We start from the raw sequence: 230,686 nt of genomic DNA, 5'->3' as shown, positions 1-230,686 counted from the left end.
TCAACAGCTGACTGAGAACCATTCGAACCCGACTGGCAAGCCACTAAGAAGAAAGTTGCAAGAAAGCTACATAAAACAAATATCCATTTTTTTGATTTCATAAATAAACAACCTCTCTGTTAATTTTGTATAATTATAACGCTATCCACCTTACTTGTCAAGTGTTTTTTGAATTTTTATCTTAAAAATATTTTTTTCATTCAATAAAAGGAGCTATCAATTGATTTCAAGCTCCTTTTTATACAGAATGAAACTATTTTATAGTTCGACAATCTTACCTGTTTCAAAGTAAACAACCCATTCACAGATATTCTTAGCATAATCCCCAATACGTTCCAAGAAAGCAATGACTTGGAAATAATCACGACCTGTAACAATGGAATCAGGATTTTTCTTGATTTCTTCTGTAGCCAAGTCACGAATGCTATCAAAGTAATGGTTGATTTTTTCATCCATAGCTGCTACTTCATAGGCCTGATCTACTGAACCATTCAGATAGAGTTCAAGGGCTGCTTCAACGAAATTCTTGACATCGCGACCCATTCTCTTGATTTCTTCTTCAACAGCTGGAATACGTTGCTCCCCCTTCATACGAATGGCTGCTTTTGCAATGGAAACAGCATGATCCCCCATACGCTCCAAGTCAGATACGGCTTTTAAGACTGTTAGAACAGTACGCAAGTCTTGAGAAACTGGTTGTTGAAGGGCAATCATTTCAAATGATTTCTTCTCCAATTTCACTTCGTATTCATTTACTTCTGCATCGTCTTCGATGACTTCCTTAGCTAAATCACGGTCATGCGTAACAAAGGCAAGCACTGTCCGATTGATTTGGGATAGCACTTCTTGTCCCATAGCATAGAACTGGTTGTGCAATTTCTCTAAATCTTCCTCAAATTGAGAACGTAACATCATTTATCTCCTTATCCAAATTTTCCTGAAATATAATCTTCTGTTTCCTTGTGTTGTGGGTTTAGGAACATCTTCTTGGTATCGTTAAACTCAATCAAATCTCCATCTAGGAAAAATCCTGTCTTGTTAGAGATACGAGAGGCTTGTTGCATGGAACGCGTAACCAAGAGCATGGTGTATTTATCTTTTAGACCATACAAGGTTTCCTCAATCTTACCAGCCGAGATAGGGTCCAGAGCTGAAGTCGGTTCATCCAGGAGAATGATTTTAGGACTGGTTGCCAAGACACGGGCAACACAGACACGTTGCTGTTGTCCACCTGAAAGCCCGATAGCTGAATCATGCAGGCGATCCTTGACCTCATCCCAGATAGAAGCTCGTTGCAAGGCTTTTTCTACCGCTTCATCCAGAACTTGCTTGTCCTTAACTCCATTGATACGAAGCCCATAAACAACATTTTCGTAGATAGACATAGGGAAGGGATTTGGTTGTTGGAAAACCATACCGATTTCCTTCCGCAATTCAACTGTATCAGTACGTGGACTGTAGATGTTGTGGCCGTTGTAAACCACCGAACCAGTTGTGGTCACCTCTGGATTGAGGTCTCCCATGCGGTTGATAGCCTTGAGAAGGGTTGACTTTCCTGATCCAGATGGACCGATCAAAGCTGTAATTTCCTTAGGTTGGAAAGATAGGGAAACACTATTCAAGGCCTTTTTCTGATTGTAGTAAACGGACAGGTCTGATACCTGTAAAATCGCTTCTTTCATACTGTTTCCTTTCTATCCAAAGTGTCCTGTTACATAGTCATTGGTTGACTGTAGTTTGGCATTTTGGAAAATATTAGAGGTCTTATCGTACTCGATCAAGTCACCCAAGTAGAAAAATCCTGTGTAGTCACTAGCACGCGCAGCCTGTTGCATACTGTGGGTCACGATGATGATGGTAAAGTCCTTCTTTAATTCCAACATGGTTTCTTCCAGCTGGGCTGTCGCAATGGGATCCAAGGCTGACGCCGGCTCATCCATCAAGAGAATATCTGGTTTAACAGAGATAGCACGAGCGATACAGAGACGTTGCTGCTGGCCACCTGATAGGGTCAAGGCTGACTTGTGCAAATCATCTTTGACCTGGTCCCAAAGGGCAGCTTGACGAAGAGAGGTTTCTACAATTTCTTCCAAGACTTGCTTGTCCTTAACTCCTGCACGTTCATGAGCAAAAGTGATATTGCGGTAGATAGACTTGGCGAAGGGATTTGGTCGTTGGAAGACCATCCCGATGTGTTTACGCATCTCATAAACATTGATTTCTGGACGGTTAACATCAATCCCTTGATAGAGAATTTGACCTGTGACCTTGGCAATATCAATGGTATCATTCATGCGATTGAGACTGCGGAGGTAGGTTGATTTCCCTGAACCAGAAGGTCCAATTAAGGCTGTAATTTTATTTTTTTCAAATTGCATATCGATGCCCTTGATGGATTCTTTTTTACCGTAGTAAACATGTAAATCCTTGGTAGAGAGGGCCACTTTCTCTTCAGGAAAGGTGATGATATGCTTTTCATCCCAATTATATTTTGACATGGCTTCTCCTTTAGGCAGCGGTTAATTTCTTATGTAGGTAGCTTCCGAGTTTGCGAGCTCCAAAGTTAAAGATGAGGATAAAGATGAGGAGGACGGCTGCAGAACCTGCTGATACAATGGTTCCATCTGGAATAGTACCTTCACTATTGACTTTCCAAATATGGACAGCTAAGGTTTCTGCTTGACGGAAGATAGAGATTGGGCTGGTCACACTGAGAATATTCCAGTTAGACCAGTCAAGGGCTGGAGCGGATTGTCCTGCTGTATAGATAAGAGCCGCAGCCTCACCAAAGATACGACCAGAGGCCAAGACAACCCCCGTCACAATACCTGGTAGGGCTTCTGGAATGACCACATGGACCACTGTCTCCCAACGAGAAATTCCAAGGGCCAGACCAGCCTCACGTTGCGTATGGTGAACGTGTTTCAAACTGTCCTCAACATTACGAGTCATCTGAGGCAAGTTAAAGACTGTCAAGGCCAAGGCCCCTGAAATAATTGAAAATCCATACTCAAACTGAACTACAAAGATCAAGTAACCAAAGAGACCCACAACCACTGATGGCAGTGAAGACAAGATTTCAATACAGGTTCTGACAAAGTTGGTTACAGGACCTTTTTTGGCATATTCAGCTAGGAAAATCCCAGCCCCCATAGACAAGGGCACAGAAATAATCAAGGTAATGACCAGAAGGAAGAAGGAATTATAGAGCTGAATTCCAATCCCTCCACCTGCTTGGTAAGAAGATGATTTGCCAGTCAAGAAAGACCAAGAGATGTGGGGCAAACCACGAACCAAGATATAAAGAATCAAGGATGCCAAGATGGCAACGATGATTCCTGCAATTGAGTAGAGGACAGCTGTTGCAATTTTATCTAATTTCTTAGCGTGCATAGTTTTTCTTTCCTCTTTCTTTCGTAATCAATTTAATCACACTGTTAAATGCCAAACTCATCAAGAGCAAGACTAAGGCCAGTGACCAAAGTACGTTATTATCAACGGTTCCCATAACGGTATTTCCGATACCCATGGTCAACACAGAGGTCAATGTTGCAGCAGGTGTTGTCAATGAAGTTGGGACAACGGCTGAGTTTCCGACGACCATCTGAATGGCCAAGGCCTCACCAAAGGCACGCGCCATCCCAAAGACCACTGCTGTGAAAATCCCTGAACGCGCTGCCTTCAAAGTCACGCGCCAGATGGTTTGCCAACGAGTAGCCCCCATAGCCAAACTAGCTTCGCGGTAGTGACGAGGCACCGCACGCAAGCTATCCGTTGTCATAAAGGTTACCGTCGGTAAAATCATGACAAAAAGAACGAAAATCCCTGACAAAATCCCAAAACCAGTTCCGCCAAAGACACTGCGAACAAAGGGAACTACGACCTGCAAACCGATAAATCCATACACGACTGAAGGAATCCCGACTAGCAATTCAATTGCTGGTTGCAAGATTCTAGCACCTTTTGGTGAGACCTCGGTCATAAAGACAGCTGCTCCGATGGCAAAAGGAGTTGCGATAAGGGCTGATAGGATTGTGACAATAAAGGAACCCAAAATCATAGGAAGGGCACCAAATTGTTTACCTGAAGGATTCCAAGTTTGACCAAAAAGGAAATCAAAGATATTGACCCCATTTACAAAGAAGGTCGACAAACCTTTTTGAGCTACGAAAATCAAAATCATAGCCACAATGATGACAATCAAAGACAGACAGGCAAAGGTCAAGCCTTTTCCAAGTTTCTCTAAACGAGAGTTCTTTGAGGGAGAAAGTAATTTTTTAGCTAATTCTTCTTGATTCATTAGTGACTCCCTTCTAGTGCTGTCACCGTTCCAACAGCATCTTTTTCAACCTTCATTTCCTTGATAGAAATATAGCCCATTCCCTTAACGATTCCACTTTGCGCTTCATCTGAGAGGACAAAGTTGAGGAATTCTGCCACCAATTCATTTGGTTGGCCTAGGGTGTACATGTGTTCATAAGACCACAAAGGCCAGTTATTGGTCGTAACATTTTCTGCAATCGGCTCATAGCCATTCAACTTCATGCGCTTAACTGAGTCATCCACATAGGCAAAGGCTAGGTAAGAAATGGCTCCTGGTGTCTGGGAAACAATGTTTTTGACCATTCCATTTGAATCCTGTTCTTGACTCTGCACGGCAGATTGACCATCCATGATAACACTATCAAAGGTTGCACGCGAACCAGAACTTGCTGCACGGTTGATAATAGAGATGGCTAAATCCTTCCCACCGACTTCTTTCCAGTTGGTCACTTGACCTGTGAAGATACTACGGAGTTGTTCAGTTGTCAGATTTTCAACATCAACTTCCTTGTTCACAATCACTGCCAAGCCCGCTACGGCTACCTTATGGTCCACTAGAGCGGATGCGTTGATACCGTCTTTTTCCTCGGCAAATACATCTGAATTTCCTACATCAACGGCTCCAGACTGAACCTGAGACAGACCTGTACCAGATCCACCACCTTGGACATTAACTGTTTTTCCAACGTGCATAGAGCCAAATTCATCTGCTGCTGCTTCGACCAAGGGCTGAAGAGCCGTTGAGCCAACAGCTGTCATGGATTCTCCACGGTCAATCCAGCTAGCACATCCCGCCAAAGAACCTGCCAGCAAAAGAGCTGCAAGGGATAGAGCGAGTTTTTTCCTTTTTTTCACTGTTTTTCTCCTTGAAAATAATGGTGAATGCTGTGAATTTTTTCAACTATTTATTTATGTTTTTCTTTTGAAAATTAGGAGCCAACTAAAGTTCTTATACTCAATGAAAATCAAAGAGCAAACTAGGAAACTAGCCGCAGGTTGCTCAAAGCACCGCTTTGAGGTTGTAGATAAGACTGACAAAGTCAGTCACATATATACGGCAAGGCGACGTTGACGCGGTTTGAAGAGATTTTCGAAGAGTATTAGCTTGGTTTAACTAGAAATTTGCTTAGTTCCCATCTCCACCAATTTTGACTTAAAATGAAAGACAATTTGAAAAAAATCCATACTTCCACTATAACATAGACAAGCTACTTTGACTAGCATTTTCACTTGAATCTGAGGCCTTTTGGAAAATAATTTTTCAAAACATTTCCAGTCACTTTAGCAAAGCCCAAACCGTTGCCTTGAACCAAAACTTGGTACCAACCATTTGGCAGACTTTCCGCCAGCTGAACGGTTTCTCCAGCTACATACTTCACAAATCCTTCTTGGTCAATTTCAACCGATTGCTTGACCTGACTCGGTTTCAAGGCTAGACCAAGAGCAAAACTGGGTTCAAAACGTTTCTTCTTAAAAGTACCCAAATGCAGTCCATTGCGAGCAATCTTGAGTTTTCCTAAATCTGGCAAGAGTTCGGGCAAGAGATAAAGTTGGTCACCAAAAGTCTGCAAGATTCCCCTTAGATTGACCTTCAAGTGTTTTTGGGCAAATTCCTGCCACAAAGTAACTTGTTCTCGGCTGAGATTGCTCTTGCTTGCCTTACATTTTGGGGCTGGATTTTCACCTTTAAATTGTAAATGAGCGACAAACTGCCCCTCTCCCTTAAACTGATGAGGGTACATCCGAGCCGTTTCTGGCAAGTCAATACCAGCTACCATTCCATTGATATGCTCTACTGGCAACAAGTCAAAATCATACTCTTCCAGCAACCACTTGACAATCTCTTCGTTTTCCTCATGTGCCCAGGTACAGGTTGAATAAACCAAGCGACCACCTTCAGCTAGCATGGTTACTGCATCTTCCAGAATTTCTCTTTGCAAGCTAGCACATTGATTTGGATAATCTAAGCTCCAATAGTCCATAGCATCTGGTTGCTTACGAAACATCCCTTCACCAGAGCAAGGGGCATCAAGGACAATCAGGTCAAAATAGCCTTTAAAGACCTTGGCCAAACGGTCAGCAGATTCATTGGTCACCACGACATTTGTCGCTCCAAATCGCTCCATGTTTTCTACTAAAATCTTAGCCCGTTTGCTTGAAATTTCATTGGAAACAAGAAAACCCTCCCCTGCTAGATAGGCTGCCAGCTGAGTTGATTTTCCACCCGGTGCAGCTGCCAAGTCCAAGACTTTCATACCAGGACTGGGCTGGGCTACCTGAGCCACCATCTGAGCAGCAGGCTCTTGCGAATAAACCAAACCAGTAGCATGTTCAGGCGATTTTCCTGAAACCTTCCCATAGTAGCCCCAAGGGGTTTGAGGAATGGCATCAGGAAAGGAACCTGGCGCTTCTTTTAAAGGATTAACCCGAAAGGCCGAAACCGCTTCCTCCTCAAAAGAGGCAAGAAAATCTCTTGCCTCATCTCCTAGTATCTCTTCATATTTTTCAACAAATCCTTCTGGAAATTGCATCTAAGTTCTTTTCCTTTCGTAAATATAGGACTGAATTTCCTCCTGCATCTCAAGAGGCACCATCATGACCGGTTGTCTGGTTTGAAAATCAAGCGGTTGACCAGAAAGGGTCACAACCCGATAGCCCAGACTTTCCCCTAAAATACTAGCCGCAGCATAATCCCATGGTTGCAGATAGGTGACATAGGTCAACAAACGTCCTGACAAAATCTTGGCAAAACTAATGGCCGCACTCCCATAGACTCGAACACCAAGTACAGCTCGACTCAAATCAGCCAAACCCCATTCATTGGTTTCCAGCATACCACTATTCCCTGCAATGAGAAAAGCTCTAAGTGGTTTTGCTTTAAAGGGAGCTAGGGGTTTATCATTTAGACAAACTGGAAAGGCTCCACCACCGTGATAACAATCCCCCTTGACCACATCATAAATCAGACCAAACTGGCCTTGACCATTTTCAAAATAAGCCACCATAACAGCAAAGTCTTCCTGCTGGGCGACAAAATTATTGGTACCATCAATCGGATCAATGACCCAAACATTGCCCTCTTGAACCGAAGCTCTCAGACAACCTTCTTCAGCACAAATCTTATCACCAGGATAACGGGACAAAATCTCACCAACCAAGAGTTCCTGAACTTCCTTGTCCAGTCTGGTCACCAAATCTGTTGGAGAGGACTTGGTCTCAACACACAAATCTTCCTGCATGTGGTCACGGATGTACTGCCCAGCCTTCTTAACAAGCTCTTTGGCAAATTCAAATTTACTTTCCAAGAGAAATCTTTCCTTCCCCTTTTTCCTTGGCAGCCTGAACTGCTCGGTAAAGCGAATAGCCACTAACTGCTTCAAATTCTCGTCCCAAACGTTTCTCTTCACTCTTGCTTGGCACGACCGCCTTGAATCCCTTATAGGAATCCAGTAACTTTTGAGCCTCTACCTTGCCTTCATAGGCAGCTTCAACATCATTAAAAAAAGAAAGCACTGAAGCAAGTTCTTCAGTGCTCCACGACAAATCTAGTGGGTAACTATACTGTTTGTTCATTAACTAATACCAGCTCTCATTCTTGCTTCTTTTAGTTCTTGCTTACGATAACTACGAGGGAGAAAAGCACGAATCTCATCTTCATTAAAACCGATTTGCATGCGTTTAGCATCGATAATAATTGGGCGACGCAAAAGACTAGGATACTGCTCAATCAAATGAAGCAATTCCGATACCGAAATACTCTCTACATCAATATTCAATTTTTGAAAAATTTTTGAACGAGTTGAAATGATGTCATCAGTACCATTTTCGGTCAAGGAAAGGATGTGTTGCAATTCTTTTCTTGTTAAAGGACTGGTCATAATATTGTGTTCCACAAAGGGAACCTTATGTGTCTCTAACCAGGCCTTCGCCTTACGACATGATGTACAGCTCGGTGATAGAAATAGTGTAATCATGCTTTTCTCTTCTTATCTATACTTTGCTAGTTCTATTATACAAAAAAATAAAGCGCTTGACTAGGGATTTTTAGAAAAAAAGCCTATTTTTCTTGAAAAATAGACTGTTAGCGAACGTTTGATAGATTTTGGATTTAGTTAATTCATTCTTTTAGAGCTATATAGTGAAGTATTGGACAAACAAAAAGGAACGCCACAATCTTGCGACATTCTTTTACTTTTAAACGTATCTTCTAATCTCGATAGTAATAATCTTCAGCTCTATCTGATTTTCCAAATTCCTCAAAGAATAGACGGTCTTTGGATGAATCTGACGCACCGTGAGGCGTTCCTGCCGGTATAAAGAGTACAGGTGTTGTTGCTCGTCTTCCAATCTCAAATCTCTTTCCAACTGCTCCTTCTTGGTTCTTGGACAAAAAGATTCGTTCATATTTATTGACTAAGCCAGAATCATGAATAATCCAGTTTTTAGGTTCTGAACCAGTCCTTGACCAACTACCTGCTACTAGTGATATTTCATCCTTTTGAGGATTTCGAACAGAAGGATTACCAACTACAGGTTCACGACTCGAACTCTGAGACGTCTCCTGATTAGTACCATTCTGAGAGCTTGTATTATCAAAAGTTGTTATGCCATCTGATTTTCTGTAGAAAAACTTATCTGTTGGAATAAATGGACTATTTGAGAAGGCTATCCGATCCTTACTACTATCTGACCGGCCACCTTGAGAATGACTTGGTGTATTAGCTGGATAAACAAGGACACCTTCTTCTGTTCTTCCAACAATCAGTGCAGCTATATCTACTTTCTCTGATCCTATTTGCAAGCGATCTCCGTTACTCATACTGCCATCTGGTTTGATAGTGATTTCTTCACCCGCAGCATTAACCCAGGTATCTGCTATTAGATGCAAATTTCCATTCAAGATTTCCGGTACCTTAAATGAACGTCTCGTAGCAATCATATTGGTAGGGTAATGATTTGTTTTAGGATCGATAATATCCGCTTGCAGTATAAAACCAGTTTTACCTTCTACATCAATTTGGTACCAAATATGGCCTCGATCTTTTCTCTCCCCAGCGATTGAATTAGAAGCGGTTATTCTTTGATCCTTGCTGAGTTCAGTAATCACTTCTGAATCATAGAGAGGTTCCTTACGAACTGCAGCCTTTTCAGCAGTAACTTTCAATTCCATGGGTTGCTCCAGCTTGTAAAGATAGACTGTTGGTTTGTCTTCTTTACCATCTGTCAAGATGAGATAGCCGTTAGGATCCTTGTAGCCATAGAAAGTATAGGACTGATTTTTAAAGTCTGTTTCGATGCGGTCAATCTCTTCCTGAGATATTGAAAGCGATGCCTCAACTTCTGGTAGGACTGTTGTTTTAGAGTATGACTTTCCAACGACATAGGTCTTATCGAGCTCGTAATCAATGGTCGTGACCTTGGTGTCCCCTGCATACTTTTTAATCGTAAATTGACCTTTCATTATTCCACCACGATCACGGCCATGCAACATCTCTTTTCCATCTCTTACAATAATGGCCTGACCATTATAACCAAGATCAATGGTTCCAAATAAGGGCATCTCACCTGATAAATGTTCAATCGTTCCAAAAGAACGATACCACTCATCAAAATTGTCTGTTTCAAGAGAATTCGCAATATCAATCTGATCCATTACCTCTGAAGAGGATTCTTCCTTCTTTCCACAAGCCCCTAAAAAAAGCAAGGCAACTAGGAAAACGATACTATATCGTAAATACTTTTTCATCTTTTTCAAATCTTCTCAATGATTCCTTTCTGATTGTATCCATTTTTTATCTACCAAATAATAGCCAAATAAGACCCATCCAAAAATGTAAACAATATAACCTAAACCAGGACGACCATGTTGAAAGTCAACATAGCATAGTTGGTAATTGAAGACACTGCTTTATCCATTGTAGCAAGTAAATTACAAAAATACAAGAATGATGATAGTGGCATGGTTATAACAGAAATTGGTACTCATAGTTTTATTTCAAACACAGAGAAATCCTTTTAAGATACTTTCCTAAAAGGATTCCTTTTCTCATACAGATTAGGCTCTCTCGTTTTTATTTCAACCAATATCTTACTAGCGAATCCATTTACCTGAGCCATCTACACGGTAACCATCTGGTGTACGTTCATTAACAGCCATCTTACCGTTAGCTTTAAGATAGTAATCGCCTACCCAAGTATTGCGGGCATAGCTACCTTCACTAGTTAAGTAATAATAAGCTCCATAATTTCTGTCATAAATCCACTCACTCTTGGCCATTTTACCATTCGATTTGAGATAGTAATTTCCAATCCAAGCGTTTCGAGCGTAGCTTCCATTTGATGTTAAATAGTAATATGATTTATAGTAATTATCATAAATCCACTCACTCTGAGCCATTTTACCATCAGATTTGAGGTAGTAATTCCCAATCCAAGCGTTTTTTACATATCCTGATTGAGCTAATATATAGTACCAGGCCCCATAATTTTTATCGTAAATCCACTCTTGCTGTGCCATTAAACCACCAGGTTTAAAGTAGAAATTCCCAAACCATTTATTTTCAACCAAGTTACCATCCGAATCTACATAATATACTCCTCTTCTATCAGAACTGCGAATATATTCGTTTCTTGCTTTAACTCCATTTTTATAGTATGAATTACCGAACCAGCCATTTTTTGCCTGATCGATATGAGTACCTGTTCCAACCATTTTATGGTCTTGGATGGTAACAATCTCAGTGTGACCATAATAACGATAGTAACCATACGGAGGCTGTTTCCAATCTCTCAAAACAATTCGATACTCGCCATCCGCAAAAGCATTCAAATTAGCCTGATTCATATCATATTCCCTTGTCACGCTTGGTTGACTAGGTGTAAAAATAGCATCAGCTAATCCAGGGAACTTTTCAGTCACTTGAGTTTTAACATTAAATAAGAAGAAGGGAATAGAAACCTCATTCATTCCTTCCGGGAAGGTATCAATACTAGCTGTAATCTTTAATTTTCCCGAACTTGTATCTTGACTCAAATTCATCTGTACTTTTAAATTCTTAACTTTAGAAGGATCATAGTCGGATTTAGCAATGTTAGGAGTGTCAGCCATTACTTCCTGAACGTTAACGAGAGCTGTAGAGCCTACGACTAAAATAGACAAGGCCGAGACTAATACTGTTTTCATTTTCATCATAAATTACCATCATCTCCTACTAACGAATCCATTTACCTGAACCATCTACTCGATAGCCATCTGGAGTTCGTTCACTAACGGCCATCTTACCATTAGATTTAAGGTAATAATCACCAATCCAAGCATTACGTGCATAACTACCTTCACCTGTTAGGTAATAGTATGCTCTATAATTTCTGTCATAAATCCATTCGCTCTTGGCCATTTTACCATTTGCTTTGAGGTAATAGTTACCGACCCAAGAACTACGAGCATAGCTACCTTCACCAGTCAAATAGTAATAGGCTCCATAGTTTTTATCATATACCCACTCATTTTGTGCCATGTAACCGCCAGATTTGAGGTAGTAATTGCCCACCCAAGCATTTTGAACATAGTTACCCGCAGCATCGATATAGAAGTAAGACTTATATTGGTAATCATAGATCCACTTGCTATAGACCTTGTTGCCATTTTGGTAGTAAGAGCTGCCTGACCAGCCATTTTTTCCAGAAGCTGTGCTGCTAGTAGTAGAATGTGTTTGAGCTTGAGAGCTTTGAGACTGGGCTGTAGCTTGTCTTCGTCCACCGATGCTGATAATTTTATGATCTTTAATTGTCACAATTTCAGACTGTCCGTAGTAACGGTGTTCATAGCGAGGAGCACCTTCTGTATCCTCTAATGTATCAGAATACACAATCCAATAATCTCCATCTGCTAAAGATATCAAATTATCATTATTCCAATAAAACTCTCTTGAAACTGACAATTCATAAGAAGTGAACGACATATTTGGTAGAATATATTGATGAAGTTCACCAGTGTTAACATTTTTAAAAAAACCAAAAACACTACTAATAGAATTACTGTATACTCCTCTAGGTAAACTATCAATCGTAGCCGTGATATCTAATTTCTCTAATGTAGGATGCTGTTTTAGTGTAATTTTCACATCATGTTTTTTAATCCCCACGATATCACTCGAATCTGCATGAACAATTTGTGATGAGAAGGGCAGGTTTCCTTCTGTATCAAGAACTGTAGTAGCTCCTAGTGCTACTACTGCTAAACTAGCAAACAAAACTGGTTTGAATTTCATAGACAAACTCCTTTAAATATTATTCCCCTATACTATAGCATACTTTTCCTACTAGTAAAGAAAAACGACGAAAAAAATAGTTTTTCGCCGAAATCCCTTACAAAACTTCTCAATATCGTATCTTTTTGTTGTTTTTTTCTTATCTAGTTGAAATAGTGTATAATAAAGTAAAATCACAAGGAGATTAGTAAAATGGAAATAAACTTTGGTTCAGTTATCAAACAAATCCGAGAGGAGAGAGGCTTTACTCTAAAAGAAGCCGCTGGTACTGCTATTAGTCCCAACAACCTCAGTAAATTTGAAAAAGGCATCACAACCGTCAAGGTTGACACCTACTTCAAAATCCTAGAAAATCTCAAAATCCATGATGCCCATGATGTTATAATGTTGCTTATGCGTTATCAGTGTCAGGATCCTTCACTTTCCGAAGCTATAAAAACTGGGCTCACAACACAAACTAAGATTCTAGAATTGATTCAAATATTAGAATCTGATACCTATTGCACTGATCATGCCTATATCCAATCTTTAGGCATGTTTAGAAATAGGGAGAATTTGTTGAAAGAAGATTGGACTATCCTCAATCGGGCTAAGACTGCCTTATTTCATCTAAACTACTGGCTTCCAAATGATTACACCTTATTTGCACTTTTAGTTGAATATTTTGACTTTCCTACAGAAACACTTCAACAAATTGCAAAAACAGCTCTTGCTTTGCTAGAAGAACCATTTCTTGATTCAAACAAAAACGAGGGCTTATATTGACACTCTCAGACATCATCCGAACCTATTCTCGAAATGGGCATTACCAACTTGCCCAAAATTTAGTGGACAAAATTGATGTATATAGAATTAAGGAATTACATCCCCTAAAAGTAGTATTGCAAGAAGCATTTCTTTTCATTAAAATGCAAGAATGTTATAATTTGCTCAGACAAGATAAGAAGGAGGGAATAGAACTGGCAACTCAGATTTTAGCCTATCTGGACAGTCTGAATGGTCTTTTCCTGGACCAAACTATTTCTCAATTGAGAGACCTCTTCTATCAACAAGTCAAAATGCTCAATAAAACTGGAATTGATTGGCCATAAACTCTGGGCTGAGTTGCTACTGGCAGGTAGAGGCAGATTCGATAAACAGGGAATAAGTTAGAAAAACAGCCGATATAGCTGCAGTTAGGAACCAACTGTGACTATATCGGCTGTTTTTTATGATGAATCTACATCTAAAATCTCACTTCCCACGACTTTTCAGATAAAGATAACCAAAGAAGCTTTCATAGAGGGCAAAAAAGAGGAGGAAGGCATGCAGGAAGAAGGTCTCTGGCAAAATCAGAATCACTGGATCCTTGGCTGGATCAAAAAGCCAGGTATCATCTCCCACAAAGAGAATTTGATGGAAAAGAGTAAAGAATTGGTCAAACCCAATCAAAACTCCTACCAGTCCAATCAGCAAAGGCAAGACCACTAGAGCCAAAAGCCCTTTACTAAATAGAGATAAGAAGTCTTTTTTCACAATCCCTTTGACAAAGACGTAAAAACTTGGCAGTGTCACTAGGGCAACTAGCTGAACTAGATGAAAGAGATTCTTCACAACCGCAAAGTGGTGCAGACCAGATGCTGACGAACGAAAATCCGGCATCTGCAAGACCTGACTAAAAGGATTGGTCAGATAATTCATCAAGATATGAAAGTTATATTGAATGGTTTCGGGTTTTAGATAAACTCGATCCGTCAAGTTCAGCCACTGAATTTCCAGCGGATAAAAAATCCAAGCCAAATAAATGGTCAAAAGGATTGAGAGGGAGAGGAGAAAGAGCATAGAGCTCCAAAAGGTCAGTTTAGTTTTCATCAAAATCCCACTCCGCAAGGCTAGAAACCACATGAGTCGGTGCGATTGGTAGGTCTGCTACTTCTTCTGCCTTGGTAAAACCTGTCGTCACCAAGAGCGTTGGAATACCGTTGTCAATCCCTGCTCGGATATCTGTTAAATAGTTATCCCCAACCATAATCAACTCTTCACGTTGCAAACCTAAGTGCTCAACCGCCTTGTCCATAATGATGGCATTTGGTTTTCCGATATAAACAGGCTTTACTCGTGTTGCCACTTCAAGAAGGGTAATCAGTGAACCAGCACCTGGCAAAAGACCGCGCTCTGTCGGGATGTTGAGGTCAGGGTTGGTTCCGATAAAGTGGGCACCCTTTTGGATAGCTAGAGTTGCTGTCGCAAATTTTTCATAATCAACTTGCCAGTCCAGGCCTACTACCACATAGGCAGGATTATCCTTGTCTTCCACATAACCAGCCGCCTTGATGGCTTCCTTGAGACCTGCTTCTCCGATGACATAGACCGTCTTTTCAAGACCCAAGTCGTTCATATAGTCGATAGTCGCCAAAGTCGCTGTGTAGACAGTCGATAGGGGCGTATCGATATTAAAATTCTGAGCCAACATCTCCTGAACACTCTCTGGAGTGCGGGTTGTATTGTTGGTCACAAAGAGATAGGGAATATCCCGCTTTTGCAATTCATGGACAAAAGCCTCTCCTGCTGGAATTCGATCTTTCCCCTTATAAATCGTTCCGTCTAAATCAATTAAATAGCCTTTATATTTCATATTTTTCTCTAATCCTTTTTTATTTCTTGCCAAGTGATGATAGCTTGTGCATTGGTAGCACCGTCGCTTGTAATCTCATGCTTACTTTCCAGTCCAGTCCGTTCAACAGCCGATGTAATCACCCCACCTGGTCGAACTTCCTTGACATACTTGAGATTGATTTTCTTGGGAATATACTGGGTCAAAAAATCTGCTCCCATGACCTCAAAAATCCAGTCCAAGTATTTACTGTTATTGACATGGCCATTCATATCTAAATCATAAAAACGGACATGGTAATCCTTACTGACTGACTCTTCCAAGGACTCATACTTCGGTCCACGGATAAGTTTTTTATCAAAATCAGACTGGTAAGGAGCCACAATCTCAGGTTCTACTGCATGGACTTTTCGACTGTCTCGGTCCATGAGAACAAAGGTCGCCATCATGTGAATGAGCTCCTGCCCCGCTTCATCATAAATGGTAAAGCGACGGTAGCAAAAGAGTCGATTGTAGCTCAGGGCTTCCGTTTCGATAGTGATTTCTTCCGCAAAACGAGGCAAACGAGGCACCTCAATCTCATAATCTGTGATAATCCAGACCAGATTATAGTTTTCCAAAATGGCCTTATCACTAACACCCAACTCAATCGACTGCATCCCTGAAACTTGCAGGGATAGTAAAATCACATCTGGAATCTTGATATGACCGTTCATGTCAGCCATGTCAAAAGGAATTTTCATTTTCATTTGATAAGTTAAGCCCATCATCCTACTCCAAAATAAATCGTTCTGCTACGGTGTCTCCTAAAAAGAGACCTCTTTTTGTCATGCGCACGCGATCACCGTCTATTTGCATGAGACCTTGTTGAACCAAGTCCTTGACAATTTCTCCATAAAGTCCATCGAAGGGCCGTCCAAATTTTTCCTCAAATCGCGCCATGGAGACTCCTGATTTCTTGCGGAGGCCCAAGAACATTTCTTCTTCCATCTGCTCCTTTTGACTCAGGTGCTCTTCTGTGATGCGAGCATTACCTTCCTCAACAGCACTCAGATAATGACGAATCGGACCATGATTTTTATAGCGGACACCATTGACATAACCAGATGCCCCAGCACCGATGCCATAGTATTCAGCATTGTCCCAGTACATGAGATTGTGGCGACTTTCAAAACCAGGCTTGGAGAAATTGGAAATCTCATAATGCTCAAAACCAGCTCGCTCCAGCTCTGCGATAATATACTCAAACATCTCAGCTTCTAGTTCCTCCTTAGGCAGAGGTAATTTTCCTCGCCGCATGCGGTTCATAAAGACCGTATGGTTTTCTAAAATCAAGCTATACAAACTCATATGAGGAATATCCAGCCCAATGGCCTTAGCCACATTTTCCTTGACCTGCTCCATGGTCTGACCAGGCAGTGCATAAATCAAGTCGATAGAGATATTGTCAAAACCAGCCAGTTTCAGGCGGTCGATATTTTCATAAATATCCTTCTCCAAATGACTGCGCCCAATCTTTTTCAGCATCTTGTCGTCAAAGGTCTGCACGCCTAAGGAAACACGATTGACAGCCGAGTTCTTCAACACAGCTATCTTATCCGCATCCAAGTCACCTGGATTGGCCTCAATGGTCAACTCCTCCAAGACAGACAAGTCCAAGTTTTTAGTCAAGCCCTTCAATAACACCTCCAGTTGCGAAGCTGACAAAGCTGTCGGCGTTCCACCACCGATGTAAAGGGTTCGTAACTTTTGAATGTCATAAGAACGAAACTCTTCCAGCAGATGCTCCAAATAGCTATCAACTGGCTGATTTTTGATAAAAACCTTTGAGAAGTCACAATAATAACAAATCTGGGTACAAAATGGGATGTGCACATAGGCTGACGTTGGTTTTTTCTGCATAGTACTTATTATACCACAAAGACACGCTAGGAGAAAAAATCACCATCCCCAGATACATAGTCCGTCCAGAGATGGTGATGGTTTATTCTTCTGTTATGTCAATAACAATCTCTTCTGATTCATCAAGAGTTTCGGCCTTTTCTTGCCATTGCTCCTTGAGATTATTGAATCGATCTTTTGATGCTTCTGTCGCTTGACGGGCACATGATTTGGCTTGAGCAAGTACACTGTCCACAGTGATTTCACCTGACTCAACCTGTTCTTTGGTTTTAAGAACAAAATCTGTAGCCTGTTCCTTGACTTCTGTCAGTTTTTCACAGACCTGCTCCTTGGCATACTCAGGATCTTCTCTCAAATCATCTAGAAAATCTTGAGCCTGACTGCAAACTTGTTTGCCCTTGTCGCTTGTTAAAAACAAGGCAAGAGCTGCACCTGAAACGGTTCCTAAAAGGATTGAGGATAGTTTACCCATAAGAATTCTCCTTTTTTATTTTTTGAAAAATTTACTTGCAAGACGAAGAGCTGACAAACTTGCACCAGTCTTAATAGTTTTTGAACCAGCCGATGAAGCTTTCTTACTCAAGACACGCGCATGGTCATTGAGGTCGGAAACAGATAGAGATAAATCTGCAACTGCACTAAATAGTGGATCAATCGTTGCTACCTTGACATTAATATCATCTGCCAAGACATTGACCTTAGCCAGCAATTCATTGGTATGATGCAAGGTCACATCCACATCTGAAGTTAAGGTTTTAATCGTCTTTTCTGTTTCATCGATAACACGGCCAAGCTTTTGTACAGTAATGATTAGATAGACTAAAAAGACAATCAAAGCAAGGGCTACAAGAATATATGCAACTTCTAACATTTAGTTTTCCTCCTCTGAAATATAGTACGGGGCCTTCTTTCGATTTTGATATAGAATGATAAAAATACCGAGACCGATAAGGACAACTGATAGCCATTGAGACACTCGAAGACCGAAGAACATGAGGCTATCTGTCCGCATGCCTTCGATAACCATACGACCGAAACCATACCAAATCAAGTAGAAAGCAGTAATATGACCTCGTCTGAGGCTCTTCCATTTTCGTCTGAATATCAAAATCAAGGCAAAACCAAGCAGATTCCATAGAGACTCATAAAGGAAGGTCGGTTGACGGTAGCTCCCCTCTATATACATCTGGTCACGGATAAAGCCAGGTAGATAATCCAGATTATCCACTGCTGCACCATAAGCTTCTTGGTTAAAGAAATTGCCCCAGCGACCCAAACTTTGGGCTATCATGACGCTAGGCGCCGCAATATCTAGAAAATCCCAAGTATTGATGAGTTTACGATCAGCAAAAATGTACAGAACAATAGCCCCAGTTATTAAACCACCATAGATGGCCAAACCACCATTCCAAATGGCAAAAATTTCTCCCAAGTTCTGACTATAATAATCAAAACGGAAAATAACATAGTAGAGACGAGCTCCTAAAATAGCCAGAGGAAAGGCTATCAAGATGAAATCTAAAATATCGTCTGGTATGATCTTCTTTCTAGGTGCTTCTTTCATGGTCAAATAAACCGCAAGAATCAAGCCTGTCACAATACACAAGGCATACCAACGAATGGCTAGAGGGCCTAGATGAATAGCAATTGGATCAAGCATTAGGCACCTCCTCGTTTTGAGCAATGAGATTGGTCAAGCGTTCTTCGAACAAAGCGCGTCGCATCAAAGCCCATTTCCTTGGCACGATAATTCATGGCAGCAGCCTCAATCACGACAGAGATATTACGACCTGTTTTCACTGGAATGCGGATACGAGGAATGGCTACGCCAGAAATTTCTATTTCCTCTGCATTGTTTCCAAGACGATCAAAAGTCTTATGCGTATCATAATTTTCCAAGTAGACAGCCAGCTGAACCTGTGAAGAATCCTTGACAGCACTGGCACCGTAGAGACTCATAACATCGATAATTCCAACCCCACGAATTTCAATCAAGTGTTTCAAGATTTCAGCAGGTTCACCCCAAAGAGTAATCTCATCCTTGGCAAAGATATCGACACGGTCATCAGCTACCAAGCGGTGACCACGTTTGACAAGCTCAAGACCTGTCTCACTCTTACCGATTCCACTATCGCCTTGAATCAAGACACCCATTCCATAGATATCCATCAAGACACCGTGCACACTGGTCCGTTCTGCTAAACGAGAATCCAGATAACTAGATAATTCTCCAGATAAACGACTGGTCGCCGTACGGCTAGTTAAAATGGCAATCTTACATTCTCTGGCTGCCTTTAACATTTCCTCTGGAACCACCAAACCACGGGCAACAATAACCGCAGGTGTTTCAGGTAGAAACATTTTTTTCAAGACTTGGTAACGGTTGTGAGAGGACATCGAAACGAGATAAGACCACTCCTTCATTCCCAAGAGCTGAATCCGCTCTGGAGTATAGTAATCAAAATAACCTGTCATTTCAAGACCAGGTCGCGTAATGTCCGCGGTATTAATTTCCTTTTCAAGTAATTCTGGTTCGCCATAGACAATGTCTAGTCTAAGCTTTTCAATCACTTCTTTTACTAAAACCGACATCATTTCCTCCTTCAAATGAGTTCTTCTCTCTATTATATCAAATTGTAGGAGGATATTTGAGATTTTTGCAGGCTTTGAAGTATTTATTTAAAAGAAAAAGACTAGATTTCTCTAGCCTTTCATTTCTAGTTAGAATTTTTTACGTTTACGAGCTGCTTCTGATTTACGTTTACGTTTTACAGAAGGTTTTTCATAGAATTCACGTTTGCGTGTTTCTTGAAGAGTACCAGCTTTAGTAACCGCACGTTTGAAACGACGAAGTGCGTCGTCAAGAGATTCATTCTTACGTACTACTGTTTTAGACATTTTTTTCACTCCCTTCAAGTTCAAGATCTATTCTATTTTACACGTAAAGGGAATAATTGTCAAGAAAAAATGCGGTTTAATTTTGATTTTTTCTTCCATTTATACAAGAGTTGAAAGCGTTCAATAGAATATTGCTTTTTATTTTTCAAGTAAGCTAAGCGCCTCAGCATCCGCAATAATCGTCACATCAGGGTGATTTTGGAGGCTACTTGCTGGTAGGTTCTCGGTCACTGGACCAGACACGGTGCCGGCAATGGCTTCTGCTTTTGATTCGCCGTAAGCAAAGAGAATAATTGACTTGGCATCCAAGATGTTTTTAATTCCCATTGAAATGGCTTGGGTTGGAACATCTTCAATCTTGTCAAAGAAGCGAGCATTGGCTTCGATAGTAGACTGATCAAGTTCAACTAGATGCGTTTGACTGTCAAATGGAGTACCAGGCTCATTAAATCCGATATGTCCATTACGACCGATTCCCAAGATTTGCAGATCAACTGGATGGTCAGCCAAAATTTGATTGTAGCGTTCAACTTCAGCTCCAGCATGATCCTTAACCCCACGAGGCAAGAAACTTTCTTTAAATGGTTTTTGGTTGAACAAGTTTTCTTGCATGAAGTGGCGGTAAGACTGAGGATTGTCGCCATCAAGACCTACATATTCATCAAGGTTGACACTGGTTAGATTTGAAAAATCAAGGTCACTTTCAACAATTTCCTTGTAAAATTCAAGCGGGCTGCTTCCTGTCGCAAGTCCCAATGTTTGAGCACCATTAGCCAATTTTTCCTTCAAAATCTCAAAAGCAACTTTTCCACCTTCAACTTGGTTTTCAACTTTAATAACTTTCATCTTTTCATCCTCCATTTCTATCTATATTTATTATATGGTATAGACCAATTTTTGTCAAGTGAAAACGATTTAATTTCTAAAAAAAGAGCGTCCACACTTGAAACATGTTATAATGGATAAGATTAGAACTTAGAAAGAATGAACAGATATATGAATACAGCTGATTTTGATTTCCACTTACCTGAGGAATTGATTGCCCAAACACCCCTTGAAAAACGAGATGCCTCTAAACTCCTCATCGTCAACCGTGAGACGGGAGAAATGCAGGATAAACACTTCCACTCTATTATTGACATGCTGGAACCTGGTGATGCCCTTGTCATGAACGACACCCGAGTTCTCCCTGCCCGACTCTATGGTCAAAAGGAAGAAACTGGAGGTCATGTGGAACTTCTCCTACTCAAAAATACTGCTGGAGATGAGTGGGAAGTTCTGGCTAAACCTGCCAAACGCCTCAAGGTCGGTACTCGTGTCAGCTTTGGTGATGGCCGTCTCAGCGCTATCGTTACGGAAGAATTGACCCACGGGGGCCGTATTGTCCGCTTTGAATACCAAGGAATTTTCCTAGAAGTTTTGGAAAGTCTAGGTGAAATGCCGCTGCCACCTTATATTCACGAAAAATTGGATGACCGCGAACGCTATCAAACCGTTTACGCTAAGGAAAGTGGCTCTGCTGCGGCACCGACTGCTGGTCTTCACTTCACCAAAGAACTGCTGGCAGAAATCCAAGCTAAAGGAGTTCATCTGGTCTATCTGACTCTTCATGTCGGGCTCGGAACCTTTAGACCTGTCTCTGTGGACAATCTGGACGAACATGAAATGCACTCAGAATTCTACCAACTTTCTGAGGAGGCTGCTGCCACCCTTCGCTCTGTCAAGGAAAATGGTGGTCGTGTTATTGCTGTCGGAACCACTTCTATCCGCACCTTGGAGACTATTGGTTCCAAGTTTGAAGGGCAAATCCAAGCAGATTCTGGCTGGACCAATATCTTTATCAAACCTGGCTATGAATGGAAGGTCGTGGATGCCTTCTCAACCAACTTCCACCTGCCAAAATCAACTCTGGTCATGCTGGTTTCTTCCTTTGCAGGTCGTGAATTAGTCTTAGATGCCTACCACCATGCCATCCAAGAACACTACCGCTTCTTTAGTTTTGGTGATGCCATGTTTATTTACTAGATGGGAGCTGGACTAAAGATTTCCAATAAAAATAGAGATTCACCTTTTGTGTGAATCTCTATTTTTATTTTATGGTTATTTCCTAGCTCAAACAATTAATCTATATTAAAATTTGGATCTTTTAAACTTTGAAAACTAGCATTGATTACTGCACCGATAATCAATATCTTAGCCAGTAAAATAAACCAAAACATGGTCACTACAAAAATAATAGAACTTACAAAACGGACATCTACGAGATTATTGATGTAATTATTCACAGAAGCTGAAAAGATATTTAAGATCAAAACCAGTGTCAACAAAACAAAGAAGCTTCCAGGTAAAACATAACGTATTCGTGGTACTTTAACATTAGGAAGCAAATAATAAATCATCACTGAAATCGCAAAAATTAAGGTGAAAACTAAAGGCCCTGTAAAGTCTTCTAGATAAAGGAATATTGGATTATCAGATTGCCAATACTTTTTGAGAAAATCTAGTAAAATACGGCCAAATACGCTCAAAAACAAGGCACAAGCAAAAAGGATTTGCAAGCCAAAACTGACTAGTAAACTCATCAATTGCTGGTAAATTAAACCTCTACTCTTAGCTACCCCATAGGCCTTATTAAACGCTTTTTGCAGATAGTTCATGGACTTTGAAAAAGTCCATAAAGCTGATAATACCGCAAAACTCAGTAAACCTGTTGATGGCTGGGTCAGAACTTCCATTACAATTTTTGCAACAACATCATAAACCGTATCAGGTAAAAACCCATTAGTCACGTTTAAAAAATTTGAAACAGAAATATGAAAATAAGGCAAAATGTTGATCAAAACTAATAACAAGGGGAAGATAGAAATCAACCAATAATAGGCCACTGCAACACTCGTCAATTCACTATCTGATTTTTGATAATAATGTAAAAAAGCTTTTAAAAAGGGGCTATCAATCAGCTCTTTCCACCACTTTCTCATGTTACTCTCCTTCACTTATAATCTTGATTAATTTCTTCTTACCAATTCCATCATATCATAAGGGAGGGTATTGGCAGCTTCCTTCAAGGAATAGTTCTCCAAATTATTCACATTTTGTCGTAACTTCTTGGCATACTTGGTCGTAATCAATCGTTTTTCTTCATATTCGAAAATCAACTTGCGCTCCAGATAATAACCTCTCAGCATTTCATCGATATTGTTGGGCTTAACGCGATTGATAACCCGTTCGACAAAGGCACCACTGGTGATAATAGCTGTTTCACGGAGACGAGAATCTTGCATGAAGCTGATTAAAGAACTCTTATAAACCCCTTTAAGATTCTCCAGACTTTCGATAATCATCTCTGTATTTTCTAGATAGAGCTCTGCAATTTGGTCATAGTCAAGGGCTCTGAGTTTCTGTGATTCTTCATTTTTCCAACTACGGAAGGTCTTGCCTAAGGTAAAGACTTCATGAAGGAGAAAACGTAAAATCCGCAAGGAAACAAGGAAATAATAGGTCAATCGTGAAGCAAACTTGCGATTGATACTTTGTTCCATGTTTTTCAAATAACGCTGGTAAACTCGATAGGCACGCTCACTCATCTTGCCCTCTTCGTAAGCCTGTTCCAGACCATCACTCTCAATACTGAGGATAAGAAGTTTCAAGGTCTCCCAGTCTTCTTGAGCCCCCTTATTTTCTTGGCTCAAGATAAGGTTCTCTATTCGTCCATGGTAATTGTCAATAGCTGCATAGAGAGGAAGCTTATTCTTATGAGTTTCAAGTTCTTTTTCTAACTCCGAAGTAACCTCATTCAAAATGGCGATATGCATGAGATAATCCTTGCTTTCTTCCTGTTCATCCGAAAGATGAGGCAGAATCAAGAGACCTGTTAAAAAGCTTACAAGCGTCACACCTGCAACGAGGAAAAGTAAGAGAGGATACTCCTGCTCTAGATTACTTGGTATCAGAAGGATCGTAGCAATCGACACGGTTCCCTTGACACCTGAGAAGGTCAAGAGAAGCATGTCCTTCATATACTTATTTAGCTTCTTCTTGAGACGTCTAGTCCTATAGGCATAATAGCCATAAATCATGACAAAACGAATAGCAAAGAGGACAAAGGTAAGGGCTATAAGAGATAGCAATAAAAGTAAGGGATTATAGATTGGATTGGTCAAGATAGGCTCTACTATCATTTCCAGCTCCATCCCTAAAATCACAAAGACAGAACCGTTGAGCATAAAGTTCACTGTATGCCAGACCGTATCGGTCACCGTATCCACTTGGGCTTCGAGGAGCGTAATTTTCTTAAAACGGCTTGCCTTTAAAATCCCAGCAACCACAACGGCAATAATTCCTGAAACGTGGACTTCTTCTGCCAGGAAGAAGGTCACCAGAGGCAAACTCAATTCTAATAAAAGCTCGCTGGCAATATCCGTTGCTCTCACACTTAGCAAGAAGCTATGGAGGAAACGGTTGGTCATGGCTGTTAAAAATCCAATCAAAAAACCGCCTAGGATTGAAAAGATGAGCGAACTACTAGCTTGCCCAAGGGAAAAGGCTCCCGTTGTCCAAGCTGTCAAAGCTACCTGAAAGGCAACCAAACCAGATGCATCATTCAAGAGTCCTTCACCCTTAAGGATATTGGACACGCGCTTAGGAAAACTAAAGCGCTCCGAAAGAGAGGCAAAAGCTACCAAATCCGTAGCCCCAAGGGCTGCCCCAACAGACAAACAAGCTGCCAAGGGAAGGCTGAGCCAAAGAAGGTGAGCCAAGCCACCCAAACTCAGGGTCGAGATAAAAATCACTGGAAATATGAGATAAATAATGATTCGCCAGTGTTTTAAAATAGCCGTAATATCTGCTTCCTCCGACTCTCGGAAAAGCAAGGGCCCAATAACCAGTGCCAAAAACAACTCCGTATTGAGGTGAAAGTCAGTATTGGGTAAAAAGAGACCAATTACAATTCCCAAAAGAATCTGCACCAAAGGGAGAGGCAAAAAGGGCAGGAGCTTATTGGTTGTACTCGAGACAATCAAGACCAGTAAAAATAGGATGAGGTAAATCAGTAATTCCACGCACGTCCTCCTTAATCTTTTTTACAACAGGATTCAAATATCTCCTTCTGCTCTTTGATTTTTTGGTCAATCTTGGAACAATCCTTGTGCTCAATTTTTCTCTGGCACCGTTCCATTTCAAGAGCAACTAATTTTTTCTTGATTTTAAGCATTTTTTTGCTCATACGAGCTTGGTCTAGTACTCCCACCGCTCGTTCGTGGTGGGTTGACTCAACAAAATTCTGGCGCATGGCATCCAGCTTTTCACGTAGGTATTGTTTATCCATGTCTATATCTCTCTAATTTTTCAATCATCACTAAAAATGGTGGGTTGTTAATCTTGATTCAGGGTTCGGTAAATGGCAGCTGTATACTCTTGTTGATTCAACTGGCTAACAAAATCCAAGACAGCATCCCTCTCGAGGTCGCCTCCTTCATGACCATAGTAAATCATGATAGCAATCCGTCCCCCTTTGACAAGTAAGCCACACAGCTTTTCTAATGCTTCAATCGTTGTCTGAGGTTGGGTAATGACTGACTTATCAGCTGACGGCAAATAGCCCAGATTGAAAATCCCTGCCTTGGCTTCTGTCACAAACTGGTCCAGTGTCTCATGACCTTGCAAGATTAACTGGGCATTTGTCATTCCAGCTTGGTTCAAACGCTCTTGGGTCTTTTCTAAGGCTTGCTCCTGAATATCAAAGGCATAGACTTGCTTTGCTAGCTTAGCTAAAAAAAGCGTGTCATGACCATTTCCCATGGTCGCATCCACTACGATATCATCCTGAGTTACAACCTCAGCCAAAAAATCATGTGCCATTTCAAGTGGTCTTTTCATTTTCAAACTCCTGTTTTACAGCCTTGCATCCCTGAACACTTCCGCGACGTCGCATCTCTATCTCAATACTATTAAGGACTTCCCATTTATTGAGGCTCCACATAGGCCCAATCAGCATATCTCTAGGTGCATCTCCTGTAATTCGATGGATGACGATATGCTTGGGAATGATTTCCAGTTGATCACAGATGACTTTAACATATTCGTCCTGGCTCATCAACTGCAAGCGTCCTTCGTGGTAATCTCGTTGCATACGTGTATTGGTCATCAGGTGAAGCAAATGCAGTTTAATCCCTTGAATATCGTTATCCGTGACACAGCGGCGGACATTTTCAATCATCATCTCATGGGTTTCACCAGGAAGTCCATTGATCAGATGGGAAACAATCTCAATCTTGGGATACTTTCTCAAACGCTTGACCGTTTCCACGTACAACTCATAGGAATGGGCACGGTTAATCAGGTCAGAGGTTGCTTCATAAGTGGTCTGCAAGCCCAATTCTACCGTCACATGCATGCGCTCCGATAACTCAGCCAAATATTCAATGGTTTCGTCTGGTAAACAGTCTGGGCGCGTTCCGATATTGATTCCTACCACACCTGGCTCGTTGATAGCCTGTTCATAGCGCTCTCGAATAACTTCCACCTTTTCATGGGTGTTGGTAAAATTTTGAAAATAAACCAGATACTTCTGAACATCTGGCCACTTACGATGCATAAAGTCAATTTCCTTATAAAATTGCTCACGGATAGGCGCATCTGGTGCTACAATAGCATCTCCAGAACCTGAAACCGTACAAAAAGTACAACCTCCATGAGCCACAGTCCCATCACGATTGGGACAGTCAAATCCCGCATCAATAGGGACTTTAAAGGTCTTTTCTCCAAAGAGTTTTCGATAATAATCATTCAAGGTGTTATAAGATTTCATAACTTTCATTATAACAAAAATCACCCACAATCTCAAAAGCCTGACTTTCCTATAAATTCCTCTGTTTCTCGTTTCCATTAGCCATTTTTTATGATACAATATGGATATGATTTTAATGAAATTAGCATCTATTTTATTATTGATACTGACCTTAGTTGTCTGCATTATCATAACCAAACTTTTTAGATTAAAAAAACTAGGACGAAACTTTGCGGATTTGGCTTTTCCAGTCTTGGTATTTGAGTACTACCTAATCACAGCTAAAACCTTTACCCATAATTTTCTCCCTAGACTGGGACTAGCCCTCTCACTCCTAGCCATTATTCTCGTTTTTTTCTTTCTTTTGAAAAAACGCAGCTTTTACTATCCTAAGTTCATCAAATTCTTCTGGCGTGCAGGATTCTTATTGACCCTTGTTATGTATATCGAGATGATTGTTGAATTGATGGCTCAGAAATAAAAAAAATTGAAAACACCTCAATCAAGCTGAAATACAGTGATTGAAGTGTTTTTTTCTTTATCTATTTTTTCATCAATTCCTATTTTCCTTCTTTATCCGGAAATAGATAACCAATACCTACACAAGCCAGCACACCTGCTCCAATCACCAAGCCACTTGAAATTGGCAAAAAATCCAAAATCGCATTTACGATGATAAAGGCAATAATGAAGCACATCAGACTAGCCTTGTAATCCTTTTTCAAAAGATTCTCTAGTGTGAAAAAGAGGAACAATCCTACCGGAATCAGGGACCAGAGGTTGACATCTAAACTTGGCCAGCCAACAGAACCAAAATACACTACTGTCGCTGCTGCTACTAAAAATACAATCCCCAATAATTTTTTCATTTGTTAATCTCCAATTTCTTTTTAGAAACTTGAACCATCTGGTATCGACGCCTCACATCCCTTACAAAAATCATTATAGCAGAGGAGTTTCTCAAGAACAAGTTCTTTTGCCTATCTGGTCTATATCTCGGTCTAAGTGGCTCAATAATAGCCATAAAATAAGGAATCAGGTGAAAAACTTCCTTCCAAATAAAAAGGAATTAAGCAACCAAACGCTACTTAATTCCTTGAAATTGTCTCATCACCTCTATTAGCCTTTAAATTTTGATAGATTTTATTATCTAATCAATATGACCAATATTGTCAATACTAACCCTTTCAATCAATTCATTAGTTATCTAAACTAAGTCCATTAATACATTCTAAAAGAGTATCACTATCAAAGCAAACTAAATAATTGAGTTATAAATGGCTATTTTCACAAAACTGTCTCATCATCACACTATCTTAGTACATAAACCATTTTTCATCTATAGCTTTTGTCTTAATCTTGATCTTTTTTCTTTAATCCAAGAAATGCACCTAAGGTAAACATTATTCCAGCAACCAATGACGTGAAGACTTCGCTAACTGTTCCGGTTTTTGGCAACCTATCAGAATGGTTAGTATCCGATTTACTATCAATGTTAGTATGTTTATTAGCTATGTTCTCTGGTTCATTAAGATAAACTTCCTTCTTATTTTCATCAGGAACTGTAACTTTGACATCCTCAGTTGAATCAGATCTTTGACTTTCATCTAATTGACTATAATTTACTTGTACAGGAACTGTAGCTGTGATACCTTCAGTTGAATCAGATTTGTGTGAAGGATTTTCTCTTTGTAAATCCTCCTTTTTGTAATTTTCATCTAATTGACTATGATTTGCTTGCACCTTATCTTTCTTTTTCGATACATCAAAAGTAGGTTTATTTTCCTCCTCCTTTTTCTCCTCTATTTTCTTGAATACAGGTTTTATAAGGGTATCTTTTGACACATTAATAACATAACCAGCATCTTTTTTCCCTTCGAAACCAGAAATTTCCCAGCCATCAAATTGATAGCCTTTTTCTAATTCACCCTCATAGACAGGTAAAATGAAATCTTCTTCCGACACTATCTTAGAACTCATTTCTTTTCCATTTTGAATGGTCACAGTCACCGTATGAGGTTTTAATTCGCTTACCTCTCCCGTATCTTTGTTTAAAATGAATTCTTTTACGGTTGTATTTCTTGCAAAATCTTTTACAAGAATCTTAATATTTAGTGTCTTATCTGTTAGTTGTTTAATATCATCAAATGATTTGTATTCTTTTCCATTTACATAAATATGTTTGTCTTGAATCTCACCATTGAATCCATTATCTCTTTTATCATTGATGTTAAAGACTACAGATTTTCCATCAGCATATTCAATACTAGTATTTCCCTCAGGATCAATGTTTACTTCTGGTTTAACATTATCATATAAAAATTGATAGTGTACTCCAACCGCTTTCGCATTCAAATCGCTATAGCCAGTTTGAAGATAAACATTTCCATCCATATCTGTTACCTTATCTGGAAATCCGTTTGCTTTATAGTCTTTCATTCCCCAGTCCATGATGTCACCGTCTTTAACATTAAGCTTAACGTTAAAATCTCTAGTGTTATCAATGTGTAAATCTCCGTAGATTAAATAATTATCTACAACAGATTCATTAACTCTCAATTCCCAGTTAAAACCACCCTTATCAGAAATCTTACCTCTTAAATAAAACTCTGAATTTCGTACATAAATTTTATTATATTTAGATGGATTAAAGTAGTTCTTGTCCATTGAAAGGTTTACTGGTTTTGCATCAATAAATAACGTAGAGCCATCTTCTTTTATAGCTTCTACATTGGACTTATCCTCTCCAGTGTACTCTTTACCATCCTTTCCAAATAATACCAGTTTAGAAGGATCTGTTACAAGATTTCCATCTTTATCGATTGCCTCCCCTTTATCGTTCATTTTAAATCTAAACACTTGATACCTTATAATGTTAAAGCCGTCCAAAGCTGACATTAATACAGCTTGAGTACTCCTTCCATCTTCAACATTTCTACTGTCAGAATAAATTATTTTTTCTGAAAGGGCTCTTAGATTAGGATTGGCATTTTGTATTTTTGCTATATCTTCCTTACTATAGACTCCATTTCCTTCTAACATATCCGTTTTTCCAGGATTATAGGTAGTCACTTTTAGTGCATAGCCTTTTCTTAGAATGATGTTGTCCTTTAATAGATATTGTTGTTTTTCTGAATCAGAATAGATTTTACCAGATTCCATTTCAGTTAAATTATTTGGTTTGTTCTTTGAAAGATCTCCTTCCCCTAATTCTATTATATTCCCATAACTTGATGCATAGGGATATTCTGTCTTAGTTTCCCTATTTTTTTCAGGCATTCTAATCTTCGTTTCAGCTTTTCTCTGACCATCATCTGTAACAAAGAATCTCATATCTCCTGCAAAAGCTAATCCATCCACAATATCATTAATATTAGCGTATAAATCAAATGTCATCGTTTTTGAATTGGAATCATACTTGGTCGCTTTGATTTCTATATATTTATAGGTGTTTCCATAATATACCTTGGCATTTTTAGACACATTACGTATCTTTCCAAGAATTTCAAAGTGTCCATCTTTAGACGGGCTTAGAACACCATAAATTTTTGATTTGATTTCGTCAAGTTTTTCAGTTTCATATTCTAAGGCGCTACCATCGTCATAGGCAGCTATATTTCCTTTATCGTCATATCGATAATCAAGTTCTACTGTTCTTGTACCACCATTTACAAAGTCCTCTTCTTCCCTATATTTCTTTTTAATGAGTTTCTTTAGGTCTTTATTTTCAAAGTTTCTAATTGTTGAAATATTTTTATTTATTTCAAGGCTAGCTTCTCCCTCAACTGAACTTTCTTCATCTGGTTTTGAATCTTCATCCTTAGCTTGATTATTATTGGTATTTTCCTCTGGGCTCTTTGCATTTTTGAGTTTATCTTCAGAAATTTCACCAAGTTTTTCATATTTAGAAGCATCTTTGTCAGGATCTACTAGGTAATAAGAAATCATCCCCTTTTCATCAGCATGATCAGCAAATTTAATTCTATGAATCTTTGTGAAATTACTAGAGCCATCTAATGCAATAACTTCAATGATTTTTCCTCTTAAATCTCCTGCCCCATTAATTTCATAAATAGTATTTCCGTCTTTGTCAAGTTTTCTGTTTCTTCCTTGACCCTCACCTGCATAAGTTACTTCAAGATTTTTCTCAACCTCTCCATCTTCATTAACCAGAGCGGCGCCAGCATACCAAACTTCGTTTGCAATCTCGTCAAATTTTTCAGGATGTTCTTTTTGATCTCTCGCAAATAGGGTTTCATTCTTGTATTGGTCTTTTACCTTGTGATAAGTATCCTTTGTGATCAGCTTAATTTTTTCAGGATCTGAAAAATCAACCGAAACAATCTTAGGGGCTGTGTTATCAATTTTTACAGGAATATAGGAAACCTGCCATGGATAATCTTTAGTTAATCTATATTTAAATTTATAGAAATATTGACCTTCCGCAATCGGTTCAAATTGACCTCTTATCTTAGTAGCAGGATCTTGATTATCCTTACTTTCTGGTGCATTTTCTTCTCTACCTCTAGGATTATAGATGAGTCCATCCCACTTCAAGTCACCCCAAACTTTTAGTTTAGATGATTTGATTCCCTTTGCATCATTGCTTTTAGAGTTTAAAATTCCTTTAATAAAGTGTTCTCTCGAAATGACTTTTAAGTCTCTTTGATTTTCTCCCTCTTTATTTGTATTTACTATTGAAATCAATCCTTCTTCTGCACTTCTTAATACAAGTGGAGAAGGTGTTAATCCTCTTTCAAGTTGAGCCTTTTGAGGATTTCCATTTGAATCTAAAGGATAAATGTTAGCAATATTAGAACCACTTGATGATGCATTTAGCCCTTCGTTATTGAAAGCAAATAATTCTGGATTTTGATCTAGGGATGTTCTATTTTTATCTTTTCTATTTTGTATAACTCCTGCTGGATTAAATTTATCTATACCATGTTCTCCACCAATTCCCTTATTTAAGGTTCCTGGAATTTTCGGTTTACCATCATCATCATAACCTCCCATTGTTTTTGATTTTGATCCTTCTTCCCAAGCCCATTTATCAAGGATTGGTTCGTGGTTCCAATTCCCAGCAAATCCCATTAGAGGCATTGATAAAGAAGGTTGGAAGTTTATTTTCTTCCCGTTAGAGTTTAGAGCTTCCATTTCTTCCACTGACTCAAAATGAATAAATGATTCTACAAATTTATTTTTGTCTTTAGCCTCTCCAACATTTATAACCGCATTCAAATCAAAGCTAGAATTTGCGCCTATAGTGAAAGTATCATGCTCAAATGTGATATTTGCTCCTTTGATTTTTTCTGGGTGGATTTCTGGAACAATTTGCTTACCATCTGGAGATTTTTCATCTTTGTATGTTTCATCCAGTTTTAGTCTGTCAGTTAGAGCATCTGTAGTTATCGCTGATGCTGAAACTTTAAAAGTCAAAGGTCTGTTTGATGTATTGTGAAGCTTAATTGTAAAATATTTTTCTTCTCCTTTTATTTCTTTAAGAGAAATAGAACCATAAGAGTTTACCAAACCTTTAGAATCCTTGTTTTTGAAAGTCGCTACAACTTCATTTCTCAAAGCATTGGCCACATTAATTAGCCCTGCTCCCTGTTGTCTAGGTGATGCAAAGTATTGGCTTTTTTCTTTCCAAGACGTTGCATCCATCATCGGTCGCGCAGTATTTTGTAGAGCAATTTTTGTAAGACTTGTAAGATCTATTTTGTCATCTCCCTCAAGATTTTTCAATACAGGTCTTTCAAGCATTTCCTTTAACTTCGGTCTAATCAAAACAGTAGAAGCTGCTACGATTGGAGTTGCCATACTAGTTCCTGACATATAGCCATAAGTTGATTTCCCATTAATGACATTGAGAGTAGATTTAATGTTTTTACCAGGTGCTGAAACATCGGGTTTTAAAAGTAAATCTATTCTTGGCCCCCAAGATGTGGATCCTGCTGGAACGATGACATCTTCTTTATACAATTCTTTGTCTGTGTCAGGTGCAAACTTAAAGTCAATCTCTTTTTCATCACCTACATTCGGTTTATTAGAATTATAGCTGGCCATATCAATTGGATAGTATTGCTCCAATTTATCTTTGAAATCTTCCTTACTATTTCTTTTAACCTCCGTTTTTTTATCAGGATTAATCATGTTCCATAGCTTTACACCATCATCTCCTGAAATTGAAAATACTTGACTTTTAGTCCCTTCATCCGCTTCATATCCCATTGCTGGAAGCTCTGTCCAATTATCTCTATTGTAGTAATTGACAGTATTTACAACCATAATGGCGCGTGCTCCCTTATTCGTTGCTCTTTTAAAAGCATCTTTTAAATCCTTGGTATAAATTCGATCCATTACTGCAATTTTGCCCTTAAGATCCAAACCTATCAACTCTTGGTCTTGGCCTTTGCCTATATATACAAATTTCAATTTATCAGGAGCTTTTGAACCATCTTCATTTGTTGTGATTTTATTCTTATCGAAAAAGGCTCCTATATTTCTGTATTTAAAACTTTTTCCTCCAATCTTAACTTTATCAAACTCAACTGTTTGATTTTTAGCAGATGCAACCGCTATCGCATCTTCATGTGCTGCTGTTCGTGTTACATTTCCAGTGTCGGTCATTTTCAGATGATTATTTGCTACTAAATCCCATGAAGAACTTGAAGCAGAAGTCGCATAGTTACCCGTAGCGACAACCATTGGAATGCCTGCTTTTCTTAATGCCCGAATAGCTTGCCAATATTTCTCACCTACAAGACCTGTTCCTGTAAAACCAGATGATACAGAAACAACATCAACGTTGTGTTTGATAGAATCTTCAATAGCATGAAACATTGTTTCATCCCCTGCGAACCCAGATCCTGCGTCAGAGTACATTTTATAAGAGAAGATCTGTGCATTAGGAGCAATTCCATCTATTCCATTAAAGTTCTTGATGTCTTTTTCAGTATCATTTCCCGCAAGAATCCCTGCAATATGCATTCCATGTGGATCAAAATAATCACTTCCGTCATCAGCTTTTTCTACAGTGATTTTACCACCATTATAATAATTGAAAGCATGAGGGATTTTATCACTCAACCAGAAATTTTTATCAGTACCTTTTAAGTCTTCTTTTTTGAATCTCATTGAGCCTTTAGCATCATCATCAATCCTCATGGCCTTATGCCTATAATCTGTCCCCGTATCGATATTTGAAATGACCATACCTCTACCATCAAAATTTTTCCCAAATTGAGCATTAATGGCCTTTAGGTAATCGATCGCCTCCTCAACTCCAATTTCCTTTCGGGCATGATTCATCATGGGTTGGAGTTTTTGTGACCGTTCAACCGATGAAATACCTTCTATTAGTTTAATTTTATCCAGATTATCTGGAGTTGTTTCTATTGAAACACCATTAAAAATCGTATTATAAGTATATAAAACGTTTGTATCCTTAAGATTGGATAATTCCTTGATTGCTTTTTCTCCAGATTCTTTATCTTTAAATTCAGCAATATAGACAAGTTTATCCTCTTTTTTGGGACTTTCTGGGTCTTTACTTGCAGACGAGTCCGCTTTATCTTCTTTGGATTGATTGGAATCTTCTTTGATTTTTTCTTCTTCATTGCTAGTTTTGTTATCTATCACAGATTCTTTACTAACAACTTCTTTTTCCTCAATAATTGTTGTTTTCTTTTCTTCAGTATCCTTTGAAGTTTCTATAGCATTATGAATATTTTCATGTTTTTCTTTATTTTCTGCTTCCTTATCTACTACTACTTTTTCTGTATCAGAGATATTTAAAGCATCTTCAGAGCTAGATGTGTCTGCTAAAACTACCTCATTAGGGACATATGCTGCTAAAATAACTGCAGCTGTGGTTAATGACAATACTGTACTTTTTTTCATTTTAATTCCTTACATATTTATTTAAATTCCAATAGATAGTAAACTTTAACTTTGCTAGCCTTTGTTATAAAAAGTTTTACTAAGTATTATCTAGGAAATAGAGTAGTACATTTATATATAATTGTTAGCTCTCCATAAAAATAGTATATCATTTAAAAAATTTAAGTCAAGAAAAATTAAGGCTGGTTAATTTTATTTTTAACGCATGTTAATAAATGATGCAAAAGTTTCGTACTTAACGGGGATACATTATAAGCACATTCACACCATCAAAAATAGTAGCAATCAAAATTAAAGCACTAGCAACATCACAAAATCAAACATCATTGATGAAATATCAGCGCTATTAAACAATATAAATAACCGCTAAGAATAAGACTTAACGGTTATCTTCTACATATCTATTTTTTCAAATCCTCAGTCGTTTATCTACCTATAACCTAGGCTTTACGAGTGCCTTGCTCTAGCAACTAATACTCAATGAAAATCAAAAAGCAAACTAGGAAACTAGCCGCAGGCTGCTCAAAACACTGCTTTGAAGTTGTGGATAGAACTGACGAAGTCAGCTCAAAGCACTGCTTTGAGGTTGTGGATAGAACTGACGAAGTCAGCTCAAAATACTGTTTTGAGGTTGTGGATAGAACTGATGAAGTCAGCTCAAAATACTGTTTTGAGGTTGTGGATAGAACTGACGAAGTCAGTAACCATACCTACGGCAAAGTGAAGCTGACGTTGTTTGAAGAGATTTTCGAAGAGTATGAATACTCACGTCCCTCACAAAAATCATTATAGCAGAGGAGTTTCTCAAGAACAAGTTCGTTTGCCTATCTGGTCTCTATATCGGTCTAAGTGGTCTGATTTTCTTTAAAAAGAAAAAGAAGCCTGATGAGACTTCTTCTCTTTGCCGATTGCAGGGATCGAACCTGTGACCTAGGCTTTACGAGTGCCTTGCTCTACCAACTGAGCTAAATCGGCTATTACACTTACAGTATAGCACTCTGAGAATAGATGTCAAGAATTTTTCATCTCTATTTGAAAAAGCCTGTCCTAAGACAAGGCTTTGAGTTTCTTCATCTTAGGAACCTGCACTTTCGTAGGCATCCAATCCCCTGTCCCAAAGTTTGAGGGAAATAACAAAGAAAACAAGGGAAATCAACATCAAACCTCCGATGTTAAAGATTACATCCTTGTCCTGCAAGAAATAGCTGGCAGGGTAATAGGCCGTAAAGGCGAAAGGCACGATAAAGCTAATCAACCAACGAAGAAGAGAATTGTAAATCGAAATCGGGTACTTGGCAAAATCATTGAACATATAGAAGATGTAAATCATGGCTCCTGACTGCTTGGTCCAAAAAGCGATACTAGCTGTCGCGATTTTCAAGGAAGTATAGATCAAGGTCGCAAATGGTATGCAGACTAGAAAAATCAGGAATTTTGGAAGAGTCCAAGCAATGCTAGTCACCGTTGTCGCTAGTAAGATTCCACCGACCAAGAGTTCTCCCAAGGCATCAATCTGAAAAGTCTCAACTAGGATATGAAAGAGAGGATTGATTGGACGAGTCAGATACTTGTCAAACTCCCCCTTTCTCACCAAGCGCTGTCCCAGAGCCCAAAGATTGTCAAAAAAGAGATGGTCCAATCCCTTAGGAATCAAGGAAAAACCATATATAAAGGCAATTTCTTGAAAAGTCCAACCTTCTAGGGATGGGATGTGTTGAAAGATGACATTGAGAAACAAGAGATTCAAGCCTTGAGTCAAAAAAACTCCCAGCACACCAACCACAAAATCCACCTTGTATTCCATGATTTGCTTGATGTATTGTCTGATAAAAATCAGATGCATGCGTTGATATTTTTTCATACTAACCTCCTTGAATGGTGATAAAGGACTGGACTCGTTTCCAAATCAACTGAGACAAGCCCACCATCACTAAGAGCCAGAAAAACTGCAAAGCGAGCGCCTGAAGAATCTGATTGGCATCGTATTTCCCAACGATAATCATGACCGGAGTGTAAATCAAGGATGAAAAAGGCAGGAAGGACAGAATATCTGAAACAACCTTTGGAAAGAAAGCCAAGGGAATCAAACTGCCAGACATAAAAGTCACTATAGAAGTCTTAAGTAGGTTGGAACCCCAAAGATTTTTAAACACAAAGGCAGAAAATCCAAAGCAGATATTAAAGAAAAAGTTAATCAGATAAGCTAGCGTTAGACTAAAAAGATAAAGTACAGTTAAACCCAACACCTCTACAACGCCTTGCCCAGATAAGATTTTCATCAAAACAATGACACTTAAAAATGGAAGGCCAACAGAGATAAAAATCAACCACTTGGAGCCAAGCTCTGTAAAAAGGTAAGATGCCGCAAAGTGCACTGGTCTCAGCAAGCGCATGATAATCGAGCCATCCTTGACCTCCTCCCCAATCATAAAGGACGAATCTGACCTAGTCAGAAGATTGGTCACAAAACTCATGATGATGTAGAGGGTGATATCTGCCATACTGAAGCCCTGAATTAAAGACTCCCGAGAGGAATCAAAGACAGCCTTCCAGAGATAAAAGGCCACAAAAGCCCCCATAACATCGCCTATCCGATAAAGAATAAAGTTGACTCGATAGGTAATCAACTCCTGAACACCTGCATTGATAAAGGGTTTATAACGTCTCCACAATTTGACCATCTTAGAGCTCCTTTCGATAGAAGCGACGGATAATATCCTCAATATCCGTATCCACCATCTTCAAATCGCGGATCTCAAAATCAGACAGGGTTTGCTTGATAATATCAGCTGACTGGTAGCGTGAACTATCAAATTCAATATTGAGGCTATTTCCTTGTCTATCAATTGTCATATCAGGCAGGCCTTCATAGTGAGAGACGAGATGACTTTGACCTGGCACCAGTTCAAAGGAGAGAGTCTTCATCTTGCCAAAGGTCTCCTTGAGCTGACTAACCGTTCCATCAAAAATCTCCTGACCCTTGTCAATCATGAAAATCCGATCACAAAGTTGCTCAATATCACTCAAATCATGAGTGGTCAGTAGAATAGTAGTTTCTTCCTCCTGATTGATTTGGGTGATAGCCCGACGAATGTTATCCTTGACCGAAACGTCCAAACCAATGGTCGGCTCATCTAAAAAGAGAACCTTGGGATTGTGAAGCAAGGAAGCTGCAATATCCGCACGCATCCGTTGTCCCAGTGAAAGAGTCCGCACGGGGTCCTTGATAAAGTCCTTCAAATCCAAGACTTCATTCAAAAAATCCATGCGCTTATGAAAGAGCGAGTCCGGCACATCGTAAATCTCTTTTAAGACCGTGTAGGTCTCTTGCAGTGCCAAATCCCACCATAGCTGGGTGCGTTGTCCAAAAACTACGCCAATATCTTTGACATAATCTTGACGATTGTCCTGGGGAATCTTGCCGTTAATCCGACAAAAACCAGATGTCGGTTTTAAAATCCCTGTCAGCATTTTGATTGTGGTCGACTTCCCAGCACCATTTGCACCGATAAAGCCTAAAATCTGCCCCTTTGGTACCTCAAAGGTCAAATCCTTGACCGCTTCAAAGGTCTGCTTTTCAGGATGAATAAAGGAGCGCAAAGCACCCTTCAAACCCGGTTCCTTAACAGTCTTCACAAAATTTTTCTGAAGATGTTCCACTTCTATCATTGCCATATCTATCTCCCTATGGTAAGGAATAGCAACATTGTATTTTTTACTACAAACATTCTAAATCCTTACTGTCTACGCATTCTACATTTTATTGCTACAGAAGGCTTTATACCAAACCTATTATAATCCAATAAAAACTAGAATGCAAGCATTTGCCTAAAGTTTGTGAAATTGAAAATTTTTCTCTTAAAATAATACTTTTATTCAGAAATTCTGGCTTAATAGTCTCCTTAAAACGCCAAAAAACCCACCCAATGGGCAGGTTACGAATTATAAAAAGCAAACTATTTTGACCTATATGATTCACTATTTAATCAAAGAACTAATCTTTCATAATTCTTTTCACAATCCCATTTCTATCAATTAGAAAACAATCTGGAAAGGTCATCTGCTCCCATTTTTCATAATCAAAACTGGAATCAAAGTGATGTAGTAGTATTCCTATCAAATTCCCGTGTGAACTAAGTAAAATCGTTTTTTCTGAGTATCTCTCTTCCAATTCCATTAAAAAATTTAGTACTCTAGCTAGTGCACCTTGATTTGATTCCCCTTCTGAAAGAGATTCACTGGGATTTTGCCATAAATATTTAATACTGTCTTCAAACTCAGAATCTTTTATAAAGGTTGAAGATAATTTTCGCTCTCGTAACCGATTATCAAGAACTATTTTATCAAATTGAATTGGCGAGCTATTAATCGTTTCAAATGCTCGTTTATATGGACTAGAAAAATAATGATCAATATTAAAAGAATTCAAAAACTCTAACTGGTCAAGAGATGAAAATCCTTTTTCTGACAAAGTTCTATTAAAATCATCACTTGAAAATTTTGAATGAGCATGTCTAAGTAAAATATAAGAATTATTCATAAGTCATTACCTTTCAATTATTATCATCAGTCTCAATGGATTTTTAAGCCCTCAATTATTCTCTAAAAATTCTCTAATGCGAGAAACAATAGCATCGCTTTGATAATGATAGAGGTCATGAGGCGCATCCATATAGACAACTTGAACATTAGACTGGTCGCTTGCAAATCTCTCTGCATAACGTTGCCACTCAAATTGGCTAAAGCTAGTACCATCACCATTAGAAATCATTAGTAAGGCCGGAATTTTCGGATTAATGTTTGAAGGAACTTTCTTGGCATTTTCCTTTACCGTTTGGGATTCACGAAGCATGGCTTGTGACATCAACTGCTTATAAACTAGAAGTTTATATTGTCTTCGTTCACTTTCGGTCAGAGTTTGATTTTTTATATAAAAAGACTCAGGGAAGTAGCGTAATAAACCAATCTTGCCGCTCCAATAGGCCACAGTAAGCAAGGCCTGATTGTCCTTTAAATTTTCATAACTAGCTGGCAGTGCCCAATCTAACCCAACCAAGGTTTTCACTTCATCAGGATACTTTTCCTGCCAAGCTAAACTCTCAAGACTAGCCATGGAATGAGACAAAATGATAAAAGGACCTTTGACATTTGCTTGTGAAAGAGCTTGACGCGTCTCAGACAAAACCTCCATCACATCTCTTGAATGATTGCTATCATCACTATAACCATATCCTGCTCGCTCCACGATGACTACCTTATACCGTTTCGATAAAGATTCCGATACTTCTTTAAAGTCCAATATAGGGGAAGCAATACCAGCACCTGAGAGAACTACTATAGTCTCAGGACCATTCCCTTCAACGTAAACATTCATTTGATGTCCATCGACGAAAACTTGTTGCCCCATAGGTTTCAGTGAGGCTTCTTCCTTTTCCAAACTGATACGGTGAAAGATGAATGTAGCCGCTAGAAACAAAAGAATGAAACTAAGAAAGCCAAGAAACCATTTTTTCAGTATTTTCATAGTATTATTGTACAAAAAATAGAACCTTCAAGCAACTTAATATTGGTTCTTCTACAATATATTCACACCAAAAAACCCACCCAATGGGCAGGTTTCATCTGTATTATTCAGCTAAATTAAGCTTTAGCATCTGGAGCATAATGAACAGTTTTTTCCATGTTTCTTAAAAAGCTTCAATTATGATTTTATAGTAGATTGAATAAGGTAGGAACAAATCGATTAGGAAAGTCAATCTAATTTCTAGAAATATTTTTAGAAGTCATATTGTACTATTTTAGATTCAATCTACTATATATACGTGCCATGAAATAGAATATAATCTGACTAAATACGTATATGTCAATCGGATTTGTTCCCGATTTCAAACAGTAATCTGTCCAAGCTACTTGATTGATGTAACACTCTCAAGATGGTAACTGTATCCTTATCAAAACGATAAAACACTGAATAATTTTTTACTAGTAGTCGTCTAACTTTAATATCTAAATTGAGCAATTCCTCTACAATAGCACATCTTTCAGGAAATATTTCTAAGGTTTTAATCCCTTCTGCAATAGCTTCAAAGTGATTCATAGCAGTTTCCGGCGATTGAAGCTCATCTGCGATATAATGATAAATGGCTTCCATATCTCCTTCAGCTCTTTTTAAAATATTAATGGTTATTTTAGTCAGACGTTCCGTTCCTTAAATTCTTTAAAGAACTCATTGACGGATCGAACATGACCGTTTTCTGCTTCATGATATGCTTCAACCATCATTTGTCTAAATTGTTCAACTGTCATTTCCTCTACATTCACTGTTGAAGGTACATCTGGCAATGCAATATCAAAGGGAATTTTCTTCGTTAATGATACTTGTTTCAATAATAGTGTAACTAATGTTGATATCGGCATCCCAAGCTGCTTCAAAACTTGTTCAGCTGATTGTTTATCTAATTCATCAACTCGAACACTAATTGTAGCTGTTTTTCCCATTCTTATTACCTCACTTACGATTTGTACTGTAATTGTACATCAATTTGCATTACTTGTCAATTAAATGCTTTCTGAAAACGAAATACCACTATTACACTATTGAAAGATTAGATTAACCTATCCGATAAAAAAGCAGTAACACAGAAAACTATTGACCATGAAACGCTCTCGTAATCCTAACCCCTAGAGGTTTCAAGAACCTACTGGTTTATTGAATGTTGTGAATATAGAAACCAAAATTATAAGAAAAGTCTCATTTGTATATTTAACCCAAAAACATGGATTCTGGGAGACATTTATCATTTATTGATTTTTATAATTCATTACATCTTTTTAATTAATTCATTCACAAAGCATGAAAATCTTTTAAACTTTTATTTGAAAGTTCATGGATATACATTATAAAAAGTTATCAAATTTTTTCTGCTATACCTATAATGAAATCTGATACAAAGGAAACAACTGGTTCTTGTAAAATGCGATAAACTAATTGCTTTATTAACAAGATCAAATTATCTATTATTTATCAATTTTATTCAATTTATTAATTCCAACATTCAGTTTATGCTCGATTTTTTCTAAATGTACATCTATATCAGTATTCATATTTTTTAATAATGTACGTATTTCAGATACCCTATTTAATTCATTTGATAGTTTTTCCCTAAGAGTATCCATATCATTCTCCATCTCGTTATTCACTTCTTTTTTAATTGATTCCATAACAATAATTACAATCGCCATTAAAGTTACTAGTATAATAACCGTCACAATAAGCAGTTTCAACCAATAATCTAATTGACAAAATAATTCAATAATTGTATTGATAAATCCAATATGATATTGTTTAACATTATCAAACCAAACTGGAAGATATTCAATTAGAATAAATGAAATATATTCTGAAATATAAATTATATTAAATAGAATTTTATTAAATGCTGCTTTTTTAGTAAGTAATTTCTTTTTATCACCTACTACTTCTGATTCTACAAATTTAAAAATACTATCAATTACATAATTTACTCCGATTCCGACCGCAATAGCGTAGAAGGTTTTAACTGAATCAGATAAATTATCGTTTTTTCCAAAAACAACCAAAGATAACGGGAAAATAGTTAAAGCTATAGCCAGTAAATTACTAAAAAATTCAAATGGTGCCTTATCTTTCAATTTCTTCATATTTGAAATTCCAATTATAATTATAAAAATAAATATAATCAAAAAATATACTGTCATAATTATTTGATACCACAGACAAGTTGATAACCATATACCTAATATTAAGAACACGAAAAAAATTCCAACCATATACATTAAATGTTTATTCGTTTGTTCTATATTACTCTTATTTTGCAACATACCATCTCCTTTTATCCTCCTATTTAAGTAACGCTTTTATTTGTTACACTCAATTAGATGTGTAAACAAAAAACCTACCCAATGGGTAGGTTCTTTCTGTATTGTTTAGCTTGATTAAGCTTTACCTTCTGAACCGAATACGTCGATACGTTCTTCAACTGATGCTTGGATAGCTTTTACACCATCAGCCAAGAATTTACGTGGGTCGAAGAGTTTTTTCTTGTCGTATTCTGCTTCGTTTGCTTCGTAGTCACGAGCAAATTTACGAGTTGCGTTAGCGAATGCGATTTGACATTCAGTATTAACGTTAACTTTAGCAACACCAAGTTTGATAGCTGCTTGGATTTGCTCATCAGGAATACCTGAACCACCGTGCAATACGATTGGGAATCCAGGTACTGCTTCTGTCAATTTTTGCAAGTGATCAAGGTGAAGACCTTTCCAGTTTGCTGGGTAAGGACCATGGATGTTACCAATACCAGCTGCCAAGAAGTCAATACCAGTTGCAACCATTGCTTGAGCATCTTCGATTGGAGCCAATTCGCCATCACCGATGATTCCGTCTTCTTCACCACCGATAGTACCAACTTCAGCTTCTACTGATACACCTTTTGCGTGTGCTTTTTCAACAACTTCTTTAGCCAATTTAAGGTTTTCTTCAACTGGAAGATGTGAACCATCAAACATAACTGAAGTATATCCAACTTCGATACACTCAAGTGCATCTTCGTAGTGACCGTGGTCAAGGTGGATAGCTACTGGTACAGTGATACCCATTGATTCAACAAGGTTAGCGATCAAGTTGCGAGCAACTTTGTAACCACCCATGTATTTAGCAGCACCCATTGAAGTTTGGATCAAAACTGGAGCTTTTTTAGCTTCTGCTGCGCGCAAGATAGCTTGAGTCCACTCAAGGTTGTTTGTGTTAAATCCACCAACTGCATAACCGTTGTCACGAGCTGCTTGGACAAATTTTTCTGCTGAAACGATTGCCATTTTATCAGGCCTCCTGTATATTTTTATGGGTCATCCCATTTACATTGTTCATTTTATCACTTTTTGACAAAAAAATCTAGTTTTTCCCGCAGTTTCGATTGAATTTCTTCTAGCTTCATCTATGTAAACCCTTTCTATCCCTAGTCTTAGGCGACTTTTGGAAAAGCTATGAAGAAGGTTAAACGATTATCCTCCATCTCAAAACGATAAGGTAATTTTTCATGTTCCAATAGACTCTTGACCACAAAGAGCCCCATACCAGACCCCTTGGCCTTGCGACTAGCATTATTAGAAAAAGATTGGGCCAGTTTTTCTTGTTCTTCTGGACTGCAGCTATTTTCTATAAAAAGTTCCCCTTCTCTTTCTCCAATGCGAACTAAGCCACCTAGAACAGAGTGCTTAATAGCATTACTGATAAGGTTAGACAGAATCAACTTCATGACAGATGGGTTTAGATAAGCCTGCTGATAGGTCAAACTATTGTCAATCTGGAGCTCTCTTTTCTTGGCTAGTAAGGTATAATCCTTAACCAGACTTTGCGTCATCTGGAGCAAATCAATTTCTTCCCTATCATCTCGCAACTCCTGCACAGACGAGAGAGAAAGTATCTGGAGAATGTGGTAATTGAGCTCATCCACAATTCCTAAGGCTACTCCCAGATAGCGGTCTCTATCCTTATAACGCCCAACGTTTTCTTTCATGTTTTCGATCAGGATTTTCAAACTAGCCAGAGGTGTTTTCAATTCATGAGAAGCACCTCGTAAGAATTCGACCTTCATCTTTTCAAGCTGGAGAATCGCTTCATTCTTGTCATGCAAGTCCGCAATGACAGTTAAAAGATGCTGGTAAAGGCTATTGATTTGTTCCTTGAGATCACCAATCTCATCCCTAGAATCCACGCGCAATCGCACTTGGGTATCTAGTTCCATCATCCGACGGGTTACTCGCTTGATTTCCAAAATCGGTGCAACAATGGTCCGAGCATAAATGTAGGCCACCAAAAGGGAAATCAGAAAGGATGCCAGCAGGGTATAGGGTAGAAACTGAAGACTAATCTGCTCTGCTTCCTTTTGCAAATCCATGGAAGCTAGGAACTGGAGAGTCATAGTGCCACCGTCTTGCGTTTTCACCTCGCGCTCCTCAATAAAGAGAGAGGTTGTCTGGCGGTCTGTATCAAAAGGAAGACTGTCCTTGACTTCTAACTTGTCCTCGGTCATCTCGCCCTTAACGGCCCCCTTGATATCACTAGTCTGGGAATACAAGTTTAAGACTTGCTCGATACTTTGCCTATCTTTCCCTTCTAGGGACTGGGCAATGGCTGTCGCTTTCTGGCCAATGGTTTCCTGACGATGACTCAGATAAGTCGAAGGAAAGAGAAAATAAATGGCTAAGTGAAGGCAAATTACCAGAGCACTAAAAATCGAGAAGGTATAGATAAATATCTTTTTAAATAAACCTGTTCGTTTCATTTTCGCTCCAATTTATAACCAACATTGCGCACAGTGAGGATACAATCCAAGTCTAGCTTTTTCCGCAATTCCTTGATATAAACATCAATGACTCGGTCAAAGGGAACCTCATCTGTCGCTTTCCATACGGCATCGATTATCTGAGATCGAGTCAAGGCTCGTCCTTCATTTTTTACCAGATAGTCCAGAATTTCTAACTCTTTGGCATTGATAGCTACTTCCTCACCTGAGAGGCTTGCACTGTAGCTCTCAAAATCCACCTTGGTATCCTTGTAAGAAAAGACGCGTCCTGTATCGTAGTAGCGCTTGAAAATCGCGTCCACCCTCACTTTTAAGAGGGAGAGGGAGAAGGGCTTTTCCAGATAGCCATCTGCCAGAGAAGCAAAGGCACTCATCTTGTATTCCTCATCCTGAAAGGCGGTCAACATCAGGACAGGAACTTGGCTGGTTTTGCGAATCTCAGCTAGCACTTCCAGGCCATTGAGCTTAGGCATCTGGATATCTAATAAAACTAAGGCCACCTCATAGCTAGAAAATTTTTCTAAAGCTTCTTGCCCATCTGCAGCCTCAATGGTTTCATAGCCACAATCCGTCAAATAATCACTGACCCCCTCACGGATCATCTCTTCATCTTCTACAATTAAAATTTTCATAGAAAAATCTTTCACATTCCTTTAAATTTCTTGTAATTCATCTCTGTTTCATCCTGAAATGAAAATCAAAGAACAAACTAGGAAGCTAGCCGCAGGTTGCTCAAAGCACTGCTTTGAAGTTGTAGATAGAACTGACGAAGTCAGCTCAAAATACTGTTTTGAGGTTGCAGATGGAAGCTGACGAAGTCAGTAACATATACCTACGGCAAGGTGAAGCTAACGTGGTTTGAAGAGATTTTCGAAGAGTATTATCAAGATAAAACAGATAAAAATGCTACCTATATTATACCCCATTTAGGAGAGAATAGGTAGCAAGTTTGTTATTCGCTATCCAGCAAGAGTTCTTTTGGTTGTTTTCTAAGGAGATTGCTTGAAGCAAGCGCCATAACGAGAACCACTAGAACCAAGGCAAGGACAAAGATGATGATAAAGTCTGATGTCTGAATGGAAATATCTAGGCTCGACAAGGTCTTGCTAAAGCCGTCTACTTCTGCACCACCACCAAGGTTAGAGGCTTGAGCAGCCTTGCTAGCTTGCTTGGCAACACCTGAAGTGACATTGGCAAGAACAGTATTTCCGATTGCACGCGCTGTGTAAGTAGCTAAGAAGTAAGCAGACACAAGAGCAGGGATGGCAATCAAGATGGATTCAGTAATGAATTGACCCAAGATACTTGCCTGCTTGAGACCAATAGAGAGGAGAATACCCACTTCCTTGCGACGGGCATTGATCCAAAGGCTGAGCAAGAGGGCAAGGAGAAGAACTGAGAAACTCAAGCTACCCCAGAAGAGGAGATTGGCCGTCTTGTACATACCAGAGATGGATTGCTCAAGAGCTGGGTAGTTAGAGGAGCTCTTCACTAGTGTATAGCTCTTCCAGTTGATACCACTGATGCCATTCAACTCTTTCATAACATCATCCAAGTTCTTGTCCGCTGTTACAAAGAAGGTTGCGTCCCCATAAATAGCTGTGTCTTCTGTGTATCCATAAAGTTTTGCAGCAGTGTGAATGTCAGTGATAGCTGTATTTTCATAGAGTTCTTGTGAGTAGGTTACTGCTGACTTATTATGACCATCAAAGAGTCCCTTGATTGTCACTTCAACTGTTTCCTTGGCACCTTTTTCATTGTCTGCATCGTAGATATTAGAGTCTAGTTTGACCTTGTCCCCTACTTTCCAGCCGTGTTTGGCTGCCAAGTCCTTGTGCAGGAGGATCTTGTCCTTGTCGTCGTTTGTTAAGTGCTCTCCTTCAACTAGTTTATAAGAGCCCGAGACAAACTTGTCTTCTTTAGAGGAGTCATTGACACCTGTAATCATTAAGCTACTTCCAAAATGTTTGGCACGATCAGGAGTCAGATTTTTCTTGGTTTCTGGCGTTTCGATGAGTTCATAGCCAGTCAAATCTCCGATAGCGTTGATGCGTTTCACATAAGACTCAATGGCCTTGTTTTCGGTGATTTTTTTGATATCTTCACCCTTTATATTCCCAGCACCACGTGGCGTTCCTTGATTAACGCGACGATTGATTTGCATGGAGAAGCTATTGGTGATATTTTTAAAGGTCTCCTGAGAAGCCTTGGCAGTAGCTCCCTTGATTGACAAACCAACCAAACTCAAGCTCGCCATGATGAGAATAATCAGGAAGATGACAATCGATTTGAAAAACTTCCTTGTAACATAGGCAAATGCGTTGTGTAACATAGATTCCCTTTCTAGATGCTGTTCTATTTCAATGTCTTATAACTTATATAAATTATTTTTTTACTATTTCCCTTAGATTGTGCGGACGGGAGCAACTTCCTGTAGGAATTTCATCCCTAATTTTTGAGCCATATGTCTCAAAAATTCCGGCCTAGATAATAACTTTGTTATTATCTAGGCTATCACTACTGCGGGAAATAGTTGTTAAAGACTCACTTCATTTATTATTACTTTACACGTATCTGGTTACCAACTAATACTAGTTTAAAGTTTAATAACTAGATTCTATATTTCAGTCAGTTTCTTATCCTTCAACTCAAGTATAATATCTGACGCTTGAGCCACTTCTTTGCTGTGGGTTACGACGATGACACATTTACCTGTTTTCTGGGCAAGTGATTTGAGCAGTTCGACAATATCTCCAGCAGTTTTAGGGTCCAGATTTCCCGTTGGCTCATCAGCAAGAATTACAGGAGCTTCCGATACCAGACTGCGAGCAATGGCAACACGTTGTTGTTGACCACCTGATAACTGGAGAACATTCCGCTTGATCTGACTTTCATCCAAACCAAGCTCAAGAAGTGTATCCTTGCTTGCCTTTTTATTCACCAAGCGGATATTTTCCAGTGGAGAAAGATAATCTATCAAGTTATAATTTTGAAAGACTAGGGAAATATGGTGCATGCGATGGTAAGAATAGCCCTTCTTACGAATATCCTCTCCTTGGAAAAGAATAGAACCTTCAACAGGACTATCTAGACCAGCAAGTAAGGACAAGAGAGTGGATTTTCCTGCTCCTGACTCACCAATAATACTGTAAAATTTCCCGGGTTCAAAATTATAATTGATCTGATATAGGACTGCTTCAGCAGTGTTCTTATAACGGTAGGTAACATCTTGTAATTGTAATAAAGTCATGATTTCTCCTTCTTAACTAATAGATGATAAAATTTCTTTCGGCGATTTTCTAAATAAGAATAGGAAACAAAGGGCTACAGATAAGCAACTAAGCAGAACTAGAAAAACATAGGATTCTGCAAAAGATAGGATGCTGGTTGATAGACTGCTTGCTTTGGCTAGTGTATCTTGTAAGCTTGTCTGATCTCCACTTGCTAGTAGAGTTTGGAGTGGGTAAGTTGTGATGGCGTTTCCTGCAGCAAATGCTGGAAGCAAAGCACCGAGAGATACCAAAACTACCTCTAAACAGAATTGTAGGAAAATCGAGCTCTTGCCTTTTCCAAGTGCCAGTAAAATTCCCACTTCGTAGACCCTTTCTCTCAACCAGAGAGACAAAACAAGAATTAAGGCCCCAGCTCCTGCTATCAACATCCCATAAAGGAAGATGGTTAGGAAGGTTTGGAAGGTAGCAACCGAGTCTTTGATTTGTTCAAAAGCCTTGTTTTCTTTCTCAACTTGATAACCGTTATTTTCCAAAGACAAGTTTTCTACCTGCTTCATGAGTTCGTCCATTTCCTTAGGATTTTCTACATAGAAGCGAGCTGCACTGACTAGAGATTCACCATTACCCAAAAGGCTTTGGCTACTTTCATAGTCTGTAAAGACTTGGTTTTCACTGAAGTCTGAAGACAAGCCTGTAAATTTCTCTTGTTTTTTACCAGAGAAGATGCCGACAATTTCAAACTCAACTGTTTGTCCTTTGCCAGATTCTGACTGTCCAGCATCTAAATGAATCTTGTCATGAAGCGAAAGACCGTTCTTCTTAGCCAACTCTTCGTGGATGAGAATTTTCTTGGAATCCCCTTTTTGAAGGTGTCGCCCTTCTTTTAAATTGAAAGCCGAACTGGTAAAGGTAACATCCTTAGATGAATCTTCAAGAGCCGTTAAGCTAACCATGTTCTTATCCGCAGCTGACAAATCATCACGCTCCACGCTCTGCTCGCCACTCACTGCTTCCTTGTCTTTTAGTTTTGCAATCGTCTCGAGTTCAGAAGAAACATTTTCCAGTCCCTTAATCTTGCTTACAGATGCTAGGTCTGACAACTTGAATGTCTGACCATTTTCTATCTTCTTAATAGAAAATGATGTGTTGAGTGATTTGTAAAGATTGGTTTCAACTGTTTTGTTGGACTTCATCAGAGTCAAACAGGCCGAAATTCCAGCCAATAGGACCAATAAAATCAGAAATAAAATAAAACTTCTCAGTCGTTTTCTGCTGACATAAGCCCAAGCTCTTTGGATTGGATTCATTTGTCACCTCCATATTTGTAAGACTATTATAAAATTCAAATATGAAATGTTTATGAAATATAAAAAAAGAGCAAAAATTTTTTGCTCTACTTGAATTAGATGAAAAAAAGAGCTAGCCTAAGCTAACCCTTATCCTATGCGGAGAGAGGGACTTGAACCCTCACGACCTAAAGCTGTCACAGGATCCTTAGTCCTGCGCGTCTGCCAATTCCGCCATCCCCGCGTCGATTACTTTACTAGTATATCAACTTTTAGGATGCTTGTCAACACTTTTTTTCAATTTTTTTCATTTCATCTACCAAATTACTCTGAAATTTCATTTAGATTTTCATCTACTAACTTAGCTCCGAGTGTATTTTTGAAATGATCTAGGGCAAATTGATGATTTTCAGGCCAGATGGAAGCAACAGCTGGTTTAACAATCTCGATATCATATCCTAGATTATAGGCATCTATAGCTGTATGCAAGACACAGATATCCGTCAAGACACCTGTTAAGATAACAGTAGACACTCTCCGCTCTCTCAAACGGATATCCAGGTCAGTCCCTGAAAAAGCTGAGTAATGGCGTTTATCCATCCAAAAGACACGACTGTCTGAACCATGCTCTTGATAAAAGGTTCCCAAATCTCGGTATAAATTCCGTCCACTAGTCCCAATCAAATTGTGAGGAGGAAACAGCTTGCTTTCTGGATGGAAACAATCGTTTTCTTCATGAGCATCTATTGTAAAGAAGATGTAATCTCCTCGTTCAAAAGCTAATCGAGTTACCTTGCTGATGGCATCCGAAATCGCCTGAGCTGGAGCACCTGCTGTCAATTTTCCACTATCAGCAACAAAATCTTCTGTATAATCAATCGAAATCAAAGCCTTAGTCATTAGTAATCTCTTTTCTTCACTTCTTCAAAAATATCTGAAATCAAGACCTTAAGATAGGTTCCCTTCATTCCAAGTGAGCGACTTTCAATAATCCCTGCAGACTCAAGTTTACGTAGGGCATTGACAATCACAGAGCGAGTGATTCCGATACGATCTGCAATCACTGACGCAGTCAACTGCCCTTCATTTCCATTTAATTCCCCTAAAATGGCTGAAACAGCACGAAGTTCGGAGTAAGAAAGGGTATTAACCGCCATGGTAACAGCAGTACGGCGGCGAATATTTTTCTCATCTTCTTCACGTTGGAAATTAAGGAGTTGAATCCCAACAACGGTACTGGCAATCTCAACAAGAATCAAATCCTCGTCTTCGAATTTTTTATCATTGCGCCAAATAATCAAAGAACCAAGGCGAATCCCTGATACATGAATCGGTGCAATAGTCGTCAAACCGTCTGGAAAGTCGGCACGACTCTCTACAGGAAAAATACTCAAATCATGATCAACTGTCAGATTGGCTTCTGTATCGTAAATCATGTTCGCTCCCTGTACATAGTCATCCGGGAAAATCTTAGTTTGGAAGAATTGCTCTACACGATCTGTATTGGTTTTATAACGCATAAAATAGCCAAGAAGACGACCCTTGCTGTTAACAATACAAGCATTACAGTCAATAATATCCGCCAATTGACGGGTAATCGCATTGTAGGGAAGTTCTTCCTGTAACTGCTCCTCCGAGCGCTTCAAGATAGAAGTAATTTTTCTAGTTTTTTCTAATAAATTTGCCATTTTTCACCTCGAGTTTAATCGCTACCATTATAACATAAACAGCTTGAATTTTCAATAATTATCTGAAAATTGCTTATTTAATTGCAATTTGAAAAAACACGTAACTTCTCAAAGTAACTTCCATCTCTCTCCCAAAACTGGAAGTTAGTCTCAGACGATGAATTATGCTAGAATTAAGTCTGAGACTTTTCGTGAGGAGGCACCTCATGACGAAAAAACAAAAACATCTCACTCTAGAAGACCGTATTGACATCCAAACTGGAATCAGCCAACAGGAGACTTTCCGTTCCATCGCTGAGAAGATGGGGAAAGACCCGTCAACGATTTCAAAGGAAATCAAGCGCAATCGCATCATGCATCCAACATCCGTCAAATCTGATTGCACGGATTGCCCTCTTCTCAAAAAAGCTCCTTATGTCTGTAACAACTGTCCAAAAAAGAGGACGGATTGTGGGTTTAACCGCTATCTTTACTACGCGAAAAAGGCACAGGAGCAGTACGAGACTATGTTGAGGGAATCCAGACAGGGAATTCCCCTAAACAAGGAAAGTTTTTATCAGATGGACAAGGTCTTAACCCAAGGCATCCAGAAGAAACAAAGCATCTACCATATCATTCAGACACATAACCTACCTGTGTCGAAAGCTACGGTGTATCGGCATGCCAAGCTGGGCTATCTGACAGCCAAGCCCATTGATTTCCCTCGGATGGTCACGTTCAAGGAACGCAGAAAATCCAGAAAAGTAGCTATTCCTAAAGAGCTGAAAATTGGGCGGACCTATCAAGATTTCCAAGAGTTACGAGAAACAGATGATTTCTTCAAATGGTTGGAAATGGACACGGTCATCGGCAGACCTGGTGGAAAGCTACTGCTCACCTTCAACGTTTCCTTCTGCAACTTCCTCTTCGCCTTGCTTTTGGACAACAAGACTGCTCTGGAAGTCGCCACTAAATTCGCAGCTTTGAAAGAAAGAGTCATGGACGGAGGGTGTGCGTTCCATCAGCTGTTCCCTGTCATTCTCACAGACAACGGATCTGAGTTCGCCTATGTGGAGGAGCTTGAGCGAGACATTGATGGGAAGTCTCACCTCTACTTCTGCGACCCTAGCCGTCCTGACCAGAAGGGGCGGATTGAGAAGAACCATACGGTTTTGCGAGCCATTCTTCCCAAGGGCACTTCCTTTGACCAGCTGACTCAGAAAGACGTCAATCTAGTCATTTCCCATGTCAATTCCTTGAAACGAGAAGAGTTTCAAGGAAAATCTGCTTACGACATCTTCACCTTCACCTTTGGCGAGGACATCGCTGCTCTTCTGGGTTGCCAATTTGTCAAACCAGAAGACACACACCTATCACCTGATTTATTGAAATAAAGGGAATTTTCCCCTCTAACTACACATCTTATCACCATCGAAAAGTCTCACACTAAACGCTAGCAACTGGAATTTACTCTAAGACGACTCTGTTTTAGGGCTATTTGTCGTGCACTTTTTTCTGAGTCTTTTCGCTTTTGAACCCTTATATATCAAGAAAAAGAAAACCAGTGGAAGTTAGTCTAAGACGGATTTCCACTGATTTCACGCGTTTTTCTCATACTAAAAGCTAGGTTGTGGGAAACTGGAAGTTAGTTTTAGAAGTTACCATTTGAAAAAACAAGAATATTTTTAATTAAATTACTTCTTTTCTATTGACAAGCTCCCTATTTTTGTGTATTATAATATTACAAGAAGATAATATATATATTTTATTTATCTTTCTTTTTCCATTCGGTCTCCTTATATAAAAAAAGCGATTCATTTTGAACCGCTTTTTCTTATTTATCGCCCTTGTTACGAATAACAAAGCCTGTTTTCTTTTCGCTTGAAGTATTGCGTGGTTTTTTATTATCCTTACGGTAACGTTTTTCCTTATCAAAACGTTCGTTTCCACGACTGCCTTTTTTAAAATCATCTCGGCGACCATTGCCACGTCGTTCGCGATCACGACGGTCATCTCCACGACGACCTCCCTTACCTTTACCACCGAAGCCATTACCTGATGGTTTAAATGGCAGTGGTTTTTCACGCGCAATCTCCACTTCTGGAAGGCTATCCGGATCTTGAACAGTCAGACTCAAGATATACATGGCCAATTCTTCTGGAGTAAATTCAGCAGCTAGCTTACGAGCATCCTTGCCAAATTTCTCAAAGTTACTACGGATAGTCTCATCTGCAAAATCACGTTCAATTTTCTTAAGAGCTACCTGTTTTTTAGCTTGGAAGGCTTCTTCTGCACTTGCAGGTTTGAGACCTTTCATGCGTTTCTTAGTCAAGTTTTCAATAATTTGGAGGTAGCCCATTTCATTTGGTGATACAAAAGTAATCGACTGACCTGACTTACCAGCACGACCTGTACGACCGATACGGTGAACATAACTTTCAGGATCTTGTGGGATATCGTAGTTATAGACATGGGTCACACCTGAAATATCCAACCCACGCGCTGCAACATCTGTCGCAACCAAAACATCAAGATTGCCATTTTTAAAGTCACGAAGGACACGAAGACGTTTGTTTTGGTCTAGGTCTCCATGAATTCCTTCTGCACGGAAGCCACGGATTTTCAGACCACGAGTCAATTCATCCACACGGCGTTTTGTACGACCAAATACGATAGCAAGTTCTGGTTGTTCCACATCCATAAGACGAGTCATGGTATCAAATTTTTCTTGTTCCTTAACTCGGATATAGTACTGGTCAACCAATTCTGTTGTCAATTCCTTAGCCGCAATCTTGACATGCTCCGGTTCTTTCATAAATTGAACACCAATACGTTTGATGGCATCTGGCATAGTTGCTGAGAAAAGTAAGGTTTGACGGCTTTCAGGAACACGAGAAATGATAGCTTCAATGTCTTCAAGGAAGCCCATGTTGAGCATTTCATCCGCTTCGTCAAGGATAAGAGTTCCAATATCTTGTAATTTCAAGGCCTTGCGTTTAATCAAGTCCAAAAGGCGACCAGGTGTTCCCACCACGATATGGGCACCAGATTTAAGAGCCTTAATTTGTTTTTCAATGCTTGATCCACCATATACTGAGCGAACCTTGACTCCCTTACTGCGACCAAAGCGGAAGAGTTCTTCTTGACTTTGGACAGCGAGTTCACGAGTTGGAGCGATGACCAAGGCTTGAATGGTCGCTTCTTCTGTACGGATTTTTTCAAGGGTAGGCAAGCCGAAGGCTGCAGTTTTTCCTGTACCAGTCTGAGCTTGACCGATCACGTCCTTGCCTTCAAGGGCCAAGGGAATAGTTTGTTCTTGGATTGGACTAGCTTCTACAAAACCAGCTTTTTCAATCTCTGCTAGCAAATCAGCAGACAAGTTTAATTTATTAAATTTCACGTTATTCTTCTTTCTAAAGGTGGTGCGAAGCCACCCTATAGGGCTTAGTTTATACTTTTCTTTTTATGACGTACTTTCATATACTGGATACAAAATCGTGTTGCTTCTTTTCCACAAAAGAAAAGTACTGTTTTCTTTGCAACCTATCTAGTATAACACAAGACCAGAGCAAAAGATAGTTAAATCCGTCGATAAAGTCATGTGAACGATTTTCCTTAGAACTTTCAGTCTAGCTTTCGACTTGCTTTTCTTTTTTCCTTTCGCCAATCGGTCACCCCCTCAATCATACTAACTCCTCTAAGTATATCAAAATTCACTAAAAAAGACCCAAACCAACTGGTTTAAGCCTTCATTATATTAAATAGCGTCTCCACCACGTTCACCAGTACGAATGCGGACAACATCATCAATAGGAACAATAAAAATCTTCCCATCACCAACTTCTCCTGTCGCCACGGCGCTCCGAATGGCATCAACAACTTCGTCAACTGCCATATCCTTAACTACAATTTCAACCTTAACCTTAGCTAATAAGGTGGGAACAATGCGCTGTCCACGAACAAACTCTGCAAAGCCACGTTGATTACCGTATCCTAGTACTTGCATCACAGTCATCCCTTTGGCCAAACCACTACCAGTCAAGGCATTTTTCAAATCTTCCAATTTATCCGAACGAATAATCGCTTCTATTTTTTTCATCAGTATCCTCCTACGAATCCATACCCATAAAGGTTGGGTAGGCTGTTTCCTTGTGTTCACAGTCATCAAGACCAATAGCCTCATCACGGTCACTAACACGTAAAGGCATATAATGAGCAATTACTTTAATAATACCATAGGTCACAAGAGCCGACCAAATAGCTGTAAAGATAATAGCCAAGATGGTCACAATAAACAGATGGGCCTTTCCATAAATTAAGCCAATATTGGCCTTATCTAGGGCTAAATCTGGTGTCGTAAAAATCGCAGTAGCCAAACCACCAAAGATGCCTCCGACACCATGGCAACCAAAAGCATCCAAAGCATCATCATAGGCAAAATGCTTCTTCAAGACTGAAATAGCATAGAAACAAATCGGACTAACCATAAGACCAATTAGAATGGCACTCCAAATTGAAACAAAACCTGCTCCAGGTGTGATGGCAACAAGTCCGGCCACTAACCCAGTCGAACCACCGACCAAAGAGGGATGACCTGTCACATATTTTTCAAGAGCTAGCCATGAAAACATGGATGCAGCTGCTGAAACATGGGTGGTTACTAGCGCGTGAACTGCCAAGCCATTAGCAGCCAAGGCTGATCCTGCATTGAAACCAAACCAACCAAACCATAAGAGACCCGCTCCCAATAGGACAAAAGGAACATTATGAGGACGGTGTTCTAAAATGCCAAAATCACGACGTTTACCAACAACGATGGCCAGAACCAATGCCGATACACCCGAGGTAATATGAACCACATCACCACCTGCGAAGTCAATTGTCCCCCATTTAGCAAGGAGCCCTTCGTCCCAAACCATATGTGCAAATGGATAGTAGACAAGAAGTAACCAAAAGACAACAAAGATGGCTAAAGGTGTAAAGCGCATCCTTCCTACCACTGAACCCGTCAAAATCGCCACACAGATAATTGAAAACATCATCTGGAAAGCAGCAAACAGCATATCAGGAATGGTTAGACCACGGCTTGAGGCCGTTTCAGACACACCATTTAAAAAAAGGTGACTAAAATTACCGAAGAAATTCCCATGACCGCCAAAAGAAAGCGAGTAGCCAGCAACAATCCACAAGAGAGAAGCTATAGCTAAGGGAAGAACAGACATCATCATGGTATTGATAACATTCTTACGACGTCCGAGCCCACCATAGAAGAAGGCCAAGGCCGGTGTCATCAAACAAACCATGGCTGAACAAATCAATATAAAGGCACTACTACCTGTATCCATGAAACCACTCCAATTCATAATTTATTTTGTGTTAGATAATATAACATAAAATTACGATAAAGACAAGTGTATTTACGGAATTTTTTGATAATTCTCTATTTTCTGACATCTTTCCTTAGAAAATGAAGCTAAAATTTCCACTATTTCATTAACTTTTTTAAAGCGTAGCAGAATTGTGCAAAAGTTTTTTTCTTGTGCTAGAATGAAATTCGAAATAGGAGGAACTCTAAATGTTAACTTATGATTTAATCGTTATCGGATTTGGTAAAGCTGGTAAAACACTAGCTGGTAAATTGGCTTCAGCTGGCAAGAAAGTTGCCCTCGTTGAACGTAGCAAAGCTATGTACGGTGGAACTTGTATCAACATCGGTTGTATCCCAACTAAGACTTTGCTAGTTGCTGCTGAGAAAGGCTTGTCTTTTGAAGAAGTGATTGCTACAAAAAATACTATCACTGGTCGCCTCAACGGTAAAAACTATGCAACTGTTGCTGGTACAGGTGTCGATATTTTTGATGCGGAAGCTCACTTCCTTTCAAATAAAGTCATCGAAATCCAAGCTGGTGATGAAAAGAAAGAACTGACCGCTGAAACAATCGTCATCAACACTGGTGCTGTTTCAAACGTCTTGCCAATACCTGGACTTGCTACAAGCAAGAACGTCTTTGACTCAACAGGTATCCAAAACTTGGACAAATTGCCTGAAAACCTTGGAGTCCTTGGTGGCGGAAACATCGGTCTTGAATTTGCTGGCCTTTACAACAAACTTGGAAGCAAAGTCACAGTCCTAGATGCTTTGGATACTTTCCTACCTCGTGCGGAACCTTCCATCGCAGCACTTGCTAAGCAATACATGGAAGAAGACGGTATTGAATTGCTTCAAAACATCCGTACTACTGAAATTAAAAATGACGGTGACCAAGTGCTTGTCGTAACAGAAAATGAAACTTACCGTTTTGATGCCCTTCTCTACGCGACAGGACGCAAACCAAATGTAGAACCACTTCAACTTGAAAATACAGATATTGAACTAACTGAACGTGGCGCTATTAAAGTAGACAAACATTGTCAAACAAACGTTCCTGGTGTCTTTGCAGTTGGAGATGTCAACGGTGGCCTTCAATTTACTTACATTTCACTTGATGACTTCCGTGTTGTATACAGCTACCTTGCTGGAGATGGCAGCTACACACTTGAAGACCGTCTCAATGTACCAAACACTATGTTCATCACACCTGCTCTTTCACAAGTCGGTTTGACTGAAAGCCAAGCAGCTGATTTGAAACTTCCATACGCTGTTAAGGAAATTCCTGTTGCAGCAATGCCTCGTGGTCACGTAAACGGAGACCTTCGAGGAGCTTTCAAAGCTGTTGTTAATACTAAAACAAAAGAAATTCTTGGAGCAAGCATCTTCTCAGAAGGTTCTCAAGAAATCATCAACATCATCACTGTTGCAATGGACAACAAGATTCCTTACACTTACTTCACAAAACAAATCTTCACTCACCCAACCTTGGCTGAGAACTTGAATGACTTGTTTGCGATTTAAGTTGAGTTTAATCGTATCGAACAGCCCTCTTGGGGCTGTTTTTACTTCTGCGGAACCTCAAATCTGTCTTTTCCTTCTTTTATGATATAATAGAAACATGAAATTAAAAACTACTTTGGGCCTTCTTGCTGGGCGTTCTTCCCACTTCGTTTTAAGCCGTCTTGGCCGTGGAAGTACGCTCCCAGGAAAACTCGCCCTTCAATTTGATAAAGATATTTTACAACACCTAGCTAAGAACTACGAGATTGTCGTGGTCACTGGAACCAACGGGAAAACCTTGACAACTGCCCTCACTGTCGGCATTTTAAAAGAGGTTTATGGTCAAGTTCTGACCAACCCAAGCGGTGCCAACATGATTACAGGGATCGCAACGACCTTCTTAACTGCCAAATCGTCTAAAACTGGTAAAAATATTGCCGTTCTAGAAATCGATGAAGCCAGTCTATCTCGTATCTGTGACTATATCCAGCCAAGCTTATTTGTTATCACCAATATCTTCCGTGACCAGATGGACCGCTATGGTGAGATTTACACAACTTACAAGATGATTTTGGATGCTATTCGTAAGGTGCCTACTGCCACTGTTCTTCTTAATGGAGACAGTCCGCTTTTCTACAAGCCAGCTATCCCAAATCCCGTACAGTATTTTGGTTTTGACTTGGAGAAAGGCCCCGCCCAACTGGCTCACTACAATACAGAAGGGATTCTCTGTCCTGACTGTCAAGGTATCCTCAAATACGAGCACAATACCTATGCAAACTTGGGTGCCTATATCTGTGAAGGTTGCGAATGTAAACGTCCTGAATTAGACTATCGCTTGACAGAACTGGTTGAGTTAACCAACAATCGCTCTCGCTTTGTCATTGACGGACAAGAATACGGTATTCAAATCGGTGGTCTCTACAATATCTACAACGCCCTAGCTGCGGTTGCTATCGCCCGTTTCCTTGGTGCAGATTCGCAACTCATCAAGCAGGGATTTGATAAGAGCCGTGCTGTCTTTGGACGCCAAGAAACCTTCCATATTGGTAATAAGGAATGTACCCTCGTCTTGATTAAAAATCCAGTCGGTGCGACCCAAGCTATCGAGATGATTAAACTAGCACCTTATCCATTTAGTCTATCTGTTCTTCTTAATGCCAACTATGCTGATGGAATTGATACTAGCTGGATCTGGGATGCTGATTTTGAACAAATTACTGACATGGACATTCCTGAAATCAATGCTGGCGGTGTTCGCCATTCTGAAATCGCTCGTCGTCTACGAGTAACTGGCTATCCAGCTGATAAAATTACTGAGACAAGTAATCTGGAACAAGTTCTTAAAACCATTGAAAACCAAGACTGCAAGCATGCCTATATCTTGGCTACCTATACTGCTATGCTTGAATTCCGCGAACTGCTGGCTAGTCGTCAGATTGTTAGAAAGGAGATGAACTAATGGTTTATACTTCACTTTCCTCAAAAGCTGGAAATTACCCCTATCAGCTCAACATTGCCCACCTCTACGGTAACCTCATGAATACCTATGGGGACAATGGAAACATCCTCATGCTCAAGTATGTGGCTGAAAAACTGGGAGCCCATGTGACCATTGACATCGTTTCACTTCATGATGATTTTGATGAAAATTACTACGACATTGTCTTTTTCGGTGGCGGTCAAGACTTTGAACAAAGTATTATTGCAGACGATCTACCTGCTAAAAAAGAAAGCATTGATAACTACATCCAAAACGACGGTGTAGTTCTCGCTATCTGTGGTGGTTTCCAACTATTGGGTCAATATTATGTTGAAGCTTCAGGCAAACGCATCGAAGGACTAGGGGTCATGGGCCACTACACGCTCAACCAGACCAATAACCGTTTTATCGGGGACATCAAGATTCATAATGAAGATTTCGATGAAACCTACTATGGTTTTGAAAATCATCAGGGCCGTACCTTCCTCTCAAATGACCAAAAACCACTAGGACAGGTTGTCTATGGAAATGGAAACAACGAAGAAAAAGTCGGCGAAGGGGTTCATTATAAGAATGTCTTTGGTTCTTACTTCCACGGCCCTATCCTCTCTCGTAATGCCAATCTAGCTTATCGCCTAGTCACTACTGCCCTTAAGAAGAAATATGGTCAGGACATTCAACTCCCTGCTTATGAGGACATTCTCAGCCAAGAAATCGCTGAGGAATACAGCGATGTGAAAAGCAAGGCAGACTTTTCATAAATTAATACTCAATGAAAATCAAAGAGCAAACTAGGAAGCTAGCCGAAGGCTGTACTTGAGTACGGTAAGGCGACGCTGACGTGGTTTGAATTTGATTTTCGAAGAGTATAAGAAAAATTATATCAAAGAACTCCACATCTTGTCGGAGTTCTTTTTATCTATTCTTTTACCCTTCTCCCTTGCATTTTCTCTCATTTTTTGCCAAAATAGAGGGGTAGAAAGAAGGTAGCATATGTCTAAATTACAACAAATCGTAACATATCTTGAATCAGAAAAACTAGACGTCGCTGTCGTATCTGACCCCGTCACAATCAATTACCTCACTGGCTTTTACAGTGATCCCCATGAACGCCAAATGTTCCTTTTTGTCCTAGCAGATCAGGAACCCCTCCTCTTTGTCCCAGCCCTTGAGGTTGAACGTGCAAGTAGCACTGTTTCCTTCCCAGTTGTGGGCTATGTGGATTCTGAAAATCCATGGCAAAAAATGAAACATGCTCTTCCACAACTTGACTTCAAACGTGTTGCTGTTGAGTTTGACAATCTCATCTTGACCAAATACCATGGCTTGAAAACCGTTTTTGAAACTGCTGAGTTTGACAACCTCACTCCTCGTATCCAACGCATGCGCCTCATCAAATCAGCTGATGAAGTGCAAAAAATGATGGTTGCAGGTCTCTATGCGGACAAAGCTGTTAAGGTTGGTTTTGACAATATTTCTCTTGATAAGACTGAGACAGATATTATCGCTCAAATCGACTTTGCCATGAAACGTGAAGGTTATGAAATGAGCTTTGATACCATGGTCTTGACTGGTGATAATGCTGCAAATCCACACGGCATCCCAGCAGCGAATAAGGTTGAAAATGATGCTCTTCTCCTCTTTGACCTTGGTGTTCTGGTCAACGGCTATGCTTCAGATATGACTCGTACAGTCGCAGTCGGTAAACCTGACCAATTCAAGAAAGATATTTACAACTTGACTCTTGAAGCCCAACAAGCTGCTCTTGACTTTATTAAGCCGGGTGTGACTGCCCATGAAGTGGATCGCGCTGCCCGTGAGGTCATCGAAAAAGCTGGTTACGGTGAGTACTTCAACCACCGTCTCGGTCACGGTATCGGTATGGATGTTCACGAATTCCCATCTATCATGGAAGGAAACGACATGGTCATCGAAGAAGGCATGTGCTTCTCTGTTGAACCAGGTATCTATATCCCTGGTAAAGTCGGTGTTCGTATTGAAGACTGCGGTGTTGTTACCAAGGATGGCTTTGACCTCTTTACAAGCACCAGCAAAGACTTGCTTTATTTTGATTAATATTCATCTAATACTCAATGAAAATCAAAGAGCAAACTAGGAAACTAGCCGCAGGTTGCTAAAAACAATGTTTTGAGGTTGTAGATAAGACTGATGAAGTCAGCTCAAAACACTGTTTTGAGGTTGTGGATAGAACTGACGAAGTCAGTAACCATATCTACGGCAAGGCGACGTTGACGCGGTTTGAAGAGATTTTCGAAGAGTATAAAATCTTCCCACAATAAAACGCATAGTATCAAGGTTTCAAGACCTGATACTATGCGTTTTTCTTATTTGAAAGACTTTTGACTCAGCCTCTTTATACTAGTGCAAATTAGGAAGCTAGCCGCAGGTTGCTCAAAACACTGTTTTGAGGTTGTGAATAGAACTGACGAAGTCAGTAACCATATCTACGGCAAGGTGAAGCTGACATGGTTTGAAGAGATTTTCAAAGAGTATTACTTAATCTTCTTGATACTTTGACTAAGAATAAATCCTACAATCATCCCTACCATATTTTGCATGAAATTCGGTAGGATTTCTGGTAGGGCTGCAGCCCAGCCATTCATCAATGTAGAACCCAAGGCGTAACCCCCTACCATGGCAATCGTTGCTAAGATAAGGCCTAACCACTGAGTTTTTCCTTTAAATCCTGCGAAAAATCCCTGCAAGCCATGGTTGACCAAGCTAAATAACATCCACTGAGGATAGCCTGATAAGAGGTCAATCAAGAAACCTGCTAGTCCTCCGACTACAGCCCCTTCACGACTACCAAAGTAGAAGGCCGCGAAGAAGACACCCGCATCTAAAAGAGTTAGAATGCCTGTCGGTGTTGGAATTTTTAAGAAATAACCTAGAACCACAGAGAGGGCGGTTAATAGGGATACAAGGGCGATTTTAGTTGTTTTGGTTTGCTTCATATTGTCTTACTCCATACTGATCTGCTTGTGCAATAGCACGATAAACGAAAGCCTTAGAGCTTTCTACTGCTGGTAAAAGTTCATCACCTTTAACCAAGTGACTGGCAATGCTAGAGGCAAAGGTACAACCTGCACCAGCATTTTGCCCTTGGATAACAGGATTTTCTAGGACTGTAAAGTTTTGTCCATCATAAAAGACATCTACAGCCTTGTCCTGACTAAGGCGATTGCCTCCCTTGATAATGACTGCTGGCGCGCCTAAGTCATGTAATTTCTGAGCTGCAGTTTTCATGTCTTCCAAGGTTTTAATTTCCTGACCTGCCAATAATTCTGCTTCAGGAAGATTAGGTGTAATCACACTGACATGAGGAAAAAAGCGAATCAACTCTTGGCAGAGTTCACTAACTGCTACGTCGTGCGTTTCCTTGCAGACCAAGACAGGATCCAGAACCACAGGCACTCCTGGGCGTTGCTTGATAAAGTCCAATGCCTTCTCAGCCACACTGACAGTAGGGAGAAGACCAATCTTAATTCCCCCAAACTCCACATCACGCAAGCTATCTAATTCATGTTGAAAAATGGTATCGTCAGTTGGAAAGACTTCAAAGCCCTTTTCTGTTAAAGCTGTCAAACAAGTCACTGCTACAAAGCCATGCAAGCCGTTCAAGGTATAAGTAGCCAAATCCGCGGACAAACCACCACCACTAAAAATATCATTTCCAGAAAGTGCTAAAATGCGATTATTCTTCATAACGAATCTCCTTTAAATATAAACCATTTGGTGCTGCAGTGGGACCTGCAAGTTGCCTGTCCTTCTTCTCCAAGATGAGGTCAATCTGCTCTACTGGCATGCGGTTATTGCCGATTTTGAGTAGTGTCCCCACCATATTGCGAATCTGCTTATACAAGAAACCATTTCCTGAAAAGGTAAAGGTCAAAAACTGACCTGTCTCATCAACTGTTAAACTAGCTTCTGTGATGGTGCGAACCTTATCCTCTACACTAGTCCCAGATGCTGTAAAGCCGGTGAAATCATGAGTGCCTTCTAATTTTTTGATAGCCTCCCGCATCCGTTCCACATCAAGCGGATAAGGAAAGTGGGTGGCATAGTGACGGCGCATAGGATTTTTGGGACGTCCTCTATCCACGATAAACTCATAGGTCTTGCTGTGCTTGGTATAACGGCAATGAAAATCATCCGCCACAAGCTCAATCGAAATCACATCAATATCTTCAGGGGACTGAGTGTCTAGAGCAAAACGGAGCTTCTCCTCATCCATTTGATAAGGCAGGTCAAAATGAATAACCTGTCCCAGGGCATGAACCCCACTATCTGTCCTACCAGCACCGTGAACAGTAATAGCTTGCTCTTTATTTAACCTGGTCAAGGTTTTTTCAATTTCTTCCTGAACACTACGCGCATGGGGCTGGCGCTGAAAACCAGCAAAGGCGTAACCATCATAGGAAATAGTTGCTTTATATCTCGTCATAACTTCTATTTTATCAAGAAAATAGTCTGTAAACAAGATTCTAAAACAACTATTGTCTGGGTACAAAATTCACAAAAAGAAAAACTTAGGAAACCAATCCTAAGCTCTCTTTTGAAGTAGGTACATGACAAAGATAGAGGTTACAATTAACCAAGATCCTAAGATAGCAAATACCAACATCCCATTGTGAGTCATCAAGCCAATCGCACCTAGAACAAATGGGGTCGTAAAGGCTCCAAAACTACAGCCTAATACAGCAAATGAAGTTGCTTGATTGAGGAGTTTAGCTGGAATTCTTTCAGAGACAAGTTGAAAAACTGTCGTCAAGGCTACACTGTAGGCAAAGCCAGCCAGAATACTTCCTGCCACTACCACCCACAAGGATGGAGACAAGGCAATCACAATTTGCCCTAGGCCAAAGGTAATACCGGACCATAGGAGCAGTTTCTCTTTAAAGATAGAAATCAAGAAAGAGAAACTCACCCCAGCCACAATCCCTATCAACTGCATGACACTAAGAACAAAACTAGATAACTGGGCATCTCCCAGTCCTCTTTCCACCATCAAACTTGGAATACGAATGGTAATAGCCGTATTGGTACAAACTACAACTGCCGCTTCGATAGCTAGGATAAAAATCAAGCCTTTCATTTCTCTAGTTAAGCGACTTACTTCCTTCGCTTTTTTCTTGACTTCTTTCTTTTCCTTTCCATAAGGGACAAAGAGCAGATAAAGGGTCAGTACCAAAAATCCAGCACTATAGGCTAGGAAGGTAGCTGTCCAACCGAAGCCCAACAATTGGCCGACTGCCAAGGTAATGAGAGAAGCCCCAACGACCTCTGCAGAACCGCGTAGCCCTAGCATCTGAATTCGTGTTTTTCCTTGATAACGTTCACTGATAATAGAAATGGCCTTGGCATTGATCATCCCAACACCCAAACCAAAGAGAATCCGTGTTCCAAAGACAAAGGGATAGGCTTGATACCAAAAGGGAGCCGTTCCACTTAGTGATAAAATCAGCAATCCCAAACTGATCTGTAAGCGCTCAGGAAATATTTTTTCTAAGAAACCATTTAATAATAACATAATCATGATTCCAAAGGATGGCAAGCTCGCCAAGAGCTCAATTTGTTCCTTAGGATAGCCTTGATAATAGTCAAACATAGCTGGCAGGGCACTCGAAATGGAAAAGGATGTAATCAAAACGAGGGAGAGAGCCAAAATACTGGCCCGTTCTAAAAATTGTTTCATGAAATCTCTTTCTATATTTCTCTTAATCTTCTACTTTTTTAATAGTCATCAAACAAGCAGGCAAGAAAAGAAGAAGCCTCTTTGGTGTATAGACTCCTTCTTAAACTCGAAAATGAATCCCTTGTGTCTTATACTCAATGAAAATCAAAGAGCAAACTAGGAAGCTAGCCGCAGGCTGTACTTGAGTACGGCAAGGCGAAACTGACGTGGTTTGAATTTGATTTTCGAAGAGTATTAGGATGACTTTCTCTTGATTTGCTTGATAAAATAGAAGATAAATCCTGCCACCATATAGGCAACAAAGATAATCAGACACCACTTGAACACGACATCCCAACCCTTGTTTACATTCAAAAAGAAGTAAGGGAAGGGACTGACCTTAGAATTAGGAACATCAAGTTTCAATACCAAGCCATTAAAAAGAGCAAAAATCATATAAAGCAAGGGTAAAATCGTCCACACAATTGGATCCCAAATCTTGTATTGACCCTGTTTGTCAAAAAAGAGGGTATCCGCTAAAAACCAGAGGGGAACGATATAGTGGCAAAGGAAATTTTCTAGAGTATAGAAATTAGTCGCAATAGGCGCTAAGAGGAAATGGTAAATCACACAGGTAATCATGATACTCATGGTGACCCCACCTTTTAAGCGCAAGAGACTTGGCCTTTGCCAGTTTTCACCTAAACGGCTCATAACCTTTAGGAGATAGAGCGTAAAAATCGCTACTAAGAGGTTGGACAGAACCGTGTAATAGAGAAGCATCCCAAATCCACCATGCTTGGCGATTTCAAGATAAACTCCCGTAAAAGCCGCTAGAAACAAGAAGATACGGCTATAAAATACAAGTTTATAGTGTTTTGACATGCTTAAATTTTCTTCACAAACTCTGATTTGAGTTTCATGGCACCAAAACCATCAATTTTACAGTCGATATTGTGGTCGCCTTCTACGATGCGGATATTTTTCACGCGCGTCCCTTGTTTCAAATCTTTTGGCGCACCTTTTACTTTCAAATCCTTGATGAGGGTTATAGTATCACCGTCAGCCAATTTATTCCCGTTGGCATCGATAGCAACAAGGCCCTCTTCTACATCTGCAACTTCAGCAGGATTCCACTCATGAGCACACTCTGGGCAAACCAGTAGGGCACCGTCTTCGTAGACATACTCTGAATTACATTTTGGGCAATTTGGTAAGTTGTTCATGATTTCTCCTTATAAACATTCACTATTCTTTGAAAATCAAAATTTCTCGAACAGCAACTATTATACCCTAAAATCAGCATTTTGACAAATATAGAAAAAAACCGATATCAATCTATCGGCTTTTCTACATCTGCATTCTTTTTTCAGCTTCTGCTTTGATTTTTTCAACTACTTCTTGAATGTTCAAGCCAGTTGTATCAAGATAGACAGCATCCTCTGCTTGTTTGAGAGGCGAAGTCTCACGATGACTATCCTTGTAGTCACGCGCAGCAATTTCCTCTTTTAGGGTTTCAAGGTCTGCTTCAATTCCCTTGGGCATATTTTCCTTGTAACGGCGCTCTGCTCGTTCATCTACCGAAGCTACTAGGAAAATTTTCAATTCTGCTTGTGGCAATACAACAGTCCCAATATCGCGACCGTCCATGACAATCCCACCTTGCTGGGCAATCTCTTGTTGAAGGGAAACTAGTTTCTCACGCACTTCAGGAATTGCTGCAATAGCAGAAACATGATTGGTCACTTCATTTTCACGGATAGGATGGGTAATATCCACATCTCCTACAAAGACAAGCTGGTCTCCAGTTTCTGAGCGTCCAAAACTGATTGGATGCTGGTCCAACAAGGCTAGAAGTGCTTCGACTTGTTCAACTCCTAATTGGTTCTTAAGAGCCATATAAGTCGCTGCACGATACATAGCACCTGTATCTAGGTAGGTGTATCCAAAGTCTTTAGCAATAATCTTTGCGACCGTACTCTTACCACTTGAAGCAGGGCCGTCAATAGCAATTTGAATTGTTTTCATATCAACTCCTATTTTATTTTGACAACATCACCTGGATTAGCAAACCAAGACCCTGTAGCCATGTGTCCAGGATTTAAGGCTTCTAACTGTGCAATGGAGATTCCAGCACGAGCTGCAATGGCCGCTTCTCCTTCTCCAGCTAGGACTTTTGTCGTCCCTTCTGGATCTGTTGAATGTTCTGAGTTACTGGATGATTCTTCCTTATCCTCTGAACTAGAAGATGCCTGCTCTGAACTACTAGAAGATGAAATCTGTACTACATTTGCATCAGAATCATGAAAATCTTTCAAGGCTACTGTGCGATTACTCCCACCCGATGATAGATAGATCAGAACAATAATCATCACCACCACAATTACAAAGAAAATACTGGCTAGGATCGTCAAGACACGATTGGCCACTACATCTCTACCTTGAGTTCTCTTACGACGTTCTGATCTTGTTTCTTCTTGATTTTCATAAATATCTTCTTGCCACGGTTCTTTTGCCATACCTTACTCCTTGTTTTTTTTTACTTTTCTTATTACAATATAAATATGAAAATCACACTTATACCTGAACGATGTATCGCCTGTGGGCTTTGCCAAACTTATTCTGATTTATTTGATTACCACGATAATGGAATCGTGCGTTTTTACGATAATCCTGATCAACTGGAAAAAGAAATTGCTCCTAGTCAGGACGTCTTAGAGGCTGTTAAAAATTGCCCAACTCGCGCCCTGATTGGAAATCAGGAAGCCTAAATCAATGGCGATAATCCACTCCCTCTAGTTTAGCACATTTCCATGTAAAATTATAGTCTTTTCTCTTTATTTTTTTCTGTAAAATCAGGGAGGTCACTTTTTTCTTTGATAAGATAAAGTGGTCTTTTTTTGGTCTCCAAATAAATCTTACTGATATACTTGCCGAGAATCCCAATGGTCAAGAGTTGAATCCCTCCAAGAAAGAGAATGATAGCCATGAGAGAGGTCCAACCTGATGTCGGATTACCCAAAAGCAGGGTTCGAACCACTACAAAAAGGGTCGTAAATAAAGAAATAAAACAAGATAGGAGACCTGCCACAAAGGCGATAATCAAGGGAAAATCTGAAAAATTGACAATCCCTTCTATGGAGTAGAAAAAGAGTTGCCTAAAAGTCCAACTGGTCTTGCCAGCCTGCCTTTCGACATTGGGATAGTCCAGATAGTGGGTTTTAAAACCGACCCAGGCAAAAAGTCCTTTAGAAAAACGATTGGACTCAGTCAAGCTTAGAATGGCATCGACCACAGACCTTCTCATCATGCGAAAATCACGGACACCTGAGGGCAAGGCTACTGGGCTAATTTTTTGCATAAGGCGGTAAAAGAGATCAGCACAGAAACTACGAAAGAAGGGTTCTCCCTCCCGACTAGTTCTCCGTGTTCCTACGCAGTCCAAATCTGCATTTTGGTCTAGTAAGTTTTTCATCTCAAGCAACATACTAGGAGGATCCTGGAGGTCTGCATCCATTACCACCACCAGATCTCCTGTCGCATATTGTACGCCTGCATAGAGGGCTGCTTCTTTGCCAAAATTTCGTGAGAAAGAAATATAATGCACTGCCGGATTTTGTTCCCGATAAGCCTTTAAGAGTTCCAAGGTTCCATCACTTGATCCATCATCGACAAAGACATACTCGATTTCTGTTTCCAAATCTGGAAGTAAAGCTTCCATAGCCTGATAAAAAAGAGGAAGTACTTCCTCTTCGTTTAAACAGGGGACAATGATTGATATCACCATCTTAGTCTTCGAATCCATTTGGATGCTTGCTTTGCCAACGCCATGCGTCTTCACACATTTGGGTGATACCTAATTCTGCTTCCCAGCCCAGTTCTCCTTTGGCTTTTGCAGGATCTGAATAGCAGGCTGCGATATCCCCTGGGCGACGGTCTACGATGCGGTAAGGAATTGGACGTCCCACTGCTTTTTCCATATTTTGGATAATTTCAAGAACTGAGTAGCCTTTCCCTGTTCCAAGGTTATAAACGTTTAGACCTGAACCTTTTTGGATTTTTTTCAGAGCTGCAACGTGACCTTTGGCCAAATCGACAACGTGGATATAGTCACGAACACCAGTTCCGTCTTCCGTATCGTAATCGTCTCCAAACACTTGCACTTGCTCTAATTTTCCAACGGCTACTTGAGTCACATATGGCAAGAGATTGTTTGGAATACCGTTTGGATTTTCTCCCAAATCACCACTCTCATGCGCTCCGATTGGGTTGAAATAACGAAGCAAGACCACATTCCATTCTGAATCTGCCTTGTAGATATCTGTCAAAATTTCCTCAAGCATAAGCTTAGTGCGGCCATATGGGTTGGTCACTGAAAGTGGGAAATCTTCCAAGATGGGTACTGTGTGCGGATCCCCGTAAACTGTCGCAGAAGAACTGAAAATAATGTTTTTACAGTTAGCTTCTTCCATAGCTTTCAAAAGGCTAACAGTTCCTGCGATATTGTTGTCATAGTAGGCAAGAGGGATACGGGTAGATTCGCCAACAGCCTTCAAGCCAGCAAAGTGAATGACACCCGTTGGTTCTTCTTGCTTGAAAATGTCACGAAGAGTATCTGTATCACGGATATCTGCCTCATAGAAAGGAATTTCAACTCCTGTAATTCTCTCAACAACTTCTAAACTTTTTCTGTTACTATTAACAAGGTTATCCACCACAACAACTTGATGACCTGCTTGGATTAACTCAATAACAGTGTGGGTTCCGATAAAACCTGCTCCACCCGTTACCAAAATCTTTTCTTGCATCTTTTTTCCTCGATTCTCGGATTATTTTTTCTTATTTTACCATTTTTGATAGGGAATGTCATTTGCCATCCTAGAGGGTAGGATAAAATTTCAGTAAAATTCTTATTCGCTTTTTACTCGTTTGACATAGTTCTCAATTGGGTAGTTTTCAGGTTCCAAGGTCAACTCCTTTTCTTGGATCAGTTGAGCTAGATGGTAACCAATGATAGGACCAGTTGTGAGGCCTGATGAACCTAGTCCACTAGCAGCATAAACACCTGCCAATTCAGGCACCTGCCCAAAGAAAGGTGAGAAATCACTGGTATAGGCACGGATTCCCACACGCTCAGCTCTTGAAGTCGCTTTAGCTAAGGCTGGATAGTGAGGCAAGGCTGCCTCCTCCATTTGTTGGAGTAAGGTTTCATCTACCGTCAAATCAAATCCCATGTCATTTTCATGAGTAGCACCTAAGGACAATTTCCCACCAGAAAAAGGAATCAAATCCCACTACCCTTCTGGCATAACAACAGGGTAAGCTTCCATGTCTTGGGCAAGCTGATAATCTCGGAGCTGTCCTTTCTGAGGACGGATATCCACAGCATAACCCAAGGGTTCTAACAAGTCCCCCAACCAAGCTCCCGTCGCCAAAATAACCTGATCAAACACCTCTTCGTCAATCTGGTAACCTGATGCTAACGGTGTCAGAGTCACTTTTTCTTTGACCAGCTTGACCTGACTGGCTTCCAGCAAACGAGTTACTAAAAGTCGGCCATCTACTCTCGCTCCACCAGAAGCATAGAGCAAGCGGTCAAATCCCTGCAAGCCAGGGAATAATTCATTAGCTGATGCTTGGTCTAAAATGGCTAACTGATCTATCAAGGGAGATTCTTCTCTGCGCTGGATGGCCAGTTGATAGAGTTCTTCCAACTTGGACTCATCCTTTTTCAAGAGAAAAACTCCCGAACGTTGGTAAAAGTCAATTTCTTGCCCTGACTTCTCTAAATCAGCTAATAAATCCACATAAAAGTCAGCCCCCAAGCGTGCCATCTTGTACCAGGCTTTATTGCGGCGTTTGGAAAACCAAGGACTGATAATTCCTGCTGCGGCCTTGGTAGCCTGACCTTGTCCATGGTCAAAGACGGTCACCTCTAGGTCACTTTCTTTCGAGAGGTAGTAGGCAGCTGTTGCTCCCACAATCCCTGCTCCGATAATGGCAACTTTTTTCATTGTTTTCACTTTCTAACTAGATATGGTGGAAAGGATTGGTCGATACTTGACTAGGTACAATATCGATTGTCCAGCCTTTTTCCTCTTTCCATTGATTAAGAAGTTCTGCGATTTTTTCCACAAAAAGCACTTCGATATAGTGACCCGGGTCCAATGTCAGCAAGCCATCAGACAGCATATCCTGAGCAGTATGGTAGTAGATGTCACCAGTGATATAGACATCAGCCCCTTTTGCTAAAGCATCCTTATAGAAAGACTGCCCGCTACCACCGCAGATGGCCACTCTTGAAATAGGCTTCTGCAAGTCATTCCCTTGATAATGCACCATTCGAAGGCTATCTAGACCAAATACTTGCTTGACATGTTGGGCCAATTCCCCAAACGTCTGAGGCTGAACATTCCCAATACGTCCAATTCCACGTTCAGGGCCAGTTTCCTGCAGATAAGTCGTCTCCTCAATGCCTAGCATCTGGCAGAACCAGTCATTGAGGCCATTTTCAACGATGTCAATATTGGTATGGCTGACATAAACTGCGATATCATGCTTGATGAGGTCGATGTAAATCTGATTTTGTGGACGGCTAGCTACCAAATCCTTGATGGGACGAAAAATCGGCGCGTGCTTGACGATAATCAAGTCCACACCCTTTTCAATGGCTTCAGCCACCGTTTCTTCACGAATATCGAGAGCCACCATGACACTTTGGATATCCTTGTCCAAAGTGCCAATTTGCAGGCCACGACTATCTCCCTCCATTGAAAATTCCTGGGGGCAAAAGGCTTCATACGCATTAATCACTTCACTTGCTAACATGGAGCACCTCCTTGATGGCTTGAATCTTATCTACTAGAACTTGACGTTCTTCCAGATTTTTCTCTGGGATTTGTCCGAGGGCAAACTCTAGCTTAACAGCTTCTTTTTGCCATTTTTGGACAAATACTGGATTGAGCTCTTTGGACAAGAAGGGACCAAAGCGAACATCACTGGCTGATAGCTTCATTTGTCCTACTTCCACCACCAAAATCTCGTAAAACTTGCCAGCTTCTTCTAAGATGCTTTCAGCTACAATCTGAAATCCGTTCTCTTGTAGCCAGATACGCAAGTCGTCTTCACGATTATTGGGTTGGAGGATCAATCGTTCTACATTAGCTAACTTGTCCAAGCCTTCTTCTAAAATCCTAGCAATCAAACGACCACCCATGCCAGCAATGGTAATGACAGACACTTGGTCTGCCTCTTCAAAAGCTGCCAGCCCATTGGCTAAACGGACTTGGATTTTCTCCTTTAGACCGTGCGCCTCAACATTTTTGACCGCAGACTGATAGGGGCCTTCCACCACCTCACCCGCAATGGCACTTTTAATTTGGCCTCTTTCGACCAAGTTGATAGGCAGATAAGCATGGTCACTTCCCACATCTAGCAAAATGGCTCCCTGTGGCACAAAGGAAGCCACCAATTCTAATCTCTTTGAAATCATCTTCTCTCTCTTTCCAAAACTCTATTACCCCTTATTATACCACATTTCAGCTGGCAATCTTGTACCTAAAAAGACCGCAATCCACAGATTGCAGCCTTTCTTTATTTTCTAGCTTGGTAGCGACTGGTCAAAATGAAAATCACGGTAAAGACCAACATCATGACACCATAAACAGGTAATGTTTGTCCTGTTAAGGTTGAAATTTCAAGCAGTTTTTGAATTCTTGGGAAGAGAGCTGTGGCTAGGAAGCCTCCTACTGACCAAACAATCAAGAGGACACGCCATAGGGTAAATGGCATGCAGGCTCTAAATACAGATAAGAAACCAATTGACCCCAAGAGATAATAGAGGAGAGTTGAGATTTCTAACTCAGACCAACCTTGGCTACTTCCAAATATTTTCACAAAAAGAACGCTGAACACAACCATGAGAGCACTGGGTAGGGCACGAAGCATGGATCTTCTGAGGAAGTTTGGCTCGACAGGTTTGATATTTCGCTCAAAAGTCAGAATGAATGGTGGGAAACCTTCCACGAATTGGTCAATCATGGTAATCTGAATTGGAATGAAGGGGAAAATCAAGATCCACTCAGACCGACCTAGTAAAGCACTGGCGATACAGATAACTGCGAGCAAGAAAGAATAGATGGTCTTTATCAAGAAAATCGGTGCAATGTGGGCAATGTTATTGACCACGCGACGACCTTCAAAGAGAATCTCAGGAACATCATTAAAGTCAGAGTTCAAGAGAACCAGATTGGCAATCTGACGAGTCGCAGGATCTCCCTCCGCCATTACGATGGAACAATCCGCCTCACGAAGAGCCAAGATATCATTAACCCCATCCCCTGTCATAGCCGTTGTATGACCTGCTTTTTTCAAGGTTTGGATAATCAGTTTCTTTTGATGAGGAGAAACACGTCCGAAAATAGCTGTCTCTTCAGCCATAGCAACCAATTCCTCATCCGTGATTTTGGAGCAATCTACATAGCTGTGATAGTCCGCAAAACCAGCCTTCTGGGCAATGCTGGATACCGTAACTGGATTGTCACCAGAGATAATCTTGAGCCCCACTTCCTGAGAACGGAGATAGTCCAGCGTCTCTGCTGCTCCCTCTCGAATCGGGTCCAAGATTTCCAACAAGGCCAGAGCCTGAATATCAGATGGTTTCTGTGGCTTGTGATGGTCTAATTTCTCCTGACTGATAGCTAAGACTAAGACACGTGACCCTCTCTCCAAGGCCTCTCTGGCTCTAGGGACTTCAGAATCCAGCAACATCTCAGGCGCCCCTAAGAAAACTGTCCCTAGCCCTTCCAACTCCATAGCCCCCCACTTACGGTCGCTTGAGAAAGGAAGATTCGAAATCATAGGATAAGTAACTTCTCCCACAAAACGCTGGCGAATGGCTTGAGCTGTTGGATTTTTATCCTCACTATGGGCCATATAGCTAGTTAAAATGCTGGCAATAGCCTCTTCACCATAAGTGTCCGTCAGCGGAAGAACTGCCTCCACCTGCATCTTTCCTTGGGTAATAGTACCCGTCTTGTCCAAACAGAGCATATCCACACGCGCTAAGGTCTCAACAGAATACATCTCCTGAACCAAGACCTTTTTCAAGCCCAGCTTAATCACCGCAGTCAAGAGCGACGTAATGGTCAAAAGGGCAATTCCCTTAGGCAACATTCCCAAAAGGGCTGTCGACGAATTTACAACGGACGGCTTAAGAGGCAAGCCTTTTAAAAGCAAGGCTTCTAGCAAGAGAGCCAGACCAAAAGGAATGATAATCTTTCCAGTAAAACCTGCTAACTTGTCCAGTGATTTCATGATACGAGAGTTGATTGGTTTAACGGTCTTGGCTTCCAGCATGAGTTTGGCAGCATAGTTGTCTGCACCGACATGATGAACTTGAGCTAAAACTGACCCACTGGCTAGGAAACTTCCTGACAAAAGCAAGGCATCCACTTCCTTTTGCACCAAATCACTTTCCCCCGTCAACATGGCTTCATTGACTTCCGCAAAGCCTTCCAAAACCAAGGCATCGCTGGGAATCTGCTCTCCTGCAGACAAACGAATGACATCTCCTAACACCAATTCCTCAGGATTCAGAGCCACTTCTTGGCCATCACGAATCGTTTTAACCTTTTCCTTGGTCATGAGATTGAGCTTGTCCACCATGTGCTTAGCCCGCAGTTCGGTCACAATTCCAGAAAAAGCGTTAAAGCATATCACGGCAAAAAAGACCAAATTGCTCCAAGCCTGCACAAAGGCTAGTGCCAAAGCAATGGCAAAGTTTAAAGCGTTAAAAAGGGTAAAGACATTTCGTTTAACGATTTGCCAAGTGCTGGTACTGGCCGAAGCAGTAAAATCATTGACCAAGCCCTTAGCCTGTCTATCCTTGACTTCTATTTGGGTTAATCCCATAATCTTATTTTTATCCATAAATTATATCATATCATTTTTTCTAAAAGAATTCTAATCTCATCCCAAATATGGACCTGGTCAAGGGAAAAGCGTAACTTCTCAAAGTAACTTCCATCTCTCTCCCAAAACTGGAAGTTAGTCTCAGACGATGAATTATGCTAGAATTAAGTCTGAGACTTTTCGTGAGGAGGTACCTCATGACGAAAAAACAAAAACATCTCACTCTAGAAGACCGTATTGACATCCAAACTGGAATCAGCCAACAGGAGACTTTCCGTTCCATCGCTGAGAAGATGGGGAAAGACCCGTCAACGATTTCAAAGGAAATCAAGCGCAATCGCATCATGCATCCAACATCCGTCAAATCTGATTGCACGGATTGCCCTCTTCTCAAAAAAGCTCCTTATGTCTGTAACAACTGTCCAAAAAAGAGGACGGATTGTGGGTTTAACCGCTATCTTTACTACGCGAAAAAGGCACAGGAGCAGTACGAGACTATGTTGAGGGAATCCAGACAGGGCATTCCCCTAAACAAGGAAAGTTTTTATCAGATGGACAAGATCTTAACCCTAGGCATCCAGAAGAAACAAAGCATCTACCATATCATTCAGACACATAACCTACCTGTGTCGAAAGCTACGGTGTATCGGCATGCCAAGCTGGGCTATCTGACAGCCAAGCCCATTGATTTCCCTCGGATGGTCACGTTCAAGGAACGCAGAAAATCCAGAAAAGTAGCTATTCCCAAAGAGCTGAAAATTGGGCGGACCTATCAAGATTTCCAAGAGTTACGAGAAACTGATGATTTCTTCAAATGGTTGGAAATGGACACGGTCATCGGCAGACCTGGTGGAAAGCTACTGCTCACCTTCAACGTTTCCTTCTGTAATTTCCTCTTCGCCTTGCTTTTGGACAACAAGACTGCTCTGGAAGTCGCCACTAAATTCGCAGCTTTGAAAGAAAGAGTCATGGACGGAGGGTATGCGTTCCATCAGCTGTTCCCTGTCATTCTCACAGACAACGGATCTGAGTTCGCCTATGTGGAGGAGCTTGAGCGAGACATTGATGGGAAGTCTCACCTCTACTTCTGCGACCCTAGCCGTCCTGACCAGAAGGGGCGGATTGAGAAGAACCATACGGTTTTGCGAGCCATTCTTCCCAAGGGCACTTCCTTTGACCAACTGACTCAGAAAGACGTCAATCTAGTCATTTCCCATGTCAATTCCTTGAAACGAGAAGAGTTTCAAGGAAAATCTGCTTACGACGTCTTCACCTTCACCTTTGGCGAGGACATCGCTGCTCTTCTGGGTTGCCAATTTGTCAAACCAGAAGACACACACTTATCACCTGATTTATTGAAATAAAGGGAATTTTCCCCTCTAACTACACATCTTATCACCATCGAAAAGTCTCACACTAAACGCTAGCAACTGGAATTTACTCTAAGACGACTCTGTTTTAGGGCTATTTGTCGTGCACTTTTTTCTGAGTCTTTTCGCTTTTGAACCCTTATATATCAAGAAAAAGAAAACCAGTGGAAGTTAGTCTAAGACGGATTTCCACTGATTTCACGCATTTTTCTCATACTAAAAGCTAGGTTGTGGGAAACTGGAAGTTAGTTTTAGAAGTTACCGTCAAGGGAAAAGTTTGCCAGCCCTCCTTTGATAAGGTATAATAATAACAAGAAAAGAATCGAAGGAGATCGCATGTTTTATACTTATTTACGTGGATTGGTTGTCTTGCTCCTATGGTCCATCAATGGCAATGCCCATTATCATAATACTGATAAAATTCCTAATCAAGATGAAAATTATATTCTGGTTGCGCCTCATCGCACCTGGTGGGATCCTGTTTACATGGCCTTTGCGACCAAGCCAAAACAGTTCATCTTTATGGCCAAAAAAGAACTCTTTACCAACCGTATCTTTGGTTGGTGGATTCGTATGTGTGGTGCCTTTCCTATCGATCGTGAAAATCCTAGCGCCTCAGCCATCAAATACCCTATCAATGTTCTCAAAAAAAGTAATCGCTCTCTCATCATGTTTCCAAGTGGGAGCCGTCACTCAAACGATGTCAAGGGTGGCGTAGCTCTGATTGCCAAAATGGCCAAGGTCCGTATCATGCCGGTTACCTACACAGGTCCCATGACTTTGAAGGGCTTGGTTAGCCGTGAACGTGTTGATATGAACTTTGGAAATCCAATCGATATCTCAGATATCAAGAAAATGAATGATGAAGGCATTGAAACAGTCGCCAATCGTATCCAAACAGAATTCCAACGTCTAGACGAAGAAACGAAACAATGGCATAATGATAAAAAACCAAACCCACTCTGGTGGTTTATCCGCATCCCTGCTCTCATCCTTGCCATTATCCTCGCTATCCTAACCATCATCTTTAGCTTTATCGCGAGCTTCGTATGGAATCCAGATAAAAAGAGAGAAAACCTTGGTTAAATAAATATAACAATCCCTTGGCAAAAGCCAAGGGATAAATCTTTTATTCGATTTTCCATTTTTGGGCCAACCAGCTGGAAAAAGCTAGGAATCGTTCAGCTACTTGTTCATGGTGTCCATAAGGATCAAAGACAAACTGACCGTTCGGATAGCGTTTCTGAAGACTAATATGGATCTGCTCAGCATAGGCTGGTGCTTGAGCCAAGCGATTAGTATGATGGACTCCTTCTCTTTGACCGTTCTGTAAATACAGCAAACAGTCTAGATTTTTCACTGTCTCTGCCTTGCAGTAAGCCACAAAATCAGGATACCAAAAGGAACCGCAGATGGAAAAGACACAGGAAACCTTGTCAAAGCTGAAAAGACTGTAGACTGCCGCCAAACCACCTAGTGAGTAGCCTCCATAAGCAAGGCGAGTTTCGTCCAGGCGATAAAGCGACTGCAACTTGTCTAAAAGGCCTCCAAATAAATGATCATGATAGACGTTGGCCTGACCTCCAAAATCTGGAGCCCCATCTCTCAAAGCCGATGTCACCCAGGGAGTGTAGTCGTCTAAGCGATTTTTAGAGGTCAAGCCTACTAAAATCACAGATTCGGAAAGGGACGATAGGAAATCCAAGTTTCCATCATTCAATAAAATAGCCGGATAGGTTTGATTGGGGTCGTGGTTAGAAGGAAGGCTGATTTTAACTTGAATTCCTTCCCAATCAAACTCATTATTGCTTGATAAAGTCATTGATTTTCTCAAGGGAATCAATCACTGCTGGACCATAGTCCATCAATTCATCGTAAGAGATGGTCATGATTTTTTGATTCTTAATAGCAGGAACGCTTTCCAAAACAGCATTTGCCTTCATCAACTCTACTGCTTTTTCATCCAATTTTTTATTGCGGTCGCTGGTTACATAGATAATCAATTCAGGATCCATTGACACAAGATTTTCCAAGGTCAAGCCTGATGTCCCCGTAGCAACGTTTGTATAACCAAGTTGGTTCAGCAAACTTTCTTGCAAAGCAGACTTGTAGGCACCGAAGGTTTCATCATTATAAGCAACCATAATCAAAGCCTTTTTCTTTTCACCTTGGTTTGCTGGATTCGCTTTCTTAACAGCATCAATTTTAGTTTGTAATTGGGCTGCGTATTCATTAGCCTTATCCTGAACATTAAAAATCATTCCAAGATTTTTGACATCTTCTACGATATTCCCCAAATCTTGCTGAATTGTTGAGAGAGAAGCTTTTTGCGTATAAACTGGGATTTTGTTTTCATTCCAAGTGCTAACTGTCCCCAAGGATTTTTCAGAAAACATCATGTTTCGACCCATCACAGCGTCTGGCTCATAAGAAAGGACTGCCTCTTGTGAGACTGTTTTTTTATCCCCAATTTGAGGAATAGTTGCAATCGCGTCCTTGTATTTGTCCGTCACAGCATTGTCTGGATTGAGCATACCAGCAATTTTATCCTTCAACCCCAACTCCAATAAGATTTCAGTGGTTGAAAGATTGTTGGTGATAACTTTTTCAGGTGCCTTGTCAAAGACTTGTTCGACTTCATTCCCTTTAGCATCATAGGTCTTAACTGTTAACGGATAAGTCGTCTCTGTACTGGCCTTTTGACTTGTTTCTGTGCTAGATTGTGTGGTAGCTTTTTCTGTAGTAGTATTGCCACAAGCTGCCATGGTTAGGGTAGCTACTGTTACCAGTAAAATACTGAGTATTTTTTTCATCTTATTTTCCTTTTCATTCTTATAAATAGTGAATCATAGCTTGCTGATCCTCGGTCCAAGTCACCTGACTTTGAACTCCGTATACAGTTTGCAATGACTCAGGGGTGATGGTCTCCTTTGGAGTCCCTTGGTAAAGGATTTCCCCCTCTTTCATCAGATAGAGATAATCCGAATAGCGACAAGCAAGTTGAATATCATGCAGGACAGCTAGAACATTGACCTTGAGCTCCTTCACAATGGCCAACAAGTCTAGCTGATACTTGATATCCAGGTGATTGGTTGGTTCGTCTAGGAGTAAGAGAGTCGGTTCTTGCGCCAAGGCGCGGGCTAGTAAGACTCGCTGTTTCTCTCCTCCTGACAGAGACGAATAGAGACGAGTTTTCTTCTCAAGCATATCCACCTTGACGAGGGCATCTTGAACGAGGGTATAATCTCTTTCCTTTTCCTTCTGTAAAAAAGAGAGGTGGGGAGTTCTGCCCAGCAAGACAATTTCCTCAACTGTACAATCAAACTGCAGCTGGTTAAACTGGGTCACAACTGCCATTTGCTTGGCTGTTTCTTTGAGCGTCCATTGTTCCAGAGGCTTTCCATCTAGGCTTATCAAGCCTTTGTCCGCCTTTTCCTGACGATAGAGGAGTTTAAGCAGGCTGGTTTTTCCACTTCCATTTGGTCCTAATATCGTGTGAAATTGATTCCCTTCAACCTTAAGAGAGACTCCTTTGAGGATTTTTTTCTCTCCTAGTCCAAAATGGATATCCTGACAAATCAAGTCCATATCAGACTCCCACCTCCCTTCGCCTACCTCCAACAATGTAAATAAAGAAGGGAGCACCTACTAAGGCTGTGAAAATACCAATAGGAAGCTCTGAGTTTGGAATGATGATACGAGAGAGTACGTCTGCCCAAATGACAAAGAGGGCACCTAGCAAGGTTGCAACAGGAAAAAGCCTCTTGTAACTCGTTCCTACTAACCCTCGAGCTAAGTGAGGAGTAATCAGACCGACAAATCCAATAATCCCACAGGTTGCCACTAATACTGCTGTCAGCACAGCCACCATGGTCACATAAAGATACCAATAAAAGCGTAAGGGAATCCCCAAAGTTAAAGCAGCCTCATCTCCCATCATCATCGCATTGAAAACACGATACTGAGTAGAGAAAAATAGAAAGGCCATTCCTACTACTATAGTTGGCAGGACTAAGTCAGACCAGGTAGTCCCGGCAAGAGAACCCATGGTCCAAAACTTAATGGTCATCACACTGTCCGCATTAGCGCCAACTGAGATAATAAAGTTTGAAAAAGCCAGAAAGAGAGCATTGACCACCGTTCCTGATAAAATCAGACTGGAAGTCGTCATCCTTCCCTGCATAGAGGCAATGATGAGGACAGCAATTGTTGCCAAAATAGCTCCAAGAAAAGCTCCAAGGCTAATCATCACTTTTAAACCAAGAATGATGCTCAAGGTTGCCCCTAGAGTTGCACCCGCAGATATTCCTAAGACATAAGGCTCTGCGATGGGATTGTTCACTGTAGACTGCATCACGCTACCACACATAGAAAGACCAGCCCCCACTATCAGACCTAACAATACTCGAGGGAATCTCATGTTCCATACAATGGCAAGAGTAGACTTGGAAATCTCTCCTATCTCAAGAGGAAATCCCAACCTGCTCAAAATAATCCGATAGGTATCTCCTAGATTAATCGCAACGGATCCCATTGAAACTGCTAGAAAGAGAGAAATCCCTAAAATACTTAGCAAAATAACTAAAAGTAACACAAATTGCTGGTCTTGTCGGCTTCCAGAAAATTTGGAAAGCATGCAAACCTCCTTTGATAGAATCTTAAAAATTTAGAAAATTCTCATGAAAAGTATACCATATTTTCAACTGTGTAACAAGCTGAGAACAAATGAATATAGTTGGTTTTGCAGTGCTAGGAACCGTAACCAAAGATAATACTTGAGCATATCAAGGTAAGGTGACAACAAAAAAAAGCCCGACGAAATCAGAGAGCTAATTTGAGATTGGGATAAAATCTATACAAAAAAGCTACCCAATTTAGAGTAGCTTCATTATCAAGATATGCTCAATTGAACACGGCCTAAGCAAGCGGATAAAAACAAAAAGCCCTCTGAAAATCAGAGAGCTCCAGTCTTGCTGGATAAACCGTTTATAGACTAGGCGACGAGGCGAAGGTTGTACAAAATTTTAGTGAAACAAAAAAATCTCCCCGAAGGGAGAATGTCTGGTTTATTTTACCTTACAGTGCTAGGAACCGTAACCGAAGATTATACTTGAGTATATCGAGGTAAGGTAACAACGCAATGTAAGTGGAAAATAAAGCAGATTAGCGACGAAGTCCTAGAGAGTTGATTAACTCACGGTAACGGTTAACGTCGTTTTTACGCAAGTATGCAAGCAAGTTACGACGGCGACCGATTTTTTTCATCAATCCACGGTAAGTAGCGTGGTCTTTTTTGTGTTGTTTGATGTGTTCATTAAGGTGGTTGATTTCCCAAGTAAGGACAGCAACTTGAACCTCTACTGAACCTGTATCACCTTCGTGACGTGCATATTGTGCGATGATTTCATTTTTTTTCTCTTTTGAGATTGCCATGATGTTTCTCCTTTTTATTTGGCTTCATCCGAGTGACAGGTTGGCATGCCTGTAACCAAGAAGAAGTTATTTGTCTTTACGACAATCCCTATTCTACCAATAACTAACTTCTTTGTCAACAGATTTACTTTCTTGTTTTAAACATGCTATAATAATTATAGAAAGAGATCTAAGTTGTCTGTTTTTTTTAAAACGAGATGATTATCATGCCTAGATTCCATTCCCATCTCCCCTACTATCTGGTCATCTTTTTCTTTTATTGGCCTCTTTATGAGTTGTTATCACTAATCATTTCTGACCCCCTTACACTCAAGGGATTCTATATAAACAATCTTCTCTTCCTTACACCTCTGGTAATCTTGATTATATCGTTACTCTATAGCTACCGTTTCCGTTTCTCACTTTGGTAGTTAATTGGTAACGGACTGCTCTTTTGCTTTACTATCATAACCTTTGGTGAATTTATCTTGTTTTACTTTTTAGCCTATGAAATCTTTGCTCTGGTGGGCATGGCTTCCGGTATTGGCATCAAGCATATTCTACAAAAAATGAAAAACAAAAAACTTTCACAAAATCCTTGAAAAATCTCACAATCATGCTATAATAATCCATAGAGACAAGTCACTTAGTCCCTTTCTACTAGAGAGTGCGTGGTTGCTGGAAACGCATAGGAAGCCTAAACTGATACTACTCTTGACTTTTTTATGAAAACATAAAACGGTGGCCACGTTAGAGCCAATCAGAGGTGTCCCTCTTTTTTGAGGAACATAAATGAAGGTGGAACCACGTTGCGACGTCCTTTTGAGGATGTCGCTCTTTGTTTTTCTAGCTTTCACAGTCCTCTGTCTCTGTTTTCAGAATAGGGTTAACACATTCGTCAATAATATAAGTAAGGAGAACATCATGATTAACATTACTTTCCCAGATGGCGCTGTTCGTGAATTCGAATCTGGCGTTACAACTTTTGAAATTGCCCAATCTATCAGCAATTCCCTAGCTAAAAAAGCCTTGGCTGGTAAATTCAACGGCAAACTCATCGACACTACTCGTGCTATCACTGAAGATGGAAGCATCGAAATCGTGACACCTGATCACGAAGATGCCCTTCCAATCTTGCGTCACTCAGCTGCTCACTTGTTCGCCCAAGCAGCTCGTCGTCTGTTCCCAGACATTCACTTGGGAGTTGGTCCAGCCATCGAAGACGGCTTCTACTACGATACTGACAACTCTGCTGGTCAAATCTCTAACGAAGACCTTCCTCGTATCGAAGAAGAAATGCAAAAAATTGTCAAAGAAAACTTCCCATCTATTCGTGAAGAAGTTACTAAAGACGAGGCACGTGAAATCTTCAAAAATGACCCTTACAAGTTGGAATTGATTGAAGAACACTCTGAAGACGAAGGTGGTTTGACCATCTACCGTCAGGGTGAATATGTAGACCTTTGCCGTGGTCCACACGTCCCTTCAACAGGTCGTATCCAAATCTTCCACCTTCTCCATGTAGCTGGTGCTTACTGGCGTGGAAATAGCGACAACGCTATGATGCAACGTATCTATGGTACAGCTTGGTTTGACAAGAAAGACTTGAAAAACTACCTTCAAATGCGTGAAGAAGCTAAGGAACGTGACCACCGTAAGCTTGGTAAAGAGCTTGACCTCTTTATGATTTCTCAAGAGGTTGGTCAAGGACTTCCATTCTGGTTGCCAAATGGTGCGACTATTCGTCGTGAATTGGAACGCTATATCGTTGACAAGGAAGTCGCTGCGGGCTACCAACACGTATACACACCACCAATCGCTTCTGTCGAATTGTATAAAACTTCAGGTCACTGGGACCACTACCGTGAAGATATGTTCCCTCCAATGGATATGGGAGATGGGGAAGAATTTGTCCTTCGTCCAATGAACTGTCCACACCACATCGAAGTCTACAAACATCACGTCCATTCTTATCGTGAATTGCCAATCCGTATCGCTGAAATCGGTATGATGCACCGTTACGAAAAATCAGGTGCCCTTACAGGTCTTCAACGTGTACGTGAAATGTCTCTTAACGACGGTCACCTCTTTGTGACTCCAGAACAAATCCAAGAAGAATTCCAACGTGCTCTTCAGTTGATTATCGATGTTTATGAAGATTTCAACTTGACTGAATACCGCTTCCGCCTCTCTCTTCGTGACCCTCAAGATACTCACAAGTACTTCGATAACGATGAGATGTGGGAAAATGCTCAAACCATGCTTCGTGCAGCCCTTGATGAAATGGGCGTGGACTACTTTGAAGCCGAAGGTGAAGCAGCCTTCTACGGACCAAAATTGGATATTCAAGTTAAGACCGCTCTTGGAAAAGAAGAAACTCTTTCTACTATCCAACTTGACTTCTTGCTTCCAGAACGCTTCGACCTTAAATACATCGGAGCTGATGGCGAAGAGCACCGTCCAGTTATGATCCACCGTGGGGTTATCTCAACTATGGAACGCTTCACAGCTATTTTGATTGAGAACTATAAGGGTGCCTTCCCAACATGGCTTGCACCACACCAAGTAACCCTCATCCCAGTATCTAACGAAAAACACGTGGACTACGCTTGGGAAGTGGCGAAGAAACTCCGTGACCGTGGTGTCCGTGCAGACGTAGATGAGCGCAATGAAAAAATGCAGTTCAAGATCCGTGCTTCACAAACAAGCAAGATTCCTTACCAATTAATCGTTGGAGACAAAGAAATGGAAGACGGAACAGTCAACGTTCGTCGCTACGGACAAAAAGAAACACAAACTGTCTCAGTTGATGATTTTGTTCAAGCTATCCTTGCTGATATCGCCAACAAATCACGTGTTGAGAAATAAGAGATAAAACCTGGGATAAAATCCTAGATACCTAAAAAGCAACAACTAAAACAGCTGTTGCTTTTTATATTTTTACTCAATGAAAATCAAAAAGCAAACTAGGAAGCTAGCCGCAAGCTGTACTTGAGTACGGTAAGGCGACGCTGACGTGTTTTGAATTTGATTTTCGAAGAGTATTATTTAATCCGAGCTAGTAGTGATTGACCAAACCACCACACAAGATTTGCTTTCATAAGTTAGATAAGGTCAATATCTTCAATCCTTATCTGCTTCATTTTCTTTTACGAGATCTTTTTGTGAATCCTTTTCAGAGAGTTTTTGATCGATATACTTGTTAATGGTTTCATAAAATTCCTTGGTCGTATCACTGTCTAATTTTGTCGAATTATGAACTTGATTGACTTTCAATTGAACAGATTGAATACCGTAAGAGGCTTGTTTTTGGTGGAGCGTTTCTAATTCTTCTTCTAAAATCGGATCTCCAACAACCGTCAAGACCAACTCATTGTTTCTTGATTTGTAGACTTGATTAATAACCGTATGATTGGCGAACTCTTTTCCTACAAACTGTTTGATTCCTTCTTTTCGCGCTTGATCTATCGTCAGAGTGACTGCTGAATAACTAGCTGGAAGAATCAATAATACAATCAAGGATATCAACCCAATTCTCATTTTAATATTTAGCTCTTTAAATGAACTTAAGGGAGATTTTCTCATCAAAATTCTTGTTCCAACAATGTTGGTTAGCATGATAAAGACACAGTTGATCAAGAAAAGATAGAGAGCTCCAAATAAAAATCGTACATTTCCATTAGCTAAACCGTAACCTGCAGTACAGATAGGTGGCATCAGAGCTGTTGCAATGGCTACTCCTGGCACGATATTGTTTGCTTCTTTTTTCCTTGAACCAATTACGCCTGCTATCCCACCAGCAATAGCAATGAGAACATCCCAAATGGTTGGAGAGGTTCGTGCAATCAATTCGCTACTTTCATAAGATAAGGGAGAAATCCAGAAATACAGAGCCGAGACAAGCAAGCTAACCAATACTTGGGTAAATAAAACCTCTAGAGATTGCTTGATTAAACGCGTATCAAAAATAGCTAAACCAAACCCCAGTCCAACAATCGGTGTCATAAGAGGGGAAATTAACATGGCTCCAATAATGACAGCTGTTGAGTTCATATTTAGTCCGATAGAGGCAATAAAAATCGCACACATCAAAATCACTGTATCTCTTAATCGAACATGAAGATCATCATATAATTTCTCACGGTATTCACGTGTTGAATAGTTTCCGGTCATTGGTTACTCCTTTTATTTCATATAATCTTGTTTCTGCATGGATGATGGTAGAGAGACTTTTGTCCAAACTGACATATTTTTCTTCTCACCTGTTATACTTTTGAAAATTATCCTCTAAGTATCCGTCAGTCCATCCTTAACATTATATCAAAAATTTTACAGTCTTTCTCTGACGAAATCTATCAATTGAACAGATAGAGGAAGCAAGAAATTTTTGTTTCCTTATCCGAAGAAGGAAAAACGGTATCAGAAGAACCTTGATACTATGCGTTTTATTCTTTATAATTTAGCTATTTCAAAATTACAAGTTCTCCATTCTTAATTTCCCAAACTTGGTCAAACTTACTTAATAATTCGTTTTGGCGATGTAAAGTAACAATGACGGCACTTGGTAGTTCCAGAACTCTTTCCAATTCCATTTTAAACTGATTAGTATCCAAGGCAGAGAAAGGTTCGTCTAGGATAAGCAATGGATTTTTACGATTTTTCTCACGATTTAAATACATTCGTTGTTGCTGACCACCTGACAGGGATTGTGGTGGAATTTTTTCAAAATCTTCTTCTCTGAATTTTTCATTGAAACTATTGAATAGCGTTACATTATTTTCATAACTCGAAATAAATGTATGTTCTTGTTGCAGAATCATACCGAATCTTCCCCAAAGATGGTCCAAAACAAGCCCATCTAGCACAATTTGTCCTTCAAAATCTTCATCTGTTCCATTTAAAATGTTGAGAAGACTACTTTTTCCAGACCCATTCTTACCAATAAGCGCAATTTTATCCCCTTTTTGAATCGTAGCGGAAGTAATTATCAATTTTGATTCTCCCAGTTGTTTGGAAATGTTTTTCAAAGTAATCGTATCAAAAGAATGTTGAGGTGCTTGAACTGAAACGGGTCTCCCAACAATGTTTTGAAAACTCTTGATTACAGGCTTTACGGACTCTAACATTTGTAAATCATAAAGGATTTCCTGTATTGGTTCAGAAAAAGCATTAATATATCCGAAACTCGCCACCACCTCAGGAATACCGAGTTGCTGGTGAGATAGAGAGTAGGCTAAATAAATAAATAGAACAAGACTAATGAATTCAAAAGAAACACCTGTCAATAAGATGCCTGTAATTTTTGTCAAACCATACTTAAAATACTTATCCTGCAAATTCTTTAGAGAACTCTTTTGTTGATTCAAAAAATTCGACATAGTTAGTTTATTTACCAAATGATGTCCCATGAGCAAATCCTCCAAAGTTCGATAGTAATCTCCTTGTTTTTTCAAGTAAACCTGTCTACGATTAGCGGTCAACTTCCCAACGATTTTAGGAATTTGAATACTAATTCCAGTGGAAAAGATTAAAATCAGTGATACAATAGGATTAATTGTTCTGCTAATAATGAAAGCGTAAATGATGATACGTAAAATTTGTTTGATAAAACTCATCAATGGAGGAAGGTAATCCTTTTCCAACGAATCTAGGTCATTAGATTGATAGGAAATATACTCTGCTACTGTTTTCTGCTTGAAATCGTGGTGACTGAGTCCCAGAAGTGAACGAAACCACTCATTTTTCAAAGTAGTCGAAAAGATAATCCCCTGCTTCCAATCAAGTATCATTTGGATATAGTTACAACTCAAATAGCCTGCCACTGACATAGAGTAACCATATAGAGCTACTTGATAATCCCCTTTGATTAATGCCTGCGTGAAATACGGTAACAAAGCTGTGCAGATATTCGATACTACACCAAAAAGAAAATTAAAGAAGAGATACCATCTAATAGTTTTAAGATATGGTAGCATATACGATACTCCTTGCTAATGCGTTTTTTTACATATCGCAGAACAATCTCTACTATTCCCTATTTCAGATAGTCTGATACTCGGACATTGAGTGCAATAATTGTAAATCACACAAGTACTGCAGTTTTTACTATCATTCAAAATATAATTTGCTATTTTGTAAAATATAGATCTATCCCATGTTTCTTTGATAGATGTAAAATGAATATTTCCAATACTTCTATTGAAAGTAAGCTTTTTCAGTTTTTCTAACGATTTAGGCTATTTCGTGACACACCCACAATCCATGAAAATTCTGGTTATATCAGATTATGTGATTTTCGTAAGAATTTTATATTGTCTCCAATCATGGTAGTCTCCTTTTACTTGATAAAACTATTATAACATTTAGAAATTAAAAACTGGTTCAAAATCAATAGAATGTGTGTATTCGATACATTCAATAAATTCTTGGAAACAGTTCTACACCAGTTACACAAATCTATATACACCTATCTCATTCAAAATAAAAAGAAAGCTGCAGTTCTTTTAATCCTGTATCAACGATTCATTCTGAAATCGAATAGGAGACATTTCCCAAGTCTACAATTCACTTCATCTCAAATTAATTTTTGTAATTCACCCTTAGTTTATAGATTTTATACTCAACAAAAGTATAAAGCATACAAAACTTCACTTTGAACCAGTATTTATACTATATTCCGTATTAAAAATTCTATTATTGGTTTTGTAAAAAACAGTCTTCAAATATCCTGAAATATAGCAAAAAGAGATTGGGTAAAAACTCATTGTCTCTTCTCACTCAAGGACTAAGTTCACTTGAGCAAACTGAATCCGCACTGTCGTTCCTGTACCGACCTCAGACTCGATACGAATCTGGTGCCCCAGTTCTTCAGAAATTTTCTTAGATAGGTAAAGTCCAAGTCCAGATGACTGCTGGGTTAGGCGGCCATTATATCCTGAAAAGCCACGTTCAAAGACTCGGAGGACATCACTGTTTTTTATTCCGATTCCTGTATCCTTGATACAGAGCTCTTGACCGTCCATGTAAATCTCCAGACCACCTTCCTTAGTGTACTTGAGACTGTTTGAGATGATTTGCTCAATAACCACTAGCAGCCACTTTTTATCCGTCACGATTTCTTTATCAAGGTCATGTAGATTGACATTTAGTCCTTTTTGAATAAAGAAAAGAGCATATTTACGAATTATTTCCTTAACCAAGTCCTCGATTTGAACCTGCTTTAAGACCAAATCATCATGGAAACTTTCTAAACGCAGATACTGTAAAACTAGATTGGTATAGGAGTCAATCTTAAAAATTTCCTGTTCTAACTGCTGCTTTAATTGGCGATCATCTACTTCTGCAACTAAGAGTTGACTGGCTGCAATGGGGGTCTTAATCTGATGGACCCACAAGGTATAGTAATCCAGCAAATCCGTCAGTTTTCTTTCTGAATCTGACCTCTGCTGATAAAGTTCCATCTCACGCGCTTCTAATTTTTCAGCCAAGGCTATTTCCAAAGGAGATTTGGCTTCCCTCTCCCCATAGAGAAGTTCCTGACGATAGACCTGCATTTCTACCAATATGTCCCAAGTGAAAAATAAGATGGTTACAAAGCAACACAAGAGGAAAAAATAGAGAAAGTAAATTCCTAAACTGGCAAATAAAAACTGAAAGAGCAAAACCAGAAACGTCAAAGAAAGCAGATAGACAAACAGACGACTACGGGAGCGCAGATAGGCTAGAAAAAATTGTTTCCAATCAAGCATGCTTCAATCCGTACCCTATTCCTTTCTTGGTTTCGATAAATCCTACCAAGCCCTGCTCTTCCAACTTTTTACGCAAACGAGCCACATTGACAGAGAGGGTATTATCATCAATGAAAAAGTCACTGTTCCAAAGTTCCCGCATGAGGTCATCACGCGCTACGATATTGCCTGCATGCTCAAACAAGACGCGTAAAATCTGGAATTCATTCTTGGTCAAATTCAAGACTTGCCCTTGATAATGTAAATCCATTGATTTGGTATTGAGGATAACACCGGCATATTCCAGTAAACTCTCGTCACGCCCAAACTCATAGGAACGACGTAACAAGCCCTGAACTTTGGCTAAAAGAACCTGCTGATCAAAAGGCTTGGTCACAAAGTCATCCGCGCCCATATTGATTGCCATGACAATATCCATAGCCTGGTCTCTGGAAGACAGAAACATGATAGGCACCTTGGAAATCTTGCGGATTTCCTGACACCAGTGATAACCATTAAACAAGGGCAGTCCAATATCCATGAGAACCAGATGAGGCTCCGACTGAACAAATAGACTCAAAACTTCCATAAAGTCTTCTACCAGGACCACTTCAAATCCCCATTCAGAGAGCATTTTCCCGACTTGTTGACGAATAACCTGATCATCCTCTACTAATAAAATCTTGTGCATGCGCTTCTCCTTTTCTATTATTATAACAGATTTTTCCATGCTAGAAGGTCTGAAACTGAATTTGAAATAGCTTGTTTTCAGCCAACAAAGTGAGGCAACCCTACTAGCTAATTTGAGGGAAATTTGATAAGATAAATAAAAAGAAAGGAGCTCTTATGGCCAATATTTTTGATTATCTGAAAGATGTCGCACACGATTCTTATTACGACCTTCCTTTGAATGAGTTAGACATTCTAGCCTTAACAGAAACCACCTACCTCCCCTTTGATAATCTGGTCTCCACAAGTTCTCAGCGACTTTTAGATTTGGCACCTCAGGTTCCAAGAGAATCGAACATACTGACCAGCAAAAATCGCCTCCAGCTATTAGATGAGCTAGCTCAACACAAACGCTTCAAAAATTGCAAACTTTCCCATTTTATCAACGACATCGACCCTGAACTGCAAAAGCAATTTGCGGCTATGACCTACCGTCTCACTCTCGATACCTATCTGATTGTCTTTCGTGGGACAGATGACAGTATCATTGGCTGGAAGGAAGATTTCCACCTGACCTATATGAAGGAAATTCCTGCTCAAAAGCACGCCCTACGCTATCTAAGAAATTTTCTTGTCCACCATCCTAAGCAAAAGGTCATTCTGGCTGGGCATTCCAAGGGAGGAAATTTAGCCATCTATGCTGCTAGTCAAATTGAGAAAAACTTGCAAAATCAAATCATAGTAGTTTATACCTTTGATACGCCTGGTCTCCACAAAGAACTGACACAAACTGAGGGCTATCAAAGGATAATGGATAGAACCAAGGTCTTCATCCCTCAAGGCTCCATCATCGGTATGATGCTGGAAATTCCTGCCCGCCAAGTCATCATGCACAGTACTACCTTGGGTGGTATCGCACAGCACGATACTTTTAGCTGGCAAATTGAGAACAAACACTTTGTCCAACTGGATAAGACCAATAGCGATAGCCAACAAGTCGACACGACCTTCAAAGAATGGGTGTCCACAGTCCCTGATGAGGAACTTCAGCTCTATTTCGACCTCTTCTTTGGCACCATTCTAGATGCTGGGATTAGCTCCATCAATGACCTATCTTCCTTCAAGGCTATCGAACACATTCATCATCTCTTTGTCCAAGCTCAATCCCTCACTACAGAAGAAAGGGAAACCATGGGACGCCTCACCCAATTATTGATTGATACCCGTTACCAAGCCTGGAAAAATAGATAAAAAAGCTTATGAAAGTCAAAAAACTTCTCATAAGCTTTTTTGTTTTAAAGAAGAATTCACTCCTTCATTTGACTCTCTGCATCAGCCACGACTTGTTCTAGACTGGTCTGACCAAGCTCTGCCTCCATAGCCAGCTGGATTCTCTCCAATTTTTGATCCAAAACATCATGAATATGAGCTCCGACTGGACAGTTTGGATTTGGATTGTCATGGAAACTGAAGAGTTGACCAGTCTTACCAAGACACTCAACCGCTTGATAAACATCTAAAAGACTAATGTCCTTAAGGTCCTTGACAATCTCTGTTCCGCCTGTTCCACGCGCTACTGAAATCAGCTCTGCCTTCTTCAACTGGGACAAGGTCTTTCTGATAATGACAGGATTGACCCCGACACTAGCAGCCAGAAAATCACTGGTCACCTTGTTTTCCCTCCCCTCTAGAGCAATGATTATCAGCATATGAGTCGCAATGGTAAATCTACTTGGAATTTGCATCCTCTTCTCCTTTTTACGAGGCTAGCCTGCCTCTACTCTTCTTTTTCTATTATTATACCCTTTTTAGTTGTAATGTCAATCGTTACCACTTTTCAACCAAGCATCTAATTCCCTATCATAACCCTCTTTCTGGGCCAATTCACTCAGAAATTCCTGATGATGAGTATGATGGATACCATTGACTAGACTTTCATAATAAACCTCAAAATAGGGAAGTTTGAGGTCTTTAGCCAGTTGCAATTCAGCTGCTACATCGTAGTCTACCCGTCGGAAATCCATATCTACCAAGCCCTTGTCATCAAACTCCAAAATCATATACTGGGCCCGCAAGTCCTTCCGCAACTGGGCATCTAGAAAGAAAGGCTGGCCAATAGAACCTGGATTGACAATCAATTGCCCACCAGTCCCGTAACGAAGCAACTGCTGGTGAATATGACCATAAACAGCAATATCACAAGGCGGATTGGTCACCAAGCGGTCAAAATCCTCTTGCGCTCCAGTATGAATCAACTCTCGCCCCCAATTCTTATCAGGAAGATGGTGGCTAATTCCCACCGTCAAATCCCCAAACTGACGATGAAGCTGGAGAGGTTGATTGTGGAGCAGTTCAATTTCTTCTAGGGAAATTTCCTCTAAAACATACTGGCACTGACGCAAGAGATAGCGTTGACTGGGGCGAGTACTATCCAATTCCTTGCGGACACCATGCCACAGACTGTCTTCCCAGTTCCCCAAAACTCTAGCCGTAATCGGTAGTTGAGCCAACAAGTCCAAAATCCTTCTACGCCCTGTTCCTGGCATGAGAATGTCTCCCAAAAGCCAGTATTCATCCACTCCTAGCTGCCGAGCATCTGCCAAAACAGCCTCCAAGGCGGTGGTATTTCCATGAATATCTGAAAGAAGAGCTATTTTCATCATATCCATCTCCTCGTTTTTTCTCTTGCAATAAGTATAACATAAAAAGTCACAGCTAGAGAAATCTAGCTTTTTTTGATATACTAGATAAAGATATTAGACAAGAGGAAACGAATGACCCCGAATAAAGAAGATTATCTAAAATGTATTTATGAAATCGGCATAGACCTGCATAAAATTACCAACAAGGAAATTGCGGCTCGTATGCAAGTCTCTCCCCCTGCCGTAACTGAAATGATTAAACGGATGAAGAGTGAAAATCTCATCCTCAAGGACAAGGAATGTGGCTATCTACTGACTGACCTCGGCCTCAAATTGGTCTCTGAGCTCTATCGTAAGCATCGCTTGATTGAAGTTTTTCTAGTCCATCATTTAGACTATACAAGTGACCAGATTCACGAGGAAGCTGAGGTCTTGGAACATACTGTCTCTGACCTGTTCGTGGAAAGATTGGATAAATTGCTAGGTTTCCCTAAAACCTGCCCCCACGGAGGAACCATTCCTGCCAAGGGAGAGCTCCTAGTTGAAATCAATAACCTCCCACTAGCTGACATCAAGGAGGCTGGCGCCTACCGCCTGACTCGGGTGCACGATAGTTTTGACATTCTCAGTTATCTGGACAAGCACTCACTTCACATCGGTGATCCGCTCCAAGTCAAGCAGTTTGATGGCTTCAGCAATACCTTCACTATCCTCACTAAAAATGAAGATTTACAAGTAAATATGGACATTGCCAAACAACTCTACGTCGAGAAAATCGACTAATTTCTCAAGTACCCCAACCAACCCTGAAAGTTTAATTTTCAGGGTTTTCCCATCTATTTTTTATATCAAAAATTATAGTAAACGCTTTCAGGTTCCAACTAAATATTGTATAATAATTATATAAACTATTACGTCACTAACATATAAAAAAGGAGGTTTTATCATGAAAAAAATCATCTTCATCAAAACCACTCAACTCCTTGTCATTGATGGAATCATGTTGGCATTTTTGACATTTAAAGAGGGGCTTACTTTGGATTGGATTTTGATTTACAGTAGTTGGCTCATTTTCTTTCATCCTGTACTATTGACCTATCTTTCTAACCAGCTTTGTGACCACTTTAGTCAACTCTATTCCCAGATTAAATCGAGATTCTGGCGATTTGCCTTACAAATCCTCCTCTGGGATAGCCTGATAATTCTCTCCTTGCTGTTTTTAAGGGGTATCCCACTTTTCCTTCAGGGAACTCTCCTCATCCTAGGACACCTCATCCCTTCCTACCGCATAAGCCAAAGCCTGAAAAGAAACTTCCCAAAAGCCTATCAAGAACAGATTTCATTTTGGAGTATTTTATGATAGATGAGAAAAACCAAGCCGTCCGGGCTTGGTCTTTCTTATCTATTTTTAGTATCAAGGATGATGGTAACTGGTCCGTCATTGACCAGCTCAACCTGCATATCCGCTCCAAAGATGCCTGTCTGAACGGGCACTTCTTGTGCTAATTTTTGATTGAAAGCATCATAAAAGTCTGATGCCATATCAGGCTTGGCTGCGCCTGTAAAGGCTGGACGATTGCCTTTCTTGGTATCCGCAAATAGGGTAAACTGAGAAATAGATAGGATTTCTCCTTCAATATCTTTGACAGACAGGTTCATCTTGCCTTCTGCGTCTGAAAAAATCCGCATATTGACAAGCTTTCTCACGGCATAGTCTAAATCTTCCTCTTGGTCCTCTGGTCCAACACCAACCAGCAATAAGAGCCCCTGATTGATTTTTCCCTGAACCTGACCTTCGATACTCACTTGGGCTTTTTTAACCCGTTGGATAATGATTTTCATAATAGCCTTTCTAGTAAGAGCTAGGACAACTAGCCGTTGGTCCGTTTAACAGAGTAAACTTCTGGCACACTCTTAATCTTGTCCACGACCGTAGTCAGCGTCGAGAGGTTGGCAATGCCGAAGGAGACATGGATATTGGCAAATTTCATATCCTTGGTTGGTTGGGCGTTGACTGTTGAGATATTCTTGGTTGTGTTTGAGAGAACTTGTAGTACATCGTTCAACAGTCCTGTACGGTTGAGACCGTAGATATCGATATGGGCCATATACTCCTTATTTGAGCTAGAGTACTGGTCTTCCCATTCCACATCAAGGAGACGTTGATCGTAGTTTTCTTGAGCCCGTAAGTTCATACAGTCCACACGGTGAATAGCCACACCACGACCCTTGGTAATGTAGCCAACAATATCATCACCAGGCACGGGATTACAGCACTTGGCAATCCGCACTAGGAGACCTGAAGCACCTTCAATGACCACACCACCCTCATGCTTGACCTTGAGGGTGTCTTTATTTTCAACCTTGACCTCGCCACCTTTAACAAGTTCTTCTGCCTCAGCCTTGGCCTTGGCACGTTCTTCCTCACGGCGTTCCTTTTCAGTCAGACGGTTAAAGACGGTAATAGCACCAATTTCGCCAAAACCAATAGCCGCAAAGAGGGATTCTTCTGTCTTGTAGCTGGTCTTTTGCAGCACTTGATCCATGTGGCGCTTGTCCATGAATTTATTGGCCACATAGCCATTTTCTTGGAACTGAGCCATCAGCATTTCACGACCCTTGTTGACAGACAATTCCTTATCTTGGTTTTTAAAGAACTGACGAATCTTGTTACGAGCCTTGCTGGTCTTGACCATATTGAGCCAGTCACGGCTCGGCCCAAAGGAGTTAGGATTGGTGACAATTTCAACCTGATCCCCTGTCTTGAGCTTGGTTGTCAGCGGAACCATTCGACCATTGACCTTGGCACCAGTTGCTTTTTCCCCGACTTTTGTATGGATTTCATATGCAAAGTCAATCGGTCCTGAATCTTTGGGAAGGGAACGGACAGCTCCATCTGGGGTAAAGACGTAAATCTCCTCAGCCAGATAGTTTTCCTTAACAGAGTCCACAAATTCCTTAGCATCATCAGCCTGGTCTTGGAGCTCCATCATCTCCTTGATCCAGTTCATCCCAATAGCAGATTCCTTGCTGTTAACCTGCCCCTTAACGCCTTTCTTATAAGCCCAGTGAGCCGCAACCCCGTACTCAGCCACCTCGTGCATGGCCTTGGTTCGAATCTGGAATTCAATCGGCCCTTTTGGCCCATAGACAGTCGTATGGATAGACTGGTAACCATTAGCCTTACGATTAGCGATATAGTCTTTGAAACGACCAGGCATGGGTTTCCAAAGTTCATGAACATAACCAAGCATGGCATAAACATCACTTTGGGTATCCAAAATACAGCGAATGGCAATCAAATCATAGATTTCCTCAAACCGTTTTCTCTTATCCTGCATTTTACGGAAAATTGAGTAGATATGCTTTGGTCGACCATAAATCTTCCCTTTCAAGTGACGATCTGTCGTATATTCCTCTAATTTTGTGACTACCTCATCCACCAAGGCCTCACGCTCTCTGCGTTTTTCCTTCATCATATGGGTAATCTTGTAAAACTCTGTCGGATTGAGATAACGGAAAGACAGGTCTTCCAATTCCCATTTGACACTAGAAATCCCCAGACGGTGAGCAAGAGGTGCATAGATTTCCATAGTTTCTTTGGAAATGCGCTCCTGCTTGTCTTTTCGAAGGTGTTTAAGCGTCCGCATATTGTGCAAGCGATCAGACAGTTTGACCAAGATAACACGGATGTCCTCAGACATGGCCATAAGCATCTTGCGATGATTTTCAGCCAACTGCTCCTCGATCGATTTGTACTCGACCTTACCAAGTTTGGTAACCCCATCGACAATCACACGCACATCAGATCCAAACTCTCTTTCCAAATCGTCCAAGGTCGCATCTGTATCCTCCACCACATCATGCAAGAAACCGCAAGCTACCGTTACAGCATCCAGCTTGAGCTTGGCTAAAATACCTGCTACTTGGATAGGGTGAATGATATAAGGTTCACCTGATTTACGATATTGACCACTATGGCATTCAACAGCATAGACCAAGGCCTTATGGACAAAAGCAACATCTTCTTTTGATAAATATTTTTGCGTTAGAGCGACAACCTCATCGCCCGTCAAATTCACTTCTTTTGGCATCTCTACTCTCCAATTCTTCCTACCATTTTATCACTTTTTTAAGAATATGAAAACTAGATTGGAACAGAATAAGAAAAAAATAATTCAGAATTGCTTGATAATTCTGAATTATTGGTCTATAATATATTACGAAGTTAGATTTAAAACTTAGGTGATAGAAGGAGAGATAGAAGAACGGAAACCATATTGTAACCGAAAGACTTTCTGACTTCCCCAATTCCATTGAATATACGAAAGATAAACGGTGAAACTCGTGTCACATACACTGGTACCTTGACTGGATTTTGGAATTAAAATCCTCAAGATACTTTCTTTTATCCTTTAGTTTATAAGGAGAACACCTATGAAAAAAACTGCTATTTCTATCTTTGCTCTCCTAGTGTTAGGAGTTAGCTGCCTGTTCCTATTCAGCCAGCAAGGCTATAAAAAAACAGTCGTTCAATACTATGCTAACGACCAGAACCTGCCCAATAAGATAACTTATAGTGAATATAGTGATAAACGAGAAGCCAACTACGGCGGAACTCTAAACATCACATCTATCAAACAAGCTAATGACGGAGTTTATGCAACCTATGAAGGGCAATTGACACCTCTCCAATATTGATAAATTGATAACCAGCCTGTCTTCATCTAGTCATGCTGGTTTTTAAGTTCATTCTAAATCCTTACCTATTCTCCCTAACTGTGCTATACTTATCTTAGTACATTCTTTGAGATTGGAGCTAGTATGAAAATCCATAAAACCGTGAATCCTGTTGCCTATGAAAATACCTATTACTTGGAAGGCGAAAAACACCTCATCGTCGTCGATCCTGGCAGCCATTGGGAAGCCATTCGTCAGACAATCGAGAAGATAACAAACCGATCTGTGCCATTCTATTGACCCATGCCCATTATGACCATATCATGAGCTTGGACTTGGTTCGTGAAACTTTTGGCAATCCTCCTGTCTATATCGCAGATAGCGAAGCCAGCTGGCTCTATACTCCCGTCGACAATCTCTCTGGGCTTCCACGCCACGATGATATGGCAGATGTGGTCGCAAAACCAGCTGAACACACCTTTGTCTTTCATGAGGAATATCAACTGGAGGAATTTCGTTTCACTGTCTTGCCAACACCAGGTCACTCTATCGGTGGTGTTTCTATCGTCTTCCCTAATGCTCACCTAGTCTTGACAGGTGATGCTCTTTTCCGTGAAACTATCGGGCGGACCGACCTTCCAACTGGTAGCATGGAACAACTCCTCCATAGTATCCAGACTCAACTCTTCACCCTACCAAACTATGATGTCTATCCAGGACATGGTCCAGCTACGACTATTGCTCATGAAAAGACCTTCAATCCCTTTTTCTAGCAAGATGATGATAATGACTATCGCAATTTAAGTAAACTATCCAGCAAATCTTTCCATTATAAAAGGCATCCTATCAAGGTTTTCACACCTGATTGGATGCCTTTTTTCTGATGACTAGATTTTTTACATTACCAAATAATGACGCGCTCTTCTGGTGAACGCCACATTCCGTCGCCTTCTTTGACATCATAGGTTGTAAAGAAATCATCGAAGTTTGGTACTTGTACATTGACACGGAGTTTGGCTGGTGCGTGCACATCGACGCTAGCCAAAAGTTTCATAAATTCTGGACGACCTTTCATGCGCCAGATGCGACCGAAGTTGTAGAAGAACTCTTCTGCTGAGAAGTCTGGTTCTCTCTTAGCTGCTTCAAGCGCTGCAGCGATTCCTCCCAAGTCAGCCACGTTTTCTGATACAGTCAATTTACCGTTGATGGTTGCTCCATAAGAATCTTGTCCATCAAATTGGTCAATAACTTTTTGTGTTTTCTCCTTGAAGGCAGCATAGTCGCTCTCTGTCCACCAATCCTTGAGGCTACCATTTTCATCAAAGGACGCTCCGTTGGTATCAAAGGCGTGGGAAATTTCATGAGCAATAACTGCCCCAATCCCACCGTAATTAGCAGAAGATGACTGATGCAAGTCATAGAAAGGCGCTTGTAAAATAGCTGCTGGGAAGACAATCAGGTTCTTCTGTGGATTGTAGTAGGCATTGACCATATGAGCAGGCATGCCCCATTCCTTGTAGTCAACAGGTTGGTTCCATTTGCTCCAACTGTGCTTGATTTCCACACGCGCAAAGGCTAGAGCATTGTCAAAAAGACTGGCAGTTTCATCCACTACCTTGTCCTTATAGCGTTCTGGCAATTCTTCTGGATAACCAATATAAGGCTTGATGACATTGAGTTTGACGATGGCCTTATCACGAGTTTCAGGAGTCAGCCAGTCATTTTTAGCCAAGCGTTCCTTATAGACATCTATCATGGTTGCCACTTTTTTCTCCACGTCCGCCTTAGCTTCTGGAGAGAATTTTTCATGGGCATACCAGAGACCCAAGGCTTGTTTGAATGGACCTTGTGCTAGCTGATAGGCTGCCTTGACCTTGTCTTTGGCTTCTGGAACCCCTGAAAGCGCACGGCTATAGGCACCTGACAAGACACGAATTTCTTCTGTTAAATAGCTGGTTGAGAGATTGACAACACTCAAAATCAAGGTTGCCTTGAGAAGAGGCCAGGCTTCTTCACTATAGAATTGGTCTGCTGCTTGCCAGAAACGTTCCTCGTCTACGATAACCTTATCTGGTACTTGTCCAAGAACAGCTTGGAAGAAGTCATCCAAAGGTAGGGCAGGCGCAAATTTCTTGAAATCTTCATAAGCATATGGATGGTAGAGTTTAGCATACTCTGAACTTTCTTCATTAGAGAGCACTACTGCCGCAACTCGACGGTCCAATTCTAGTCTTTTCTCTAGCAAGTCTTCAATTTCTGCATCAGAAAAATCATATGCCTTGAGAAGATTTGCGCTGCTTTCTTTCCAAAGAGTCAAGAGCTCTTCGCGCTGAGGATGGTCTTCTGCATAGTAGGTCGTATCTGGCAGGATCGTACTTGGAGCACTAGCCCATAAAACGTTGATTCTGGCATCCATAAAGTCTGGCGATACACCAAAAGGAAGGAAGTTAGGTTTGCCAGCAAGCTCAAACTCTGCTAGTTTGGCAGAGAAATCTGCAAAAGTCTCCAATTCTTGGAATTCTTTAAGGAGTGGTAAGACAGGTGTGATACCGTCAGCTTCTCTTTTGTCAAAATCACGAACTAGGCGGTGGTATTTGACAAAGTTTACCAAGATAGCATCCTCAGGCACCTCTTCACCTGCCAACCACTTGTCTGTTGTCGCCAGCATCAGGTCTTCAATTTCCTGATCTAAATCAACAAAACCTCCCGTTTGAGACTTATCTGCTGGGATTTCAGCTGTTTTCTGCCATTCTCCATTGATTGCATCATAAAAATCATCTTGATAACGTGTCATCTTGTTCTCGCTTTCATTTGTACTTGTTTTTAGCTTAACAAAAATTAACTGGGAATGCAATTAAAAATGAACTGATATTTCCTAGTATTTTCAGTTATTGTTTTAATTTTTTAAAAATTCACAAAAAAATTAATTGTCTGAAAAATGAATTGACAAAAAATATATAAAATGATAAAATTTTATCTATCTCGTAGCTTTGCTACTTGAAATTTAAATATTAGGAGGTAGATTTTATGCTTAAGCAAAAACGTGTTCATTCTGCAAGTATTGCAGGAATCGCAGTAGAAGGATAGTAATACTTTCTTCACCGAGGCTGGTAACTAGACTTTCTCTAGTTACCTTTTCTTTTAATTGATATAAGGAGATATAATGGATCTACTAAAAGCTCGTCCAAAACTAAAAAAGGCTTACCCAGTAGTATATAAAGACGGATCGGTCTATATAGGTGGGTTTGGAGAAATTACAGAATATGAAGACCCTAGCGGAGCTATTGAATACATGCTCAAAAAAATGGATGGAATTAATACCGTCGAAAAAATCATAAGAGAAGTTTCAGAAACCTACAGTGAACTATCACCATCTGATGTAATGGAAGCTATTGATGAAATCAGTAAAGAACGATTTATCGAGGATTTAAATCTTACTGGTTCTAAAATATTATCCAAGTATGAATTAGAACGTTATCACAGAAACATCAACTTTTTTTCATCTTACGCAACTTTAAGTGAAAATAAATATATTTCTCAAAAAAAATTAATTGATTCAAAAATTGGAATTATTGGATTAGGCGGATTAGGCTCTCACATTATATATGACTTAGCTGGCTTAGGTATAGGAGAAATAAAAGCTGTTGAATTTGATGTCGTTGATATATCTAATTTAAATAGACAAATTTTATATAACTTTGATGATATAGGAAAGAGTAAAGCAAGTATAGCAAAACAACGCATCTATGAATTTAATCCTCAAATAAAATTTACTGTTGATGAAAAGAAAATCACTTCATCTGAAGATGTTGTTGAATCATTCCGTGGATTTGATTGCTTAATACTAGTTGCGGATAGACCTAAAGTCAAACTAGCAAGATGGGTAAATGAAGCTATAGTGAAGCTTAATATTCCTTTATTTTGTGCAGGTTTAGAAGCACAACGAGCCTTGCAATATACTATTATTCCCAAAATATCTGGATGCATTGATTGTTGGAGAAATACTATCCAAAAAGAACACCCTATTTCTCACCTAATCCTTGAAGAAAGAACTCGTTTAAACTTAGTTGGTGACAATACTGCCATAGCTCCTCTAGTATCTGTAGCAACTGGTATCATTTGTTCAGAAGTTACAAAATATATCACTGGTATCGGTGAATTAACTACTGTAGGCCAATTAAAATCCATAGATATGAATACAATGACTACAAAAATAGCCGAGCATTGGCATATAGATCCCAATTGTATAACCTGTCGTGGAGGTAATATTATTGAATAGAAATTACAAAATATTGTGGCTAACATTTCTTGTATCCAACTTTGGTGATTGGCTAAGAAAATTAGCTCTACCTTTGCTAGTATTTGAGAAAACAGGATCTCCATTTCATATGGCTACTCTATACGGTATTTCATTTTTACCATGGATTTTATTTTCTCTAGTAGGAGGTATATTAGCAGATAAATTCAAAAAAGTATATATCATCTCAATATGTCATTTAATCTCATTAGTCATTCTAAGTTTGCTAATAATATCTTTTAAAAATGATAATGTACTCTTACTCTTAATTTATATTTTAACCTTCCTGCTCTCTTCTACAGAGCCATTAGTCCACCCAGCATTTCAAAGCTTGTTACCACAGATTGTAACAGACAATCAGCTATCAAAAGCCAATTCAGGAATCCAACTTATTGACAATACATTAAATCTTATTGGTCCTATGATTAGTGGATCTGTTCTATTACTTATTAATCCAGCTAAAGTTTTATGGGTCAATGCTCTTACCTTTTTAATTGCCAGCGTATTAATTCTCTGCATAAAAACTCCAGAAAATACACTAGTAAATATCTCTAAAAAAGAGAGTCTTTCTAAAACAATATCTATTGGTTTGCACTATGTAAAAAATGATAAAATCATCCTAAGTGGAGCTATTCTTTTTTTTGGAACAAACTTTGCCATTCATATATTTCAGGCCAACTTAGTTTACTATATTACAGATGTTCTAGGCTATACCTCCTTTCACTATGGATTAATACTCTCAATAGCTGGTGTAGGAGCTATATTAGGTGCTATTCTTGCCCCTGAATTAATTAAAAAGTTTAGATATGGAAAAATCCTCTCCATCAGTACAATGCTAGCTGGTCTATCTACTATGTTGCTATCAATTAACACAAACTATATATATATGGGAGTATTTTTAGGTTTGAGTAATATGTTTGGCAATATCAATGCCATTACATATTTTACGTTACGACAAAAAGTTGTCAAAAAAGAAATGTTGGGACGTGTTGTTAGTATTACTAGAATGATCTCATTTGCTTCTATCCCCTTAGGAGCATACCTTGGAGGAATACTTGTTTCACATAACTTAACTATCATAAGTATTCTAATATTAGCAGGTACTATAAGATTTCTTGCAGGGGGATTTAGTTACTTTAGTCCATTAACCAAAAGTAAAAACTATTGATGTTTAAAGTGTGATATACTTATTCAAAATAATTCATCAAAGAATCGCTCATACTCAACAAAAATCAAAGAGTAAACTAAGGGCTTATCCATAGATAGATTAAAATACTTTTTGAAGTACAGATAGTAAATCTAATTAAAGAATCTTTAAAATCATAAAAACGCATAATATCAGGTGTATAAACCTTGAGATTATGCGTTTTATTAGACCTTCTACTAAATATATAGCAAAATAAACTAAAAACAGGATAAATTGATTAGGAAATTCAAACCAATTTCTAACAATGTTTTAAAAAACTCGGTGGACTATTCCAGAATCAATCCACTATATATCGATTCCCTTACGTAATGTGTAAAGATTTTGGTAAAGATTTTTCAGTTAATATTTTAATTTTTTCAAAAATTAACTTGACTTAACTTTTTTTTTAATGTATATTAAGAGACAGGAGGAATATAAGTTTATGATACGTATCGAAAACCTCAGTGTCTCCTACAAAGAAACGTTGGCACTTAAGGATATTTCACTAGTGCTCCATGGACCAACAATTACCGGAATCATTGGTCCAAACGGTGCTGGAAAATCAACATTATTAAAAGGTATGCTGGGAATTATCCCTCATCAAGGTCAGGCATTTCTCGATGACAAGGAAGTTAAAAAATCCTTACACCGAATTGCCTATGTCGAACAAAAAATCAATATCGACTACAACTTTCCCATCAAGGTCAAGGAATGTGTCTCGTTAGGACTCTTTCCCTCTATCCCTCTCTTTCGAAGTTTAAATGCTAAACATTGGAAAAAAGTAGAGGAAGCCCTTGAAATCGTCGGCCTAGCTGACTACGCTGAACGTCAAATCAGTCAACTGTCTGGAGGTCAATTCCAGCGGGTCTTGATTGCCAGATGTTTGGTGCAGGAAGCCGATTATATCCTCTTGGATGAACCCTTTGTTGGGATTGACTCTGTCAGTGAGGAAATCATCATGAATACGCTGAGAGATTTGAAAAAAGCTGGTAAGACGGTTCTCATCGTTCACCACGACCTCAGCAAGGTTCCCCACTACTTCGATCAAGTCTTACTTGTCAATCGAGAAGTGATTGCCTTTGGTCCAACAAAAGAAACTTTTACCGAAACCAATCTAAAAGAAGCTTACGGTAATCAACTCTTTTTCAATGGAGGTGACCTATGATTGCAGAATTTATCGATGGATTGCAAAAATTCCATTTCCTACAAAATGCCTTGATAACAGCTATTGTCGTCGGGGTCGTAGCTGGAGCTGTGGGATGTTTCATCATTCTACGCGGGATGTCACTCATGGGAGATGCCATTTCACATGCTGTCTTGCCAGGTGTAGCCCTCTCCTTCATCTTGGGCCTTGACTTCTTTATCGGAGCCATTGTCTTTGGACTGCTAGCTGCCATCATCATTACCTACATCAAGGGAAACTCGATTATCAAAAGCGATACCGCCATCGGCATTACCTTTTCTTCTTTCTTAGCCCTCGGTATCATCTTGATTAGTGTCGCTAAAAGTTCAACTGACCTTTTCCATATCCTTTTTGGTAATATTCTTGCCGTACAAGATACGGATATGTTTATTACTATGGGTGTTGGGGCAGCCATTCTCCTGTTAATCTGGATTTTCTTCAAGCAACTCTTGATCACTTCCTTTGATGAACTTTTGGCTAAAGCCATGGGAATGCCTGTCAATTTCTATCACTACCTTCTCATGGTACTCCTGACTCTCGTGTCTGTGACAGCCATGCAAAGTGTCGGAACTATCCTGATTGTAGCCATGCTGATTACCCCAGCCGCAACTGCTTATCTGTATGCTAATAGCCTGAAAAGCATGATTTTCCTTTCCTCAACCTTTGGAGCTACAGCTTCAGTTTTGGGGCTCTTTATCGGCTATAGCTTTAACGTTGCGGCAGGTTCTAGTATCGTGCTCACAGCTGCTAGTTTCTTTCTCATTAGCTTCTTTATCGCTCCAAAACAACGATATTTGAAACTAAAAAATAAACATTTGTTAAAATAAGGGGCAAAACCCCAATAAATTGGAGGATCTAATGAAAAAATTAGGTACATTGTTCGTTCTCTTTCTTTCCGTCATTGCTCTTGTAGCATGTGCTAGTGGAAAAAAAGATGCAGCTTCTGGTCATAAACTAAAAGTTGTGGCTACAAACTCAATCATCGCTGATATTACTAAAAATATTGCTGGTGACAAGATTGATCTTCACAGTATCGTTCCTGTTGGCCAAGACCCACACGAATACGAACCACTCCCTGAAGACGTTAAGAAAACTTCTGAAGCAGACCTCATTTTCTATAACGGTATCAACCTTGAAACAGGTGGCAATGCTTGGTTTAGCAAATTGGTAGAAAATGCCAAGAAAACTGAAAACAAAGACTACTTTGCAGTCAGCGAAGGTGTTGAAGTCATCTACCTTGAAGGAAAAAATGAAAAAGGTAAAGAAGACCCACACGCTTGGCTTAACCTTGAGAATGGAATTATCTTTGCTAAAAATATCGCCAAACAATTGAGCGCTAAAGATCCTAACAACAAGGAATTCTATGAAAAAAATCTCAAAGAATATACTGATAAGTTAGACAAACTTGATAAAGAAAGTAAGGATAAATTTAATAACATCCCTGCTGAAAAGAAACTCATTGTAACCAGCGAAGGAGCATTCAAATACTTCTCTAAAGCCTATGGTGTCCCAAGTGCCTACATCTGGGAAATCAATACTGAAGAAGAAGGAACACCTGAACAAATCAAGACCTTGGTTGAAAAACTTCGCCAAACAAAAGTTCCATCACTCTTTGTAGAATCAAGTGTAGATGACCGTCCAATGAAGACTGTTTCACAAGACACAAACATCCCAATCTACGCACAAATCTTTACTGACTCTATCGCAGAACAAGGTAAAGAAGGCGACAGCTACTACAACATGATGAAATACAACCTTGACAAGATTGCTGAAGGATTGGCAAAATAATCTAGATGTTAGTTTATCTATTACTAGGTTCTTGTCTCTCTTTACATTACTTCTAATATTAGCTTTGTTAGTTCTATCTCTAGCTAAAAAAAACGTTTATAAGAATAAAGATTTCTTAAATCAGTACGAACGAAGTGAGTTTTTACCAGATATTTCTCACTGTAGTGGTATCCTAGATAAGAACTTTGATCTTATCTAGGACGGAATTTTTGAGACCTAAGGCTCAAAAATTAGGGATGAAATTCCGAAGGAAGTTGCTCCCGTCCGCACTACCTTCGAGAAATATCAAATAGATAAAAAATCTGAAAAACGTCATTCTCACATGAGCTGGCGTTTTTTCTATACCCATATTTCCGGTCAAATCATTGGATAATTCCGACTGTTTCAGCTAAAATGGAAGAAAAAAGATTGGAGTTTCCTATGGTAACTTTTCTCGGAAATCCTGTGAGCTTTACAGGTAAACAACTACAAGTCGGCGACAAGGCACTTGATTTTTCACTCACTACAACAGACCTTTCTAAAAAATCTCTGGCTGATTTTGATGGCAAGAAAAAAGTCTTGAGTGTCGTGCCTTCTATCGATACAGGTATCTGCTCAACTCAAACGCGTCGTTTTAATGAAGAACTGGCTGGACTGGATAATACGGTTGTCTTGACTGTTTCCATGGACCTACCCTTTGCCCAAAAACGTTGGTGTGGGGCTGAAGGTATTGAAAATGCCATCATGCTCTCAGACTATTTCGACCATTCCTTTGGACGTGATTATGCCCTCTTAATCAATGAGTGGCACCTATTGGCACGCGCGGTCTTTGTCCTCGATACTGACAATACGATTCGCTACGTTGAATACGTAGACAATATCAACTCTGAACCAAACTTCGAAGCCGCAATTGCAGCTGCTAAAGCCCTATAGAAAAAATCCTCTGTCATAAAGAGTTCCCTACTCTTTGAAACGGAGGATTTTTGTTTACGAGTAAATATAAGTTCAATCAGATAAAAACAACTGCCTTATACTCTTCGAAAATCTCTTCAAACCACGTCAGCGTCGCCTTACCGTATATACGTGACTGACTTTGTCAGTCTTATCTACAACCTCAAAGCGGTGCTTTGAGCAACCTGCGGCTAGCTTCCTAGTTTGCTCTTTGATTTTCATTGAGTATTACTCTACAGATTTAAGGGCTTCAAGCATATCAACCTTTCTCAGATGATGATTGACAAAGAAACCAAGCAAGGTCAAAATGATGCTTACTGCTGCTACTGGAATTACATAGACTTCCCAGCCTACCTGCGGATAAAAGAGAATAGTCGCAGGTGAAATCATTTGAATCAAAAATTGATGTAAATAGAAACCAGATACCAAACCCAGTACGATTCCCACAAGGGACAGTACAATCGTCTCACGGTAAATGTAGAGAGTGACTTCATTATTATGAAAACCGAGAACCTTGATAGTGGAGAGTTCACGAATTCTCTCAGCCACGTTGATATTGGTCAGATTGTAGAGGATAACAATAGCCAACAGAACCGAAACGATGACCAAGATGGTCATGGTCTGATTGAGTGAGCTAGCGACGGAGTCAAAGAGCCGAATGGCTGAAGCATTCTGGACAACACTGGACACTGCAGATTGATTCATAAGTAAGCCGGCCTGTCTTTCGATACTAGGAGCACTGGTATCCCTTAACGAGACCAGATATGTATTAGCTTGGGGTAGCTGTCCGTAAAGTTGCTCATAGTCAGTCTGACTCATATAAATAAAATGACCAACGTAGTTCTCAGCAATGGCAGCGACCTTTAGCTTCTTACCTTCAATTTCTAGAGTCTGCCCAACCTTGACACCTGCCAGCTGGGCAAGTTTAGCTGTGATAACGACGCCATCTTTTAATGTCAACTCTTGCTGATGATGTTGCAGATGAATAAAGGGAGTCAAATCTTCCTTATCGGTCATCATAAGAGTAATAGTTTGAAGGCCAGCCTTGCCTTTGAAATCCTTGTCTAGCGTCTTAGAATAAATTTTCTGGTAGTCTTGAATATTCTGACCTTTCAACACTTCTTCTAACTCTGCCTTGTCTTGATTGGTCGCACTAGGATTTTCAGAAACAATCATTTGATACTGTTGAATTTGTTGAAACTGTCTAGACGGAACTCCTGCTACAGAGGATTGGATTCCCAAACCTGCAAAAAGCAGAGCTACAGAACCTGCCACACCAAAGATTGTCATCAACATCCGCTGCTTATAACGGAAGATATTTCGAGCTGTTACCTTATGGGTAAAACTGAGACGACGCCAGATAAAACCGATGCGCTCTAGTAAGATTTTAGCTCCTTTAACAGGCGGTTTAGGCAGTAAAAGCTGGGCTGCTTCATCATGAAGTTCCCTCCTAGCCACCAGATAGGCTGGTAACACACTCGCCAACCAACTCAAGCCAAGAGCCAGCAAACTATAGGTCCAATAGAACTGAATCTGGGTTTCTCCCACCACCATACCTTTTGTAATGACACTTGAAATCACACTGGCTAGTAAATAATGGCCAAGTATACTACCTAGAGCTGTTCCGACAGTCCCAGCTACTAGACCATAGAGGAGAAATTTGGCAATAATATCCTTACTGCGATAGCCCAAGGCCTTAAAAATCCCTGCATGTGTTCGCTCTTCATCCACAAAACGAGTCATGGTTGTAAAGGTCACCATGGCTGCTACGGCATAAAGCACTACAGGAAAGATATTGCCCACTGCCCGAATACTGGCTGAAGCATTACTGTACATGAGATAGCCTTGACCGCCAGGCATGGTCTGACGATTATAGACTTGATACTTGGGCTCAGCTAAATCATCCAAGACTCGCTGATGTTTTTCTAGTTTTTCCTTTTCTTGGGCTAGATTTTGTTCAGCCTGCTTTAGTCTATCCTCTTCCTTGCTCAATTCCTGCTTGGCTTGGGTAAGTTGAGCACTGGCCTGCTCTCTCTGGGCTTGAGGAAGCAAGTCTAGTTGACTTTCTTGAACCTGTATACGAGCTTGAGCAGCTGCTAAACGACGCTTGCCTTCCTGCAAATTAGTTTCAGACTTGTCAAGGGTCTCTTGACCTTTGTCTAGAGACTCTTGTCCTTCTTTTTTCAAGAGTTGCAGACGTGCCTTGCCATTATCTGACAAAGCTTGTTCAAGGTCTTCCTGATGTTGCTTGGATTTTTCTTCATAAGCTGCTGAAAAAGCATTTAAGCCTGCTAAATCTTGATATTTCAAACGAGCTATATTGTAGACTTTCTGATCAAACTGACTAGGTAAAATCACTCCATAGGCTGTCAGAGTCCCACTTCCACTTCCTGCGTAGCCCATATCTCTCTGGGAGAGGATTTCAGCTGAATCCACAAAACCAGTAATGGTATAAGTATGATCTTTTAAAGAGGAATGACCCTCTTCTTTTTCTTTAAAACTAATCTCCTGTCCCACGCTGTATTGGCCTTGCAAATGAGTGGCCAAAGCGATTTCCTTGTCTGACTGAGGAAGTCGTCCCTCTCTTAGCTGAAAGGTTGAAATTCGCTCTGGTTTGGAGTACAGCCGAATGGCATCCTGCCCATTCTCCATAGTCACATCCGTCAAATAGCCAAAATCAACCTCTGCGCCCTCTAACAGTTCTAGTTCTTCTTGATCTGCTTGATCCAAACCATAATTAGACATAACTGCCAAATCCAAGGTTTGAGCAGTCGTTAAATAAGCATTAGCTGTCGCCTCCATGTTGGGGCTAGTCACTTTGAGGCCTACTAGGGCTAGAGACCCTAACATCATCAAGGTTAAGATGGATAAAAAACGCCCCTTGGAGCCTGTGAAAGACTGAATTAAGTCCTTCCAATAGGTTTTTCGCTTGATCATGCTAGTACTCCAAACTGTCGATATCCTGAGGATGCTGGTTGATCACCACATCCTTGACACTGGCATCGTGCATATGAATCACGCGATCAGCAATGGGCGCCAAAGCTCCATTATGAGTCACGATGATTACCGTCGCTCCCTTTTGATGAGACATGTCTTGGAGAATCTTCAAGACTTGCTTGCCTGTCTGATAATCCAAGGCTCCAGTTGGTTCATCACAAAGGAGAATTTTAGGATTTTTAGCTACTGCGCGTGCAATGGAGACTCGCTGTTGCTCCCCTCCAGAAAGCTGGGCTGGAAAGTTATTGAGACGATGAGCCAGACCTACGTCTTTGAGCACTTGCTCTGGATCCAAGGCATCTGTCACGATTTCTGAGGCCAACTCCACATTTTCCTTAGCTGTCAGATTGGACACTAGATTATAAAACTGAAAAACAAAACCAACATCATTTCTACGGTAATTGGTTCTCTGGTGGGAACTATAGTCTGCAATATTGACACCATCAATCCAGATTTCCCCTTCATCATTGGTATCCATTCCCCCAAGAAGGTTAAGGACCGTTGACTTGCCTGCACCAGACGCACCTAGAATAATCACCAATTCACCCTTTTCAATCTCAAAATTCACATCACGATTGGCCACGATCTCCGTGTCCCCAACCTGATAACGCTTGTAACAGTGTTTCATCTCAATATAAGCCATAAGACCCACCCTCTCTCAAACAAATTACTTCATATTACCATTATAACGCTTTTTCAACTAGTTAGAAACTGCTTACATTCTCAAATCCTTATTAAAAGGCAGTCTCAAACTACTGCCTTCTAATACTCAATGAAAATCAAAGAGCAAACTAGGAAGCTAGCCACAGGTTGCTCAAAGCACTGCTTTGAGGTTGCAAATAAAGCTGACATGGTTTGAAGAGATTTTAGAAGAGTATAACATCTTCTTAAAAATAAAATTGAACCAGATCACCTTCTGCTGTTGCCACCGAAATACAATCTTTCTCTACGCATTTCACTTTTGCTTTTTCTTGATTCACTTCAATCACACTTTTTTCAATCCCTGGATAAGAGATTCGCAAATCTCCTCCACTTCTTGATAAAATGGTCAACTGTAAGAGTTTTTCATCCTCCCAGCGCATGCTAAGTTCAAAATGTCCACGTGCCATTAAGCCTGAAACGGAACCTGTTGAGCATGCATCGGGTAGGGCGGCTAGAGGTACCAGATAAGCTGTATGAGACTGGAGTAACATTTCTGCCATTCCACTGCTAGCACCAAAATTACCATCTATCTGAAAAGGAGGGTGGCTACACCAAAGATTTGGCAAGGTGGATGTCTTTAACTGCTCTGCTAATAATTTATAGGCTCGATTGCCATCTCCCAAGCGGGCCCAAAGATTGATCTTATTAGCCTTGGACCAGCCTGTTCCCCCATCTCCACGATCATTGAGACTAGCACGCGCCGCTTCAAGATACTCTTGTCCCTTGTAACTAAAGAGATTTCCAGGATAGAGTCCCACTAGATGGGAAGCGTGCCGATGCTGGGCCTCCACTTTCTCATTTTGAAAATGCTGCTCTTCCTCCTCATACCACTCTCTGATTCGACCAGATTGAGTGAGTTGAAGAGGATTAAGCAAGTCAAACTTCTCCTTGACCTCAGTCAACAAATCCCCATCCAGTCCCAATTCCTGAGCAGCCTGAATAAAATCATGGAATAATTGCCAAATCAGAGATTGGTCATAGGTATTGCCAATCGAAATCGGCCCATGTTCTGGAGAATAAGACGGAGAAGACACCCAACGCTGCGCCTGCCTATCCTCATGTAAAAAATCATTCCAAAAATAAACCGTTTCCCTCAACATGGGATAAATTTTCTCCCTGAGATAGTCTTGATCACTATAAAATGAATAGGCTTCATAAACAGTTTGCATCAGCCACGCATTGGCAGCTGGTGACCAACCCCAATAGTAATTCCAACCAGGTGCCGTCCAACCAAAGGGAGTCGCTTGAGTATGAACCAACCAACCATTCTCCTCCCCTTCCTGAGAGACGATTCCTGCATACCTTGCAGCCGCTAGACGACCATAGACACGCAAATCATCGATATAGTTGATGACCGGAAAGGCCGTCTCTAAGAGATTGGTAACATAGGCTGGCCAATAATTCATCTGCAGATTGATATTCAAGTGATAGTCCGAATTCCAAGGAGGATTGTCGACCGCATTCCAGATTCCCTGTAGATTAGCTGGTAGAGCATCTGGGCAATCTCTAGAAGAACTAATCAATAAATACCGTCCATACTGGAAGAATAGCTCCTCCAAAACCTGCCCCTCTTGTGGCTTATAATTTTTTAGCAAATCATCTGTAGTGGATGTGTCTACATCAGCTCCCAAATCCAATTGAACACGTTGGAATAAGGCTTGGTAATCCTGAATATGCCTTGATTTCAATTGGGCATAGCCCTTTTCTTTAGCTATCTCCACCAAGTCCTTAACCTGTTTCTCCAAATCTATTTTCTTGCGATAATTACTAGCAGGATTTTGGGCAAAATCTGTCTTAGCCGCCAAGAAGAGATTAGCATAACTAGCTCCTGATATCTGAACCTTATTTGACCAGACTCTAATGTCCCCATCCGTTTCCCAAGCTAAACAGCTAGTAAACTGCAGGTCATTATCCTTAACTCTTCCCTTCATCAAGATATAAGAATCAGATATATCCAGCTGGCACTCCTTGTAATCAGATTTTTCCTGCTCATACTTTCCATCAGAAGCCAAATCATGGGTCAAGGATAGTTCTATAGTAAAATCTAGAGTTTCCAACCCTTCCTTAGTATAGCGCTGAACCAAGAGATCATCTGGAAAACTCGCAAAAGTTTCACGTTCAAATTTCGTTCCCTTATAGACATAAGAAGCCGTCGCAAGCGCCTTACTGATATTAAGCTGCCTCTGGTAATCCGTCACCTGATACAAAGTCTTGCCTTGATTACTAAATTCAATATGAATATCCCCAAAGGACAGATAGGTCCCATATTGACTCGTTTTGGGCCCGACCAGGTGCTGTTCAGCCAGTTCCTTAGTCCGATTGTAATCTCTCTTTTCCAAAGCCTGCCGAATATCAGTTAAAAAGTTATGCTGATCTTGAAGATTTCCACCCTGATAATCTGAACTATCAGGAAGTGGACCACCAGACCAGAGACTTTTTTCATTAAATTGAATCCTCTCAGCACCTATAAGGCCAAATACTTTTGCCCCTAAAGAACCATTGCCTATTGGTAAGGCCTCTTCTTCCCACCCCTTATATGTTGTTGACGCTGGTTGCTTGTAGGCCAATACATAATCTTGTTTTTTATTCCTTATCATACTACCATACTAACATAAAAAGCCTAGAAATCAATTCTAGACTTACAATTTTTTATTTTCCAAGGTAGTATTCAGAAACTACGTTCAATTTTTCGTCGAATTCGAATACCAATGGTGGGAAGTTAGGGATTTCCACGTCCATGATTTCGTCATCTGACAAACCTTTGATGTGTTTTACAAGGGCACGGATTGAGTTACCATGAGCTCCTACGAATACGTTTTTACCATCTTTAAGAGCTGGAGCGATTTTATCTTCCCAGAATGGAAGGGCACGTTCCAAAGTCACTTTCAAGTTTTCAGCATCTGGGATAACTGAGTCGTCAAGTGAAGCGTAACGACGGTCTGTGTGAGCTGAGTGTTCATCATCACGGTCCATGTTTGGAGGCAATACATCGTATGAACGACGCCAGATGTGAACTTGTTCATCACCAAATTGCTCAGCAGCTTCAGCTTTGTTTTTACCAGTCAAACCACCGTAGTGACGTTCGTTCAAGCGCCATGATTTTTCAACTGGAACCCACAATTGGTCAGAAGCTTCAAGAGCCAAGTTCGTTGTTTTAATAGCACGTTTCAATACTGAAGTGTAAGCTTGGTCAAATTCGATACCAGCTTCTTTAATCAATTTACCAGCGTCAATCGCTTGTTGTGTACCTTTTTCAGACAAATCAACATCAGCCCAACCAGTGAAAAGGTTAGCTTTGTTCCATTCAGACTCACCGTGGCGAGCAAAAACCAATTTTACCATTAGATGGATTCTCCTTTAAATTTTCCGAGGTTTCCCCTCGTTTATCTATTCTATTTTACACAATTTTTCACAAAAAAGCTAGTCAAAACCAAAAAGGAAAGGACTGTTTGGCAATCCTTTTCCTTATTTTTTATCCTTCAACTTTGAATTTTTTGAGACTTCCTAAAAATAGTGAACCACCGATAATTGCTAGGATTCCTCCTACCCAACCAAGGGCTGGAATCAAGCCAACTGCTCCACCTACGATTAATAGGACAGAAGGAGCCGAACCAACACGACTTTCTCCCTTATAGTATACAATCGCAACAATTCCTAAAACTAAAATAGCAATTTTTAAAACGGTTGGAAGTAAAACTCCTGCAACTCCTGCAACTGTTGTAGATGCAGTTAATTCAGGACTCTGTGTAGCTGTTGCTGTAGCAGCTGTACTCACAACTGCTGCTAGTAAAAGAAATGGGGCAATAAGTAAGTAGATTCCACCTACTAAACCAACAATACCACTATAAAGTGCTAAAGCTTTTGACTTCATAATAAATCTCCTTTTTTATTTTTTTCAAATAAGATTGTATCATATTTGCTAAAAAAAAAAAAGCATTTTCTGGAATTGTAAAATAAAAACTTGCATAATATGAAATAAAATATAATACTCTTCAAATATTCAAAATAAATATCCCCTTTATTATTATAAAAATGTTACATAGCTTATCAGTTCTTACCTGAAATATCAAATCCGTATTTTATCTTACTGCTGTTAGCTTGCTACCTTTATCTTTGATTCTTGTTGATACTCTTCGAAAATCTCTTCAAACCACGTCAGCGTCTCCTTGTCATATATATGTGACTGACTTCGTCAGTCTTATCTACAACCTCAAAACAGTGTTTTGAGCAGCCTGCGGCTAGCTTCCTAGTTTGCTTTTTGATTTTCATTGAGTATGAGTATACAAAGTCACACCTGGCAAATTTTCAAAATAAATAAAAACACATCATATCAGGTGTTCAAAAACGTGATACAATGCGTTTTATAGATTATAAAATTAGTTGTCTTTTCTTCTCAAATTGAGTTTTCCCTAGACTCTTTAACTTATTTCTCTTCAAATCCTTCTGCGACTGCGTCCGCAAAGTTTTCTTCTACGATGCTTGCACAGTGGTCACAGATGACTGCATGGTAGCTGCGTTCTGCTGTTGTTGGGTCGATGCGACGGCAACGGTCACATACTTCACCTACAGCGCGTTCTACTGTGAAGGCTACATCTTCGAAGCTAACGGCAGCTTCTGGAGCTGGGCCTTCTGCGATGGTCAATTCAGACACAATCAAAAGTTGAGCTACATTGCTGTTTACTGCTTCGAGTAGGGTTTTCACCACTTCGTTTGGATAAACTGTCAAGTGTGCTTCAAGTGATTTACCGATAACTTTGGCATTACGAGCTTCTTCCAAGGCTTTTTGAGCTTGTCCACGGAAGTCCATGAAGGCAGCCCATGTATCCAAGATTTCTTCTTGGTTAGCAAATGTCTCTGCTTCTGGCAATTCTGACAATTGAACGAAGTCTTCTGCTTCAAACTCAAGATATGACCAGATTTCTTCCGCAGTGTGAGGAAGGATTGGTGTCAAGAGTTTCGTAATTTTCACAAGAATGTCATAGAAGACAGTCTGCATTTGACGGCGTTCCAATGATTTGGCACCTTCGATATAAACAACGTCTTTAGCGAAGTCAAGGTAGAAGGCTGATAAGTCAACGTTGATAAAGTTTACCAAGGCCTTATAGATTGTCAAGAATTCAAAGTCAGCATAAGCATCACGAATAGTCTTCACAAGCTGGTTAAAGCGAATCGTCATGTACTTATCAACTGAACGAAGTTCATCGAAAGCGACTGCATCTTGAGCTGGATTAAAGTCAGAAGTATTGGCAATCAAGAAGCGAAGTGTGTTACGAATCTTACGGTAAGTTTCAGAGACTTGGCTCAAGATATCCATAGAGATACGTACGTCATTGCTTGAGTCAACACTTGTTACCCAGAGACGCAAGATTTCAGCACCGAATTGTTTTTCAACATCACTTGGAGCAATGGTATTTCCAAGAGATTTAGACATCTTCTCACCTTTACCATCAAGAGTAAAACCTTGTGACAAGATTTGTTTGTAAGGTGCTACGCCATGGTTGGCAACAGATGTAATGAGTGATGAGTTGAACCAACCACGGTATTGGTCAGAACCTTCAAGGTAAAGGTCAGCTGGATAAGTCAGATTTGGACGATTTACCAAAACACCATTCCATGATGAACCTGAGTCAAACCATACATCCATAATATCTGTTTCTTTCTTGAACTCCCCATTTGGAGAACCTGGATGTGTAAATCCTTCTGGCAAGAGATCTTTGGCATTACGTTCCCACCAAATGCTTGAACCATGTACTTCAAAGAGTTGAGCCACATGTTCAATAGTCTCAGCTGTCATAATCGCTGTACCGTCTTCAGCGTAGAAGATTGGAAGTGGAACACCCCAAGCACGTTGACGAGAGATAACCCAGTCACCACGGTCACGAATCATATTATATAGACGGACTTTACCCCATTCTGTATGGAATTTAACTTTATCAATAGCATCCAAGATTTCTTGGCGGAATTTTGAAACAGAGGCGAACCACTGTGGTACTGCACGCCAGATAATTGGTTTCTTGGTACGCCAGTCAAATGGATATGAGTGAGAAATTTCTTCTTGGGCAAGAAGGAGGTTACCGAGTTTTTCGATAACAGTTGGAACCACCTTGTCATAGAATTGACCTTCAAACTCAGCACCAGCATTAGCCATCATGATACCACGTTCATCAACAGTGACTGCGACTTCAAGACCATTAGCAATACCAACATTGTAGTCGTCCTCACCAAAACCAGGGGCTGTATGGACAATACCAGTACCAGAGTCAGTTGTAACGTGGTCACCAAGAATAACCAATTCATCTACAGCTGTATCCCATGGGTGTTCTGTTACAATGTGGTTCAATTCTTGACCACGGTAAGTTTTCAAAACTTGAACATCAGACCAGCCAAATTTCTCAGATAAACTATTCAATAATTCTGCAGCAACCACAAACTTACGAGCTTCACCAGCAGGTTGAACCAAGACGTAATCAATATCCGCTCCAACAGTCAAACCGCGCGAAGCTGTGATAGTAAATGGAGTAGTTGTCCAAACAACGATATAAGTATCTGTATCTAGAACACCTTTGCCATCTTTTACCTTATTAGCATAGTAAAGAGAAGTTGAAACCAAATCATGGTATTCAATTTCCGCTTCGGCAAGGGCTGACTCAGATGACCAAGACCAGTAAACTGGCTTGGCACCACGGTAGATATAACCCTTATTAGCCATCTCACCAAAGACACGGATTTGGGCTGCTTCATAGTCTGGAGTTAAAGTCACATATAAATTTTCCCAGTCACCTGACATCCCCAAACGCTTGAAATCATCACGTTGTTTATAAACTTGAGAAAGAGCGTACTCACGACAAAGTTTTAAGTACTCAACCAAGTCCATTTCTTTGCGCTTAACACCTTGCTTTGCCAAAACTTGCTCGATTGGCAGACCATGAGTATCCCAACCTGGAATATAAGGTGCGTTAAAACCTGACATAGACTTAGAACGAATGATGATATCTTTTGAGATATGATTCATGGCATGTCCAACGTGGATATTTCCGTTTGCGTATGGAGGGCCATCATGCAAGACAAAATGAGGTTTCCCTTCATTTAGTTCTTGACGACGTTGATAAAGTTTTGCATCTTCCCATTCCTTTTGCCAAACTGGCTCTTTGGTAGGAAGGCCTGCACGCATTGGGAAAGCTGTTTTCCCAAGATTAAGGGTATCTTTGAGTTTCATGGTATCTCCTTTATAAATAATAACAAATTAAAAACCACGACTGCCAAAAAGGACGAAAATCGTGGTACCACCTTTATTCGGAAAAAGATTTAGTCTTTCTCCCTCTTATCCCGTAACGTGGGGAACGTCAAATCTTACTTCATTCAGACTTGAGTTTTTGAGAGGATAATCTTATCAATAGAGATTACAGGACTCACACCATCTCCTGCTCGCTGGAAATATAAGGATAAGATATTGTTCTCAGAATATTTCTTATAAAATTGTAACAGATTCTTGCGGTGCCGCAAAACCTGGTTCTGAGTTTACAGCTTCAGTAGCTGGTGTTGGTCCTGAATAATGGCTTGGAGCTACTTCTGGCTCTTCATACATTGGACCAACTGGATGAGCTGGACTTTCTTCAACAACCGGAGCTGGTGAAACCACTTGTTCCTGCTCAGCTCTTGCTTCGGCTTCTGCAAGTTCCTTATTAGCCGCTTCGATACGCGCTTGCAACTCAGCCATTTCCTCGGGAGAAAACTGGCGAGTAATATCAATTGGTTCTTCCTCTGGATGTTGTTGCAAGACAGAGTCACCTAAGACTTCGCTGACCACTTCTTTGAAAGCTTCATCACTTGTCTGAAGATAAGTCGCTGTTGGGCGCAGAATATCTTCCCAATCTGAAGATTCAACAATTGCTAACTGGCTCTCAATTGTAGATTTAAGACGTTGATGGAAGACACGACTCTTGTTCTTCAATTCTTCTGTTTCAACAGCAACCTTCTTAGCATTGTCAGTTGCTTGACGAAGAATTTCATTTGCCTTGTACTTAGCTTCTTCCAACAAACGTTGGGCATCTTGCTCTGCTTGTTGGATAATATTATTTGAACGTTCCGTTGCAGCTTGTTTTACTCGCTCTGCTGTATCTTGTGCAATCAATACAGACTGGCTCAATGAATCTTTCATCTCATCAAAGTATGACAAACGCTCTTCCAAACTCTTAATATGTAAATCCTTATCATGATTAGAGCGAACCAAATCTTCATAATCACGGACTACAATATCTAAAAATTCATCTACTTCTTCTTGATCAAACCCTCTGAAGCGTGTGCTAAAAGTTTTATCTTTGATTTCTAACGATGTAATTGGCATATTTTTCCTCACTTACTTAATAACAATTGGACCGTTAATTTCTTTTTATCTTTTTTTGTTTGCCCATTATCTCTAATGAGTTTCAATCGACCAAATTTCCTTACACTAATCAAATCACCAACTTGAACTGCATAATCTGATTTTTCAACTAAATGGTAATTAACTTGGACTGCCTGTTTTTCAATTAACTGACTTGCCTGATTTCTAGACAGCTTGAAGACACCTGCTAGAAAAACATCTAATCTAGAACTAGCAATACAAATATCTAATTCTTGATAATCTTCTACTATAGCAATTTTCTCAGTAAAATGCCGTTCTTCTAGACGAACCGGTAAACGAGCAATTTTCGTAATGCCGTCTTGAAAAAGGAGCATAAACTGTCGATTAATGATAATCTGTGCTCTCTCTTCGTTGACTAAGATATCACCAAATAGCTTCCTATCAATTCCCAGCTGATTTAAAACAGTCCCTAATATTTTTGCATGCGTTAGGCGTTCAAACTTATTAGAATAGACTATTTCTTGCAAGGAAAGTTCAAAATCAGAGAATTCTGGCTCAAAATAATCAGGATACAGGAGTACCCGTACATATTCAGTTTCAAGAAACTGCCGACTGCTCATGTAGGAGATGCCGTTGGTTGATGCTAGCACCTTTAAAATCTTTTCTTGATGGGGATTTACAAAAGGTGTTAAAAAAGGAGAATAAGAATCTTCTACCTTTTTTATCCATTCTACTCCCTTATCAATAAAAGACGAATCATTCTTAGAAAAGTGTTGATAAATCATCTTGTTCATAGAAAGATCACTAAAAGTCGAATCAACTGCTCCCCTAGGAAGTGAACTAGTAATACCGCAATCCAGACAGACAAGTCAAGACCTGCAATCTGGAGGGGTAAACGTTGCAAGGGAGCGATTATCGGTTTCACTAAACTAATAATCAAGCGTCCAAGACGTGATTCATAAGCATTGGGAAACCAAGACATCAGAGCAAAAATAATTAAAATCAGTGAATAGATATCCACTGCATTTTGAACAAAACGAATGAGAAAGATCATTATCTCACTCTCGTACGTTTCATATCAAAGCCAAATTCACCATTTTGTGATTCATCTGGGATTTTGATGTCTTCAATATTGACAACCACATCAACTGGTGTCAGCAGGTACATGGTAGATGCTACCTTTTTCATGTTACCAGCTAAAACGTGGCGCGCCCCATCCAGATAATCCAGACAACGACGTGCTTGAACTTCTGTCATATATTGAAAATCAATCAAAATACTTTCGTTACCAGCTAATAAATCAACAATATCTGTGGCATCTTCGTATTTACGTGGATAACGAACATCAATTGTCACCTTATCAGTAGAACGTTGACTTTGCATAGCCAACTCTTGTTGACGGGCATGAAGACGAGTGATGTTTTTATCTTTAGATGGCGTGCTACCAGCTTGTTGAGGCAACTCTTGAACAGAAGGGACTGGAGTCACAATCGGCTCTTCAGCTTTAGGTTGATATGCAGTACCAACATCTTCTCCATCTTCTGTAAAATAATCTATAAATTTATCAAATCTATCTTTTAAAGACATATTTCTTTCCTATTTAAAAAATGCTGTACCAATTCTGACAAATGTTGAGCCAAATTTAATCGCTTCCTTGTAGTCACGACTCATACCCATACTCAAGTCCGTCATTGGCATATTGGGAATTTGTTTTTCTCTAATTTCTAGTTGCAAATCCTGCGTAGCTTTAAAAATCTCTTTCAACTCATCACTACTAGCTTCAAAAGGAGCCATGGTCATCAAGCCGACATATTCAATTTTATCTAAGGTGGCCAATTCTGGCAAGAGCTCTAATAGTTCTTCCCTTGAAAAACCATGTTTGCTCTCTTCCCTTGAGATATTAACTTGTAAGAAACACTTAACAACTCGGTCACTTCTTTTTTGAATTTCCTCTGCTAGCTTTAATGAATCCAAAGCGTGGAAATAATCAACATACTGAATGACATCTTTGACCTTGCGTCTTTGCAAGGTTCCAATCAAATGCCAGGTAATATTTCTATCTTTTAAAGCTTCATATTTCTCAAGAAACTTATCCACACGATTTTCACCAATATGATGCACACCTAGCGGAAGCAAAGCCTCCGCTGTCGGTACGTCTACATATTTTGTAACAGCAACAACCGAAACAGAATTGGCTTCTCTTCCTGACTGCTGACTTGCATCTTTTATTTGTTGAAAAACACGTTCTGTATTTTCTTTCAAATTCATTTACTTAACGATTTTTGAAAAATGGAGGAGTGTCTAATTCATCCTCATCATGTAAAGATGGCGCTTCGAAACGTTCAACTGGTGATACAACTGAATCAGTCGGACGAACAATTGTCTCACGACGCAAGTCCCAATCACCAAATGCTGAAGTTTGAGAAGTTTCTGTGCGACGAGGTGCTGGACTTGGAATTTCTGCAGTTTCAGCCATATCAAACTGACGATTATGATTATGTGTATGACTAGGACTTACTTGTTCATGACGAACAGCTTGTCTTGGTGCATGGCCCACAACTTTTTCAACACGATCTTGACGAACACCAGTTGCAACGACTGTAACACGGATTTCATCTTTCATGTTTTCATCGATAGATGTTCCGAGCCAGATGTTCACTCCTTGACCAGCTGCTTGGTTGACGATCTCTGAAGCTTCTTCTGCCTCAATCAAAGTCAAGTCGAGACCACCAGTAACGTTGACGATGACATCCTCAGCACCGTCAATAGTTGTTTCAAGAAGTGGTGAGTAGATTGCCTTACGAGCTGCTTCTACCACACGTTCTTCACCACTACCGATACCGATACCCATTAAGGCATTCCCTTTATTTGCCATAACTGTTTTCACATCGGCAAAGTCAAGGTTAATCAAACCAGGGTTTGTGATCAAGTCCGTAATCCCTTGAACACCTTGGCGAAGTACGTTATCTGCTTCGCTAAGAGCTTCAAGAAGTGGCGTTTTCTTATCAACAATTTCAAGCAAGTTGTTGTTTGAAATAATCAATAGAGTATCTACATGTTCGCGAAGTTGATTGATTCCTTCCACAGCGTACTGACCACGTTTGCTTCCTTCGAAACCGAAAGGACGTGTCACAACACCAACTGTAAGAGCACCTAGATCTTTAGCAATGCGGGCAATAACAGGAGCTGCACCAGTACCAGAGCCACCCCCCATACCTGCAGTAATGAAGACCATATCTGCTCCAGTAATAGCTTGAGTCAAGGCTTCTTCGCTTTCTTCAGCAGCCTTTTGACCAATTTCAGGTCGACCGCCAGCACCCAAACCACGAGTCAATTTAGGGCCTAACTGAATTACAGTCTCAGCTTTTGTACTACTCAAAGCTTGTACATCTGTGTTTGCTGCGATAAATTCTACGCCTGCAACACCTTCGTCAACCATGCGGTTAATGGCGTTTCCGCCACCTCCACCAACACCGATTACTTTAATAACTGCACCTTGAGCTGCTGCTGTATCAAATGAAAATGTCATAGTTTATTTTTCCTCTTTTATTCATCAAACATGCTTCCGATCAATCCACGGAAACGATCTGCTAATTTCGGTTTATTTTGTGAAGCTTGTTGGAAATCCGCCATTGGTTCTGTAGGAGCCACCGGCTCTACTTCTGGAGCAGGAGCTGGTTGAACAGGCGTTGATTGTACAAACTGAGCTGTTTTCTGAATCATTCCCCCAAAACTAATTGGTTGATGAGCCAGAGCAACTTCACCCTTGACTGCTCTTTGAGCCAAAAGATTGACTTCTGTCAATTGTCCAGCGAATTCCGATAGACTAATCACATGCGCAAAGGCTGGATTGCGAATACCAACTTGGTTTGGAACATAGAGTTTGACACGAACGCCAAAGACTTCTTGAGCCAATTCTACCATACCCGGTAAAATAGCATTTCCACCGATCAAAACAATTCCACCAGGAAGATCCAATAAATGTCTTCTCTCCAAGTCTTGTTTGATTTGTTCAAAGTTATGCTTGATTCGTGCAGAAATAATCTCTGACAAGTAATCTTCTGTCACTTCAACAGGTTCTACTTCCCCAATAGCCTCTACTTGGAAGGTTTCTTTACTTGCAAGAGGAGGGTAAGCCTCTCCATAGTTTAATTTCAAACCTTCAGCTAGTTTTTGTGAAGTCTTCAAGACTTTAGAGATATCTTTTGTGACATAATCTCCACCTTCTTGAAGAATATTTGTAAACTGGAGTTCTTGGTTACGGATTGTAGCGACAGTCGTTTGACCTGCCCCCATATCAATCACTGTAGCACCAAATTCACGTTCACCTTCATTCAAAACTGATTGAACCATTGCTAGTGGTGAAATGATAATATTTTCAACCTGAACACCTGTACGTTCAACTGTCTTACGCAGATTGTGCAAGATAGTACGAGGGCCTGTATAAAGCAAGCCACGCATTTCAAGGCGAACCCCCATCATGCCACGTGGGTCACGAATCCCTTGGAAACCATCCACAATAAATTCTTCAGGAATAAAGGTAATGACTTCACGGTCAGGTGTCATACTCTTTGTCAAAGCTGATTTGACAACATTTTCAACATCTTGATCCGTAATTTCCTTGGTATCAGATGTTACTGGAATCATCCCTTGAGTTGGTTCTACCTGCAAAAGATTACCAGGCAAGCCGACATTCACTGATTTAATCGAAATGCCTGCCTTTTCTTCTGCTTGAGAAATAGCTGACTTGATAGCAGTTGCTGCTGCTTCAATATCAACGATAATCCCATCCTTTACACCTTTACTCTTGGCATTACTTACACCAATTACATTAAGTTCACCATTTCTAAGCTCGGCTACAAGCACCTTGACAGAGCTTGTTCCAATATCTAGACCTGTAAAAAAGCCTTCTCTAGCCATTACATCGCATCCTCTCTATCTTCCAAGTTTCTAACTTCGTAATATTCAATAGCTAAACGTGGGCATAGCTATTCACAGAATATTATAACACAAAAAATCTCATCGTGCTCAGTTTTTTCCTAAATTTACTAGCCAATTTTTTTGTTCGTAACTTCTCAAAGTAACTTCCATCTCTCTCCCAAAACTGGAAGTTAGTCTCAGACGATGAATTATGCTAGAATTAAGTCTGAGACTTTTCGTGAGGAGGTACCTCATGACGAAAAAACAAAAACATCTCACTCTAGAAGACCGTATTGACATCCAAACTGGAATCAGCCAACAGGAGACTTTCCGTTCCATCGCTGAGAAGATGGGGAAAGACCCGTCAACGATTTCAAAGGAAATCAAGCGCAATCGCATCATGCATCCAACATCCGTCAAATCTGATTGCACGGATTGCCCTCTTCTCAAAAAAGCTCCTTATGTCTGTAACAACTGTCCAAAAAAGAGGACGGATTGTGGGTTTAACCGCTATCTTTACTACGCGAAAAAGGCACAGGAGCAGTACGAGACTATGTTGAGGGAATCCAGACAGGGCATTCCCCTAAACAAGGAAAGTTTTTATCAGATGGACAAGGTCTTAACCCAAGGCATCCAGAAGAAACAAAGCATCTACCATATCATTCAGACACATAACCTACCTGTGTCGAAAGCTACGGTGTATCGGCATGCCAAGCTGGGCTATCTGACAGCCAAGCCCATTGATTTCCCTCGGATGGTCACGTTCAAGGAACGCAGAAAATCCAGAAAAGTAGCTATTCCTAAAGAGCTGAAAATTGGGCGGACCTATCAAGATTTCCAAGAGTTACGAGAAACTGATGATTTCTTCAAATGGTTGGAAATGGACACGGTCATCGGCAGACCTGGTGGAAAGCTACTGCTCACCTTCAACGTTTCCTTCTGCAACTTCCTCTTCGCCCTGCTTTTGAACAACAAGACCGCTCTGGAGGTCGCCACTAAATTCGCAGCTTTGAAAGAAAGAGTCATGGACGGAGGGTGTGCGTTCCATCAGCTGTTCCCTGTCATTCTCACAGACAACGGATCTGAGTTCGCCTATGTGGAGGAGCTTGAGCGAGACATTGATGGGAAGTCTCACCTCTACTTCTGCGACCCTAGCCGTCCTGACCAGAAGGGGCGGATTGAGAAGAACCATACGGTTTTGCGAGCCATTCTTCCCAAGGGCACTTCCTTTGACCAGCTGACTCAGAAAGACGTCAATCTAGTCATTTCCCATGTCAATTCCTTGAAACGAGAAGAGTTTCAAGGAAAATCTGCTTACGACATCTTCACCTTCACCTTTGGCGAGGACATCGCTGCTCTTCTGGGTTGCCAATTTGTCAAACCAGAAGACACACACCTATCACCTGATTTATTGAAATAAAGGGAATTTTCCCCTCTAACTACACATCTTATCACCATCGAAAAGTCTCACACTAAACGCTAGCAACTGGAATTTACTCTAAGACGACTCTGTTTTAGGGCTATTTGTCGTGCACTTTTTTCTGAGTCTTTTCGCTTTTGAACCCTTATATATCAAGAAAAAGAAAACCAGTGGAAGTTAGTCTAAGACGGATTTCCACTGATTTCACGCGTTTTTCTCATACTAAAAGCTAGGTTGTGGGAAACTGGAAGTTAGTTTTAGAAGTTACCCAATTTTTTTGTTCGTAACTTCTCAAAGTAACTTCCATCTCTCTCCCAAAACTGGAAGTTAGTCTCAGACGATGAATTATGCTAGAATTAAGTCTGAGACTTTTCGTGAGGAGGTACCTCATGACGAAAAAACAAAAACATCTCACTCTAGAAGACCGTATTGACATCCAAACTGGAATCAGCCAACAGGAGACTTTCCGTTCCATCGCTGAGAAGATGGGGAAAGACCCGTCAACGATTTCAAAGGAAATCAAGCGCAATCGCATCATGCATCCAACATCCGTCAAATCTGATTGCACGGATTGCCCTCTTCTCAAAAAAGCTCCTTATGTCTGTAACAACTGTCCAAAAAAGAGGACGGATTGTGGGTTTAACCGCTATCTTTACTACGCGAAAAAGGCACAGGAGCAGTACGAGACTATGTTGAGGGAATCCAGACAGGGAATTCCCCTAAACAAGGAAAGTTTTTATCAGATGGACAAGGTCTTAACCCAAGGCATCCAGAAGAAACAAAGCATCTACCATATCATTCAGACACATAACCTACCTGTGTCGAAAGCTACGGTGTATCGGCATGCCAAGCTGGGCTATCTGACAGCCAAGCCCATTGATTTCCCTCGGATGGTCACGTTCAAGGAACGCAGAAAATCCAGAAAAGTAGCTATTCCTAAAGAGCTGAAAATTGGGCGGACCTATCAAGATTTCCAAGAGTTACGAGAAACAGATGATTTCTTCAAATGGTTGGAAATGGACACGGTCATCGGCAGACCTGGTGGAAAGCTACTGCTCACCTTCAACGTTTCCTTCTGCAACTTCCTCTTCGCCCTGCTTTTGAACAACAAGACCGCTCTGGAGGTCGCCACTAAATTCGCAGCTTTGAAAGAAAGAGTCATGGACGGAGGGTGTGCGTTCCATCAGCTGTTCCCTGTCATTCTCACAGACAACGGATCTGAGTTCGCCTATGTGGAGGAGCTTGAGCGAGACATTGATGGGAAGTCTCACCTCTACTTCTGCGACCCTAGCCGTCCTGACCAGAAGGGGCGGATTGAGAAGAACCATACGGTTTTGCGAGCCATTCTTCCCAAGGGCACTTCCTTTGACCAGCTGACTCAGAAAGACGTCAATCTAGTCATTTCCCATGTCAATTCCTTGAAACGAGAAGAGTTTCAAGGAAAATCTGCTTACGACATCTTCACCTTCACCTTTGGCGAGGACATCGCTGCTCTTCTGGGTTGCCAATTTGTCAAACCAGAAGACACACACCTATCACCTGATTTATTGAAATAAAGGGAATTTTCCCCTCTAACTACACATCTTATCACCATCGAAAAGTCTCACACTAAACGCTAGCAACTGGAATTTACTCTAAGACGACTCTGTTTTAGGGCTATTTGTCGTGCACTTTTTTCTGAGTCTTTTCGCTTTTGAACCCTTATATATCAAGAAAAAGAAAACCAGTGGAAGTTAGTCTAAGACGGATTTCCACTGATTTCACGCGTTTTTCTCATACTAAAAGCTAGGTTGTGGGAAACTGGAAGTTAGTTTTAGAAGTTACCCAATTTTTTTGTTTTTCTGTTCAGAAATTCATTCACTGTAAACTTTATCAACAATCTGTCTATTGCCAAAAAAGAAAGCTCATTTCTAAGCTTTCTTTGCAATCATTTTTTCTGCTTCTTGTTCTAAAAATAGTTCCAAGATTTTCTTTGTCAAAGTAATCGCTGCTGATAAGGCTAGGGAAACGATTAAATAATTAGCTACTAAGCCATGGTCTCCAACCAATGGTGGTTTTGTCAAGAATCCGTAATCTCCACCTGTTACCAAATTGACCACAAAAATCAAGGCATTTAGGGCAAAGGTCATGAGAAAAATTCTTTTCACATCTAGCATTCTCGCATCGTACTGTCTCAATAGATAAACTAAAGAATTCCCCAAGAGAGCTAAGTGGCCAAAGATAAAGGATAAAATCGTAATATGTGGGAAAGGATAGGCATCTGACACTGGATAAACAAAGGCTGCTAATGTCCCAAATGTTCCTAGTAATGCAAAATACTGTCTATATTTAGACTGACCAGGAAGCAAAAGCACCACAAACATAGCCATACGGCAATGGTAAAAGGGTAAACTTTCTGACAGTGGCATATGATTGACCCCATACCAACCATAAAGAAGGATTAACTGAACGGCCTGTAAAATCTGGAAAAAGCGTTGGCAAGCCTTCTTTTCACGATAGCGATAAGCTGTAAAAAATGTTAAGGCTAAGAGCGTAAATAGACTAACATACCAAAAAAGGTCAAATTTAGGTGGTTCTGTTGCTTGGGTCGTAAAGAAAATATCCCATAAATTCATCTAGTTTTCCTCATAATTCAAAATTTTCCTGCATTTTATTATACCATGCTACTTGTCAAAAATGGATTTAGAAATACGTAAATGTTTGACAAAATCACTTGTCTTCATTTTCTAAACATTCTACCAATTTGGCTAGATTCATAGAGTTAGAACCTTTTAGCAAGATTTGGTCATTAGCTCCTAGACTTTCCTTAACCTGCTTGACTAGGTCTTCAAATTGGTCTTTGTCTTCTGTTTTCTTGAAGTAGTAAACGTGGCCGATTGGGAACATTTGACTGGCAAGTTGGGCCAATTCAGCAATGTCTTCTCCGTAGAAAATCACGGTATCAAGCACATCTGGTGAGAGGCTCAAAATCATCTGGTTATGGAGCTGAACAGACTGGTCACCGAGTTCCTTCATGTCCGCTAAGACAGCGATTTTCTTGCCACCTTCGTTGGCTGGAATGGCAGAGAAAGTCTCTAAAATCAGCTTCATAGCAGTTGGATTGGCATTGTAAACATCTGATAAGATATCTGCTCCATTGGCTGCTTTCTTCCACTCGGTACGGTTACGCGTCAATTCAAGATTTTGGAAGGCCTGACGAATCTGCTCCTCTGAAACTCCTTCTTGTAGGGCAACATAAGACGCAATCATAGCATTAGTGGCATTGTACTTACCAGTCACTGGCAAATCAAGGACTTGTTCCAAGAAATTAGCCTTAAAGGTCAGACTATCCTTGCGCTCAACCAAGTCTGTAATTTCTAACTCAGCTCCTTGCCCAAAACGGACCACTTTTTTATCTGTAGGCAAGTAGTTCTCTACAATCGGGTCAGCTGGTGCCAAAAGCAAAGAATCTGGTGCCATACCATCAGCAATTTGCATTTTCCCTTTAGCAATCTCCGAACGGTCTTTGAAAAAGGCCAAATGAGCCTCTCCAACCAAGGTCACAATGGCTGTCTTAGGATGAGCCAATTCAGACAAAAGATGGATATCTCCTAGGTGATCCTGTCCCATCTCCAAGACCAACTTTTCTGTCCCTTCAGGCATGTGGAGAACTGTGTAGGGAAGGCCAATTTCGTTATTGTAATTGCCCTGAGTTTTGTAGGTCTTGTATTTTGTTGACAATAAATGTGCCAACATATCCTTGGTAGTCGTCTTGCCATTTGAACCCGTTACTGCAAAGACATCAACTGCCGTTTTTTCAAGATAGTAGGCTGCGAGGATTTGAAAGGCAGTCAAGACATCGTCTACTAGAATGTAGGGATGATTTGCAATCTCTTTCTCAGACAAGGTTACTACTGCACCATTTTCAAAAGCTGTTTCGATAAAGTCATGACCATCACGCGCACCCTTGAGGGGCACAAATAAATCTCCTGTCGCAATCAAACGACTGTCAAACTCAGCTTTCTCTAACTGGGTATCCTCAAAGATGCTGATATCATTTTTAGCTCCGACAACTTGGGCCACTTCATGAATTGTTAATTTCATTTCCACTCCTTTAAAAAGGGTCGAAGTCCGAGAACTCTGATCACCTTACCGTGATGGTCCTGGCTTCTACCCTCTCTTTCATTTTTATAGCAAATGCGCTTCGCGCTTGACAAAACTTTCCTTGGCAAGTTCCACCAGACGCTCGATTAGTTCTGGGTAGCTGATTCCCATATTGTCCCAAAGCAGTGGATACATAGACCACTGGGTAAAACCTGGCATGGTATTCAGCTCGTTTAGGAAAATCTCTCCCTTATCTGTATAGAAGAAATCGCAACGAGAGAGACCGAGACCGCCAATGGCACGAAAGGCTGTTTCTGCATTTTGGCGCATGACAGCCACTACATCATCACTGATTTTGGCTGGGATGTCCATGGTAATCTTGTTGTCAATATACTTGGCATCGTAGTCATAAAAGGCAACATCCTTGACTACTTCCCCTGGAAGCGTGCTTTTGACATCGTAGTTGCCCAAGAGACCAACCTCGATTTCACGGGCATTTACCCCTTGCTCTACCAAGACACGGCTGTCATATTGGAAGGCAAGTTTCAAAGCTTGACGGAGTTCTTCTTGGTTTTCAGATTTTGAAATACCGACACTTGAACCCATGTTTGATGGTTTTGTGAAGACTGGATAATTCAATTTTTCTTCAACTTCGGTGATTTTAGAAGTCACATCATCGCCTTCAACGATAGCCACATAAGGAACTTGAGCAATCCCGACAGATTCTAACACACGCTTGGTAGTGATTTTGTCCATGGCAAGGCTAGATGACAAGATATTACATCCGACATACGGCATTTTCAAAACTTCCAAGAATCCTTGAACAGAGCCATCTTCTCCCATCGGACCGTGAAGAACTGGAAAGACAACTGCACCTTCTTCGTAAATAGCACTTGGTGCAACCTGCTTATCCCAATCAATGGTTTCATTGGTCATGAGACGGTCCTCTTGACCTGGAGTCTGACTAAATTCCTGCGTTTTGATAAAGTCACCAGACTGGCTGATAAAGAAAGTCTTAACTGTGAAACGGTCGTAATTGACCGCACGCATGACACTTTCCGCTGAAAGGACAGAGACTTCGCGTTCCGCACTCCGTCCACCATATAAAAGAATAATCGTTTGTTTCATATTATTTGTCCTAATTCTACTAGAATACTCGCTCTTTAGTATATCATATTTGCTTGTTTTTTTAAAACTTGAACCTGATCCTACTCATCACACTATACAAAAAGAGGCCGATATGAACGATTTTCAGCCTCCTTAATTTTTTATAAATGAATGGAGTTCGTAAATTTGTCTACACTTACAACTCTGTTCGATTTTCAATAGCCCGTAAGAGGGTCACTTCGTCCGCATACTCGATATCTGCTCCCACAGCAAGGCCTCGTGCCAAGCGCGTAACCTTGATCCCAGCTGGCTTGAGTAAGCGGGAAAGATACATGGAAGTCGCTTCCCCATCTGCTGTGGCATTGGTTGCTACGATTACTTCTGAAACCTCACTATCCATCAGACGAGTCATGAGGCTCTTGAGATTGATATCGTCTGGACTGATACCATTCATAGGGGAAATGAGGCCATGCAGGACATGATAGAGTCCATGGTATTCTTGGATATTTTCCATGGTCGCCACATCCCGACTATCCTCTAGCACCAAAATCGTTGTCTGGTCACGAGTCGGATCGGTACAGATAGAACAAGGATCGTCGTCTGTCAAACGTCCACAAATAGAACAGTAGGTCAATTCTCTCTTAGCAGAAAGGAGATTTTTTGCAAATTCATTGACATCGTCATCAGACATCCCAATCGTATAAAAGGCTAGACGGGTTGCTGTCTTAATCCCAATACCAGGAAGTTTGGAATAACTGTCAATCAACTTAGCAATAGGTGTTGGATAAAGCATGGCTTCCTTTCTAGTTCATTGGATGGTGTTGGTTATATAAATTGATAATGTCGCGAGCAATTGCTGGCCCAACATTTTTGGTTAAATTGGTATTATGAGGAAAGACTACTGCAACTGCAATTTGAGGATTTTCTGTTGGAGCATAGGCCACGGCATTGGTATTATTAGCTTCTTGACCACCAGCTACATAGCTTTCACCTGTACCGGTCTTACCACTGATAGAAACAGTGGCGCCATCTGAAAACGCCCGTCCTGTCGTAAGGGGACTAGTTCCATGCGATACTTGGTAAAATCCTTGGTGCAAGATACTCATATCGGAGTCGGATATATTGACCTTATTCATCTCTGTCGGTTGCAGTTGCTGAATCAAGTCACCCAGTCCTCCCTTATCATTATTACCATAAATGCCTTCAACAATACGAGGAGCCACACGAACACCATCATTTGCAATAGTTGCTACATACTGAGCCAACTGCATGGGCGTATAGTTATCAAACTGCCCAAAGGCATTGGTGATGTAATTAGCAAAGCTATACTCTTTGGGAACAAATCCAGTAGATTCATCTGGTAGGTCAATTCCGGTCGCAGCCCCCAAGCCATATTCGCCAAAGGTCGCACGAAGTTTTCCCATAGCTGTTTCCAAATTGCTGGTTCCAACAAACATATTTGGTTGATAGGTCTGGCCCATGATTCCAAGAGCGGTTTGAACCATGTAAGCATTGGATGAATACTCCAAGGCTTCCACAGCTGTAATAGGAAAAGATCCATATGCCAATTTATACCAAGAATAAATTGGAGCTGAACCTTGGAAAACAATAGGCTGATCTGTTAAGGTTTGGTTTCCTGATAAAACACCATTTTCCCAACCTGAGCTGATGGTAGCGGCCTTAACAACCGAACCTGGGATAAAGACATTGGTTACCGTTCCCAAGGAATCAGGAGTCAACTCTCCCGTTTTCAGGTCATGTTTGAGTCCTGACATAGACAAAACAGCACCTGTTTTGGGGTTAAGGGCGACTGCATACACACCCTCAGAATACTTGGCTCCACCATTTCCTAGCTCGGAATTGAAATAACTTTTCAGCAAAGCATCCACGCTATCTTGGAAGGCCAAATCAATGGTCAGTTTGATATTGTTTCCCTTACTACCTTCCTCAATTGTGTCCACGCTTTCCATATTGCCATATTTATCCAGATGGATTTCTTTTACCGAGCGTTTTCCTTGTAAGGTCTCTTCATATTGCTTTTCCAAATAGGAGGTTCCAACACGGTCATTTAGAGAATAGCCCTTTTTAAGATAGGCTTCTGCTTCTTCCGCTGGGAGACCGGCTTTTTCACTGGATACACTCCCTACTATAGAAGAAAGGGAAGTTTCCAAAATCTTTCGATCCCAAGAAGTAGAAATACTAATGCCAGGCATCTCCTTTGAAATAGAGGCAATAACAGCCACCTGAGAATCATTTAGAGGATCTGTCGCAATGGTTCCTGTCGCAAAGTTTCCAACAGCATTTAACTGACTAAAAAGATAGATTTCTTTCTTTTCATCCTCTGTATAGTTTAGTTGACTTGTTGGGACACTATCGACCGCATTGTTATACAGTTCTGATTCGGATAGGCGATTGCCATCTGAATCCAAGCGTTTCTCACTTGGGAGAGCCTCCACTGTTTTTTTATAGATTTCAGGATCAGCCAAATAGTAATCAGCCAGCTGGCGTTCTGTCAAATTTGGCGAACTGATGCTCACATAAGTCAGTAACTTTTTAGCTATTTCTTTTAAGTCTGTAGCCGTCATTTTATTACTACGCGTAAAGGAAACAACCTGCTTTAACGTATTTTCTACCAAAGGTTTTCCACTAGCATCATAAATTTCCCCACGAGCAGAACTGGTTGTGACCTTGGTCTGACTAGCTGAGGCTAGCTTTTTTTCGTAAAAATCCTTGTTCAAAACCTGCATATACAACAAACGACCAATAATGGTCATAAAGAGCAAAATGACGATTGAAAACAATAAATTAAGCCGAATCGGAATCGAATGGCTGTTAAATTTTCTCATACAAATCAGTCTCATTTCTAACTTAAAATCTTACTCTTAATTGTACCACAATTTGAGCAGAAAATTATGGAAAAGTAAGAAGCTTTTTTCGTTTTTACAGTAAGATACGTTTTTATTTATTCATCCCTATATTATATGTTATAATGAATGTAAAAGTTCAATAATCTAGTCTTTTTCCAACACGACTCATTTAAAGGAGCCTTCCCTATGGACAAACCAGATATCGCAACTGTCATTGATTCACATTTTGAAGAAATGACAGACCTAGAGCAAGAAATCGCTCGCTATTTTTTACAAGCAGAAACCATTCAAGATGACCTTTCCTCCCAACAGGTCACTCAAAAATTACATATCTCTCAGGCTGCACTAACTCGCTTTGCTAAAAAGTGTGGCTTTACTGGCTACCGAGAATTTATTTTCCAATACCAACATGAGGCAGAAAATCAAGCCAACCAAGTCTTCAAGCACAGTCCACTGACCAAACGAGTCCTCAGAAGCTATAGCAATATGAGGGAACAAACACAAGACTTGATTGACGAAGTCCAACTAGAACGAATTGCCCAATTAATCGAAGATGCTGAGCGTGTCTACTTCTTCGGAACAGGGAGTTCTGGCCTTGTCGCTCGTGAAATGAAATTACGCTTCATGCGTCTGGGCGTGGTCTGCGAAGCTTTAACCGATCAAGACGGCTTTGCTTGGACAACCAGCATTATGGATGAAAATTGTCTCGTACTTGGTTTCTCACTTTCTGGCGCAACTCCCTCTATTTTAGACAGTTTATTAGACGCCAAGGAGATGGGGGCAAAGACTGTACTCTTTTCAAGTGTTCCCAATAAAGATAGCCAGACCTATACAGAGACCGTTCTCGTTGCTAGCCACAACCAACCTTCCTACATCCAACGTATATCCGCTCAACTTCCTATGCTCTTCTTTATCGATTTGATTTATGCCTACTTTTTGGAAATCAATCGTGAAAGCAAGGAGAAAATCTTTAATAGCTACTGGGAAAATAAAAAACTCAATGGCTATCGTAGACAAAAACGTGTCAGAAAATCCTAGTTTGGCTCAGCCAAACTAGGATTTTTATTCATCACTAAATATACCTCTTCAAGATTATGAATCAGTCGTATCTTGACTTAGTCTTAAATAATTTCATGTAATCACTTTTTGAAGGGAGTAAATAAGCAAGTCTGACGGTATCCTCAACAATTGTATATAATACGATGTAATCCTTACTCAAGGTCAATCCTCGCGTTTGGTAGTGAGGATCTAATTTCTTACCAAATTTTTCATCGGCATCAAATCCAGCTTGGGGGAAAATTTTTAGCCGATTAATATCTTTTCTAATATTGGCTACTTTTCGTCTCGCAGCCTCTACAGAACCGATTTCCTCCGCTATATACTGATATCTTTTATCCAGACTATCAATCACTCTAGGAGAATACAAAATCCTATATCTTTTATAATCCATAGCGTGTCACGACATCCTCATCTGTCAAGTAATTTCCAGCCTCAATCTTGGCATAACTTTCTTGAACTTCTGCTTGTAATTGTCTAAACAAGTACTCTTTCTCTAATTCCTCTTCACTCAGTAAATCTACTTCATTTGTTACGGCAACATTCTTTAAAAATAATCTGAGTGCCGATGAAAGAGAGAGATTTTGTTCTTTTAACACTTCCATGGCATCATTTACCAATTCTCTATTAGCTTGGAAGGTCACAATTTTATTTAGATTTGCTATAGACATTTTATATAACTCCTTTATATATTTTATTTATTATCTCACAATTATAAAGAAAGTCAAGGGAACTTGATTAGAAAATCCTAGTTTGGCATTGCCAAACTAGGATTGTTTTGTATTGATACTCTTCGAAAATCAAATTCAAACCACGTCAGCTTCGCCTTGCCGTAGATATATGATTACTGACTTCGTCAGTCTTATCTACAACCTCAAAACAATGTTTTGAGCAACCTACGGCTAACTTCCTAGTTTGCTCTTTGATTTTCATTGAGTATAAAATGATAATAGGCACCCAACATGCCTGCTGTATTTTGGTGATGGGCGAATTCTAATCGTGTTTTTTCAGCTAGGCTTGGCACCAAGGCATCTTTCAAGGCTGTACGGATCTTGGGTTTGAGGATAGCCTCTTGTCCCATGATACCACCACCGAGAATGACTACTTCTGGATTAGCCACATAGCAAATATTAGCTAAACCTTTTCCTAGATAGTCTACCATACGGTCAATACCAGCCATACAGATTTTGTTTCCTTCAGTAGCTTCCTTAAAGATGCGTCGGCCATTCCACTGGTCAACATCTTCTCCATGTGCTTCAGCTACATATTTCACTAAAGCTGTTGTAGAAGCCAAATCTTGGAACGCTCCATCCTGCATATGCATATAACCCACTTCACAGGCTGAATTGCTAAATCCATGGAAGACTTTCCCATCCATAATCAAACAACCACCGATACCTGTTCCAATGGTCAAGCAAAGGGTCACACTTGCTCCCTTACCAGATCCCGAAACTGCTTCTGCAAGGCCTGCACAGTTGACATCATTTTCAATTTCACAAGGAATGTCAAAGCTAGTCTCGATTTCCTTCTTGAACTGGGTACCTGCATAGTTTGGAATCTGTGGGCCAGCATAGAAAATCTCACCCTTGTCAGGATCCACCATACCTGCTGAAGAAATGGCAACACCTGCTACAGAATCTTTTTCAAGATAACTAGCTACAATCTGTTTGGTTTTCTCTAAAATATGGGGGCCACCCTTATGTGCCTCTGTCGGTATCTCATGCGATTCAAGAAGTTGGCCTTCTTGGTCGATCAAACCATATTTGATATTGGTTCCACCGATATCAATTGCAACGTAGTGTGTCATAAATACCTCCTTATAGATTAGAGGAAGCGCTCCTTAGTTTCACGAATCAAGGCTGCAGCTGCTTCCACAACTGGACGATCTTCTTCAGTTACTGGTGTCAAAGGTGAACGAACAGAACCAATATTCAAGCCTTCATTGATCTTCAAGACTTCCTTAATCACACCGTACATATTTCCATGTGCAGAAGTGAGTTTACCAATGATAGCGTTGATAGCATACTGCAATTCACGCGCTGTTTCCAAGTCTTTGTCAGCAATCAATTGATTGAGTTTCAAGAAGAGTTCTGGCATAGCACCATAAGTACCACCGATACCAGCTTTGGCACCCATGAGGCGACCACCTAGGAACTGTTCATCTGGACCGTTAAAGACGATATGGTCTTCCCCACCAAGGCTGACAAAGGTTTGGATATCTTGAACTGGCATAGAAGAGTTCTTCACACCGATAACACGAGGATTCTTCAACATTTCAGTGTAGAGACTTGGCGTCAAAGCAACCCCTGCCAATTGAGGAATGTTGTAGATAACATAGTCTGTGTTTGGAGCTGCAGAACTAATATCGTTCCAGTATTTAGCGACTGAGTATTCTGGCAAGCGGAAGTAAATTGGTGGAATTGTTGCAATGGCATCTACTCCCAAGCTTTCTGCATGGCGAGCTAGTTCCATACTGTCTTTAGTATTGTTGCAGGCAACATGAGCAATGATGGTCAATTTACCTTTAGCAACTGCCATGACTTCTTCCAAAATCAACTTGCGATCTGCTACGCTTTGGTAGATACATTCACCAGAAGAACCATTGACATAAAGACCTTGAACACCTTTATCAATGAAGTATTGAACTAAGGCACGCGTACGTTCTGGACTTACTTCTCCTTGTTCATCATAACATGCGTAGAAGGCTGGAATGACACCTTCGTATTTTTTCAAATCTGACATAGATTTTCTCCTATTATTTTTATTTTCTGCTAAAAGCAGGATTTATTCTTTACGTGTTTAGTATACACCTTGTAAAAAACGCTTTCAACATCTTGTGTATACTTAGATTTTAGTTTCGATATGAATTTTGAAATGTTTATGGCTTGAAAGTAGTTTCAGAAACAAGCCATCCTATTGGTATTTTGCGAAAATTTTCTCCATCAATCCAGTCTGTAGAAATACCAAGAGCCCAAACCCAAAAAGCAGGAAGGCTGAGCCACCTAAAAGTAAACTGAAGGCGGACAGATAAAGAACCATCACAATGAGAAAGAGAATAACTAACATGAGGAAGAACCAAGGAAAGTTAAAACTTGCCAAGATAAGTCCTTTTTGTAGCACTTCTTTCCAAGTCAAATCATATCGCGCAGCTATAGGATAGCTAGCCAACATCACGATAGTGAGGAAGATAAGAACGCCTAGACAAATAGCTTTTACCATTTGGAAAGGCATAGCTGTCTGCCCCCAGAAGAGATAGAGGTCTAGAAGGCTTAATAAGATGATACCCAACTCAAGCAGACCTAACTGAAGACCTAGCTTCAGATTTTGCTTGAAAGCTCTTAGATAGATTTTAAAGACAGGCACACGTCTGCTCTTCTTAATCTCAAACATAGTCTCGTAGAGACTAATTTTAGCCACTCCAATCGTCACGATGGGCAAACAAGAGACGACAAAAAGAAGATTGGCTGTCACGATATCCAAGACCTTCTCACTAAAACGCATGAGAAAGTTATCTGTATCAAATGCTGCCTTGATAAGGCTTACTCCTTTTTGTGCCATGTTTGCTCCTCCTGATTTTTTAATCAATCAAAATTTTAAAGAGATATTTGCGAACCTTTTTTTCCATACCTGCATAACCATTTGGCTGATGTGGTTCTCCTGGGAAGAAAATCGCAAAATTGTGATAACCCAACAAGAGTGGGTAGTGTTCATGACAATGGACAAAACCAATATCACTTGCTTCGTCAAATGCTACTGCTTCATCTTTGATACGTGAACCGTAGCTCGAATATTCATGCCCTTCTACCAACAAATGCAAGTCTGCATAGTTCTTGTGATGTTCAAACTGGTCATTTTCAGCTTTATTTAGGGCATTTTCTTGAACAACCAGAAAAACCTTGTCACCATCAATCTCATATTTTCCTAACTCGAATGAATCTTTACGATGTTCATAAAGATAATCAATTGCCTTGTCAAGATTGGGATGAATCCCTTTATAGAAGCTAATATTTTTCAAATCGTCAAAAATCATTATTTTCTCCTTTAAAAATCGTCATTAAGCGATTAAAACTAACACCTCCAACAGTATCATTTACTGTCGGAGGCTTTTAGATAGTGCTAGCAATAGCCAATTGATACTGTAAAAGAAATCGTTTCTTATCCTTTAACAGCTCCCATAGTAATACCCTGTGTGAAGGATTTTTGGAAGACTAGGAAGACTGTTACGATTGGCACAGCAGCAAGGGCAGCTCCTGCCATGATCAAACCATAGTTGGTTGCCATTTCAGCCTGCATGGTCGCAACCCCAAGTGAGATGGTCAAGTTTTGACGTGAAGTCAACATTACCAATTGCATGAAGTAGTCGTTCCAAGTATTGATAAAGGTGAAGATTGCAAGAGCCGCAAATCCTGGTTTCACAATTGGGAAGGCTACGCTCCAGAAAGTACGAATCTCACCACAACCGTCGATTTTAGCTGATTCAAGCAACTCTGTTGGGATGTTTTCGCTGAATTGTTTCATAAGGAAGACACCAAATGGCCATCCAATCAAAGGCAAGATAACTGCCCAAAGAGTGTCATGAATCCCCATGAAGTTGACGATACGTACCAATGGCACAAGGACAACTTGTTTTGGAAGTGCCATGGCAGCGATAAAGATTGCGAAGAGGATACGTTGACCATAGAAACGTTTTTTAGCCAATACATAACCTGCTAGAGATGAGGTTGCACAGACTAAGAACATGGTTACCAGCGAGATAAACACAGAGTTCCACATCCACTGCAAGGCAGGGTTCTGCACCATGAGTTGTTGGAAGTTTTCCATGGTTGGCATTTTAGGGAACCACTGCGGAGGAATAACGATTGTATCAGGTTGTGATTTGAATGCCCCTGTCAAAATCCAGTAGAATGGAAAGATGAACAGCACGGTCAACAAGAGCAAAATGATTGTTGAAATAACAGTAAAGGCTGTTAATGGTTTCTTTTGTGTAGATTGCATAGCTGTCTCCTTTCTTTAATATTCTACGTCGTTTCCGAGTGCTTTAAATTGAACAAAGCTTACGATAGCAATCATAACTGCCAAGAAGACACCAATTGTGTTGGCATAACCATATTCTGTCAATTGGAAGGCTTTTTCGTACAGGTAATACATAAGTGTACTTGTTGAGTAGTTTGGACCACCTGAAGTCAAAAGCTGAATCAAGGCGAAAACTTGGAATGAGTTGATTGTTGTGATGATTGCGATATAAAGAGTTGTTGGAAGAAGGCTTGGCCATTTAATCTTCCAGAAAACTTGAAATTCAGTTGCACCGTCTACACGAGCCGCTTCAACCAGTGAATTGTCAATATTTCCCATGGCAGCGATGTAGAGGATAATTGGTTGACCAACTGAAGTTGTCAAGAGGATAATCATAATTGCCAGCAATGCCCAGTGTTTGTCTCCCAGCCATGAAATATTTTGAGTAATAATATGACTTGATTTAAGAACAAAGTTCAAGATACCTGATAGTGGGTCATAAATCCATTTCCATACAACCGTTACGGCAACACTACCTGTTACGACAGGAAGGAAAAAGACAAAACGGTAGAAAGATCTGGCAATAGCATTTTGATGGTAGGTTTGCGACGCCACAAAGAGCGAAAAGAGAACAACAATCGGTACAGATCCAACAACCAAAATAACTGTGTTAATCAGAGATTTTGTAAAGACAGGATCTTTAAACATACGGATATAGTTATCTAAGCCCACAAATTCAAAACTAGTCATAGAGTAGTTAAAGAAACTTGTGACGAATCCCATAATCATTGGTACTAAAACGAAGACAATGAAGAAGAATAAAACTGGCGCTAGGAAAGCATAAGAAATAATAGTTTCTCTCATACGAATTTTATTAACTTTCACTGTAGGCACCTCTCTTTCCTTTTCTTTTTTATTGATAATCTCCTAAGAGAATGATGATTTACCTTTTAAATAAAAGCCCCCTTTTCTTACACAAGTGTGCAAAGGGAAAAGGGGCTACAAAATCTGTTTAGGGTTTATTGTTTAGTAGCTTTTTTGATAGTTTCGTTTGCTTTTTCAGTAAATGCTTTCAATGCATCAGCTGGTTTTTGATCGCCATTTGACACTGATTGCAACATTGGGAACCATAGAGTTCTCATTTCTGCAAAACCATCAATTGTATTGTAGTATGGTGAGTAGTACTTAGTCCAAGCACCGATTGTTTCCATACGTTTGTCATCATAGAGTTTACCAAATGATGTACGAACTGGGAATGCTCCTGTACGAACAACATCTTTTGGACCCCATTCTTTATCATCAGCGATGAATTGAACAAATTTCTTAGAAGCAGCAACTTTCTTGTCGTCCTTGTTGTTGAATACTGCAAATCCATTTACAAGGTATTCAAGAGCTGGTTTACCAGAATCAGATGGGAATGGTACTTCTACTACTTCTACTTTACTTGCTTCCAAGAGTTTACCTTGGATACCATTTTGAGCTGGTGCCCAAAGGATTGTGTAAGATGTTTGACCGTTAGCAAAGTTTTGGATGTCTGCTCCACCATCAAATTGTGAACCATTGTTCAACAAACCATCTTTAATCCAGCTAGCTGCTTTTTCAAGACCTTTAACAAATTTAGGATCATCAGTTGTATACTTAGTAACATCTTTATCTGTTACAGAAGCTCCGTAAAGGTTTGCTACAAAGGCACGTGTTCCTTGGTCTCCCCCTTGACCTGAACTGAACAATGAACCTGGTGTATAGCCTTTATCTTTGAGTGCTTTCAATACTTTTTCAAAATCATCAGTTGTCCAACCTTCTTTTACAAGGTTTGCTACTCCAGCATCTTCTAGCATTTTCTTGTTCATTGCCATGTAGAATGGGGCAGAACTAATTGGATACATGTAAGCCTTGTCTCCAGCTTTACTTGCTTTTACAATATTTTCATTGTTGACATCTTTAACAAAGTCATCTGTGAAGAGGTCGTTCAAGTCAGCCAATTTACCGTTTTTACCATATTGGATGATACGTCCTGGTGCGTCAAAAAGTACGTCTGGAGCTGTACCTGCTTCGATAGCTGTAGTGATTTTTTCAGGACCTGACTTGAAGTCGATGGTTTCCAATTTCACTTTTACATCTGGGTTTGCTTTTTCAAAGGCTTCGATGATAGATTTTTCATATGTTCCAACACCGTCACCAGTTTTTTCTTGGGTGAAGACTGGGAATGCCCACCAAGTGATTTCTGTTTTTCCACTATCGCTACCAGATTTTCCAGCGTCTTTACTTCCACCAGAATTACCACATGCAGCAAGACCAAGAATCGCAGCACCCGCAAGTACTGTACAAGCTAGTTTTCTAAATTTCATTTGTATTCTCCTAATTGATAAGCGTATCCATATTGGATAGTGAGTTCTTTGCATTTGTATACGTTTTCATTCCATCCTACGCATCCACCACTCTCCTCTGTTTTAAGATTGTGTTATTTAAGACCCGCAACGAAGCGTTCCGTAATCTCTTTTGGTCTAGTAATAGCACCACCAACAACAATACCTCGCACTCCATATCCTAGAATTTGTTTGGCTTGTTCTGGTGTATGAATTTTCCCTTCGGCGATGACATCTACACCCGCATCACAGAGCTTTTTGATGAGTTCAAAATCTGGACCGTCTACTTTTGGACTATAAGATGTGTAGCCTGATAAGGTTGTTCCGACAAAGTCAATTCCTGCTTCTACAGCTGCTAGCCCTTCTTCGAAGGTACTTGTGTCAGCCATCAAGAGCTGGTTAGGATATTTTTCCTTGACCTGACGAATGAACTCTTGAATCTCTAAACCATCGTAGCGTTCACGCTTGGTACAATCCAGAGCAATCACTTCTATGTCGAGTTCTGCTAATTCATCAACTTCTTTCATCGTAGCCGTGATGAAGGGTTCTTGCGGTGGATAATCTCGTTTAATTATCCCAATGATTGGAAGTTTGGTGACCTCCTTGATTTCCTTGATATCGCGAACACTGTTTGCTCGGATACCGACTGCTCCACCTTGCTCAGCCGCTTTGACCAGCAAGGGGATGACTCCTCCCGCTTCTGTATAAAGCGGTTCGTGAGGAAGGGCCTGACAAGAAACAATGATTCCATCTTTAATTTGATTAATCAAGGCTTCTTTAGTAATCTGTGGCATCCTTTTTCCTCCTTTTCTTTGTTCTTATGAGCTTATTATATATCATTTATGAAGCGCTTTCAATACTTTGTAGTAGGATAGATTCCAGTTTCAAAAGTATTTTATAGAACAGCTGTTTCTGAAAGTAGTTTCAGATAATATAAATATCCGTATCTATTACTCACAATTACGAATCTTATTATAAACTTCTATATCAATAAAACCAGTCTAGAATTCCCACATTTTTCAGGACTCTAGACTGGTTTATTTTATATGAACATAAAAGTTCAAAGAACAACTGAAGACAAATTAACTGTCTTTTCGCTTATAAGAAATCATTGCTCCAAGAAACACTCCTACAAAACCAAATAAGATTGTTAGTAATGAAGCAGACTCACCTGTATTTGGTAACATAGTTTGTTCATTGTTACTTACTCTATTCTCTGATTGGTTTGATTCTGAGTGTTGATTTGTAGATAACAATTTAGGTAATGGTGCAATCTCCTCTTCTTTTTTATCTTTTGTAGCATTATCAAGTGCTAGATTATTAACAGAGAGTCGGAAAGTCATAGCATAAATACTAAAGTGATTGGTTCCAAAAATAACCTTTCCATCTTTTTGTGTGAATTCAAGAGGATGTAGATTTCCTTCTGGATCTACATAATAAACATTTTCAACAGACTGATCCGTAGTAAAAGTAATAAGAACTTTTCCTTTAGGTTGAACCGATTGACCATCTGCATTCTTCAACTTGATATCAAATGCTTTATAGTTTAATGAGCTTAAGCTACTAACTTTCACTTCTTCTATTTGAACAGCTTTAACATTTCTCAAAACTTCTTCTGAAGCTTGAATGTGAACACTGCCTGTTTCATTTTTGAAAAGACGTTGCGAGCTGTCAAGACTTGGGATAACTTGATTAGTTTTTTCTTCTTTCTTACTTTCCTTATTACTTACTTGTTTCTCAGTAGATTTCACTGTTGAAGTTTCTTCTGGTGTTGCGAATAGTCCTGTATAATCTTCTAATTCATTCACCGCTGCTTCTACTGCGTTTACTCCTCCACTGTATTCGTCTACCTCTGGGGTTACGACTGGTTCTGAACTTACTCCTCCTGAATAATCTAAAAGAGATTCTGCGGTAGCTATTTCTTCTCCTGCTGTTCCTATAGCTCCAGTATAATCGTCTAATTCACTTGCCGCTGCTTCTACTGCGTTCACTCCGCCGCTGTATTCGTCTACCTCTGGGGTTACGACTGGTTCTGAACTTACTCCTCCTGAATAGTCTAAAAGAGATTCTGTGGTAGCTATTTCTTCTCCTGCTGTTCCTATAGCTCCAGTATAATCATCTAATTCATTTACTGCTACTTCTGCTGAGTTTATCCCACCAGGAATTCCTGAGTTTCTTAAGTTTACTGGTAAATCGTGCATACTTTCTATACTACCACCAACTATACCAGTTATTTCTTGACCAATATCTTTTTTATTTACTGCAAATAAAAGAGTTTTATTGTCTAATTGAGTCATAAATTCAATTGTTTTTCCATTAGCTAAACTTAAAGTAGGTGCTTGATTAACTAATACTTCTGAATCAAACTCTAAACTCATTATACCTTCACCCATATCAGAAACTTGTTTAACTTTTACCTCTTTAGGAGAAATTCTATCTTTAGTCAAGAAGTCCCAATTAAATTTCTTATAAGAAAGGGTATAGCGATTTTGACCATTTTCGCTATGTTCATATAAAATTCCGTATTCTCCGTTACCCAAGTCTTGTAATGAATTATATGCAAATTCTCCACCTTGAATTAAATGATGTTTTATCCAAGTCAACTCGCCGTTCTTCTCAACACGTGCCAAATGGACTAAACCATCTTTTCGTTCGCGGCCTGGTCCAGCAGCATTGCTAAGAAGAATGTACTCTTTCCCATCATGCATCGTATGAATAGCTGACATTTGTACGTAGGCATCTTTTACTTCTGGATAACGTTTGATTGTTTTCTCCCAAGTGATCCCACCGTCTTTACTAGTAGCAACCTGAAGATCTCCAGTTAATCCACGCATGAAGAGTTTGACATCTCCATTATTTAATTGAAGTACGGTTGATTCTGTATTTTGCGCACCACCATTATTCATGTTAGATGAATGAATAGTCTTGTTTCCTACAGGTCGATTATCATTTGGTGCTTCTCCAGCATGCCAGGTTACTCCATGATCATCTGAGTAAATCAAACGAGAAGATTGAGAACCACCTAAATGTGAAACACTATTTGTTGTATAAGCAGGTACTAATATCCGCCCCTTGTGCTCACCTGTGCGTAATACAATACCCGTTCCAGGACCTGTTCCAAGGAATTTCATCCAATCTTGACGAATACCTGGTGTGATATCTTTCGGTGCAGACCAAGTTTTACCATCATCATCACTATAAGACATCCATAAATAGCTAGTATTTGCAACTTTAAAAGGATTTTTAGTACTTTGTGCAAAGTAAACATTACCAATTAAATCCTTCCCTTTATACAAATCACCTTTGTCGCTATATCCTAGTTTTTTGGGATTTACTACAACATGGTAATCTGTTTTTTGATTTTTAGAATTATAAACTTCACCATTTTCACGAATGGTATAATATCCTTTTTCGCCTGTTTTATATAAAATTTGATAAGTTTTATCCCCTATACGCTCGTATGCTTTTTCAGGTTTAGCAGGCATACCGAATACTGCTTTTCCTTCTGGGAACATATCATAAACCGAAAAGATTCTCTTAGTTTCTGGATCTTGAACTAATACCATATCAATATTTAATGGCGACGGAGCAGTTTTGTCTTTGGCATCTGGATTATCACGAAGATTAGAAATTGTTATTCTATCTCCCCACGTCTCTCCTCCGTCCTGACTTCGACGAACTACCATACCAATATCTCCCCAATCTGCGAATTGTAAACGTCTTTCATCCGCTCCGGCAATTAATGTGCCTTTATCTGTTTTTAGCAGTGCTGGAATTCGGTAAGTATTAATTCCATCCTTATTCAATCCACCATTTACACCACTTACAAAAACTTCCTTCTTCTCTGTGATTTTTGCACTTTCTGGCAATTTCACTTCTAAATCTGCTACTTTAAATAATTGACTGCGTTTTCCTACTTCTTCAGACGTTAAGGCACGATCATATATGGTCAGATTACGAACCTGAAGATTTGATCCCCACATTGTTTGGTTCGCTCTTCTAGTAGCACCAATCTGAATCTTATTAACATCTGGCATATCTTTAATAAAACGACCAGATTTCGTATTCGTTCTAGATAATACACCATTTACATATAGACGAACTTGTCCATTTGGTTGGTCTGCTTTCGGTCTTTCCACTGTGAAAGTAACAGAATTCCATTTTCCAGGTTTTACTTTAAGTGGTGCATCTGAATAACTTCCATAAAAGTGACTTCCATCAGCTCCGCGAGCTTCTACCATTGCAGTACCTTTATTAACAGACATACTGAAATATTCGTCTCTATTCTTATCACTTGATACAGAGAAAAGATTATAGAATTGCGGAGCGTTGGCATCTGGTTTAAACTCCATATGAATAGTCGCATTTTGAAGATGTTTCAACTTATCTAAGGCTTCTGCTAAGTCAACTCTTTGCCCATTTCCAGCATTCGTAGCAAGGTCTTCTTTTTCAAATACAGTTTTAACATTCTTCAAGTCTCTAGCAAAGTAATCACGTGGAGGAAGTACAACGTTATCTGCACTTTCAACTTCTTCTGGGAGATTCTCTGTTTTTTCTCCTTTTTCTACATTGGGCTCTGCTGGAACATTTTCAGAATTTCCTTCTTGGTTAGTAGGTTTCTCTTCTTTCAAGCTTTCCTTGTTAATTTCAACTCCATTGTCAGTTGCTGAAGCCAACTTTTCAGCTAGTTCCTTATCCAAATCCTGTTTAGATGATGCTACTTCTTTGTCTTTCACATAAACTGGCTCTTTGGGTTGACCTTCAATATAGGAACGAACCCAATCTAATTGTTCTTTTGATAAAACTAAGCCACCACTACGATTATCAACCACTCCATTTTGATGAACGCCGATTAAAACACCTTTATCATTGTATAGTCCACCACCTGATGCTCCAGGTTTCGTACCTCCATAGCTGATTCCCTCTATACCAGAACCAAAGTCAGTAGTTCCGACTACTTTACTATCTAAAACTGGACTTAACTTGTTATCTGGGAAACCATAAACCGAAACTGTATTGCCTTCTGCAACTTTTGCAGATTGCTTCACAACTTCTACAGGAGTTACTCCTTGTACTGCTTCTTTTAATCGAACGAGAGCTAAGTCATTTTTAAAGCCAAAAACAGACTCTGCTCTGTTCCAATAAGCAATTTCTTCATCAGAAAAATTGATAGAAGTTCCATTTGGTAACGTAGCCTTATAAACTGTATTCTCTTTCCCTGACTTTGTAACAACCTTAGAGCCATTAACTGTTAAAAAGTTGTGTGCCACAGTTAATAACAAATTAGGAGCAATTAAGGTTGCTGAACCTGTTCCATCAGGTGTTAAGATATGCGTAGTGGCTTGGAAATTTTGTTCTCCATTTGGTGCATTTTTTACTATTTCACTTGGTTTTGGTAAGTTTGCAGTTCCACTTAAATCAACTTTCCCAACCTCCGTACGAGCAAAATCAGTTTTTGGAGCTACCGAGTCTAACACAGCTTTAATAACCGTATTTCCTAGAGCCACTTTACTTACATAATCACCAGACCAACTAGTATCCGTAACTAACTTGTTGATAGGAAGATTATTATAAGACACTATCTTAGCATTCGGAGAATCACCTACTAATCGATTAAAGTCTGAATCTTGTCGTAAATTGAATACGATTGGTGAGTCAACTTCTCCTGTTTGCACTACCTTGTCTGCAATCAAGCGATTGCCCTTCACATCTTCCAGACGAAGAAGAACTCGACCTTTTTCAACTCCACTTAATAAGGTTGCTTGACCTCTATCATTGAAACGATAGCGCGCACCATCAATTTCTTTTTCAACATTCTTTAGAGCTTTATGATTTTCGTCATAATAGTAGCGAATCGTTCCATCTAGGTACCATCCCGTAATTGCATATCTATCCACCATAGAACGAATCCACTCTTTATGCTTTTCCGTAAAGATAGTACCACCACCGATACGATTAGCTTCTACTTCACTAGCAGTATTTGTTCCGTGTTGATGGATACCAACTACTTCCCCTTTATCATTAAATAAAGGAGCACCTGAAAAACCACCTAAAGCAGACGTATGGTAAGTAACAGCACCATTTTCTTTATTAAGAGTACTTACTTTCCCTTCAACTTCATAAGGTTTTCCATCTTTTAGTCGATTTCTGTTTTCTTCACTTAGATTAGAGGTTGAAAAATCATTGGGATAGCCAACCATTCGAATCGAATCACCTGTAGCTACCTCAGTCTTACTTAGCTCTCTTGGTGAATCCTCTCCATTTGTCATAGCTTCAACAGTTTTATTAGTTACAACAACTGCCAAGTCATTACCGTAAGACTTTCCAAAATCCTTTTCATTATATGCATGAATAGACTCTTTAGCTACAGCTTCAGTACTACCTGACGTAGGAACTTTATTTATTTTCTCCGTATCTGAATTCATCACGACATAACTTTTAGCAGAATCACCGCCACGTAAAACCGCAGAGCCATCTTCAGTTTTTTTCTCGTAGTAGTTATGAGCAGCAGTCACCATCACATTTGGTGCAACAAATACTCCGCTACCTGATGCTGTTTGTTGACCACTATTACCACTATCATAGGTGGTATAGGTCATCGCTACACCATTAGCAGCATCGCTATGAACTTCTACATCTTTTATATCGTTACCACCCTGAATAACATCAGCATAAGCAACTCCACCGCCAATAACTGGTAACTCTGGTGCAGCTAAACCAAGCACTGCGAATAATGTCAAGCAACCAACCAAACCATAAGCTTTGGATTTACGGAATTTTCCTAAACCTTTTAAACGTATAAACATATATTACCTCACTTTAACTTTCAAAGTTAATTTGTGCATATGAATTCAAAACAACTTAATGAGTCCTGCAACTTCATCCTCCTTCCTACTACACGACTCATAATATATAATCTGTTTTAAATATATATATTATTTCTTTAAGTTTCAAACTTGCTCCTACAGTATAACATAATCTGTAATCGCTTTCAACAATATATCATGTTTTTTTATTTAATTTTAGAAAAAACAAATATTTGTTATATTTACCATATTTACATATATTACTTTGTTTTATCTTATTGTATCTTGTTGCTTAAGAAAACATTTAAGTTAAATAATCATCGCTTCTTTTTTCAACTATTCTATTCATAAATTAAACAATATTTTGTAAAGGAGTAAAAACTTATTCCTCTCTTCTTTCTTATACCTATCTACTCTCAATCATCCTATTTTACACACCCGATATCAACTGAAAACTTGTCACTTCCAACTATTACAATAACAAAAAGAGAGCTACTGGGCTCTCTCATTCATTATTTTATGTACTTAAAAGGAATCTCACTGCCGCAGAGCCAGTTGTAGACTTGGTCATTAACAAAGACATTCATGGCTTCGTGAGAATACTCAGGCATGATGCGATAGGCCTTGTCGCAGGTCAGACGATTATAAATCGCAAACTGGGTAATAGGATAACAAACATCATCGTCCAAGCCCGTAATCATCTTAACCTCACCCTTGATACGATGGGCAAGATTTTTCACATCGATATAGGCCAGGGTCGCCATGATATCTTCCTCAGTTTCATGGAAGGGGTCGTGAAACTTGAAATAACGGAAGAGTTCGTCGTAAGCCTCGCTAGTATTCCCAATCTCAAGCACTCGTCTGAAGTCTGACAAGAAGGGATAGATGGTAACTGTTTTCTGAATCCGTGGATTGAGTGCTGCCGCAACCAAAGCTAAAGCCCCTCCTTGAGAGGCACCATAGCTAGAAAGACGCTTCTCATCAACCTGAGACAGACTAGCAACAATTTCAACCAACTGGTAAATATCCAGATAAACATCCTTATAAAAGAGGTGCTCCCGACCCTCCACAGCACCACGGATGATATGCCCCTTAACCGTATTTCCTAGAGGAGAACGCAAGCCGTCTTGTGAGTAACCCGACTGCCCCCGCACATCCATAGAAACAACACCGTAACCAGCCACGGTGAAGGCCAGCATGTCGGACCAGTCCCAGCCACGTCCCATATAACCATGGAAATGGAAGATTAGCGGAACCTTCTCCTCACTCTTTGGAAGAACGACGCGTGCATAGACCTTACCTTCATTGGTTCCTTCAAATATCAACTCATAGCACTTGACTTGAGGAATGTGGAAATTCTTTTCCTCCAACTGATAAGCTGGAAGATTTGAAACTTTTTTCACTTCCTCATCCCAGAAAGCATCAAAGTCTTCTGGGACCCCATCTCTTCCTAGATAGGTCTTCATTTCTTCTAATAAAGCCGGATTTTTCATAGCATGCTCCTTTTATTTTGTAATCGTTATCACAACTGTAGCATATCTAGGGAAGCAATGCAAGAAAGAAGGGTAAATAGAAAGTGAATTTAGATTTTTTCTTCAAACCTACTGACTGAAAGTCTAATAAATTGAATCTAGAATAGTACCAATTAACTTCTAAAGTATTTTTAGAAATTAATGTGAATGGCCCAGTTGATTTGTCTACAGCTTATCTCGATATACTATAGTTTCAATGGAGATTGAATAGAGAATCATCTATCAGAAAGTGAGGCAACATCATGAAATCTATCAATACGCAAATGTTACAGACAGAACGTTTGATTTTGAGAAGATTTGTGGAGAGTGATGCGGAAGCCATGTTTCAAAATTGGGCTTCGTCTGCTGAGAATTTGACCTATTTCATTCGGGATCCCCATACGAATCTTGAGGTGATTCGAAACTCGATTCGTAATTGGGTTGCTTCCTATGCCAATCCCAACTATTACAAATGGGCCATTTACCTCAAAGAAAACCCAGAGCAAGTGATAGGAGATATCAGCATCGTTGCAATAGATGAGAACGATTCTTCTTGTGAAATTGGCTATGTTTTAGGAAAAAACTATTGGAGTCGTGGCCTTATGACAGAGGCCTTAAAAGCTATCTTAGACTTCTGTTTTACTCAAGCAGGTTTTCAAAAAGTCAAAGCACGATATACCAGTCTCAACCCAGCTTCAGGTCATGTTATGGATAAGACTGGAATGTCCTATCTAAAGACTGTTGCAAATGGGGTAGAGAGAAAAGGCTATATTGCGAACCTTATTTATTATCAGATAAGCGGAGAAGACAGATAATCTTAAAATTTATTGCTTATCCGCTGTTCTTATTTTTTATTTACTATTTCATTTATCCTCTTTTTTCCGAATAAATAGATAGAACCATAGAATCTAGCAAAATTAGATTTTAAAATATGGTATAATAGAAGGAGGGAATGGATGATTCTCAGACATCCGGGCATCAGCCCAACCAATGACTTGGTTGCTAAGAAAATCTTTAGCAATCCAGAAATCACTTGTCAATTTATCCGCGATATGCTGGACTTACCAGCCAAAAATGTGACCATTTTAGAGGGAAGTAATATTCATGTCTTGCCTTCCCTGCCGTACTCAGCGCAGGATTTCTATACCAGTATAGACGTTTTAGCTGAACTAGATAATGGGACACAGGTTATCATTGAGATTCAGGTGCATCATCAGAATTTTTTCATCAATCGCTTGTGGGCTTATCTATGTAGTCAGATCAATCAAAACCTAGAAAAAATTCGTCAACGTGAAGGTGATACACACCAGAGTTACAAACATATCGCTCCTGTTTACGCCATTGCAATTGTGGGCAGCAACTACTTTCAGGATGATTTAGCCTTTCACAGTTTTAGTATGCGAGAGGATACGACGGGTGAGGTTTTGACAATTACAAACAACGGTCAGGAAAACCATCTAGTCAAGATGGCGTTCTTGGAATTAAAAAAATACAGAGAAACCAGCAAAGATAGCATTCGCAAACCATGGTTGGAGTTTTTCGGGAACAAACCCTTTACCCAACAACCCGAGCGGGCTATCAGCCAAGCAGACCAACTGCTAGACTATAAGAGCTGGTCCGAGGAGGACAGGAAAATGTTTAGTCAACTACGTATGCGAGAAGAACAGGCATTGTTAGCACAAGACTATGCCTTGGGACAAGCTGAGGAAAAAGGCTTAGAGCGTGGTCTTGAACAGGGACTGGAGCGTGGGAAAGTTGAAGGAAGTTTGTCTATGCTACTAAATCTAGTCCGTCAAGGTCTCTTGACTTCAGAAGTTGCTAGCGAGCAATTAGGCATGACGGTCGCTGAGTTTGAAGAACTATTGAAAGAGCATCATAACTAAGAACTAAAAAAACTCTAAGCAGGCAGAGCCTGCTAACTCATGACAGAAAAAGAAGTTTAGCTTATAATGAAGATGAACAATACAAATCCGTGGTGTTTAATAGGGCTTTTCCTAGCCTGTTAAAAAAACTGGATGAACAAGAGTCATGAGATCACTCGAATATGCCTTGAGCATGAAAATAAAATTACTAGTAGCCTCTTGTTCTATTGTTCAAATAGTTAACAGGAGGTTTTTATAATGGAAGTCATGATTGAAACGTGTTGTGGTATTGATGTCCACCAAAAATCCATTGTTTGTTGTATTCTAGATGGTCTACTAGATACTAATAAGCCAAAGAAAATTCAGAAGAAATTTGGGACAACTACTGTAGCTCTTCACAATGCCTTAGATTGGTTGGTGGAAAACCATGTCACACATGTTTTTTTTGAAAGTACTGGGCAATATTGGCTCCCTCTCTTTAATATCTTTTCAGATTCTGATCTCGTTTTAGTACTTGCTAATCCTCAACATATCAAGAATGTGCCTGGTCGAAAAACAGACATGAAAGATGCCGAATGGATAGCTCAACTCGGCCGCTGCGGACTAATTGAACCTTCCTATATCCCTTCCCCTGAAGTAGTACAGCTTCGTTTACTGACACGTCGCATGCGTTCTTACAAGCAGCGTCAAACTCAAGTCAAAAATGAAATTCACAATCTCTTACAACGGGCTAATATCAAGCTAACAAGTTATCTTTCTGATATTTTTTCTAAGACAGGGCGATCACTTTTAAAATTATTTATTAACGGAGAAAGCATTAATGTAGAATCTGTTATCCCTTGTATCCAAAAGCGAGTGAAAGCAAGTCCAGAAGAACTTGTTGAAGCGATGGAAGGAAAGTTGTCACTAGAAGATCGCTTCCTCTTAGACCAGAGCTTAGAGGAATATCAGATGTATCAGGAACTCATTGAAAAATTGACCGATGAGATTCAACACTACATCGAAAAGGAGTTTCCCTGAGGAAAATAGGATACTTCAAACCATTCCTGGTGTGAATGAAAACTGTGCTGCCACTATTCTAGCTGAGATTGGACCAACTGTTACAGCCTTTCCATCCGATGCACACTTAGCATCCTGGGCCGGACTATGCCCAGGGTCTTATGAGAGTGCTGGCATTAAAAAATCCTCACACATTACGCAAGGAAATCGCTATATCAAACAGGCTCTGACCATGTCGGGATTAATTGTAGCACATTCTAAGGATCCAGCTTTTTCTTCTTTTTACAATCGAATTTCCCAAAGAGGAAGCAAGATGAAGGCGATTATTGCTTGTGCTCATAAGATTCTCAGAATCATTTACAAACTACTCTCCACCAAACAGACTTATCAAAAAGAAAAGGCGATAGGACTGAGGAAACAGTTCTAACGCCCAAACTAAAAAAATTTCAATTACAGTATAGCACAGGAAGTGATTTTTTGCGCTTTTTTACTGTTTTTTTCAAATAAAATACAGAGAAACCAGCAAAGATAAGGTTCGCAAGCCGTGGTTGGAGTTTTTCGGGAACAAACCCTTTACCCAGCACCCCGAGCGAGCCATCAGCCAGGCAGACCAACTGTTGGACTAAAGGGATGTTTTGAGAAAGAGTTTTTATAAATCATTTAATCAATGACAGATTTTTCCGTAATAGATGGAAGAGTCTGTTTTTTGAGTTATGCTAGATGTGGGCTCTGAAATAGTAAGATACAGTTTATTGAAATAAGATATGAACAAAGAAATTAGGAAAGTCAAATTATAATTAAATGAAATAAAAACTGAACAAATTGATTGCGGAATTCAAACTAATTTCTAACAATATTTTAGAAAACTCGGTAGACTATTCCAGATTCAATCTACTATAATTTCTAGAAATTTTTTAGAATCCGTAGTGTGCTATTTTAGATTCAATAAATTGTGCTTTTAGAAACGAAAAAAGAGCATTTCCGCCCTTTTTCTCCTGTTCAATCTTATTTTGTTGCTTCTTTCTTCTGGAAAGTGGTTTGGTAATTTACTTTAATCGTTACTGTCATGTGAGCGTCCTCGTTTCTTTTTGATGACTCTAGTATAAGGGGCAAACCTGAAAGCTAGCTTAATACTCTTCGAAAATCAAATTCAAACCATGTCAGCGTCGCCTTACCGTACTCAAGTACAGCTTGCGGCTAGCTTCCTAGTTTGCTCTTTGATTTTCATTGAGTATAAGATTTCCTTAGAGAAAGCTTAATCTAAATGTTCTTTCTTTTCCAAATGAAGGGCAATCATGCGCCACTCTGGATCCTCTTGCCAAGCTTCTATCGAACTAATGTAGCTAGCAACTTTTCTGGCTTCTTCTAAAATTGGAAAATCTTCGATAATATCAGCCACTTGAAACTCTGGGAGTCCTGACTGTCTGGTTCCAAAAATCTCACCAGAACCACGCATTTTCAAATCTTCCTCCGCAAGGACAAATCCATTGGTGGTTTCTGTCATGATGCGCATGCGATCTTTCCCAGAATCAGTCTTGGGATTAGCAACGAGAACAGCGTAGGACTGCTTGTCTCCCCGACCGACACGACCTCTGAGCTGGTGAAGCTGGCTGAGTCCGAAGCGATCGGCATCCATGATGATCATGACAGTCGCATTGGGAACGTTGACCCCAACCTCGATAACCGTTGTTGAAACCAGAATATCTGTTTTTCTCTCTTTGAAATCCTGCATAATCTGGTCTTTTTCATCACTCTTCATCTTACCATGTAGAAGAGCCACTTCTGCCTTGCCTGCAAAATGAGCTGTCAGCTCCTCTGATAAGGCAATAGCATTTTTCAAATCCAGAGCTTCTGATTCTTCAATCAAGGGAGAGATGACATAGGATTGAGAACCTTTTTGAATTTCCCCCTCTAACCAAGTCAAGACCTGAGGCAGTTGCTCATGTTTGATCCAGCGCGTCACAATAGGCTTCCGCCCTGCTGGCATCTGGTCAATAATGGAAACATCCATATCTCCAAATGCTGTGATAGCCAGCGTCCGTGGAATAGGAGTCGCCGTCATCATGAGGACATCTGGGTTGTCGCCTTTTTCTCTCAGAACGCGCCTTTGCCCTACACCAAAACGGTGCTGCTCATCGATGATAATCAAACCAAGACGAGCATACTCCACCCCATCTTTTATCAAAGCGTGGGTTCCGATAATCAAATCAGCCTCACCCTTGGCAATGCTCTCCAAGACTTCTCTCTTTTCTGCAGCTTTCAAGGAACCTGTCAAGAGAGCCAGTTTTAGGTCTGGAAAGAGACTCTGTAGACTCTCAAAGTGTTGCTCTGCGAGAATTTCTGTTGGTACCATGAGGACCGCTTGGTAGCCAGCCGTCACTGCCGCAAACATGGCCAAGCCAGCGACTACCGTTTTCCCGCTCCCCACATCCCCTTGTAGGAGACGATTCATGTGGTGGTCCGACTTCATGTCGGTCAAAATTTCCTGCAAACTCTTTTCCTGAGCTGGGGTCAGAGCAAAAGGAAGGCTTTCCTTGACAGCTGTCACCTTTTCCTGAGACCAATCCAGAACCAGACCGCTTCCCTGAACTCTATTTTCAGATTTGAGCGTTTGCAATTGCATTTGGAAATAAAAGAGTTTCTCAAATTTGATACGGCGAAGGGCCTGCTTGTATTCTGCCAAATCCTTAGGAAAATGCATGGCACGAACGGCCTGACAACGGGACATGAGTTTGTATTTGTCCAGCAAAGACTGGGGAATATTTTCCTCAATCAAGAGGTCCAGTCCCTGATCAAAAGCCGTCTTGATGATCTTGACCAGACTTGCCTGACTGATTCCCTGAGCCAAGCGATAGACAGGTTGGAGGTCATCTTCCACCTGAGCTAGGACCTTCATCCCTGTCAGACTAGCCTTGGCGCGGTCCCATTTTCCAAAAACAGCAAGGGTTGCTCCCAACTCTATCTTATCTGCTAGATAGGGCTGATTAAAGAAATTCACCGCAAAAACGACTTCTCCCTGTTTGAGGCTAAAGCGCAGTCGATTTCGCTTAAAACCATAATACTGGACACTAGCAGGAGTCACTACTTGACCAGAAAGAACCGCCTTTTCACCGTCTTCTAACTCCAGCACCTGCTTGGTCTTGAAATCTTCATATCGGAAAGGAAAGTAGAGCAAAAGGTCTTGCAAGTTTTCAATTCCTAGTTTAGCATATTTTTCTGCTGATTTTGGTCCCACACCAGGTAAGACATGCAAGGGTTGATGTAGATTCATGCTCCACTCCTTTCTTTTCTAATAATATTCTCTCGGAATGCGGTCGCTGAGGAGACAAACCACTTCATAGTTAATGGTTCCACGGTAGGTCGCTACCTGAGTAGCTGTTATCTCCTTGTCCCCGTTAGAACCAATTAAGGTTACTTTTGTTCCCAGCGGATAAAGCTTAGGCAGACGAATGGTAATTTGGTCCATAGAAACCCGCCCGACTATTGGGCAAGCTTGGCCATCTACCAAGACAGAGAAATTCTGCATGTCTCGTGTCCAACCATCCGCATAGCCAATTGGTACCGTCGCGATGACTTGCTCGCTATCCGCTTGATAGGTGGCTCCGTAGCCCATGCAAGCTCCAACTGGAACTGTCTTGACGTGGACTAAAGCAGACTCCAAGGTCAAGGCTGGTGTCAGGCCATAAGGCAAATCCAAAACCTCTCCGCTAGGATTCAGGCCATACATGGCGTCTCCCATACGAACCGCATTGAAAATAGTCTCTGCATGCCAAAGAGTCGTTGCAGAATTGCTAGCATGAACCAGTTCTGGAAGACCTTTCATACTTTCCAAAATAGTTTTAAATCTCTCTAACTGGGTATTAAAGTAGGTATCTGATTCCTCGTCTGCAGTAGCAAAGTGGGTAAAAATCCCTTCAACATAAGCACCATGTTGTTGGAGCAAGTCTTGAGCCTGCTCAGCTTCACCAGCCTCTCTAAAACCAATCCGTCCCATTCCTGAGTCAATCTTGAGGTGAACTGTCAATCCAGTTAGGTCCGCTTCCTTATCTAAGAGTGCTTGAATCCACTCCAATCCAGCCACAGTCAAGGTGATGTCGTATTCTTTAGCAAGAGAAACAGCTTCGATTTCAGAAACTCCTAGAATAAGGATTTTCTTGCTGAGTCCAGCTTGTCTAAGTTCAATGGCCTCATCGATATTAGAAACGCAAAAGCCATCGACATCATCTTGAATCGCCTTGGCAACGGTAACAGCTCCATGACCATAGGCATTGGCCTTGACCACAGCCCACTTGAGCGTTCCTTGAGGGATATGAGCCCCCATTTGCTGAATATTTTGTCGAATAGCTCCCAGATGAATCAGAGCCTTGGTTGGTCTATGCGGACTAGCTTTCATGATTTTCCTCCAAAATGACACTGGCTGTCACAAACTGATCTGTATGGCTGATAGACAACCAAATCTTTCCTAAAAATGGTGACTGACTAAAATAAGGCGCCCCACGTTCATTGTTCAAGACTTCCAAATCCTGAAAACCGAGCTTGCCAATGCCCGTTCCCATAGCCTTGGAAAATGCCTCCTTAGCTGACCAGCGACCAGCCAAATATTCAATCTGCCTGCGCCCTTTAAAACTGTTAAACCGTTCCATTTCCTTAGCGGTCAGCACGCGCTTGGCAAAGCCTTCATGTCGTGTAACTGCGCTTTCTATCGAAGCTAATTCTTCGATGTCAATTCCATGTCCAACTATCATTCTCATCAAAAGGAGTTGAGATTCCCCAACTCCATCCTTTTCACTTATTTTGTCAAGGTAGCATAGATTTCTTCTACCAAGGCCTCTGTATTTTCCCAACCTAGACAAGGATCGGTAATAGAGCAACCAAAGACCTCTGGTTGGTTTTGACGACCATCTGCTAGGTAAGATTCAATCATAAATCCTCGAACCGTCTTTTTGATTTTCTCATTCCAAGCACGATTTTGCAAGGTCTGGCGAACAATTCGAATCTGCTCCATATATTGCTTGCCTGAGTTATCATGATTGGTATCGATGATGATAAAAGGATTTTCAAGCCCCATTGTCTCATAACGTTCAATGGCATTTAGCAGGGTTTCATAGTAAAAGTTAGGCTCATTTTTCCCATATTCATTAACTGCGCCACGAAGGATGACGTGAGCCAAGGGATTTCCTGAAGTCTCAACTTCCTGCCCATGATAAAGGAAGGTTTGCTTGTTTTGAGCAGCATAGATGGCGTTAAACATAACACCCAAATTTCCTGAGGTTGGATTTTTCATCCCTACTGGTGCATCAATCCCTGAAGCTACAAAGCGGTGCTCTTGGTCTTCCACAGAACGAGCCCCAACAGCATGGTAGCTGACCAAATCATCTACCAAGACCAGATTTGACGGATAAAGCATCTCATCTGCCGTTGTCAAACCAGTCTCTGTAATCACGCGGTAGTGCAACTGGCGAACAGCCTGCAAGCCATTAATCAGGCTTGGAGCCTTGGAAGTATCTGGCTGGTGTACCAAGCCTTTATAGCCGTCTCCGTTTGTACGCGGTTTAGCTGTATAAACACGCATAACCATGAAAATCTTGTCCGCCACCTTCTTTTGCAAGGCTGATAAACGGCGGGCATATTCCAAGACAGCCTCCTCATTGTCAGACGAGCATGGACCAATCACCAAAAGGATCCGGTCATCTTCCCCTGAAATAATGTCTGACAATTCTTTATCACGGCGCTCCTTTAATCGCAAGGCTTCCGCAGACAATTGGGTTTCCGCCTTGATTGCTTCAATATCGATTTCTTGACCTTTTTCAATAAATGCCATCTTATTCTCCTAGCGTTTGGTAGATTTCTCTGACAAGGGCTTCCGTATTATCCCAGCCAAGGCAAGGGTCCGTGATAGACTTGCCAAATACTTCTGGTTCGTCTTGACGGCCGTCTTCTAGATAAGACTCAATCATAAAGCCACGAACGTACTGCTTGATTTTTTCATTCCAATCACGGTTAATCAAGGTCTGGCGAACAATTCGAATCTGGTCCATATATTGCTTACCAGAGTTGTCATGATTGGTATCGACGATGATAAAAGGATTTTCCAAGCCCATTTTCTCATATTGAGCAATAGTATCCATCAAATTATCATAGTAGTAGTTAGGAATATTCTTACCATACTCATTAATTGCTCCACGAAGAATGGCGTGCGAAAGCGGGTTCCCAGTTGTTTCCACCTCTTTTCCTAGGAAAAGGAAACCTTGCTTGTTTTGAGCAGCATAAATCCCATTAAACATGACATTGAGATTTCCAGAGGTTGGATTTTTAAACCCAGTCGCAAAATCTGCCCCACTGGCCACAAAGCGGTGTTGCTGGTCTTCAACTGAACGGGCACCAACCGCCATGTAAGAAATCAAATCATCTACAAGCGGAAGATTTTCAGGATAAAGCATTTCATCAGCTGTTGTCATACCTGTTTCTGTGATAACACGATAGTGAAGATGGCGCACGGCTTTAATTCCGTTGATAAGACTAGGCGCTTCTGTCGCGTTAGGCTGGTGAATTAAGCCCTTATAGCCATCTCCGTTGGTACGAGGTTTGGCAGTGTAAACACGCATAACCATAAAGATACGGTCTGCTACTTCTTCTTGCAAAGCTGCCAAACGCTTAGCGTATTCAAGAACAGCTTCTTCATTGTCAGATGAGCATGGCCCGATTACCAAGAGAATCCGTTGGTCTTCTCCACGTATAATGGCTTCTAACTCTTGATCGCGCTGTGATTTTCTCTCCAAAGCCTGACCTTCTAATTTTGACAAGGCACGAACTTCTTCAATATTAATTTTAGGACTTTTTGCTGTAAATACCATAACTGATCTCCTTATAAATCAAACGGATACCAAGTCAAAATTTACTTTTCACAAGGTATCCGCCTCTAAACTATCTCATTTTATTGTCTTTTACCGTGACAGTTTTTAAACTTCTTACCAGAACCACATGGGCAAAGTTCATTGCGTCCAATCTGACTCAAATCCAAATCTTCTGGTATATTTGCTTGGTGGGCAGCGATATTGCGAGTCGCTGTTGTACTGATATGGTGTTCTGCTTGTGGTCTTTCTTGTTCATGAATTTGTGCTTTCATCATCAAACGTGTCACATCAAACTCAATCGAACCAATCATATCATTAAACATACGGAAACCTTCTGCCTGATACTCAACAACAGGGTTGTTCTGAGCATAGCCACGAAGTCCAACTGCGTTACGCAATTGATCAAGGGCATCGATATGATCTGTCCACTTGTTATCTACCACTCGTAGAATCAAAACTTTTTGGAACTCTTTAACTGCGTCTTCATCGCGTAGTTTTGAAACCTGACTATCGTAAACTTGTAAGGCACGTTGGAAAAGCTCTTCCTTGATAGTCTTATCAGGCAAGCCTGACAAGTCGTCCATCGTAATTGAATCTTCTGGAAGCAAGTTGAACTTAGCGAAGTTCAAAATTGCCTCTAGTTTTTCATCTTGTTTGGCACGCGCATGACCATCAACGACACGTTCAATCGTGCGTTTGATCATAGCCTGAATTTCAGGTGCCAAGTCACGATCTGCAGTGATGACATCGTAACGTTGAGCATAGATAATCTCACGTTGTTCACGCATGACATCATCGTATTGAAGGACTTGTTTACGGGTATCGTAGTTATTTCCTTCGACACGTTTTTGCGCTGCTTCAACCTGACGTGTCAACATACGAGACTCAATGGCCTCTTCAGACATGTTGAGACGTTCAAAGATTCCCTTCAAACGTTCAGAACCAAAACGTTTCATCAAGTCATCTTCAAGGGATAGGTAGAATTGTGACTCACCTGGGTCTCCTTGACGACCTGAACGTCCACGAAGCTGGTTATCGATACGACGGCTTTCATGACGTTCTGTACCAATAACACAAAGTCCTCCAAGTTCACGAACCCCTTCACCAAGCTTGATGTCGGTACCACGACCGGCCATGTTAGTCGCAATGGTAACAGCACCACGTTGACCAGCATTCATAATGATTTGGGCTTCTTTATAGTGGTTCTTAGCATTCAAGACTTCGTGAGGAACGCCAGCTGCGACCAATTTCTTAGAAATGTAGTCACTGGTTTCAACCGCTACTGTACCAACCAAGACAGGCTGACCCTTTTGGTAACGAGCCTTAACATCTTCGACAACCGCCTTAAACTTAGCTTCGATACTTGCATAAAGAAGGTCTGAGTGGTCAATACGTTGAACAGGACGGTTTGTTGGGATTGGAATAACACGAATGTTGTAAATTTCACGGAATTCTTCTTCCTCAGTCTTACCTGTACCTGTCATACCAGACAATTTCTTGTACATACGGAAAAGGTTTTGGTAAGTGATTGAGGCAGATGTCTTGGTTTCATCTTGAATTGGCACACCTTCTTTGGCTTCAATAGCTTGGTGCAATCCATCAGAATAACGACGACCTTCCATGGTACGACCTGTAAATTGGTCGACAATCAAGATTTCTTGCTCTTCGCTCACCACATAGTCAATATCGAGAAGCATGATGTAGTTGGCACGAAGGGCATTATCGATAAAGTGTGTAAGAGCCACATTTTCGATGTCATAGAGATTTTCAAGCTTGAAGTAGCTTTCAGCCTTGTCAATCCCTGAATCAGACAAACCAATAGTCTTAGACTGCACATCGATGATGTAGTCGTCTTTGTCCAAAGATTTTACATAGTGGTCTGCCATGTGGTAGAGCTGACTAGTTTCAACTGCGTTAGCACCTGATACAATCAAAGGTGTACGGGCCTCGTCAATCAAGATTGAGTCAACCTCATCGACCAAGGCATAGTTGAGCGGACGTTGTACCATGTTTTCAGCACGAACGACCATGTTGTCACGAAGGTAGTCAAATCCGATTTCTGAGTTAGTTGAGTAGGTAATATCACACTCATAGGCTTCTTTTTTCTCCATTGGAGATTTGGCAGCCAAGTTAATCCCTACTGACAAACCAAGCCATGAGTACAATTCACCCATCTCAGTCGCATCACGTTCTGACAAGTATTCATTGACCGTAACTACGTGAACCCCTTTGCCTGAAAGGGCATTGAGGTATACGGGCATGGTCGCAGTCAAGGTTTTCCCTTCCCCTGTACGCATTTCTGGCACGTCACCATGGTGAAGAACGATTCCCCCCATGACCTGAACCTTATATGGGAAGAGACCTAGGACACGTTTTGCACCCTCACGGACAACCGCAAATGCTTCATAAAGCAATGAATCCAGTGATTCTCCATTTTGATAACGTTCTTTAAATTCAACTGTTTTTGCTTTTAGTTGGTCGTCAGTCAAAGCAGCCATTTGGTCTTCGTATTTGAAAACCTTGTCAGCCATCTTTTCCAGACGACGGATTTCTCCTTTATCATTTTCGATAATTGTTTTTAAAATATTAGCCATGTTTTTCCTTACTTTTAAATTCCGAATATTTTAGAATGTTCTTTTAATTTTAGCACAATTACTGATTATTTTCAAGGAAGAATCCCCATTTTGAAAAGGAAAAAGAGGCTAGTTTCCAAGCTAACCTCTCTAACTTTTATGATGCTTTAATTGCCAAAAATTGGCAAAATGGCAAATAGGATAAATAGGTTAATCCAAAGAGAAAGACAGCAGATCAATCCAAAAACAAAGAGACTGACTTTCTTGGATAACAAGGCCATCAAAATGGACAGAATACCAAAAACTAGCAAGATTTTCTGTATGATGAAGAGGTCAATCTTTCCCCCCAGAATCGGATTGCCCCAAGGGACAAAGAAGAAAGACAGCCAGATCAACAGAACTAAACCAATATAGACCTTAGAATAGCGTGTAATAAATGATTTTAGATGTGCTATAATCCACCTCCTAAAAATAAAAACCGATATAAATCAATGTCTCCCTGCTTTAGACTTCCCCAGCTCTCGTCTCAAGCGAAGCATTTTTTTGAAACAGAAATAGGTTAACCTATTCATACCAATAGCTAGCAGAATAAAAAGAAACCAAATACCCCATAACTTGATATCTGTCACATTTCTCAAGACGATACTGAAAAATAGAACTGAAACAACTGTCCAAGCAAAGCTAAAAAGAGCATAGAGGGGGATGTAAAACCAGTAAAAATAGTAAAAAATTGGGAAAAATTTACTATCTCTATTGGCCTTTTCAATCCAGCTGAAAAAGTAAAACCAGGGAAATAAGATTATCAATTTAAACAAAGGTTTCATCACCAGCCCCCTCTCTTTGATAGCGTTTTCTTCTCCTTCATTCTATCAAAAAAATCTGGAAATGTCATTCCAGATTCTACTTTTTTATTTGCGTTTTCTTGCGATGAGATGAATCGGTGTTCCCTCAAAGACAAAGGCCTTGCGGATTTGATTTTCCAAGAAACGCAGGTAAGAAAAGTGCATGAGTTCTTCTTCGTTGACAAAGATGACAAAGGTTGGTGGTTTGGTTGCCACTTGGGTCGCATAGAAAATCTTAAGACGTTTCCCTTTGTCTGTTGGTGTTGGGTTGATGGCAATGGCATCCATGATGACATCGTTCAAGACAGCTGATGGAATACGTGTATTTTGACTTTCGCTGATTTGCTTGATCATCTCAGGCAGTTTGTGGAGACGTTGCTTGGTCAAGGCTGATACAAAAATAATCGGTGCGTAAGGCAGGTATTGGAACTGCTCACGGATATCTTCTTCCCAGTTTTTCATAGTGTGGTTGTCTTTTTCAAGCGTATCCCACTTGTTGACCACGATAATCATCCCTTTACCAGCTTCATGGGCAAATCCTGCGATACGTTTATCGTATTCACGAATGCCTTCTTCCGCATTGATGACCATCAAGACCACATCTGAACGGTCAATAGCACGCATGGCACGCATAACAGAGTATTTCTCAGTATTTTCATAAACCTTACCAGACTTACGCATACCAGCCGTATCAATCATGGTAAACTCTTGACCATCTGTATCTGTAAAGTGGGTATCAATGGCGTCACGAGTTGTTCCAGCAACGGGACTAGCAATGACACGGTCTTCTCCCAAGATAGCATTGATCAAGCTTGATTTTCCAACGTTGGGACGACCAATCAAGCTAAACTTAATCACATCTGGATTTTCTTCTTCGTATTCATTTGGAAGATTTTCTACGATCGCGTCTAGCACATCCCCTGTACCGATACCATGGACAGATGAGATTGGCAGTGGTTCCCCCAAACCAAGGGCATAGAAATCATAGATATCATTTCGCATCTCAGGGTTGTCCACCTTGTTGACTGCGAGGATAACTGGTTTGTGGGTCTTATAAAGCTTACGGGCTACGTATTCGTCCGCATCGGTAATTCCTTCCTTACCAGATACCACAAAGACGATAACATCGGCTTCTTCCATGGCAATTTCTGCCTGGTGCTTGATTTGTTCCATGAAAGGAGCATCGACATCATCGATTCCTCCTGTATCAATCATGCTAAAGGAACGATTGAGCCACTCACCCGTCGCATAGATACGGTCACGTGTCACTCCTTCAACATCCTCTACAATGGAGATTCGCTCACCAGCGATCCGATTAAATAGGGTTGATTTCCCAACATTGGGACGTCCTACAATGGCAATAGTTGGTAGGGCCATAATTTCTCACTTTCTACAATAACTTCTTCTGTTCAAGATTTTTTCTAGTTGAGCTTGGTTCAGCTTGACCAAACTGTTCTGCTAGGCGCTGACTCCAGCTTGTGGTCGCACGCACTCCAGCATAGTCCGCCTGTACACGGTCATAGGCTTGGATTGCCTCAGTTGACTGTTCTTGGTATTCTTCCTCAAAGACAACATTCTCTAGTGGCAGTCTTGGTTTTACATCATGATGTTGATTTGGCACACCTAGCGCCATCCCAAAGACAGGATAAGTATAGTCAGGCAGGTTAAAGAGCTCTGCCACTTCTTCTGACTTGTAACGCACCAAGCCAATAATGACACCACCATAGCCCAAGCTTTCAGCTGCCAGCAGGGCATTTTGACCAGCAAGATCCGCATCGACCGAACTAATCAAGAGACCTTCCACACCTTGGGGTTGGAATGTATCCGTATGGAGTCGTGCTCCCTTTTCTGCTCGATTCAAATCTCCGACAAAGAGAAGGAAAACAGCTGACTGGCGAATGGCTTCTTGAGGTACCAATTCATACAGAGCATCTTTCTTTTCTTGACTTCGGACCACAATCACAGAGTAGGATTGGAAATTCTTCCAAGACGAGGCCATTTGGGCTGCTGTCAGAATTTCAGTCAAGTCTTCCTGAGGAAGGGTTTGCTCCTTAAATCTGCGCACTGAAGTGTGAGCCTTCATTAATTTGATTGTTTCTGTCATCGACGGTTTACTCCTTCTAAACGAGTCTCCTCAGCCAAATAACGGATGCGTTCCATGACTCGTCTAGCTTCCCAGATTTCGTCATTTCCGTTTTTCCCTTTAGCGAAATGCTTCTCCAAATCTTCAAAGTCGAAGTTGGAGGTGAAAAAGGTCGGTAAATCTTCCTGCATCCGATATTGGAGAATGACCTGCAGGATTTCGTCACGCACCCAAGGTGTTGATTGCTCGGCACCAATATCATCTAAAATCAGGACTTCAGAAAGCTTAATCTCATCCACCAAGGTCTTCACATTGCCATCACTGATAGCATTTTTGACATCAATAACAAAGCTAGGATAGTGGAGGAGAGTTGATGAAACACCACGTTTTTCTGATAAATCATGAGCCAAGGCAGCCACCATGAAACTTTTTCCCACACCAAAGTCTCCATACAAGTACAGACCTTTTCGAATAGCTGGATATTGCTCCACGAAGGCTAATAGCTTTTCAAAAACTGGCAAGCGACCCAAATCATCCAAGTCTACTTGAGCTAAACTAGCTTGCTTTAGACTGGCTGGTAGATTGATTAACTTGAGCCGGTTCTTAATAGCCGCTTCTTTTTCAGCCGCGATTAGTTCAGGAGTTTCTTCGTAAGAAACGTCCGCATAGCCATGATTCATAACCAAAATCGGCTTGTATCCTTTGGCAATATAATCCGTATCCCCACGGAGAAATTTGTCACGCTCGGTGATGTACTGATTAAACTTGGAGATACTGCGATTCAATTCCTCTGGAGTCAAGGATTCTTGCTGGATAAAGGCCGCAACATCAGGGTCCTTCATGATTTTCTGGACCAAATCTTGATAATGAAAACGGCTGGGTTGACGTTTGAGTACGTCTCCGACACTTTCCATCTAATCTCCTCCTTTTTCTAATCGAGCTAATAGTTCTTGTTTCTTACGTTCTAGTTCCAGACGAGTTTCCTCGCTGGTTTCATTCTTATAATTTGGATTGCTCCACTTAGGTACATTGGACTTGGTAGGACTGGGTTTGCTGCTTTTTTGAGCCTGATTCTTCTGTCCTCGCTCACGGATGCGCAAGACTGCCTCTTCTGCCGAATGAACCTTTTGATAGGCATAGTCATTAGCTACCTTCATGGCATATTTCTCATTGATGTTTGCCGAATCTACCTTGTTAAAGGTCAACAAGAGAATGATATTAATGACTTCGTCCAGCAAGCCCAAGCCAGCCATCTGTTGCAAGAGGTCTCTTTCTGTTTGGGTAATGGTTCCCTTGCGTGTTTGCTTGATTTCTGCCAAGAACTGCAGGGCAGTTTTACTTTTGGCTTCTTTGATAATGGTTGCTTCCTTAGGACTAAAGTCAGAGGAAACAGGTTTTTGAGCAATTTTTTCACGCATGCGTTTGGTTGAAATAACCTGGGAAACAGCTGTTGACTTGGCCAATTGATAAGTTTCAAACCAAGTCCATTTCTTCTCCTCAGCAATAGCAAAGAGGTTTAAGACATCGGACTGCTCATCCGCAAAACGAAGCCCATCTCGAGACATAAGCTGACGAAAATGGTCCAAGTCAAAATCGTTGGCCACTTTCTTCTTGATACCAAGGTCTTCTTGACTACCTAGTTCTGCCAAGTCTGGAAAGACTTGATTGAGTGAGACAGGTATTTCGTCTCCATCAGCACTTTCAACTTTCAAATCCTCCACAGCGGCATCGCCAATTTTTTTCTCCAAGAGTCTACGATAAACAGGATGTTCCAAGAAGTCCTGACTCGAAAGAGGAGCATGGAGGGCTAGCTGATAAACATCCCCCTTTTGATAGAGGGTTAAGAGATTAAAAGCAGATAGGATTTTCAGGGATTTTATCAGTCTATCCATCCCAAAGTTAAGATGGTTGAGAATGCTTGAAAAAAGATATTCCTTTCTGCCATTATCCCAAAAACTAATTGTATAAAGATAAAGGCTCAGTGCCTCCTGACCTATAATCGGGAGGTAGCACTGTACCAGAGATGAGGTATCTTGCGACACCCGATTATTCTTTAGATAAGAAAAACGGTCAATTGGCTTCATTTATCTTTCCTTTTTCTTTTTAGAGGACTGGGTGATTTGTTGGAGCAGGCTCTCTAGCTCACTGACATCCTTAAAACTACGATAGACACTGGCAAAACGTACATAGGTAATCTCGTCCAGTTCAGCCAACTCCTCCATGACGAGTGAACCAATGTCCTCACTTTGAATTTCATTTTCATTTCGACCACGGAGTTTCTGTTCGATACGATTGACTACCATGTTGATTTCATCACTTGACACAGGGCGTTTCTGGGCTGAGCGGATAATCCCATTAAAGATTTTATCTCTGGAGAATTGTTCCCGTGTGCCATCTTTTTTAACAACCACTAAGGTTCTTTCTTCTACTCGTTCGTAGGTTGTAAAACGGTGCTGGCATTCGTCGCACTCACGTCTTCTACGAATAGTGTTCCCTTCTTCTGCTTGGCGACTATCGATAACACTTGACTTGGTAGCCCCACATTTTGGACAACGCATCCTTTCCCTCCTTATCGTTTTCTTTTCATTATACCATTTTTTAAACGATTCCCAAAACAATTCTTCTTTTTGCTTGACAAGTTTTTTGTTTTGTTGTATTATTTAATTAAGACAAAAGGATAAAGGAAAGGAGACCAAGATGTCCTGGACATTTGACAACAAAAAACCCATCTATTTACAGATTATGGAGAAAATCAAGCTTCAGATTGTTTCCCATACACTGGAACCCAATCAACAACTTCCAACCGTGCGAGAGCTAGCTAGCGAGGCCGGTGTCAATCCAAACACCATCCAAAGAGCCTTGTCAGACCTTGAACGAGAAGGATTTGTCTACAGCAAGCGCACAACTGGACGATTTGTGACTGAGGATAAGGAGCTAATCGCCCAATCACGCAAACAATTATCGGAAGAAGAATTGGAACACTTCGTTTCCTCCATGACTCATTTTGGCTATGAAAAAGAAGAACTACCAGGCGTAGTCGGCGATTATATTAAAGGAGTTTAAGCCTATGTCATTACTAGCATTTGAAAATGTATCCAAATCTTATGGAGCAACCCCAGCCCTTGAAAATGTTTCTCTTGACATCCCAGCTGGAAAAATTGTCGGTCTCCTCGGCCCAAACGGATCAGGAAAAACAACCCTGATTAAACTCATCAACGGCCTTTTACAACCAGATCAAGGACGCGTCCTTATCAACGATATGGATCCAAGCCCAGCAACCAAGACCATCGTAGCTTATTTACCTGATACGACCTATCTCAATGAGCAAATGAAGGTTAAAGAAGCCCTAACCTACTTCAAGACCTTCTATAAAGATTTCAATCTTGAACGCGCCCATCATCTACTTGCAGACCTCGGTATTGATGAAAATAGTCGTCTCAAGAAACTATCAAAAGGGAACAAGGAAAAGGTACAACTGATTTTGGTTATGAGCCGTGATGCCCGTCTCTACGTTTTAGACGAACCCATTGGTGGGGTGGACCCAGCAGCCCGTGATTATATCCTCAATACCATTATCAACAACTACTCCCCAACTTCTACCGTTTTGATTTCTACCCACTTGATTTCTGATATCGAGCCAATCTTGGATGAAATTGTCTTCCTGAAGGATGGAAAAGTCGTCCGTCAAGGAAATGTAGATGACATTCGCTATGAGTCAGGTGAATCCATTGACCAACTCTTCCGTCAGGAATTTAAGGCCTAAGCAAAGGAGATTATTATGTTTTGGAATTTAGTTCGCTACGAATTTAAAAATGTTAACAAGTGGTATTTAGCCCTCTACGCTGCCGTGCTCATCCTTTCTGCCCTTATCGGGATACAAGCACAATCCTTAATCAAACTACCTGTCAAAGAAAGTCAACCTGTTTTACTTATTTTTCTAGCCCTCGTCTTTGGTGGCTTGATGATTACACTTGCGATTTCAACTCTTTTCTTAATCATTAAACGCTTTAAAGGTAGTGTCTATGACCGACAAGGCTATCTGACTTTGACCTTGCCAGTTTCTGAACACCATATCATCACTGCTAAATTAGTCGGTGCCTTTATTTGGTCTATTGTCAGCACTGCTGTACTAGCTCTAAGTGCTTTTATTGTTCTGACTCTAACGGCTCCAGATTGGTTTGCAACTTCTGACTTGATTCCATTTATAGAAACACATCTTCCTCAACTCTCTCTTATGGGGGTATCCTTCCTACTAAATACCATTTCTGGAATCCTCTGCATCTACTTGGCTATTTCCATTGGACAGCTTTTCAATGAATACCGTACCGCACTGTCAATTGTAGCCTACATTGGTATCCAAATCGTCGTTGGCTTTATTGAACTCTTCTATCGTTCTAACCCTGGTTTCTACTTCCCATCAACCACAGGAGGAGCTGATCAGTTCCAGATGGGCATTATCATGACTATTCTGGAAGAAGTTATTCTTATAGCCATCTACTATCTAGGAACTTATCACATTTTGAAAAACAAGGTTAATTTGCAATAATCTTAGAGTCTAGCGACAATAACTCGCTAGACTTTTTTCGTTCTCAGGACTTACATTTTTATATGAAGTATTTAATAAAAAGGAGTATAATGACTTTAAAACTAATTACATGTATATCGATAAGGAGGGCAACTCTTTATGCTGAGAAGATTTGTTACTAAGAAACACCTTGTTCTTTACTTCTTTTCTATTGCCATTACTTGGCTGGAAGCAATTATCACACCAGCCCTTGTTCAAAATATTGTTGCTAGTTTTAGCAATCAAGAGCTAGGCCTTCTTTGGAAAGTATTGATTCTAGGAATCCTTGGTAATCTTATCCTCTTACTAGGCTTGGCTGGGAAACGCTATTACTACGCTCGTTTGATTACTGACTTCAAATATGGAATCAAGAGTGCTATTTTCAAGCGATTTTTAAACAGTTATGAGATTGATGAAAAGGATATTTTGTCTGACCTAGAAAACGACGTCAAGCAACTAGAAGAAAGCTATATTGAGCCAACGGTCATCATCATTTCTTCTCTGGGCTTTACCACTGTGTCCATTCTCTATGCCTTGTGGACTAATTTTTACTTGGGCTTGATTTTCATCCTCTTCTACTCCTTTCCTGTCCTCTGCAGTGCTATCGGATCAAAGCGTTTGGACTCACTTTCTGAAAAGCGGTCAACTGTTAACCAAAGCTACTTAGCAAGCTTGACAAATTTTATTGGTGGTAGCCAACAAATTCGCCATTATCAGGGGCAAGACTACTTTTTTGCTCGCTATCAAAAGCAATTACAAACCAGTCTAGATGCCGAAATCAACTATGAAAAACAACGAACTTTAAACAGTCTCTTGATTAATAGCATCGATGCCTTTTGTTCTGTCACACCAATCGTTATCGGTGGCTTTATGACCTACTATAATTATTTAGATGCGGCGAGTTTTGTGGCCATCTATCTAGTTTCCCATAACATCGGCTATCAATTCCAAGAGTTGGCTTACTTTACCAACACCCGAAAAGCGAATCGAACTCTTCTCAACAAATACCAAAAACTTTTGGGCCAGTCTAACTTCATCTCGCCTAGAAGCATAGAAAACATTTTCCCTATCCAGCTTAACAGCATCTCCCTAGAAAAAGATGGAAATATCCTCCTGTCTCCGACTTCCATGCACATCAAGCAAGGAGAAAAAATTGCCATTATCGGGGAAAGTGGCTCTGGTAAGACGACACTACTCAATATCATTCATGGAGAAGAGACACCAACAAGTGGACAGATTAGCTTTGCTGGTCAAAACCTGTCACGTAAAGAAATCACAAGTATTAGTTCCTATATTCTCCAAGATAGCCATTACTTTGACACGCTATCTCTGGAAGACAATATCCTTCTGGGATTGAATAAAAATAAAGAGACTTTAAATCATATCCTCAAAAAAACAGGATTAGAACATTTGAAAAATCGAACGCTCAGAAATGATAGTCTATCTGGTGGCGAGAAACAACGCCTAGAAATCGCTCGCGCCCTCTACCATGATAGCCAACTCATCTTAGCAGATGAAATCAAGGCCAATCTTGACTCGGAAAATAGCAGAAAAATTAGCGACTTGCTCTTCTCCCTACCTCAAACAGTCATTGAAGTCATTCATCACTACACAGAAGAAGACTTAAAACACTATGACCAAGTCATTCACTTAAGTAAAGAAAAGTAATAGTCTATAACATACGATTTTAAAAAGCAAGGAACCCGAATTCCTTGCTTTTTAACTCAATATCAAACTGGCTACGATAGGGCTGACAAAGACATAGAGAATACCGGTGACACCGATAGCCAAACCACCCATAGCTCCTGCTACAGAGCCGTATCGAAAGGCTGTTCCTGTTCCGACAGCATGACCTGTTCCTCCAAGGGAAAGACCAACAGCTACTGGATCATCTATTTTCAACCACTTCAAAAGGGTTGGTCCGATGACACTGGTTAAAATCCCAGTTGCCACTACAACCACCAAGGTCACGGTCGTCAAACCTTGCAATTTTTCTGTAATTCCCACTGCCATGGCGGTTGTTACTGACTTAGGAAAGAGAGAAATGGCTAGGAAAAAGTCCATTCCAAAAATCTTTGCTACAAGGGCCGTGAAAGATGTATTGACAACTACTGCTAAAAGACTACCAAAGAGAATACTCCGTGCATGGTGCTTCATCAAGTGAAAACTCTTATAAAGCGGAATCCCTAGAGCAACAGTCGATGGGACAATCAGGTTGTTCAGATAAACCCCACCTTGGTAGTAATCTTGGTAAGAAATCCCCGTCAGCTTTAGAAAAATGATAATGAAAACAGCTGACAAAAGCAAGGGCGTTGTCAATGGATGGGGAAAACGTCTGTAAATCAACATTCCCACTAGATAGGCTAGGATAGACAGGGCAAGTCCAAACAGGGGATTGGAAACAAATTCACTCATTTGGTATCTCCTTTCTCATAATCTCCCTCAAACCGTCTCTTGATAAACTGAACTACCAGGGCTATGAGGATAATATTGATAACTGCTGCAAAAAAGACAATCAAAACAATTGGCAAAAGATAGGGAGCAATCACATCAAACTTCTCCATGATTCCCACTGCTGGTGGCAAAAAGAGAATAGTCATATTGGCCAGCAAGAAATTCCCCACCATGTTGACATGCCTGGTTCTCAACCACTTGAATTGTAGGGCTAGAAAGAGAATAATCAAACCGATAATACTGCCTGGGATGGGCAAACGAAAGAAACTGGAGATTCCCTCACCGATTAGAGAAATCACAAAGAGAATCATTAATTGAACATATAATTTCATCCTAAACTCCACGAAATAGACTTCTTGCATACCAGTTTACTCTTTTTTCAGAAAATTTCAAGGAAATGCACAAGGGATAATGAAAATTAGAAATAGAAAGGGCATACAAACAATTCTTGACTTGTGAAAACTGGCATGATTTAGGATAAAAGATGCCTGCGTCCTTCTTGCCAGCTTTCTTGAAAAGTAGTATAATTATTGCATGCGCAATCATCTTGTGATGCAGAAACTGTCCGTGAATGGACATTCTTCTATGTTATAACTCTAAAAAGAAAGGAGATACTATGACCTATTTGGAAAAATGGTTTGACTTCAATCGGCGTCAGAAAGAAATTGAAAGTCTCTTGGAAGAGACTGTTGCTAATCAGAGTGAACAAAGTCTGACCTTGAAAGAGTTTTACCTGCTCTACTATCTGGACTTGGCCCAAGAAAAATCTCTACGCCAGATTGACCTGCCAGATAAACTTCATCTGAGCCCGAGCGCTGTTTCTCGGATGGTGGCTCGCTTGGAAGCCAAAAATTGCGGTCTACTTAGTCGCATGTGTTGTGATCAAGATAGGCGCTCTAGCTTTATCTGCCTGACAAGTGATGGGCAAAAGACACTAGCTACACTACAAAAGGCTGTCGAAGAAAGCTTGAAAACTGGTTTGGATTTCTTGATTTAAAATGATTTTAGAAAAAGTTGCGTGCGCAATCATTTTTCTTGACATTATCTTTTACAAGGAGTAAAATAAAGTCATCATTAAACAAAGGAGTTTTAAAATGATTGAAATTACCTATCTAGATGCCAGCAAGAACGAAAGAACTGTAACTTTCGAATCTTATGAAGACTTTGATCGTTCGCAACAAGCTTGCCTTATCGGCGTCGCAGACTACTACCCTGTCCAAAAATTAACTTACAACGGTCATGATTTGGACTACCATGGGACTTACGGAGATATCTTCTTCTATCTCAAGAAACAAGATTTAATCCAATATAACTAAAAAAGGAGAAATACAATGGCAAAAGCAATTACAGATGCAACATTCGAACAAGAAACAAAAGACGGTTTGGTCTTAGTAGACTTCTGGGCAACTTGGTGTGGTCCATGTCGTATGCAAGGTCCAATCTTGGATAAATTGTCTGAAGAACTTTCAGAAGATGTTTTGAAAATTGTTAAAATGGACGTTGATGAAAATCCAAACACAGCTCGTGCCTTTGGAATCATGTCTATTCCAACTCTTCTCTTCAAAAAAGACGGCCAAGTGGTGAAACAAGTTGCTGGTGTTCACACAGCAGACCAAATCAAGGCCATCGTTGCTGAATTGAGCTAATCACACTAGAGACCAAGTACTTGCTTTGGTCTCTTTTTTCTTGCCCTTTGCCATTTTTCAAAAAATATGCTAGACTGTATGTAGAATATTACGATGTTTGGGACACGCCATCGCTAAAAAAAACCTCGATTTGGTATTTTTTAGCTCCCTCATGGGAGCTTTTTGCGTGCCCTGAACATTTCTCATTTTGGAAGGAGTACTATGAAACGTCAATCAGCCTTGGTCGTCTTTAGTGGCGGTCAAGATTCTACAACCTGCCTCTTTTGGGCTAAAGAACACTATGAAACAGTCGAAGCCGTTACCTTTGCCTACGGTCAACGTCACCATCTCGAAATTCAAGTTGCCCAAGAAATCGCTAAGGAACAGGGCATTCGCCATCACATCCTAGATATGTCTCTGCTGGGACAAATCACTGAAAATGCCCTGACCTCTGATCTGGAAATTGAGCAAAAAGAGGGAGAGGTTCCCAATACCTTCGTTGACGGTCGCAACCACCTCTTTCTATCCTTTGCGGCAGTCCTTGCTAAGCAACAGGGCATTACAGACATCGTGACAGGTGTCTGCGAGACAGATTTTTCAGGCTACCCTGACTGCCGGGATGTCTTTGTCAAATCTCTCAATGTTACTCTCAACCTTGCCATGGAGTACGACTTTGTTATCCAAACACCTCTCATGTGGCTAGACAAGGCTGAAACTTGGGAATTAGCCGACCAACTCGGTGCCTTTGACTATGTTCGTGAAAAGACCTTGACCTGCTACAACGGGATTATCGGAAGTGGCTGTGGAGATTGCCCAGCCTGTCACCTACGTCAACATGGTCTAGATGTTTATCTCTCACAGAAAGGAGAGGCCTAATGTTTTTTGCACCCAAAGAAATCAAACAGGAAACCGGGGAATCTCTTGTCTACAATCCTCACAGAACCTTGGTATCAAAAGAGTTCACTTTCGACGCTGCCCACCACCTCTTTCACTATGAGGGAAAATGCAAATCCCTGCACGGCCACACTTATCATCTGCAGATTGCTGTCAGTGGATTTTTAGATGAACGTGGCATGACCTACGATTTCGGAGATATCAAAGCGATCTACAAGAACTACTTAGAGCCCCACTTGGATCATCGCTATCTAAACGAAACTCTTCCCTATATGAACACGACTGCTGAAAATATGGTTTACTGGATTTTCCAAACTATGAGTCAAGAGTTGCCAGACGAACGTGGTCTCCGTTTGGAATACGTTCGCCTCTATGAGACTCCGACTTCCTTTGCGGAGTTTAGACGGGAGTGGTTAGATGACTAGGGAACGTGTCCTCAAACTACCAGTTTTGGAAATTTTTGGCCCAACCTTTCAAGGCGAAGGCCGTGCAATCGGGCAGAAAACCATGTTTGTCCGTACTGCAGGTTGCGACTATCACTGCGACTGGTGCGATTCTGCCTTTACATGGGATGGCTCTGAAAAACCAATTCGCATGACAGCTGACGAGGTCATTGCTGCCTTGGATAAATTGGGGAGCTACGACTATGTAACCCTATCTGGGGGAAATCCTGCTATCCTAGCAGCCAACATGGCTGAACTCGTCACTAAACTCAAGGAACGTGGTGTCACTCTGGCTGTTGAGACCCAAGGTTCCCGCTGGCAAAATTGGTTAAAAGACATCGACCAGGTCACTCTGAGCCCCAAACCTCCTTCATCCAAGATGGAAGTCAACTTTGAGACCTTGGACTTTATCGTTTCCCAACTGGATCCAGATAAGGTCACCTTTAAAATTCCTGTCTTTGACGATGCAGATTTGGCCTTTGCCAGAGGAATACAAGAACGCTACCAACCAGATGTTCTCTTTTTATCAGCAGGAAATCCTGAGCCCAAGGCTACGGGTAATATTGTCCAAGACCAACTGGACCGTCTCAAAGAACTCTGGGAACGCATCGCTGCTGACGATAGTTGGGGCAATGTCCGCGTCCTTCCTCAACTCCATACCCTCCTATACGACAACCAACGTGGTGTTTAAGATTAGAAAGAAAAAATCATGTCACAACAAGAAGAAATGAAAAACCTAAGCCTACTGGGCAACAAAGAAACCAACTACATTTTCGAGTATCAACCAGAAGTCCTGGAATCCTTTGACAATCGTCATGTGGAAAATGACTATTTTATCAAATTTAACTGTCCTGAATTTACCTCACTGTGTCCAATTACTGCTCAACCAGACTTTGCTACGATTTATATTTCCTACATCCCTGACAAGCTCTGTGTGGAGTCAAAATCCCTCAAACTCTACCTCTTTAGCTACCGAAATCACGGAGATTTCCACGAAAACTGTATCAACACCATTGGGAAAGACTTAGTCAACTTGCTAGACCCTCGCTATTTAGAAGTCTGGGGAAAATTTACTCCGCGCGGTGGCATCTCAATTGATCCCTACTACAACTATGGTAAGCCTGGAACTAAGTATGAAGGCTTGGCAGAACAACGCCTCTTCCAACACGACCTTTATCCAGAGAAAATTGACAACCGCTAAACTCATACTCAATGAAAATCAAAAAGCAAACTAGGAAATTAGCCGCAAGTTACTCGAAGCACTGCTTTGAGGTTGCAGATGGAAGCTGACGTGGTTTGAAGAAATTTTCGAAGAGTATCATACGAAAAAACCCTGTTCCTCGAGATGAGGAGCAAGGCTTTTTGAGTTTCAATTATTCTTCTGTTCCAAGGAAGTTTTTCGCAACAAGAGCTGCAAGAACTCCACCAACGATTGGCGCAAGGATGAAAATCCATAATTGTTGAAGGGCTGCGCCACCTACCAAAACAGCTGGTGCCAAGCTACGAGCTGGGTTTACTGAAAGTCCAGTAATGTTCAATCCCACAAGAATCATCGCCATCAAGGACAAACCGATTACCAAACCAGCAATCGCACCATTGCCCTTGCTTGCTGATGTCACAGTCATGATAACCAAGACAAACAAGAAGGTTGCGATGACTTCAAACAAGAAACCACCAAAGACAGTGACACCGTTTGCCAAGGCATTTTCACCAAGACTAGCAGTTGACATGCCTGAGTTAGCCAAGAGGAAGAAGACAGAAGCAGATGCTAAGAAAGCTCCAACTACTTGTCCAAGGATGTAGTTTACAAGCTCTGAAGATGACAAACGTTTGTTTACAAACATAGCAATAGAAACAGCTGGGTTCAAGTGAGCCCCTGAAATAGTTCCGATTGAGTAGGCTGCAACCACGATGGCTAAACCAAAAGCAAAGGCAATTCCAAGGTGACCTAGGCCATCAAGACCATTTCCAAAAACAACAGCTCCTGTTCCGACGAACACAAGCATGTACGTACCGATTAACTCAGCAACAAATTTTTTCATTTTCTTTCTCCTTTTTTCAAAAACTGGATACTAGTCTATCAAAAGAGGGAAAGGGTTTCAAGAAAATTGATTGAAAATTTTCAGGATAAAATTCTATAAAAACGGTAGTGTTTATTTGAAACATTTTTTCTAAAGGTATATACTATTAACATAGTTCAAATAGGTTATTTAATCCCTCATTTGAACTAATTTTACAACTTTGCTGTTCTTTTATGAACGTTTGAATGGTATCGTGGATACCAAGGAGGAATCATATGTCTAAAGTTGCTATTGTTACAGGTGCAGGTCAAGGAATCGGTTTTGCAATCGCAAAACGATTGGTTCAAGATGGCTTTAAGGTAGGAGTCTTAGACTACAATCCCGAAACAGCTGAAAAGGCTGTTGCCGAATTATCAGCTGAAAATGCCTTCGCTGTCGTGGCCGATGTTTCGAAACAGGCCGAAGTTGCACAAGCATTTCAAAAGGTTGTTGACCATTTTGGTGATTTGAATGTTGTCGTAAATAACGCTGGTGTTGCTCCAACTACTCCTCTTGATACAATTACTGAGGAACAATTTACACGCACTTTCGGTATCAACGTTGGTGGTGTCATTTGGGGTTCACAAGCTGCACAAGCGCAATTTAAAGCACTTGGCCACGGAGGTAAAATTATCAACGCAACCTCTCAAGCTGGGGTAGTCGGTAATCCAAATCTAACTGTTTATGGTGGAACCAAATTTGCTGTTCGTGGAATTACGCAAACATTAGCACGTGATTTAGCAGACTCAGGCATCACTGTTAACGCCTACGCACCAGGTATTGTGAAAACACCAATGATGTACGACATCGCTCATGAAGTTGGTAAAAATGCAGGAAAAGATGACGAGTGGGGTATGCAGACATTTGCAAAAGATATTACTCTAAAACGTCTATCTGAACCAGAAGATGTGGCTGCAGCCGTCAGCTTTCTTGCAGGACCAGATTCAAACTACATTACAGGACAAACCATTATCGTTGATGGTGGTATGCAATTCCATTAAGATACACAAAAAGAGGTTGGAAAATGATTCAACCTCTTTTATAAGTTTTCATTATTAGTTAGGAGGATACAATAGAAACTCTTTCAATAAGTAATATTAGCTTATCCCTAGTATTGAAAAGACTGGATAGCTTCTTTCAAGTCATCTTGTAAACTATTTCTCTGGTCAAGTTGGACATAGACTTCCAACAGACAGGATCTGAAGTTGGAAAATTTATAAAAATCCTCCCTTTCTTCTATCGGAAAGTCGACAGCTTTTATCCAAGAAGCTACTTGCTCTTGCTCCAACTTCCCTTGTAAAATAGGTTCATAGATCACTCTTGCTAAACGCCAATCCTCATCATCTGTAAAACGAATGGAAACTCTTTTAAATAGTTGCCCAAGTATATCAAATACTTCATGAACTCTGTTTTTAGGAAAGTCTGGATGACAAACCACCTCTGTCAGTAAATCGGCTCCATGTGCAAAAGCATGAACCCAACCATACCGACTTGAAAAACCTGTCGTGTCCTTTTCTTTCGAAAGATAGGACAAACCTTGATTTAAAAGGACATTACGAATTCCTGAATTTAATTCCTGATAAAAAATCGATTGCTGGTTGGCATCCGCAGACAAGAGATTTGCATAAATAAGCGCCCTAAAAGAACGTTCAAGTGTTGACAAGCCTACCTTATCAATCTCTTTGTCTATTCCTCCATCAGATAAAATTTCCTCAGCAATGAAATTAAATTGCTCCTGTGTAAATAGCTCTTCCTGCAATCCTCTAGCCAAGCTTGTAAAAACAAGGTCATCGCGAATTTCTGGAGAAGGATCTCCCAAATGATCAAGCAACCACTGGATTTCCTCCTGGTTATAACTTGGTTTTTCTTCTTCTATTTTTCTAAGTAACTTTTGATACATGGTCAATACCTCTACATTCCTGATAACTTATCAAAAAGCCAGCCTTAAATGACTTAATATTGAATTCTCAATAAAATACAATCTGATAAAAAATGAAGTAAATAACGATCAATACCAACTCTACAACAAGTTCAAATTTAACATCACGACCTTCAACGGCGTTTTTGAAAATAGCTACAGCTAAGCCAAATATAATGATGCTTAACAAGCCCATAAACATCATTCTAGAACAACCTTTCTATTCCCCCTACTCTCCCAACTGAGCACTGTAGGCGATAATCTGGTCAACTGTGTCAGACAAGAATTGGATGGTATCACGGAGTGGTTTATCTGTAGAGATATCTGCTCCGATAATCATAGCTGACTCAAGCGGTGTCTTGCTACCACCTGACTTAAGGAGATTGAGCCAGTCCTCAGCTCCAGTTTCTGAATGTTTCAGATGGAGGTAACCCGCAGTCGAGATGACTAGTCCTGCTGAGTAAGTGTAACTATACAAGCCCATGTAGTAGTGAGCTTGACGCATCCAAGTCAAAGCTGCATCATCATCAATCTCAATGGCATCGCCCCAGAAATCCGTCAAAACTTCCTTCATAATTCTGTTGAGTTTGCTTGCTCCGAAGGTTTCTCCTTCTTCAATCAATGTATACACCTTACGCTGGAAGGCTGCTTCCAAAAGGTGAGTGATAAAGTTATGGAAGTAGGTGTCTGTCAAGCGGTGAGCAAGAGCGAAGCGTTTTTGACGAGGGTCGTCAGACTGGTGCTCCAAGTAGTCACTGAGTAGCAATTCATTGAAGGTTGACGGTGCTTCAACATAGTAGGTCGACATGTGGGCGTTAAAGTAGCTTTGATGATTATCTGAAAAGATGAATTGACCAGAATGCCCGATTTCATGAATCAAGGTATAAACATCGCTCAAACGACCTGTCCAGCTCATGAGGACATATGGATGCACGCGATATGGGTCCGCCGCATAACCACCAGAATCCTTGCCACTATTGGCAGCAAAGTCCACCCAGCGCTCTTCTTGATAGCGAGCAACTTCCTGACAATATTCTTGCCCCAAAGGTTCTACCGACTTCATGACCAAATCATAGGCATCGTCAATAGTCACTTCAGGATTAAGGGCGCTATCCAAGTCCAATTTCCAGTCTGCAAAGGTCATCTTTTCAAGACCATTGACCTTGGCAACATGTTTGAGGTATCTCTGAGCAACTGGCGCAAAATCCTTCATGATGAGGTCAATCTGGCGATCAAACATGGCGCGATCCACTTCCTGCTCAGCTAGAAGATAGTCAAAGACTGAGTCGTATCCCTTCATATCTGACAAGAGTTTTTCAGACTTGACTTGGGCTAAATAAGCTGCGGCAGCCGTATTTTGGTGCTTACGAAGTCCTTCTGAGAAGGAACGGAAAGATTTCTCACGAACCTCAGCATCCTCATGATTTTGGTAGAAATTTTCATAGGTCACAAAGCTGTTTTTGTAGATCTTGCCATGGGCTTCGAAGTCAGCCATTTCGAAATCCCCAGCTCGCATCTTAGTGTAAATATCCTGTGGACTGTAGAAAACTTCACCGAGATTGGTCAAGGCCTTCTCCACATCAGCCCCTAGATAGTGGGCTTTTTTGATTTTTGCCTGACGAATAGCTGCCGTCAAGTGAGGCAATTCCCCTAAACGGTCCAAGACTTCCTCATCAGCTTCCACCAAGGCATCGTCAAAGAAGGTCAAGGCTACACTGGCATCTGTTTCAAATTCCATTCCAGCTTGGGCAATGTTAGCAAATTCGTCATTGCTATAGTCTGTCGTCTGAGGCATAAAGCCATAGTTACCAATATGGCTCATCTGAATATAGATTTGTTCCAATTCCGCAAAGGCCTTTTCAAAATCCTCAAAAGTATGAAGATTGCCCTTGTAATCACGGCTAAACTGGTTGATGTCTTCGCGAGCCTTCTCGATCGCACGTAAGAAATCCTCACGGTCTTGGTATAGGGCTGTTAAATCCCAAAGTTCCTTCTCTGGAAATTCTGAACGGTGTTTTTGTTCCATTTTCTTCCTCTTATTTCTCTAATTCTAATAAAACACTAAGGGCTGATAAGGCGTAAAGTGGTGCTGTTTCTGCTCGCAAAATGCGAGGGCCAAGTCCTGCCAATACTGCTCCCTTAGCTTCAAAACTCTCAATTTCTGCAGGTGACAGACCACCTTCTGGACCAAAGATAAAGAGCAGTTTGGCTCCTTTTGCAAGACCAGTGACTGCTTGTAAGAGCACAGCGACTTCTCCTTCTTTTGCTGATTCTTCATAAGCCACTATGATAGAGTCAAACTGGTCAAACTGAGCTAGAAAATCTGCTTTCTTCTCAAAAAGCTTGACACTTGGAACAACATTACGCTTGCTTTGCTCAGCCGCTCCAAGGGCAATTTTTTCTAGTTTTTCAACCTTTTTACCCAATTTCTTGCCATCCCACTTGGCGACCGACCAATCGGCAGGAAAGGCCCAGATTTGGCTGGCACCCAGTTCGGTTACTTTCTGAGTAATGAACTCCAACTTATCTCCCTTGGGAAAGCCGGATGCGATGGTCACTTGGACTGGTAGTTCTACATTGTCAGTTAATTCTTGGACCAACTCAAACTGACGGTTTTCCACATCTAGCACGCGCGCCAAGCGCTTGATCCCATCATCAAAGACTAAGGTCACCTCATCCTCCCCCTTCAGGCGCATGACCTGAAACATATGCTTGCTGGTTTCCTTGTCCTCGATGATTACAGGAGATATTGCACTGCCTTTGACAAAATACTGCTGCATGCTAACCTCCAATCACACCTGAAATATCCTTGGTTTTCTTAAAGACACAGGCATTCCATTCCCCTTGAATCATGTGGGTTTCAAGGAAAAATCCAGCTGACTCAGCCGACTCGCGCACCATGTCCCACTTGTCCTTGATAATCCCACTCATGATCAGGTAGCCTTCGTCCTTAACCAACCGATAGGCATCGTCTGTCAGATGAATGAGAATATCCGCCAAAATATTAGCCACAATCACATCTGCCTCAATCTCAACTCCCTTAAGCAAATCTCCTGCTGCTACATGGATGTTTTCCATTCCAGGGTTGAGTTCAATATTTTCCTGAGCAACCCGAACTGCCACATCATCTAGGTCATAGGCGAAAATTTCCGTAGCACCAAGCAGCGAGCTGGCAATAGAGAGAACCCCTGAACCAGTCCCTACATCTAGCACCGTTTCGCCACCACGAAGAACCTGTTCCAAGGCAAAGAGGCTCATCTTAGTGGTTGGATGGGTCCCAGTCCCAAAAGCCATCCCAGGATCCAGCTTGATAATCTTTTCTCCCGCAGTCGCCTCGTATTCTGTCCAAGACGGCACGATGGTCAAATCATGAGTGATACGAGCTGGTTCATAGTACTTCTTCCAGTTGTCTGCCCAGTCTTCCTCAGCCAAGGCAGTCGTCCCCATTTTGACCTCTCCCAAATCCATAAAATCTGTCAATTCTGCTAGGCGAGCCTGCAAGTCTGCTTCAACCACTGCTACATCAACCGTATCAGGGTAGTAAGCTGTCACTACGACTTCTTCTTGCTGCTCAACCTCTGGGAAAATCTCGCCGAAGCGGTCAACATTTCCCACATAGTCCATGCTGTCTTCAATCGCAACGCCTTGTGCTCCCAGCTCAATCAAGAGATTAGAAACTAACTCCTCTCCCTCACGCTTCACTGTAACTTTTAACTCTTGCCATGTTTCCATCATTAAGATACCAAGCCCGTAAAACACAAAACCAAAATAGGAAATTCTCTGAAGACGCTTGTGTCTAAGAGAAGTTTATCTTTTTGGTACAGTGTTTAGGGCGGATTCAGTTTAGAAATTTAACTGAACCATCCTTTCTAATCACTTACTTTTAAATAATCTTTTAATCTCTCCTGCAACTGAGGTACAACTTGACTGGAACTAAGAAATTCCTCGACATTCATGAGCTGATAGCCCTGTCCTTCATCTCCAAATACGATACTGTCAAACTGGGCCTGTGTCAACAGACCGACTAGAAATACAGATTGTTTATCCGCAAAAAGCATACTTGGATAAACCTTCGCCCAAAGCAGACAATCCTCAGTCAGATGAATTCCCAGTTCTTCATAAACTTCACGCGCTGCGCACTCGAAAGGACTTTCGTTTCCTTCACGACCACCACCTGGCAACTCCCACATGTTGGGACAAGGGATATCGTCCTTGTCATCACGTAAGATAGTCAAGACCTTATCCTCACAAATCAAGGCAATCTTAGAGCCCGTAAAATCAAACTTTTTATCAATACAATCTAAATTCACAATCATTTTCTCCTAATATCTCGGATAAGGGTAAAATTCTCCCTCTTCCAAGCCTGCTTTTCCTTCTTCAAAGACTTCTTGATTCCATTCCATGACGAATTCTTCTGCTTCTGGGTCTTCCAAGAAGTCCATAAGGGCATCTAGTCCGACCTCAGCAGTATCTTTGAGAAATAGCGCAAAATAAGCTAAAAATTCACGAGAAAAACCTTTTTTAGGCAGGTAAGGGATGACTATCAAATAGTCTTCCTCATTAACAGTTGATTTGGCAGGATTGAAAAAAAGCACAGCTTCTTCAAAGAGAATATCATCTGACGAAACTTCTCCGTCTTCATCCACCATTTCCACACCTGCAGCGTTTTGCGCTTCTAATAGAAAACTCACTTCAACCACGTGGTTGCGTTTGTCCCAACTAATCTCAAAGTCAAAAGGAAAGTTCTTCTCCAACTCTTCCTCTAAAACATCTAAAAATCCATATGTTGCCATTTTGTCCTCTTTCTATGCGACTCTTTAATCGCCCCGATTGCTCGGAAATATGCTAAAATAGATACTACCATCTTATCACATATACATCAGAAAATCCACGTTAGAAAGGACTGCTATGCCAGACAATCTCGCGCTTCGCATGCGCCCTAAAACCATCGACCAGGTCATCGGTCAGGAACATCTGGTCGGGCCTGGAAAAATCATCCGCCGCATGGTGGAAGCCAATCGCCTCTCCTCCATGATTCTCTATGGACCTCCAGGAATCGGCAAGACCAGTATTGCCTCTGCCATCGCTGGAACAACAAAGTATGCCTTTCGAACTTTCAATGCGACAGTAGATAGTAAAAAAAGACTCCAAGAAATTGCGGAAGAGGCTAAATTTTCAGGTGGCCTCGTCCTATTACTAGACGAAATCCATCGTCTAGACAAGACCAAGCAAGACTTCCTCTTGCCTCTCTTGGAAAGTGGACTGGTCATCATGATTGGCGCTACGACTGAAAATCCTTTCTTCTCTGTCACTCCTGCCATTCGCAGTCGTGTTCAAATTTTTGAGTTGGAACCTCTGTCTAACCAAGACGTCAAAGAGGCCCTGCAGATAGCTCTAAGTAACCCTGAGCGTGGTTTTGATTTTCCAGTAGAACTAGATGAGGATGCGCTGGATTTCATTGCGACCTCTACAAATGGAGACCTGCGTTCTGCCTTCAACTCACTGGATTTGGCAGTTCTCTCTACCCCTGAGAATGACGAGAGCATCCGCCACATCACCCTCGACATCATGGAAAATAGCCTGCAGCGGAGCTACATTACCATGGACAAGGATGGAGACGGTCACTATGACGTTCTATCTGCCCTGCAAAAGTCTATCCGTGGCTCAGATGTTGATGCCAGTCTTCACTATGCTGCCCGCTTGATTGAGGCTGGTGATTTGCCAAGTCTCGCTCGTCGCTTGACTGTTATCGCATATGAGGATATCGGCTTGGCCAATCCTGAAGCCCAAATTCATACCGTGACTGCTCTGGATGCCGCCCAAAAGATTGGTTTTCCAGAAGCCCGCATTCTCATTGCCAATGTCGTGATTGATTTGGCCCTTTCTCCAAAATCCAACTCAGCCTATGTAGCTATGGACCAGGCACTTGCTGACCTCAAAACATCAGGGCACTTGCCTATTCCGCGACACCTGCGTGATGGGCACTACAGTGGAAGCAAGGAACTGGGGAATGCCCAAGACTATCTCTATCCACACAAGTATCCTGGAAATTGGGTCAAGCAAGACTATCTGCCAGAAAAAATCCGCAATCATCACTATTTCCAAGCAGAAGATACTGGTAAATATGAGCGGGCTTTGGCTCAAAGAAAGGAAGCCATCGACCATTTACGAAAAATCTGAAATCCTTTTCAAAAAATTGCACTTTCCTCTTGATTTTTTTTGAAAAAGTGGTATCATATAAACATAGAAACGCTGTGGTGTACGACTTCACACTTAAGTGTTGACCGACTATTTTTTGTATTATTAGGGAAACAAAAGTCTTCTAACAGCATGTAGGCCGTCTCACACGGAAACAGCTTCAGTTAGAGCGAGTTGCCCACCTGCTTAATTGCGCGGGTTCAATACAAACCGTGAAGTTTCGGCACCAATACAGCTTTTTTATTTGCCTCCTTAGCTCAGCTGGCAGAGCAGCGGACTCTTAATCCGTGGGTCACAGGTTCGATCCCTGTAGGGGGCATCTAAATACAACAGGAAAAGCCTTGAGTTCCAAGGCTTTTTTGTGTATCTGTTCTACTTTTGGTCAACTAATGAATACTAAAGATATAATTTTACGCCTCCCCTTTCCAGACAGCTCTAATCTGATTGCACTCAAAATTTTTAAAAATTTAATACAAAAGTCTTGCTTTTCTTTTAATTTATGCTATACTTGTTCTTGTACCTGATACAGGTTTGTTAAAAAAGGAGTTCAGATGGATACAAAATTCTCAGTTGCTTTGCATATCTTAACAATGATTAGTGAAAGCAAGGAAACTCTAAGCTCTCAAGCACTAGCTATTAGTGTTGGGACTAACGCTAGTTACATTCGAAAGGTGATTGCCTTATTGAAAAATGCAGATTTGATTCATTCCCAGCAAGGAAAAACAGGCTATCAACTCAGTAAATCTCCAAAGAAAATGACTTTACTAGAGATCTACTATGCTACTCAAGAAATCAATCACATTAGTTTATTCCCTGTTCATCAAAATAGCAATCCCGATTGTCCCGTTGGAAAACATATCCAAGGAGCAGTTTCACCGCTTTTCGCTAGTGCCGAATCTCAATTAGAGAAGGAATTAGCAAATCAAACTTTAGAAGATGTCATTGACAATCTATATAAACAAGCCAAACAAGTTCGAAACTGATTTGATAACAAGTCAGTTTTTACTGGAAACAACATATACTTGTATTAGATACAAGTATATTCAGTCATATTAAAAAGAAAAGAGAAGACAATGAAAGTCGCACAACACACTACTTATAACAAAAAGAATATCACACTGAACATCACAGAAATGGCTAAACCAAGTATTACAGACAAAGAAGTTTTAGTTAAAGTCACCGCAGCTGGTGTTAATCCTCTCGATAACATGATCTCTCGTGGTGAGGTTAAGATGATTGTTCCTTACAAACTTCCTCAAACTGCGGGTAACGAAGTGGTTGGGATCGTTGAAAGCATGGGCAAGAAAGTTAACAACTTTCAGGTAGGAGATCGTGTCTTTGGCCGTCTGCCACTTGATCATATCGGCGCCTTTGCAGAATATGTTGCTGTTGATAGTCGAGCCTTAGCCAAGGTTCCAGACTATCTATCAGACGAGGAAGCTGCTGCGGTTCCGCTTACTGCCTTGACCATCATGCAAGCTTTGGAACTCATGGGAGCTCAAGCTGGGAAAACGATCTTTATTTCTGGTGGGACTGGAGGAGTTGGTGGAATGGCCATTCCGATTGCCAAGGCCAAAGGTTTGACAGTCATCACCAATGGAGCTAGAGATAGTGCAGAGCGTGTCTTGAAACTAGGAGCAGATAGATTTATCGATTACAAAACAGAGGATTATACAAAAACTGTTAGCCAGGTGGATTATGTCCTTGATACTCTTGGGGGCGCTGAAACTGAAAAACAAATGTCTATCATGAAAAAAAGTGGTCATCTTGTTTCCCTCCGTGCTATGCCAAACGGTGCCTTTGCCAAACGCATGAATCTACCAAAATGGAAACAGATGATTCTTGGCTTAGCGGGTCGCAAATTTGATAAGATGGCGGAAAAATACGGCATCCACTACCATTTTATCTTTGTGGAAAGCAATGGTGCTCAATTACAAGAGGTAGCTGACCTCTTTAGTAAATTAGAAATCAAACCCTCTATCGATACAGTTTATCCATTTGAAGAGGTAAATAGCGCCTTAGACAAGGTCGCTAACGGTCGCTCTCATGGTAAAACAGTTCTCAGCTTTAAGAAATAAAAAGGAAAACACAATGTCATATCTTACAACTAAAAATCAATACATCACTTGGCAATGGATGAGTGGTTCGGAAAAGGTCTAACCAAACGTCAGCAAGGCTTGCCAGGCCTAGCCTACTATCTCATTGAGGTTACAAGTAAAGAGGAGCTCCTCATCATTGACCATAGTACACCTGAGGTTGAGGCACCAATCACATGGCTAAACTCAAGCGAGTTAGAATTTAGTGATCCATATGGTATTGTAACCCGTGTTCGAATAGCCAACAAGTGATAGGATTGGGTTTCGATTCAATCTGTGATACATCCTGTTTCAAGTATTTTGATAAAGGATTAAAAGATCTTTCTTTTTCTACTTCAGATACTTAGCTCTGGGCATATACTATTTAAAACAGGTCCCAAAATGAATGTAACTAGGAGCTCTGCTAATGATAGATATGAAATTTTTTAATATTCAAAAAGACTCCACCTATCTATAGGAAATCTACCCTAGAGATGGATGGGGTCTTCTTTCACTCACTAATCTAATCGAATAAACATCATTGCATTAAGTAAAGAGATAAGAGCGACTGTATTGACATTATTGGAATAGATTAGTCGCTTATTTTCAATCGGAGGAATAATAAAATTAGAAATAATGATATCATAAGGTGAATCTTTTAGAGACTCAAGTGATAACTCTAATTCACTCCAAACTTCTAGTTCAAAATTGTTGCTGCAATAATAAGAAAGTGTCTCTGCAACGGATTTCGCATGATACTGATCAAAATTACTCATAACCAGAACCTTCAGCTTTGGCTGATTTTGTAGTAGATTAAGCACCAAATGTTTGGTATGAGTGATGAAGGTATAAGATAGATGATTTACCATCATTGAACTAGAACAAAGCTCAAGAGTTTCTAAATAATGAGAAAGCTCTTTTTTAACATCTGAAACAAATTTAGGAAAAATATTTTGAAAATTCCTGATTGTATTCCCTTTTTGATCAAATAAAATAAACTCAGTGGACAACTCTTGACGATACAGATGTGCGGTATTATGCAGATGCCAAATCAGACTATCCTTATTCTCAATCTCAATCTGATACTTGACTGAAATCTGATCAATAAAGTCACTCAATAGATGGTAAGATTTCCCAACATAACTATCCCTTTTTACACTTTTCAAAAAGAGGTTTTCATCTATGAAAAACATTTTTTGAAAGTAAGACGCAAATAATTGGCAAACCACTTCTTCATCTAAAGAGAGATTGTATTCTGATTCAAAACTCTGAGCAACACCTTCTATTCCTTCTGCCTGCATCAAAGCATTCAAACTTTGGTCGTTAAAAGAATCTTTATCTACTTCCATAAAATGACCAAACTTTATTCGATATAGATTGGTTACTAGGAGCAACTTTAGCATTCTATGAGTTGACAAATTCATTGGAAAGCTTGTTTCCTTATAAACCAATTCTAACAATTGAGATAGGGGTTCTACTGAAAAATTTTCAAATGGCCATTCTAGGAAATAATATTTTTCTGAAAAATATTGTGCAAAAAAGTAACGAATGTCTCTCTCATTTCCAATGATTTGAACAGGGGTCAGACTGATTTCAAATTGAAATTGCTTTTTAATCACTTTATTGATTTGGCTAATAATACGATAGAGCGAAGATGAACTGATATAAAACTCTTTGCAAATACTATCAGCATCACATCCTTCATTAAAGAAGATAAATTCTAAAATTGAAAAATGAGTTGAATGCTTAAAGAAATGATGGTAAACCATTTCAATATCGCTATCATCGGTATTAATAATGCGTATACCATTAGTAGAAGAATGAAAAATCAAGTCAGGAAAAGCAGATTTAACATGGGATAGATCATCTTTGACTGCACGTTCTGTACAATTTAGTAACTCTGCTAGTTCAGAACGATGAAACCATCGTTTATGTTCAAATAATAATTCTAATAATTCTAATTGCCTATGACTTTTTTTAGATAATAAATCTCTCATGAATGTCTTTCTCTCTTTATAAATTATCGGATTAAACCTCTTGCAATTATACCACAAAGAATAGGTATAGCATGCTATAACGACTTTTCCTAAGATCCTTTATTTCGTATAATAACACTACGGAAGCAATATATAAACAATTTTCTTATTTTAGCGTCTATTGAGGGCGTGAATACAGAATCAAATTCAAGTCGAAAGATTATATTTTTAATTTTAAAAATTATATAATAGCAACAATCAAAAAAATTGATTTTTTGAGATTAAAATAAAAAAGGAGGGTAAGCAATGTTGTGGTCAATTATTGCAGGAGGTCTTATTGGTCTCTTGGCAGGTAAAATCACTAAAAAAGGTAGTTCTATGGGAATCATCGCAAACATCTTTGCTGGTTTAATTGGAGCATCTGTTGGACAATCACTACTTGGTAGCTGGGGCCCATCCATCGCTGGAATGGCTTTGATCCCATCTATTGCAGGAGCAGCAATTGTTGTTACTGTAGTATCATTCTTTACAGGTAAAAAATAATTACTTGTAGAATAAACTATTTTTAAATAGATTAGACGGGTAAAAATAGTTTTATGTTAAATCGAAAGGATTGTATATGTCAAAAACAAAGAAAATATTTTTAATTATTTTCTGTATTTTAATCTTGACAATTTTCCTTCCTGTTTTGATAGATTATCATCAAGTTAGTGATCTAGGTATTCAGCTATTTAGCTGGAGACAGAATCATTTCATTGAATTCTATCTCTCTAGATATATATTCTGGGGGATAGTGGCTCTATCAACTTTAGTTTTGTTATCGATGTTAGTTGTGTTGTTTTATCCTAAACGTTATTTGGAAATTCAACTTGAAACTAAAAACGATACATTAAAATTAAAGAATTCGGCAATCGAAGGTTTTGTTAGAAGTTTGGTGAGTGATCATGGATTGATCAAGAACCCAACTGTTCATGTAAATTTACGAAAAAATAAATGTTTCGTTCATGTAGAAGGTAAAATTCTTCCTTCGGACAACATCGCTGACAGATGCCAGCTAATTCAAAATGAAATAGCTAATGGATTAAAGCAATTCTTTGGTATTGAGCGTCAGGTGAAATTGGACGTCTTGGTAAAAGACTATCAGCCACAGCCTAAAGCTCAAAAGAAAAAAACTGCTAGTCGTGTAAAGTAAGGAAGTAAAAATGGAATGGCTTAAACAATATCGATATCCAATAATCGCTGGTCTCATAGGCGTATTTCTCGCTTGTTTGATTGTCTCCTTTGGCTTCTTCAAAACAATATTTGTATTGATTTTAGGAGCACTGGGAGTTGCAGCTGGATTCTATATCGAAAAAAACTATATAGATAAATAAAAAATAAAAATTACTAATTTAATTAAAGGAGTTTCATATGTCAAACGAAAAAAACACAAACACTAACGTAGAAAAGAAAGATGCTACTGTTGTAGCTCACGAAATCAAAGGGGAACTTACTTACGAAGATAAAGTTATCCAAAAAATCATTGGTCTGTCACTAGAAAACGTTTCAGGTCTTTTGGGAATCGACGGTGGTTTCTTCTCAAATCTTAAAGAAAAAATCGTTAACAGCGATGACGTAACAAGTGGTGTTAACGTAGAAGTTGGTAAAACACAAGTTGCAGTTGACTTAAACGTTATTGTTGAGTACCAAAAAAATGTTCCAGCTTTATATTCAGAAATCAGAGAAATCGTATCTTCAGAAGTTGCTAAAATGACTGACTTGGAAGTTGTTGAAATCAACGTAAACGTTGTCGACATCAAAACTAAAGAACAACATGAAGCAGATTCAGTAAGCCTTCAAGATCGCGTATCTGACGTTGCTGAATCAACAGGAGAATTCGCTTCAGAACAATTCGAAAAAGCTAAATCTGGTCTTGGATCTGGTTTCTCAACTGTTCAAGAAAAAGTTAGCGAAGGTGTAGAAGCTGTTAAAGGTGCAGCAACTGGTGTAGTATCTCACGAAAACACTCGTGTAAACTAAGATAAAATAAATATAACAGGAGAAATTATCATGTCAGTAGAAGAAAAATTAAATCAAGCTAAAGGTTCTATTAAAGAAGGTGTTGGGAAAGCCATCGGTGATGAAAAAATGGAAAAAGAAGGAGCAGCTGAAAAAGTTGTTTCTAAAGTAAAAGAAGTTGCAGAAGATGCCAAAGACGCTGTAGAAGGTGCTGTAGAAGGTATCAAAAACATGTTGAGTGGCGACGATAAATAAGGCTAAAAGTTACTTTATCTTTTTAGTAACATTAGTCAAAAGAGTCTGAGTCAAGATGATTCTCAGAAAACAAAAAGCTAGAGATTTCCAATTGTGGAACTCTAGCTTTTTAATTTTGCTTCTTTCTCTTATTATATTACAGCAGGTTGTTGGCCATGAGTACGAATCCCATATCAATTCTCTCTTGAAGCTTACCTCTCAGATGACATCTCTTATAACCCAAACAAACCTTTATCTGCCCAAAGACAGATTTCATATCAATCTTACGTTTAGCGAAAATTTATCTACACTTGGAAGATAAAAGTGCCTGATATTCTTTAGTTTTTAAACACTGATAACGTTCATTTATATACAGTCCTTTTTGAAGGGTTGATTCAGGTTCATCATCGCAGTCAAGATTGATTTCAAGTATTTTTACTTTCTATCTCCCCTTTTTCATAATGTATTTTCGTATAGGTGTTTCAACCATTTGAACGATTTCAAATCCTTCTTTTTGATAAAGGTGCTGGGCTGCTTGATTTGCCTCGAAGACATTTAGAGAAATACTATCTATGTCTCCATTTTTAAAGGCCAAACTAACAAATTTCCTTAAAGCCTGGCCACCTAAGCCTTGCCCCTGTTTCTGGGGATTGATAAAAAATCTCCCGATATGAAGATTCCTACCTTCTAGCCTGATTTTCTGGATAAGCCCGACAAACTCTTGTCCTTCCAAGATTGAAAAGATTCCTTCCAAATCTTGCAAGACTTGAATTGTCAAGGGAAAAGGAATCATTGTTCCCATCCATTGTTCTTGAAAAACTTTGCCAAGGGAGTTGGACCATTGGCAGACGAGCCGAGCGTTTTCTGTGCTCACCTTTTCTTCAAAACGAATTGTCATCTTGACCCCACCATCTTGTCTATGTTTCTCCATTATACTACTTCTCCTATTTTTTACGAATAGATAAGTATGATTGATTTTTATTTTTTTCTTGTCGGGAGCATTCTCGCTTCCTTTCTTGGTTTGGTCATTGACCGTTTTCCAGAGCAATCCATTATCAGTCCAGCTAGTCACTGCGATTCCTGTCAGACTCCCTTGCGTCCCTTAGATTTGATTCCGATTCTCTCACAGGTGCTCAATCGCTTTCGCTGTCGCTACTGCAAGGCTCCTTATCCTGTCTGGTATGCCCTTTTTGAACTAAGCTTAGGACTCATATTTCTGCTTTACTTTTGGGAATTACTTTCCTTGAGTCAAGTCATCCTAATCACTGCTGGTTTGACCTTGGGCATCTACGACTTTCGCCATCAGGAATATCCCTTACTGGTCTGGGTTGTCTTTCATCTGCTTCTAATGGTCTGCTCTGACTGGAATCTAGTCATGGTCTTCTTCCTTGTCCTTGGAATTTTGGCTCATTTTATCGATATCCGCATGGGCGCAGGGGATTTTCTCTTTTTAGCTTCTTGCGCTCTCGTCTTTAGTGCGACCGAATTACTCATCTTGATTCAGTTTGCTTCTGCGACGGGAATTCTAGCCTTTCTCCTGCAAAAGAAAAAGGAAAGACTTCCTTTCGTGCCTTTCCTCTTACTCGCTGCTTGTGTGATTATTTTTGGTAAGCTACTGCTTGTTTGATAAAGTCCTGAATTGGCTCTCCTTGATGGAGAGCTTTTACAATTTTCGAACCAACGATAACACCATCTGACACCGCATTGAAGCGTTCTACATCAGCTTGACTAGATACGCCAAATCCTGTCAAGACTGGAATGTCGGCCACTTGATGAAGTTGCACCAAGTGCTTGTCCAAGTCTGCACGGTAATTGCCAGATTTCCCTGTCACCCCATTGATGGCAACCGCATAGACAAATCCTTCTGCCCCTTCAATCAACTCTTTCTGGCGCTCAATCCCTGTTGTCAAGCTTACTAGAGGAATCAAGGCCATGTCTGTGTCTACCAAAAATGGCTCTACAAAATTGGCATGCTCATGAGGAAGGTCTGGAATAATCAAGCCCTTAACCGCTGTATCTGCTAAATCTTTGACAAAGTTCTCAACGCCGTACTGAAAGAGGGGGTTGAAGTAGGTCATGATGACCAGCGGAACCTCTGTTTCAATGGTTTTCAAGGTTTCAACCAAAGTCTGGGTAGAAGTCCCATGGGCTAAACTGCGCAGGCCAGCTTCTTCTATAACAGGTCCATCTGCGACAGGATCTGAAAAGGGAATACCCACTTCAATAGCCGAAACACCCAAATCTTCTAAAAAGTGTATTGTTTCTCCGAGTCCAGCCAAACCTTTCTCATGGTCTCCAGCCATGATATAGGGAACAAAAATTCCTTTTCCAGCTGCTTTGATAGCATTCAATTTTTCTGTTAGTGTCTTAGGCATGAGCTTCTCCCTTCTTTGCTGCATCTGCTTCCAAGCGGTCTTTGACTTGAACCACATCCTTGTCCCCACGACCTGATAGACATACTATCATGGCTTTGTCTGGTCCAAGTTCTTTGGCCAATTTCACTGCAAAAGCGATAGCATGGCTAGATTCCAAGGCTGGGATAATTCCTTCCACACGAGACAAGAGTTGGAATCCTTCCAAGGCTTCTTCGTCTGTCACAGGGACATAGCTGGCACGTTTAATATCGTGGTAGTGAGAATGTTCTGGACCGATACCAGGATAGTCCAAACCTGCTGAGATAGAGAAGGCTTCAAGAATTTGACCATGGGCATCTTGGAGCACATCCATGAGGGAACCGTGAAGAACACCTGGACGCCCCTTGGTCAAGGTAGCTGCGTGGTGCTCTGTATCCACACCAAGTCCAGCCGCTTCAGCTCCATACATAGCTACTGACTCATCTTCTACAAATGGATGGAAGAGACCGATAGCGTTAGAACCACCACCAACACAAGCTACTAGGGCATCTGGTAAATCTTGACCTGTTAAGTCACGGTACTGTTGTTTAGCTTCTCGACCGATGACACTTTGGAAGTCACGAACGATTTCTGGGAATGGATGAGGTCCTAAGGCAGAGCCAAGGATATAGTGGGTATCATCGATATTAGCCACCCATGAACGAAGGGCTGCATTGACCGCATCCTTGAGCACGCGCGAACCATCAGTCACAGCCTCGACCTTGGCTCCCAAAAGCTCCATACGGAAGACATTAAGGGCTTGGCGTTTGACATCTTCCTCACCCATGTAGATAGTACATTCCATGTTAAAGAGGGCTGCAGCAGTTGCAGTTGCTACACCGTGCTGACCAGCACCTGTTTCTGCGATAATTTTCTTTTTACCCATGCGTTTAGCCAGAAGAACTTGTCCCAAGGCATTGTTAATCTTGTGGGCCCCTGTATGGTTGAGGTCTTCACGTTTAAGATAAATCTTGGCTCCTCCGATATGCTGAGTCAAATTTTTTGCGTAATAAAGGGGAGTTTCGCGTCCCACGTACTGACGCAAGAGTTGGTTTAATTCCTCTTGGAAACTTGGATCTTCCTGACTTTCACGATAGGCCTTCTCCAACTCCAAAACTGCTGTCATCAATGTTTCTGGGACAAAACGTCCGCCGAATTTTCCGTAAAATCCATCTTTATTTGGTTCTTGATATGCCATTCTTTACCCTCTCTATAAATCTTCTAATCTTTTCATGATCTTTTTGTCCGTCTGTCTCCACTCCGCTTGATACATCTACTGCATAGGGAGAAAAGTGTTGAATTGCTTTTACTACATTGTCTTCCTTAAGCCCACCTGCGATAAAGAAAGGCTGAGTTAGTCCAATCGTATCCAGTTGAGCCCAGTCAAAGGTCTGGCCACTCCCAGCCACAGGGGCATCAAAGAGTAGATAGTCTGCCTGAGAATTGGGCACATGACCCTCTCCATCCACATGCACAGCCTGAATACTGGCACAAGGCAAATTCTCAAATAAATCATCTGCCACCTGACCATGAACTTGAACCAAGTCCAAGCCAACTTTGTCAATGACTTCTAACAGTTCTGCCCGACTTGGTGAAACAAATACACCAACCTTTTTGACACCTGCAGGAATAAGCTTTGCCAGCTCAGAAGCCTGATCCAAAGCCACCTGTCTTTTACTAGGTGCAAAGACAAAGCCGATGTAGTCTGCTCTTGCTGATACGGCTGTTTCCACCGCTTCCTTGGTCGATAGTCCACAAATCTTAACCTTTGTCAATCTGCAACTCCTTGATTCTTTGGGCTACATCTTCTGCCTGCATGAGAGCTGTCCCTACTAAAATTCCGTTAAAGTATGGCGCTACTCGTTCCGCATCCTGTCCTGTAAAAATAGCAGATTCAGAAATGTACAAGCAATCATCTTTGAAATGTTTAGCCAAATCTACACTGGTCTGCAAGTCAACTTCAAAGGTGGTCAAGTTGCGATTATTGACCCCGATAATTTGAGCCCCAAGGCGGTGAGCTACCTCTAGTTCAGCTAGATTGTGAGTCTCCACTAAGACTTCCAGACCAAGCTCTGTCGCATAGTCATAAAGTTCCTTAAGACGTTCTTCTGACAAGGCTGCCACAATGAGCAGGATGACTGTCGCACCTGCATTGCGAGCGCGAATGATTTGCTTTTCATCAATAATAAAGTCCTTGTTGAGCGTCGGAATCTGTACCTGACTGGAAATCTCTCGTAGATAATCCAAATGTCCTTTAAAGAAAACTTCATCTGTCAGAACAGAAATCATCACTGCTCCGTTTTCTTCATAAGTCTGGGCCTGTTGCACAATATCCACATCTAGATTGATATCTCCCAGACTAGGGCTAGCCTTCTTGACCTCAGCGATTACCTGTAAACGGTCTTGGTGTTGTTTTAGATAGTCAGCCAAGCAATAGGTCTGGCGCAGAGGCTGGATTTCCTCCAGCTCCATCTGCTCGACCTCACGCGCCTTCTGCTCCAAGATTCGTGCTAAAAATTCCTGACTCATTTTTGGTACTCCTGTAACAGTCTGAGTTTTTCAAGGGCCTTGCCACTAGCAATCACTTGACGAGCCAAGGCAACTCCATCCTTGATACTAGCTACCTTACCATTAGCATAGAAACCAAGACCAGCATTTAAAACTGTCGTTTCCAAGAATGGACTTGGTTCATTTTTAAGAACGCTGAGCAAAATTTCTGCATTTTCCTGAGCATTGCCTCCACGAATATCTTCGATAGCGTAGCGCTCCATCCCCAAATCCTCTGGAGTAAAGCTTGACAAGGTAATTTCGCCATTTTCAAGAAGTGCAATCTTGGTTGTTCCATTCAAACCAGCTTCATCCAGTCCTTCTGGTCCAGCAACCACGATGGCACGTTTGCGACCCATATTTTTCAATACCTGAGCTGTACTTTCTAGCAATTCTGGACGACTAATTCCAAGAAGCTGTGTTTCCAAAGCCATTGGGTGAATTAGGGGACCAGTCAAGTTCATAATCGTTGGAATTCCCAATTCCAAACGAGCTGGCATGATGTATTTCATGGCTGGATGCATATTTTTAGCAAAGAGAAAGACAATGCCAGTTTTATCAAAAACCTTACCTAGTTCAGCTGGTTTGAGGTCTAGGTTGATACCCAAGGCTTCGAGAACATCTGCAGAACCAGATTTAGAAGAAATCGAGCGGTTACCGTGTTTTGCCATGTGAACACCACCACCAGCCAAGACAAAGGCTGCAGTTGTCGAAATGTTAAAACTGAAAGACTTGTCCCCACCTGTACCACAGTTGTCCATAGCATCATGAATCTCAGTTGGAATATGTTGGGCATGCCCTCTCATGACTTGGGCAATGGCTGTGCGTTCTTCAGGTGTTTCCCCCTTCATCTTAAGAGCCAAAAGGAGAGAAGCAATCTGCGCCTCCGTTACACGCCCAGTTACAATACGCTCAATGACATCCGTCATTTCCACACCTGATAAATTTTCAAATTTTGCTAGTTTTTCAATAATCTCTTTCATCCTAGTTTCCTCACTTTACAACCTTCTCGATAAAATTCCGAATAGAAGACAAGCCATCTGGCGTTCCAATACTCTCTGGATGGTACTGGAAGCCATAAATCGGTAGGATTTTGTGTTGAATCCCCATGATGGCTTGGTCATCAGTAGAACGAGCTGTCACTTCAAAGTCTTCTGGCATTTCCTCAATCAAAATACTGTGGTAACGCATGACTGCACGGCCATCCTCGATGCCTTGATACAAAATAGATGGCGCTTCAAAGCTGATATTGCTTTGTTTCCCATGCATGACTTTTGGAGCCAAACCTAACTTACCACCAAAGACTTCTGCGATGGCTTGGTGCCCCAAACAAATCCCAAGAATCGGCTTCTTGCCAGCAAAGTCACGAATCATATCTTCCATCTTTCCAGCATCAACTGGCCAACCAGGACCAGGAGAAAAGACCAGACCATCTGCTTTTTCAGCTTCTTCATACAGCTTGGGATCATCATTTCTCAAGACCTGCACTTCTGAAAAATTCCCAATGTATTGGGCCAAGTTATAGGTAAAAGAATCATAGTTATCAATCAATAAAATCATGGTCTTAGTTCTCCAATTCTAGTCATAGATTTAGCTTTGTTAATGGTTTCTTGGTATTCGTTTTGGGCGATGGAGTCGTAGACAATCCCTGCTCCAGCTTGCACATAAGCTGTTTGATTTTTGAGAATCATCGTTCGGATGGCAATGGCGAAATCCATATCACCCGTCGCAGACAAGTAGCCAATCGCTCCAGCGTATACGCCCCGTTTTTCCGTTTCCAGTTCATAGATGCGTCTCATCGCTCGAATCTTTGGTGCTCCAGAAACAGTTCCAGCAGGAAGTGTTGCTTTCAAGGCATCCATGGCAGTGAGTCCTGGAAGTAAACGCCCCTTGACCACACTGGTCAAATGCATGACATAACGGAAAAGCTCCACTTCCATATACTTGGTTACTTGGACACTGGCCGTTTCAGAAATGCGGCCAATATCGTTACGTCCCAAGTCTACTAACATTCGATGCTCTGCTGTTTCCTTCTCATCCGAAAGCAGGTCTGTCGCCAAAGTCTTGTCCTCTTCATCCGTAGCTCCTCTTGGGCGCGTCCCTGCAATCGGATTGGTTGTCACGATGCCATTTTTAACTGAAACTAAACTTTCTGGACTGGCACCGATGATTTGATAATCACCAAAATCATAGAAATAAAGGTAATTAGAAGGATTAGTCACGCGGAGATTTCTGTAGAAGTCAAATGGATTTCCAGTAACTTCTGCTGAGAAGCGCTGACTTAGTACACATTGGAACATATCGCCATTACGAATCAAGTCACGAGCTGTTTCCACCATTTCCTCAAACTTCTGAGGAGCAATATGGGGTTTGAAGTCTAACGGAGATAGATCCAAGTCTTCAAATTCATTTGGAGCAGGAATGCGTAATTCCTCAAGCACTTGGTTTAAGGCTTTTTCCAAGTTTTCTTGACTACGCTCACTATAGAGAGCATCCTCGATGACATGAATTTTTTCCTTCTTGTGGTCAAAGACCATGTAACTCTCATAGACGAAGAAATGCATGTCTGGCGTTCCAATTGTATCTTGAGGAATTTGACCAATTTCTTCATAAAGCGAAATCATATCGTAGCCAACAAATCCAATGGCTCCCCCACCAAAAGGGAGGTCTGAATGGTGTTGGCTCTTATGAGTCACTTCATAAAGAAAATCCAAGGGATCCCGATCAATCACTTGACCATTTTGATAAAGAACTCCATTTTCAAACTTAATCTCAAAAACTGGATTATAGGCTAAGATAGAAAAACGAGCGGTTTCCTTGTCTCTCGGAATACTCTCTAAGATAACCTTGTGTTGCCCCTTTAAGCGCATATACGCCAAGATTGGCGATAAGACATCTCCATGAATGATTCGTTCCATTGTAATTTCCCTTTCGATTCTTTTCTTTGTAGACTTTTAGTCTTAATTTATGATTTTTTTCTATTTCCCTTAAATAGTGCGGACGGGAGGTAAAATTATCCAGTGGATGATTTTAGAAATCCATGAAATGAAAGACCTAATTTTTGAGCTCCTCGCTCATTCATTTCTAGGCTCAGGCTAAAATAGTTCCCCGAACTATTTTACTCTCAAAAATTCCGTTCTCGAGAAGCATCTTTGCTTCTCGAGAATACCACTATGGCGGGAAATATCTTTTAAAAGCTCACTTCGTTCGCAAATTTTTTGTAGCAATCTATTTAATAATGAACAATAATTTAAAACTAAACAGCTGAACCTATAATAGATATATAAAAATCCCCACGCAAAATAACTTGCGTGAGGACGAAATTCGCGGTGCCACCTCAATTATAGGATTTCTCCTATCTCTCATTCCTGTCTCAAAAAGTCCTGTAACAGGCTGTGCGATAAAGGGCACTCCCTTGAGAATTATGTTTTCTTCTCTCGTTTCAGATGGACCCAACCTTACAGCTTTCTCTGCTTGTTTCCAGCAACCACAAGCTCTCTGTGAGAGAAAAGACTGTAATTTTTCCATCTATTATTTCTTAGCTTCTAGGTAGTCTGCAATCGCAGCTACGTCCTTGTCTCCACGACCAGAGACATTGATGAAGAGATGTTCATCTCGGTACACCTTTACTAGCTTCTTTCCTTGATAGTTGGAATCTTTCCACTTTCTATCGCTATCATGTTACGAAAAAAGCCCACACACAGAATATACTTCTGTGTGAGGGCGTTGGTAACGCGGTGCCACCTCAATTATAAAGGGACTATTCCCCTTTACATCTCTGCCTTGTCTAACAACAAGTTGCACTGTAAGGTGTGCGCACCGAATTTTCATTGTTTCAAATTCATTTTTAAAATCAGCCCACTTTCACTACTCCCAACCACCTATTCACAATCACCACAGGCTCCCTGAAGATTAAAAATAGTTACTTTTCTGATTTGTTGAACTTATTTTAATACTTTGTTTTTTCTTTGTCAAGACTTTTTTACGATTTTTTTGATAAAGTTAGCACTTTTTCAGAAACTGTTTTGAAAGTCTCAATGATATAGTCTACTTCTTCATCGCTTAGTTTAGTATGAAGAGGAAGGGTAATTTCATTTTCAAAGAAGGCATAAGCCTTAGGATAATTCGCCATATCAAAGCCAAGGTTCTTATAGGCTGTCAAAAGAGGAAGTGGTTTGTAGTGGACATTACTTGCAATTCCAGCTTTAGCCAATTCTTGGATGATGAGGTTGCGTTCTTCTAAACTTGCTCCTTCTACATGGGTAATGTAGAGGTGGCGTGAAGATTCGACAGTTTCAGTCTTGTGTGCCAAAGGATGGATGCGAGAACCTGCAAAACCACGATCATAGCGGTCCACGATCTCCTTACGACGTTCTAGCAAACCAGGGTAACGGTCCAATTGTACCAAACCAAGTGACGCCATGATATCGGTCATATTGCACTTGTAGGCTGGTGTGACGATATCGTATTCCCATGAGCCTAGTTGCATCTTAGCAAGAGCATCCTTAGTTTGACCGTGAAGGGAAAGAATTTGAAATTCCTTGTACATTTCTTCGTCATCAATCGCTGGATTGGCTTTCCAAGTCGCACTTCCTCCCTCAGCAGTTGTAAAGTTCTTAACGGCATGGAATGAGAAGGAAGTAAAGTCGGCGATTGATCCAGCAGGTTGCCCTTTATAAGTAGATCCCAAAGCATGGGCACTATCAGAGACAATCACAATACGGTTAAAGGCTTTTTGCCACTTGCTTGCAGCAGTAAAGAGATCACGTTTCTTCTCCACAACTTGGAACAAACGGTCATAGTCGCACACAATCCCCGCAAGCTCAACCGGAATAATCACCTTAGTCTTTTCAGTAATGGCTTGCTCCAGCAGGTCATAGTCCATCTCAAAAGTATCTGCTTGGATATCCACCATGACAGGGGTTGCTCCCACGTGAGTGATAACACTACATGAAGCTGTATAGGTCATAGCTGGAACGATGACTTCGTCACCAGGACCAACTTCTAAGACACGCAAAATCAACTCAAGAGCAGCAGTCGCAGAGTTGAGGCAGACAGTCTTAGGCGTCTGTGTATATTGAGACAAGCGACGCTCTAGTTCTTTTGTCTTAGGACCTGTTGTGATCCAACCAGAACGCAGGGTATCCGCTACTTCAGCAATTTCTGCTTCCGTAATATCGGGTGGTGAAAATGGAATATTGTAATTTGGCATTGATTTGCTCCTTTTATCTGTACTCATTTTCTCATGACTACTTTATTTTAGCACTTCAAACACGGTTTGAAACATGATTTTGATGTCTCCAAGGAAACTAAACTCTCGGAGATAGGCAAGGTTATAGCGCATCTTTTCAGGAAGAACATGCTCCACATAGGCCTGGTCAACCGACAAACCTTTCTCCGTCATTTGACTAATAATGGTGTCCTCATCCTTGTAGTTGATGCTGGCTGGAGAGGTAATCCCTGCTGGTAAAAGCAAAGTTGCCATCATTTCAGGGCTATACTGCTCTGTGTAGCGTGGCACTTCAGGCCGTGTACCAACAAAGGACATTTCGCCTTTAAGGACATTGACCAGCTGAGGCAGTTCGTCCAAACGCACACGGCGGATGAAATTGCCAACCTTGGTAATGCGACTATCGTTAGCAGAAGTCACCAAACTTCCTTTTTTGTCTGCATCCGTCACCATGGTACGGAACTTCCAAATCTTGAAAGGTCGATTGTACTGGGTCACGCGCTCTTGCTTGTAAATCACTGGCCCCTTGCTATCCAACTTGATCCAAATACTCAAGATGAGAAAAACTGGTGAAGTCAAAATTAGCAAGACCAAGGCCAAAGCCCAATCCAAACAACGCTTGAAAATCAGCGAACCCTTCCTTTTAGAGACAAGCTGGTAGTAAGACTCAACCTCGCTTGATTTCATTTCCACGGGCAAGTCTTCCCATTTCAGCATGCTGTTTCTCCTTTGTTTTTATTATACTATTTGTCAACATTTTTCATTATACCACAAAATGGAAAAGGCGGTGTAAGAAATCTGTAATTTGAAGGATTTCCTTCTTATGCTCAATGAAAATCAAAGTACAGCTTTTAGGTTGCAGATAAAGCTGACCTGACTTGAATAAATTTTCAAAGAGTATTAAGACATGGCACCTGCCTGCAAGCTATACATTTTGTGATAGGTTCCTCCCAGAGCCAAGAGTTCCTCATGGGTTCCACTCTCGATAATGCGCCCCTTGTCCAAAACATAGATACAGTTGGCGTCTTGGATGGTCGAAAGGCGGTGAGCGATGGCAATGGTTGTCCGCCCCTGTCTCATCTTAGCCAGAGAAGCTTGAACCAGACTTTCTGTTTCAGAGTCAATATTGGCTGTCGCTTCATCCAAAATCAGGATTTTAGGCTGGCTGGCGACTGTTCTGGCAAAGGCAAGAAGTTGACGCTGACCAGTAGAAAAGCTCGAACCACGCTCAGAAACAGGGGCGTCATATCCCTGAGGAAGATCCTGAATAAAGGAATCTGCATCGACAAAAGAAGCTGCGTCCTTTACCTGCTCATCACTGATTTCTTGGTACATGGCGATATTGGACTTGATGGTTCCATGATAGAGGAAGGGATCCTGCAAGACCAGACCGATGTTTTTTCTCAACTCTTCCTGACTGTAGTTCCTGATATCCACATCATCCAAGAGAACTCTCCCTGATTGAAATTCATAAAAGCGCATAAGGACATTGATAATCGAAGATTTCCCTGAACCTGTATGACCCACAAAGGCAATGGTTTCACCCTTATTAACGGAGAAGGAAATATCATCCAGAATCTGATGTTTCCCGTCATATGAGAAACACACATGTTCAAAACGGATATTGCCTTCTTGGATTTTGGCTTCCCCATCTTTTTGAAGAGGCTCATAGGTCTTCTCGTCAATCAAGGCAAAGACACGACCTGCAGACACCATGGAAGTTTGAAGGGTCGAAAAGTTTTGCGTCACTTCAATCAGAGGATCAAATAGACGATTGATATACTGGATAAAGGCATACATGGTTCCTGCTGTTATTCCCAGATAAAGTCCACGATAGCCAAAATAGGCCATCAAAACTGCATATCCTAGAAGTTTCAGTAAACTCATGGCAGGCCGCAAAAAGAGGGCATCCAAGGCTACAGAACGGTTGGCATAGACCAAGTGTTCTTGGTTGATTTCATCAAACTCTGACTGTAGGCGCTTCTCTTGATTAAAGGCCTGGATTATTCTGATTCCCTCGATGTTTTCAGCCAGCTTGCTATTGATATCTGACAAAAGACTTCTGGTTTTCTCGATAATCTTGACAGATTTTTTTCGATAGAGATTGACCAAAAGGAAAATCAAGGGGAGAAAGAGCAAGACTAAAGCAGTCAAACGGAAATCCAACACTAACATGGTATAAAGGGTTGTCAGAAAGATGAAAACTGCTGAAATAAAGCTGGATAAAATCCCCGAAAACATATCACTGATAGTCTCGGTGTCATTTGTCAAACGAGAGACGATAGAGCCTGCTGGCATCTTGTCAAAATAAGACATGCCCAGCTTTTCCATATTGGCAAAGGCATCCCGACGAATATCCCTAACAATACTGTAAGACACGCGCGCAAAGAGAAGATTGCCGACATACTGGACCAGAGTTTGTAGGATATAAAGGCCATAGTAGGCCAGCAAAACGGTCACAGCGAGTTGGTTGAGATTGCTGAGATACTGGTCGATAAAGTGGGAGGCCACAAGGGGAATGACACTTTTAATGATCGTCGTCGCTAGTAGAAAACTAAGTGCCAAAAAGGTAAGGAGTCCATAAGGTTTGAGATAAGACATCAAGCGCTTCAATACAGTCCATTGTTCTTTCTTATTCTGCATCTTCTTCTCCCTTCATTTCCAGCTGCTGAGACTGGTAGGTTTGGGCATACCAGCCATCCAAAGCTAGCAAGTCTTCGTGTCTGCCTCGTTCGATGATTTGCCCATTTTGCAGGACTAAAATCAAATCTGCATGGACAACTGCACTGAGGCGATGAGCCGTAATAATGGTTGTCTTGTCCTTTCGCGTCTCCTTGAGGTTGTCGATAATCGCATACTCTGTCTTGGCATCCACGGCGGACAAAGAATCATCTAAAATCAAGATATCAGGGTCTAAAATCATAGCTCGACTCATGGCCAGACGCTGCTTTTGACCTCCAGAAAGACTGACTCCCTTTTCACCAATCAGTGTATCAAATCCTTGAGGCATGTCTACAATGTCTTGATAAACTTGAGCTAGCTTAGTCGCTTCCTCGACCGCTGAAAGGGGCAAGTTAGGATTGCCAAAGCGGATATTATCTAAAATCGAAGTCGCAAAGAGGAACTGGTCCTGAGGAACATAGCCCATGAGACTGCGAAGGTCCGTCAGACGATAATCCCGAATATCATGACCGTTTAGGTAAATGGCTCCCTTATCCACATCGTATTCACGCAAGAGAAGCTTGATCAAGGACGTTTTTCCAGAGCCTGTCTGTCCGACCAATCCCAGAGTTTGCCCTTTTTCCAAACTAAAGTGAACATTGGTCAGTGTTTCCTCATTTTCAAAGGCAAAGCTATCAATGGCATATTCCAAACGTCCATTTTCAATGCCATCTAAAGGAAACTCTGGGTCTTGTACAGGTGATTCCTGAGACAAAAGTTCCTCAATCCGCTGATAGGAAACCTTCCCTCGCTGAGTGATATTAAAGAGGAAACCAATAGCCATAAGAGGCCAAACCAGCATATCCAAGTAGCTGATAAAGGTGACCAGATTTCCAACCGTAATCTGTCCTTCCTGAACCATCAAGGAGCCGACTAAGAGGGTTAACACATAGGATGAACCAACAAATAAGAGAACCATGGGGTCAAAGAGACTATCGTATTTCATGGTTTTGAGATTCTTTTTGAAGGTCAATTCATTGACTGCCTGAAAGGACTCAAGCTCATCCGCCTGATAACCGAAAGACTTGGTCACTTTAATACCTGATACAGACTCCTGAACCTTGTTATTGAGTTCAGAAAAGGCAGCTTGAGATTCACCAAAAGCCTTATGAGTCTTTCTCCCTAAACGACTGGTCGCATAAGCCATGAAAGGTAAGGGTAAAATGGCAACTAAGGTCATTTGCCATGAGATGCTAAAAAGCATGGTTAGCAAGGTCACTAAAGCTGTGATTGAAGCATCCACCGCAGACATGACTCCTCCACCCGCCAGACGAGTTAAGGCATTGATATCGTTGGTGGCATGCGCCATCAGGTCCCCTGTCCGATAGGTCTGATAAAAGGCTGGAGACATTTTTGTGAAATGCTCAAACAAGCGAGAACGCATAATCTGCCCCAAACGGTAGGAAGTCCCGAGGATATACATGCGCCAAACATAGCGCAGATAATACATCCCAAAGGCTGCAAGTAGCAAATAAAATAGGTCAAGAAGGAGGTCCTGCTGGGTTAATTGCCCCGATGTGATAGCATCAATCACCCGCCCCATGACCATAGGTGGAATGAGATTGAGGACGGAAACCAAGACCAGGGCCACAATTCCGACTAGATAACGGCGTTTTTCTAACTTGAAAAACCACCAAAGTTTTTGAATAATGGACATAAAATCCCTTTCTGATTGCAAATGAAAACCTGAGGCCAATACTCAATGAAAATCAAAGAGCAAACTAGGAAACTAGCCGCAGGCTGTACTCGAGTACGGCAAGGCGACGTTGACGCAGTTTGAATTTGATTTTCGAAGAGTACAAGACCCCAGGCTTTTCTTATTCATAGGTTACGACTGTGACGGCACCCTTGTCATACTCAGCGATAAAGATATTGGCTACATTGTCATGTCCTTGCTTGTTGAGGTTATCAAGCAACCACTCTTCGCTACGACCAATCGATTCCAAAACATCAACTTGAATCACACCGTCAGTCACAACTGGATACTTAGGATTTTCATCTCCCATTTGGACCACGATGAGTTGGCCATTTTGCTCCTGCACAGCTCGTTTAACCTGTTTCATCTGGAAAATTCCTTGGCTACGAAGTTTGAGGGCTACATCCGATGCAGACAAGCCAACTGAACGACAGGCTTCTGGGTCAATCTTCCCATTTTTGATGAGGAGAGTTGGTTTCCCATCAATCAAGCGTTTGACAAAACGAACATTGTTGTTAATCCATTTGAGGGTCAAGACCAAAATCGTCCACATCATCAAAATCACTGCGTATTGCAGAATACTGATTGAACTATTGTAAATTACCCCACCGATGATACCACCGAGAACATAGTTCTGAATTTGGTCTGTCGCAGAGTTAGGTGCTAGGTTTCCTTTTCCTGTCACATTGATAACAAAAACCAGCGAGAAAAGACCCAAGGCCAGTTTGATTAAAATTTCCATATAGTTGAGTGTCATTTGTTTACCTCCACCAATTCAATAGCGTCTGTTTGATGCAATTCTAATTTCTCTAAAAGATACTTGTCTGGTTGGCTCCCGTTCATGGCACGGTAGAAATCTGAACCTACCTTGACAAGCGCTCCATCAGTGGCAGCTGAAGTATTGACATAAACTTTTGATTTATCCACTCCCAAGTCTTTGGAAACAACCTCTATGAAATGAAGGGAGGTTTGAAATTGGTTGTTTGAGGCTTGATTGGTCTGGTATTTTGAAATCGTCACCAAAAGCATGGCTACCAAAGTCAAGGCCAAAATCATGACCAATTCCCGAAATTTAGTTCCCTTTTTATCTCGATAAGCCTTAAAAGCAAAAAATCCTGTGATAGCTAGGAGCACAATCCCAAAGCCAATCATGATGCCATTTTGCTGACTGATTTGGCTAAGCACATAGTCATATGAGTAAAATTTCATTTATTTTCACTCCCTTTCATATAATCATTCTTCATTATAAACGAAAGAGGGTGATTTTTCAAACTATACGTTGGGGAAATAGACTTATCAGACCAACTTCTCTAACTAATGACTCAAATACCTGTTTCAAGATTCTAATTTTGATAATTGATAAGAATAGACACTAGGAATTATCACTACAAAGAAAAGTGTCAAGAAGAATATCCAGTAAACATATAGTTGCACAAAGGAATTCAGAAACAATAACAATCCTCCTAATACCCAAATTTTTCCAGCTAGACGATGCGTTTTTCTCCAGTTTTCATCATTCTCCAAGGTCCACGGTAGTCGAATACCGATTATATAATTTCGGTGTGTTTTTGGTAGATAATTTCCAATTACGATCATCACGACTCCCATAAAAATCTGAGCTAGTAGCCCACTCATCATGGAATAACCCAAAGATTCTCCGAAGATAGAAATCATTGATAGACAAGATACAAAAGGAATAATCCAGTAAATTAAAATTTGTATTTTTGGACTGATATTGCTAGATTTAGGATCCTTAACCATTAAAAATAGAAGCACCCAATGCATCAAAAGCATGAGAGCCGGCAATCCAAAGATAGCAAACACTTTATGATTGTAGCCATCTGCTTGACCCAGTAGATTAAAATGAGTGGGTATCTCCTCTGGTAATTGATTCCAGAAAACACAACCTACAAGGGAAGGTAGTAGGATGAGAATGCTCGTAAATAATACCAATTTCTTATTGATTTTTATCTTCATCAAAATGATCTCCTTTCAGATCTGCTAACCAAACCATTATATCCTCTAAAACCGATGTATTTAACTCATAATAAATAAAGTTTTTTTCTTTCATTTCATGAATCAAATCCGCTGCTCTCAAAATCGTGAGATGGTGTGAAATCGTTGCACCTGTCAACTCGAAATAACTGGCAATTTCTCCTGCAGATAATCTACCTGCTTTGAGTAAATTTAAAATCTCTCTCCTAACTGGATGAGATAAGGCTTTAAAACTATTTGCAAAACTCATAATGACTCCTTTCCCTTTGTAATATTAGTAGGGCTAGGAATAAGCAAGGTAGAACTGATAGCATTCCGGTCGGTGATGGGCCTAAAATCAAGAGGCTTGAAACTTTTTCTCCTGGTAATTGGAAGAGTAACCCAATACCTGCAGTTGCATTGATTGCCCCATGAAATAGAGCAGAAGCCCAGATAGAATCTGTCTTTTCCAACAACCAGCTCAACAATATTCCTACGCTAAAACAAAATAGAAACATAGCAACAACTCCCAAAACGGGATAAGCAAAATAAGTAAGACCATAATTATATCCTTGCAAATTGATTGGTAAATGCCATAGACTCCAAATGAGAGCAAGTAAGACATGAGTCTGGACTAGTGAAAAGCGTCCTCTTAGCACTGGGTAAAGATAGCCACGCCAACCAATTTCCTCCCCCAATGCAAAGAAACTATTAAGAAAAGGAGCGTAGGTCAAACTAGCTAGGATTTGAATCAAGGCCAAGAAAGATAAGGGGAACGGTGATTGAAGGACTCCTTTTTCTTGTAAAATAGCTTGAATAGATTCAAAACCAAGGCTGAAATTGCTAGGAAATACAAGAAAATAAAGTCCTGCTCCTAAAAAACTGATAACTGCTGGTAACCAGATAGCTAGTAAGTAAAAGCGCCAGTTCCTCTTGATATTCACGGCTAATTTAGATTTGATTCCACTAGGTTGATTCGTGATTTTCCCTAAAATAAAGACTGCAAGTGCAGGCATCCACATGGCTACAATACTAGCAAGTTGACTCCATGGAGAATTTAGACCAACACCACTTAGCCATAGTGCCAACCATATTATCCAAGCAAGGGCATAAGCCAAGACCACAAAAAGAAGGATTGTTCTCTTATTTGACATAAATGTAACTTCACTTTCTATTTAGATATTTTTCTAAATAACATTATACACCTTTCTATTCTAAACACAAGAACTATTTAGATTTTTTTCTAAATAGTTTAGGAAATTTTTATTTTCTCAGGATAAAGTCTAAAGAGTGATTTTTCAAACCATACGTTGGGGAAATAGGCCTTTTTTTGGTATAATAAAATCTATAATCTGAATGAAAAAGGTAACTTTATGAAACTTATCTCATGGAATATTGATTCCCTAAACGCTGCCCTAACTAGTGACTCAGCTCGTGCCAAATTGTCCCAAGAAGTCCTACAAACCTTGGTCGCTGAAAATGCTGATATCATTGCTATCCAAGAAACCAAGCTTTCTGCCAAGGGGCCTACAAAGAAACACTTAGAAATTTTAGAAGAACTCTTCCCAGGCTACGAAAACACGTGGCGCTCTTCCCAAGAGCCTGCCCGTAAAGGCTATGCTGGAACCATGTTCCTTTATAAGAAAGAACTTACACCTACTGTCACTTTCCCAGAAATCGGTGCCCCTTCTACCATGGACTTGGAAGGTCGTATCATCACTCTAGAATTTGATGAATTTTTCGTGACCCAGGTTTACACACCAAATGCTGGCGACGGTCTCAAACGCTTGGAAGAACGTCAAGTCTGGGATGTCAAATATGCTGAGTACTTGGCTGAACTAGACAAAGAAAAACCAGTCCTGGCGACCGGTGACTACAATGTAGCCCACAATGAAATCGACCTTGCAAATCCTGCCAGCAACCGTCGTTCACCAGGATTTACCGACGAGGAGCGTGCTGGATTTACCAACCTTTTGGCAACTGGATTTACTGATACCTTCCGCCACATTCACGGCGATGTTCCAGAACGCTACACTTGGTGGGCACAGCGCAGCAAGACTTCTAAAATCAACAATACAGGCTGGAGAATCGACTACTGGCTCACAAGTAACCGCGTGGCTGACAAGGTGACCAAGTCTGATATGATTGACTCCGGTGCGCGCCAAGACCACACACCCATTGTCATGGAGATTGAGCTCTAAGGAGAAAACGAATGGACTATCAAGCTGTCATTCCTGAATTTGTAGTATCTGACATCGAAAAATCACGCCACTTCTACTGCGACCTGCTAGGATTCTCTGTCGAATACGAGCGTCCAGAGGAGAAATTTCTCTTCCTCTCGCTTGAAGACTGCCAACTTATGCTAGAAGAAGGCAGCTCAGGAGAATTAGCTCAGCTGACCTATCCTTTCGGGCGCGGTGTCAATATTTCCTTTGGCATTGCAGATGTTCCTCAGCTCCACCAAAAACTGCTGGAAGCCAACTATCCTATTTATCGTCCCTTAACCAAAAGAAAGTTTCGTGTTGGGGATCACTATATTTATCCACATGAATTTGCAGTCTTGGATCCAGATGGCTATTTTTTAAGATTTAGCGAGTAGAATAATAAAGACTGGGAAAAAGTCTTTAAAGTTAGAAAAAGGCATATTGTCAAGTCTTGAAAAATCTTGATAATATGCCTTTTATGATGGAAAAACTTTCTAAATGTTAGCCAATAAGTTAATTTTTGCCCATTTTTATTATATTTGTTCGTTTTTAAAACAAAAACACTAACAAAATATTTGATTTCTAAAGTTATTTAGTGTAAAATAAAAACATTGGCTCAAGCCTATTTAAAATTGAATATCATTTTACTTGTTTATGTCGTGAATTGGCACGACGTTTCTACAAGGTGCCGGAACACCTAACAATAAGTAAGTCAGAGTGAGGTATGGCCGTTTTTGCCATGCCTATTTGGGGGACTTACTTGGAGATTAAGTAGGTCCTTTTTCTATTTCTTGCTAGAAACTATAAACAAGCAGATGGATTAGCTTTTAGACTTTAGGAGGTCTTATGAAATTATTAGAAGAGCGCATCCTCAAGGATGGGCATATCTTGGGTGATAACATCCTCAAGGTGGATTCCTTTTTAACCCACCAAGTTGACTTTAGCTTGATGCGAGAGATTGGTAAGGTTTTTGCGGAAAAATTTGCTTCTGCTGGTATTACCAAGGTCGTGACCATTGAAGCGTCAGGTATTGCGCCAGCCGTTTTTACAGCTGAAGCCTTAAACGTTCCCATGATTTTTGCTAAAAAAGCTAAAAACATCACTATGAACGAAGGTATCTTAACTGCCGAAGTTTACTCCTTTACCAAGCAAGTGACCAGCACTGTTTCTATCGCTGGAAAATTCCTCTCACCAGAGGACAAGGTCTTGATTATCGACGATTTCCTTGCTAACGGCCAAGCTGCCAAAGGCTTGATTCAAATCATCGAACAAGCTGGAGCCACAGTTGAAGCTATCGGGATCGTGATTGAAAAATCTTTCCAAGATGGCCGTGATTTGCTTGAAAAAGCAGGTTACCCTGTTCTATCACTCGCTCGTTTGGATCGTTTTGAAAATGGTCAGGTCGTATTTAAGGAGGCAGATCTCTAATGCAAACTCAAGAAAAACACTCGCAAGCAGCCATTCTTGGCTTGCAGCACTTACTAGCCATGTATTCAGGATCCATCCTGGTTCCCATCATGATTGCGACAGCCCTTGGCTATTCAGCTGAGCAGTTGACCTACCTGATTTCTACAGATATCTTCATGTGTGGGGTGGCAACCTTCCTCCAACTCCAACTCAACAAATACTTTGGAATTGGACTACCAGTCGTTCTCGGAGTTGCCTTCCAGTCGGTCGCTCCCTTGATTATGATTGGTCAAAGCCATGGTAGTGGTGCTATGTTTGGTGCCCTTATCGCATCAGGGATTTACGTAGTTCTTGTTTCGGGCATCTTCTCAAAAGTAGCCAATCTATTCCCATCTATCGTAACAGGTTCTGTTATTACCACGATTGGTTTAACCTTGATTCCGGTCGCTATTGGAAATATGGGAAATAACGTTCCAGAGCCAACTGGTCAAAGTCTCTTGCTTGCAGCCATCACTGTTCTGATTATCCTCTTGATTAACATCTTTACCAAAGGATTTATCAAGTCGATCTCCATTTTGATTGGTCTAGTTGTTGGAACTGCCATTGCTGCTACTATGGGCTTGGTGGACTTCTCTCCTGTTGCAGCAGCACCTCTTGTCCATGTCCCAACTCCACTCTACTTTGGGATGCCAACCTTTGAAATTTCATCTATTGTCATGATGTGTATCATCGCAACGGTGTCTATGGTTGAATCCACTGGTGTTTACCTAGCCTTGTCTGATATCACAAAAGACCCAATCGACAGCACGCGCCTTCGCAACGGTTACCGCGCAGAAGGTTTGGCCGTACTTCTCGGAGGAATCTTCAATACCTTCCCTTACACAGGATTTTCACAGAACGTTGGTTTGGTTAAATTGTCAGGCATCAAGAAACGCCTGCCAATCTACTACGCAGCTGGTTTCCTCGTTCTCCTTGGACTGCTTCCTAAGTTTGGCGCCCTTGCCCAAATCATTCCAAGCCCTGTCCTCGGTGGTGCCATGCTGGTGATGTTTGGATTTGTATCCATTCAAGGGATGCAAATTCTCGCCCGTGTTGATTTTGCTAACAATGAACACAACTTTCTTATCGCAGCAGTCTCCATCGCTGCAGGTGTCGGACTCAATAACAGTAATCTCTTTTTCAGCATGCCGACAGCCTTCCAAATGTTCTTCTCAAACGGAATCGTTGTAGCCAGCCTACTTGCCATTGTCCTCAATGCCGTATTAAATCATAAAAAGAAATAAGAAAAAGAGGTGCGAGCCTCTTTTTTGTTTATAGCTAATGAACAATTATTGTAAAAATAAATCAGCTAAAAATCCTTCTCTTAACATCTCTAAATTGAATACATTCGTAATGTTACTAAATGCTTCTGCTAGTGGTAAGTGTGCTGTTTTCCATCCTTGACCATCAGTAACCCAAACAAATTCAACATTGTCATCTGAAGTAACAACAAATTGACTGAGTTCAGTAAACTCTCCAGCAACCGCTTTTAATTTACTTCCTCCGCCGCCATAATAATTTGTTTCAATCAACCAAACCTTATGTTTTTCTCGGGAATAAACTGCAACATCAAATCTTCTCTCAGACTTATCAACAGGTACTTTAATCCCCCACTTTTCTTTAATATATTGAGCTGTAGCTTGAGCTTTCCATTCTAATCTTTGTTCCTGAGAAATTTTTGCTACATGTCTCTCTAAAATCCCCTCCATGGTTGTTCCACTTCGGTTTTTTCGTGCATTGCTATCTAATCCAGTCTCCACTCCATAAACATAATCAACTAATGAACGATTAGCATGTTGTTGTAAAAAATTTAATAAACCGGATTGCTCAATAAATTTCATGTAATCATCTATTCTACTAGTGTCTATCGTTTTGAAATCCAATTGTTCAAAAGACATATTATCGTTTTCATCTATTGTTAAAACATCTAAAACTTTATCACGACTTGCAATCAAGCTAGGGATTGCTTTTAACAAATTGGGTTGTTTAATGAATAAGTGTAATGCTTCTGAATAAATATCGTCTTTACCAATTAAGTAGTTTAATGTATTTAACTCTAATTCATACTTCTTGGTCTCACGATTAACTTTACTCCAATTCACATAGTACTCTGGCGTTCTGTTGGTAATTGAAAGCGTAGAAAGAAATTTTCCCAAGCGCTCTTCTGACGGTAATTTATGATAATTTAATAGATTCATAAGATTCCTTTCTTAAAAATATTCACCTTGATTGTTCAACTCAAGTCTATCCATCTCTATATATTTAGTTAAATAATAATCTTGGTATCTTTGATCATGAATAAAATGCGCACCTACAGAAAAAGATTGTTCAGAAATATGTCTACCAAGTTCATCTATATCACCAAATAAAACCTCAATATATCTACCAAAACAATCTGAACGTCCTCTATATTTAGTATCACCCTCAAGTTTCGGATAATTAAATTCCTCGATAATTGCAATATAACTTATTATATTTATAATTTCTTGCAAGGAAAATTTTCCAACATCATTCAATAAAGCTAATACACTTCTTAACTCTTTAATACCATTATCAATTTCTTCTGATGATAGATATCTGTCATTATATAATGGATTATTAATTCTAATTAGTTGGTTTTCAATTAATAAATAATCTGAAATTGTAGATTCTATTGTTGTTAATGGCCTTTGTGAGATTGACCTCAAGACAATATATACTATATTCTTTATTAGTTTTACAGGAAATTTTTCAATATGACATTTTTCTATTATTTCCTTACAGATTGTTATAAAACTTACATCTTCTTCCTTAAATCTTACTAAACAATCGTAAGAATTTCTCTTTAATCGTTTTTTAGTCTCCTCGTTTGTTGCCTTATATCCATAAAATATCAACGTTATATCTTGAGGTGTTATAAGGATTCTAGATTTAGCTTCTTCTCCCTCTTTAATTGACTCGGAAAAACCAGAATGTTCTAAACAGTTAATAAGTTCAAGGCCAAATTCTTTATAAGTTGCATACTCACCTAACTCTAACACTTCTCTATACCTCCAACCTCTTCTTTGCAATTTTTAAATATTCTTTTTCAGCATCGATACCTATAAATCTTCTACCTAATCGCTTCGCAACAACACCCGTAGTGCCACTACCAACAAATGGATCTAGAATATAGTCACCCTCTTTAGTAGAGGCCAAAATTATACGTTCCAATAAATATTCTGGTTTTTGTGTTGGATGCTTGCCAGCCCATTTCTCAGCTTTTTTCGTCAAAGCACCTGTCCAAACATCTTTCATTTGCTTACCATCATTTAGCTCTTTCATCAAATCGTAATTGTAATAATGACGAGCTTTTTTATCATTTTTTCTTGCCCATAAAATAGTTTCAGTAGAATGAGTGAAATAACGACAGGATAAATTAGGTGCAGGGTTTGTTTTCTGCCAAGTAATGTTATTTAGAATTTTAAAACCTTCTTGCTCTAATGCCATTCCAACTGAGTAAATATTATGTAAACTCCCCGAAATCCAAATAGTCCCATTAGGCTTCAAAACTTCTTTTGCTAAACGAATCCATTTACGATTGAATTCGTGCTTTTCCTCAAAGGAAGAAATCTTATCCCAGTCACCTTTATCTACAGATACAACCTGTCCCCCAGAATTTGATATACCACCGTTACTCAAAAAATATGGAGGATCAGCAAAGATCATGTCCATGCTTTCTGGTTTCATTTTCGATAATAACTTAAACGTATCTGCATGAACAAGAATCATTTTATCTTTATTATAGTATGGTTTTGTCATTAAAACACCTCCATACTTATATTCGTTATTTTTCATAATTTGTGACTATAATTTCAGAAATTTTTCCTCGACTCGAAGATTTTGCTCCATTAGTTCGGTTAGCTTCAACATAATGGATATTAAAATCTCGATACAACTCCTCTACCAAAAAAATAGAGGAGTTTGACAACATAACATAAGCCCCTGCATCACTCAATTTTTTAAAGGTATCTCTTAATCTTACTTGATCATCATATGAAAACCCCTCATGAGTGTAGGAAGTAAAGGCACTTGTCTCTGACAATGGAATATACGGGGGATCAAAATATACAAAATCCCCTGGTTGAACATCCAAAACAGCCTTTTCAAAATCTCCTTTTTTAATTTCTATTTGATTATTATTCAGATAAGTTGAAATAGCAGATACCAAATTCTCATCAACAATTTTAGGATTTTTATAACGACCATAAGGTACATTAAACTGATTCTTAGAATTCACACGATATAAACCATTAAAGTCTACTCTCAACATATAGAGAATACGTGCTGCCCTTTGTACTTCAGACATCATATCTATTCTTTCATCACGATCAGCAGAACGTAAATCTAAATAATATTCTTTTGAATTATATTCCTGATGAACTTTCAAAATTTCAATCAATTCTTGAGGATTGTCTTTAATTTGTTGATAGCAATTTATTAGTTCAGTATTAAAATCATTAATAACTGCATCTTTAGGAGCTAAATCAAAAAATAAAGCTCCACCTCCAACAAAAGGTTCGAAATACCTGTTATAGGTTTTAGGCATTAATTCTCTAATAACAGGCAATAATTGTCTTTTACCACCTGTCCATTTCGTGAACGGTTGTAAAGTAACTTCCTTTATTTCTTTTATCTTCATGCTTTTAATTATACCATAGAAATTAAAACACAACTCTTGTATTTTCTACCACATTACTAAATTTTCTATTTTAGAATTAAATCATATCAATATCAAAAAATGAGTAAGGCAAATTTTATAAATTCCAAAATTCACCTCACTCTATTAAATTACTATTTATATCCTCACCTGTCTGTCTTCTGACCTCTGGCCTGTGACAAACATGGTAAAGGTTGCTTTGCAGACGTTTCTTCCTTCTTGATTGGTGATATCGACATCTACTACACAAGTTGTGCGACCTTGATGGACGCATTCTCCTTTAATGGTCAATACATCGTCGAGTTTTCCTGCTTTGAGGTAGTTGATAGAAGATTGGAGTGTCACTCCATCAAGCCCCAGCGAGATAACCACCAAACCACTGATCTGATCACAAAGGGTAAAGAGATAGCCACCATGAGCATTGCCATAGTAGTTGAGCGACGAGTCCACTACTTTTGTCGTTACCACAACGTGACCATCTCTCATTTTTTCAATTTCGTAATTTTCAAAGGCAGATATAGCGTCAAAATGAAAATCTTTCATCGTTTCCTCCTGATAGTTCAAACGACACTATGATACTACTTTTTATAGGACTGTGCAAGGAGAAAGCTCCTAGTCTAGCAAAATTCCGACCTGCTCCACAAAGCGCATAAAGGCTGTCTGCCCTTGTTCTGTCTGCTTGTAGACTCCTGCATCCTCAAGCACACGAGCAAAGATAGCACCCACAGAGTCCTTGACGATTTCAAGAGCTTTTTCTTTATCCGTTAGGTCTGGATGTTGGGCTTTTAGTTGGTATGCCCATTCCTGATGATAATCGGCAACTGTCTCCCCTTCTCCCACTAGGTAGTTAGCGACTTGCTCCACTTCTTCTTTCAGACGTGGTGGCAAAATAGCCAAGCCCATGACCTCAATTAAGCCGATATTTTCCTTCTTGATATGTTGGACATCCTTGTGGGGATGATAGATGCCATCAGGATGTTCTGCAGAAGTCTGATTGTCCCTCAAGACCAAGTCCAACTCAAACTGACCGTTGCGTTTACGGGCAATCGGTGTGATGGTATGATGCGGTGTCCCATTACTTTCTGCCAAGACTTGCACCCTTGGATCTGAATACTGACGCCATTCCTGCAAAATCTTATCAGCCAAGTTGATCAAATCTTCTTTGGAATCCGAAGTCAAACGCAACACTGACATTGGCCACTTGACAATCCCAGCCTTGACCTGCTCAAAACCTGCAAATCGAAAGGTCTTTTGCAAGGGAGCCAATTCCATAGGAAATACGTGACGGCCTCCTTGATAGTGGTCATGAGTTAGAATAGACCCCCCCACAATCGGCAAGTCGGCATTAGAGCCAGCAAAATATCCTGGAAACTGCTCTACAATAGCCAGTAGACGCTCAAAACTCTGACGGCTAATCGTCATGGGACGATGCTGGCCATCTAAGAAAATACAGTGCTCATTAAAGTAAGCATAGGGTGAATACTGGAAACCCCACTCCTGACCCGCCATTTCAAAACGGATAATACGGTGATTGCTGCGAGCTGGGTGGTTGACCCGACCATGGTAACCTTCATTCTCTAGACAAAGCTGACACTGAGGATAATTGCTAGCTTGCACCAACTTAGCTGCCGCAATCTCCTTTGGATCCTTTTCAGGCTTAGAGAGATTGATGGTAATTTCAAGTTCTCCGTAGTCAGATGGAACACGATAAGCGATATTTTTAGCAATAGCCTTGAGTTTGATGTAGTCATTCTTCTGACTGAGTTGGTAAAAATCCGCAATCGCCTGCTCAGGAGATTGAGCGTAGGTTGCCCAAAAGTCACGATTGACCTGACTTGGACAAGGGGTCACCAAGTCCATCAGTTCAGCACCGAGGATTTCACGCGCAGTCTGACTATCCTCAATCGTCTCTAATTGAATGGCTTCCTCAACCAGCTGGTCCTTGAGGTCAATCACTTTATCCAGATTGGTCTCAACTTCCAAAACACCATCTCCCACTCGTGCCAAGACACGATTGGTCAGGTAGATTCGATCCATTTCCTCAAATGAACTTTCAGAAATGACATGTGTTACAAATTTATCTACTAAGGTCACTATAGAGCCTCCTTTTGACTAGTCAAGGACGCGAGTGCCACCTGCAACTTCAGCGATATAGAAACTTGGAGCGTATCCAACTACTTCCTCGTAGTGTTTGCCTACAGCTTCCTTAAAGGCATCAACAGCATCTTTTTGCACCAAAGCAATGGCACATCCGCCAAAGCCTGCCCCTGTCATACGAGCACCGAGAACTCCTTCTTGTACCCAAGCTGTATGAACAAGAGTATCCAATTCCAAACCAGTTACTTCATAATCATGCTCTAGGGAAACGTGTGACGCATTCATCAAACGACCAAATGTTTTCAAATCTCCTGCTTGGAGGGCTACTTGAGCTTTGAGGGTACGTTGGTTTTCAAGCACAGCATGGCGAGAACGTTTCAAACGATTTTCATCTTTAATCAGGTAGCTGTATTGGTCAAAGGCCCACTCGTCTAATTCACCCAAAGTCTGAATATCCAAGGCTGCTTGCAATTCTTCCACTGCTTTTTCACATTCAGCACGGCGTTCATTATATTTAGAATCCGCCAATTCACGGCGTTTATTGGTGTTCATGATAACAACGACATTGTCCTTCAAATCAAGTGGTACCAAATCATACTCTAAAGTGTTAGTATCTAAGTAAATAGAACGTTGATCAGCCCCCATACCAATAGCAAATTGGTCCATAATGCCAGAGTTGACTCCGATAAAGTTGTTTTCTGTTTGTTTTCCGATTTTAACCAAATCGAGACGCTCTAATTTTAAATCAAAGAGATGCTCTGCCACGACTCCTGTCAAGAGTTCCAATGATGCTGAAGAAGACAAACCAGCACCATTTGGGATATTCCCATAAACATAAAAATCAAAACCTTTGTCAATCACATGCCCAGCTTCTTGCAAGAAATGAAGAACGCCTTTTGGGTAATTGGTCCAGTTGTGCTCTTTTTCAAACTTGAGGTCAACGAGAGGCACTTCGATAATGCCCTTGTCCTCAAAGTTAGCTGAGTAGAAACGCAAGACTTGGTCGTCACGCTTACGAGCTGCACCATAAGTTCCCAAGGAAATAGCAGCTGGAAAAACGTGCCCACCGTTGTAGTCCGTGTGTTCACCAATCAAATTGATACGACCTGGTGAAAAGAAGGTTTGGTCTGCTTCTTGACCAAAAATAGCAAGAAAGTCTTTGCGAAGTGCTTCAGCAGTAAGATGTTGTGTCATATGATTTCTCCTTTTACTGTCCGTTAAGTCGGCTTAACGTGTAATCGTTTTCTTCTATTGTATCCAAGGGATTCCCCAAGGTCAATCCTTTTTACTAAACTTTTACTAAACTATCAGTAAAAAGCAGAAAAATATGATATACTAACCTAAAAAAGGAGGATTTATGGCTACCTTAAAAGACATTGCACAGCTAGCCTCTGTCTCTATCGCGACCGTATCCCGTGTCCTCAACCGCGACCAGAGCCTATCTGTTACAGAAGAAACCAGGCACCGTATTTTAACCGTTGCTGAAGAGCTGGGCTACACTAAGCATCTCAAGACAGGCGAGTCCCACAAGCCCAAGCAAAAGATTGCCATTATCCAATGGGTCAGCGAACAAGGGGAGCTAGACGATCTCTACTACTACCAGATTCGCCTAGGCATCGAAAAAAGAGCCCAAGAACTGGACTATGATATCTTGCGCTATTTTAATGACCATCCTTTTACATTAAGCGAGGAAGTAATTGGGATTCTCTGCATCGGAAAATTTAGCCGAGCTCAGATTTCTGCCTTTGAAGAATACCAAAAGCCTCTTGTATTTTTAGACAGCGATCCCCTCTCGATGGGACATACCTGCATTATCACGGACTTTTACACTGCCATGAAACAGGTTGTCGATTATTTCCTCAGTCAAGGGTTGAATCGCATTGGGATTCTAACAGGTCTTGAGGAAACAACTGACCAAGAAGAAATCATTGAGGATAAGCGGTTGGAGAATTTTAAAAACTACAGTCAAGCAAAAGGAATCTATCATGATGAACTGGTCTTTCAAGGGAGCTTTACTGCCCAGTCTGGCTATAACTTGATGAAGGAGGCTATTCAGAGTTTAGGAGACCAACTCCCACCAGCCTTTTTTGCTGCCAGTGATAGTTTAGCCATTGGTGCCCTCCGTGCCCTCCAAGAAGCTGGAATCAGCCTGCCAGACCGCGTCAGCCTCATTTCCTTTAACGACACTAGTCTGACCAAGCAAGTTTATCCTCCCCTTTCTAGTATCACGGTTTATACTGAGGAAATGGGCCGAGCAGGCATGGATATTCTTAATAAGGAAGTCCTCCACGGTCGCAAAATCCCTAGCCTAACCATGCTGGGAACCAGACTGACATTGAGAGAAAGTACAAGGAATGATTAAGATATTAAATAAGCTAGGCAAAAAGTCTCTAAAAGCAAAAAGCGCATAGTGTCAAATGTTTAGAAACCTTGATACTATGCGTTTTTGTGTGAAGATTTACTTCATTCTCTCTTGAAATTGAGTTTTGTCCCAGCCTCTTTTTCTAGTGTTGATGCCCGTGGGGCTGCTCTAATGCTGTTACCCTCCGCTTATGTTGCGCATGATTGCTTTGACTGGTGTCCACTTCGATAGTAATATTCTGCACACCTCTTTCTTCTAAGAGCTGACGTACTTGATTCTTTGTTTCCGTCATCTGCTCCCAATCTTCTAAACAGAGATGGATAATGGCATTATTTTCCAGACCATCCATGGACCAAATGCTAAGTTGATTGACACTTTTGACATTGGTCAGAGACTCCAAATCTTTCTCCAAATCACCTGTCTCTAGTCCTTCTGGCACAGCATCCAAGAAAATCTTGAGCGTAGACCAAAAACGTGGAAGAGCTTTTGAAAGAATAAAGAAAGAAATGACAAGGGACAAAAGTGGATCTAGGATATACCAGTCCGTAAATCGAAGAACAATGGCCATTAGGATGACAGCCAGCCACCCTAGGGTATCTTCCAGAAAATGCAGACTCAGAATAGACTCATTCTTTGTCTTTCCCTTACCAACTACTAGACTCGCTAACACATTAATAGTAATCGCAATAATTCCTAACCAGAGAATCCCCTCGTCATTGACTGGTTGCGGATTTAAAATCTTCGTAACACTTTCCAAAACGACTAGAACTGATCCTGTCATGAGTATTATCGCTGTTACCAAGGCTCCTAGCAGACTAAACCGCTTATAACCCAAGGAGTACTGATTATCTTCTTCACGATTAGAGATGGTTTCTAGAAAAGCTGATATTCCAATTGCAATCGCATCTCCCAAGTCATGCACAGAGTCAGCAAGAACAGCGCTCGAACCAAATACTCCACCTGCAATAAACTCGACAATGGCATAAGTCAAATTTAAGAAAAAAGCTAGCCAAACAGTATATTTTGCCTTCATATTTCTCATTCCTTTGTTATAATAGATTTATGAACATCTTGTTCATTATCATTATCCACTAAAACTCAAAGAAAGGATAGAAGCAAAAGGTCAGCTTTATTCAGTTCTGAACAATTTGCCTCAAGTGTCCATATGACTAACATTGACCGCCGTATCAGTAAAACAAAAAAAGCCATCTATCAAGCTTTTCTACAACTTTTGAACACTAAGGGCTACGAGGCCATTACTGTTCAGGATATTATTGACCTCGCTGACGTAGGGCGTTCGACCTTTTATAGTCATTATGAAAGCAAGGAATTATTGCTGGATGAGCTCTGCCAACAGCTCTTTCACCATCTATTTGAGCGTGCTGAACACCTCTCTCCACAAGACTACTTGGCCCATATCTTTCAGCATTTCAAGAAAAACCAAGACCATGTAACCAGTCTTTTGCTTTCAAAAAACGATTATTTTATCCGGCAACTACGAAAAGAACTGGAACATGACGTCTATCCCATGTTAGCAGATAAACTGATTCAAGCACACCCCAACATACCCCACTCTTATCTTAAGCATCTGGTCGTCAGCCATTTCATTGAAACCCTCAGCTGGTGGCTGAAAAAAGGTCAAGACTTCACAAATCAGGAAGTTGTCCAGTTTTATCTAGACCTTCTCATTTCTAAAGACTAAATACAGACTAGAGCTCAGTCGCCTTATGCCCAGGCTACTGAGTTTTTATTTTTTCGACAATAAAAAAAGCCCAGACAACATTGTCTGAGCAGTTTTCTATATGGTCGTTTAAGGAAGTTGAGTTTGACATTTTCAAACTATTTCTTCAACAAACCTTCTTCTTGTAGAAACTCCTTGGCTACTTGCTCTGCTGACTTGCCTTCAACACCGACTTGGTAGTTGAGCTGGCTCATCTGGCTTTCAGTAATTTTACCAGCCAATTTATTGAGAACTGTTTCCAACTCTGGATGTTTCTTGAGAAGAGCTTCTTTCATCAGTGGAGCCCCTTGATAAGGTGGGAAGAGTTGCTTGTCATCTTCCAAGACCTGTAAATCATAACGCGCCAACTCTGCATCGGTTGAATAGGCGTCCGTGATTTGAATATCGCCTGACTGAATTGCCTGATAGCGAAGGGCTGGCTCCATTGTTGCCACATTGAGATTGAGGCCATACATTGATTGCAGGCCCTTATTGCCATCTTCACGGTCGTTAAACTCAAGAGTAAAACCTGCCTTCAGCTGTCCTTCCACTTTTTTCAAGTCCGAAATGGTCTTCAAGCCATATTCTTGAGCAATCTTTTTTGGAACAGCTACAGCGTAGGTATTTTGATAAGACATGGGTTTGAGATATGCTAGATGATCCTGTTTGGCAATACCATCACGTGCCACCTGATAAACCTGATCTGGCTCATGACTCACTTTCGGTGATGGTTGAAGTAGACTTTCAGTCACCGTACCAGTAAATTCAGGATAGATGTCAATATCGCCTTTTTTCAGAGCTTCATAGAGAAAGCTTGTTTTCCCAAAATTCGGTTTAACAGTCGCAGTCATACTGGTATTTTCTTCAATAAGCAACTTATACATATTGGCCAAAATTTCTGGTTCTGGACCCAATTTCCCAGCAATAACCAAGTTTTCTTTCTCTTTTTGAGCCAAAAGAGATGGACTATAAGACAAACCAAGCAATATTGTCACCAGGGCAAAACCAGAAAAAATCGTCCGCAATTTTGCTTTTTCCATCACTTTTAATAGGAAGTTAAAGGCAATAGCAAGCACTGCAGAAGAAAGGGCCCCAATCAAAATCAGACTGGCATTATTACGGTCAATTCCCAAAAGGATAAAGGAACCTAGTCCCCCTGCCCCAATCAAGGCCGCCAAGGTTGCTGTACCGATAATCAAGACAGCTGCCGTCCGAATCCCAGACATCATAACAGGCATGGCAAGTGGAATTTCAAACTTCTTGAGACGCTCCCACCTAGTCATCCCAAAGGCAATCCCAGCCTCTTGCAGACTCGGATCAATTCCCTTGAGTCCAGTGATGGTATTTTGTAAAATCGGAAATATCGCATAGATCACTAGAGCTGTCAATGCCGGTAAAGTCCCAATTCCCATCAAGGGGATAAAGAGTCCCAATAAGGCCAGTGACGGGATAGTCTGGAAAATCCCTGCAATCTGCAAGACCCAATCCGCCAACTTCTCATGATAGCGAAGATAAACAGCTAAGGGAATCGCTATAAAGATGGCCAGCAACAAGGTCAAAAGCGACAACTGCAAATGTTGAGATAGAGCTGTCAACCAATCACTAAAACGATCCTGAAAAGTTGCAATTAAATTAGTCATGAACACTACCTCCAAACAAGTCTGCTACAAAGTCTGTTGCAGGCGCTTTTAAAATGGTCTCGGGATTCGCTACCTGGCGAATTTCTCCATCCTGCAAGACAGCAATACGGTCCGCCAATTTCAAAGCTTCATCCGTATCATGGGTCACAAAAATCGTTGTCATCCCAAACTCTTTATGCAATTCTTTCGTCAGAACCTGCAACTGTTTTCTCGAAATAGCATCAAGAGCCGAAAAAGGTTCATCCATGAGGAGAATCTTAGGCTGACCAATCATAGCCCGAACAATACCGACCCGTTGCTGTTCTCCACCAGATAATTCACTAGGAAGTCGATGTCCATACTCAGCCACTGGTAAACCAACCTTAGCCAAAAGCTCTTCAGTTTGATTAGCAATTTCTTCCTTAGTCCAGCCCTTCATTTCAGGAATCAGGGCAATATTTTCCGCGACCGTTAGATTGGGAAAGAGAGCAATGGCCTGTAAAACATAGCCAGTAGAGAGACGAAGCTCACGCTCATCATAGTCTTTAATACGCTTGCCATCCATATAAATATTTCCATCAGTCGGTTCCAAGAGACGGTTAATCATCTTAAGCATTGTTGTCTTACCTGAGCCAGATGGACCAACTAAAACCATGAACTCCCCATTCTCAATCCGTAAATTAACATCTCTCAAGATATCTTTTTCTGTGTAACGTAAAGCTACATTTTTATATTCAATCATTCTGTATCCTCAATTTAAAACTTCCCTCGATTGGTCAAGTCTTCTACCTTAGGCATGACTTCCTTATTGTCCCAATGTTCCACAATTTTCCCGTTTTCTAGACGGAAGATATCGTACTGGGCATAAATAACTCCATCAATCTGAGTCTAACCATAGCTAACCACGTAATTCCCTTGTCCTAAGAGTTGGAAAACAAAGTCAAAAGTGGCCCTAACTTATAAACAGATAATTTGCTCTATTCTAATCCTCATTTTCTTTCTCTTTCAGATTAGCCAAAATTCTTTCTTGAAAAGCTTCAAATTGGCGAATTTCTTCCTCTGAAAATCCTTTGTAAAAGATCGTATCCAATTTTTGACTGACACGATGCCCCACTGCTTTCTGAGACTTCCCCAACTCTGTTAAAACTAAATACTTCTTACGCTTATCTTCTCCACATGGACTAACGGTTACAAGATTTTGTTCCTCTAGTTTTTTTATCATAGTCGTCAGAGTATTATTAGCAAGTCCAGTCGCCAGGGCAATATCTGTCGCAGTTGCGCAGCCAGTTTCACTATTCCATAAAACCGCTAAAATTTTGCCCTGTTCACTCCTATAAAGAGCTTCAGAATCCTGACTCAGTAACTTTTGAAAAATCCGCCCATTCAACAAACGAATATGATGGGCTACCAAATGACAATATTTCATGACACCTCCAATTTATTTCCATATCGAAATGGACAACACAATTCTAACACTTATCATTTCAACTGTCAACTATTTCGATTTAGAAATAATTTTTCCCAGTAAAAAATCTCCCACCCAAGGTAGAAGATTTCAATTTTATAAAACTTAATCTGTCATGTCCGATACCAAAGTTCGATGCTCTAATGGAATACTGCACATAACTAGCAAGAAAATGAAACCTGACTGAATCCAGAAGAGAGCCAAGTCAAAGATTCCGTGCACAGCAACCACTGTAAGGAAAGATAGATAAAGACCGATAATCGGACGTTTCCCCGACTCCTGACTCATATCCATCATCAAGCGAACAGGAGCCACAGAAGACAAAACTAATAAAATAGTCCCCACAATTCCGTAACTCAGAATCGTATCAATATAAAGACTGTGAGCATGTTCATGATAAGGAGCATTTATCCGAGGATAAGAGTGCATGTAGGTCAATGGCCCCTCACCCCAAAAAGGATTTTGCTTAAACAAGGCCATCCCAGCATCCCAGATAGAAATTCGTTCTTCCATAGAAGAGTCTAAAGTTCCCATCCGAACTCCCAAATCACTGGAAAAGAGGAAGCTCAAGCCAATCGCAAAGACTCCAATACTAAGCCAAAAGGCCTTCCAGTTTTTAATGGTCGTAAAGAGATAAATAATGGCTCCAGCGATAATAGCAGGAAAGGCAGTTCGATTTTGCGTAAAGTTCAATCCAAAGAGATTCACAAAGCCTGCAAACACACAGAATACTTTCAACCAATTCAACTTGGTCGTTGTAAACAGATAGAAGGCAATCATGATACAGAAACAACAAATAATTCCATAATAATTAGGATTAAAGAAGGTCACTTCTGCACGATTCTGATGCCATACCTGCATATTGGGTGAAAGAAAAGCATAGTTAAATTTCTTTACAATTTGGAAATGTTCTAAACTCGCAAAAGCAGCTGATAAGACGCTACCAAACAAGACGAGCTGCAAAATCAATCGAAAGAATTTATGTGATAAAATCGACTGATAGTGCAAAAAGAAAACAGTAAATAGAAACATTCCTACTGAAGCCACAACTCCCATCCAATTTTGTGCAAAAATGGATATTACAGTACTATAGCCAAGAAAAAGAAGCAGCATCGGATGCTCTCCCATTTTCTGAAGAATACTTTTCATGTTTCCTGTAAAAATCAAACTGATAATATATAAACAGAATACAACTACAAAAAGATAAAAGGGTAAAAAGATACTCAGGATAATTCCCAATAAAATCAGCTCTTTACTAGACAACCCTTTCAGCTTTTCAATAAAGCCTATTGATTTCAAAATGAATCCTTTCTCTCCAAATCAGTTGATTCAGATAATAGTAAGCTACCCTTTATTGTACCACTTTTTTAGCAATTTGAAAACAAAGGAAACGATTCCTAGGTAAAAAAGGGAGCAAACGTAACTTCTCAAAGTAACTTCCATCTCTCTCCCAAAACTGGAAGTTAGTCTCAGACGATGAATTATGCTAGAATTAAGTCTGAGACTTTTCGTGAGGAGGCACCTCATGACGAAAAAACAAAAACATCTCACTCTAGAAGACCGTATTGACATCCAAACTGGAATCAGCCAACAGGAGACTTTCCGTTCCATCGCTGAGAAGATGGGGAAAGACCCGTCAACGATTTCAAAGGAAATCAAGCGCAATCGCATCATGCATCCAACATCCGTCAAATCTGATTGCACGGATTGCCCTCTTCTCAAAAAAGCTCCTTATGTCTGTAACAACTGTCCAAAAAAGAGGACGGATTGTGGGTTTAACCGCTATCTTTACTACGCGAAAAAGGCACAGGAGCAGTACGAGACTATGTTGAGGGAATCCAGACAGGGAATTCCCCTAAACAAGGAAAGTTTTTATCAGATGGACAAGGTCTTAACCCAAGGCATCCAGAAGAAACAAAGCATCTACCATATCATTCAGACACATAACCTACCTGTGTCGAAAGCTACGGTGTATCGGCATGCCAAGCTGGGCTATCTGACAGCCAAGCCCATTGATTTCCCTCGGATGGTCACGTTCAAGGAACGCAGAAAATCCAGAAAAGTAGCTATTCCTAAAGAGCTGAAAATTGGGCGGACCTATCAAGATTTCCAAGAGTTACGAGAAACAGATGATTTCTTCAAATGGTTGGAAATGGACACGGTCATCGGCAGACCTGGTGGAAAGCTACTGCTCACCTTCAACGTTTCCTTCTGCAACTTCCTCTTCGCCCTGCTTTTGAACAACAAGACCGCTCTGGAGGTCGCCACTAAATTCGCAGCTTTGAAAGAAAGAGTCATGGACGGAGGGTGTGCGTTCCATCAGCTGTTCCCTGTCATTCTCACAGACAACGGATCTGAGTTCGCCTATGTGGAGGAGCTTGAGCGAGACATTGATGGGAAGTCTCACCTCTACTTCTGCGACCCTAGCCGTCCTGACCAGAAGGGGCGGATTGAGAAGAACCATACGGTTTTGCGAGCCATTCTTCCCAAGGGCACTTCCTTTGACCAGCTGACTCAGAAAGACGTCAATCTAGTCATTTCCCATGTCAATTCCTTGAAACGAGAAGAGTTTCAAGGAAAATCTGCTTACGACATCTTCACCTTCACCTTTGGCGAGGACATCGCTGCTCTTCTGGGTTGCCAATTTGTCAAACCAGAAGACACACACCTATCACCTGATTTATTGAAATAAAGGGAATTTTCCCCTCTAACTACACATCTTATCACCATCGAAAAGTCTCACACTAAACGCTAGCAACTGGAATTTACTCTAAGACGACTCTGTTTTAGGGCTATTTGTCGTGCACTTTTTTCTGAGTCTTTTCGCTTTTGAACCCTTATATATCAAGAAAAAGAAAACCAGTGGAAGTTAGTCTAAGACGGATTTCCACTGATTTCACGCGTTTTTCTCATACTAAAAGCTAGGTTGTGGGAAACTGGAAGTTAGTTTTAGAAGTTACCAAAAGGGAGCAAAAATACTGAGATTTCAAAACTCAATCTTAATGATTGCATTTTCTCTAAGAAAATCATGCCGTAAATAGTAGGCATATGTTAAAATAGTAGTAATAAAATATAGATTATGCACAACTATCCCAACTAGATTCAAATCATATACTATTCTTAAAGAAAGGCAACACTATGAAATCCTACCAAGCTGTCTACCAAATCCTATCTAAAGAAACCGACTATATCAGCGGAGAAAAAATTGCAGAAGAACTATCCCTCAGCCGAACATCAATTTGGAAAGCCATCAAGCGACTAGAACAAGAAGGCATTGAAATTGATAGTATCAAAAACAAAGGCTATAAACTGGTGAATGGAGACCTTATTCTTCCAGAACTTCTAGAAGAAAATCTTCCAATTAAAGTCAGTTTTAAACCCAAAACAAAGTCAACACAACTCGATGCAAAAGAAGCAATTGATTTAGGAAATGAAGCAAACACCCTCTATATAGCTTCCTATCAAACAGCAGGGCGAGGCCGTTTTCAACGTTCCTTCTACTCACCACAAGGTGGTATTTATATGACACTCCATCTTAAACCAAATCTCGCCTATGACAAATTACCATCCTACACACTACTTGTAGCTGGAGCTGTCTACAAAGCCATTAAGAACCTAACTTTAATAGATGTCGACATAAAATGGGTCAATGATATCTACCTAAACAATCATAAAATTGGAGGAATCCTCACTGAAGCAATGACCTCTGTAGAAACAAGTCTAGTCACAGATATCATTATTGGAGTAGGAATCAACTTCACTATCAATGATTTTCCACAAGAATTAAAAGAAAAAGCTGCTAGCTTATTTAAAGCTCCAGCACCTATTACCAGAAATGAATTAATTATAGAGATCTGGCGTGCTTTCTTCGAAACACCAGCAGAAGAGCTATTATACCTATACAAAAAACAGTCCCTCGTTCTAGGAAAAGAAGTGACTTTTACACTAGATCAAAAAGACCACAAAGGACTTGCTAAAGATATCTCTGAAAATGGAAAGCTTTTGGTGCAATGTGATAACGGAAAAGAAATCTGGCTCAATAGCGGAGAAATTTCACTCAAGAGTTGGAAGTAATAATAAACGAGCACAACCATAAAATCAACAATATATAAAGATTTTAGCTTTTCTGCAGCCCACTACAGTTGCAAAGAGCGCAAAAAAACTTCAGATAAGTAATCCAATTAAGTTTTACAAATCTGAAGTTTTTATTCTACTATTCTTAAAAATACAAAAAAAGAGTTATAAACTCTCAATAAAACGGAGAATAAGGGATTCGAACCCTTGCGCCAGTTACCCGACCTAACGATTTAGCAAACCGTCCTCTTCAGCCTCTTGAGTAATTCTCCTATTAATGGGCACGAGTGGACTCGAACCACCGACCTCACGCTTATCAGGCGTGCGCTCTAACCACCTGAGCTACGCGCCCAAGTTAAAAACTTGGTAATGTAATTTGAACAAAGTTCAAAGCGGGTGACGAGAATCGAACTCGCGACAACAGCTTGGAAGGCTGTAGTTTTACCACTAAACTACACCCGCATAAATATTATAAATAAAAATGGCGCGAGACGGAATCGAACCGCCGACACATGGAGCTTCAATCCATTGCTCTACCAACTGAGCTACCGAGCCTTA

219 protein-coding genes, 7 tRNA genes, 9 pseudogenes, 1 riboswitch and 1 other annotated feature (1 of these 237 running past the window's edge) are annotated in these 230,686 nt (G+C 40.5%); of the genes and pseudogenes, 66 read left to right on the top strand and 169 right to left on the bottom strand.

The window, feature by feature from the left end; all coding sequences use genetic code 11:
• From SMI_RS03730 to SMI_RS03665, 14 genes are all read right to left on the bottom strand, one after another.
• Nucleotides 1-101: the start of an ABC transporter substrate-binding protein gene (locus SMI_RS03730; RefSeq protein ID WP_000837379.1), read on the bottom strand. It extends 715 nt beyond the left edge of the window; the window shows 101 of its 816 coding nt (coding positions 1-101); its start codon is at nt 99-101; its stop codon lies beyond the left edge, outside the window.
• A gap of 157 nt (nt 102-258) precedes the next feature.
• Entirely contained in the window at nt 259-912 is a 654-nt protein-coding gene (gene phoU / locus SMI_RS03725) for a phosphate signaling complex protein PhoU (RefSeq protein WP_000946456.1), read from the bottom strand.
• 11 nt (nt 913-923) lie between these two features.
• Nucleotides 924-1,682 carry a phosphate ABC transporter ATP-binding protein PstB gene (gene pstB, locus SMI_RS03720; RefSeq protein ID WP_000656571.1) on the bottom strand — a complete coding sequence of 253 codons (759 nt, stop codon included), beginning with the start codon at nt 1,680-1,682 and terminating at the stop codon, nt 924-926.
• Between the two features lie 12 nt (nt 1,683-1,694).
• Complete coding sequence (pstB, locus tag SMI_RS03715) at nt 1,695-2,498, bottom strand: phosphate ABC transporter ATP-binding protein PstB (RefSeq protein ID WP_000049846.1); 804 nt, start codon at nt 2,496-2,498, stop codon at nt 1,695-1,697.
• A 10-nt stretch (nt 2,499-2,508) separates the two neighbouring features.
• Entirely contained in the window at nt 2,509-3,393 is an 885-nt protein-coding gene (gene pstA / locus SMI_RS03710) for a phosphate ABC transporter permease PstA (RefSeq protein WP_000543046.1), read from the bottom strand.
• Complete coding sequence (gene pstC, locus SMI_RS03705; protein ID WP_001070903.1) at nt 3,383-4,300, bottom strand: phosphate ABC transporter permease subunit PstC; 918 nt, start codon at nt 4,298-4,300, stop codon at nt 3,383-3,385. The genes pstA and pstC overlap by 11 nt, the downstream gene beginning before the upstream one ends.
• Nucleotides 4,300-5,178: a phosphate ABC transporter substrate-binding protein PstS family protein gene (locus SMI_RS03700; protein ID WP_000746328.1), complete on the bottom strand. Its 879-nt coding sequence runs from the start codon at nt 5,176-5,178 to the stop codon at nt 4,300-4,302. Before SMI_RS03700 ends, pstC begins: the two co-directional genes overlap by 1 nt.
• Nucleotides 5,179-5,549: 371 nt before the next feature.
• Nucleotides 5,550-6,854: an RsmF rRNA methyltransferase first C-terminal domain-containing protein gene (locus tag SMI_RS03695; RefSeq protein WP_001160248.1), complete on the bottom strand. Its 1,305-nt coding sequence runs from the start codon at nt 6,852-6,854 to the stop codon at nt 5,550-5,552.
• Nucleotides 6,855-7,628, bottom strand: a complete 774-nt coding sequence (locus tag SMI_RS03690) for an inositol monophosphatase family protein (RefSeq protein WP_000444050.1) — start codon at nt 7,626-7,628, stop codon at nt 6,855-6,857.
• On the bottom strand, nt 7,618-7,896 hold the full coding sequence (locus SMI_RS03685) for a UPF0223 family protein (RefSeq protein ID WP_001041982.1): 279 nt from the start codon (nt 7,894-7,896) through the stop codon (nt 7,618-7,620). Before SMI_RS03685 ends, SMI_RS03690 begins: the two co-directional genes overlap by 11 nt.
• A complete protein-coding gene (locus tag SMI_RS03680) occupies nt 7,896-8,297 on the bottom strand; it encodes a Spx/MgsR family RNA polymerase-binding regulatory protein (protein WP_000631262.1) in 402 nt (133 codons plus the stop codon). Before SMI_RS03680 ends, SMI_RS03685 begins: the two co-directional genes overlap by 1 nt.
• A 233-nt stretch (nt 8,298-8,530) precedes the next feature.
• Nucleotides 8,531-10,069: a DUF6287 domain-containing protein gene (locus SMI_RS03675; protein ID WP_000760419.1), complete on the bottom strand. Its 1,539-nt coding sequence runs from the start codon at nt 10,067-10,069 to the stop codon at nt 8,531-8,533.
• Nucleotides 10,070-10,414: 345 nt separating this feature from the next.
• On the bottom strand, nt 10,415-11,515 hold the full coding sequence (locus tag SMI_RS11030; RefSeq protein ID WP_012972482.1) for a choline-binding protein Cbp7: 1,101 nt from the start codon (nt 11,513-11,515) through the stop codon (nt 10,415-10,417).
• 19 nt (nt 11,516-11,534) lie between these two features.
• A complete protein-coding gene (locus tag SMI_RS03665; RefSeq protein ID WP_000669606.1) occupies nt 11,535-12,593 on the bottom strand; it encodes a hypothetical protein in 1,059 nt (352 codons plus the stop codon).
• Nucleotides 12,594-12,785: 192 nt separating this feature from the next.
• Between SMI_RS03665 and SMI_RS03660 the strand changes: the two genes are divergently transcribed.
• On the top strand, nt 12,786-13,358 hold the full coding sequence (locus SMI_RS03660; RefSeq protein WP_012972481.1) for a helix-turn-helix domain-containing protein: 573 nt from the start codon (nt 12,786-12,788) through the stop codon (nt 13,356-13,358).
• On the top strand, nt 13,355-13,684 hold the full coding sequence (locus SMI_RS03655; protein WP_164925514.1) for a hypothetical protein: 330 nt from the start codon (nt 13,355-13,357) through the stop codon (nt 13,682-13,684). The genes SMI_RS03660 and SMI_RS03655 overlap by 4 nt, the downstream gene beginning before the upstream one ends.
• A gap of 142 nt (nt 13,685-13,826) precedes the next feature.
• Here SMI_RS03655 and SMI_RS03650 read toward each other — a convergent pair whose 3' ends face one another.
• The 10 genes and pseudogenes from SMI_RS03650 to SMI_RS03605 all read right to left on the bottom strand — a co-directional run bounded on the left by SMI_RS03650 (nt 13,827) and on the right by SMI_RS03605 (nt 20,832).
• Nucleotides 13,827-14,444, bottom strand: a complete 618-nt coding sequence (locus SMI_RS03650; RefSeq protein ID WP_000850639.1) for a TIGR01906 family membrane protein — start codon at nt 14,442-14,444, stop codon at nt 13,827-13,829.
• Nucleotides 14,434-15,207 (bottom strand): TIGR01457 family HAD-type hydrolase, encoded by a 774-nt coding sequence (locus tag SMI_RS03645; RefSeq protein ID WP_000875444.1) that lies wholly within the window; start codon nt 15,205-15,207, stop codon nt 14,434-14,436. Before SMI_RS03645 ends, SMI_RS03650 begins: the two co-directional genes overlap by 11 nt.
• Nucleotides 15,208-15,215: 8 nt before the next feature.
• On the bottom strand, nt 15,216-15,953 hold the full coding sequence (locus SMI_RS03640; RefSeq protein ID WP_000524761.1) for an acyl-[acyl-carrier-protein] thioesterase: 738 nt from the start codon (nt 15,951-15,953) through the stop codon (nt 15,216-15,218).
• A gap of 4 nt (nt 15,954-15,957) precedes the next feature.
• Entirely contained in the window at nt 15,958-17,088 is a 1,131-nt protein-coding gene (hemW, locus tag SMI_RS03635) for a radical SAM family heme chaperone HemW (protein WP_001170096.1), read from the bottom strand.
• A gap of 82 nt (nt 17,089-17,170) precedes the next feature.
• Nucleotides 17,171-17,560: a YtxH domain-containing protein gene (locus SMI_RS03630; RefSeq protein ID WP_000517381.1), complete on the bottom strand. Its 390-nt coding sequence runs from the start codon at nt 17,558-17,560 to the stop codon at nt 17,171-17,173.
• A 15-nt stretch (nt 17,561-17,575) separates the two neighbouring features.
• A complete protein-coding gene (locus SMI_RS03625; protein ID WP_000895039.1) occupies nt 17,576-17,959 on the bottom strand; it encodes a DUF948 domain-containing protein in 384 nt (127 codons plus the stop codon).
• Nucleotides 17,960-18,748 (bottom strand): prolipoprotein diacylglyceryl transferase, encoded by a 789-nt coding sequence (gene lgt / locus SMI_RS03620; protein ID WP_000886648.1) that lies wholly within the window; start codon nt 18,746-18,748, stop codon nt 17,960-17,962.
• A pseudogene (gene hprK, locus SMI_RS03615) lies at nt 18,741-19,680 on the bottom strand (HPr(Ser) kinase/phosphatase). The gene lgt and the pseudogene hprK overlap by 8 nt, the downstream one beginning before the upstream one ends.
• A gap of 129 nt (nt 19,681-19,809) precedes the next feature.
• Nucleotides 19,810-19,986 (bottom strand): 30S ribosomal protein S21, encoded by a 177-nt coding sequence (gene rpsU, locus SMI_RS03610; protein ID WP_000048054.1) that lies wholly within the window; start codon nt 19,984-19,986, stop codon nt 19,810-19,812.
• Nucleotides 19,987-20,124: 138 nt separating this feature from the next.
• Entirely contained in the window at nt 20,125-20,832 is a 708-nt protein-coding gene (locus SMI_RS03605) for a glucosamine-6-phosphate deaminase (RefSeq protein WP_000864603.1), read from the bottom strand.
• A 150-nt stretch (nt 20,833-20,982) separates the two neighbouring features.
• On the opposite strand from SMI_RS03605, the gene queA reads away from it, so the two are divergent.
• Nucleotides 20,983-22,011, top strand: coding sequence for a tRNA preQ1(34) S-adenosylmethionine ribosyltransferase-isomerase QueA (queA, locus tag SMI_RS03600; RefSeq protein ID WP_001090135.1), 1,029 nt, complete (start codon nt 20,983-20,985; stop codon nt 22,009-22,011).
• Between the two features lie 95 nt (nt 22,012-22,106).
• Here queA and SMI_RS03595 read toward each other — a convergent pair whose 3' ends face one another.
• From SMI_RS03595 to SMI_RS03575, 5 genes and pseudogenes are all read right to left on the bottom strand, one after another.
• The gene (locus tag SMI_RS03595) at nt 22,107-22,967 is read right to left on the bottom strand and encodes a YihY/virulence factor BrkB family protein (protein ID WP_001233700.1); all 861 of its coding nucleotides are present in this window, start codon (nt 22,965-22,967) and stop codon (nt 22,107-22,109) included.
• Between the two features lie 27 nt (nt 22,968-22,994).
• Complete coding sequence (locus tag SMI_RS03590) at nt 22,995-25,049, bottom strand: cation:proton antiporter (RefSeq protein ID WP_000421662.1); 2,055 nt, start codon at nt 25,047-25,049, stop codon at nt 22,995-22,997.
• An 11-nt stretch (nt 25,050-25,060) separates the two neighbouring features.
• Nucleotides 25,061-25,315 (bottom strand): hypothetical protein, encoded by a 255-nt coding sequence (locus tag SMI_RS03585; protein WP_000361088.1) that lies wholly within the window; start codon nt 25,313-25,315, stop codon nt 25,061-25,063.
• Nucleotides 25,308-25,866, bottom strand: a pseudogene (locus tag SMI_RS03580) (class I SAM-dependent methyltransferase). Before SMI_RS03580 ends, SMI_RS03585 begins: the two are co-directional and overlap by 8 nt.
• A complete protein-coding gene (locus SMI_RS03575) occupies nt 25,850-26,806 on the bottom strand; it encodes a TIGR01212 family radical SAM protein (protein WP_000867029.1) in 957 nt (318 codons plus the stop codon). Before SMI_RS03575 ends, SMI_RS03580 begins: the two are co-directional and overlap by 17 nt.
• Nucleotides 26,807-26,897: 91 nt before the next feature.
• Here SMI_RS03575 and SMI_RS03570 point away from each other — a divergent pair, with 91 nt between their 5' ends.
• A complete protein-coding gene (locus SMI_RS03570) occupies nt 26,898-27,257 on the top strand; it encodes a DUF3397 family protein (protein WP_012972478.1) in 360 nt (119 codons plus the stop codon).
• 79 nt (nt 27,258-27,336) lie between these two features.
• Here the strand turns inward: SMI_RS03570 and SMI_RS03565 are convergent, their stop codons facing one another.
• Nucleotides 27,337-27,645: a hypothetical protein gene (locus tag SMI_RS03565; protein ID WP_000734653.1), complete on the bottom strand. Its 309-nt coding sequence runs from the start codon at nt 27,643-27,645 to the stop codon at nt 27,337-27,339.
• A 484-nt stretch (nt 27,646-28,129) separates the two neighbouring features.
• On the bottom strand, nt 28,130-34,681 hold the full coding sequence (locus tag SMI_RS03560; RefSeq protein WP_000750101.1) for a S8 family serine peptidase: 6,552 nt from the start codon (nt 34,679-34,681) through the stop codon (nt 28,130-28,132).
• 480 nt (nt 34,682-35,161) lie between these two features.
• Between SMI_RS03560 and SMI_RS10740 the strand changes: the two genes are divergently transcribed.
• Entirely contained in the window at nt 35,162-35,473 is a 312-nt protein-coding gene (locus tag SMI_RS10740; protein WP_000694303.1) for a hypothetical protein, read from the top strand.
• Nucleotides 35,474-35,583: 110 nt separating this feature from the next.
• Here SMI_RS10740 and SMI_RS03550 read toward each other — a convergent pair.
• From SMI_RS03550 to vncR, 12 genes are all read right to left on the bottom strand, one after another.
• Nucleotides 35,584-35,656: transfer RNA gene (locus tag SMI_RS03550), tRNA-Thr, on the bottom strand.
• A gap of 100 nt (nt 35,657-35,756) precedes the next feature.
• Nucleotides 35,757-36,542 carry an ABC transporter permease gene (locus SMI_RS03545; RefSeq protein ID WP_000760733.1) on the bottom strand — a complete coding sequence of 262 codons (786 nt, stop codon included), beginning with the start codon at nt 36,540-36,542 and terminating at the stop codon, nt 35,757-35,759.
• A gap of 1 nt (nt 36,543) precedes the next feature.
• The gene (locus SMI_RS03540) at nt 36,544-37,362 is read right to left on the bottom strand and encodes an ABC transporter permease (protein WP_000240172.1); all 819 of its coding nucleotides are present in this window, start codon (nt 37,360-37,362) and stop codon (nt 36,544-36,546) included.
• Nucleotide 37,363: 1 nt separating this feature from the next.
• Nucleotides 37,364-38,356: an ABC transporter ATP-binding protein gene (locus SMI_RS03535; RefSeq protein ID WP_001240801.1), complete on the bottom strand. Its 993-nt coding sequence runs from the start codon at nt 38,354-38,356 to the stop codon at nt 37,364-37,366.
• Nucleotides 38,357-38,675: 319 nt separating this feature from the next.
• A complete protein-coding gene (locus SMI_RS03530; RefSeq protein ID WP_001066185.1) occupies nt 38,676-39,221 on the bottom strand; it encodes a histidine phosphatase family protein in 546 nt (181 codons plus the stop codon).
• Nucleotides 39,222-39,272: 51 nt separating this feature from the next.
• A complete protein-coding gene (locus SMI_RS03525) occupies nt 39,273-40,205 on the bottom strand; it encodes an alpha/beta fold hydrolase (protein ID WP_000698053.1) in 933 nt (310 codons plus the stop codon).
• A 339-nt stretch (nt 40,206-40,544) separates the two neighbouring features.
• Nucleotides 40,545-40,832 (bottom strand): type II toxin-antitoxin system RelE/ParE family toxin, encoded by a 288-nt coding sequence (locus SMI_RS03520; RefSeq protein ID WP_000387492.1) that lies wholly within the window; start codon nt 40,830-40,832, stop codon nt 40,545-40,547.
• Nucleotides 40,833-40,873: 41 nt separating this feature from the next.
• Nucleotides 40,874-41,179: a type II toxin-antitoxin system RelB/DinJ family antitoxin gene (locus SMI_RS03515; RefSeq protein WP_000520544.1), complete on the bottom strand. Its 306-nt coding sequence runs from the start codon at nt 41,177-41,179 to the stop codon at nt 40,874-40,876.
• Between the two features lie 519 nt (nt 41,180-41,698).
• Complete coding sequence (locus SMI_RS03510; RefSeq protein ID WP_164925513.1) at nt 41,699-42,361, bottom strand: hypothetical protein; 663 nt, start codon at nt 42,359-42,361, stop codon at nt 41,699-41,701.
• A 294-nt stretch (nt 42,362-42,655) separates the two neighbouring features.
• Nucleotides 42,656-43,537, bottom strand: coding sequence for a class II fructose-bisphosphate aldolase (locus SMI_RS03505; RefSeq protein WP_001019004.1), 882 nt, complete (start codon nt 43,535-43,537; stop codon nt 42,656-42,658).
• A 146-nt stretch (nt 43,538-43,683) separates the two neighbouring features.
• Nucleotides 43,684-45,006, bottom strand: a complete 1,323-nt coding sequence (gene vncS, locus SMI_RS03500; protein ID WP_000831353.1) for a sensor histidine kinase VncS — start codon at nt 45,004-45,006, stop codon at nt 43,684-43,686.
• On the bottom strand, nt 45,003-45,659 hold the full coding sequence (vncR, locus tag SMI_RS03495) for a response regulator transcription factor VncR (protein ID WP_000697956.1): 657 nt from the start codon (nt 45,657-45,659) through the stop codon (nt 45,003-45,005). Before vncR ends, vncS begins: the two co-directional genes overlap by 4 nt.
• Before the next feature lie 58 nt (nt 45,660-45,717).
• Here vncR and SMI_RS03490 point away from each other — a divergent pair, with 58 nt between their 5' ends.
• On the top strand, nt 45,718-45,840 hold the full coding sequence (locus SMI_RS03490; protein ID WP_164925512.1) for a chlorohydrolase: 123 nt from the start codon (nt 45,718-45,720) through the stop codon (nt 45,838-45,840).
• A gap of 139 nt (nt 45,841-45,979) precedes the next feature.
• On the opposite strand, the gene vex3 is transcribed toward SMI_RS03490, so the two are convergent.
• The 6 genes from vex3 to codY form a co-directional block, all read right to left on the bottom strand.
• Nucleotides 45,980-47,359, bottom strand: coding sequence for an ABC transporter permease subunit Vex3 (vex3, locus tag SMI_RS03485; protein ID WP_000902978.1), 1,380 nt, complete (start codon nt 47,357-47,359; stop codon nt 45,980-45,982).
• Nucleotides 47,360-47,644: 285 nt separating this feature from the next.
• The gene (vex2, locus tag SMI_RS03480) at nt 47,645-48,277 is read right to left on the bottom strand and encodes an ABC transporter ATP-binding subunit Vex2 (protein WP_000173749.1); all 633 of its coding nucleotides are present in this window, start codon (nt 48,275-48,277) and stop codon (nt 47,645-47,647) included.
• Nucleotides 48,278-48,289: 12 nt separating this feature from the next.
• Nucleotides 48,290-49,567: an ABC transporter permease gene (locus SMI_RS03475; RefSeq protein WP_001068276.1), complete on the bottom strand. Its 1,278-nt coding sequence runs from the start codon at nt 49,565-49,567 to the stop codon at nt 48,290-48,292.
• 137 nt (nt 49,568-49,704) lie between these two features.
• Nucleotides 49,705-49,790, bottom strand: a tRNA-Leu gene (locus SMI_RS03470).
• An 80-nt stretch (nt 49,791-49,870) separates the two neighbouring features.
• The gene (locus tag SMI_RS03465; protein WP_000158730.1) at nt 49,871-50,446 is read right to left on the bottom strand and encodes a cysteine hydrolase family protein; all 576 of its coding nucleotides are present in this window, start codon (nt 50,444-50,446) and stop codon (nt 49,871-49,873) included.
• Complete coding sequence (codY, locus tag SMI_RS03460) at nt 50,446-51,234, bottom strand: GTP-sensing pleiotropic transcriptional regulator CodY (protein WP_001284993.1); 789 nt, start codon at nt 51,232-51,234, stop codon at nt 50,446-50,448. Before codY ends, SMI_RS03465 begins: the two co-directional genes overlap by 1 nt.
• Nucleotides 51,235-51,440: 206 nt before the next feature.
• Between codY and SMI_RS03455 the strand changes: the two genes are divergently transcribed.
• On the top strand, nt 51,441-52,607 hold the full coding sequence (locus SMI_RS03455) for an IS30-like element ISSmi1 family transposase (protein WP_000163008.1): 1,167 nt from the start codon (nt 51,441-51,443) through the stop codon (nt 52,605-52,607).
• A gap of 440 nt (nt 52,608-53,047) precedes the next feature.
• On the opposite strand, the gene SMI_RS03450 is transcribed toward SMI_RS03455, so the two are convergent.
• From SMI_RS03450 to SMI_RS03440, 3 genes are all read right to left on the bottom strand, one after another.
• Nucleotides 53,048-54,613, bottom strand: coding sequence for a DEAD/DEAH box helicase (locus SMI_RS03450; RefSeq protein WP_000671233.1), 1,566 nt, complete (start codon nt 54,611-54,613; stop codon nt 53,048-53,050).
• 357 nt (nt 54,614-54,970) lie between these two features.
• The gene (locus tag SMI_RS03445; RefSeq protein WP_000717797.1) at nt 54,971-55,312 is read right to left on the bottom strand and encodes a P-II family nitrogen regulator; all 342 of its coding nucleotides are present in this window, start codon (nt 55,310-55,312) and stop codon (nt 54,971-54,973) included.
• A gap of 10 nt (nt 55,313-55,322) precedes the next feature.
• Nucleotides 55,323-56,558, bottom strand: a complete 1,236-nt coding sequence (locus SMI_RS03440; protein ID WP_000379419.1) for an ammonium transporter — start codon at nt 56,556-56,558, stop codon at nt 55,323-55,325.
• Nucleotides 56,559-56,788: 230 nt separating this feature from the next.
• Here SMI_RS03440 and SMI_RS03435 point away from each other — a divergent pair, with 230 nt between their 5' ends.
• From SMI_RS03435 to SMI_RS03420, 4 genes are all read left to right on the top strand, one after another.
• A complete protein-coding gene (locus tag SMI_RS03435) occupies nt 56,789-58,105 on the top strand; it encodes an FAD-containing oxidoreductase (protein WP_000958961.1) in 1,317 nt (438 codons plus the stop codon).
• Nucleotides 58,106-58,202: 97 nt separating this feature from the next.
• On the top strand, nt 58,203-59,546 hold the full coding sequence (gene murT, locus SMI_RS03430; RefSeq protein WP_000770026.1) for a lipid II isoglutaminyl synthase subunit MurT: 1,344 nt from the start codon (nt 58,203-58,205) through the stop codon (nt 59,544-59,546).
• Complete coding sequence (gene gatD, locus SMI_RS03425; protein WP_000263158.1) at nt 59,546-60,328, top strand: lipid II isoglutaminyl synthase subunit GatD; 783 nt, start codon at nt 59,546-59,548, stop codon at nt 60,326-60,328. The genes murT and gatD overlap by 1 nt, the downstream gene beginning before the upstream one ends.
• 232 nt (nt 60,329-60,560) lie before the next feature.
• On the top strand, nt 60,561-61,643 hold the full coding sequence (locus SMI_RS03420) for a M24 family metallopeptidase (RefSeq protein ID WP_000040927.1): 1,083 nt from the start codon (nt 60,561-60,563) through the stop codon (nt 61,641-61,643).
• Nucleotides 61,644-62,080: 437 nt separating this feature from the next.
• Here SMI_RS03420 and SMI_RS03415 read toward each other — a convergent pair whose 3' ends face one another.
• From SMI_RS03415 to SMI_RS03380, 8 genes are all read right to left on the bottom strand, one after another.
• The gene (locus tag SMI_RS03415) at nt 62,081-62,542 is read right to left on the bottom strand and encodes an ECF transporter S component (protein WP_000814973.1); all 462 of its coding nucleotides are present in this window, start codon (nt 62,540-62,542) and stop codon (nt 62,081-62,083) included.
• The gene (locus SMI_RS03410; RefSeq protein ID WP_000794772.1) at nt 62,520-63,293 is read right to left on the bottom strand and encodes a bifunctional hydroxymethylpyrimidine kinase/phosphomethylpyrimidine kinase; all 774 of its coding nucleotides are present in this window, start codon (nt 63,291-63,293) and stop codon (nt 62,520-62,522) included. Before SMI_RS03410 ends, SMI_RS03415 begins: the two co-directional genes overlap by 23 nt.
• Complete coding sequence (gene truA, locus SMI_RS03405; protein ID WP_000199179.1) at nt 63,283-64,032, bottom strand: tRNA pseudouridine(38-40) synthase TruA; 750 nt, start codon at nt 64,030-64,032, stop codon at nt 63,283-63,285. The genes SMI_RS03410 and truA overlap by 11 nt, the downstream gene beginning before the upstream one ends.
• A 99-nt stretch (nt 64,033-64,131) precedes the next feature.
• On the bottom strand, nt 64,132-65,283 hold the full coding sequence (locus SMI_RS03400; RefSeq protein WP_000808693.1) for an MFS transporter: 1,152 nt from the start codon (nt 65,281-65,283) through the stop codon (nt 64,132-64,134).
• A gap of 234 nt (nt 65,284-65,517) precedes the next feature.
• Nucleotides 65,518-66,147, bottom strand: coding sequence for a Pr6Pr family membrane protein (locus tag SMI_RS03395; RefSeq protein ID WP_000033942.1), 630 nt, complete (start codon nt 66,145-66,147; stop codon nt 65,518-65,520).
• 2 nt (nt 66,148-66,149) lie between these two features.
• Nucleotides 66,150-66,488 carry a zinc ribbon domain-containing protein YjdM gene (locus SMI_RS03390; protein ID WP_001061583.1) on the bottom strand — a complete coding sequence of 113 codons (339 nt, stop codon included), beginning with the start codon at nt 66,486-66,488 and terminating at the stop codon, nt 66,150-66,152.
• 124 nt (nt 66,489-66,612) lie between these two features.
• The gene (cmk, locus tag SMI_RS03385) at nt 66,613-67,290 is read right to left on the bottom strand and encodes a (d)CMP kinase (RefSeq protein WP_000849400.1); all 678 of its coding nucleotides are present in this window, start codon (nt 67,288-67,290) and stop codon (nt 66,613-66,615) included.
• A gap of 8 nt (nt 67,291-67,298) precedes the next feature.
• Complete coding sequence (locus SMI_RS03380; RefSeq protein WP_001040921.1) at nt 67,299-67,781, bottom strand: SAG1386/EF1546 family surface-associated protein; 483 nt, start codon at nt 67,779-67,781, stop codon at nt 67,299-67,301.
• A gap of 45 nt (nt 67,782-67,826) precedes the next feature.
• On the opposite strand from SMI_RS03380, the gene SMI_RS03375 reads away from it, so the two are divergent.
• Nucleotides 67,827-68,033 carry a ferredoxin gene (locus tag SMI_RS03375; RefSeq protein ID WP_164925511.1) on the top strand — a complete coding sequence of 69 codons (207 nt, stop codon included), beginning with the start codon at nt 67,827-67,829 and terminating at the stop codon, nt 68,031-68,033.
• 50 nt (nt 68,034-68,083) lie between these two features.
• On the opposite strand, the gene SMI_RS03370 is transcribed toward SMI_RS03375, so the two are convergent.
• The 6 genes and pseudogenes from SMI_RS03370 to SMI_RS03345 all read right to left on the bottom strand — a co-directional run bounded on the left by SMI_RS03370 (nt 68,084) and on the right by SMI_RS03345 (nt 75,192).
• Entirely contained in the window at nt 68,084-69,049 is a 966-nt protein-coding gene (locus SMI_RS03370) for a glycosyltransferase family 2 protein (protein WP_012972474.1), read from the bottom strand.
• Nucleotide 69,050: 1 nt separating this feature from the next.
• A complete protein-coding gene (galE, locus tag SMI_RS03365; protein WP_001156530.1) occupies nt 69,051-70,070 on the bottom strand; it encodes a UDP-glucose 4-epimerase GalE in 1,020 nt (339 codons plus the stop codon).
• Nucleotides 70,071-70,172: 102 nt separating this feature from the next.
• A pseudogene (locus SMI_RS03360) lies at nt 70,173-71,276 on the bottom strand (NAD(P)/FAD-dependent oxidoreductase).
• A gap of 16 nt (nt 71,277-71,292) precedes the next feature.
• The gene (locus tag SMI_RS03355) at nt 71,293-72,090 is read right to left on the bottom strand and encodes a Nif3-like dinuclear metal center hexameric protein (protein WP_000881151.1); all 798 of its coding nucleotides are present in this window, start codon (nt 72,088-72,090) and stop codon (nt 71,293-71,295) included.
• Nucleotides 72,077-72,754: a tRNA (adenine(22)-N(1))-methyltransferase gene (locus tag SMI_RS03350; RefSeq protein ID WP_000624075.1), complete on the bottom strand. Its 678-nt coding sequence runs from the start codon at nt 72,752-72,754 to the stop codon at nt 72,077-72,079. Before SMI_RS03350 ends, SMI_RS03355 begins: the two co-directional genes overlap by 14 nt.
• Nucleotides 72,755-72,855: 101 nt before the next feature.
• Nucleotides 72,856-75,192, bottom strand: a complete 2,337-nt coding sequence (locus SMI_RS03345) for a cation-translocating P-type ATPase (protein ID WP_000360031.1) — start codon at nt 75,190-75,192, stop codon at nt 72,856-72,858.
• Nucleotides 75,193-75,371: 179 nt separating this feature from the next.
• Here SMI_RS03345 and SMI_RS03340 point away from each other — a divergent pair, with 179 nt between their 5' ends.
• Nucleotides 75,372-76,538, top strand: coding sequence for an IS30-like element ISSmi1 family transposase (locus SMI_RS03340; protein ID WP_000163003.1), 1,167 nt, complete (start codon nt 75,372-75,374; stop codon nt 76,536-76,538).
• Nucleotides 76,539-76,880: 342 nt separating this feature from the next.
• Nucleotides 76,881-77,630 (top strand): lysophospholipid acyltransferase family protein, encoded by a 750-nt coding sequence (locus SMI_RS03335; protein WP_000500205.1) that lies wholly within the window; start codon nt 76,881-76,883, stop codon nt 77,628-77,630.
• Between the two features lie 43 nt (nt 77,631-77,673).
• Here SMI_RS03335 and SMI_RS03330 read toward each other — a convergent pair whose 3' ends face one another.
• The 5 genes from SMI_RS03330 to rpsO all read right to left on the bottom strand — a co-directional run bounded on the left by SMI_RS03330 (nt 77,674) and on the right by rpsO (nt 81,977).
• Nucleotides 77,674-78,366, bottom strand: coding sequence for an alpha/beta hydrolase-fold protein (locus tag SMI_RS03330; protein ID WP_000176178.1), 693 nt, complete (start codon nt 78,364-78,366; stop codon nt 77,674-77,676).
• Nucleotides 78,347-79,357 carry an ABC transporter substrate-binding protein gene (locus tag SMI_RS03325; RefSeq protein WP_000722885.1) on the bottom strand — a complete coding sequence of 337 codons (1,011 nt, stop codon included), beginning with the start codon at nt 79,355-79,357 and terminating at the stop codon, nt 78,347-78,349. The genes SMI_RS03330 and SMI_RS03325 overlap by 20 nt, the downstream gene beginning before the upstream one ends.
• Before the next feature lie 19 nt (nt 79,358-79,376).
• Nucleotides 79,377-80,132, bottom strand: coding sequence for an ABC transporter ATP-binding protein (locus tag SMI_RS03320; protein ID WP_000364113.1), 756 nt, complete (start codon nt 80,130-80,132; stop codon nt 79,377-79,379).
• 1 nt (nt 80,133) lies between these two features.
• The gene (locus SMI_RS03315) at nt 80,134-81,180 is read right to left on the bottom strand and encodes a FecCD family ABC transporter permease (protein ID WP_000949317.1); all 1,047 of its coding nucleotides are present in this window, start codon (nt 81,178-81,180) and stop codon (nt 80,134-80,136) included.
• A gap of 527 nt (nt 81,181-81,707) precedes the next feature.
• Nucleotides 81,708-81,977, bottom strand: a complete 270-nt coding sequence (gene rpsO, locus SMI_RS03310) for a 30S ribosomal protein S15 (RefSeq protein ID WP_001018251.1) — start codon at nt 81,975-81,977, stop codon at nt 81,708-81,710.
• 206 nt (nt 81,978-82,183) lie between these two features.
• Here rpsO and SMI_RS10735 point away from each other — a divergent pair.
• The 3 genes and pseudogenes from SMI_RS10735 (at nt 82,184) to thrS (ending at nt 84,824) form a co-directional block, all read left to right on the top strand.
• Nucleotides 82,184-82,558 (top strand): annotated as a pseudogene (locus SMI_RS10735) (hypothetical protein).
• Nucleotides 82,559-82,631: 73 nt separating this feature from the next.
• Nucleotides 82,632-82,840 (top strand): annotated as a pseudogene (locus tag SMI_RS10980) (hypothetical protein).
• 40 nt (nt 82,841-82,880) lie between these two features.
• The gene (thrS, locus tag SMI_RS03305) at nt 82,881-84,824 is read left to right on the top strand and encodes a threonine--tRNA ligase (protein ID WP_000608336.1); all 1,944 of its coding nucleotides are present in this window, start codon (nt 82,881-82,883) and stop codon (nt 84,822-84,824) included.
• 255 nt (nt 84,825-85,079) lie between these two features.
• On the opposite strand, the gene SMI_RS03300 is transcribed toward thrS, so the two are convergent.
• The 4 genes from SMI_RS03300 to SMI_RS03285 form a co-directional block, all read right to left on the bottom strand.
• The gene (locus SMI_RS03300; RefSeq protein WP_000147505.1) at nt 85,080-86,129 is read right to left on the bottom strand and encodes a DUF389 domain-containing protein; all 1,050 of its coding nucleotides are present in this window, start codon (nt 86,127-86,129) and stop codon (nt 85,080-85,082) included.
• 290 nt (nt 86,130-86,419) lie between these two features.
• A complete protein-coding gene (locus SMI_RS03295; protein ID WP_000938206.1) occupies nt 86,420-87,931 on the bottom strand; it encodes an ATP-binding cassette domain-containing protein in 1,512 nt (503 codons plus the stop codon).
• 798 nt (nt 87,932-88,729) lie between these two features.
• Nucleotides 88,730-89,704: a sensor histidine kinase gene (locus SMI_RS03290; protein ID WP_000887976.1), complete on the bottom strand. Its 975-nt coding sequence runs from the start codon at nt 89,702-89,704 to the stop codon at nt 88,730-88,732.
• Nucleotides 89,697-90,374, bottom strand: coding sequence for a response regulator transcription factor (locus SMI_RS03285; RefSeq protein WP_000548991.1), 678 nt, complete (start codon nt 90,372-90,374; stop codon nt 89,697-89,699). Before SMI_RS03285 ends, SMI_RS03290 begins: the two co-directional genes overlap by 8 nt.
• A 155-nt stretch (nt 90,375-90,529) precedes the next feature.
• Between SMI_RS03285 and SMI_RS03280 the strand changes: the two genes are divergently transcribed.
• Entirely contained in the window at nt 90,530-91,603 is a 1,074-nt protein-coding gene (locus tag SMI_RS03280; protein WP_001273809.1) for a DUF2974 domain-containing protein, read from the top strand.
• A 56-nt stretch (nt 91,604-91,659) separates the two neighbouring features.
• On the opposite strand, the gene SMI_RS03275 is transcribed toward SMI_RS03280, so the two are convergent.
• Together SMI_RS03275 and SMI_RS03270 are read right to left on the bottom strand one after the other, a co-directional pair.
• Nucleotides 91,660-92,097, bottom strand: a complete 438-nt coding sequence (locus SMI_RS03275) for an Rrf2 family transcriptional regulator (protein ID WP_001166793.1) — start codon at nt 92,095-92,097, stop codon at nt 91,660-91,662.
• A 75-nt stretch (nt 92,098-92,172) separates the two neighbouring features.
• Nucleotides 92,173-93,015 (bottom strand): metallophosphoesterase family protein, encoded by an 843-nt coding sequence (locus SMI_RS03270; protein WP_000975512.1) that lies wholly within the window; start codon nt 93,013-93,015, stop codon nt 92,173-92,175.
• A 111-nt stretch (nt 93,016-93,126) separates the two neighbouring features.
• On the opposite strand from SMI_RS03270, the gene SMI_RS03265 reads away from it, so the two are divergent.
• Both SMI_RS03265 and SMI_RS03260 read left to right on the top strand, forming a co-directional pair.
• Complete coding sequence (locus SMI_RS03265) at nt 93,127-93,777, top strand: metal-dependent transcriptional regulator (RefSeq protein WP_000188508.1); 651 nt, start codon at nt 93,127-93,129, stop codon at nt 93,775-93,777.
• 163 nt (nt 93,778-93,940) lie between these two features.
• A complete protein-coding gene (locus SMI_RS03260; RefSeq protein WP_000720033.1) occupies nt 93,941-94,354 on the top strand; it encodes a hypothetical protein in 414 nt (137 codons plus the stop codon).
• A gap of 38 nt (nt 94,355-94,392) precedes the next feature.
• Here SMI_RS03260 and dtd read toward each other — a convergent pair whose 3' ends face one another.
• Nucleotides 94,393-94,836: a D-aminoacyl-tRNA deacylase gene (gene dtd / locus SMI_RS03255; RefSeq protein ID WP_000691419.1), complete on the bottom strand. Its 444-nt coding sequence runs from the start codon at nt 94,834-94,836 to the stop codon at nt 94,393-94,395.
• Between the two features lie 29 nt (nt 94,837-94,865).
• A complete protein-coding gene (locus tag SMI_RS03250; RefSeq protein WP_001123772.1) occupies nt 94,866-97,088 on the bottom strand; it encodes a RelA/SpoT family protein in 2,223 nt (740 codons plus the stop codon).
• A gap of 379 nt (nt 97,089-97,467) precedes the next feature.
• On the opposite strand from SMI_RS03250, the gene SMI_RS03245 reads away from it, so the two are divergent.
• Together SMI_RS03245 and SMI_RS03240 are read left to right on the top strand one after the other, a co-directional pair.
• Nucleotides 97,468-97,695 carry a hypothetical protein gene (locus SMI_RS03245; RefSeq protein WP_343287569.1) on the top strand — a complete coding sequence of 76 codons (228 nt, stop codon included), beginning with the start codon at nt 97,468-97,470 and terminating at the stop codon, nt 97,693-97,695.
• Nucleotides 97,696-97,818: 123 nt separating this feature from the next.
• Nucleotides 97,819-98,447, top strand: a pseudogene (locus SMI_RS03240) (MBL fold metallo-hydrolase).
• A 128-nt stretch (nt 98,448-98,575) separates the two neighbouring features.
• Here SMI_RS03240 and pepO read toward each other — a convergent pair.
• Entirely contained in the window at nt 98,576-100,468 is a 1,893-nt protein-coding gene (gene pepO / locus SMI_RS03235; RefSeq protein ID WP_000199252.1) for an endopeptidase PepO, read from the bottom strand.
• Between the two features lie 369 nt (nt 100,469-100,837).
• Here pepO and SMI_RS03230 point away from each other — a divergent pair, with 369 nt between their 5' ends.
• The 6 genes from SMI_RS03230 to tpx all read left to right on the top strand — a co-directional run bounded on the left by SMI_RS03230 (nt 100,838) and on the right by tpx (nt 107,040).
• The gene (locus SMI_RS03230; protein WP_000364967.1) at nt 100,838-101,953 is read left to right on the top strand and encodes a HesA/MoeB/ThiF family protein; all 1,116 of its coding nucleotides are present in this window, start codon (nt 100,838-100,840) and stop codon (nt 101,951-101,953) included.
• A 13-nt stretch (nt 101,954-101,966) separates the two neighbouring features.
• Nucleotides 101,967-103,139 carry an MFS transporter gene (locus tag SMI_RS03225; RefSeq protein WP_231840215.1) on the top strand — a complete coding sequence of 391 codons (1,173 nt, stop codon included), beginning with the start codon at nt 101,967-101,969 and terminating at the stop codon, nt 103,137-103,139.
• A gap of 460 nt (nt 103,140-103,599) precedes the next feature.
• The gene (locus tag SMI_RS03220; RefSeq protein ID WP_000619149.1) at nt 103,600-104,322 is read left to right on the top strand and encodes a metal ABC transporter ATP-binding protein; all 723 of its coding nucleotides are present in this window, start codon (nt 103,600-103,602) and stop codon (nt 104,320-104,322) included.
• Entirely contained in the window at nt 104,319-105,167 is an 849-nt protein-coding gene (locus tag SMI_RS03215) for a metal ABC transporter permease (RefSeq protein ID WP_000559786.1), read from the top strand. Before SMI_RS03220 ends, SMI_RS03215 begins: the two co-directional genes overlap by 4 nt.
• Nucleotides 105,168-105,198: 31 nt before the next feature.
• On the top strand, nt 105,199-106,128 hold the full coding sequence (psaA, locus tag SMI_RS03210; RefSeq protein WP_000733050.1) for a metal ABC transporter substrate-binding lipoprotein/adhesin PsaA: 930 nt from the start codon (nt 105,199-105,201) through the stop codon (nt 106,126-106,128).
• A 420-nt stretch (nt 106,129-106,548) separates the two neighbouring features.
• A complete protein-coding gene (tpx, locus tag SMI_RS03205) occupies nt 106,549-107,040 on the top strand; it encodes a thiol peroxidase (RefSeq protein WP_000256026.1) in 492 nt (163 codons plus the stop codon).
• Nucleotides 107,041-107,286: 246 nt separating this feature from the next.
• Here tpx and SMI_RS03200 read toward each other — a convergent pair whose 3' ends face one another.
• The 13 genes from SMI_RS03200 to ftsA all read right to left on the bottom strand — a co-directional run bounded on the left by SMI_RS03200 (nt 107,287) and on the right by ftsA (nt 124,021).
• Nucleotides 107,287-109,995 carry an FtsX-like permease family protein gene (locus SMI_RS03200; RefSeq protein WP_000595895.1) on the bottom strand — a complete coding sequence of 903 codons (2,709 nt, stop codon included), beginning with the start codon at nt 109,993-109,995 and terminating at the stop codon, nt 107,287-107,289.
• Between the two features lies 1 nt (nt 109,996).
• A complete protein-coding gene (locus SMI_RS03195; RefSeq protein ID WP_000323360.1) occupies nt 109,997-110,698 on the bottom strand; it encodes an ABC transporter ATP-binding protein in 702 nt (233 codons plus the stop codon).
• A gap of 244 nt (nt 110,699-110,942) precedes the next feature.
• Complete coding sequence (locus SMI_RS03190; RefSeq protein WP_000620712.1) at nt 110,943-113,354, bottom strand: glycosyl hydrolase family 95 catalytic domain-containing protein; 2,412 nt, start codon at nt 113,352-113,354, stop codon at nt 110,943-110,945.
• Between the two features lie 52 nt (nt 113,355-113,406).
• The gene (locus SMI_RS03185) at nt 113,407-114,099 is read right to left on the bottom strand and encodes a phosphoglycerate mutase (RefSeq protein ID WP_000240129.1); all 693 of its coding nucleotides are present in this window, start codon (nt 114,097-114,099) and stop codon (nt 113,407-113,409) included.
• Between the two features lie 130 nt (nt 114,100-114,229).
• Nucleotides 114,230-114,628: a hypothetical protein gene (locus SMI_RS03180; protein ID WP_000836729.1), complete on the bottom strand. Its 399-nt coding sequence runs from the start codon at nt 114,626-114,628 to the stop codon at nt 114,230-114,232.
• Nucleotides 114,629-115,180: 552 nt separating this feature from the next.
• Nucleotides 115,181-117,973 (bottom strand): isoleucine--tRNA ligase, encoded by a 2,793-nt coding sequence (ileS, locus tag SMI_RS03175; protein ID WP_000768044.1) that lies wholly within the window; start codon nt 117,971-117,973, stop codon nt 115,181-115,183.
• A gap of 252 nt (nt 117,974-118,225) precedes the next feature.
• On the bottom strand, nt 118,226-119,101 hold the full coding sequence (locus SMI_RS03170) for a DivIVA domain-containing protein (RefSeq protein ID WP_001123209.1): 876 nt from the start codon (nt 119,099-119,101) through the stop codon (nt 118,226-118,228).
• 8 nt (nt 119,102-119,109) lie between these two features.
• Nucleotides 119,110-119,895, bottom strand: a complete 786-nt coding sequence (locus SMI_RS03165; protein WP_001038449.1) for an RNA-binding protein — start codon at nt 119,893-119,895, stop codon at nt 119,110-119,112.
• The gene (locus tag SMI_RS03160) at nt 119,892-120,155 is read right to left on the bottom strand and encodes a YggT family protein (RefSeq protein ID WP_000576495.1); all 264 of its coding nucleotides are present in this window, start codon (nt 120,153-120,155) and stop codon (nt 119,892-119,894) included. Before SMI_RS03160 ends, SMI_RS03165 begins: the two co-directional genes overlap by 4 nt.
• Complete coding sequence (locus SMI_RS03155) at nt 120,155-120,688, bottom strand: cell division protein SepF (protein WP_000053356.1); 534 nt, start codon at nt 120,686-120,688, stop codon at nt 120,155-120,157. Before SMI_RS03155 ends, SMI_RS03160 begins: the two co-directional genes overlap by 1 nt.
• A gap of 9 nt (nt 120,689-120,697) precedes the next feature.
• Nucleotides 120,698-121,369, bottom strand: a complete 672-nt coding sequence (locus SMI_RS03150; protein ID WP_001049394.1) for a YggS family pyridoxal phosphate-dependent enzyme — start codon at nt 121,367-121,369, stop codon at nt 120,698-120,700.
• Between the two features lie 4 nt (nt 121,370-121,373).
• Entirely contained in the window at nt 121,374-122,630 is a 1,257-nt protein-coding gene (gene ftsZ, locus SMI_RS03145; protein WP_000144255.1) for a cell division protein FtsZ, read from the bottom strand.
• Between the two features lie 17 nt (nt 122,631-122,647).
• The gene (gene ftsA / locus SMI_RS03140; RefSeq protein WP_000090383.1) at nt 122,648-124,021 is read right to left on the bottom strand and encodes a cell division protein FtsA; all 1,374 of its coding nucleotides are present in this window, start codon (nt 124,019-124,021) and stop codon (nt 122,648-122,650) included.
• Nucleotides 124,022-124,274: 253 nt separating this feature from the next.
• Between ftsA and SMI_RS03135 the strand changes: the two genes are divergently transcribed.
• Both SMI_RS03135 and SMI_RS03130 read left to right on the top strand, forming a co-directional pair.
• On the top strand, nt 124,275-125,441 hold the full coding sequence (locus SMI_RS03135; protein WP_000163009.1) for an IS30-like element ISSmi1 family transposase: 1,167 nt from the start codon (nt 124,275-124,277) through the stop codon (nt 125,439-125,441).
• A 389-nt stretch (nt 125,442-125,830) separates the two neighbouring features.
• The gene (locus SMI_RS03130; RefSeq protein WP_000163009.1) at nt 125,831-126,997 is read left to right on the top strand and encodes an IS30-like element ISSmi1 family transposase; all 1,167 of its coding nucleotides are present in this window, start codon (nt 125,831-125,833) and stop codon (nt 126,995-126,997) included.
• A gap of 354 nt (nt 126,998-127,351) precedes the next feature.
• Here the strand turns inward: SMI_RS03130 and SMI_RS03125 are convergent, their stop codons facing one another.
• From SMI_RS03125 to pbp2b, 5 genes are all read right to left on the bottom strand, one after another.
• Nucleotides 127,352-128,056: a TIGR02206 family membrane protein gene (locus SMI_RS03125; RefSeq protein ID WP_001055240.1), complete on the bottom strand. Its 705-nt coding sequence runs from the start codon at nt 128,054-128,056 to the stop codon at nt 127,352-127,354.
• A 94-nt stretch (nt 128,057-128,150) separates the two neighbouring features.
• The gene (locus tag SMI_RS03120) at nt 128,151-129,524 is read right to left on the bottom strand and encodes a UDP-N-acetylmuramoyl-tripeptide--D-alanyl-D-alanine ligase (RefSeq protein ID WP_000778743.1); all 1,374 of its coding nucleotides are present in this window, start codon (nt 129,522-129,524) and stop codon (nt 128,151-128,153) included.
• 84 nt (nt 129,525-129,608) lie between these two features.
• The gene (locus SMI_RS03115) at nt 129,609-130,652 is read right to left on the bottom strand and encodes a D-alanine--D-alanine ligase (protein ID WP_000814687.1); all 1,044 of its coding nucleotides are present in this window, start codon (nt 130,650-130,652) and stop codon (nt 129,609-129,611) included.
• A 175-nt stretch (nt 130,653-130,827) separates the two neighbouring features.
• Nucleotides 130,828-131,424, bottom strand: coding sequence for a recombination mediator RecR (gene recR, locus SMI_RS03110; protein ID WP_000966756.1), 597 nt, complete (start codon nt 131,422-131,424; stop codon nt 130,828-130,830).
• Nucleotides 131,425-131,434: 10 nt separating this feature from the next.
• Nucleotides 131,435-133,492, bottom strand: coding sequence for a penicillin-binding protein 2B (pbp2b, locus tag SMI_RS03105; RefSeq protein WP_012972469.1), 2,058 nt, complete (start codon nt 133,490-133,492; stop codon nt 131,435-131,437).
• A 192-nt stretch (nt 133,493-133,684) separates the two neighbouring features.
• Between pbp2b and SMI_RS03100 the strand changes: the two genes are divergently transcribed.
• Nucleotides 133,685-134,536, top strand: coding sequence for a MurR/RpiR family transcriptional regulator (locus SMI_RS03100; protein ID WP_000360347.1), 852 nt, complete (start codon nt 133,685-133,687; stop codon nt 134,534-134,536).
• Nucleotides 134,537-134,597: 61 nt separating this feature from the next.
• On the opposite strand, the gene SMI_RS03095 is transcribed toward SMI_RS03100, so the two are convergent.
• The 12 genes from SMI_RS03095 to SMI_RS03040 form a co-directional block, all read right to left on the bottom strand.
• Nucleotides 134,598-134,948 carry a type II toxin-antitoxin system RelE/ParE family toxin gene (locus tag SMI_RS03095; protein ID WP_000384973.1) on the bottom strand — a complete coding sequence of 117 codons (351 nt, stop codon included), beginning with the start codon at nt 134,946-134,948 and terminating at the stop codon, nt 134,598-134,600.
• Entirely contained in the window at nt 134,938-135,225 is a 288-nt protein-coding gene (locus tag SMI_RS03090) for a hypothetical protein (protein WP_000020412.1), read from the bottom strand. The genes SMI_RS03095 and SMI_RS03090 overlap by 11 nt, the downstream gene beginning before the upstream one ends.
• A 239-nt stretch (nt 135,226-135,464) precedes the next feature.
• Nucleotides 135,465-136,361: an ROK family protein gene (locus SMI_RS03085; protein ID WP_000150236.1), complete on the bottom strand. Its 897-nt coding sequence runs from the start codon at nt 136,359-136,361 to the stop codon at nt 135,465-135,467.
• 17 nt (nt 136,362-136,378) lie between these two features.
• Nucleotides 136,379-137,296, bottom strand: coding sequence for a dihydrodipicolinate synthase family protein (locus tag SMI_RS03080; RefSeq protein WP_001281520.1), 918 nt, complete (start codon nt 137,294-137,296; stop codon nt 136,379-136,381).
• A 171-nt stretch (nt 137,297-137,467) separates the two neighbouring features.
• Nucleotides 137,468-138,112, bottom strand: a complete 645-nt coding sequence (locus tag SMI_RS03075; RefSeq protein WP_000057475.1) for a YesL family protein — start codon at nt 138,110-138,112, stop codon at nt 137,468-137,470.
• A gap of 19 nt (nt 138,113-138,131) precedes the next feature.
• Nucleotides 138,132-138,584, bottom strand: a complete 453-nt coding sequence (locus tag SMI_RS03070) for a YhcH/YjgK/YiaL family protein (protein WP_000575438.1) — start codon at nt 138,582-138,584, stop codon at nt 138,132-138,134.
• A gap of 125 nt (nt 138,585-138,709) precedes the next feature.
• Nucleotides 138,710-139,549: a carbohydrate ABC transporter permease gene (locus tag SMI_RS03065; RefSeq protein ID WP_001192120.1), complete on the bottom strand. Its 840-nt coding sequence runs from the start codon at nt 139,547-139,549 to the stop codon at nt 138,710-138,712.
• 15 nt (nt 139,550-139,564) lie between these two features.
• Nucleotides 139,565-140,431 carry a carbohydrate ABC transporter permease gene (locus SMI_RS03060; protein ID WP_164925548.1) on the bottom strand — a complete coding sequence of 289 codons (867 nt, stop codon included), beginning with the start codon at nt 140,429-140,431 and terminating at the stop codon, nt 139,565-139,567.
• Between the two features lie 155 nt (nt 140,432-140,586).
• Nucleotides 140,587-141,915 (bottom strand): ABC transporter substrate-binding protein, encoded by a 1,329-nt coding sequence (locus SMI_RS03055; protein ID WP_000672105.1) that lies wholly within the window; start codon nt 141,913-141,915, stop codon nt 140,587-140,589.
• 113 nt (nt 141,916-142,028) lie between these two features.
• The gene (locus SMI_RS03050; RefSeq protein ID WP_001135682.1) at nt 142,029-142,727 is read right to left on the bottom strand and encodes an N-acetylmannosamine-6-phosphate 2-epimerase; all 699 of its coding nucleotides are present in this window, start codon (nt 142,725-142,727) and stop codon (nt 142,029-142,031) included.
• A 288-nt stretch (nt 142,728-143,015) separates the two neighbouring features.
• Nucleotides 143,016-148,739: an SIALI-17 repeat-containing surface protein gene (locus SMI_RS10975; RefSeq protein WP_000470655.1), complete on the bottom strand. Its 5,724-nt coding sequence runs from the start codon at nt 148,737-148,739 to the stop codon at nt 143,016-143,018.
• A 512-nt stretch (nt 148,740-149,251) separates the two neighbouring features.
• Nucleotides 149,252-150,232, bottom strand: coding sequence for an acetylxylan esterase (locus SMI_RS03040; RefSeq protein ID WP_000795143.1), 981 nt, complete (start codon nt 150,230-150,232; stop codon nt 149,252-149,254).
• Nucleotides 150,233-150,513: 281 nt separating this feature from the next.
• Between SMI_RS03040 and SMI_RS03035 the strand changes: the two genes are divergently transcribed.
• The 4 genes from SMI_RS03035 to SMI_RS03020 all read left to right on the top strand — a co-directional run bounded on the left by SMI_RS03035 (nt 150,514) and on the right by SMI_RS03020 (nt 153,538).
• Nucleotides 150,514-151,065 (top strand): GNAT family N-acetyltransferase, encoded by a 552-nt coding sequence (locus SMI_RS03035; protein WP_000836233.1) that lies wholly within the window; start codon nt 150,514-150,516, stop codon nt 151,063-151,065.
• Between the two features lie 141 nt (nt 151,066-151,206).
• The gene (locus SMI_RS03030) at nt 151,207-152,133 is read left to right on the top strand and encodes an Rpn family recombination-promoting nuclease/putative transposase (protein WP_000603331.1); all 927 of its coding nucleotides are present in this window, start codon (nt 151,207-151,209) and stop codon (nt 152,131-152,133) included.
• A 237-nt stretch (nt 152,134-152,370) separates the two neighbouring features.
• On the top strand, nt 152,371-153,132 hold the full coding sequence (locus SMI_RS03025; protein WP_000453500.1) for an IS110 family transposase: 762 nt from the start codon (nt 152,371-152,373) through the stop codon (nt 153,130-153,132).
• Nucleotides 153,095-153,538 (top strand): IS110 family transposase, encoded by a 444-nt coding sequence (locus SMI_RS03020; RefSeq protein WP_001212086.1) that lies wholly within the window; start codon nt 153,095-153,097, stop codon nt 153,536-153,538. Before SMI_RS03025 ends, SMI_RS03020 begins: the two co-directional genes overlap by 38 nt.
• 828 nt (nt 153,539-154,366) lie before the next feature.
• On the opposite strand, the gene recG is transcribed toward SMI_RS03020, so the two are convergent.
• The 13 genes from recG to nrdR form a co-directional block, all read right to left on the bottom strand.
• Entirely contained in the window at nt 154,367-156,382 is a 2,016-nt protein-coding gene (recG, locus tag SMI_RS03015) for an ATP-dependent DNA helicase RecG (protein ID WP_001048739.1), read from the bottom strand.
• 18 nt (nt 156,383-156,400) lie between these two features.
• On the bottom strand, nt 156,401-157,504 hold the full coding sequence (alr, locus tag SMI_RS03010) for an alanine racemase (RefSeq protein ID WP_000648090.1): 1,104 nt from the start codon (nt 157,502-157,504) through the stop codon (nt 156,401-156,403).
• On the bottom strand, nt 157,494-157,856 hold the full coding sequence (acpS, locus tag SMI_RS03005) for a holo-ACP synthase (protein ID WP_000635001.1): 363 nt from the start codon (nt 157,854-157,856) through the stop codon (nt 157,494-157,496). The genes alr and acpS overlap by 11 nt, the downstream gene beginning before the upstream one ends.
• A 44-nt stretch (nt 157,857-157,900) precedes the next feature.
• Nucleotides 157,901-158,932, bottom strand: coding sequence for a 3-deoxy-7-phosphoheptulonate synthase (locus SMI_RS03000; protein ID WP_000864040.1), 1,032 nt, complete (start codon nt 158,930-158,932; stop codon nt 157,901-157,903).
• A gap of 1 nt (nt 158,933) precedes the next feature.
• A complete protein-coding gene (locus tag SMI_RS02995; RefSeq protein WP_000232189.1) occupies nt 158,934-159,965 on the bottom strand; it encodes a 3-deoxy-7-phosphoheptulonate synthase in 1,032 nt (343 codons plus the stop codon).
• An 80-nt stretch (nt 159,966-160,045) separates the two neighbouring features.
• The gene (secA, locus tag SMI_RS02990) at nt 160,046-162,559 is read right to left on the bottom strand and encodes a preprotein translocase subunit SecA (protein ID WP_001274071.1); all 2,514 of its coding nucleotides are present in this window, start codon (nt 162,557-162,559) and stop codon (nt 160,046-160,048) included.
• A 146-nt stretch (nt 162,560-162,705) separates the two neighbouring features.
• Entirely contained in the window at nt 162,706-162,993 is a 288-nt protein-coding gene (locus SMI_RS02985; protein WP_164925547.1) for a hypothetical protein, read from the bottom strand.
• Between the two features lie 33 nt (nt 162,994-163,026).
• The gene (locus SMI_RS10720; protein WP_000803036.1) at nt 163,027-163,362 is read right to left on the bottom strand and encodes a hypothetical protein; all 336 of its coding nucleotides are present in this window, start codon (nt 163,360-163,362) and stop codon (nt 163,027-163,029) included.
• Between the two features lie 84 nt (nt 163,363-163,446).
• Nucleotides 163,447-164,757, bottom strand: a complete 1,311-nt coding sequence (gene der / locus SMI_RS02980) for a ribosome biogenesis GTPase Der (RefSeq protein WP_001207696.1) — start codon at nt 164,755-164,757, stop codon at nt 163,447-163,449.
• Between the two features lie 13 nt (nt 164,758-164,770).
• The gene (locus SMI_RS02975; protein ID WP_000140860.1) at nt 164,771-165,484 is read right to left on the bottom strand and encodes an NADPH-dependent oxidoreductase; all 714 of its coding nucleotides are present in this window, start codon (nt 165,482-165,484) and stop codon (nt 164,771-164,773) included.
• Nucleotides 165,481-166,377: a primosomal protein DnaI gene (dnaI, locus tag SMI_RS02970; protein ID WP_000446509.1), complete on the bottom strand. Its 897-nt coding sequence runs from the start codon at nt 166,375-166,377 to the stop codon at nt 165,481-165,483. Before dnaI ends, SMI_RS02975 begins: the two co-directional genes overlap by 4 nt.
• A complete protein-coding gene (locus tag SMI_RS02965; RefSeq protein ID WP_000802376.1) occupies nt 166,378-167,547 on the bottom strand; it encodes a replication initiation and membrane attachment family protein in 1,170 nt (389 codons plus the stop codon). It abuts the gene before it with no gap.
• Nucleotides 167,548-168,021, bottom strand: a complete 474-nt coding sequence (nrdR, locus tag SMI_RS02960) for a transcriptional regulator NrdR (protein ID WP_001203672.1) — start codon at nt 168,019-168,021, stop codon at nt 167,548-167,550.
• Between the two features lie 139 nt (nt 168,022-168,160).
• Between nrdR and SMI_RS02955 the strand changes: the two genes are divergently transcribed.
• The 4 genes from SMI_RS02955 (at nt 168,161) to SMI_RS02940 (ending at nt 171,695) form a co-directional block, all read left to right on the top strand.
• A complete protein-coding gene (locus tag SMI_RS02955; RefSeq protein WP_000119149.1) occupies nt 168,161-168,526 on the top strand; it encodes a GntR family transcriptional regulator in 366 nt (121 codons plus the stop codon).
• A 4-nt stretch (nt 168,527-168,530) separates the two neighbouring features.
• Entirely contained in the window at nt 168,531-169,226 is a 696-nt protein-coding gene (locus tag SMI_RS02950) for an ABC transporter ATP-binding protein (protein ID WP_000054202.1), read from the top strand.
• 15 nt (nt 169,227-169,241) lie between these two features.
• A complete protein-coding gene (locus SMI_RS02945; protein WP_000498756.1) occupies nt 169,242-170,009 on the top strand; it encodes an ABC transporter permease in 768 nt (255 codons plus the stop codon).
• Between the two features lie 138 nt (nt 170,010-170,147).
• Nucleotides 170,148-171,695, top strand: a complete 1,548-nt coding sequence (locus tag SMI_RS02940) for an ATP-binding cassette domain-containing protein (protein WP_000946120.1) — start codon at nt 170,148-170,150, stop codon at nt 171,693-171,695.
• Between the two features lie 51 nt (nt 171,696-171,746).
• Here the strand turns inward: SMI_RS02940 and SMI_RS02935 are convergent, their stop codons facing one another.
• The gene (locus SMI_RS02935) at nt 171,747-172,442 is read right to left on the bottom strand and encodes an LrgB family protein (protein ID WP_001288948.1); all 696 of its coding nucleotides are present in this window, start codon (nt 172,440-172,442) and stop codon (nt 171,747-171,749) included.
• Nucleotides 172,439-172,813 carry a CidA/LrgA family protein gene (locus SMI_RS02930; RefSeq protein ID WP_000781329.1) on the bottom strand — a complete coding sequence of 125 codons (375 nt, stop codon included), beginning with the start codon at nt 172,811-172,813 and terminating at the stop codon, nt 172,439-172,441. The genes SMI_RS02935 and SMI_RS02930 overlap by 4 nt, the downstream gene beginning before the upstream one ends.
• A gap of 284 nt (nt 172,814-173,097) precedes the next feature.
• On the opposite strand from SMI_RS02930, the gene SMI_RS02925 reads away from it, so the two are divergent.
• The 7 genes from SMI_RS02925 (at nt 173,098) to queF (ending at nt 176,644) form a co-directional block, all read left to right on the top strand.
• Complete coding sequence (locus tag SMI_RS02925; protein ID WP_000221636.1) at nt 173,098-173,478, top strand: MarR family winged helix-turn-helix transcriptional regulator; 381 nt, start codon at nt 173,098-173,100, stop codon at nt 173,476-173,478.
• Nucleotides 173,479-173,575: 97 nt separating this feature from the next.
• Complete coding sequence (locus SMI_RS02920; RefSeq protein ID WP_000570254.1) at nt 173,576-173,797, top strand: DUF4649 family protein; 222 nt, start codon at nt 173,576-173,578, stop codon at nt 173,795-173,797.
• Nucleotides 173,798-173,812: 15 nt separating this feature from the next.
• Nucleotides 173,813-174,127, top strand: a complete 315-nt coding sequence (gene trxA, locus SMI_RS02915) for a thioredoxin (RefSeq protein ID WP_001029579.1) — start codon at nt 173,813-173,815, stop codon at nt 174,125-174,127.
• Between the two features lie 201 nt (nt 174,128-174,328).
• Complete coding sequence (gene queC, locus SMI_RS02910; protein ID WP_000828762.1) at nt 174,329-174,982, top strand: 7-cyano-7-deazaguanine synthase QueC; 654 nt, start codon at nt 174,329-174,331, stop codon at nt 174,980-174,982.
• Nucleotides 174,982-175,425 carry a 6-carboxytetrahydropterin synthase QueD gene (gene queD / locus SMI_RS02905; RefSeq protein WP_000464576.1) on the top strand — a complete coding sequence of 148 codons (444 nt, stop codon included), beginning with the start codon at nt 174,982-174,984 and terminating at the stop codon, nt 175,423-175,425. The genes queC and queD overlap by 1 nt, the downstream gene beginning before the upstream one ends.
• Nucleotides 175,418-176,134, top strand: coding sequence for a 7-carboxy-7-deazaguanine synthase QueE (gene queE / locus SMI_RS10615; RefSeq protein ID WP_000196451.1), 717 nt, complete (start codon nt 175,418-175,420; stop codon nt 176,132-176,134). Before queD ends, queE begins: the two co-directional genes overlap by 8 nt.
• Nucleotides 176,135-176,152: 18 nt before the next feature.
• Nucleotides 176,153-176,644, top strand: coding sequence for a preQ(1) synthase (gene queF, locus SMI_RS10610; protein WP_000082587.1), 492 nt, complete (start codon nt 176,153-176,155; stop codon nt 176,642-176,644).
• 172 nt (nt 176,645-176,816) lie between these two features.
• On the opposite strand, the gene SMI_RS02895 is transcribed toward queF, so the two are convergent.
• Complete coding sequence (locus SMI_RS02895; protein ID WP_000714865.1) at nt 176,817-177,485, bottom strand: MIP/aquaporin family protein; 669 nt, start codon at nt 177,483-177,485, stop codon at nt 176,817-176,819.
• Between the two features lie 254 nt (nt 177,486-177,739).
• Here SMI_RS02895 and SMI_RS02890 point away from each other — a divergent pair, with 254 nt between their 5' ends.
• The gene (locus tag SMI_RS02890; RefSeq protein ID WP_000048147.1) at nt 177,740-178,504 is read left to right on the top strand and encodes a (S)-acetoin forming diacetyl reductase; all 765 of its coding nucleotides are present in this window, start codon (nt 177,740-177,742) and stop codon (nt 178,502-178,504) included.
• A gap of 107 nt (nt 178,505-178,611) precedes the next feature.
• On the opposite strand, the gene SMI_RS02885 is transcribed toward SMI_RS02890, so the two are convergent.
• The 7 genes from SMI_RS02885 to SMI_RS02855 all read right to left on the bottom strand — a co-directional run bounded on the left by SMI_RS02885 (nt 178,612) and on the right by SMI_RS02855 (nt 184,214).
• On the bottom strand, nt 178,612-179,403 hold the full coding sequence (locus tag SMI_RS02885; protein WP_000284391.1) for a DUF2785 domain-containing protein: 792 nt from the start codon (nt 179,401-179,403) through the stop codon (nt 178,612-178,614).
• A gap of 67 nt (nt 179,404-179,470) precedes the next feature.
• Nucleotides 179,471-179,617, bottom strand: a complete 147-nt coding sequence (locus SMI_RS02880) for a hypothetical protein (protein WP_164925496.1) — start codon at nt 179,615-179,617, stop codon at nt 179,471-179,473.
• A gap of 33 nt (nt 179,618-179,650) precedes the next feature.
• The gene (gene pepF, locus SMI_RS02875; RefSeq protein ID WP_000435576.1) at nt 179,651-181,447 is read right to left on the bottom strand and encodes an oligoendopeptidase F; all 1,797 of its coding nucleotides are present in this window, start codon (nt 181,445-181,447) and stop codon (nt 179,651-179,653) included.
• 10 nt (nt 181,448-181,457) lie between these two features.
• On the bottom strand, nt 181,458-182,201 hold the full coding sequence (locus SMI_RS02870; protein WP_001188179.1) for a 16S rRNA (uracil(1498)-N(3))-methyltransferase: 744 nt from the start codon (nt 182,199-182,201) through the stop codon (nt 181,458-181,460).
• A gap of 1 nt (nt 182,202) precedes the next feature.
• On the bottom strand, nt 182,203-183,153 hold the full coding sequence (gene prmA / locus SMI_RS02865) for a 50S ribosomal protein L11 methyltransferase (protein ID WP_000451174.1): 951 nt from the start codon (nt 183,151-183,153) through the stop codon (nt 182,203-182,205).
• Between the two features lie 137 nt (nt 183,154-183,290).
• Nucleotides 183,291-183,737, bottom strand: coding sequence for an NUDIX hydrolase (locus SMI_RS02860; protein WP_000636798.1), 447 nt, complete (start codon nt 183,735-183,737; stop codon nt 183,291-183,293).
• 6 nt (nt 183,738-183,743) lie between these two features.
• Complete coding sequence (locus SMI_RS02855; RefSeq protein WP_000257130.1) at nt 183,744-184,214, bottom strand: DUF3013 family protein; 471 nt, start codon at nt 184,212-184,214, stop codon at nt 183,744-183,746.
• 115 nt (nt 184,215-184,329) lie between these two features.
• Between SMI_RS02855 and SMI_RS02850 the strand changes: the two genes are divergently transcribed.
• From SMI_RS02850 to SMI_RS02830, 5 genes and pseudogenes are all read left to right on the top strand, one after another.
• The gene (locus SMI_RS02850; protein ID WP_001113195.1) at nt 184,330-185,601 is read left to right on the top strand and encodes a replication-associated recombination protein A; all 1,272 of its coding nucleotides are present in this window, start codon (nt 184,330-184,332) and stop codon (nt 185,599-185,601) included.
• A gap of 264 nt (nt 185,602-185,865) precedes the next feature.
• Nucleotides 185,866-185,938, top strand: a tRNA-Lys gene (locus SMI_RS02845).
• A gap of 232 nt (nt 185,939-186,170) precedes the next feature.
• On the top strand, nt 186,171-186,602 hold the full coding sequence (locus SMI_RS02840) for an Rrf2 family transcriptional regulator (protein ID WP_000379854.1): 432 nt from the start codon (nt 186,171-186,173) through the stop codon (nt 186,600-186,602).
• Nucleotides 186,603-186,692: 90 nt separating this feature from the next.
• Nucleotides 186,693-187,697, top strand: a complete 1,005-nt coding sequence (locus SMI_RS02835; protein WP_000861516.1) for an NADP-dependent oxidoreductase — start codon at nt 186,693-186,695, stop codon at nt 187,695-187,697.
• Nucleotides 187,698-187,739: 42 nt separating this feature from the next.
• A pseudogene (locus tag SMI_RS02830) lies at nt 187,740-187,967 on the top strand (glyoxalase); the annotation flags it as partial.
• Nucleotides 187,968-188,212: 245 nt separating this feature from the next.
• On the opposite strand, the gene mgaSpn reads toward SMI_RS02830, so the two are convergent.
• Nucleotides 188,213-189,691, bottom strand: coding sequence for a virulence factor transcriptional regulator MgaSpn (gene mgaSpn / locus SMI_RS02825; protein ID WP_001205267.1), 1,479 nt, complete (start codon nt 189,689-189,691; stop codon nt 188,213-188,215).
• A gap of 285 nt (nt 189,692-189,976) precedes the next feature.
• Here mgaSpn and SMI_RS02820 point away from each other — a divergent pair, with 285 nt between their 5' ends.
• The 5 genes from SMI_RS02820 to SMI_RS02800 all read left to right on the top strand — a co-directional run bounded on the left by SMI_RS02820 (nt 189,977) and on the right by SMI_RS02800 (nt 191,923).
• Nucleotides 189,977-190,213 carry a GlsB/YeaQ/YmgE family stress response membrane protein gene (locus SMI_RS02820; protein ID WP_000964738.1) on the top strand — a complete coding sequence of 79 codons (237 nt, stop codon included), beginning with the start codon at nt 189,977-189,979 and terminating at the stop codon, nt 190,211-190,213.
• Nucleotides 190,214-190,289: 76 nt separating this feature from the next.
• Nucleotides 190,290-190,862 (top strand): alkaline shock response membrane anchor protein AmaP, encoded by a 573-nt coding sequence (amaP, locus tag SMI_RS02815; protein WP_000047597.1) that lies wholly within the window; start codon nt 190,290-190,292, stop codon nt 190,860-190,862.
• Between the two features lie 10 nt (nt 190,863-190,872).
• Nucleotides 190,873-191,043, top strand: a complete 171-nt coding sequence (locus SMI_RS02810) for a DUF2273 domain-containing protein (RefSeq protein WP_000455065.1) — start codon at nt 190,873-190,875, stop codon at nt 191,041-191,043.
• A gap of 37 nt (nt 191,044-191,080) precedes the next feature.
• Complete coding sequence (locus SMI_RS02805; protein ID WP_000064116.1) at nt 191,081-191,689, top strand: Asp23/Gls24 family envelope stress response protein; 609 nt, start codon at nt 191,081-191,083, stop codon at nt 191,687-191,689.
• A gap of 30 nt (nt 191,690-191,719) precedes the next feature.
• A complete protein-coding gene (locus SMI_RS02800; protein ID WP_000109954.1) occupies nt 191,720-191,923 on the top strand; it encodes a CsbD family protein in 204 nt (67 codons plus the stop codon).
• 136 nt (nt 191,924-192,059) lie between these two features.
• On the opposite strand, the pseudogene SMI_RS11025 reads toward SMI_RS02800, so the two are convergent.
• Both SMI_RS11025 and SMI_RS02795 read right to left on the bottom strand, forming a co-directional pair.
• Nucleotides 192,060-192,311: pseudogene (locus SMI_RS11025) on the bottom strand (transposase); the annotation flags it as partial.
• 33 nt (nt 192,312-192,344) lie between these two features.
• A complete protein-coding gene (locus SMI_RS02795; protein ID WP_164925545.1) occupies nt 192,345-192,800 on the bottom strand; it encodes a GNAT family N-acetyltransferase in 456 nt (151 codons plus the stop codon).
• Nucleotides 192,801-192,869: 69 nt separating this feature from the next.
• Here SMI_RS02795 and SMI_RS02790 point away from each other — a divergent pair, with 69 nt between their 5' ends.
• The gene (locus tag SMI_RS02790) at nt 192,870-193,529 is read left to right on the top strand and encodes a prepilin peptidase (protein WP_000564995.1); all 660 of its coding nucleotides are present in this window, start codon (nt 192,870-192,872) and stop codon (nt 193,527-193,529) included.
• On the opposite strand, the gene trpA is transcribed toward SMI_RS02790, so the two are convergent.
• From trpA to SMI_RS02710, 16 genes are all read right to left on the bottom strand, one after another.
• Nucleotides 193,501-194,277, bottom strand: a complete 777-nt coding sequence (gene trpA / locus SMI_RS02785) for a tryptophan synthase subunit alpha (protein ID WP_001126991.1) — start codon at nt 194,275-194,277, stop codon at nt 193,501-193,503. The genes SMI_RS02790 and trpA overlap by 29 nt on opposite strands.
• Nucleotides 194,270-195,493 (bottom strand): tryptophan synthase subunit beta, encoded by a 1,224-nt coding sequence (trpB, locus tag SMI_RS02780; protein WP_000331302.1) that lies wholly within the window; start codon nt 195,491-195,493, stop codon nt 194,270-194,272. The genes trpA and trpB overlap by 8 nt, the downstream gene beginning before the upstream one ends.
• On the bottom strand, nt 195,471-196,070 hold the full coding sequence (locus tag SMI_RS02775) for a phosphoribosylanthranilate isomerase (protein WP_000169926.1): 600 nt from the start codon (nt 196,068-196,070) through the stop codon (nt 195,471-195,473). The genes trpB and SMI_RS02775 overlap by 23 nt, the downstream gene beginning before the upstream one ends.
• Entirely contained in the window at nt 196,057-196,824 is a 768-nt protein-coding gene (gene trpC / locus SMI_RS02770; RefSeq protein WP_000076515.1) for an indole-3-glycerol phosphate synthase TrpC, read from the bottom strand. Before trpC ends, SMI_RS02775 begins: the two co-directional genes overlap by 14 nt.
• Complete coding sequence (gene trpD / locus SMI_RS02765) at nt 196,821-197,825, bottom strand: anthranilate phosphoribosyltransferase (RefSeq protein WP_000658706.1); 1,005 nt, start codon at nt 197,823-197,825, stop codon at nt 196,821-196,823. Before trpD ends, trpC begins: the two co-directional genes overlap by 4 nt.
• A 10-nt stretch (nt 197,826-197,835) precedes the next feature.
• A complete protein-coding gene (locus SMI_RS02760; protein WP_000601934.1) occupies nt 197,836-198,402 on the bottom strand; it encodes an aminodeoxychorismate/anthranilate synthase component II in 567 nt (188 codons plus the stop codon).
• Entirely contained in the window at nt 198,399-199,760 is a 1,362-nt protein-coding gene (trpE, locus tag SMI_RS02755; RefSeq protein WP_000439651.1) for an anthranilate synthase component I, read from the bottom strand. Before trpE ends, SMI_RS02760 begins: the two co-directional genes overlap by 4 nt.
• A 392-nt stretch (nt 199,761-200,152) precedes the next feature.
• Nucleotides 200,153-200,383: a binding site (T-box leader), on the bottom strand.
• Between the two features lie 441 nt (nt 200,384-200,824).
• Complete coding sequence (locus tag SMI_RS02750; RefSeq protein ID WP_001134519.1) at nt 200,825-202,054, bottom strand: DegT/DnrJ/EryC1/StrS family aminotransferase; 1,230 nt, start codon at nt 202,052-202,054, stop codon at nt 200,825-200,827.
• Nucleotides 202,055-202,096: 42 nt separating this feature from the next.
• Nucleotides 202,097-202,789: a sugar transferase gene (locus SMI_RS02745; RefSeq protein ID WP_000922186.1), complete on the bottom strand. Its 693-nt coding sequence runs from the start codon at nt 202,787-202,789 to the stop codon at nt 202,097-202,099.
• A 183-nt stretch (nt 202,790-202,972) separates the two neighbouring features.
• Nucleotides 202,973-204,715 carry an ABC transporter ATP-binding protein gene (locus SMI_RS02740; protein WP_001180039.1) on the bottom strand — a complete coding sequence of 581 codons (1,743 nt, stop codon included), beginning with the start codon at nt 204,713-204,715 and terminating at the stop codon, nt 202,973-202,975.
• Complete coding sequence (locus SMI_RS02735; protein WP_000022594.1) at nt 204,705-206,450, bottom strand: ABC transporter ATP-binding protein; 1,746 nt, start codon at nt 206,448-206,450, stop codon at nt 204,705-204,707. The genes SMI_RS02740 and SMI_RS02735 overlap by 11 nt, the downstream gene beginning before the upstream one ends.
• A gap of 160 nt (nt 206,451-206,610) precedes the next feature.
• Nucleotides 206,611-207,246 carry a DUF421 domain-containing protein gene (locus SMI_RS02730; protein ID WP_000174446.1) on the bottom strand — a complete coding sequence of 212 codons (636 nt, stop codon included), beginning with the start codon at nt 207,244-207,246 and terminating at the stop codon, nt 206,611-206,613.
• On the bottom strand, nt 207,243-207,698 hold the full coding sequence (locus tag SMI_RS02725; protein ID WP_000675334.1) for a DUF3290 family protein: 456 nt from the start codon (nt 207,696-207,698) through the stop codon (nt 207,243-207,245). Before SMI_RS02725 ends, SMI_RS02730 begins: the two co-directional genes overlap by 4 nt.
• Nucleotides 207,699-207,824: 126 nt before the next feature.
• Nucleotides 207,825-208,466 carry an SdpI family protein gene (locus tag SMI_RS02720; RefSeq protein WP_000694124.1) on the bottom strand — a complete coding sequence of 214 codons (642 nt, stop codon included), beginning with the start codon at nt 208,464-208,466 and terminating at the stop codon, nt 207,825-207,827.
• Nucleotides 208,447-208,734: an autorepressor SdpR family transcription factor gene (locus SMI_RS02715; RefSeq protein WP_000006512.1), complete on the bottom strand. Its 288-nt coding sequence runs from the start codon at nt 208,732-208,734 to the stop codon at nt 208,447-208,449. The genes SMI_RS02720 and SMI_RS02715 overlap by 20 nt, the downstream gene beginning before the upstream one ends.
• Entirely contained in the window at nt 208,718-209,617 is a 900-nt protein-coding gene (locus tag SMI_RS02710; RefSeq protein WP_000066795.1) for a CPBP family intramembrane glutamic endopeptidase, read from the bottom strand. The genes SMI_RS02715 and SMI_RS02710 overlap by 17 nt, the downstream gene beginning before the upstream one ends.
• Nucleotides 209,618-209,836: 219 nt before the next feature.
• Between SMI_RS02710 and SMI_RS02705 the strand changes: the two genes are divergently transcribed.
• From SMI_RS02705 to SMI_RS02690, 4 genes are all read left to right on the top strand, one after another.
• Nucleotides 209,837-210,664, top strand: coding sequence for an exodeoxyribonuclease III (locus tag SMI_RS02705; RefSeq protein WP_000767454.1), 828 nt, complete (start codon nt 209,837-209,839; stop codon nt 210,662-210,664).
• Between the two features lie 11 nt (nt 210,665-210,675).
• Nucleotides 210,676-211,062 carry a bleomycin resistance protein gene (locus tag SMI_RS02700; protein ID WP_000386220.1) on the top strand — a complete coding sequence of 129 codons (387 nt, stop codon included), beginning with the start codon at nt 210,676-210,678 and terminating at the stop codon, nt 211,060-211,062.
• Between the two features lie 233 nt (nt 211,063-211,295).
• A riboswitch (purine riboswitch) is annotated at nt 211,296-211,391 on the top strand.
• Between the two features lie 122 nt (nt 211,392-211,513).
• Nucleotides 211,514-212,095: a xanthine phosphoribosyltransferase gene (locus tag SMI_RS02695; RefSeq protein ID WP_000770415.1), complete on the top strand. Its 582-nt coding sequence runs from the start codon at nt 211,514-211,516 to the stop codon at nt 212,093-212,095.
• Nucleotides 212,095-213,357, top strand: a complete 1,263-nt coding sequence (locus tag SMI_RS02690; protein WP_001194464.1) for a nucleobase:cation symporter-2 family protein — start codon at nt 212,095-212,097, stop codon at nt 213,355-213,357. Before SMI_RS02695 ends, SMI_RS02690 begins: the two co-directional genes overlap by 1 nt.
• Before the next feature lie 45 nt (nt 213,358-213,402).
• On the opposite strand, the gene SMI_RS02685 is transcribed toward SMI_RS02690, so the two are convergent.
• The 7 genes from SMI_RS02685 to SMI_RS02655 all read right to left on the bottom strand — a co-directional run bounded on the left by SMI_RS02685 (nt 213,403) and on the right by SMI_RS02655 (nt 220,082).
• A complete protein-coding gene (locus tag SMI_RS02685) occupies nt 213,403-214,311 on the bottom strand; it encodes a type II restriction endonuclease (RefSeq protein ID WP_001050800.1) in 909 nt (302 codons plus the stop codon).
• Nucleotides 214,312-214,323: 12 nt separating this feature from the next.
• A complete protein-coding gene (locus SMI_RS02680) occupies nt 214,324-215,133 on the bottom strand; it encodes a hypothetical protein (RefSeq protein ID WP_000891182.1) in 810 nt (269 codons plus the stop codon).
• A gap of 4 nt (nt 215,134-215,137) precedes the next feature.
• Nucleotides 215,138-215,929 carry a DNA-methyltransferase gene (locus SMI_RS02675; protein WP_000794285.1) on the bottom strand — a complete coding sequence of 264 codons (792 nt, stop codon included), beginning with the start codon at nt 215,927-215,929 and terminating at the stop codon, nt 215,138-215,140.
• Nucleotides 215,919-216,773, bottom strand: coding sequence for a DNA adenine methylase (locus tag SMI_RS02670; protein WP_012972462.1), 855 nt, complete (start codon nt 216,771-216,773; stop codon nt 215,919-215,921). Before SMI_RS02670 ends, SMI_RS02675 begins: the two co-directional genes overlap by 11 nt.
• A 156-nt stretch (nt 216,774-216,929) precedes the next feature.
• The gene (locus tag SMI_RS02665) at nt 216,930-217,334 is read right to left on the bottom strand and encodes a PaaI family thioesterase (protein WP_000651198.1); all 405 of its coding nucleotides are present in this window, start codon (nt 217,332-217,334) and stop codon (nt 216,930-216,932) included.
• A gap of 69 nt (nt 217,335-217,403) precedes the next feature.
• Nucleotides 217,404-218,885 carry a UDP-glucose--hexose-1-phosphate uridylyltransferase gene (locus SMI_RS02660; RefSeq protein ID WP_000176978.1) on the bottom strand — a complete coding sequence of 494 codons (1,482 nt, stop codon included), beginning with the start codon at nt 218,883-218,885 and terminating at the stop codon, nt 217,404-217,406.
• Nucleotides 218,886-218,903: 18 nt separating this feature from the next.
• Nucleotides 218,904-220,082, bottom strand: coding sequence for a galactokinase (locus tag SMI_RS02655; RefSeq protein WP_000191948.1), 1,179 nt, complete (start codon nt 220,080-220,082; stop codon nt 218,904-218,906).
• 163 nt (nt 220,083-220,245) lie between these two features.
• Between SMI_RS02655 and galR the strand changes: the two genes are divergently transcribed.
• A complete protein-coding gene (gene galR / locus SMI_RS02650) occupies nt 220,246-221,250 on the top strand; it encodes a DNA-binding transcriptional regulator GalR (protein WP_000212502.1) in 1,005 nt (334 codons plus the stop codon).
• A 142-nt stretch (nt 221,251-221,392) separates the two neighbouring features.
• Here galR and SMI_RS02645 read toward each other — a convergent pair whose 3' ends face one another.
• A complete protein-coding gene (locus SMI_RS02645) occupies nt 221,393-222,283 on the bottom strand; it encodes a cation diffusion facilitator family transporter (protein WP_000645151.1) in 891 nt (296 codons plus the stop codon).
• Between the two features lie 132 nt (nt 222,284-222,415).
• On the opposite strand from SMI_RS02645, the gene SMI_RS02640 reads away from it, so the two are divergent.
• Complete coding sequence (locus tag SMI_RS02640) at nt 222,416-222,952, top strand: TetR/AcrR family transcriptional regulator (protein WP_000181706.1); 537 nt, start codon at nt 222,416-222,418, stop codon at nt 222,950-222,952.
• Between the two features lie 137 nt (nt 222,953-223,089).
• Here the strand turns inward: SMI_RS02640 and SMI_RS02635 are convergent, their stop codons facing one another.
• The 5 genes and pseudogenes from SMI_RS02635 to SMI_RS02615 all read right to left on the bottom strand — a co-directional run bounded on the left by SMI_RS02635 (nt 223,090) and on the right by SMI_RS02615 (nt 227,353).
• Nucleotides 223,090-224,610 (bottom strand): ABC transporter permease/substrate-binding protein, encoded by a 1,521-nt coding sequence (locus SMI_RS02635; RefSeq protein WP_000182950.1) that lies wholly within the window; start codon nt 224,608-224,610, stop codon nt 223,090-223,092.
• Nucleotides 224,603-225,331 (bottom strand): ABC transporter ATP-binding protein, encoded by a 729-nt coding sequence (locus tag SMI_RS02630; protein ID WP_000575206.1) that lies wholly within the window; start codon nt 225,329-225,331, stop codon nt 224,603-224,605. Before SMI_RS02630 ends, SMI_RS02635 begins: the two co-directional genes overlap by 8 nt.
• A 14-nt stretch (nt 225,332-225,345) precedes the next feature.
• Nucleotides 225,346-225,537, bottom strand: a pseudogene (locus SMI_RS02625) (polyketide cyclase); the annotation flags it as partial.
• A gap of 34 nt (nt 225,538-225,571) precedes the next feature.
• Complete coding sequence (locus SMI_RS02620) at nt 225,572-226,015, bottom strand: MarR family winged helix-turn-helix transcriptional regulator (protein ID WP_000872570.1); 444 nt, start codon at nt 226,013-226,015, stop codon at nt 225,572-225,574.
• A gap of 144 nt (nt 226,016-226,159) precedes the next feature.
• A complete protein-coding gene (locus tag SMI_RS02615) occupies nt 226,160-227,353 on the bottom strand; it encodes an O-antigen ligase family protein (protein ID WP_000835615.1) in 1,194 nt (397 codons plus the stop codon).
• Between the two features lie 226 nt (nt 227,354-227,579).
• Here SMI_RS02615 and SMI_RS02610 point away from each other — a divergent pair, with 226 nt between their 5' ends.
• Both SMI_RS02610 and birA read left to right on the top strand, forming a co-directional pair.
• Nucleotides 227,580-228,746 (top strand): IS30-like element ISSmi1 family transposase, encoded by a 1,167-nt coding sequence (locus SMI_RS02610; RefSeq protein ID WP_000163009.1) that lies wholly within the window; start codon nt 227,580-227,582, stop codon nt 228,744-228,746.
• 446 nt (nt 228,747-229,192) lie between these two features.
• The gene (gene birA / locus SMI_RS02605; protein WP_000844501.1) at nt 229,193-230,128 is read left to right on the top strand and encodes a bifunctional biotin--[acetyl-CoA-carboxylase] ligase/biotin operon repressor BirA; all 936 of its coding nucleotides are present in this window, start codon (nt 229,193-229,195) and stop codon (nt 230,126-230,128) included.
• A gap of 184 nt (nt 230,129-230,312) precedes the next feature.
• Here the strand turns inward: birA and SMI_RS02600 are convergent.
• From SMI_RS02600 to SMI_RS02585, 4 genes are all read right to left on the bottom strand, one after another.
• Nucleotides 230,313-230,400: transfer RNA gene (locus tag SMI_RS02600), tRNA-Ser, on the bottom strand.
• 6 nt (nt 230,401-230,406) lie between these two features.
• Nucleotides 230,407-230,480, bottom strand: a tRNA-Ile gene (locus SMI_RS02595).
• A gap of 39 nt (nt 230,481-230,519) precedes the next feature.
• Nucleotides 230,520-230,590: transfer RNA gene (locus tag SMI_RS02590), tRNA-Gly, on the bottom strand.
• A gap of 20 nt (nt 230,591-230,610) precedes the next feature.
• A tRNA-Phe gene (locus SMI_RS02585) sits at nt 230,611-230,683 on the bottom strand.
• Nucleotides 230,684-230,686 lie beyond the last annotated feature (3 nt).

The sequence above is a fragment of the Streptococcus mitis B6 genome, from assembly GCF_000027165.1.
Taxonomy (GTDB): domain Bacteria; phylum Bacillota; class Bacilli; order Lactobacillales; family Streptococcaceae; genus Streptococcus; species Streptococcus mitis_AR.
This window is presented reverse-complemented; position numbering and strand designations above follow the sequence as displayed.

Excerpts from the sequence above, each read along its gene's own strand:
- phoU (WP_000946456.1), bottom strand. The coding sequence starts at position 912 with ATGTTACGTTCTCAATTTGAGGAAGATTTAGAGAAATTGCACAACCAG.
- pstB (WP_000656571.1), bottom strand. The coding sequence starts at position 1,682 with ATGAAAGAAGCGATTTTACAGGTATCAGACCTGTCCGTTTACTACAAT.
- pstB (WP_000049846.1), bottom strand. The coding sequence starts at position 2,498 with ATGTCAAAATATAATTGGGATGAAAAGCATATCATCACCTTTCCTGAA.
- pstA (WP_000543046.1), bottom strand. The coding sequence starts at position 3,393 with ATGCACGCTAAGAAATTAGATAAAATTGCAACAGCTGTCCTCTACTCA.
- pstC (WP_001070903.1), bottom strand. The coding sequence starts at position 4,300 with ATGAATCAAGAAGAATTAGCTAAAAAATTACTTTCTCCCTCAAAGAAC.
- SMI_RS03695 (WP_001160248.1), bottom strand. The coding sequence starts at position 6,854 with ATGCAATTTCCAGAAGGATTTGTTGAAAAATATGAAGAGATACTAGGA.
- SMI_RS03685 (WP_001041982.1), bottom strand. The coding sequence starts at position 7,896 with ATGAACAAACAGTATAGTTACCCACTAGATTTGTCGTGGAGCACTGAA.
- SMI_RS03680 (WP_000631262.1), bottom strand. The coding sequence starts at position 8,297 with ATGATTACACTATTTCTATCACCGAGCTGTACATCATGTCGTAAGGCG.
- SMI_RS03675 (WP_000760419.1), bottom strand. The coding sequence starts at position 10,069 with ATGAAAAAGTATTTACGATATAGTATCGTTTTCCTAGTTGCCTTGCTT.
- SMI_RS11030 (WP_012972482.1), bottom strand. The coding sequence starts at position 11,515 with ATGATGAAAATGAAAACAGTATTAGTCTCGGCCTTGTCTATTTTAGTC.
- SMI_RS03665 (WP_000669606.1), bottom strand. The coding sequence starts at position 12,593 with ATGAAATTCAAACCAGTTTTGTTTGCTAGTTTAGCAGTAGTAGCACTA.
- SMI_RS03660 (WP_012972481.1), top strand. The coding sequence starts at position 12,786 with ATGGAAATAAACTTTGGTTCAGTTATCAAACAAATCCGAGAGGAGAGA.
- SMI_RS03650 (WP_000850639.1), bottom strand. The coding sequence starts at position 14,444 with ATGAAAACTAAACTGACCTTTTGGAGCTCTATGCTCTTTCTCCTCTCC.
- SMI_RS03645 (WP_000875444.1), bottom strand. The coding sequence starts at position 15,207 with ATGAAATATAAAGGCTATTTAATTGATTTAGACGGAACGATTTATAAG.
- SMI_RS03640 (WP_000524761.1), bottom strand. The coding sequence starts at position 15,953 with ATGGGCTTAACTTATCAAATGAAAATGAAAATTCCTTTTGACATGGCT.
- hemW (WP_001170096.1), bottom strand. The coding sequence starts at position 17,088 with ATGCAGAAAAAACCAACGTCAGCCTATGTGCACATCCCATTTTGTACC.
- SMI_RS03630 (WP_000517381.1), bottom strand. The coding sequence starts at position 17,560 with ATGGGTAAACTATCCTCAATCCTTTTAGGAACCGTTTCAGGTGCAGCT.
- SMI_RS03625 (WP_000895039.1), bottom strand. The coding sequence starts at position 17,959 with ATGTTAGAAGTTGCATATATTCTTGTAGCCCTTGCTTTGATTGTCTTT.
- lgt (WP_000886648.1), bottom strand. The coding sequence starts at position 18,748 with ATGCTTGATCCAATTGCTATTCATCTAGGCCCTCTAGCCATTCGTTGG.
- rpsU (WP_000048054.1), bottom strand. The coding sequence starts at position 19,986 with ATGTCTAAAACAGTAGTACGTAAGAATGAATCTCTTGACGACGCACTT.
- SMI_RS03605 (WP_000864603.1), bottom strand. The coding sequence starts at position 20,832 with ATGAAAGTTATTAAAGTTGAAAACCAAGTTGAAGGTGGAAAAGTTGCT.
- queA (WP_001090135.1), top strand. The coding sequence starts at position 20,983 with ATGAATACAGCTGATTTTGATTTCCACTTACCTGAGGAATTGATTGCC.
- SMI_RS03595 (WP_001233700.1), bottom strand. The coding sequence starts at position 22,967 with ATGAGAAAGTGGTGGAAAGAGCTGATTGATAGCCCCTTTTTAAAAGCT.
- SMI_RS03585 (WP_000361088.1), bottom strand. The coding sequence starts at position 25,315 with ATGGATAAACAATACCTACGTGAAAAGCTGGATGCCATGCGCCAGAAT.
- SMI_RS03575 (WP_000867029.1), bottom strand. The coding sequence starts at position 26,806 with ATGAAAGTTATGAAATCTTATAACACCTTGAATGATTATTATCGAAAA.
- SMI_RS03570 (WP_012972478.1), top strand. The coding sequence starts at position 26,898 with ATGGATATGATTTTAATGAAATTAGCATCTATTTTATTATTGATACTG.
- SMI_RS03565 (WP_000734653.1), bottom strand. The coding sequence starts at position 27,645 with ATGAAAAAATTATTGGGGATTGTATTTTTAGTAGCAGCAGCGACAGTA.
- SMI_RS03560 (WP_000750101.1), bottom strand. The coding sequence starts at position 34,681 with ATGAAAAAAAGTACAGTATTGTCATTAACCACAGCTGCAGTTATTTTA.
- SMI_RS10740 (WP_000694303.1), top strand. The coding sequence starts at position 35,162 with ATGAAAATCAAAAAGCAAACTAGGAAACTAGCCGCAGGCTGCTCAAAA.
- SMI_RS03545 (WP_000760733.1), bottom strand. The coding sequence starts at position 36,542 with ATGAAAAAATATCAACGCATGCATCTGATTTTTATCAGACAATACATC.
- SMI_RS03540 (WP_000240172.1), bottom strand. The coding sequence starts at position 37,362 with ATGGTCAAATTGTGGAGACGTTATAAACCCTTTATCAATGCAGGTGTT.
- SMI_RS03535 (WP_001240801.1), bottom strand. The coding sequence starts at position 38,356 with ATGGCAATGATAGAAGTGGAACATCTTCAGAAAAATTTTGTGAAGACT.
- SMI_RS03530 (WP_001066185.1), bottom strand. The coding sequence starts at position 39,221 with ATGAATAATTCTTATATTTTACTTAGACATGCTCATTCAAAATTTTCA.
- SMI_RS03525 (WP_000698053.1), bottom strand. The coding sequence starts at position 40,205 with ATGAAAATACTGAAAAAATGGTTTCTTGGCTTTCTTAGTTTCATTCTT.
- SMI_RS03520 (WP_000387492.1), bottom strand. The coding sequence starts at position 40,832 with ATGGAAGCCATTTATCATTATATCGCAGATGAGCTTCAATCGCCGGAA.
- SMI_RS03515 (WP_000520544.1), bottom strand. The coding sequence starts at position 41,179 with ATGGGAAAAACAGCTACAATTAGTGTTCGAGTTGATGAATTAGATAAA.
- SMI_RS03510 (WP_164925513.1), bottom strand. The coding sequence starts at position 42,361 with ATGAAGAAATTGAAAGATAAGGCACCATTTGAATTTTTTAGTAATTTA.
- SMI_RS03505 (WP_001019004.1), bottom strand. The coding sequence starts at position 43,537 with ATGGCAATCGTTTCAGCAGAAAAATTTGTCCAAGCAGCTCGTGACAAC.
- vncS (WP_000831353.1), bottom strand. The coding sequence starts at position 45,006 with ATGAAACGAACAGGTTTATTTAAAAAGATATTTATCTATACCTTCTCG.
- vncR (WP_000697956.1), bottom strand. The coding sequence starts at position 45,659 with ATGAAAATTTTAATTGTAGAAGATGAAGAGATGATCCGTGAGGGGGTC.
- SMI_RS03490 (WP_164925512.1), top strand. The coding sequence starts at position 45,718 with ATGAAAATCAAAGAACAAACTAGGAAGCTAGCCGCAGGTTGCTCAAAG.
- vex3 (WP_000902978.1), bottom strand. The coding sequence starts at position 47,359 with ATGTTACACAACGCATTTGCCTATGTTACAAGGAAGTTTTTCAAATCG.
- vex2 (WP_000173749.1), bottom strand. The coding sequence starts at position 48,277 with ATGACTTTATTACAATTACAAGATGTTACCTACCGTTATAAGAACACT.
- SMI_RS03475 (WP_001068276.1), bottom strand. The coding sequence starts at position 49,567 with ATGAATCCAATCCAAAGAGCTTGGGCTTATGTCAGCAGAAAACGACTG.
- SMI_RS03465 (WP_000158730.1), bottom strand. The coding sequence starts at position 50,446 with ATGACTAAGGCTTTGATTTCGATTGATTATACAGAAGATTTTGTTGCT.
- codY (WP_001284993.1), bottom strand. The coding sequence starts at position 51,234 with ATGGCAAATTTATTAGAAAAAACTAGAAAAATTACTTCTATCTTGAAG.
- SMI_RS03455 (WP_000163008.1), top strand. The coding sequence starts at position 51,441 with ATGACGAAAAAACAAAAACATCTCACTCTAGAAGACCGTATTGACATC.
- SMI_RS03445 (WP_000717797.1), bottom strand. The coding sequence starts at position 55,312 with ATGAAAAAAATAGAAGCGATTATTCGTTCGGATAAATTGGAAGATTTG.
- SMI_RS03440 (WP_000379419.1), bottom strand. The coding sequence starts at position 56,558 with ATGGATACAGGTAGTAGTGCCTTTATATTGATTTGTTCAGCCATGGTT.
- SMI_RS03435 (WP_000958961.1), top strand. The coding sequence starts at position 56,789 with ATGTTAACTTATGATTTAATCGTTATCGGATTTGGTAAAGCTGGTAAA.
- murT (WP_000770026.1), top strand. The coding sequence starts at position 58,203 with ATGAAATTAAAAACTACTTTGGGCCTTCTTGCTGGGCGTTCTTCCCAC.
- gatD (WP_000263158.1), top strand. The coding sequence starts at position 59,546 with ATGGTTTATACTTCACTTTCCTCAAAAGCTGGAAATTACCCCTATCAG.
- SMI_RS03420 (WP_000040927.1), top strand. The coding sequence starts at position 60,561 with ATGTCTAAATTACAACAAATCGTAACATATCTTGAATCAGAAAAACTA.
- SMI_RS03415 (WP_000814973.1), bottom strand. The coding sequence starts at position 62,542 with ATGAAGCAAACCAAAACAACTAAAATCGCCCTTGTATCCCTATTAACC.
- SMI_RS03410 (WP_000794772.1), bottom strand. The coding sequence starts at position 63,293 with ATGAAGAATAATCGCATTTTAGCACTTTCTGGAAATGATATTTTTAGT.
- truA (WP_000199179.1), bottom strand. The coding sequence starts at position 64,032 with ATGACGAGATATAAAGCAACTATTTCCTATGATGGTTACGCCTTTGCT.
- SMI_RS03400 (WP_000808693.1), bottom strand. The coding sequence starts at position 65,283 with ATGAAACAATTTTTAGAACGGGCCAGTATTTTGGCTCTCTCCCTCGTT.
- SMI_RS03395 (WP_000033942.1), bottom strand. The coding sequence starts at position 66,147 with ATGTCAAAACACTATAAACTTGTATTTTATAGCCGTATCTTCTTGTTT.
- SMI_RS03390 (WP_001061583.1), bottom strand. The coding sequence starts at position 66,488 with ATGAACAACTTACCAAATTGCCCAAAATGTAATTCAGAGTATGTCTAC.
- cmk (WP_000849400.1), bottom strand. The coding sequence starts at position 67,290 with ATGAAAACAATTCAAATTGCTATTGACGGCCCTGCTTCAAGTGGTAAG.
- SMI_RS03380 (WP_001040921.1), bottom strand. The coding sequence starts at position 67,781 with ATGGCAAAAGAACCGTGGCAAGAAGATATTTATGAAAATCAAGAAGAA.
- SMI_RS03375 (WP_164925511.1), top strand. The coding sequence starts at position 67,827 with ATGAAAATCACACTTATACCTGAACGATGTATCGCCTGTGGGCTTTGC.
- SMI_RS03370 (WP_012972474.1), bottom strand. The coding sequence starts at position 69,049 with ATGGTGATATCAATCATTGTCCCCTGTTTAAACGAAGAGGAAGTACTT.
- galE (WP_001156530.1), bottom strand. The coding sequence starts at position 70,070 with ATGCAAGAAAAGATTTTGGTAACGGGTGGAGCAGGTTTTATCGGAACC.
- SMI_RS03355 (WP_000881151.1), bottom strand. The coding sequence starts at position 72,090 with ATGTTAGCAAGTGAAGTGATTAATGCGTATGAAGCCTTTTGCCCCCAG.
- SMI_RS03350 (WP_000624075.1), bottom strand. The coding sequence starts at position 72,754 with ATGATTTCAAAGAGATTAGAATTGGTGGCTTCCTTTGTGCCACAGGGA.
- SMI_RS03345 (WP_000360031.1), bottom strand. The coding sequence starts at position 75,192 with ATGGATAAAAATAAGATTATGGGATTAACCCAAATAGAAGTCAAGGAT.
- SMI_RS03340 (WP_000163003.1), top strand. The coding sequence starts at position 75,372 with ATGACGAAAAAACAAAAACATCTCACTCTAGAAGACCGTATTGACATC.
- SMI_RS03335 (WP_000500205.1), top strand. The coding sequence starts at position 76,881 with ATGTTTTATACTTATTTACGTGGATTGGTTGTCTTGCTCCTATGGTCC.
- SMI_RS03330 (WP_000176178.1), bottom strand. The coding sequence starts at position 78,366 with ATGACTTTATCAAGCAATAATGAGTTTGATTGGGAAGGAATTCAAGTT.
- SMI_RS03325 (WP_000722885.1), bottom strand. The coding sequence starts at position 79,357 with ATGAAAAAAATACTCAGTATTTTACTGGTAACAGTAGCTACCCTAACC.
- SMI_RS03320 (WP_000364113.1), bottom strand. The coding sequence starts at position 80,132 with ATGGACTTGATTTGTCAGGATATCCATTTTGGACTAGGAGAGAAAAAA.
- SMI_RS03315 (WP_000949317.1), bottom strand. The coding sequence starts at position 81,180 with ATGCTTTCCAAATTTTCTGGAAGCCGACAAGACCAGCAATTTGTGTTA.
- rpsO (WP_001018251.1), bottom strand. The coding sequence starts at position 81,977 with ATGGCAATCTCAAAAGAGAAAAAAAATGAAATCATCGCACAATATGCA.
- thrS (WP_000608336.1), top strand. The coding sequence starts at position 82,881 with ATGATTAACATTACTTTCCCAGATGGCGCTGTTCGTGAATTCGAATCT.
- SMI_RS03300 (WP_000147505.1), bottom strand. The coding sequence starts at position 86,129 with ATGACCGGAAACTATTCAACACGTGAATACCGTGAGAAATTATATGAT.
- SMI_RS03295 (WP_000938206.1), bottom strand. The coding sequence starts at position 87,931 with ATGCTACCATATCTTAAAACTATTAGATGGTATCTCTTCTTTAATTTT.
- SMI_RS03290 (WP_000887976.1), bottom strand. The coding sequence starts at position 89,704 with ATGCTTGATTGGAAACAATTTTTTCTAGCCTATCTGCGCTCCCGTAGT.
- SMI_RS03285 (WP_000548991.1), bottom strand. The coding sequence starts at position 90,374 with ATGCACAAGATTTTATTAGTAGAGGATGATCAGGTTATTCGTCAACAA.
- SMI_RS03280 (WP_001273809.1), top strand. The coding sequence starts at position 90,530 with ATGGCCAATATTTTTGATTATCTGAAAGATGTCGCACACGATTCTTAT.
- SMI_RS03275 (WP_001166793.1), bottom strand. The coding sequence starts at position 92,097 with ATGCAAATTCCAAGTAGATTTACCATTGCGACTCATATGCTGATAATC.
- SMI_RS03270 (WP_000975512.1), bottom strand. The coding sequence starts at position 93,015 with ATGATGAAAATAGCTCTTCTTTCAGATATTCATGGAAATACCACCGCC.
- SMI_RS03265 (WP_000188508.1), top strand. The coding sequence starts at position 93,127 with ATGACCCCGAATAAAGAAGATTATCTAAAATGTATTTATGAAATCGGC.
- SMI_RS03260 (WP_000720033.1), top strand. The coding sequence starts at position 93,941 with ATGAAAAAAATCATCTTCATCAAAACCACTCAACTCCTTGTCATTGAT.
- dtd (WP_000691419.1), bottom strand. The coding sequence starts at position 94,836 with ATGAAAATCATTATCCAACGGGTTAAAAAAGCCCAAGTGAGTATCGAA.
- SMI_RS03250 (WP_001123772.1), bottom strand. The coding sequence starts at position 97,088 with ATGCCAAAAGAAGTGAATTTGACGGGCGATGAGGTTGTCGCTCTAACG.
- pepO (WP_000199252.1), bottom strand. The coding sequence starts at position 100,468 with ATGACACGTTATCAAGATGATTTTTATGATGCAATCAATGGAGAATGG.
- SMI_RS03230 (WP_000364967.1), top strand. The coding sequence starts at position 100,838 with ATGGATCTACTAAAAGCTCGTCCAAAACTAAAAAAGGCTTACCCAGTA.
- SMI_RS03220 (WP_000619149.1), top strand. The coding sequence starts at position 103,600 with ATGATACGTATCGAAAACCTCAGTGTCTCCTACAAAGAAACGTTGGCA.
- SMI_RS03215 (WP_000559786.1), top strand. The coding sequence starts at position 104,319 with ATGATTGCAGAATTTATCGATGGATTGCAAAAATTCCATTTCCTACAA.
- psaA (WP_000733050.1), top strand. The coding sequence starts at position 105,199 with ATGAAAAAATTAGGTACATTGTTCGTTCTCTTTCTTTCCGTCATTGCT.
- tpx (WP_000256026.1), top strand. The coding sequence starts at position 106,549 with ATGGTAACTTTTCTCGGAAATCCTGTGAGCTTTACAGGTAAACAACTA.
- SMI_RS03200 (WP_000595895.1), bottom strand. The coding sequence starts at position 109,995 with ATGATCAAGCGAAAAACCTATTGGAAGGACTTAATTCAGTCTTTCACA.
- SMI_RS03195 (WP_000323360.1), bottom strand. The coding sequence starts at position 110,698 with ATGGCTTATATTGAGATGAAACACTGTTACAAGCGTTATCAGGTTGGG.
- SMI_RS03190 (WP_000620712.1), bottom strand. The coding sequence starts at position 113,354 with ATGATAAGGAATAAAAAACAAGATTATGTATTGGCCTACAAGCAACCA.
- SMI_RS03185 (WP_000240129.1), bottom strand. The coding sequence starts at position 114,099 with ATGGTAAAATTGGTTTTTGCTCGCCACGGTGAGTCTGAATGGAACAAA.
- SMI_RS03180 (WP_000836729.1), bottom strand. The coding sequence starts at position 114,628 with ATGAAGTCAAAAGCTTTAGCACTTTATAGTGGTATTGTTGGTTTAGTA.
- ileS (WP_000768044.1), bottom strand. The coding sequence starts at position 117,973 with ATGAAACTCAAAGATACCCTTAATCTTGGGAAAACAGCTTTCCCAATG.
- SMI_RS03170 (WP_001123209.1), bottom strand. The coding sequence starts at position 119,101 with ATGCCAATTACATCGTTAGAAATCAAAGATAAAACTTTTAGCACACGC.
- SMI_RS03165 (WP_001038449.1), bottom strand. The coding sequence starts at position 119,895 with ATGAACAAGATGATTTATCAACACTTTTCTAAGAATGATTCGTCTTTT.
- SMI_RS03160 (WP_000576495.1), bottom strand. The coding sequence starts at position 120,155 with ATGATCTTTCTCATTCGTTTTGTTCAAAATGCAGTGGATATCTATTCA.
- SMI_RS03155 (WP_000053356.1), bottom strand. The coding sequence starts at position 120,688 with ATGTCTTTAAAAGATAGATTTGATAAATTTATAGATTATTTTACAGAA.
- SMI_RS03150 (WP_001049394.1), bottom strand. The coding sequence starts at position 121,369 with ATGAATTTGAAAGAAAATACAGAACGTGTTTTTCAACAAATAAAAGAT.
- ftsZ (WP_000144255.1), bottom strand. The coding sequence starts at position 122,630 with ATGACATTTTCATTTGATACAGCAGCAGCTCAAGGTGCAGTTATTAAA.
- ftsA (WP_000090383.1), bottom strand. The coding sequence starts at position 124,021 with ATGGCTAGAGAAGGCTTTTTTACAGGTCTAGATATTGGAACAAGCTCT.
- SMI_RS03135 (WP_000163009.1), top strand. The coding sequence starts at position 124,275 with ATGACGAAAAAACAAAAACATCTCACTCTAGAAGACCGTATTGACATC.
- SMI_RS03130 (WP_000163009.1), top strand. The coding sequence starts at position 125,831 with ATGACGAAAAAACAAAAACATCTCACTCTAGAAGACCGTATTGACATC.
- SMI_RS03125 (WP_001055240.1), bottom strand. The coding sequence starts at position 128,056 with ATGAATTTATGGGATATTTTCTTTACGACCCAAGCAACAGAACCACCT.
- SMI_RS03120 (WP_000778743.1), bottom strand. The coding sequence starts at position 129,524 with ATGAAATTAACAATTCATGAAGTGGCCCAAGTTGTCGGAGCTAAAAAT.
- SMI_RS03115 (WP_000814687.1), bottom strand. The coding sequence starts at position 130,652 with ATGAAACAAACGATTATTCTTTTATATGGTGGACGGAGTGCGGAACGC.
- recR (WP_000966756.1), bottom strand. The coding sequence starts at position 131,424 with ATGCTTTATCCAACACCTATTGCTAAGTTGATTGACAGTTATTCCAAA.
- pbp2b (WP_012972469.1), bottom strand. The coding sequence starts at position 133,492 with ATGAGACTGATTTGTATGAGAAAATTTAACAGCCATTCGATTCCGATT.
- SMI_RS03100 (WP_000360347.1), top strand. The coding sequence starts at position 133,685 with ATGGACAAACCAGATATCGCAACTGTCATTGATTCACATTTTGAAGAA.
- SMI_RS03095 (WP_000384973.1), bottom strand. The coding sequence starts at position 134,948 with ATGGATTATAAAAGATATAGGATTTTGTATTCTCCTAGAGTGATTGAT.
- SMI_RS03090 (WP_000020412.1), bottom strand. The coding sequence starts at position 135,225 with ATGTCTATAGCAAATCTAAATAAAATTGTGACCTTCCAAGCTAATAGA.
- SMI_RS03085 (WP_000150236.1), bottom strand. The coding sequence starts at position 136,361 with ATGACACACTACGTTGCAATTGATATCGGTGGAACCAATATCAAATAT.
- SMI_RS03080 (WP_001281520.1), bottom strand. The coding sequence starts at position 137,296 with ATGTCAGATTTGAAAAAATACGAAGGTGTCATTCCAGCCTTCTACGCA.
- SMI_RS03075 (WP_000057475.1), bottom strand. The coding sequence starts at position 138,112 with ATGGCACAAAAAGGAGTAAGCCTTATCAAGGCAGCATTTGATACAGAT.
- SMI_RS03070 (WP_000575438.1), bottom strand. The coding sequence starts at position 138,584 with ATGATTTTTGACGATTTGAAAAATATTAGCTTCTATAAAGGGATTCAT.
- SMI_RS03065 (WP_001192120.1), bottom strand. The coding sequence starts at position 139,549 with ATGCAATCTACACAAAAGAAACCATTAACAGCCTTTACTGTTATTTCA.
- SMI_RS03060 (WP_164925548.1), bottom strand. The coding sequence starts at position 140,431 with ATGAGAGAAACTATTATTTCTTATGCTTTCCTAGCGCCAGTTTTATTC.
- SMI_RS03055 (WP_000672105.1), bottom strand. The coding sequence starts at position 141,915 with ATGAAATTTAGAAAACTAGCTTGTACAGTACTTGCGGGTGCTGCGATT.
- SMI_RS03050 (WP_001135682.1), bottom strand. The coding sequence starts at position 142,727 with ATGCCACAGATTACTAAAGAAGCCTTGATTAATCAAATTAAAGATGGA.
- SMI_RS10975 (WP_000470655.1), bottom strand. The coding sequence starts at position 148,739 with ATGTTTATACGTTTAAAAGGTTTAGGAAAATTCCGTAAATCCAAAGCT.
- SMI_RS03040 (WP_000795143.1), bottom strand. The coding sequence starts at position 150,232 with ATGAAAAATCCGGCTTTATTAGAAGAAATGAAGACCTATCTAGGAAGA.
- SMI_RS03035 (WP_000836233.1), top strand. The coding sequence starts at position 150,514 with ATGAAATCTATCAATACGCAAATGTTACAGACAGAACGTTTGATTTTG.
- SMI_RS03030 (WP_000603331.1), top strand. The coding sequence starts at position 151,207 with ATGATTCTCAGACATCCGGGCATCAGCCCAACCAATGACTTGGTTGCT.
- SMI_RS03025 (WP_000453500.1), top strand. The coding sequence starts at position 152,371 with ATGGAAGTCATGATTGAAACGTGTTGTGGTATTGATGTCCACCAAAAA.
- SMI_RS03020 (WP_001212086.1), top strand. The coding sequence starts at position 153,095 with ATGAGATTCAACACTACATCGAAAAGGAGTTTCCCTGAGGAAAATAGG.
- recG (WP_001048739.1), bottom strand. The coding sequence starts at position 156,382 with ATGAATCTACATCAACCCTTGCATGTCTTACCTGGTGTGGGACCAAAA.
- alr (WP_000648090.1), bottom strand. The coding sequence starts at position 157,504 with ATGAAAGCTAGTCCGCATAGACCAACCAAGGCTCTGATTCATCTGGGA.
- acpS (WP_000635001.1), bottom strand. The coding sequence starts at position 157,856 with ATGATAGTTGGACATGGAATTGACATCGAAGAATTAGCTTCGATAGAA.
- SMI_RS03000 (WP_000864040.1), bottom strand. The coding sequence starts at position 158,932 with ATGGCATTTATTGAAAAAGGTCAAGAAATCGATATTGAAGCAATCAAG.
- SMI_RS02995 (WP_000232189.1), bottom strand. The coding sequence starts at position 159,965 with ATGGTATTTACAGCAAAAAGTCCTAAAATTAATATTGAAGAAGTTCGT.
- secA (WP_001274071.1), bottom strand. The coding sequence starts at position 162,559 with ATGGCTAATATTTTAAAAACAATTATCGAAAATGATAAAGGAGAAATC.
- SMI_RS10720 (WP_000803036.1), bottom strand. The coding sequence starts at position 163,362 with ATGAAACCTTTGTTTAAATTGATAATCTTATTTCCCTGGTTTTACTTT.
- der (WP_001207696.1), bottom strand. The coding sequence starts at position 164,757 with ATGGCCCTACCAACTATTGCCATTGTAGGACGTCCCAATGTTGGGAAA.
- SMI_RS02975 (WP_000140860.1), bottom strand. The coding sequence starts at position 165,484 with ATGACAGAAACAATCAAATTAATGAAGGCTCACACTTCAGTGCGCAGA.
- dnaI (WP_000446509.1), bottom strand. The coding sequence starts at position 166,377 with ATGGAAAGTGTCGGAGACGTACTCAAACGTCAACCCAGCCGTTTTCAT.
- SMI_RS02965 (WP_000802376.1), bottom strand. The coding sequence starts at position 167,547 with ATGAAGCCAATTGACCGTTTTTCTTATCTAAAGAATAATCGGGTGTCG.
- nrdR (WP_001203672.1), bottom strand. The coding sequence starts at position 168,021 with ATGCGTTGTCCAAAATGTGGGGCTACCAAGTCAAGTGTTATCGATAGT.
- SMI_RS02955 (WP_000119149.1), top strand. The coding sequence starts at position 168,161 with ATGTCCTGGACATTTGACAACAAAAAACCCATCTATTTACAGATTATG.
- SMI_RS02950 (WP_000054202.1), top strand. The coding sequence starts at position 168,531 with ATGTCATTACTAGCATTTGAAAATGTATCCAAATCTTATGGAGCAACC.
- SMI_RS02945 (WP_000498756.1), top strand. The coding sequence starts at position 169,242 with ATGTTTTGGAATTTAGTTCGCTACGAATTTAAAAATGTTAACAAGTGG.
- SMI_RS02940 (WP_000946120.1), top strand. The coding sequence starts at position 170,148 with ATGCTGAGAAGATTTGTTACTAAGAAACACCTTGTTCTTTACTTCTTT.
- SMI_RS02935 (WP_001288948.1), bottom strand. The coding sequence starts at position 172,442 with ATGAGTGAATTTGTTTCCAATCCCCTGTTTGGACTTGCCCTGTCTATC.
- SMI_RS02930 (WP_000781329.1), bottom strand. The coding sequence starts at position 172,813 with ATGAAATTATATGTTCAATTAATGATTCTCTTTGTGATTTCTCTAATC.
- SMI_RS02925 (WP_000221636.1), top strand. The coding sequence starts at position 173,098 with ATGACCTATTTGGAAAAATGGTTTGACTTCAATCGGCGTCAGAAAGAA.
- SMI_RS02920 (WP_000570254.1), top strand. The coding sequence starts at position 173,576 with ATGATTGAAATTACCTATCTAGATGCCAGCAAGAACGAAAGAACTGTA.
- trxA (WP_001029579.1), top strand. The coding sequence starts at position 173,813 with ATGGCAAAAGCAATTACAGATGCAACATTCGAACAAGAAACAAAAGAC.
- queC (WP_000828762.1), top strand. The coding sequence starts at position 174,329 with ATGAAACGTCAATCAGCCTTGGTCGTCTTTAGTGGCGGTCAAGATTCT.
- queD (WP_000464576.1), top strand. The coding sequence starts at position 174,982 with ATGTTTTTTGCACCCAAAGAAATCAAACAGGAAACCGGGGAATCTCTT.
- queE (WP_000196451.1), top strand. The coding sequence starts at position 175,418 with ATGACTAGGGAACGTGTCCTCAAACTACCAGTTTTGGAAATTTTTGGC.
- queF (WP_000082587.1), top strand. The coding sequence starts at position 176,153 with ATGTCACAACAAGAAGAAATGAAAAACCTAAGCCTACTGGGCAACAAA.
- SMI_RS02895 (WP_000714865.1), bottom strand. The coding sequence starts at position 177,485 with ATGAAAAAATTTGTTGCTGAGTTAATCGGTACGTACATGCTTGTGTTC.
- SMI_RS02890 (WP_000048147.1), top strand. The coding sequence starts at position 177,740 with ATGTCTAAAGTTGCTATTGTTACAGGTGCAGGTCAAGGAATCGGTTTT.
- SMI_RS02885 (WP_000284391.1), bottom strand. The coding sequence starts at position 179,403 with ATGTATCAAAAGTTACTTAGAAAAATAGAAGAAGAAAAACCAAGTTAT.
- SMI_RS02880 (WP_164925496.1), bottom strand. The coding sequence starts at position 179,617 with ATGGGCTTGTTAAGCATCATTATATTTGGCTTAGCTGTAGCTATTTTC.
- pepF (WP_000435576.1), bottom strand. The coding sequence starts at position 181,447 with ATGGAACAAAAACACCGTTCAGAATTTCCAGAGAAGGAACTTTGGGAT.
- SMI_RS02870 (WP_001188179.1), bottom strand. The coding sequence starts at position 182,201 with ATGCAGCAGTATTTTGTCAAAGGCAGTGCAATATCTCCTGTAATCATC.
- prmA (WP_000451174.1), bottom strand. The coding sequence starts at position 183,153 with ATGGAAACATGGCAAGAGTTAAAAGTTACAGTGAAGCGTGAGGGAGAG.
- SMI_RS02860 (WP_000636798.1), bottom strand. The coding sequence starts at position 183,737 with ATGATTGTGAATTTAGATTGTATTGATAAAAAGTTTGATTTTACGGGC.
- SMI_RS02855 (WP_000257130.1), bottom strand. The coding sequence starts at position 184,214 with ATGGCAACATATGGATTTTTAGATGTTTTAGAGGAAGAGTTGGAGAAG.
- SMI_RS02850 (WP_001113195.1), top strand. The coding sequence starts at position 184,330 with ATGCCAGACAATCTCGCGCTTCGCATGCGCCCTAAAACCATCGACCAG.
- SMI_RS02840 (WP_000379854.1), top strand. The coding sequence starts at position 186,171 with ATGGATACAAAATTCTCAGTTGCTTTGCATATCTTAACAATGATTAGT.
- SMI_RS02835 (WP_000861516.1), top strand. The coding sequence starts at position 186,693 with ATGAAAGTCGCACAACACACTACTTATAACAAAAAGAATATCACACTG.
- mgaSpn (WP_001205267.1), bottom strand. The coding sequence starts at position 189,691 with ATGAGAGATTTATTATCTAAAAAAAGTCATAGGCAATTAGAATTATTA.
- SMI_RS02820 (WP_000964738.1), top strand. The coding sequence starts at position 189,977 with ATGTTGTGGTCAATTATTGCAGGAGGTCTTATTGGTCTCTTGGCAGGT.
- amaP (WP_000047597.1), top strand. The coding sequence starts at position 190,290 with ATGTCAAAAACAAAGAAAATATTTTTAATTATTTTCTGTATTTTAATC.
- SMI_RS02810 (WP_000455065.1), top strand. The coding sequence starts at position 190,873 with ATGGAATGGCTTAAACAATATCGATATCCAATAATCGCTGGTCTCATA.
- SMI_RS02805 (WP_000064116.1), top strand. The coding sequence starts at position 191,081 with ATGTCAAACGAAAAAAACACAAACACTAACGTAGAAAAGAAAGATGCT.
- SMI_RS02800 (WP_000109954.1), top strand. The coding sequence starts at position 191,720 with ATGTCAGTAGAAGAAAAATTAAATCAAGCTAAAGGTTCTATTAAAGAA.
- SMI_RS02795 (WP_164925545.1), bottom strand. The coding sequence starts at position 192,800 with ATGACAATTCGTTTTGAAGAAAAGGTGAGCACAGAAAACGCTCGGCTC.
- SMI_RS02790 (WP_000564995.1), top strand. The coding sequence starts at position 192,870 with ATGATTGATTTTTATTTTTTTCTTGTCGGGAGCATTCTCGCTTCCTTT.
- trpA (WP_001126991.1), bottom strand. The coding sequence starts at position 194,277 with ATGCCTAAGACACTAACAGAAAAATTGAATGCTATCAAAGCAGCTGGA.
- trpB (WP_000331302.1), bottom strand. The coding sequence starts at position 195,493 with ATGGCATATCAAGAACCAAATAAAGATGGATTTTACGGAAAATTCGGC.
- trpC (WP_000076515.1), bottom strand. The coding sequence starts at position 196,824 with ATGAGTCAGGAATTTTTAGCACGAATCTTGGAGCAGAAGGCGCGTGAG.
- trpD (WP_000658706.1), bottom strand. The coding sequence starts at position 197,825 with ATGAAAGAGATTATTGAAAAACTAGCAAAATTTGAAAATTTATCAGGT.
- SMI_RS02760 (WP_000601934.1), bottom strand. The coding sequence starts at position 198,402 with ATGATTTTATTGATTGATAACTATGATTCTTTTACCTATAACTTGGCC.
- trpE (WP_000439651.1), bottom strand. The coding sequence starts at position 199,760 with ATGGAACGAATCATTCATGGAGATGTCTTATCGCCAATCTTGGCGTAT.
- SMI_RS02750 (WP_001134519.1), bottom strand. The coding sequence starts at position 202,054 with ATGCCAAATTACAATATTCCATTTTCACCACCCGATATTACGGAAGCA.
- SMI_RS02745 (WP_000922186.1), bottom strand. The coding sequence starts at position 202,789 with ATGCTGAAATGGGAAGACTTGCCCGTGGAAATGAAATCAAGCGAGGTT.
- SMI_RS02740 (WP_001180039.1), bottom strand. The coding sequence starts at position 204,715 with ATGCAGAATAAGAAAGAACAATGGACTGTATTGAAGCGCTTGATGTCT.
- SMI_RS02735 (WP_000022594.1), bottom strand. The coding sequence starts at position 206,450 with ATGTCCATTATTCAAAAACTTTGGTGGTTTTTCAAGTTAGAAAAACGC.
- SMI_RS02730 (WP_000174446.1), bottom strand. The coding sequence starts at position 207,246 with ATGACACTCAACTATATGGAAATTTTAATCAAACTGGCCTTGGGTCTT.
- SMI_RS02725 (WP_000675334.1), bottom strand. The coding sequence starts at position 207,698 with ATGAAATTTTACTCATATGACTATGTGCTTAGCCAAATCAGTCAGCAA.
- SMI_RS02720 (WP_000694124.1), bottom strand. The coding sequence starts at position 208,466 with ATGAAGATAAAAATCAATAAGAAATTGGTATTATTTACGAGCATTCTC.
- SMI_RS02715 (WP_000006512.1), bottom strand. The coding sequence starts at position 208,734 with ATGAGTTTTGCAAATAGTTTTAAAGCCTTATCTCATCCAGTTAGGAGA.
- SMI_RS02710 (WP_000066795.1), bottom strand. The coding sequence starts at position 209,617 with ATGTCAAATAAGAGAACAATCCTTCTTTTTGTGGTCTTGGCTTATGCC.
- SMI_RS02705 (WP_000767454.1), top strand. The coding sequence starts at position 209,837 with ATGAAACTTATCTCATGGAATATTGATTCCCTAAACGCTGCCCTAACT.
- SMI_RS02700 (WP_000386220.1), top strand. The coding sequence starts at position 210,676 with ATGGACTATCAAGCTGTCATTCCTGAATTTGTAGTATCTGACATCGAA.
- SMI_RS02695 (WP_000770415.1), top strand. The coding sequence starts at position 211,514 with ATGAAATTATTAGAAGAGCGCATCCTCAAGGATGGGCATATCTTGGGT.
- SMI_RS02690 (WP_001194464.1), top strand. The coding sequence starts at position 212,095 with ATGCAAACTCAAGAAAAACACTCGCAAGCAGCCATTCTTGGCTTGCAG.
- SMI_RS02685 (WP_001050800.1), bottom strand. The coding sequence starts at position 214,311 with ATGAATCTATTAAATTATCATAAATTACCGTCAGAAGAGCGCTTGGGA.
- SMI_RS02675 (WP_000794285.1), bottom strand. The coding sequence starts at position 215,929 with ATGAAAAATAACGAATATAAGTATGGAGGTGTTTTAATGACAAAACCA.
- SMI_RS02670 (WP_012972462.1), bottom strand. The coding sequence starts at position 216,773 with ATGAAGATAAAAGAAATAAAGGAAGTTACTTTACAACCGTTCACGAAA.
- SMI_RS02665 (WP_000651198.1), bottom strand. The coding sequence starts at position 217,334 with ATGAAAGATTTTCATTTTGACGCTATATCTGCCTTTGAAAATTACGAA.
- SMI_RS02655 (WP_000191948.1), bottom strand. The coding sequence starts at position 220,082 with ATGACACAACATCTTACTGCTGAAGCACTTCGCAAAGACTTTCTTGCT.
- galR (WP_000212502.1), top strand. The coding sequence starts at position 220,246 with ATGGCTACCTTAAAAGACATTGCACAGCTAGCCTCTGTCTCTATCGCG.
- SMI_RS02645 (WP_000645151.1), bottom strand. The coding sequence starts at position 222,283 with ATGAAGGCAAAATATACTGTTTGGCTAGCTTTTTTCTTAAATTTGACT.
- SMI_RS02640 (WP_000181706.1), top strand. The coding sequence starts at position 222,416 with ATGACTAACATTGACCGCCGTATCAGTAAAACAAAAAAAGCCATCTAT.
- SMI_RS02635 (WP_000182950.1), bottom strand. The coding sequence starts at position 224,610 with ATGACTAATTTAATTGCAACTTTTCAGGATCGTTTTAGTGATTGGTTG.
- SMI_RS02630 (WP_000575206.1), bottom strand. The coding sequence starts at position 225,331 with ATGATTGAATATAAAAATGTAGCTTTACGTTACACAGAAAAAGATATC.
- SMI_RS02620 (WP_000872570.1), bottom strand. The coding sequence starts at position 226,015 with ATGAAATATTGTCATTTGGTAGCCCATCATATTCGTTTGTTGAATGGG.
- SMI_RS02610 (WP_000163009.1), top strand. The coding sequence starts at position 227,580 with ATGACGAAAAAACAAAAACATCTCACTCTAGAAGACCGTATTGACATC.
- birA (WP_000844501.1), top strand. The coding sequence starts at position 229,193 with ATGAAATCCTACCAAGCTGTCTACCAAATCCTATCTAAAGAAACCGAC.